Genomic DNA, 230686 nt, shown 5'->3' with positions numbered 1-230686 from the left:
ACTCGTGGTTGCCCGCGGCGCTCACATCGAGCCCGGCGGCGTTGAGCGCGTCGATGGTCGGCTCGTCGTTGTTGATGAACGACGTGAACGTCGATGCGCCGATCAGGTCACCGGCGGCGGCGAAGATCGTGTTCGGGTTCTCGTCGCGCACGTGCTGCACAGCACCGGCCAGGACCGCGGCACCAGCAGCAGCACCATCGGCTTCGATCCGACCGTGGAAGTCGTTGATCGTGGCGATGTCGATGCTCACCGGCGGGGCCGACGCCGAGACACCGACCAGGATCGGGTCGTGGTCGCTCGAGCGGTAGGGGGTACCGGTCTCGGCGGCGCCGAAGGCGTAGCCCCGGTCGCTCCACTCGGGCGAGTTGATGGCCCATACGGCCGCGTCGGTGATCGACGGCACCAGCGACGGCGAGGCGATCACGTGGTCGAGCGAGCCGAGCTCACCGTCGAACGTGTAGGTGTACTGACCGTCGGTACGGTCAGCGACGAGGCTGCTCCATCCCTCCGAAGCGAACACGTCGATCGGGTCTTCCTCGCTGTAGGCGTTGAAGTCACCGATCAGCAGGATGTCCTCGCTGCCCGCGTCATCGGCGAGCTGCTCGGTGAAGTCCAGCAGCGACTCGGCCTGCTCGACGCGCTCGGCGTTGAAACGCCCCTGTCCGTCGGCCGGCTCGGCACCGCTACCGCCCTTGGACTTGAAGTGGTTCGCGACCACCGTGACGGTGCGGCCGTCGATGTCGAACGCCTGCGCGATCGGCTCACGAGCGATGTCCCACACCGTCTCGTCGACGATCGAGGCGCTGTCGCCGATGGTCGAGACCGCATCCTTCTTGTAGATGATCGCGTTCGTGATGAAGTCGGTGATCGCGGCGTTGTCCAGCACCTCGGGCGTGGGCACGTAGTCCCAGACCTCACTGCCGGCGGCGGCGTTGAGCCCGTCGACGAGGTCGGCGAGCGCCGTGTCGACGGGGTCGCCGAACTTGACCGAGTTCTCGATCTCCATCAGCGCGACGATCTCCGCGTCCAGATCGTTGATCGCCGTGACGATCTTCGACTTCTGAATCGCGAACTGCGCCGCGTCGCCGGCGCCACGGGCATCCGCGTTCTCGGAGCGCAGCGTCGTGAAGTAGTTGTAGACGTTGAACGCCGCGACCTGCACGTCGCCACCGACGGTCGGAACCTCGGGGCGCGGGTTCTGCGTATCGAAGGTGACCTTCTGCGCCGCGGGCGACTCGCTGTTCAGCGGAGTCGTGGGCTGCAGACGCCAGTCGTTGAAGCCGTACTGCAGCACGAAGCCGATGTCTCCGAAGTCGACGACGTCGCCATTGCGCACGACGACGTCCTTCGTGAAGTAGGGCTGGTCGCCGGGGTGGCCACTGTTGCTGACCTGGATGCTGTAGCCGTCGTCGAGCAGGATGCGCTCAGCACGGTTGGCCGCCGCGACGGCGTCGGCGTCGGCACCGGGCCGGTGCATCTCTGTGCTCTTGACGTTCAGCTCGCCGGGGTTCAGCCACAGCGTTCCGTAGTTGTACAGCTGGTGGCTGGAGGCCACTGCGTAGTCGCCGGTCGGCGCGACGAGCATGCTCTCGTAGGCCTCGCGGTCGTCGCCGACGACCGTGGCGGGCAGCGGGGTGAGCGCGGGCAGGCCCGCCTCGGCGGTCACGACGGTGACATCGGATGCCGACGCCGGCGTGATCTGGGTCTGACCGAAGTACTCTCCGACCACTCCCGTCACCGAGACGAGATCGCCGATCTCACCGGGAACGCTCTTGCCGTTGAGGTAGACGAACACGCCGTCGGATGCTTCGCGCGCGGCGTCGCTGCCACCGGAACCGGCGGTCTGGATGACGATGCCGTTGTATCCTCCGGTGCGGTGGTCGGCGGTGATGACGCCCTCGACCTTGACGGTCTCGTCAACCAGCGGAGACGCGCCTGCGGTGCCCTGCACCTCAGCGATGGTCGCCTCGATCACGGCGCCACCGTCACCACCGTCGGTCTCGCCGCTGGTCTCGCCGGCGGCGTTGGTCGGAGTGATGTCGGCGGACAGCGAGAAGTCGGCGCTGTTGTCGTCGGTATCCACCGCGTCGGTGCGGTTCAGCGACTTGACGTCGGTGTTGCCCGACGGCGCGGTCGCCGCGGCGGTCTCGAACGTGTTGGAGGTGCCGTAGCCGAGCAGGTCGATGACGTTCTCAGCACCCACGGAGGAACCGGGCGTCAGCGTGATCGCCGTGGTGCCCTGCACCAGCGCGATGGTGCCGGCGGAACCGCTGAAGTTGAGATTGCCGCTGGTGGCATCCGGCGCCGGAAGCGCATCACCCTGCGCATTCGCGCCGCCGTTCTGGCCACCCTTCACCAGGAAGTAGCCACCGGCAGGAATCGTGCCGGTCAGCACACCGAGCCCGGTGAACTCCCCCGTGCCGCCCGAAGAGCGGTACTGCAGCGACATGCCGTCGAGGACGATGTCCTGGTCGGTCGGGTTGTACAGCTCGACGAACTTGTGCGTGAACGCAGCGCCGGCGCTTCCGCCGGACAGGTACGCCTCGTTGATGACCACGCCCGTGCCTGCCGGGTTGGCGAAGGCGGGGGTGGCGACGAGCGTTCCGAGGCTCATCGCGCATGCGGTCGTCAGTGCGAGTGCGCCCCAGCGCGCTCGCATCCGGTGTCGGGGTGCGGAAGCCGTGCGGCTCGCGTCCCGGAGATCGGGCATCATCGTTGCAGTCTCCTCCATCGGTGAACGGTCAGGAGGTGCTGTGAACCCCGCGACCGACGCGTGCCACGGGAACACGCGCATGAATGCGACCATAGGGGTCGGCGCCGACACCGGGCAAGCACCAAAGCGTCGCCGGGGTGAACGGCAGCGGAACAGCAGTCGCGCGCGTCAGCCTGCGGCGCGGCCTGGTGCGAAGAACCCGCTCAGGCTGCGCTACTCGTGGCGTCCTCGAACTCCTCGACCTCGCGCTCCCACGCATCGCGCGCAAGGCGATACCAGAGGTAGAACGCGAAGCCGGCGAAGACCGCCCATTCGATGGCGTAGAAGATGTTGAGCCAGTTGATCGGCGACTTCAGCTCGGGTGCCGGCGAGCTGATGTCGACCAGCCCCTGCGGAGCCTCGATCGAGGCCAGGTACGGCCGGTAGACATCGAGTTGCTCGGTGTCGTGCCAGCGGCTCAGCAGCGCTGCGGGAGACATCCGATCCAGCCGCATCGGCTCGGTACTCGGCGGCACCTGGACACCCTCGTCGTCGATGAGCCGCCCCTGCAGGTCAGCCGGTACGGCGCCCGCCTGTGTGAGGGACGCGACGGCGGCATCCGCCTGCTCGCGCGTCGGAGCCCACCCGAGCGCCACGGCGATCGACGTGCGCTCGGCGACCCGCAGCTGACCGCTAACCCAGTAGCCCTCGGCACCGTCGTTCACGCGCGAGGAGATGACGATGAAGTCCTCGGGTACCCATGTGCCGGTGGTGGTGACCTTCTGCCCGCCCAGTTCCTCAGCGAGGTATGTGCCCGGTTCGATGACCTCGGTCAGCGGGAGCACCTGCTCTGTCGCACCGGGCGGAGGCGGGTCGGTATCGATCGCACTGGCCAGCTGCCACTGTCCGAGCCAGGCGAACACGCCGGCGACGATCAGGCACAGCCCGAGCACGCCCATCCAGCGCGGACGCAGCATGACCTCGCGCAGCGTGGGGGCGAATCGCGGTGTCGCGTCGGGCTCCGTCGTGCTCATCCCGGCTCGTGTCGTCATCCCAGTTCGTACGGCGCCAGCACGACCTCGACCCGCTGGAACTCCTTCAGGTCGGAGTAGCCGGTGGTGGCCATCGACTTGCGCAGCGCGCCGATCAGGTTGGCGGTGCCGTCCGCGACCGGGGCCGGGCCGTACAGGATCTCTTCAAGGTTCGCGACGCGGTCGACCGCCACACGGCGTCCGCGCGGAAGCTGCGGGTGGTGTGCCTCAGCACCCCAGTGGAAGCCCTGACCGGGTGCATCCGTGGCACGCGAGAGCGCGACGCCCAGCATGACGGCATCCGCCCCCATCGCGAGAGCCTTGACCATGTCGCCGGAGGTGCCCACGCCGCCGTCGGCGATCACGTGCACGTAGCGTCCGCCCGACTCGTCGAGGTAGTCACGGCGCGCCGCGGCGACGTCCGAGACGGCCGTCGCCATGGGGGCGTGGATGCCGAGGGTCACGCGTGTGGTGGATGCCGCTCCCCCACCGAAACCGACGAGCACACCAGCCGCTCCGGTGCGCATCAGGTGCAGCGCCGCGGTGTAGGTCGACGCGCCGCCGACGATGACGGGCACATCGAGGTCGTAGATGAACTTCTTCAGGTTCAGCGGCTCGGTGACGCTGGAGACGTGCTCGGCCGACACGGTGGTGCCGCGGATCACGAACAGGTCGACACCGGCGGCCACGACGGTCTCGTACAGCTCCTGCGTGCGCTGCGGGGTCAGCGAGCCGGCCACGGTGACACCGGCCTCGCGGATCTCGGCGAGGCGCTGTTTGATGAGCTCGGGCTTGATCGGCTCGGAGTACAGCTGCTGCATGCGCACGGTCGCCTGCTCGGCCGGCAGAGCAGCGATCTCGTCGAGCATCGGCTGCGGGTTCTCGTACCGGGTCCACAGGCCCTCGAGGTCGAGCACACCGACGCCGCCGAGCTGGCCCAGCATGATCGCCGTCTGCGGGCTGATCACCGAGTCCATCGGCGCGCCGATCACCGGGATGTCGAACGAGAACGCGTCGATCGTCCAGGCCGTCGACACGTCTTCGGGGTTGCGGGTGCGTCGCGACGGCACGACCGCAATGTCGTCGAACGTGTAGGCGCGTCGCGCACGCTTGCCTCGGCCGATCTCGATGTCCATGCTCACCCCTCCACCCTACCCGTCGGGCCGACATGGCCCTTCCGTGCGGTCACCGCCCCGATCTCGCCGCGCATGCTCGCACTTGCCCGCACATGCCCACACGAGAACAGGCCCGTTGCTGAGAACAGGCTGATTCTGCAGCATCCGTCCTGTTCTCAGCATCCGTCCTGTTCTCGGTGACGCCGCCGCCCGGCGACGCGGCACCGCCACTCTCCCTCCACAAACGCGATTTCGCACGAGTTCTCCCCAGAAGGCGCGAAACCGACAGACGGCGATGCCCGCAACCGGCATCGTCGTGGCATGAGAACTCCCCTGGACACCTGGATGCGACAGCGGGGCGGCGTCGCACACAGTAGGGATCTGCGCGCCGCTGGCTACTCCGCGCACGAGATGCGGAGCGCAGTCGAGGCCGGTAGGGCCGAGCGGGTGCGACGTTCCTGGCTCGTCACCCCGCCGTGTTCTCGCGCGCATCGCGCGGCGGCCGAGGTGAGCGGTCGCGTGACGTGTGTGACGGCGGCGAAGCGGCTCGGGCTGTGGTCGAACGACGACCCCCGGGTGCATCTCGCGATCCCGTCGACGTCGTCTCGGTTCGGGGATCACGACCATGTGCTGCACTGGGCACCGGGCCCGGCACCTGTCGCGCGCTTCGCCGTGGAGGATCCGATACTGAACGTGCTCTACCACGTGGGTCGTTGCCAGGAACCCTCGGATGCGACCGCGATCTGGGAGTCGGCCCTGCGCATCGGTCTCGTGACGCTCCCCCAGCTGCGCCGCACGGAATGGCGCAGCACCGCGGTGCGGAACGTGCTCGACGTCGTCGGCACCCTTTCGGACTCTGGTGTCGAGACGCATTTCCTGGCGATCGCGCGCAGCTGCGGAGTCGAGGTGCAGCAGCAGGTGATCATCGACGGGCACCCTGTGGACGCACTGATCGGCGAACGGCTGGTGGTGCAGCTGGACGGGTTCACACATCACCGCAAGCCGAAGGACCGCCGCCGCGACCTGCGTCAGGACGCCCGGCTGGCCTTGCTCGGGTACACCGTGCTGCGCTTCGACTACCAACAGGTGATGTTCGACCCGACCTACGTGCAGCAGACGATCATCAACGCCGTCGCCCAGGGGCTGCACCGGGCGCGCAGGTGAGGGGTTGGGCCGCGCGTCGCGTCACCGAGAACAGAACAAATCCCGAGAACAGGACGGATGCCCGAAATCCCGCCTGTTCTCGGTAACGAGCCTGTTCTCGTGCACGGGCGCACGCCGGCCGCTCGCGGGAGACCCCCGCCTCGCGCATGTCACCGGGCGCGGACCACCCGTTTCTCGTCCCAGACCGGGGCATCCGACTCGTACACGTCACCGTCCTCGCCGAAGACCAGGAACCGGTCGAACGATCGCGCGAACCACCGGTCGTGGGTGACGGCCAGCACGGTACCCTCGAAGCGCGCGATGGCCTGTTCGAGCGCCTCGGCGGATTCCAGGTCGAGGTTGTCGGTGGGCTCATCGAGAAGCAGCATGGTGGCCCCGCTGAGCTCCAGCAACAGCACCTGGAAGCGTGCCTGCTGTCCTCCGGAAAGCTGCTCGAACGCCTGCTGCGCCTGCCGGACCAGACCGTAGCGGTCGAGGGCTGAGCTGGCCGCATCGCGAGGCATCCCCGCGCGTCGGTCATCGCCGCGGTGCAGGATGTCGAGCAGGGTGCGTCCGACGAACTCCGGGTGGGCGTGGGTCTGCGCGAACAAGCCGGGCACCACGCGTGCGCCGAGCACGGCCGCGCCGCCGTGCGGAACGGGAAGCAATGCCTCGGATGCTGTCGTGAGATGTCCCCGGGTGGGATCGGGGTCGCTGCCACCGCGGGCCAGCAGGCGCAGGAAGTGCGACTTGCCAGAGCCGTTCGAGCCGAGCACGGCCACCCGATCGCCGAACCAGATCTCGGCATCGAACGGCCGCATCAGGCCCGTGAGCTCGAGCCCGCTGCACACCAGCGCCCGTTTGCCGGTGCGCGCACCACGCAGACGCATGTCAAAGTCCTGTGCGGGTGGTCGCTCTTCGGGCGGACCCGCCTCTTCGAACCGGCGCAGTCGGGTCTGGGCCGCTTGGTAGCGCGACGCGAATCCGTCGTTGGCGGACGCCTTGACCTTGAGAGTGGCGACGAGTGCCTTGAGCTTGGCGTGCTGCTCGTCCCAGCGGCGCCGCAGCTCGTCGAGGCGGTCCATGCGATCGCTGCGCGCCTGATGGTACGTGGCGAACCCACCGCCGTGCACCCACGCCGTAGCGCCCGCTCCCCCGACCTCCAGGGTGATGATGCGATCGGCCGCTCTGGCCAGCAGCTCGCGATCGTGCGAGACCAGCAGCACGGTCTTCGCGCTGTCGCGCAGAGATTGCTCCAACCAGCGCTTTCCCGGTACATCGAGGTAGTTGTCGGGCTCGTCCAGAAGCAGCACGTCGTCGGGACCGCGCAACAGCGCCTCCAGGGCGAGCCGCTTCTGCTCGCCGCCCGAAAGGCTGTCGAGAGAGCGATACCGGGCACGGTCGTAGGGCACACCGAGCGCGGCCACCGTGCACTGGTCCCACACGGTCTCGTGCTCGTAGCCACCGGCATCCGCGTAGTCGGCGAGCGCGGTCGCGTACGCCATCTGCGTGCGCTCGTTCTCGGCGTCGATGAGCGCGTTCTCGGCGGCGTCGAGTGCTTCGGCGGCGGCCCGGATGCGCGTGGGCGCGACGCTCACCAGAAGATCTTGCACGGTCATCTCGCCGTCGCCGTGACCGACGAACTGATCCATCACCCCCAGGGAACCGTCGATGGTCACCGCACCGGCATCCACCGCGAGTTCGCCGCGGATGATGCGCAGCAGGGTCGACTTGCCGGCGCCGTTCGGCCCGATCAGCGCGCTGGTCACGCCGGAGCCGACGCGGAACGTCACGTCATCGAGCAGGGGGCGTCCGTCAGGGAGGGTCAGCGAAAGAGCACTGACATCGATGTGGGCCACGGTGGTTTCCTTCCGCCCACCGAGTGGCGAGCCTGCCAGGCTATCAGCCGCAGGCATCCGACCCCGTCGCGCTCACTCTCCCCGCGCACCGCGCGTGCCTCGCCGTTCGCTACTCGTCCCCACCGCGCACTTCCTCTCACCGAGAACAGGACGAATCCCGAGAACAGGATGGATGCTCGAAATCCAGCCTGTTCTCGGCAACGAGCCTGTTCTCGTGCGGGGCACGACGCACAGCGCACAGCGCACGCCACGCGGCGCCCGCCCCGATCAGCGCGGATCGGACAGCCGCGCCAGCAACTCTGACAGCAGCGCCTCGGCGACCGGCGCCGGGAGAAGCTCGACCAGCGCCATCAGCGCGGCCAGCGGCGCATCGGCCGATACCTTCGCGGCCCCGGCCAGGCGCAGCATCGTCCACGCGGCGCGCGGCCCCGGCACGCGACCGCCGTGACCGTACCCGAGCGCCGTCACGACCCGGGCGAGGGCCCGCGCGTCAGCGGGCGCCACGCCGCGCACCTCATCGGATGCCGCAGCCAGCGCCCCGGTGAACTCGTCGATGCCGTCGTCGAGCGCCGGTGTGAGCGTGAGGTGCGCGCTGTGCGGAATACGCACGCCGTCGGATTGCGTGAATCCTGGCTGGTGCTGGATCTTCCAGCCGTGCCGGGTGAGGGCATCCGCCAGGCGATGCGGGTCCACGCGGTGCGCGGACGGAACGGACTCATCGGCGACGACGGCGATCGCGGGTCCGACCGGATCGCCGAGCACCGCGAGCCCCGGGATCTCGTGCACCGCACGCCGCACGGCCATCGCGGCACGGCGGATCGCAGCGGTCAACTCGGCGTAGCCCTCGTCACCCAGATGCTGCGTGATCGCCCAGGCGGCGGCGAGCGGAGAGGCCGAGCGTGAACCCAGCAGCGTCGGATTGACGACCGGGTACCCCGCCCAGCGGGTGGTCGCGAAGAACTGGGCGCGGCGGCGCCGGCGCGCCTGGGGTCCGCCGTGCAGCAGCACCGAGACGCCCTTGGGTGCGTAGCCGAACTTGTGCAGATCGGCCGAGATGCTGGTGACCCCGCGCACTCGGAAGTCCCACGCCGGCAGCTTCGGCCACCACGGCAGGACGAAACCGCCGAAGCAGGCATCGACGTGACACGGGATGCCCCGGTCGGCGGCGGCGGGGGCGACGGCGCCGACCGGGTCGAGCAGGCCCGTCGGATAGCTCGGCGCAGAGACGACCACCAGCGCCACATCGTTGCCCATCCGCCCAATGATCTCGGCCGGATCAACCGACCCGTCCGGCGCGCACGGCACCGGATCGAAGTCGAGGTCGAACAGCGCCGCGGCTTTCTGGAATGCGGCGTGAGCAGTGGCCGGAGCCACCAGCCGCGGCCGCTTCCGTACGGCATCCGTCGGGTTCTCAGCACGCCAGAGGTCGCGGGCGGACTTGACCGCGAGCAGGCAGCTCTCGGTCCCGCCGCTGGTGACGGTGCCGACCGCAGAGCGCCGGCCGTGCAGCATCCGCCGCGCGAAACCGATCACGTCGCGCTCCATCGCGGCGATCGACGGGAACACCGTGGGGTCGAGGCCGTTCAGCGGCCGCGCCAGGCGCGCGGCGGCATCCGCCAACTCATCGAGCTCGGTCACGCCCGAGTCGTAGACGTACGAGAGCACGCGCCCACCGTGCGTCGGCGCGTCAGCGGCGCGCAACCGATGCAGCCGGTCGAGAACGTCGGCCGGTCGCGGCTCCACCGCGCTCATGCCGACGTCCCGATGATGTCGTGCTCGCGCAGACGATAACGGGCCAACGTCGCGAGGCTGACCAGCATCAGTGCGGCGGGCAGCAGGCTGAACGCGACGGCGATGCCGGTGACGGCGGCATCCGGCTGGACGACCTCGACGTTCGCGGTCGTCTCGATGTACCCGGTGGCCGCCAGCACGATCGACAGCACCGTCGCGCCGAGCGCCATGCCGGTGGTCTCACCCGCGGTCCACACCCCGCCGAAGATCCCGGAGCGGTTCGCGCCACCGGTCTCGCTGCGGTCGTGGGCGATCACATCCGGCAGCATCGCCATCGGCAACGTCTGCATGCCCGCGTAGGCCGCACCGGCGAGCGCGACCGGCAACAGGATCCACCACCCGGGCATCCACACCATCGCCGTGAGCACCAACGTGGCGACCAGGAAGATCATGCTGGCCAGGCGGAATCCCCGCTCCTTGCCGATCCGATCGGCGATCTTCTTCCAGACCGGGGCCATCAGCAGGGCGGGCGCGATCAATGACGCGAACAGCGGCGTGACGGCATCCTCATCGTTCAGCACCCACCGAGCGACGAACTGCGCGGCGGCCAGCATCAGGCCCGTGGCGAGACCCTGCAGCATGAACGTCGCCAGCAGCGCGCGGAACGGCTGGCTCTGCCGCAGCACCGCGATTCCGTCGCGGTAATGGGTGCCGATCGACGCCCCCGGGTGCACCGGAAGCAGCGGACGCTGCGGCGCAACCGTCGACGCGATGTAGAGTCCGATACCCAGCACCACAGCGGCGACCAGCGCCATCACCAGATACCCCAGCAACGGGTCGTCGGGGAACATGCCCCGGATCTCGGGGCCACCGGCGCCGAACAACAGGATCGCGACGGTGAGCATCACCACCCGCCAGGTCAGCAGCCGCGTGCGCTCACGGTAGCCGTCGGTGAGTTCGGCAGGCAGGGCGATGTAGGGCACCTGGAACAGGCTGAAGCAGGTCGCCGCGGCGATGAATGCGATCAGTACCCAGATCGCGGATGCCGCAGGGCCGATCCCCGCCGGCACCGCGAAGGTCAGCACGAAAGCGATCGGCAGACCGATCGCGCCGATCCGCATCAGCCCGCGTCTGCTTCCGGTGCGGGCGAGGCCATTGTCGCTGAGCCCGCCGATGACCGGGTCGATCAGCACGTCCCAGACCTTGGCCGCGGTCACGATCGCTCCCGCGGCAAGCGCCGTCACCCCCAACGAGTCGGTGAGGTAGTAGACGAGCACCAGACCGGGCAGGGTGGCGAACCCGCCGGTACCCAGTGACCCCATGGCGTATCTGGCCACCTGCCCGTGTGTCAGGTTCGACGCTGAATCCATGGGCCCACTCTAGCGACGGGCATCCGACGCTCTGGTCAGGGCGAGCCGGGTCCGACGCGCCCTGCGCTCGCCCGCAACAGACTCAGCTGAGACGACTCGAGACCGGGACGGTGTTGGCGAACAGATCGAGCACGGGGCAGCGCTCCTCGACGACCGTGCGCAGCTTCTCGTACTGCTCGGCGCTATCGGGTCCTGTGATGTCGACGCGCACGCGCACATCGTGGAAACCGGCACGGCCGGACTCGTCGATGCCGAACAGCTTGCGCACATCGAGGTCACCCTCGGCCTCGATCTCGATGTCGTCGATGGTCAGGCCGAGCGCCTCGGCGTACAGCCGGAAGACGACGATCTGACACGAGATCAGCGCACCGAGCGCATACTCGACCGGACTCGCGGCAGCGTCATCACCGGCGAGCGCGCCGGGCTCGTCGACGAGGAAGCGGTGCTCGCCGGCACGGATCTCGGTGCCGACCGACCCGACCCCGCGCCCCGTGACCTTGTAGGTCAGCTGCGCGTTGCCGGCGTCGCGCGCAATGCGTTCGTTCCAGGTGGTTCCTGCTTCGGCGAGGCGTTGCGAGCGCTCTTCCGCGGTGACGTCAGCGATGGCGGGAAGCTGGTCGTTGAGAAGGGTCATGCCGAGACGGTAATCGGATGCCCGACGCCGGCGCCACGGCATCCGTCATGCCCCGCAACACACCGTCACGGGATGCAACATACGGGCCCGCCTGTGGCATCCGCCCTTGCCTCCGGGGCGCACCCCGCTGCCTGCACCCCGCACCCGAGAACAGGACGGTTAACGAGAACAGGACGATTCCCGCGGAATCGTCCTGTTCTCAACAACGAGCCTGTTCTCATGCAGCGCGAGCCGGGTCAGCGGCCCACGCGCAGACTCACTTCTTGTAGTTCGGTGCCTCGACGACGATCTGCACGTCGTGCGGGTGCGACTCCTTGAGTCCGGCGGCGGTGATGCGCACGAACTTGCCGCGCTGCTTGAGCTCGTCGATGGTGCGAGCGCCAACGTAGAACATCGACTGACGCAGGCCACCGATCAGCTGGTACGCCACCGCCGACAGCGGGCCACGGTAGGGCACCTGGCCCTCGATGCCCTCGGGGATCAGCTTGTCGTCGCTGGGGACGTCAGCCTGGAAGTAGCGGTCCTTCGAGTACGAGGTCTGCTTGCCGCGGGTCTGCATCGCGCCCAGCGAGCCCATGCCGCGGTACTGCTTGAACTGCTTGCCCGCCTGGAAGACGATCTCGCCCGGCGACTCGTCGGTGCCCGCCAGCAGCGAGCCCAGCATGACAGCATCCGCACCCGCGACGAGCGCCTTGGCGATGTCGCCGGAGTACTGCAGACCACCGTCGGCGATCACCGGAACACCGGCGGGGCCGGCGGCGAGCGAGGCCTCGTAGACGGCGGTCACCTGCGGAACGCCGACACCGGCGACCACGCGGGTGGTGCAGATCGATCCGGGGCCCACGCCGACCTTGACCGCGTCGACACCGGCATCCACCAGCGCCTGCGCGCCCTCACGCGTCGCGACGTTACCGCCGATGACGTCGATGTGGTCGAACGAGGCGTCGGCCTTGAGACGCTGAACCAGGTCGATCACACCCTGCGACTGGCCATTGGCGGTATCGACGACGAGCACATCCACGCCGGCGTCACGCAGTGCCTCGGCGCGCTCCCACGCGTCGCCGAAGAAGCCGATCGCTGCGCCCACGCGCAGGCGCCCCTGGTCGTCCTTGGTCGCCAGCGGGTACTTCTCGCTCTTGTCGAAGTCCTTGATGGTGATCAGCCCGGCGAGCTTGCCGGCGTCGTCGATCAGCGGCAGCTTCTCGACGCGGTGCTTCGCGAACAGCGAGATGACCTCGCCCGCAGCGACGCCGACCTTGGCGGTGACCAGGTTCTCGCTGGTCATGACGTCCTTGACCTTGGTGGTCTGACGCTCACGACCGGTCACGAACCGCATATCGCGGTTGGTGACGATGCCCACCAGGCGGCCGTCGCCATCGACGACGGGCAGACCCGAGATGCGGTACTTGGCGCAGAGACCGTCAACCTCTTCGACGGTCGCCTCGGGGTCGGTCGTGATCGGGTCGGTGATCATGCCCGACTCGCTGCGCTTGACGCGGTCGACGTCGGCGGCCTGATCGGCGATCGACAGGTTGCGGTGCAGGATGCCGATGCCGCCGGCCCGTGCCATGGCGATGGCCATGCGCGCCTCGGTGACGGTGTCCATAGCGCTGGAGAGCAGGGGGGTGGCGACGGAGATGCGGCGGGTGATCCGCGACGAGGTGTCGGCGTCGCTGGGGATCACATCGGTATGACCCGGCAGCAGCAGCACATCATCGTAGGTGAGCCCGACGAAGCCGAAGGGGTCGTTCTGCTGCATGAGACTTGCTCCTCTGCGCCGTATCGGCGCCGTGTCGTGGCGGATGCGCTTCGGCGGAGCGGGGACGGCCCGACTCCGTCGTGTTATCGATTCTAAGCGCCAGACGCCTGCAGGTATTCCGAGAATGAACCCGCCCGGAATCTCGATACGGACACGGATGGTGCGGATTTCGTATCGGGCAGGTTACGCTCAGTGCGACGTCCGTCACCGAACAGCCACCCGGAGCTGTTCGGAGCACTCGATGTGGAGGATGCGTGGGACTCAGATCAACGGCGCTTCGGCGTCCCCGAAACGGGCTGATCGCGCTGTTGACAGCGCTACTGGCCGCCTTTCTCGTGCTCGCGATACCCGCGGGGTCTGCTTTCGCAGAGACGACCGATGACGGGCAGGAGGTGACGGACTTCTACTTCGCCGGCAACATAACCTTCGAAGGCCAGCCGATCGACGGCGTCGGCGTATCAGTCGAGGGCAACGGTTTCGAAGGCGAGACCACAACGGACGCCGAAGGCCGCTGGCGCCTCTATGTGCCCGAGAAGGAGAAGTACACGATCTCGATCGATGAAGACACGCTGCCCGACGGCGTGATCGTCGATCCGGCACTGCTGCCGGAAGGTGTGAGTGCCGTCGAGGGCACGAGCGGGTCGTTCGAGGCCGAGTTCGGCCTCACCGGCACGAAGATCGTGAACCTCTTCCTCGGTCAGGGCGAGCGGGTCACCGTGTCGTTCCTCGACCAGCTGATCTCGCGCACCGTCGGCGGCATCAACTTCGGTCTGCTGCTGGGTCTGGCGTCGATGGGCGCCGCGCTCATCTACGGCACCACGAGGTTGTCAAACTTCGCACACGGCGAGATGGTCACCTGGGGTGGCGTCGTCGTGGTGCTGGTCACCTCGTTCTGGCAGCTGCCGCTGTGGCTCGGCCTGATCGCAGCGGTGGTCGCGGGTGGAGCCCTGGGCTGGGCGATGGATGCCGGCCTCTGGCGCCCGTTGCGCCGGCGTGGCCTGGGCATCGTGCAGCTGATGATCGTCAGCATCGGCCTCTCGCTCGCGCTGCGCTACACGATGCAGTACATGATCGGTGGCGGCACGCACCAGGCGCCCGGCGCCAGCCCGACGCCCATGAAGCTGGGGCCGATCACCCTGTCGTACATCGACCTCATCGGCATGGCGATCAGCATCGTCGTGATCCTCGCCATGGCGTACTTCCTCACCCGCACCCGCATCGGTAAAGCGACCAGGGCGATCTCCGACAACCCGCAGCTGGCTGCGGCCTCGGGCATCGACGTCGACAAGGTCGTGCGGATCGTATGGATCATCGCCGGTTCGCTGGCGGCGCTCTCGGGCATCCTGTGGACCTACTTCCGCCCCGGTGTGAAGTGGGACATGGGTATGCAGATGCTGCTGCTGATCTTCTGCGCGATCACGCTCGGCGGCCTGGGTTCGGCGATCGGCGCTCTGATCGGGTCGCTCATCGTCGGCATCGCCGTCGAGGTCTCGACATTGCTGGGAGTGCCCTCGGATCTGAAGTACGCATCCGCTCTGGTGGCGCTGATCGTCATCCTGCTGGTCAGGCCGCAGGGTCTGCTCGGGCGCAAGGAAAGGCTGGGCTGACACATGGACTTCGGATCGATCTTCGGCAACACCGCCGCCTACCTGTTCAGCCCCGTCACCATCGCTTACGCGCTGGCGGCGACCGGCCTCGCCGTGCACTTCGGCTACGCCGGACTGCTCAACTTCGGTATGGCCGCCTTCATGGCCATCGGGGCGTACGGCTACGCCATCCCCGTCCTGATGCTCGGGGTTCCGTGGTGGGTGGGCATGCTCATCGGGCTGTTCGGCGGCGCCGTGTTCGCCCTGCTTCTGGGCATCCCGACTCTGCGTCTCCGAGCCGACTACCTCGCCATCGCGACGATCGCGACGGCAGAGGTGGTACGACTGCTGTTCCTCACCCAGCTGTTCGAGGATGTCACCGGCGCGGCCGGTGGCCGCTCCGGTTATCACGGCAGTTTCCGCGCGGCGAACCCCTTCCCCGAGGGCGTCTACGGCTTCGGCCCGTGGACGTACAGTGCCACCGAGCTGTGGGATCGCGTGTTCGGGCTGTTCCTGCTGGCCGTCGCCATCCTGCTGGTCTGGGCGCTGATGCGCAGCCCCTGGGGGCGCGTACTCAAGGGCATCCGCGAAGATGAGGACGCCGTGCGTTCGCTCGGCAAGAACGTCTTCTCGTACAAGATGCAGGCGCTCGTCATCGGCGGTGTCATGGGTGCCGCCGGCGGCATCGTGTTCGTGCTGCCCTCGGCGGTCGTGCCGGGCAGCTACTCGACGTCGCTGACGTTCTTCCTGTGGACCGTGCTGCTGCTCGGTGGTGCCGCGACCGTGTTCGGTCCGACGCTGGGTGCCGTGCTGTTCTGGGTGCTGTTCGCCTTCCTCGGCAACCTGCTGCCGCAGATGGCGTCGGCCGGATACCTGCCGATGTCGACCACACAGGCCGAGGTGGTGCGCTGGATCCTCGCCGGCGTGGCACTGATGCTCATCGTGATCTACCGCCCACAGGGCATCCTCGGAGACAAGAGGGAGATGACCTTTGTCAAGTGAGAAGCGTCAGAAGTCGACCGGCCTCGCGGCCGGACCGGCTAAGCCCGGTGTCGCAAAAGTCGACCCGATCCTCGTCGTCGACGGCGTCGAGCGGCACTTCGGCGGCCTGACCGCCGTCAACGTCGAGCACCTCGAGATCCCTCGCGGGGCGATCACCGCACTGATCGGCCCGAACGGTGCCGGCAAGACCACGCTGTTCAACCTGCTCTGCGGTTTCGACAAGCCCAATAGCGGCACCTGGCAGTACGACGGCAAGAATCTTGCCGGCGTCCCGTCGTTCAAGGTGGCGCGCATGGGCCAGGTGCGCACGTTCCAGCTGACCAAAGCCCTGTCGCTGCTGACCGTGCTCGAGAACATGAAGCTCGGGTCGCCCGAGCAGCCCGGCGAGCGGTTCTGGGTGAGCCTGTTTCCCGGACTGTGGCGCAAGAAGGAAGCCGAGATCGAGCAGAAGGCGCGCGAGCTGCTGACGCTGTTCAAGCTCGATGCGAAGGAGAAAGACTTCGCCGCCGCGCTCTCAGGCGGGCAACGCAAGCTGCTCGAGATGGCACGCGCGCTGATGAGTGATCCACAACTGGTGATGCTCGATGAGCCGATGGCCGGGGTCAACCCAGCCCTGACGCAGTCATTGCTCGATCACATCCTCGGTTTGAAGGATCGCGGCATGACGGTCTTGTTCGTCGAGCACGACATGCACATGGTGCGTCACATCGCCGACTGGGTGGTGGTGATGGCCGAGGGCCGTGTGGTCGCCGAGGGTCCGCCCGAGACGGTCATGGAGGATCCCGCGGTCGTCGACGCGTACCTGGGGGCCCATCAGGATGTCGACCTCGGCGAGGTGACCGGGCGCATCAGTGTCGTCTCGGGCGCCGACGCCGCGCGCGTGCGCAAGAAGATCGAGGCCGAGGTCGAAGCCGAGCTCGAAGAGGAGGAGGAGAAATGACGGATGCTGAAGCGGGCGCCGCACCTCAGGATGATCGTGACGTCATCGTCGAGTTGAAGGACGTGCACGCCGGGTACCTGCCGGGTGTGAACATTCTCAACGGCGCGAATCTCATCGCCCGCCAGGGTGAGCTGATCGGCATCATCGGCCCGAACGGTGCCGGCAAGTCGACCCTGCTGAAGGCGATCTTCGGGATGGTGCAGGTGCGCGAGGGCGAGATCACCGTCCGGGGTGAGAGCATCATCGGTTTGAAGGCCGACAAGCTGGTCACGAAGGGTGTGGCCTTCGTGCCGCAGACCAACAACGTCTTCCCGTCGTTGACGATCGCCGAGAACCTGCAGATGGGGTTGTACCAGAACCCCAAGATCTACAAGGAGCGGTTGGCGTTCGTCACCGACATCTTCGCCGAGCTGGGCGCGCGGTTGAATCAGCGCGCCGGTTCGCTGTCGGGTGGTGAGCGCCAGATGGTCGCGATGTCGCGCGCTCTGATGATGGATCCTTCGGTGCTGCTGCTCGACGAGCCCTCAGCCGGCCTCTCCCCCGTGCGACAGGATGACGCCTTCATCCGTGTCTCGGACATCAACAAGGCCGGCGTCACGACGATCATGGTCGAGCAGAATGCACGGCGTTGCCTGCAGATCTGCGACCGTGGCTACGTGCTCGATCAGGGCCGTGACGCCTATGAGGGCACCGGCCGCGAGCTGCTGGAGGATCCGAAGGTGATCGGCCTCTACCTCGGCACGCTGGGCCAAGACGCCGCATAGCCGCGCCTTGCGCTGAGAAACCACCTCCCGTGTGAGAAACCACGCGGGAGGTGGTGTTTCGTGCGGCACGTGGTTTCTCACCGAATGACAAGCGGATGCCGGCGGCCGGCCCCACGTCTCCTGCCGCAGCCTGCGCGCCGCCTGCGCGCCGCGCCGCCCCGCCTCGCCCGCATAGCTGACGCCCGCGCCGCGCCGCCCCGCCTCGCGCCCCGTCCACCCCGTTGAGAAACCACTTCCCGTGTGAGAAACCACGTGGGAGGTGGTGTTTCGTACGGGAAGTGGTTTCTCAGCGGAAGGCAAGGCGCGAAGCGCGGCGCGGCGCGCGGAGCGGCGCGAAGCGGCGCGCGGCGCGGCGCGCGAAAAGGCCCCGGATGCTGGCATCCGGGGCCTTCTCTACCGCGACCTACTTGATGCGGGTGTGGATGTTGCCCTCGCCGTACTCGTAGACGCCGATGGCTGCGCCCTTCGGGTCGTTGTTCTCATCGAACGTGATCGAGCCGGACAGGCCCTCGTAGTCGGCGACGCCGCCGTCGTTGATGATCGCGGCGCAGTCGGCGAACGTCGTGCACTGTTCGCCGTCGCCCTCGCCACCCGAGACCTCGCGCATCTTGCTGGCGATGTCGGCGCCCTCGACCGATTGTGCGGCCAGTGCCGACAGTGCGATCAGCATCGTGGCGTCGTACGCCTCGGCCGAGTAGGTCACGGCGTCGATCGGGTCGTTGCCCTGGCCGGTCCAGATCTCGTTGAGCTGGTCGATGAAGTCATCGGGCAGCACAGCACCGGCGCGGGTGCCCTTCGATCCGGTCAGGTCGACCGGCAGGTCGGGCCAGTCCTTCAGGTTGCCGTCGACCAGGTACAGGCTGCCGGTGTCGACGCCCGCGTTGCCGAGCAGCGGGGCGATCGTGGCGAACTGGTCGTACGAGACGATGGCGACCGCGTCGGGGTTGGCTGCGGCGACCGTCTCGACCTGGGCGTTGTACTGGCCGTCGCCCTGGTTGTACGACGCCTCGGCGACGACCTCGCCACCGGCGGCGGCGAAGGTGGCACCGATGGCCTCGGCCAGGCCCGTACCGTACGGGTCGTTCTGGTAGATGATGCCGAGGGTCGTGTGACCGTCCTCAGCGATCTGGTTGCCGAGCACCTCGCCCTGCAGGTTGTCGCTCGGAGCGGTGCGGAAGTACATCGGGCTGAGACCGGTGAAGTCCGCCGAGGTGTTCGACGGCGAGACGGTGACGATGCCGGCACCGACGTTGCCGTCGAGGATCAGCTTCGACACGCTCGACGACGCGGCGCCGACCATGGCAGTGATGCCCTCGCTCTGCAGACGCGACACCGAGGTCTCGTAGGCCTTGTTGTCGAGGTCGCCCTCATCGGCGGCGGACAGTTCGACGGTGATGCCGGCGTCGGCCTCGTTGATCTGCGCGATGGCCAGCTGAACACCGGCCTCCATAGGCGCGCCCAAGAACGCGAGCGTACCGGTGGCCGGCAGCAACGAACCCATGCTGAGCGTCAGGTCGACCGCTGCGGGCTGTTCGGCGGAATCATCCGGCTCTTCGGAGGGCGTGCTGCTGCAGCCCGAGATGACGAGTGCGGACGCGCTGACCATTGCCGCGGCCGCGAAGATCCGCGCGGTGCGCGAGCCCTTCATTGCGTTCATGTTGCTCCCTTGCGTAACTGAACGTGGTTTACCACTTGCGGGTGACTCTCACCTTAGGACGTTGACTGCCCGTCGCAACGGGTCTTCTGTCTCGGTCGCTTAACGATCTGAACCACTCTCACACCAGAGGCGCAGGCCGCTGACGTCGTCCCCGACGGCGCTGCAGCAGCAGATCCACCACGAACACGACGATGGCGATCCACACCAGCACGAACCCGGCCCAGCGCTCGAGCGGCATGGGCTCCCCCAGCACCGCCCAGCCGACGAGGAACTGCATCACCGGTGCGATGAACTGCAGCAGCCCGACCAGGCTCAAGTCGATGCGTCGCGTGCCGGCGGCGAACAGCAGCAACGGTACTGCGGTGGCGACACCGACGCAGGCGACCAGTAGCGTGTGCACCGGCGACACCGCTCCCAGCGTCAACCCTGCGGTCTGCCCGACGACGACCAGTGAGACGACGGCTACCGGAATCAGCCAGAACGACTCGAGCGTCAGGCCGCTGACGGCATCCACCGCCGAGCCGATCCGCTTCTTGACCAACCCGTACAGGCCGAACGTCAGGGTCAGCCCCACCGCGATCCAGGGGAAGTCGCCGTAGGCGACGACGATCACGACGACGGCGATCGCCGCGATGCCGATCGCGGCGGTCTGCAACCGGGTGATCCGCTCGCGCAGCACGAGCACCCCGAGAAGGACCGTGAAGATCGGGTTGATGAAATAGCCGAGGCTCGTCTCGATGACCCGATCACTGAGCGCTCCGATGAGGAACACCTGCCAGTTGACGTAAATCAGCAGCCCGGCCAGCACCGTCCATCCGAGAAGCTTCGGCCGCTGCAGAATGCCCCAGAGCGGCCGCCAGCCCCGCGTCACGGTCAGGAGCACCAGGCAGAAGGCGAACGACAGCAGCACACGCCAGGCAACCACCTCCCACGGCCCCATCGGTGCGAGCAGCACGAAGTACAGCGGCAGCACACCCCACATCACGTAGGCACCGATGGTGTAAGCGACACCACTGCGCGAGGTTCCGCGGGCCGCAGGGCCCGACACGGAGAGGTCGGATGTCACCCTTGCACCCTATTGCCTGGGCGCCACACCGGGGGCGCCTACGCGAGTAGATCACTCTTCCCAACGCCTGAGGAACGTCCTATAGTGGGCGCCAGATCCAATTTCTGGACGACTGGGGATTCGGCGGAAGTGATGGGCGAGTCGGAGTACGTACTCGCGCTCGACGTAGGCACGACCAGTGTGACGACGGTGTCGGCCAGCGCCGCTGCGCGTGGAGGGTTGCAGGTGGTGCCCCTCGCGGTGGGACGCGAGAGGGCCGATATCGCGGTGGCCGCGTATGTCACCGAAGAGGGTGACGTGCTCTTCGGCGCCGAGGCCGCCGAGCGCGGGCTCGATCACCCCGAGCGGCTGGTGCGCGAGTTCACGCGTTCGGTCGGCGATGCGGTACCGATCGTCGCGGGCGGCTACGCCGTGCACGCCGAGGAGCTGGTCGCGCGGATGGCGTTGTGGATCGTGTCGACGGTCGTCACCGAGCGCGGGTTGCGTCCCGGCGCCGTCGCGATCGCGCACCCCACGTCGTGGGCGGGGCACCGCATGGATGCCGTTCGCCGGCGACTGCGCGAGGCCGGCCTCGACGATGTGCTGCTGGTTCCGTCGGCGGTGGTGGCCGCCGAGCAGTTCGCCACGGGTGAGACGCGCGCCCATCGCGTCGGCGTTTACGACCTGGGCGGCAGCACGTTCGAGGCCAGCGCCCTGCGCGGGCTCGACCTGCTGAACGACCCGCAGCCGCTCCCGATCGGGGGCGCCGACATCGATGCGGCGCTGCTGCGGCATGTGCTGCCGTTGACGGGCGCTGACGGGGCGATCGCCGACAGCACGCGCGCCGAGTTGCGTGGTACGCACCGCGCGATCGTCACGGCGAAGGAGGCGTTGTCGTTCAGCACCGGTGCGTCGGTGGCGATCACGCTCGCGGGGACGACCCCGAGCGTGCGTGTGACGCGGTCCGAGTTGGATGCCATGGCGCGGCCCACGATCGATGCGACGATCGAGGCACTGGAGCAAGCCGTCGAGGCGGCCGGGCTCGATATGTCGGCGCTCGACGAGCTGATCCTGATCGGTGGTGCGGCGCGGATGCCGCTCATCGCCCAGCTGTTGTCGGAGCGGTTCGACCTGCCGCTGACGATGCCAGAGAACCCGCAGTACGCCGCCGCGACGGGCGCGGCGCACGCCGCGTGGACGCGTCTCGAACGGTCGGATGCTGTCGCCGGCCTGCCGGTGGGCCAGGCGCCGGCATCCGCTGCGGTGGGAATCGCGACGTCGGCGGTAGTGCCGGCGCCTGCCTCGGCGATGACCGCGGCGAGTGCGACGGGCGTGGTGCCGGCGGCGAGCGCAATGGAGCTCGTGCCGGCGACTGCCGCGGGCGCTGCGGTGGTGCGTCCATCGAGGTTCCGGATCTCGTACGGCGGTGCGGCGGCGCTGGCGGCCGGCGCGGTGGTCGTGGCGACGGGGATCGTGTTCGCGTCGACGACGCCGCTGGGCGGTGGTGGGGAGGCGGCCAAGGGCGCTTCGGTCGAGAGCGGAGAGGGGCCGGGGACGATGTCGTTGCTGCGTTCGGCGTCGGCGTACTCGGCATACGAGGCGACGACGATTGCTGACGCTGACGACGCGAGCAGTGCTGAGGCGCGCGCGGATGCTGCGGATGAGTCGTCGGCATCCGACTCTTCCCGCATTCCGAAGTCGGCACCCGGCGTGGGGGGTCCCACGGTGGAGGCGCCTGAGGAGCTCGGTTCGGATCCCGCTCCCCCGGCCCCGCAGCCCGCGTCGGCGGGCGGCCCGCAGGTCGCGAACCCCGACCCAACCCCCACACCGACGCCAACCCCCACACCCGCACCGGATCCCGCCCCCGATCCGACCTCGAATCCGGCATCCGACCCGACGCCCGATCCCGCACCCGACCCCGCACCCGATCCGACACCCGATCCCACTCCCGACCCGACCCCCGACCCCGCACCCGACCCGACCCCCGATCCGACACCCGATCCCGACCCTGCGCCGGCACCCGACCCGACGCCGGATCCCACCCCCGACCCCGCACCCGAGCCGACGTCCTCGGCTGCCCCGACTGATCCCGAGCCAATACCCTCAGACGCTCCCACCGTGAATCCGACACCCTGACCGGAAGTGCTGAGTCGCATGTCAACGCTCATCGTCGAGAGTCCGTCCACGGGCGGGCCGTTGACATGGGAGCGCCCGTTGCGCCCTGCACTCGACGCCGTCACTCACCGCATCCCCCGAGCCGCGCTGGTGGGCACCGCGGGATCCGGAAAGTCGACAGGGCTCCATCACCTTCATGATCTGCTCGTCGAGGACTCGCGAGAGGTCGTACTCGCCCACGATGCCGTCGACGCGCTCGACGACGTGCCCGCTGAGCACGTGCTGCTGGTCGACGACCTGCATCTGCTCTCCGAGACCGAGCTGACGCAGCTGGGCGCGCGCGCCGAGGATCCGTCAGCGGCGCTGATCATCGCCCGACGCCCCTGGCCGGCACGACCCGCGGTACGCGCCATCACCCGGCGCCTCGAGCAGCAGGTTCCTGCCATCGTGCTCGGCCACGTGTCGCGCTCGGACGTGCTCGACCATCTCGAAGTCCTCGATGTGACGATGAGCGACGAGTGCATCAGTCACGTGCTGCGCAGCACGTGCGGCATGTCGTGGTTGGTCGCCGCCGCCGTGCAACACCATGATCAGCGCGACTGCGCGTTCGATGGCTCTCATGTGGCGCTCGATCGTGCGCTGAGCGAGTTGGTGGCGCACCGCCTCGACAGCCTCGACGACGCACTGCGGCGCGCTGTCGAGACGGTGTGCGTGAGCGCGGCGGGTGAGGCGTATCCCGCATCCGACGCTGCCGACGGCGCGGACGACTGGGCGTTGCAGGGGTACGCGCAGGGGTTGCTGCTGCGCAGCGGCGACGCCGCGCCACTGGTGCGCACCGCCGTACGCGAGGCGATGCCGACGCGCCGTCTCATCGATCTGTACGCGCACCACCCCGACGCACTGACTCAGCGCGAGGATGAACGGGCGCTGCGCGATCCGCGGCTGGCTGAGGCGCTGATCGCGTCGGCCGACCGGATGCTGGCGGACCGCCCCGACCGCGCGGCCGAGCTCTATGACGCCGCCGCCGAGTACGGCGCCCCGCCCCGGCAACTGGCGGCCCGCCGCGCGCATACGGCCTGGGCGACTGGCGATCTCGAGGGGGCCACAGGCTTCGTCGATGAGGGGGTGCGCTCGGCATCGCCCGACGAGCTCTCGCCGATGGCGGACGTGTCCGCGGCGATGTGGTCGTCGCGCGGCATGATGGCGCAGGCGCACGAGGTGTATCAGCTCGTACGCCCGAGCACCGTCAGCGCCCTCATGAACGCCACGATCGCGGCCCTCGGCGTCGGCGAGCAACCGGCATCCGTCCCTCCTGACGACCCGGAGCTGCCGACCGCGGCCGGGGTCTCGATGCGATTGCTGCGCACGGGCCTGCTGAGCACCGTGTCGCCGGGCGCTCCCGAGGGCGCCTTGCCCGAGCTGGTGCGCGCCGCCGAGATGTACTCCAGTGCCCAGCGCACGGATGCCGTCGTCGAGCTTCCCGCGGTGATCACCACGATCGTCGCGCTCAATCTGGGCCGCCTCACGACCGCACAGAGCGTGCTCGAAGATGCCGTGGAGCGCGACCATGGCGGCCCGTGGGCGCGCACGCGACTACTGCTGTGGAGCGCGTGGGTCGCGGTGCAGCGCGCGCACCCGGTCGACGCCAAGGAGCTGCTCGAACGGGCGATGGCGACGGCCCCCGCGGCATTGAGCGCCCGCGACGCAGTCCTGTTGCACAGCGTCCGTGTCGCGATTGCACGCCGCTACGACGACGCAGCGGGGCTCGAAGCTGTCTGGCGTGAGGCGCGCGGCAGCCTGCTGCGAATCGATGTCGACCTGTATCTGTTGCATCCGCTGGCCGAGTTGATCAGCGCCGCGGCGCGCGTCGGCGACGCGACCCGGGTGGCACCTCTGCTCGACCGCGCACAGCGGATCGTCGCGGGTCTCGGCGATCCGTCGACCTGGTCGGCGCACCTCCACTGGGCCGGCATTCAGCAGGGCATTCTGCTGAGCCGACCCGATCTGCTCGCTCCGCATGCGAAGGCGCTGGTCGCCGCTGCCGGCCGTAGCCGTGTGGCGGCGAGCATGGCGCGCGCCGGCCGGGTGTGGACCGACGTGCTCGCTGGCTCGGTCGATGCGGATGCCGTCGTAAGCGCCGCCGAAGGTCTGGCCTCGGTGGGCCTGATGTGGGACGCGGCACGACTGGCCGGACATGGCGCGGCCAAGACCGACGACCGCAAGACGGCAACGCAGTTGCTCGCCTGTGCACGGGAGCTTCATCCCAACGACGGCACGCGTCGGCCTGCTCCGAACGCGGGCGATGATGCCGAGAGCGCAGCGCAGTCACCGCCGGAAGAGGTGCTCAGCGAACGCGAGATCGAGGTCGCCAGGTTGGTCGTGCAGGGCAAGACGTACGCCGAGATCGGCGAGTCGATCTTCATCTCGCCGCGCACAGCCGAACACCACATCGCGCACATCCGACGCCGGCTCGGTGCGACTTCCCGGTCCGAATTGCTGGCCCGGTTGCGTCAGCTGTTCGGTGACGGCGGGATCGGCGCGGGGTATTCGACCGAACCCCCGTGACCCCCCCTACGCGGTATCGGGTAATCCCCCGATGCCGTGCGAGGACGAGGGCGCATACGATCCAAACAGGATGTGGTTCCGGCCGCCGGAGGGGGTAGAGCCGGGATGCGAGAAATGATCACAGATGTTGAAGGGGGCTGCAGATGACTTCACCAGTTGAGACGATCGCGGACGCACTGTTCGCGTTCATCTTGAGTCTGCTCAGAGATCAGGAGGCCGCCGACGAGTTCGTCGCGCGGCCCACCGCTACGCTCGCCGACAATGGCCTGCAGGACGTCTGCATGGCCGATGTCGCGGCCGTGCGGCCGGTCATCGTCGATCATCCACGGGTGGTCCATCACGACACACCACCTCCGCCGCCGCCTCCCGGCCCTGACAACCACGAGACGGTGCGCGAGATCGTCCGCATGGTGCAGCAGTACACCACTGTGGATGCCCGCTCGACGATCGTTGACCAGTCGGTGAACCAGAACATCTGGACCGAGGGCGGCGACGTCACGCAGTTGTTCGATCAAGAGGCCGTTGTCGCTTCGGGCGACGATTCGATCGCCGCCGGCGACGATGTGTCGGTCGTCGACTCCGACGTCGACATGACGGTCGGCGACGTCTCGATCGGCAACGAGACCAACGACGGCAGCTTCAACCAGACCGGCACGGTGCCCGAAGAGGGTGCCGCCGGCGACGAGGGCGCCGACGCAACGGTTGCCGAAGAGGCGACTCCCGAGGACGTCGCCACGGCCACGGCGACGACGGCTGCTGCGGTGACCGAGGTCACCGAGGCCGCGGCCCCTGCCGCCGCTCCCCCGCCGCCACCGGCCGATGTACCGGAGCCCGCGGACGTACTGGAGAGCGACATGACCGCTGGCGAGGGCGACTCGTACGGTGCGGAGTCCTCCGCCCCCGTGGACGACGCACCGCTGGATGCACCGCTCGAGGATGACTGACGCATCCCGCAGGACCGACCCGCCGCCTCCTCCTTCTCGGGAGGGGGCCGGCGGGTCGGTCGCGCGGTATGGCGCGCGCGAGTTGCCGGCCCGGCCGACGCTGGCGAGCCCCAACCAGCCTCCGGTGGTGATCAAGGCGACTCCGCCGTTCTCGATCCGACTGAGTCAGTTCCTGTGGATCATCAGCTTCGCGGTCGGTGCCTTCACCATCGTCTACCTGTTCGTCATCCGAGAGGATCTGTTGCCCGAGATCGTCGAGGTCGCTCAAACGGTGACCGAGGATCGGGCCGAGGCCACCTATGAGAGCGCTGCCGACATCGTCTTCTGGGTCGTGTTCGGGCTGCTGGTGGCGGTGCTGTTCATCCAGCTGACACTGCTGGTGTCGTTCATGGGCCGACGCCCGCACATCCGCTGGTGGCAGTTGCTGACCTTCGGGTTGCTGGCGTTGCTGGTGCTGATGTCACCCGAGTGGATCGCGCTGGGCGCCAAAGGGGAACCACTTCAGCCGCTTCTTGCGGCGCAAGCCGCGCTTGTCGCTCTGGCTCTGCTGGCCAGCGTCATGCCCCGCGCCATCGCCTGGTCCGCTCGCCGATTCGATGTGCGCCGCGGGCCGGAGGGCCCGGGCCAACCCGAGCTCTGAGACGATACCTGCCAGGGTCCGAAGAACGGCTTCGTACACCGCTGCCGCGTTCCTTTCGACCAACGGTGACGCGGCGAGCGCGCGCCACCGGTCGATCTCGGCGAAGGCGCGTTCGCCGATGTCGGCAGGAGTGGCGTCGGCGGGCAGGGCGAGGCGAGCGGATGATGCCACGCCGGCCGCTCCGAGGATGCGGGCCGCGTCGGTAGCATCCGCTTCGTCGAGCGGAAGACCGTGCGCGCGTTCCTCGGCGAGTAGCGCGAGTTCGCGCAGGACGTGCGCCGACGCGGTGAAACGTTCAATCCCGGCACGGATGCGGTCGGTGCCGGGGCGCGGCGAGCGCTGCACGAGTGCTTGCAGTTGCAGCACGACGCCGCGGGCCTTGAGGGTGTCGGCGCGGGGTTGGAACTGGTTCAGCACGAACTGTTGCAGTTCGATCAGTCCGCTCTGCTGCACGAGGGCATCCGACAGCTCTGACGAGGTCGTGACACCGCCGCGGATGATCGCGGTCGCCAGGCGCACCCCGAAGATGCCGAAGCGGGCGAGCAGTTCTTCGCGCACGGTGACGCTGAGTCCGGTCGCGTCGGTGGGGCGGGTGAAGCGGTCGGCCGAGACGAGTAGTCGTTCGCGTTCGGCGCGTTCGAGTCCGGCGAGGGCGCGGAAGGCGATGAACTCGCTCTCACGCAACGTGCGGGCGCCTTCGGCCAGCAGGCCGGCGACGGGGACGACGCCGAGGGCGAGTGCCGACAGCGCGCCGTCGCGTTCGTAGCGCGCGGCGACGCGGCGTGCCGACAGCAGCGAGTCGATGCGGCCCGAGCCGATCTCGTCGGTGCGCGAGAGCACGGCCACGGCGCACACGCTCTGCGCGGCGCCGGCGGCGGTGTCGCGGAACGCCTCGAGGAACCGCACGTCCGAACCGTGCAGGTGGCGCATCAGGTAGACGACGGCGTCGGCCGACGAGGGGGCGTCCTCAGGGGTGAGGAACCGGGCTGTGCGTGCCGAGGTGTCGCCCGAGAGCGAGGCGATGCCGGGGGTGTCGATGAGGATCAGAGATTCGAGGCCGTCCAGCGGCCAGCCGACGTCGATCCATTCGATGTCCTCGGCGGTGCGGCCACCGAGGTCGAACACGAGCAGCCCCTGGTCGCGGCGGATGGGCATCCGTTCGGTGCGCGCGTCGCGCAGGTGCACGGTGATGCTGGGCGTCGCCGAGTGGCGGTACCAGGTGACGATCCGCGTGCACTCAGCGGTGTCGGTCGCGGCAATCCGCTCGCCCAGCAGGGCGTTCAGCAGCGTGGACTTTCCGGCCTTGACCATGCCGGCCAGCGCCAGCCGCAACGGTTCGTGCAGCCGCACCTCGAGCTGGTCGATCAACGCGGTCGCCTCGCGGTCGCCGTGGTAGACGATGCGGCTGGTGCGCAGCAGCTCTTCGGTGTCGGCGATCACGTCGTCCGTCACCGGCTCGGCGGCCGTTGCGATCATCGTGCCGCCTTCGCGCCGATCGCGCCGGCGGGTTGCGCACCGGCCCGCACGGCGGGTTCCGGTACGGGTGGCAGCGCCGGGATGGCCTTGCGCACGCTCTCGAGCTCCGCCAGGCGCGAGCGCAGTGCGACGACCCGTTGGTCACGGGTGGTGGTGAATCCGGATGCTGCCTGCTTGGCCCGTTGGAGCGCCTCGGCCAGCGAACTGTGCAGTTCCTCGGCGAGAGCGCCGAAGTGATCGCGTGTTCCCCGTTGCACCAGGCGCAACCGGTCCTTGAGCTGCTTGCCGACTTGGAACGTCACCTCGTCGATGTACTTGCGTACGATCACCTTCGCCTCCTGCTGGCGGCGACTGAGCCGATTGCTCATGTCCTCGCGGTAGGCACGGCGACCGACGAGCACACCGGCCAGCAGCGACAGCGGGTTGATCAGCGCCATACCGATCAGTCCGGTCGCCAGGCCCACCATCAGCACGCCGCCATACGACCCGCGCACGCCGATGTACATCTTCTCGGTGGCGCTGAGCTGTCCGGGGTCCAGACCGGCGATGTCATCGACCGGGTCCAGCACGCCCTGGATATCGGAGACATCGTGGATTGGGATCTCGGATTGGTCCTGGCTGAACAGGTCAGCGACCTCTTCGGCCAGCCATCGCGATCGCTCATCGGTCCAGACGAACGTCTCCGACACCGCCGCGGTCACCCGCTGATCCAACCACTCCCTGATCTGGTCCCAGACTGGCCCCGGATCGCCATCGTCGATCGCCTTCTCGGCCTCGCGCTGCACTTTGCGCAGCCGATCGCGCACGTCGTGTTCCATATCGGCGACGAGGTCGGCGATGCCGTCGGTGAGGGTGACCTGCCATCGGGCCGAGCGGCCGCGGAACTCGTCGGCCTTCGCCTTCGCGTTCTCGAGCTCGGCGATCATGCGCGGGGTGTCTTCGGGGTTCACCAGGGCGTTCAGTTCAGCCTTCAGCGACATCTCCAACTGGTCGACGACCGAAGCGAGTTCATGCACAGCGCTGCGCTCATGGATCACCTCAGCACGGCCCAGAACCTCTCGCCGCAGATGTGTGACGAGGGCGGGAAAGCCGGACTCCTCGTTGAGCGTGCGGTCCTGCAACTCGGCGGCCAGCAGGCGCAGGTCGCTGGAGACCGAGAAGATCGGCACGTCGTCGTGGCCGGTCAGGTGCTCGCGGTCTATTCGTTCGATGCGCCGCCACTCGGGGTACAGGTCGGTCTTGGCGAGCACGGCGGCCACGTTCGGCGAGATCCGCATGGCGTGTTGCAGGAACTGCACCTCGGGTTCGGTGTACTCCTGCGAGGCGTCCGAGACCAGCAATACGGCATGCGCGGACGAGAGCGCAGCGAGCGTGGCCAACGAGTTCGACGACTCCAGCCCGCCGACCCCCGGCGAGTCGACGAGCGTCAGTCCACCGCGCAGGATCTCGCGCGGCAGCAGTACCTCTGCCGCGAGCACTCCGCGTTCATTGTCGGGATTGCCGCGCTCCGAGACGTACTCGTCGAGCGATTCGAGCGATATCTGTCGCCGCTGCGGTTCATTCTGGTCGTCGCTGCGTTCGAGCACCCATGCCGAGGGCTGATCGGCGTACCCGACCGTGGTCGGCACGCTGGTCGCCACGTCGTCGTCAACGGGGCAGGCCGGGGCATTGACGAGTGCGTTGATGAGCTTGCTCTTGCCCTGTTTGAACTCACCCACGACGATCACGCGCACGGCTGGGTCTGCCAATCGTGCGCGTGTGTTCGCGAGCCGAGTGGCGAGGTCGTCGCGTCCCGCCGACGCGGCGAGATCGCCGACCTCATGGATGACGTCGACGATCTTGTTGTCTGTGAATGTGCGCTGCTCCGGCACGTGTCCCCCTCTTGCGCCCATCAGCCGAGCGGATCGGCGTCGGGTGCGTCACCGCCCGGGTCGACGATTCCTACGGCGTCGTCTTCCCAGAGCAGATCGGCATTTCCCCAGACGGATTCGTCGATGCCTGCCAGCTCCTGACTGAACGAGTCGGTGGAGAGCGGGTCGAACAGGGCGCCGTCTCCCCAGACGGGGCCCGGCAGGCCTTCTGCCCCTCGGTCGTCGTGTTCGTAAGACATCGCTCTCGCTCCGGATCGGGTGTTTCAGGAGTGTAGTGGTGTGCCCGGCCGTCCACCAGAGTGGACAGCCGGGCAGGTCGTGCGAGTTGCGCGGCTCAGAGGTCGATGTCGAGCTCGTTGGCGTCGCCGAACGGGCTGCCGATGTTCGAGTTCTCTACCTCTACGTCCAACTCGGCGTTCATCGAGTGATCGTTGAACGAGTCGTTCACCGACCAGTTGTCCGAGAAGTCGTCGTTGAACGAATCGGTGTTCCACGTGTTGCCCATCGAGATGTCGCCCATCGTGACGGTCGTGTCAATGTCGTTGATCTCGACATCGTCACCGGCCGCCACCGAGTTGTCGCCCGACGAGATGACGCTGCTCTGGCCGAAGTACTGTCCGACGTTGCCGCCGGTCGCGTCTCCGCCCATCGCTCCGGTGTGACCGGTCGTGGCGTCTCCGCCGCCACCGCCGAGGCCCAGCGATCCAGCGCCGCCGGCATCACCGGTCGCCCCGCCGTCGCCGCCCGAGCCACCGGTGCCGCTGCCGAGTCCGCCGATGCCGTCACCGCCGTCTCCGCCAGCACCGCCGTTGCCGGTGTCACCACCGGCCGCGCCCGAGAGCGCGGGTCCACCCCATCCGCCATCTGCGTCGCCACCGACGGCGATCGCGGCGCCACCGCTCCCCGACGAGGTCGAGATGTTCTGGTTGACCGACTGGTCGTTGACCGTGGAACGGGCGTCGATGTCGACATCGACGTCAGCACCGCCGCCGCCCATGAACTTCGACCATCCGCCGCCGTCACCACCCGAGAGGCCGATGTTCAGCTCATTGATGCCCGTGTCGTACTGGCGGATGCCGGCGTTGACCGAGTGGTCGTTGAGCGTCTGGTTGCCCGAGTCGTGCACGGAGTTGTCGTTGTAGGAGTCGTTGGTGGATTCGTCGTTGTTGAACGAGTCCCTGACATCGGTGTCATTGTGCGACATCCAGTCCGAGTTGTCGGAGTTGTCGGAGTTGTCGTTGAACGAGTCCCTGACGTCGGTGTCATTGTGCGACATCCAGTCCGAGTTGTCGGAGTTGTCCGAGTGGTCCGAGTTGTCGGTCATCGAGTTGTCGTTCCCCGAGTCGGACACGTCCAGGCCCAGATTCCACTGAGCTCCGAGGACGTTGATGTTGTCATCAGCAGCCATGATTGATTCCCCTTCATCGTGAGTGCCGGTTGGCGCTTGATAAGAGTGTGCGGCGTCTGCGTCGATGCGGCATCGGGGGCCATCCCGAGCATTGTCGGAACCGCCCGGGGGTTCGATGGGGGTGTCATGGGGGACGGTAGGGGAAACGCAGAAAGACCCGGATGCCGAAGCATCCGGGTCTTTCTGAGAGCGGGGTTCGTCAGCGGACGACGACCGCCAGCACGTCGCGGGCCGAGAGCACGAGGTACTCGTCAGCGCCGAACTTGACCTCGGTGCCGCCGTACTTGCTGTAGAGCACGCGGTCGCCGACGGCGACGTCCAGCGGAACGCGGTTGCCGTTGTCGTCGATGCGGCCGGGGCCCACTGCCACGACCTGGCCCTCCTGGGGCTTCTCCTTCGCGGTGTCGGGGATGACCAGACCGCTTGCGGTGGTCTGCTCTGCCTCGACCTGCTGGATGACGATGCGGTCCTCGAGCGGCTTGATGGAAACCGACACGGTGTACCTCTTCTTTCGTGACTGAGATCAGAAGACTGTTAGCACTCTCATACCGAGGGTGCTAACTCCAGTGTATGCCGATGGCTGGCACTCATGCAATGCGAGTGCCAACCAAATGACGGTGCGCAATAGGCTTGACCTGTGGAGATGTCTGAGCTGACCGCGTTGCTCACCCGCGAAGGGCTCGACCTGCTCGAGGCGGTCGGGCCGTTGGAGTCATCGGCAGAGGTGGCGAGCGCCGTCTCGCGGCTGCGCGCCGAGGGCCACTCCCCCGACCTGGTCTCGGCCGTGGTCGGGCAAGCACACCTGCGCGTGCGCGCGCGAGCGAAGTTCGGCGAGTTCGCCGGCCGGATGCTGTTCACCCGCGCCGGGCTCGAACAGGCCACCCGCCTGAACGTCGCAACGCTGCACGCCGTGCGCATGCGCCGGGCCGGCATCACGCGCGTGACCGATCTGGGCTGCGGCATCGGCGGTGACAGTCTGGCGTTCGCAGCGGCCGGACTCGACGTCACGGCCGTGGATGCCGACGAGGTCACCGCGGCGATCGCCTCGTACAATCTGGCCCCCTTCGGGGCGACGGTGCGGCAGGGGCTGGCCGAGGACGCCGTGCCCGACGACGGCGCCGTGTGGCTCGACCCCGCCCGCCGTACGGCCGGTCATGCCGAGACGCGGCGCACGGCAGCATCCGATTGGTCGCCGTCCTTGGCGTGGTGCCTCGAGGTCGCCCGCGCCCACCCGACCGGCATCAAGCTCGGGCCGGGACTGGATCGCGATCTCATCCCCGACGATGTCGAGGCGCAGTGGGTCAGCGCCGACGGCAGCGTCGTCGAGCTGGTGCTGTGGAGCGGCGCGCTGGCGCGCGAGGGCATCCGACGTTCCGCGCTCATCGTGCGCGACGGTGAGACGCACGAACTCACCGCCCCCGCGGATGCCGACGACGCACCCCTGCGCGAGCTGGGCGCGTTCGTGCACGAGCCCGACGGCGCGGTGATCCGCGCCCGCCTGATCGGCGAGGCCGGGCGGATGCTGCAGGCCGGCATGCTCGACGAGAAGATCGCGTACCTCACCGGCGATGCCGCGCTGACGAGCCCGTTCGTGCAGTCGTTCCGGGTGCGCGAGACGATGCCCGCCCACGTGAAGGCGATCAACGCGGTGCTGCGCGCGAACGACATCGGGCGTCTGGAGATCAAGAAGCGCGGCATGGACGTCGACCCGGCGGTCTTCCGCAAGAAGCTGTCTCTGAAGGGCTCTCAGGCGGCGACGCTGATCCTCACCCGCACGAGTGCGGGACGCGTGGCGATTCTCGCCGACCGGGTGTGAGCGGCTGATCAGTCGATGATGTCGCCGGTGGTGTCGTCGATCGTCGCCTCGGCTGCATCGCGGATGACCGTCAGCACGGGCCCGCGGGGGTCGGTCATCAGCACGCTGTAGGTCACATGGGGCATGACCAGGCCCAGTGGATCGGTCGCGGTCGGTTGCCCGCAGGCTTCGGCGATCAGCTCGTCCGCTGTCGCGACAAGAATGCAGGCGCGGTCGGACTGGTGCAGCCAGATGGGCGTGTCGCCGTCGTAGCCCATGACCTGGAGCACCTGACCGTCGTAGCCCGCCGCATCGAGGAACTCGGCGATCGGCAGCTCGGTCTCGGAGTACACCGAGCGCCAGTCCCACGTTGCACTCTGGTACTGCATGAGCACGGTCCGTTCACCGCGCACGTCGCGCCCCAGCGACGCCCACAGGTTGAGATGCTCGCCGTCCCTCTTGACCGTAGTCACGGCGTGCAGGCCCAGTCCCGTGTCGGAGCCCTCCGCGGTCACCGGCTCGCAGGTGGGAACCGTGCGCTCACCGACGGTGAGCACCAGGCATTCGAGCGTTTCCTCCTGGCGCGTGGCGTACCAGGCGTCGGCACCGAGCTCCGCGCCCAACAGCTGTATCGATCCATCGTCATAGTCGCCGCTGCCCCGTAGCTGCGCCCAGCTCTCGCGCTGAGCGTCGGTCATCGGCACGGAGTCGCCCCGCCCGAACACGAGCCAGCCTCCGCCGAACCCGAGCACCAGCGCGGCCAGGATCGCGAGGGGCGCAAGCCAGCGTCGGCGCGTTGCACCGGACGCCACGTCTTCGGACGCCGGGTCGTCGGACGCCACAGACTCGGATGCTGCAGACTCGCCGAAAAGAGTGTGCTGACCCTGTACAACGGGCTCCGGAGCCGTGTTCTCGGACGCCGGTGCTTGCTCAGCCACCGGTTCTTGCTGGGGCACGGGCTCTTGCTGGGGCACGGGCTCTTGCTCGGGCACGGGTTCCCGGCGGCTCAGCACCTGCAGTTCGTGAGCTTCAGCATCCGTCAATTCACCGCCGGGAGCGTAGGCCCGGCGTTCCAGCTCACGTCGTCGTGCGCTGTACGGCATTGCTCACCCCATCATCTCGAACTGCATCGTGGCCCAGATCAGCCACCCTGCGCTGAACAGCGTCGCGCAGCACCCCAGCACGAGCGCCCAGACCGCCACGCCACGGGTCTCGACCGGGCTGCGCAGCGACATGATCGACGCGATCACGGCAACGATCGCCACCGGAATCCCCCAGCCGACGAACATCGACGTCGCCAGCGCGACGATCGCGGCGAACAGCGCCCAGGGCGCCAACCGTCCGTCATCGGCGGGTTCCGGAGTCCATTCACGCGGCGTGAACTCGTCGGCCTCGGGCGCCGTGAATCGGGTCGCATCGGTGGGTACCGGCCCGGTCGGCAATTCCCCGTACCCCTTCGACGCACCGGGCAACGAGGCCGCTCCCTCGGGCCTGACGACCTCGGGTGTCGGCCCCTCGATGCGCGGCTCGGTCATGCCGGACTCACCTGAATCTCGGTCACCGGCAGAGTCGAGTCGGCGCCGAACGCCAGAGTCGACGGGCTGCGACCGCTGGAGATCAGCTCGGCTGCCAGCCCCGCGATCATGGCGCCGTTGTCGGTACACAGCGACAGCGGTGGGATGCGCACGGCCACGCCGGCCGCCGCCGCGCGCTCGAGTGCCACATCGCGCAGACGCCGGTTCGCGATCACGCCGCCGCCGAGCAGCAGCCGGGGCACCCCGCGGTCCTCGCACGCGGCGAGCGCCTTGGTGACGAGCACGTCGACGACCGCCTCGCGGAAGCTCGCGGCGACGTCGGCGAGCGGCACGTCGTCGCCGTTCGCCTCGGCTCGCTCCACCCAGCGTGCCACGGCGGTCTTCAGACCCGAGAACGAGAAGTCGTAACGGTGCTTCGCCATGTCGGATGCCTTCGACAGGCCGCGCGGAAAGCGGATCGCCTTGGGGTCGCCGTCGGCAGCGACCCGGTCGATGTGGGGTCCGCCCGGGTAGGGCAGTCCAAGCAGGCGGGCAACCTTGTCGAAGGCCTCGCCCGCGGCGTCATCGACGGTCTCGCCGAGCAGCTCGACGTCGGTGGTGAGGTCGCGCACGTGCAGCAGCGAGGTGTGCCCGCCCGAGACGAGCAGAGCGATCGTCGGATACTCCAGCGGCGCCGACTCGTCGGCGCCGTCGTGCAGGATGTCCGCCGCGATGTGCCCCACCAGGTGATTCACGGCGTACAGCGGCTTGTCGAGCGAGACGGCCAGTCCTTTCGCGGCGCCAACGCCGACCATGAGCGCACCGGCCAGTCCGGGCCCGCTGGTCACGGCCACGGCATCGAGGTCTTCCAGACGCACCTGGGCCTCGGCGAGCGCGCGGTCGATCGACGGTTGCAGTGCCTCCAGGTGGGCGCGCGCAGCGACCTCGGGCACCACCCCGCCATATCGGGCATGCTCGTCCATGCTCGACGCGATCGTGTTCGACAGCAGGCGGCGTCCGCGCACGATACCGATGCCGGTCTCATCACAGCTGGTCTCGATGCCCAGCACCAGGGGCTCAGTGGTCATGCGGTGGCCTCCTGCCCAGCATCCGATGTCTCCCACCGGCGCAGATCGAGCCGCATCACGACGGCGTCCACGTCGTCGGGCTGGTAGTAGCGCGGGCGGCGCCCCAGTTCAGCGAAGCCCTCCGACAGGTACAGGCCCATCGCGACCGGGTTATCGGCCCGCACCTCCAGGAACACCTCTTTCGCGCCGCGCTCGACGGCCTCGTCCAGCAGCGCGCGCAGCAGCATCCGCCCCCGGCCCTGCCCGCGCACCTCGGCATCGAGCGCGATGGTCTGGATGTCGGCATCCGTCCCGCCCGGCAGGGCGCGCAACCCGCCGTAGCCGACGATGCGGCCGCCCTGCTCGTCGACGAGGTAGTGGTTGTGAGCACTGGCGATCTCGGTGCCCATGGTCTGTTCGCTCCACGCGTCGGTGGGAAAGTTGCGGCGCTCCAGCGCCATGACGGCGTCGAGATCAGCGAGCGTGGCGAGGCGCAGAGTCATGTGCCCACCCGCTTCGGTGCGCCCGGCTGCACCACGTCGGGTGAGCGCAGGTAGAGCGGTTCGGCGTCGGCGAGCACGCGGCCCGCAGCGAGCGCGCGGGCGCCGACCGTGGCAAGAGCGGATGCCGACAGCACCTCGGTCACCGGTTCACCGTCGCGCTTTCGCAGATGGGTGGGTTCGACCAGGCGCGGGATGCCATCAGCGTCCACCCCGTCGAAAACGCTCACCGCGATCTCGCGTCGCCGCGCATCGGTGATCACGGTGATCGGACCGGTCGCCCCATCGTCAAGCGCGGCCTGTGCGATGGCGAAGTGGCTGGGCACGGGAATCACCTCGATACCGCGGCCGAGCGCGAAGGCGCGGGCCGCGGCGATGCCGATGCGCAACCCCGTGAAGGGCCCTGGGCCCATGCCGGCGACGACATGCGTGATGCCGGGGCGGGTGACCTCGGCCATCAGGTCGCCGATCACCTCGGCGTGCCCGAGCGGGTCGGTGGTGGCCGACGCGGCGAGCGTGCGCCCGTCAGCATCGATCACGGCGACGGCCGTGCCGAGAGAAGTATCGACGGCGAGGATCACTCCTCCAGATTAGTCGCCCCGCCTGGGGCGTCTCCGTAGAGAGTGCCGCTCAGTCGATCGGGTGGGTGATCGTCACGAAGCGGGGCGCGTCGGCGTCGAGGTCCTCGTCGGCGACGTCGGCCCCGCCGACGGGGCGTTCGATCTCGATGTCCCACCACGTGTCGGCGACGGCGGATGCCATCCCGCGCCCCCACTCGATGACGACGACCGAACGCGCGAAGTCGATGTCGAGGTCGTCGAGCTCGGCGGCGGATGCCAGCCGGTAGGCGTCGACGTGCACCAGCGGCGCGCCCTCGACGAGCGACGGGTGGGTGCGGGCGAGCACGAAAGTGGGGCTCTGCACGGGCCCGCGCACGCCGAGGCCGTCGGCCAGGCCGCGGGTGAAGGTGGTCTTGCCGGCGCCGAGCGGGCCGGTCAGCACGATCAGGTCACCGGCCTGCAGCTGCTCGCCGATGCGGAAACCGAGGTTCTCCATGGCATCCGATGTGGCGATCTCGTGTCGACCGAGAAAGGCGGGGTCGATGCTCATGACGCGCTCCGGCGGGGCACCCGCGCGCCGATGCGGGTGACGATCTCGTAGTTGATGGTGCCGGCGGCTTCGGCCCAGTCGGTGGCGCTCGGCTGCCCCAGGGTCGGGTCACCGAAGACGATCACCTCGTCGCCCACCGACACCGGCTGATCGCCGACATCGACGACGAACTGGTCCATCGCGATGCGGCCCGCAACGGTGTGCGGACGACCACCGATCAGCACGGGTCCGGCGCCCGAGGCTTGGCGCGGAATGCCGTCGGCGTAGCCGAGTGGCACAAGGGCGAGGGTGGTCTCGTTCTCGCAGCGGTAGGCGTAGTCGTACGAGACTCCGGCGCCGGCAGAGACGCGGCGCACCGCGGCGATCGATGCGCGCAGCGTCATGGCAGGACGTAGGCCCAGATCGGACGAGCTTCGGTCGGCGAACGGCGACAGCCCGTACAGACCGATGCCGATGCGCACAGCGTCCAGGCGCGCCTCGGGGATGTCGACGGCACCGGCCGTGGCAGCGAGGTGACGGAACTCGGGGTGGATGCCGACCGACTCGGCCTGCGCGATCACGTCCTGATAGCGGGCAAGCTGAGCGAGATCGTCGTCCCGGCTGGTGCCGGAGAGGTGGCTGAAGATGCCGACGATGCGGATGCGGCCGATCCGCTCCAGCCGCGCGGCTTCGGCGAGCACGCGTTCGAGGTCGTGCGCGGCAATGCCGTTGCGTGAGAGCCCGGTGTCGACCTTGAGGTGCACGGATGCCGGTGGCCGGCCGACCTCGGATGCCGCGACGAGCTGATCCATCGACGACACGCCGATCTCGATGCCGGCCTCGACGGCGTCGTCGAACCGGCGGCCGGGCTCATGCAGCCAGGCCATCAGCGGTGCCGTGATGCCGGCGCGGCGAAGCGTGAAGGACTCGTCGAGGGTGGCCGTGCCCAGGCGAGTGGCACCGCCCGCCAGTGCGGCCGTCGCAACCGCCGGCGCGCCATGACCATACGCATCGGCCTTGACGATGCCGAACACCTCGACACCCGTCAGCGCGCGCAGGTGTCGCACGTTGTCGGCGATGGCGTCGAGGCTGATCGTCGCTTCGCGGAAGGGGTTCATCGGGTTGCTCCCGTCATCGTGCGTGCGGTCAGGTCTTGGGCCTGGTGCTGCGTCTGGTGCCGGGTCTGGCGCCCGCCGGGTGCCGGGCCCCGTTGCCTTCGCCGAGACCCCCATTTGTCGCCCAGACCCCCACCTGCGGGCGCCCACACGTGGGGGTGTCGACGCGAAGTGGGGGTGTCGGCGAGAGGATGCCGGATCATCGGGCATCCGTCCGCTCGGCGATGACGTACGCGGCGGCGAGGCCCGCGTCGTGCGTCATGGTCAGGTGCAGGGCGGTGATGCCGCGTTCGGCGACGACGGCAGCCGTCGATCCGCTGAGCACGAAGTGCGGGCGCCCGGAAGGCTCGGAGGCGATCTCGATCTCGATCCAGTACACACCGTCGCTGCCGCCGAGAGCCTTGATCAGCGCTTCCTTCGCGGCATAGCGCGCAGCGAGCGAGCGCAGCTTGAGCTGCTGCTCGGCCGGAGTGAACAGGCGCTCCAGCAGGCGGGGCGTGCGAGTGACCGAACGCTCGAACCGCGCGATGTCCACGAGGTCGATGCCGGTGCCGATGATCACCCGATCAGCCTACTCGGGGTGCGGAGGCGGGTGAGAAGCGCGCGGATGCCCGGCGACGAACGCGGATGCCCGAGTGAAAAACCGAATGCCGGGCGCGGCCGCCACCCCTCGTAGCATCCGCACCCGGCATCCGGGATCTTGCGCCGGTCAGGCTCCGGCGAGTTCCTTGCGCACCTCGTCGCGCAGGCGTCCGAGGTTCTCGGGCTCGGGCGCCGCGTTCAGCAGGCGCTTGGTGTAGTCGTGCTGCGGGTTGAGGATGACCTCGTCGCTGGGCCCGCGCTCGACGACGTCACCGCGGTAGAGCACCATGATCTCGTCACTGAAGTGGCGGGCCGTGGCCAGATCATGGGTGATGTACAGCACTCCGAGGTCGTCTTCGCGTTGCAGATCGGCCAGCAGGTTCAGCACCCCGAGACGGATCGACACGTCGAGCATCGACACCGGCTCGTCGGCGACGATGAACCGGGCGCTGGGCGCGAGAGCGCGGGCGATGGCGACGCGCTGACGCTGGCCACCCGAGAGCTCGTGCGGACGCCGGTCGGCAAAGCTCTCGGCCGGACTCAGGCGCACGCGCTCGAGCAACTCCAGCACACGCGCGCGCACCTGGTCGCGGCTCAGCTCAGGGTGGTGGATGCGCAGCGGACGCGCGAGGTGATGCCCGATCGAGTGGTACGGGTTCAGCGACGCGAACGGGTCCTGGAAGACCATCTGCACGTCGGAGCGGTAGCGGGCGACATCGCGTCCGCCGGTTCCGGTCTCGCGGCCGTTCAGCAGGATCTTGCCCGATGTGGGCGTCTCGAGCTTCATCAGCATCCGCGCGATCGTGGACTTGCCCGACCCCGACTCGCCCACCAGCGCGATCGTCTTGCCCGCCTCGAGCGTGAACGACACGTCGTTGACGGCCTTCAGCTGACGGGTGCGCAGGCCCGAGCGCAAAGTGAAGACCTTGTTCAGGTCGCGGGCTTCGAGAGTGGCCGGAGTGCTCATCACACCTGCTCCTGACTGGGTCGGCTGCCATGGCGCACGAAGTCGCCGCGCTCGCCCCGCAGACTCGGGAAGCTGGAGAGCAGCTTCTTGGTGTACTCGTGCTGGGGGTTGCGGTAGATCTCCTCCGCGCTGCCCTGCTCGACGATCTGTCCCTGCAGCATCACCGCGATGCGGTCGCTGATCTCGATCAGCATCGGCAGGTCGTGGGTGATGAAGATCACCGCGAAGCCGAGCTTCTCGCGCAGGCGCATGATCTCGCGGATGATGTCACGCTGCACGACCACGTCGAGCGCAGTGGTCGGCTCGTCCATGATCATGACCTGCGGGTCGAGCGCGAGCGCCATCGCGATCATCATGCGCTGGCGCATGCCACCCGACAGCTCGTGCGGAAAGCTGGTGAGCCGGTCGGGATCGACGCCCACCAGGGTGAGCAGCTCTTCGGCGCGGCGCTTCTTCTCGGCGCGCGAAGTGCCGGGACGGTGCGTGTCGAAGATGTCGTAGATCTGGGCCTTGACGCTGATCACCGGGTTGAGCGAGTTCATCGCCCCTTGGAACACCATCGAGATCTTGTCCCAGCGGAACGCACGAAGCTGCTCGTTGCCGAGCGAGACCACGTCGATGTCCTCGCCGCTGCGGTCGTGGAAGACGATCTCGCCCGATTCCATCAGGGCCGGTGCCTTGAGCAGGCGGTTCAGTCCGTATGCGAGTGTCGTCTTGCCGCAGCCGGACTCGCCGGCGAGGCCCAGGATCTCGCCACGGTGCAGGGTGAGCGACACGTCGCGCACAGCCTTCACAGGTGGGTCGACCTCGTACTCGATCGAGACGTTGCGTGCGGTCAGCACGGGTTCGAGCGCTGTCGCGGTCATGCCGATGCCCCCTTCGTCTTGGCAGCCTTGCGAACGCTGCGGGCGGCCTGCGGCGCGTTGCGCAGCTTGGGGTTGATGACCTCGTCGATCGAGAAGTTGATCAGCGCGAGGCCGGCGCCGAGTCCGGCGATCATGACCCCCGGTGGGATGAACCACCACCAGGCGCCGCGGCTGAGTGCCTGACCGGACTGCGCGTCGTTGAGGATCGTGCCCCACGTGATAGACGAGTTGGGGCCGAGCCCGAGGTACGACAGCCCTGCCTCGTTGAGGATGGCGAAGATGATCGCGAACAGGAACTGCGCCGTCAGCAGCGGCAGGAGGTTGGGCATGAGCTCGACGAGGATCGTGCGCCACGACTTCTCACCGGCGACCTTCGCGGCGTAGACGTAGTCGCGCGAGCGCAGCGAGCGCGCCTGCAGGCGCAGCACGTAGGCGGCGCCGGCCCAGGAGGTGATGCCGAGGATGACGGCGACGAGCTGCCAGCTGCGGTTCGAGACGAACGAGGCGATGACCATCACCAGCGGCAGGCCGGGGATGACGATCATGACGTTGGTGATCAGGGCGAGGGCGTCTTCACGCCAGCCGGCGAGGTAACCGGCCAGCACACCGAAGATCAGTGACAACACGATGGCGATGCCACCGGCGAGAACACCGACCAGCAGCGAGCCGCGGGCGCCGGTGGCCAGCTGCGAGAACATGTCGTTGCCGAGCTTGGTGGTGCCCAGCCAGTGCTCCGCAGACGGCGGCTGCATGGACTCGTTGCCGGTGAAGGTCGGATCCTGAGCGAACATCGGCGCGATGACCGCGAACAGAGTGATGCCGAGCACGAGCGCGAGGCCCGTGACGAACTTGGCCGAGCGCAACGGGGATCCGCTGCGCACACGGCGGATGCGCGAGGTGGCGAGCGCGGTCGTGCTGGACGGGCCGGTGGTCGGCTCGTCGACGATGCTCTCCTGCGCTTGGGCGGGTGCGATCTTGGTTTCAGACATTCTGGCGAGCCCTCGGGTCGATGAACCCGTACACCAGGTCCATGAAGAAGTTGGCGCCGAGCACGGCGATCGTGATGACGAGGAACAGCCCCTGCATGAGGGCGTAGTCGTTCATGGTGACCGCCTGGAACATCAGCTTTCCCACACCGGGGTAGGTGAAGACCTGCTCCATGACGATGGAGCCGGCGACGACGAAGCCGAGCGTGATCGAGAAGCCCGAGATCGACGGGATGGCCGCGTTGCGCGCGGCGTAGGTGGTCATGACGCGACGCGGATGCAGTCCCTTGGCCTCAGCGGTGAGGACGTAGTCCTCGGCGAGGGTCGAAACCATCATGTTGCGCATGCCGAACAGCCAGCCGCCGACCGAGCTGATCACGATCGTCAGCGCCGGCAGGACGGCATGTCGAACGGCATCGACGAAGAACGCCCAACTCACCTCTGGTCCGAACGGGAACTCGAAGACGTCGTACCCGCCGAAGATGGGGAACCATCCCAGCGTCACGGCGAAGACGAACACCAGTACCAGTGCCATCCAGAAGTACGGAATGGACTGCAGCACAGTGGTGGCCGGGATGAGATGGTCTACCCAGGTGCCGCGCTTCCAGCCCGCGAACGCGCCGAGGCCGACGCCGAGCAGGAACGAGATGAACGTGGCGGTGCCGACGAGGATCAGCGTCCACGGCAGCGCCTCGGCGATGAGTTCGGCGACGGGCTTGGGGAAGTCCGTGACTGAGACGCCGAGATCGCCGCGGAACATCTGGCCCCAGTACTGGAAGTACTGCTGCCAGAGGGGGATGTCTTCGCTTCCGAGCAGCAGCTGGATGTTGCGGATGGTGGTCTCGGAGACCTCACCGCCGGCTCGCTGCATCTTGGCGATCATGATGTCTGCCGGGTTCCCCGGCATGAGCCGGGGAAGCAGGAAGTTGAGTGAGATCGCGGCCCACAGCGTGAACGCGTAGAACCCGATCCTTCGTGCATAGAACTTCATCTACCTGGACTTCCTACTTCCCCGACTGGACATCATCTGTTCCTTACCGGCCTCAGCCGACCGGCTCGAGCTGCTGCAGGATGTAACCGGTGGCGATCGCACCCCACGACGGCGGGAACGCGTACAGGTCGTCCTCGGTGGGCCAGCCGGTGAAGTCCTTCGAGTTGTAGAAGGTCTGCGTGGCGTTGATCACCAGCGGAATGTAGGGAACGTCGTTGACGATCTCTTCCTGGATGGTGCCGTACAGCTCTTGCTTGGTGGCTTCATCGTTGGTGCTGGTCGCCGCCAGGATGGCCTCGTCGACGATCGGGTTGCTGTAGCGGCTGAAGTTCCAACGCCCCGGGGGCACCTCTTCGCCGACCACCGAGGTGGACTCGACGAGCTCACCGCCGAACCAGTCACGGTAGATCTGGAACGGGTCGGCCACCGAGGTGCCGATGGAGCCACCGACGATCAGCTCGTACTGGCCGCTCTGACGGGCATCCGAGAACTCCTGCCACTGCACGGTCGAGACGTTGATCTTGATGCCGGCGGCCTTGGCCTGCTCACCGATCAGCTTGGCGGCGTCGTTGAAGTCGGTCCAGCCGTCGACCGAGGTCAGGCTGAGCTCGAGCGTCTTGCCGTCCTTGGCGTAGAAACCGTCCGAGCCCTTGGCGTAGCCGGCGGCCTCGAGGATCGCACCGGCCGCAGCAGCGTCGGCCGCTTGCGGGCTGAGCTCGTTGGCGGGGTCGGCAACCCACTTCTCGTCACGCGGGAGGAGAGCGTAGGTGGGCGAGATGTCGCCGGTCAGGCCGACGAACGCCTTCTCCTTGATGGTGCCGCGGTCGACGGCGACGTTCAGCGCCTGGCGGACGGCGACGTCGGTCTGCGCACCGGCGCAACCGAGGTCGGCGTTCGAGCAGGTGTAGAGCACCACCGGGTCTTGCGGGGTGTTCAGCCACTCGATCTTGCCGTTGCTGGTAACCGAGTCGGGGTTCGGGATGAACATGCCGGCCCAGTCGAGCTTGCCGGCGGCGAGCAGGTCCTGTGCGGTCTGGTTGTTGTCGACACCGACGTACTGCACGGTCTTGACGCCGAGCTCGTCCGCGTCGCGGAAGTTCTCGTTGGCGACCAGCATGTACGACTCGCTGTTAGTGGTCTTCACCACGTACGGGCCGGATCCGACGGGCTCTTCGTTGGCGAAGTTCGCGAAGTCGTCGACCTCGCTCCAGATGTGCTTGGGCAAGATGTAGGTCGAGCCAAGGCGCTGGAACTCGGTGGTGAACTGCGCGGCGGAGTAGGTCAGCACGACGGTGGTGTCGTCCGTGGCCTCGGCCGAGGTCAGTCCGTTGCCGGTGGGGTTGTTGGGCTCGTAGTTGAACGTGAACGCGACGTCTTCTGCCGTCAGCGGCTCACCGTCCGACCACTTCAGGCCGCTCTTGACCTTGATGGTGATCTGCGTGCCGTCTTCGTTGTACTCGTACGACTCGCCGATCATGCCCACGGGCTCGGTGTCGGCGGTCTTGTTGAAGAAGAACAGCGGTTCGTAGATCGGACCAAGAGCGCCGTGCAGGACGGTGGGCGCGAACGGGTTGTAGTTCGCGGTGATGGGCGTCTGACTACCTGCCCAGACGCGCAGCGGGCGCTCGTTCGCCTCTCCCGAGTCACCCGCGTCGGCGGGGGAACAGCCGGTGAGTGCCATGGCGAGGACGGATGCCCCCGCGGCGGTGGTCAACGCGATCTTGCGCGTCTTGGTGCGGATCATTTCAGATTCCTCTCGGTGCTGCATTGCAGGAGGGAGCCCTCCGGGCGGAGGCAAACCCGCGGAATGGGGTTTGTTAGGACAGCAACCTAACAAATAAAGACGAGTGGAGCCACCTGTCCCCCGATAACGATTGGGACTCGGCGACAAAACCCCCGATCGCGCGTCCGCAGGGCGCCCGGCCCGGTGCGTCGAACAGGTGCGTCGAACAGGTGCGAGGGCGCGCCGAAGCGGCGCCCTCCGCGTGGGGAGAACGCCGTGTCGGATGCCCGCTACCGGGCGATCATGAGATGCCGAGCTGCGCGGCGAGCACCATCACCGCTGCGCCGTGCAGCACGATGTCGGGCTGAACGGTGCGGTGGATCGTGATGTCGTCGAATACTCCGTCGAGGGTGCGCTCATGCAACGTCTCGAGCGCAGCGGCGATGAAGACGTCGTCGAGTAGCTCGGCCGGCCCCGACAGGATGATGTCCGACAGATCGAGCGCCGCCACAATGGGGGCGATTCCGATCGCCAGGCGCGCTCCGGCATCCCGCAGAACCTCCTCGCGCGAGGCGGGGTCTTCGGCGATCGCCGAGCGCAGGCGCACGACATTGACCCAGGCTTCCAGGCATCCGTCCCTGCCGCACACGCACCGCGGCCCCCCGTCGGTTCCGACGACGACGTGACCGATCTCGCCCGCCGCGAAGCGGCTGCCGGTCAGGGGTTGGCCGCCGGTGATCAGCCCGGCTCCGACGCCTCGTCCGACCTTGATGAGCATGAAGTCACTGCGGTCGCCGCCGAAGGTGTACTCGGCGAGCACGGCCGCATTTGCGTCGTTGCCGACGATGACGGGCAGATCGAGTTCGTCGCGGGTGCGGTCGCGCAGCGGCATCCCCTGCCACCCCAGGTTGGGGGAGCTGAGGACGACGCCGTCGGCGCTGACGACACCCTGGGCGCCGATGCCGACGCCCAGAATGGGGCGATCGGATGCTGCGATCATGCGCCTGGCAAGCTCGAGCATCCCGGCAAATCCGGCTTCGCCGTCATCTCCCGGCGGACGGTCGATCGTGTCTCGCGCGAGGACCTCGCCGTCGAGGTTCATGACCGCACCTTCGAACCGTGACGGACCGGAGAGGTCGATGCCGATGATCTGATGCCCGTCGCGGTCGATGTCGATCAGCGTCGCGGGTTTGCCAGGCCCAGACGACTCTCGGGTGCCCTTCTCTTTGACGATCTCGTCGGCGATGAGCTCAGAGACGAGGTCGGAGATCGTGACCCTGGTCAGCCCGGTCTCGCGGGCGAGGTCGGCGCGACTGAGCTCACCCGCGTGGTACAGCGTCTGCAACACGAGGGCGCGATTGTGCGCGCGAGCGTATTCGGGCAGCAGCTTCACCCGGGAGCGCAACTCACGCGAAGGCCCGAAGGCGCTGCCGAAGCGATCACCACGGGCGTCGTGGGGTCTGTTCATCTCACACCTTTGTTAGCAACCCTTACGAACAGAAAGCGTACAGCGCTTAGGGCGACACTACCGCGCGCCGCGCACGCCCTCTCCCCCACCTCGCCCTACGCACGTTTGCCGGGAGTGCGTCCGGATGCAGGGGAAAGCACCGGCGTGTCCCCCGGCAAACGTTCACCCTCCCGCCAAACGTACGGTGAACAGTCGTTGTCCCCAGCCACTAACGTCACCCGAGTTCTCCCCGGGCGCTGGGATCGGGTATCCGACGAGCCGCACGAACTCGCAGGCTGACCGCATGCCCGCTCCGACTGCCATCACCGCCCGTGAACTCGTCAATCGGCTCGGGGCGCTCGCGCGCGGGCGCCAGCTCACCGCGTTCGGATTCACTCGCCGCGATCTTGCCGATTCTGTCGCGCGTGGCGAGATATCCAGGATCCGCCGCGGTGTGTTCGCGACCGATGCTCTGCCGCCGCAGGTGCGCAGAGCCGCGAGCCACGGCGGCGCACTCACGTGCGCGGGCGCCTTGCGGCTCCACGGCATCTGGACACTCCGAGACGACGCCGTTGTGCACGTGTGGATGGGTGCGGCGGGCCGAGCGCACCACGTCGGATGCTCGTGCGTCGCCCACTTTCGTCCTGGCCGCATGGCGCTCGGCGTCGCCGACGTGGAGCACGCTCTGGTGCATGCATTCCACTACGTGCGGCACTCCCCCGCGCGGCGCACTGGCTCGTCGACTTCGCTCACGACGGCGCGCAAAGCGGGCTGGAGTCGCTGGTGCGCCTGCGGTTGCATCTGCTCGGCATCGCGGTGCAGACCCAGGTCGTCCTGTCGGGCGTCGGCAAGGTCGATATCGTCGTCGAAGGGCGGCTGATCATTGAACGGACGGCCGCGAGAATCACGAGGCCGAAGACAAGATGCACAAGGACCGAGTGCGGGATGCTGCAGCATCCGCTCTGGGGTACGAGACCCTGCGCTTCGACTACGACCAGATCATCAAGCGCTGGCCATCTGTGCTGTCTGCGACCCTCGCCGCGCTGCAGCGCAACCAGGACTGACTACCGTCCCGACATCCCCGTACGTTTGGCCCACGCCCCTCACTCGACGGTGACGGACTTCGCCAGGTTCCTCGGCTGGTCGACGTCGAGGCCCTTCGCGGTGGCGAGCGCCATGGCGAAGATCTGCAGCGGCACGACGGCCAGCAGCGGCTCGAGCAGCGGCGAGGCGAGCGGAATGCGGATGACCTCGTCGGCGTACGGCAGCACGGCGGCGTCGCCCTCTTCGGCGATGACGATCACGCGGGCACCGCGGGCGCGGATCTCCTGGATGTTCGAGACGACCTTCGAGTGGATCAGCGCCGAGTGGCGCGGCGACGGCACGAGCACGAACACGGGCTGGCCGGGCTCGATCAGGGCGATCGGGCCGTGCTTGAGCTCACCGGCCGCGAAGCCCTCGGCGTGGATGTACGAGATCTCCTTGAGCTTGAGCGCGCCTTCGAGGGCGATCGGGTAACCGACGTGTCGTCCGAGGAACAGCACCGAGCGGGTATCGGCCATCCAGCCCGCAAGCTGGGTGACGTGCTCGGTCTCTTCAGCGAGCACGTGCGCCACGTGTCCGGGCAGCTCCTGCAGTTCGGCGACGACATCCGAGGCAGAGGCGGGAAGAACCCCGCGCACGCGCCCCATGTGCAGGCCGAGCAGCAGCAGTGCGGTGATCTGCGCCGAGAATGCCTTGGTCGAGGCGACAGCGACCTCGGGTCCGGCGTGGGTGTAGACGACGGCATCCGATTCGCGCGGGATCGTCGCGCCCTGCGTGTTGCAGACCGACAGCGTGCGCGCCCCACGCTCACGCGCGTACTTCACGGCCATCAGGGTGTCCATGGTCTCGCCCGACTGGCTGATCGAGACGACGAGGGTGTCGTCGCCGATCACCGGGTCGCGGTAGCGGAACTCGTGGGCGAGCTCGACGTCGACGGGCACCCGCGCCCACTGCTCGACGGCGTACTTTCCGACGAGCGCAGCGTACGACGCGGTGCCGCAAGCGGTGATGATGATGCGGCGGATACCGGTGAACAGGGCGTCCAGTCCGTCGAGCTCGGGGATGACGACCTCGCCGTCGGCGATGCGTCCACGGATGGTGTTCGCGACGGCGTCGGGCTGCTCGGCCACTTCCTTGGCCATGAACGACGGCCAGCCGCCCTTCTCGGCGGCGGCGGCGTCCCACGAGACCTCGAACGGCTGCGCCTCGACCGGGTTGCCGTCGAAGTCGGTGACAATGACCTCGGACGGAGTGATCGCGACGATCTGGTCCTGCCCGATCGCGAGTGCGTTGCGGGTGTGCTCGACGAAGGCGGCGACGTCGGAGCCGAGGAAGTTCTCACCCTCTCCGAGGCCGATCACCAGCGGCGAGTTGCGACGCGCTCCGACGACGAGGCCGGGCTGGTCTTCGTGCATGGCGAGCAGCGTGAACGCGCCTTCGAGGCGGTTGACGACGTTGCGGAACGCGGATTCCAGGTCTTCGGATGCCCGGTACTCGCGCCCGAGCAGTGCGGCGGCGACCTCGGTATCGGTCTCGCTGCGGAAGGTGACGCCTTCGGCTTCGAGCTCGGCCCGCAGTGCGGCGAAGTTCTCGATGATGCCGTTGTGGATGACGGCGAGCTTGTCGTCGTCGGCGAGGTGGGGGTGGGCGTTGAGGTCGGTGGGTCCGCCGTGGGTTGCCCACCGGGTGTGCCCGATGCCTGTGGAGCCTTCGGGAAGGGCGCTATCAGCGAGCGAGTCGCGTAGCGCCGAGAGCTTGCCGGCCTTCTTGCGCATGCCGAGCTCGCCCCGCTCGTCGATCACGGCGATGCCGGCCGAGTCGTAGCCGCGGTACTCAAGGCGGGCCAGCCCCGCGAGAAGGATGTCCTGGCTGGGCCGCGGGCCCACGTATCCGACGATTCCACACATGGACTACAGCGTAAACGTGACTTTTTGCAAGGGATCCATACGTAATTGCTGGCGGACTGCGTAGACATCGCGGCCGCACCACACGCGACGGGGCGGCCGTCGCAAACGCGACGACCGCCCCGTGAAGGTCGCGTTCTCAGACGACGGCGGATGCCGGCAGCGGGCCACCTTCTTGCTCGCCGGGCTCAACGGCCGATCGGCGCGAGCGGAGGCTACCGTAGCCGCTCGCATCCCCCATAGTGCCGCCGCGGCGCTGGAACTTGTGCACCTCGGCGGGAAGTGGGCCGTTGCCATCCGGATCGATGGTGATCATGCGTTCGATCCAGTAGGTGACGTTGCACCGGTAGCCGCCGGCGCGGACGCCGTCGACGTGTGCCCGCACGTGGAAGTTGCGCAACTTGAGACGCTCGACGCCGTCCGGGTCAGTGATACCCCGGTCCGATGCCAGGATCGGCCCGGTGTACGTCCACTGGTACCCGGTGTAGGTCTGCCCGTCGTGCTTCACCTGCGTGCCGATCCGCGTCGGTCCCGACCACGAGGACGAGTGGCCCGACCTGGTGCTCCAATTGATCTCGCCCGCGCTCCGGTCACCGATCACCCAGATGATCATCTTTGCGTCCGAGAAGACGTTCGGGTCTTCGACGTCGTAGACGTAGAGCCCGAACGGAGCCCCATCGGGTGTACGCCCACCGTTGCGCGGCGCGGAGTTGAAGGTCAGCTCCGCACCGCAGCTCCAGAAGTCCGGGTCGGTGTTGACGAGCACCCATCCGTTGATCCCCGGGTCTTTGCGCAGCGAGGCCGCGGCGATCGGAACGGTGGCGGCGACGGCGATGGCCGGCACGCTCCAGGCGACGGCCTTGGCGACGGTTCGGCGACTGATCCCCGTTTCTTGGGCGCGCTCAACGTCATTGTTCATGTGTTTCCCCAGTCCGCGTGTGTGATGGCTCCCCACGAGCCGTTCGACACACACGCGATTCCGACCCTAGCGGGATCGACAGCCGGCGTTCAAGACCAACCCGCTCACACCTTGCGCAGTTGCACGCTCTCGACGGCGTGGTCGGCACCCTTGCGCAGCACGAGGGTGGCGCGGTGTTTGGTGGGCATGACGTTCTCAACGAGGTTGGGCATATTGATCTCGTTCCAGTACCCCAATGCCGTGGCGACGGCTTCGTCGTCGGTGAGGTGCGCGAACACGTTGAAGTACGACGAGGGGTTGCTGAAGGCACCCTTGCGCAGCGCGAGGAACCGGTCGATGTACCAGCGCTCGATGTGTTCGGTGTCGGCGTCGACGAAAATCGAGAAGTCGAACAGATCGCTGACGGCGGGGTCGTGCGGCGCGGGCGGCGGTTGCAGCACGTTGAGACCTTCGACGATGACGACGTCGGGGCGACGCAGCACGACGTGCGCGTCGGGCACGATGTCGTAGCGCATGTGCGAGTAGAAGGGTGCGCGCACCTCGGGTGCGCCGCTCTTGACTTCGGTCAGGAACTGCAGCAGCGCACGTCGGTCGTAGGCCTCGGGGAAGCCCTTGCGGTCCATGATCCCGCGGCGTTCGAGCTCCGCGTTCGGGTACAGGAATCCGTCGGTGGTGACGAGTTCGACGCGGGGGGTGCCGGGCCAGCGGCTCATCAGTTCACGCAGCAGGCGGGCGATGGTCGATTTGCCGACGGCGACCGATCCAGCGACGCCGACGACGAACGGCGTGGTGGTGTCCTCTTCTTGCAGGAAGGCGCTGGTTGCGGCGCCGAGTGCACGGGTCGAGCTGGCGTAGAGACTGAGCAGGCGACTGAGCGGCAGGTACACCTCGCGTACCTCGGTGAGGTCGAGGCGGTCACCGATGCCGCGCAGTTCGACGATCTCGGTCTCGCTGAGCGGCTGGGTGAGCCCTGCGGCCAGGCGCGCCCAGTCGGCTCTGTCTATCTCGCGGTACGGAGACAGGGGCAGGGTCGGGTCTGCGGCGGTCACGCGCTCCATCGTAACGGCGGACGCGCGAGCGCCCGGCGAGTAGTCTCTTTCCGTGCGTTTGGGAATTCTCGACATCGGTTCGAACACGGTGCACCTGCTGGCGGCGGATGCCCGTCCCGGGGGCCGTCCGCAGGCGACGACGAGCGATCGCAGCGTCGTGCGCCTGATGCGCTTTCTGACTCCCGATGGGTCGATCAGCGAAGAAGGTGTTCACGCCCTGGTCTCGGCGGTACGTCGCGCCCGGCAGGTCGCTGAGCAGGAGCGCGTCGAGACGCTGCTGGCGACGGCGACGAGCGCGGTACGTGAGGCGCGCAACGGCGAGGACGTGATCGCACGCATCGAGGATGCCCTCGGCCAACCGCTGCAGGTGCTCACCGGCGTCGAAGAGGCCGAGCTGACGTTCTTGGCTGTGCGGCGCTGGTTCGGCTGGGATGCCGGGCGCATCCTGCTGCTCGACATCGGCGGTGGGTCGTTCGAGTTCGCCGCCGGCGGCGACGAGGTGCCTGAGGTGGCCGAGTCGGTTGCGTTGGGTGCGGGGCGTATGACGGTCGAGTTCATGCCGCAGGATCCTCCGGGTGAGGATGCTGTCGAGCAGCTGCGTGCGCATGCGCGCACCGTGTTGGCTCCGGTGGTGGCGAAGTTGAGAACGTTGGATGCCCCGGATCACCTGGTCGGTTCGTCCAAGGCGATCCGGTCATTGGCGAACCTCGCGGGGCGCGAGGTGTCGGGTTTGGGGTTCGATCGCACGGTGATGTCGCGCTCGGCGCTGAAGTCGTGGATTCCGCGGTTGGCCCGGCTTCCGGCATCCGCTCGTCAGGAGCTTCCGGGTATCACGCCCGACCGCACTTTTCAGATCGTCGCGGCCGCGGTGTGTCTGCACACCGCTATGAAGATGCTGAGCATCGACAAGCTGGAGGTGTCTCCGTGGGCGCTGCGCGAGGGTGTGCTATTGCGTTACACAGAATCAATGCACCTCGACCGTCCATACTGAAAGCATGACTTCGACTGATTCCGATTTCGCCCTCGACGCGACGCCGCGTCGCCGGCGTCGTTGGCCGTGGGTGATCGTGTTCGTGCTGGTCGGCGCACTACTGGCCGCCGCCGCGACCGCGGGCGTCTATCTCTGGAATCTGAACACGTCGTTCGAGAAGGCCGAGAAGCTGCCGGCGGCGGAAGTCTTCCCGACGGTGCGGCCGACGGCGTCCAATCCCGAAGCGGTGAACATCCTGATGCTCGGGTCGGACTCGCGCAGTGGCCTGGAGGGCGATCTGGAGGGCATCCGCGGTCAACGCGCAGACTCGATCCTGCTCGTGCACATCCCCGCCGACAGGTCAGGGGCGCAGGTGATCTCGTTCATGCGCGACAACTGGGTCGAGATCCCCGGGCACGGCGAGCGCAAGCTCAATGCCGCACTGTCGCTGGGTGGCGTGCCCCTGTTGGTCGAAACGCTCGAGAGCATCATCGATGTACCGATCGATCATGTGGCGATCACGGACTTCGAAGGGTTCAAGGGACTGACCGAGGCGCTCGACGGGGTGTCCGTGAACAACTCGATCCCGTTCACGTCCGAAGGCTTCACCTACGAGCAGGGCGTGGTCGACGTGCGCGGCGACAAGGCCCTGGCGTTCGTGCGCGCCCGGTACCCGTTCACAGACGGCGACTACCAGCGCGTGCGCAACCAGCAGTCGTTCATCAAGGGTGTGCTCGACAAGATGCTCAGTCGCGAGACGTTGACCGATCCGGGTCGTATCGCCGCGTCGGTAGATGCGATGTCGCCGTACCTGACGGTCGATTCCGGACTCGACGTGGCCACGATCGGCTCACTCGGTTTCAGCCTGCGCGGTATCGATCAGGGCGACATCATGTTCATGACGTCGCCGACGCTGGGCACCGGCATGGTTGGCGATCAGTCGATCGTGCGACCGGACTGGGAGGGCCTGGCGGCGCTGTCGGAGGCGTTGAAGAACGACACCGTTCCCGAGTTCGCGGCGGCGGGCTGACGCGGCGGCTGCGCGCCGCTGAGATGTCGGATGCTGACGCGCGCCTGCATGTAGGAGCGGGCGTGCCGGTGATCGGCCCGGAAAAGGTGATCGCGGGCGCTGAAAGACCTAAAACCTGAGGTGTGCGCCCGCGATCACGGCGCTGGGGACGCCGATACTGGGGAGACTCCAGAATATTGGCGCCCTCCTCGCGGGCGATACGTCCGAACGGCGAGACCGCATTGGACTTTCGTCCACATCACCCGCAGGTGGCTCGTGGGTTCAGGTGACGGGCAGGCGGGCAGCGACGCGCCACTGGTCGTCTTCGGGCCCGGTGGTGAATTCACCGCTGGCACCGATCACGCGCTCTGCCATCCGGTTGAGCCCGGTTCCGCTCGAAGGCACATCTTTGCGAGGAGTCTCGGCGAGCGGGCTCAGCATGGTGAGCGCGACGGTGTCGTCGTCCGTCTCGACACGGATGACCACATCGCCGTGGCCTGCGTACTTGAGGATGTTCGTGGTCGACTCGCGGACGATACGAGCCAGCACGATCTCGGCCATGCGCGGGATGCGCTCGTCGTTGGGGTTTCCCTCGGTGATCACCCGGTGGCCGGCAGCTTCGATCTCGGTCGCGGCCTCTGCGATGGCGGTGGCGAGGTCTCCGGTGTGGGTGACGGTCGACCGGGGCCCGTCGTCGGCGAGGTCGATGACGAAGCGCAGGTCTGCCATCGCCTTACGGGTGGCGATGCGGATCGCGTCCTGTGACCCCTTGAGTGTGTTCGGGTCGTCGAGTAGCTGCACGTGCAGCGAGACGATGGTGAGGTGGTGGGCGATGCTGTCGTGCAGTTCGCCGGCGATCCACCGGCGTTCGGCGAGCACCGCCTGGCGTTCCTGTTCGGCGCGTGCCGCGAGTTGCTGCTCCAGACGCTCGCCGCGGGCAGAGGCGAGACGTAGTGCGAAGCCGATCGCGCCAGCAACGGCAGCGATGACGAGGTAGATGCCGACGTTCACCGACTCGCCACGGTCGACAAGTGCGACAACGGCGGTAGCCACGAGAAACCCGCCCGCATATGACAGCACGAGTGCCGTGGCACCGAGCCGCAGCACCATTCCCGCCGCGATTGCGGCGGCGAAGAGAACAGCGGCCTCCTTGCCGACGCCGACCGAGATGGCGAAGACAACCCCAAGCGCCGCTGTGGCTGTAGTTGGCCACCAGAGATAGAGGATGAACACCGCCGTAGCGGTGATGCTGAGCAGTGAGCCCGCGAGATCCAAGTCAGACGAGAGGAAGGCGTTGAGCACGTCGAGAGCCATCAGCACCACCAGGAAGGTGAGCATGACGATTCGCTCAACGGTGGTCAGGCGTTCACCGCGGTTCAACCGCAGGCGACCTTGATCGTCGCGCGACGGCAGGCGAAGGGGCATCGCCCCAGTATCGCCGAAGGCTTTGCAGCCTTGGCGGATAGACTCAGCGGATAGCGCCAAAGATGCGTGCGAGCTGTTCCCAGATGGACATTGAATTCACCTCCACAAGTGAACATTTGGCTAGGTACGTATTGATCCTCTCGGTTGGGCCGAGAGAGCACATCTGCCTCGTGGCCATACTTGGTTGCCCAAACGTCTACATCTCTTCGAACCTTCTGGCGAGCCCATTAGGCTCGAGCCATGCCCGAGATCAGAGTCCTCATCGTCGACGACGACCCGCTGGTGCGCTCCGCGCTGTCGCACTTCGTGTCACGCGATCCCGAGGTCGAGGTCGTGGGCCAAGCCGAGAACGGGCGCGAGGCGATCGCCTTCCTCGAACGCGATCTGCCCGACGTGGTGATGATGGACGTGCAGATGCCCGAGATGAACGGCATCGAGGCGACGACGGTGATCGCCACGCGCTGGCCCGACGTGCGCATCCTCGCGGTGACCACGCTGGACGGCAGCGAGACGGTGCTTCCGATGCTGAGCGCAGGGGCATCCGGATACATGCTCAAGGACTCCAGCGCCGAGAGCATCCTCGCTGGAGTGCGCGAGGTGCACAGCGGTGCGAGCTCGCTGTCGCCGCGGATCGCCTCACTGCTGGTGCGTCATGTGCGCAGCACGGCACCCTCGAGCGAAGCGGGCGCGCTGGAGAAGTTGACCGAGCGCGAGACCGAGGTGCTGCAACGGCTGTCGCAGGGCATGTCGAACGCCGAGATGGCGCACTCGCTGATCGTGTCTGAGGGGACGGTCAAGGCACACCTGGGGCGCATTATGGCGAAGTGGCATGTGCGCGACCGCGTGCAGATACTGGTCGTGGCAGCACGTGCGGGACTCATCGACTTTCGGTGAAGTACCGTCGGCGAACCGAAGCGCCCCAGATCAACGACTGCTGGTGGCGCTACGCCTGGTGCGTCCTCGCACGGCGGTCACGAGCATGAATGCCAGCATGGCGACGCCGCTCGAGCCGGAGACGATCAAGGGCGTCAGGTCGCTGAATCCCGCGGCCAGGCTGAGAATTGTGCCGGCAAGCCAGGCGGCGATCGGAATTCCGAGCTCGTGGCTGCGCACGGCGAGCATGACGCAAACGATGAGCGCGCTCACCGTGGCCAGTACCGCGCCGGCTGTGCCGAGCGGAACGAGTGCTTCAGAGAGCTGGCGGTGGAGCATCAGACTGTTCATGGGTTCTCCGTGGTGCGGGCAAGTGCGCGGTCGGCGGCTGCTGACACAATCCACCAGGCGCGATGAAGCGGGATGCCACTGATGGCGACATCCCGCTTCTCGGGTTGAGTGCCCGCCGCATGAGGACGGGACGCATGGGAGAGGCCTGCTAGGGATTGGGGCCTCCGCGTCCCGCCGCAACTGCACGACAGGCACCTCTATAGAAGACGCACCACACAGCGGATCATTACGCGGCTTCCGAAGAGGTTTGCTGAAGCAGTAGAGCTGCAGAGCTCCGTCGTCAGGCATTCACCCCGTGTTTGTGGTCGCGTGTCGAACGCGCGGTAGCTTCTCGGCATGCAGACGAGAATGTCCCCTCCGCACGAGGCTCAGAGACCGTTTCCGACCGATGCAGTCGGCGTGCACCGGCGCACGATCGTGAAGGGAACCGCCTGGTCGGTGCCAGCGTTGGCCGCCGCGGTGGCGGTGCCGCAGTCTGCTGCTTCGGCGGTCGCGACGGGTTGCATCGACATGACGAACGCAACGTTCGAGTACGCGACGTCTCCGGTCACGACACCATATGCGACGACCACTCATCCGAGTGGTCGGCCGCTCTATGAGTTCCTCGATGGGCAGACATACGAGATCACGAGCTCGATCACCATCACCTACACGGGCGATCTGCCCGCGTTGGTGGACGACCTTTCCTTCGACGTCGGCGGTACGAACTGGTTCATCTGGCACCTCGCCGGCTCGCCCACCGTGACGTCGTCGCGGGGCAACATCACGCTGGAGTCGTTCACGGAGTACTCGGTGGCAGACCCCTCCCTGCGTCGTGGGCAGACGCTGATCGACCCCACCTTCACGGGGGGCGACCCCTATGTGCAGCCGGGCGATGTGATCACGGTCACCTGGAATATGACTGCACAAGGCGCCACCGGCTCATTCGGGTCAGCAGGCTCTGGCTACGCATACCCCTATGGTGCGCTGTTGAGTTGCAACCGCTGGACCCCCAATGGCCCCGACGCCAGCGGCACACCGGCCTTCTACCAGTACGTCATTTCCTGACGTATCACAACGGGCTTCAGCGTCCGCTTCATAGACTGCCCTGGCGGCAGGGCAGGATGGGAGCATGACCGACGCTGAACGCTCCTCCCCCGCCCGGTGGCGACGCATCACCGGCAGTGCCTGGTTCCACCTCGCGCTGGCGTTCGTGGTGGTGGGCGCGTTGCTGTCGTTCGTTGCAAAACCGTACTGGGTGCCGTCGGGGTCGATGGAGCAGACCCTGCTCGTCGGCGACCGCGTGCTCGTCAATCGACTCGCGTACGTCGGCAACGCACACCCGAGCACCGGCGAGATCATCGTCTTCGACGCCGACGAGAGCTGGGGTGCCGAGGCCCACCTCGACGAGGGTCCCGTCAAGAGCGCGCTGCGCTGGCTGGGCGAGGTGAGCGGATTCGGCCCGTCGGGTCCGCACACCCTCGTCAAGCGCGTGGTCGCCGGTCCGGGTCAGACCGTCGCATGCTGCACCGCAGAGGGCGCAGTGATCGTCGACGGCGAGCCGCTGGACGAACCGTACGTGTTCGACGATCTCGCCTTCGAACCCGGCGTGCTCGACTGCACGACCACACCGGCGTCCCCCCGTTGCCTGCCCGAGGTCACCGTTCCCGAGGGACGCTACCTCGTGCTCGGCGACCACCGCTCGCTGTCTGCCGACAGCGCCCAGCACTGTCGCAGAGACGCGGACAACGACAGCGGATGCTGGCTGTGGGCCCGCGACGAAGACATCGTCGGCCGAGCGAGCGCTATTCTGTGGCCGGCGTCGCGGTGGGGTGGCCTGTAAGAGTCAGCGATCGGATGCCCGCGACCGGCGCCGGCATCTCCAACGGCGCCGCACCCGGTGTGATCGTGCCGAGGATGCGCGGCTGCGGCGCCCCGGTTCCGCCCGGTACGACCGCGGCGACGCCGTTCATCGTGCACCAGCCGATCACGGCGAACAGAATCGCCTCTTTGGCATCCGCCGGCAGACCCAGAGCGTCCGACAGCACGACCTCGGTCTCGGGCAGCGCTGCGCGCAATCCGTCCATGATCAGCGGGTTGTGGCATCCGCCGCCCGACACCGCGAGGTAGTCGATCCCCACGGCACGCACGTCCTGAGCCACCGTGCGCACCGTGAGCTCAGTGAGCGTACGCACCACGTCTGCCACCGGGATGGGGCGCTGCTGCGCAGCCAGATGCTGCCGCACATAGTCGAGATGGAAGTGCTCCTTACCCGTGCTCTTCGGCGGTGTCAGTGCGTAGTACGGGTCGTCGAGCATCGCGGCGAGCAGCGACTCATCGATGCGGCCGGAGCGGGCGATGCGCGCGTCATCGTCGTAGCCGAGATCGTTGAGCTCTTCGGCGACGATCATCGCATCGATCAGGGCATTGGCGGGGCCGATGTCGTAGGCGCTCAGAGCGGTCGGGCCCACCACGGTCATGTTCGCGATGCCGCCAAGGTTGAGAGCTGCAGACGTGCCCGCGCGCGAGCGCAGCAGCAGATCATCGAGGAACGAGACCAGCGGCGCGCCGTGACCTCCGGCGGTGATGTCGCGCACGCGCACATCCGAGACGACGGGGGCACCGACCCGCTCGGCGATCCAGGCGGGCTGCCCGATCTGCAGCGTGCCGAGCGCGTGCGCGCCCTGCACCCAGTGGTAGACGGTCTGCCCGTGCGAGCACACGGCATCCACCCCACCCGCACTGTCGGCCACCTGAGCGGCGACCTCGGCGAATGCCTGCCCGATGAGCGTGTCGAGCTCGCACACCTCGGCCAAGGTCGTCGATGCGGGGGGCAGCGCGTCGATCAAGCGTGCACGCAACGGCGCGTCGTACGGCACACTCGCAGACGCGATGACCGTGCCGCGCAGATCGACCCTGCCCGTGGCATCCGCACCACTCACCACGAGATCGACGACAGCCGCGTCGATGCCATCGTGTGAGGTGCCCGAGAGCAGTCCCAGAACGCGCATGTCTCTTCTTCCCGTCCGTTCATCCTCTTGGAGGCGCCCGAAGCACCGCGGACGCGAGCGCCCCGCTCACGCAAACAGGATGTGGCAATGCTCCTAACAAACGGTATCAGCGGAGTCGTCAGGCATCCCAACTCCGCGCGGCCGCGTAATGAAGACGTGCCTGTGGCGTCTCTGATTACATGCGCATCTCTGACGAACACGTTGTGCTTGACGCCGTGACGTCGCTGGGCGGATCGGTGCGGCGCCGCGCGCTTGACGCCGCCATCGCTAGCGAGTTGCAGCGTGGCCAACGACTCGGCTCACATCTTCGACGCCACCAGTGGGATCTGTTGAACACACTGGTTGAACGCGAACTGCAGCAGCCCGAGCCAACCACCACGGAGTCGCTGTTGATCGCCGCTGCGCTCTCGGGTCCGCTGCGCGGCGTCCGCTTCGCTCGCAGGCTCGATTGGCTGGAGGGCGCAGGCCTAGCGCGCCGAGAGCGCGGCCGCGTGTACCCTACCGTCGCGGGTGTCGCCGCCGTGCGACCGTTCGCCGCGATGTCGGGGCCGCATCAGCCGGCACTCGCCGTACTGCGTCGGCTGTGCCGCGCCGAACTCGCCGTTTCTCTTGCCGAGGGTGCGGACGCAGAAGCTCAGTCTGCTGCGTAGCCGCCCGGGTTCTGCGACTGCCAGGTCCACGAGTCGCGGCAGGCGTCGGCGAACGAGCGCTTCGCCTTCCACTTCAGGTCACGATTGGCCTTGGACGGATCGGCGACCGCGCGGGCGACGTCGCCCGGCCGCGGGGCGACGACCTGGTACGGGATGTCGCGGCCACTGGCATCAGAGAAGGCACGCACTACGTCGAACACGCTCTGTCCGATACCTGTGCCGAGGTTGTAGGTCTCGACGCCGGGACGCAGGTGGTCGAGGGCGGCGAGGTGCCCATCGGCCAGGTCCATGACGTGAATGTAGTCGCGCACGCCGGTGCCGTCGTGCGTCGGATACTGGTCACCGAAGACGGCGAGGTGCTCGCGTCGCCCGATCGCGACCTGTGCGACGAAGGGCATCAGGTTGTTCGGGATGCCCGCGGGGTCTTCGCCGATGCGTCCCGACGGATGTGCGCCGACCGGGTTGAAGTAGCGCAGCAGCACGGCCTGCAGCTCGGGACGACCGACCTGGATGTCGCGGATGATCTGCTCGTTCATCGCCTTGGTCCACCCGTACGGGTTGGTGATGCCGTGGCCGGCCGGCTGCCCCTCATCGAGGTTCTCGACGCCCTCGGCGGCGGGGGCGTACACGGTGGCCGACGAGCTGAAGACGAGCTTGTTCGCCCCGTGCTCGGCCATGATGTCGAGCAGGTTCAGCGTGGCGGTGAGGTTGGTGCGGTAGTAGCGTGCCGGCTCGGCGACCGACTCGCCGACGGCCTTCAGCCCGGCGAGGTGGATGACGGCGTCGAACGACTGCCCGCGCAGTGCCGCACGCGACGCGGAAAGATCAGCGAGGTCGCACTCGATGAGATCGATCGCACGGTCGGTGAGGTTCTCCACCCGGTCGATCGCGGCACGAGAGCTGTTCGAGTAGTCGTCGACGACGAGCACGTCGTGACCAGCCTCAAGTAGCACAAGAGCGACGTGGGATCCGATGTAGCCGGCGCCACCGGCGAGAAGAATACGCACGGGACGAGCCTACCCACCGGCATGTCGACTCGCTCTGCACAGTGCTCCACCTGGGCCGAGTCGTCCACAGTCATCGAGATTCGCGCGTTGTGCGGCCGACGCTCTCACTAGCCTTGGGTTCGCCTTCGGATCGGGTGAATCCTCAGGCACAATGGAGGTATGTACATGTCCGCCGAAACGATCACGATCCTCATTGGAATCGTATCTCTGTTGCTTGCCCTTGCCGGCGGCTTCGGCTGGATGATTCACTGCATTGACCGCATGGGCACCGAACTCAACGGGCGCATGGACCGCACGGGCGCAGAACTCAACGGGCGCATGGACCGCATGGGTGCCGAACTCAACGGGCGCATGGACCGCATGGGTGCCGAACTCAGCGGACGCATGGACCGCATGAGTGATGAGCTCGTCGAGGTGAAGATCGCGATCGCCCGCGTCGAAGGACCACAGCGACACCTGCTGACCGGCCGCTGAGCGTCAGCGCAGAAACTCGGCGAGTCGGCTCGCGCTGTCTGTGGGCACGAAGCCGGTCGCCTCGATCTTGCGGAGGTCGAGCACGCTGTTGCGCGGTCGGGGCGAGATCGGACCGGTGGCGTCGGCGTAGTACTCGTCGGTGCTGACCGGGCTCACGCGCGCCGGGTCAGCACCGACGAGGTGGTAGACGTCGCGGGCGACGTCGGCCCAGGTCTGTGGTTCGCCGCTGCTCGTGAGGTTGTACGTGCCGTGCGGCGCCGCCGTGCCGAGCAGGTGGCGGATGCCGCGGGCGATGTCGTCGGCGAAGGTGAGTCGCCCGGTCTGGTCGTTCACAACCTTGGGGTCGATGCCGCGTTCGGCCAGTGACGCCATGGTGCGCACGAAGTTGCCGCCATCGCCGATGACCCACGAGGTGCGCACGATGTAGTGCCGGGGTGCGGTGGCTGCCGCGAGGTCGCCGGCAGCCTTGCTCTGTCCGTAGACGCCGAGCGGCGCGAACGCCGCGTCTTCGTCGTACGCGCCTGCGGCGCTGCCGTCGAAGACGTAGTCGCTAGAGATGTGCACGAGGGTGAGCGCGAACTCGGTCGCGATCGCGGCGAGGCGAGCGGATGCTGCCGCATTGATCTGCCAGGCCGCTACGCGCCCCTCAGTTGTCTCGGCGTGGTCGACGGCGGTATAGGCGGCCGCGTTGATGATGGCCCCGTAGTCGCGCCACCGGCGTGCCGTACCGAGCTCGGGTTCGGTGAGGTCCAGCTGCTCACGACCGGCGTACTCGATGTGCGCGGCGTCACCGAACTCTGCACGCAGTGCCCGACCGACCTGGCCGTCGGCGCCGGTGATCAAGATCTTGCGCGGGGTGATCGGGGTGACATCCTGCAGACGCGGGTGGTTCTTGTCTTTGGGAGAGATCTCGACCTGGTCGAGCGGGATCGGCCAGTCGATCGCGGCGGTCTCATCGGCGAGGTTCAGAAAGGCGTAGTCGGTGTTCTCGGCCGACCAGTGATCGTTGACCAGGTACGTGTACGCGGTACCTGGTTCAAGGGTCTGGTAGGCGTTGCCGACTCCACGGGGAACGAAGATCGCCCGTGACGGGTCGAGCTCGGCGGTGAACACGGCACCGAAGGTGGGGCCGTCGCGCAGATCAACCCAGGCGCCGAAGATGCGACCGGTGGCGAGCGAGACGAATTTGTCCCACGGCTCGGCATGGACCCCTCGGGTGGTGCCGACCGCATCGTTGAAAGAGATGTTGTTCTGCACCGGTCCGAAATCAGGCAGCCCCGCCGCGATCATCTTCTCGCGCTGCCAGTTCTCCTTGAACCATCCGCGGGTATCGCCGTGCAGTGGCAGGTCAACCAGCACCAACCCCGGAATCGTCGTCTCAGTGATCACCATCAGCGGCCTACCCCCATCCGGTCGTTGCGCGAGCGCAGCGAGACGAAACGCATCGGCATCACTGACCCCGCTCCGCATAGAACGCCTCGGTCGCGTCTTTCGCCGGCGCCCACCACGCCTCGTTGCTGCGGTACCAGTCGATGGTCGCGGCCAATCCTGCCTCGAAGTCGCCATACTGCGGGGTCCAGCCGAGTTCGTCACGTAGCTTCGAGGCATCGATCGCGTAGCGCAGGTCGTGCCCGGCTCGGTCGGTGACGTGGTCGTACGCGTCGGGACTCTGCCCCATCTGCGTGAGGATCAGCTCGATCACCGACTTGTTGTCTTTCTCACCGTCGGCACCGATCAGGTACGTCTCGCCGATGCGCCCCCGATCAAGCACCGCCAGCACTGCCGAGGAGTGGTCGTCGGCGTGGATCCAGTCGCGTACGTTGTGTCCCGCTCCGTAGAGCTTGGGGCGGATGCCACGGATCACGTTCGTGATCTGGCGGGGGATGAACTTCTCGACGTGCTGATAGGGCCCGTAATTGTTCGAGCAGTTGCTGATCGTCGCACGCACCCCGAACGAACGCACCCACGCCCGCACCAACAAATCCGATGCCGCCTTCGTCGACGAGTACGGCGACGAAGGGTTGTACGGGGTCGTATCGGTGAACCGCTCGGGGTCATCGAGTTCGAGATCGCCATACACTTCATCGGTCGAGATGTGATGGAACCGCACGTCGTGCCGGCGCACCGCTTCGAGCAGCGTGTACGTGCCAACGACATTGGTGTCGAGGAACGGCCGAGGATTGGCCAGCGAGTTGTCGTTGTGCGACTCGGCGGCGTAATGCACGGCAGCATCCGCCCCTGCGACCAACCCGTCCACCAACGCGGCGTCCGCGATGTCGCCGTGTACGAACGCCACACGGTCGTCGGGCAGCCCCGCCAGCGACGCACGGTTTCCCGCATACGTCAGCTTGTCGAGCACCGTGACGTGGTGGTCGGTGTGCGCCACAACGTGGTGCACAAAGTTCGATCCGATGAACCCGGCACCGCCGGTCACGAGCAGTCTCAACGCTCGCCCCTTTCCAACAGCTCCAGCAGATACGTGCCGTACCCCGACTTGACCAGCTTCTCGGCGCGCTCGCGCAACTGGTCATTCGAGAGGAACCCCTGCCGCCACGCAATCTCTTCAGGCGCACCGATCTTCATGCCCGTGCGTCGCTCGATCGTGCGCACATACTCGGCAGCGTCAGTCATCTGATCGAACGTACCGGTATCAAGCCAGGCCGTTCCCCGGGGCAGCACATCGACGTTGAGCTTGCCGCGCCGCAGGTACTCGCGGTTCACGTCCGTGATCTCGTACTCGCCGCGCGCGCTGGGCTTCAGCGACCGGGCGATCTCGACCACATCGTTGTCGTAGAAGTACAGCCCTGGCACGGCGTAGTTGCTCTTGGGCGCGGCCGGCTTCTCTTCCAGCGACACTGCCCGCCCGTGCCGGTCGAATTCGACCACGCCGTACGCCTGCGGTTCGGCGACCCAGTAGGCGAACACGGCGCCGCCGTCGACGTCACGGAACCGACCCAGCTGGGCGCCCAGTCCGGGTCCGTAGAGCAGGTTGTCGCCGAGAACGAGGGCGACCGAATCATCACCGATGAAGTCAGCGCCGATCGTGAAGGCTTGTGCCAGTCCGTCGGGTGAAGGCTGCTGTGCGAACGACAGGCGGATGCCGAACTGCGAGCCGTCGCCGAGCAAGCGTTCGAAGTGCGCGGCGTCATGCGGTGTCGTGATCACCAGGATGTCGTCGATGCCGGCCAGCATCAGCGTCGACAGCGGATAGTAAACCATCGGCTTGTCGTAGACCGGTACCAGCTGTTTCGAGACCCCGAGCGTGACCGGATGCAGGCGGGTCCCAGAGCCGCCGGCGAGAATGATCCCCTTCATGCGTCCATCGTCCCATGGTCGGAGCACCGGCTTGGGCCACGCGCTTCCGGGTGCGCCGCACGTGCCCGGCTTATGCTGAGAGGATGTCTGACGAACCCGCGCCCTCGGCCGCACGCGCGATGACCCGTCGCGAGCGCAAGCGGATGCTCGAGGGCGCGGTGCCCCGCATCCTCACGGTGTGCACGGGCAACATCTGTCGGTCGGCGATCGCAGAGGTCGTGCTGCGTACGAGTCTGCGCGACCTGCCTGTTGCCATCGGGAGCGCCGGCACCGGCGCCCTGGTCGGTCACGGCATGACCCCGCAGGCGATCGATGTGGCGGTGCGCGCCGGCGCCGCGCAGAAAGACGCGCACGACCATCGGGCTCGCTATCTTGTCGAGCCGATGCTGGTGCAGGCCGATCTCGTGCTCGCCATGACCCGCGAGCACCGCGATGTGGCTCTCCAGATGACTCCGGGAAAGCGCCGTCAGGTGTTGCCTGTCCGCGAGCTTGCACGGCTCGCACTCGCTGTCGATGATGAGCGCATCCGAGCCACCGCGGCGCGCGCGGGCAGCGTACCCGCCGATCGCGTAACGGCGGTGGTGTCGATGCTCGCCGACAGCCATCTCATCTCTCCCTCCGAGGCCGACGACGTGATCGACCCGTACCGGCGCTCGGATGCGGTGTACCAGCAGTCGGCAGATGAGCTCTTGCCCGCGCTCGCTCAGGTCGAGCGCGTGATGCGTCTCGCGCTCGCCTGACGCCGCCCGGCTCAATCTGTAGGGCCGCTGTCCGGCGATGACTGATCGTCTCCTGCGCGCTCACAGGGATGGGTATACTCCGTGGTGTAGGCGCCGCCCGTCACCCGGCGGTGGGCGCCGGGGGAGCATGGCTGCTGGGGAGTTTCGCCATGCTGCTCGTCATGCATCAGGATGGGGGCTGTTTGATGTGCATGCGTGCTTCAGGTTGTTCTGCGAGTGAACCATGGTGACTCTTATGTCGTTGATTCGCGCACCGAAGGCCGAGACCTGGCTGCGGGCATACGCTCGACGGCTCACGGCTACCGACACGGTCATCGTGATCGTCGCGGTCTTCTCGGCGCAGTTGCTTCGGTTCGGGCTCGGCAGCAGCGACCTGCTTCTGGCAGACAGTTCTGTCGCAGCGAACGACGTCACCTACACCGTCGTCTCGGTGCTGGTCGTCATCGGCTGGCTGATCGCTCTGACCGTGCATTCCAGCAGGGATCACACCATCATCGGCAATGGCACGTCAGAGTACATCCGCGTCGCCGATGCGAGCCTGCGGTACTTCGGCGTCGTCGCGATCATCGCGTTCCTCTTCAAGATTCAGCTCGCCCGCGGGTACCTGCTTCTGGCGCTGCCGATCGGTGTCGCGCTGTTGCTGCTCAGCCGATGGATGTGGCGCAACTGGCTCGCTGCGCGCCGCACCGAGGGCGGTTTCGTGCGCCGCGCCGTGGTCATCGGAGCGCATGACGCCGCCGAGCATGTGGCAGAGCAGATCGTGCGCGAGACGGGTTCGGGCATCATGCTCATCGGAGCGGTGACCGATGGGGTCGGCGACGAGGAGCTCGTGCCGGGCGTCTCCCGTATCGGCGGGTTCGACGACATCACCGCACAGCTCGACGCTGTGGGGGCAGACACGGTCGTGTACGCCGGTAGCGATGCGATCTCGCCGGCACAGCTGCGCGAGCTGGGTTGGGATCTGGATGCTCGTCGAGTTGACCTGATCGTCGCTCCGAAGCTGACCGACATCGCGGGGCCGCGCATCCACGCACGCCCGGTGGCTGGCCTTCCGCTGATTCACGTCGAGTATCCGTCGTTCACGGGAATGCGGTACGCGACCAAGCGTGCCTTCGACATCCTCGGCAGCGCCGCACTGCTGACACTACTCAGCCCGATTCTTCTGCTGATCGCCGTTCTGGTGCGTAGGGACGGTCACCCGGCGCTCTTCATGCAACGGCGGGTGGGCCTTGACGGCAAAGAGTTCGCGATGATCAAGTTCCGCAGCATGACCGCTGACGCCGAGGATCGGCTGGCCAGCTTGCTGGATCAGAACGAGGGCAACGACGTGCTGTTCAAGATGAAGGACGACCCTCGCATCACCCGCATCGGCAAGACCCTGCGCCGGTACAGCCTCGACGAGCTGCCGCAGCTGTGGAATGTACTGCGTGGCGATATGTCGCTGGTCGGTCCGCGCCCGCCGCTGGCCAAAGAGGTCTCGCGCTACGGTGAATGGATGCAGCGGCGTTTTCTGGTCAAGCCCGGAATCACAGGCCTGTGGCAGGTCAGCGGTCGGAGCGACCTGTCGTGGGAAGAGAGCGTGCGCCTCGACCTCTACTACGTGGAGAACTGGTCGCTGACCACAGACTTCCTGCTGTTGTGGCGCACCGCGCGAGCGGTCGCGAAGGCCGATGGCGCGTACTGAAATGGGGTGCACCGGATGACCGGGGCAATCGTCCACGAGTGGCTCGAACGATTCGGCGGTGCTGAGAACGTCGTCGAGCGGCTGACGGGGCTGTACCCGGATGCCCGAGTGCATGCACTCTGGAATGATGCCCCCGATCGCTTTCCGGCGTCGGGCGTCTCGGAGACGTGGCTGGCGCGCACGCCGTTGCGTCGTCGCAAGGCCCTTGCGCTGCCGCTCGAGCCCGCCACTTGGCGCTTCCTGGGACAGAGCGACGCCGACTGGATCCTCTGCAGCTCGCACTTGTTCGCCCATCACGCCCGGTTCTCGGGGCCGGCGCGACATGCGCCGAAGTTCGTGTATGCGCACACGCCGGCGCGCTACATCTGGAGTCCTGAGCTGGATGCTCGCGGCCGATCGTTGCCGGTGCGGATCGCCGCGCCACCGTTGCGGTCTGTCGATCGTCGTCGAGCAGCCGAATCACACGCGATCGCAGCGAACAGTGCCGCGGTGCGGGATCGTATTCGGCAGCACTGGAGGGTGGATGCCGAGGTGATCCATCCACCCGTCGATGTCGACGCGTTCACGGGTGAGCATGCACTGGACGAACCGGACGCGGCGGTGTTGGCAGCACTGCCTTCGGAGTACCTGTTGGGGGCATCCCGTTTCGTGTCGTACAAGCGGCTCGATCTGGTGATCCGCGCCGGACGGGCAGCGGGCCTACCCGTGGTTCTTGCCGGGGATGGGCCGGAACATGACAACCTCGTTCAGCTTGCGCGTGAGCTCGGTGTCGAGATGCATCTGGTGTCGCGACCGTCGCATGCGCTGCTGGTGGCGTTGTTCCGCCGTAGTGTTGCCTTCGTGTTCCCGGCCATCGAGGACTTCGGCATCATGCCGGTCGAGGCGATGGCCACCGGAACACCGGTGATCGCGCGCGACGTGGGCGGTACGGCCGAGACGGTTCTCGATGGTGTCTCGGGCGCGCTGGTCGGTGACTTTGACGATGCGACCGTGCGTGAAGCAGTCAACCGCGTTCGTGAGCTTGATCCGGCGGCGATTGTCACGCGTGCACGCGAGTTCGACGCCGCGGTCTTCGACCGGCGGATGCGAGAGTGGCTGCCCTCGAGCTGAACGACAAGTCTTCAGCGTGCGGGGCGCTCCCCGTGCAGGCTCTCATAGATGTCGTCGACGAACTCCTGGATCGTCGCGCCGCCTCTGACTGGCCCGCCGGCGAGCATGCCGTCCACGCCGAACAGCACGGCCGACGGCGTCGACGCGTATCCCAGCGATACACCGACGAGTTGCTGGGTGTCGTGCACCGACATCATCGGCCCTGTCTCGGTGATGGGTGTGTCTTCGGGCGCAACCGTGACGATCAGTCGGATGTCCACCTCGGGCAGCAGCTCGCGCCACGCGTGTCGGCTCTCGATGGTGCTGGTGCATGCGCCGCACGTCGCGCTGACGGCCAGCATCAGTAGCGGACGTTGCTGTGAGAGCTCTCGTAGTGTCTGCGTCGATCCGTCGGCAAGGGTGACGGGTATCGCGGGGGTGATCGAGCGCACGTAGTCGAGTTCGTCGTCGGATGCCGGCTGCACGGCCCCTGCGGGAACGCCATCCTTTTTCGTGTCGGGCCACATCACAAGTGCGACGGTAAGAGCAGCCGCGACACCGAGCAGCACCGCCGCCCAGGTGTCAGCCTGCATCGCTGCCAACGGTCCGCCGATGAGGGGAAGGTGCCACGAAGTACCGACGGCGGCCGCGCCGAGCAGTGTCAGCCAGACATTGCGCGCGATGGTGACCGCGGTGATGCGCTTGGTGCTCCCGAAGCACGCGCACGATGCATCGGCTGTTGAGGCCCGCGCACGAATGACCAACACGAGGTACGTGCCCATAAGCGCGGCACCGATGGTCGCCGCGAGCAGTCCGACCCATCCCCCGGTTGTCATCAGGATGAGGCCGAGCGCGAGTTCACCCCACGGATGCAGGCGCACGATCCACTGCCGATGAAACATCTTCGGAACGCCGAGATGCTCGAACTCTTCCAGGCTCGCGGGTGCGCGCCACTTGAGAGCGCCCGAGGCGATCAGAACGGCACCCAGCAGCAACGCAGGTGCCACGAGCATCACGGTGGTCACTTGCCCATGCTAGTCGTCGGCGCCGATGATGACGCCACGCCGCACAAGGTCGTCAAGGAAGGATGTGACGTGCCCGGCGATGTCGTCCGGCCGTTGTCCCGTGGCCGCTGCGACATGAGCGGCGACCTCGGTGTCGGTGGCTCCGACCGGGTCGGTGATCGTCTGCCAGATCAACGCTGAGACCCCGTCGAGCACCATGATCGGCCCGTCGGGCAACGGAGCGATGTAGACGACGTCGTCGGCGTCGATCACGGCACATCTGTCGGCCGGACGCAACCGCCTCATCGTTTGCTCCGCACTCGGCGAACGACCATGCTTGCGGTCTCGGTGACTCCCCGCACGGCTCGCCGGAAGAACTCCGCGATCACCTGGCGCCGGGTCGGCGCATGACCGAGCCGCCGGCTGAGACGGTCGATGTTCACCACCGGCGCCTGCACGGCAACGCGGAGGCGCCCGCGGAGGGTCGATTGCGCGCGGATGCGCGCCCACCACTCGACGACGCGTGGCCCGCCCTGTGAGGTCACCTTCCAGAGCAGATACTCGCGACGATCGCTGTAGAGGTCGAGTTCGCCGGTCGCCACGGCGAAGGCGACGTCGGCGCGCATCACCTCGACGAGACCGATGACCCGCTCGTGCTGCTCGTCATCGAGCTCGTGCCAGAACGGCGGCATTCCCCCGGCGCCGCGCACAGCGTTGAGCACGAGGATCATCGCCTGCGCGTCGATGCTCGGCGCCCAGTACGTTCTGCCCGCGGATGCCTGCGGGCTGCGCTGCGCCCACAGCTGTTCGAACGCCTGCTGATCAGCGAGACCTATGCCGGGAAACCGGCGGTGCATGTCGAAGTAGCCCCAGGTGTCGTGCAGGTAGGTCTGCGCGTGCTCGAACGATGAGCCGAACCGGAACGTACTGTAGACCCGCCATCCGTGAGCGAGCAGCGTCTCATGCATCGCGCGGATCCGGCGCGGGTCAACCAGTGCATCGACGTCGGTACCGTATCGCGGCACCGCGCGCAGGGACGGATCGATCGCGTCGCCCTTGATATGTAGCATCCGGGCTCCCGCTTCCTCAGCCAGCGTCTGCACCGCGGCGCGGGCCAGACGCAGTCGGATGCTGGCGGGCACCGCACCTGTGCGGCTCTCGGCAGCCACCTCCGGCGCGGGTTCGATCACGCCGTCAGCCTAGACGATCACGAGGCACGAGCCGCCACGGACGGAGCATCGGTCGTCTGAAGCGTGGCCAGCGACGCCCCAACCGTGCGCATGCTCGGCGCCGTACTGCGCGCGCCCCGCCCAGTCGCTGCGCGACGGTCTGCGGATGCAAGCGTGATCACGTCGCGGTAGACGCCGGCGTGGATCGCAGCGATCTCGGCATCACCGAGCAGCCCCGGGGTCAGCACCGCGGCGGCGCTCAGTCGCTGTCGCAGCGCGAGGTCGTCGGCGAGACGGCGCAGCGCCTCGGACAGCGCGTCGATGTCGCGCGGCGCGACCCGCAAGCCGTTGCGCTCGTGGCGCACCCATTCGGTCGGCCCACCCTCGTCGGCGACGACGACCGCGGTGCCGGCAGCCAAGCACTGCAACACGTTCTGCCCCATCGGTTCGGCGCGCAACGAGTACTGCACGGCGACGTCCCACGTCGCCAGCAACGGGGCGATGTCGTGCACGTGCCCCAGCAGATTGACCCGATCGGCGATGCCCAACTCCTCGGCGCGCACGCGAAGGTCGTCGGCGAACTCGGCGTGTTCGAATAGTGCGGCACCGGCCAGGTCGAGCTGCGCGTCACCGTCGGGAAACGCCTGCGCGAACGCGTCGAGCAGCGCGACCTGCCCCTTCCACGGGTCGAGGCGCGCGAGCATCCCGATACGCAGCGGTCCTTCGTCGTGAGAGTGGCGGCGCAACCGCCCAAGACCGGACGGACTCGGGATGACCGCGACGACGGCGTCGTCGCGGAGGAACTCGCGCGCCGTCTCGAGGGTGCCGCGCGAGTTCGCGATCACACCGTTGGCGCGCGGAAGCACCAGACGGGTCATGATGCGGTAGCCGACCGAGCCCAGCGCCTCGGGCGCGATGTGATCACGCAGGTGCACGACGAACGGGCGCCGCGTGCCCAGCACCGCGAGCACGCCGTAGGCGGCCGAGCGGGTGGAGTTGGCGACGACGAGGTCGCTGTGCCGAACGGCCGGGTGCCAGCGCGTGATGCCGGCCTGGATCAGCAGTCGCGTGCCGAGTCCGAGTGCGCGCAGCGCGCCGCTACGGCTGGCGCCGGAGAGCTGGCGCACGCCACCGGTCGAGGTGCTGACCCCGACGAAGACGTTCTCTTCTTCTTCGGCCGGGATCAGAAGACTCGACTCCCAGTCGGGCTTCACGTCGAGAAGACGCTTGAGTGCGAGCTCGGCTCCGCCGGCCGCCGTCGTATGCGCGAGGTGCACGATGTGCGGGCTCGCTGAACGCGAACGATACATCCCCAGTTTCCCCAGCAATCCCCAGATCACGGCTCCCACAGCCGTGCTTCCTGTCCCCAAAGCAGTAGTCATCCCCCGACGACTACTGCCGAATGTCTGCGCCCACAGGAAGAAGAGGCGCAGTCTATTGTGGTGCTTAGCCTACAGGGGAGATGGGTTGCGCGTACTGAGAATTTCTCACAGCGCCACGGTGGGGCCGTGGCGCACGCGGGAGCGGGTACTGCTCCGTCGCGGCGAGACCGTGCGCCTGGTCACGGCGCACCGCTGGCATGCCGGTGGGGTGCCGGTGTCGCTCGACGCCGATACCGAGCCGTGGGTGCTGCCGGCGAGCACGTTCGGACGACATCCCGCGCTGTTCCTGTACTCCCCGCTCCCACTATGGCGGGCGCTGGGTGCCGACTGGGATGTGATCGACATCCACGAAGAGCCGTTCGCGCTGGCCACGGCCGAGATCCTGCTGCTGCGATGGCTGCGCCGTCAGCGCGCGCCCTACGTGCTCTACTCGGCGCAGAACATCGCCAAGCGCTACCCGGTGCCGTTCCGGTGGTTCGAGCGGGCCGCGCTGCGCGGCGCGGCGGGACTATCGGTGTGCAACAGCGCGGCCGGTGAGATCTGCGTCGCGAAGGGGTTTCCCGGGGCGCCGACGCTGATCTCACTCGGGGTGGAGGCCTCGACGGATGCTGAGGCGGGCGCTCCTGCGGATGCCGGCGTGGACGCCGATCGCGGGCATCCGCGTGTCGGCGGCCCGGTTGTGGTCGGATTCGTCGGGCGTCTCGTCGAGGAGAAGGGCGTACAGGTGCTGCTCGAGGCGGTGTCCGCGCAGCCGCGGCTGCGGGCGCGTCTGGCCGGTAGCGGGCCGCTGGCCGCCGAGATCACGTCGCGGGCTGAGGCATTGGGCATCACCGACCGCGTCGAGCTCGTCGGCGCCGTCGCCCCCGAGCGGATGGGTGAGTTCTACACGTCGATCGACGTGCTCGCCGTCCCGTCGGTGCCGACCGCGCGCTGGACAGAGCAGTTCGGCCGCGTGGCCGTCGAGGCGATGGCGGCCGGTGTGCCGGTGGTTTCCAGCGACGCGGGTGCCCTGCCCGACGTGGTCGGTGGCGCGGGCCTCGTCGTGCCGCACGGTGACCCGACCGCACTCGCCGGCGCTCTGCTGCGGGCGGCCGGTTCCGAGCGCGACGCATTGCGCGCGGCGGGCTTCGCTCGCGCCGCTGAGTGTTCGTGGGATGCCGTCACCGACCAGTACCAGCGGCTGTACCGCGCGGCGGCCAGAGCGTCGACGGATGCCGGCCACCGCGAACTGCGGATCGTCGTGGTCGCCTACGGCGGGCCCGAGATGCTGCGGCGCGCGCTCGAACCGGTCACCGCACTTCCGGTGACGGTCATCGACAATTCGTCGATGCCCGAGATCCGCGAGCTGTGCGCTGACCTCGGCGTGAGCTACATCGATCCTGGCGCGAACCTCGGCTTCGGTGCGGCCGTGAACCTCGCACTGCGCGAACCGGGCCACGCGGATGCCGACGTGCTGCTGCTGAACCCCGACGCGGTCATCGGCGCCGACGACGTGCGGCTCCTGCACCAGCGGCTGCGCGCGGATCCGACGCTCGCGAGCGTCGGACCGGCGCAGGTCGACGAGAGCGGCAAGTCCGCGCGGGTGCGGTGGCCGTTCCCGTCGCCGTTCGGGTCGTGGGTGGATGCCCTCGGACTCGGGCGGATGCGCTCGGACCGCCACGGATTCGTCATCGGTTCGGTGCTGCTGCTGCGCGCCGAGGCGCTGGCGCAGGTCGGCGGGTTCGACGAACGGTTCTTCCTGTACGCCGAGGAGACCGATTGGGCGTACCGGGCACACCTGCTCGGTTGGCGACACGGTGTCGTCGAGGAGGTGCAGGCGATGCACGTAGGAGCGGGCACGAGCTCGGATCCGCGCCGCCGGGATGCGATGTTCTTCGCCTCGCAGGAGCGTTATCTGCGCAAGCACTTCGGCGCCGGAGGGTGGGCATCCGCTCGCCTGGCCGCGTGGTGGGGGGCATCCGTTCGTGCGCTCGTGTTGCGCGGCGAGCGCGGTGCCGCCGCGCGACGTCGCGCCGCGCTGTACCGCCTCGGCCCGGTGCGCGTCGAGGCGCGCTTCCGAAAGGAGGTGTGATGCACATCGTGCAGATCATCCCCGTGATCGGATCGGGGTCCGGCGTCGCCGGCAGCGCGAATCAACTGGGCGCGCACCTGCGCGAACTCGGGCACACGGTCGAATCGTTCACCGCCGACGACGCGCGCGGGCATGCGCGCAAACGGTTCCGTTCATTGTTCCTGCACCGCCTCTCACGCGTCTGGTACGCCGTCGACTTCTCGATCGCCGGCACGCGCAAGGCCAAGCGATTCCTCGCCGAGCGGCCCGGCGCGGTCTCGATCTGCCACAACGCGGTGATGACCGGCGATCTCTACGTCAACCACGGGGTGGTGATGGCGGCGATGCGCGCCCGCGGCGACACCGTGTGGCGGATGCTGCGCAATCCCCTGCATACCTTCACGTTCGTGCGTGATCGCCTGCGCTACCGAGGGCACGCGCACCGTGGCATCGTCGCGCTGACCGACCGCGAGGTCGACGTGCTGCGCGACGTGTACGGCCGGGTCACGCCCCCGGTGACCGTGATTCCCCATGGCGTCGATCTCGACCGTTTCGCTCCCCCGACGTTCGAGCAGCGGGCGCAGGCGCGCGCCGCGTTGAACCTCGACGACGAGCACCGCGTGGCGCTGTTCATCGGGCACGAGCTCGACCGCAAGGGTGTGCCCATCGCGATCGACGCGCTCGTGCACGCGCCCACCGTGCTGCTGCTGATCGTCGGCGGGTATGCATCGGCCATCGAGCGGATGCGCAAGCGCGCCGAGGCAGCCGGCGTCGCCGATCGAGTGCTGTTCGTAGGGCCGCGATCCGACCTGCCGGCCTACTTCGCGGCATCCGACATGTTCGTCTTCCCGAGCGTCTACGAGTCGTACGGTTTGGTGATCACCGAGGCACTCGCCAGCGGTGTGCCGGTGATCTCGGCGCCGGTGGGATGCGCGCCCGATGTGATCGCGGACGGCGAGAACGGCTACCTGGTCGAGCGCTCGGCAGCGGCCTTCGCCGACGCCATGGAGCGCCTCGCCGCGACGGACGTCGCGGACTGGCACGAGGCCTGCCGGGCGAGCGTCGAGCACCTGTCGTGGCGGGCCACGGCCGAGCAGTACGTCACGCTACTCGAACGTGTGGCGCCCGAGCGTGCCGGGCGGGCGGCCTCATGACGCCTCTGCGGATTCTGCACGTGATCGTCTCGGACCGGTTCGCAGGGGTCGAGCAGTTCGTACGTCGCCTGGCGATCGTGCAGGCCGCCGACGGGCACGAGGTGTTCGTCGCCGGTGGTGCGCCCGATGCGCTGGCCGGCCCCCTGCGCGTCGCGGGCGTACGGTTCGTGCCGGTGACGAGCATCCGCGCGGCGGTGAAAGCGATCCGCTCGATCGATGTCGACGTCGTCAACTCGCATATGACCGCCGCCGACATCGCCGCGGCGACAAGTCGCCTCTGTGGTCCGCGACAGGCTGCGTTGGTGTCGACGCGGCACTTTGCACTGCGTCGCGGAACCCGCGGACCGGGGCTGCCGTATCGCGTGGTGGAGCGGATGCTGGATGCCGAGATCGCGATCAGCCGCGCCGTCGCCGACTCGATCCACGTGCCGTCGACAGTCGTGCACTCCGGGGTGGATCCGGTAGAGCTCTCCGGCCTCGAACGCACACGGACGGTGCTGATGGCGCAGCGACTGCAGCCCGAGAAGCAGACCGCGCTGGGCATCCGAGCGTTCGCGGCGTCGGGGATTGCCGCCGATGGGTGGACGTTGCAGATCGCGGGTATCGGGGCGCAGGAGGCCGAGTTGCGCGCGCTCGTCGCCGAGCTGGACCTTGCGGATGCCGTCGAGTTTCTCGGCTTTCGAGACGATCTGCCGCACCTGATGCAGACGTCGGGAATGCTCGTGGCGACGACGCCGAACGAGGGACTCGGGCTGACCGTCATCGAGGCGATGGCGTCGGGACTACCGGTTGTCGCGAGCGCGGCGGGAGGGCACCTCGACACGATCGGAGGCGTCGACGGTGGCGCGCTGTTCGCTGCCGCAGACGTCGACTCTGCGGCGACGCGGTTGCGGGAACTGGCATCAGACGCGCAGCGGCGCGAGGCACTGGGCGCCACACAACGGGACGTGCAACGCAGCAGATTCACGCTGCGTGCGCAAGCCGATCAGACCGAGGCGGTCTACCGCGCCGCGATCGCGGGAGAACGTCGATGACCGATCTTGTCGTGGTGTCGCTCGAAGCGTGGGACGACGTCTGGCGGCGCAACCAGTACCTGGTGTCGGGGCTGCTCGCGCGTGACCCCGAGCTGCGCGTGCTGTTCGTCGAGCCACCGGATGACCCGCTGCACGCCCTGCGCGGCGGGTCACGCCCCTCGTTCGGGCACGCACCGCGTGAGGTGGCGGATCGGCTGTGGACGTTCCGACCGGTCAAGCCCCTGCCCCGACGGGTGGATCGTGGGGCGGATGCCCGGATCGCTCGGGCCGTGATGCGTTCGGCGCAGCGACTCGGTATGAGTCAGCCGCTGCTGTGGATCAACGATCCGGGTGCTGCCGCCGTCGCGCAGCTGACCGGCTGGCCGACGCTGTACGACATGACTGACGACTGGGTGGTCGCCGATCGTCCGGAAGCCGAGCGCGCGCGGTTGGTCGGTGGCGAGGAGTGGTTGTTGCAGCACTCGGCGAGCGTGGTTGCCTGCTCGCCGGAGTTGGTGCGCCGTAAGAGCGGCCAGCGTGATGACATCGTGCTGGTGCGCAACGCGGTCGATGTGGCGCGCTACCGGGTACCGATGGAGCGACCGGCTGATCTGCCTGCAGGACGCACCGCGGTATACGTCGGGACTCTGCACCGCGACCGGCTGGATGTGGAGCTGTGCGTCGAGACCGCCCGGGCGCTGAGCGCGGAGGGCACGTTGGTGCTCGTCGGGCCGAACGCCCTGGGCGTCGAAGACACCGCAGCGATGCAGAGGAACGGCGTCGTGGTGCTCGGGGCCAAGCCTCGTGATGCGGTGCCGGCGTATCTGCAGCACGCCGACGTGCTCGTCGTTCCGCACGTGGTGACCGACTTCACCGAGAGCCTCGACCCGATCAAGCTCTACGAGTATCAGGCCGTCGGCAAGCCGGTCGTGTCGACACCGGTCGCGGGATTCCGCGACGAACCGGGCGTGGTCGTGGGAGCGGAGGCGGAGTTCGTCGACGCGGTGAGTCGCGCTCTCCGTGCCCCCCACGCATCCTCCCGGCGTGAGGAAGTGGCTCCGCCCGACTGGCAGGATCGCGCATCACAGATGCGGGCCGCGCTCTTGGGTCAGCGCTGAAAGCACGAGAAGGCGCCGTCGCTCCTAGAGCGATGACGCCTTCTCGGCATGACTTCGTCGTCGTGTGCCTGTTAGAGCGGCACATCCACCTGGTACGGGAAGACCTGCAGCAGGCATCCTGCGCCGTGGCCGGTGGTCGGCGGGAGATCGTTGAATGCTGTGGAGGTGCTGTCAGACATGCCGTTCAACGTGTAGAAGAGCGTCGCCGTACCGTTCGCGCTGTCGGCGAACGTTCCCGCACGCACTGTGATCGTCCGCTGAGTGAACGGCGGCACCGTGGTGCTGGTCGGGTCGACCGGAGTCTTGTTCACGCCGTTGACGGTGAATGAGTCGAAGTAGACCGTCACCGAGCTGTTGTTGTCGTTCGTGATGACCACTTGGAAGCGGTAGAACTTCGGGTTGCCCGGCTCTTTGCACCCGACACCGGTCAGCGTCACCGGCACTTCGGATGCTGCCGCGACTGGCACGGTCGACGCAACGGCAACTGCCGGAACGGCCCAGGCCATCGCCTTGGTGACGGTGCGGCGGCTGACGCCGCCCTGTTCGGTTTCAGACATGTGATGCCCCCAGTGTCATGCATCCCGCTCTTTGCCCCAGTGCGTGATGCAGAATCCCATGACGCGTCCGCGCCAACGCGACAATGCTAGCGTATGGCAAGGCTCGCGGAAACCCCGTGATGCCGCGAAATGTAGGGGTTCCGGGATGGCTGACACTGAGAAGAGCCCGGGCGTGGTTCCGCAAATGCTGTCGTTGCTCAGAGTCACCGGCGCCAAGCCATCGCGGTGGATCGTCACCACGGTGATCGCCTCGGTCATTCTGGCGGGCCTTGATCTTGTCGGCGTCGCGGCCATGATCCCGCTCATGCAGCTCGTCACCTCGTCGGGTCCGCTGGAGGGCGTGAATCGGGTCATCGCCGATCTGCTCGGCACAACCGACCTGCAGGTCCTCATTCCCGTCGTCGCGGGTGGTGTCGCCTCGGCTTTCGTCGTCAAGAGCGCAGGTTCATTGCTCTTCCGCTGGTGGCTGCTGGGGCGCACGACGCGCCTGTCGGCACTCGCTTCGGTCGAACTGATGCGCCGGTACGTGCTCGCCCCCTACGGCCAGCATCGCCAGCGCAGCCTGAGCACGGTGTACCGCAACATCAACGACGCGACCAACCAGTCGGCCAGTGTGCTGCTGGCCGGGCTGACGCTGTTCACAGACACGCTGGTGCTCGCCGCGATCGTCGCGGTGCTCCTGGTCACCTCACCCGGTGTCACCGTGTTCGCGGTCGCGCTCTTCGGTCTCTTGGTGTTCGGCGTGCAACACGTGCTGCGCCGACGCCAGCTGCGTATTGGCGAGAACCTGGCCGAGGCGGGCCTGCGTGCCTGGCAGTCTCTGATGCCCGGCCTCGACGGCTTCCGCGAGACGCGCCTGACGGGTAGCGCCGATCGGTTCATCGACGGCTACCGCCGCGCCAAGCTCGATGGCGCGCATCAATCGAGACTCATGGCCGTGCTCGCAGATATTCCCCGCTATCTGCTCGAGGTCAGCTTCATCGTTGCCATCGTCGGTATCGCTGCCCTGTTGTATGCCACTGGGCAGGCCGACCAGGTGCTGCCGATTCTCGGTCTCTTCGCCGCGGCATCCATGCGTGCGCTGCCGACGCTGAACCGCATCACCGCGAACGTCGGCACCATGCGCGCCGGCCGCGCCGGGCTCCGTATCTTCACCGAGGCTCTTGACGAGCTCGAGACCGATGGCATCCACGACGCGCGCGCAACGGCCGGCGAACCCTACCACGGCGACATCGAGCTCGACCAGGTGACGTTCCAGTACGCCGATGCGGATCGCCCGGTGCTCGAGGGGCTGTCGCTGTGCATCCCGGCGAACGAGACGACGGCATTCGTAGGTTCGAGCGGCGCCGGCAAGAGCACCCTGCTCGACCTCGTCCTCGGGCTGCTCTCCCCCACCTCGGGAACCATCTCGTGCGGCGGGCGCCCGATCGACGAAGACCTCGCCACCTGGTACTCAGGACTCGGTGTCGTGCCGCAAGAGGTGTTCCTCGCGAATGACACGGTGGCGGCCAACATCGCCTTCGGCGTCGCACCGAAGGACCTCGACCTGGATCGGATGCGAGAGGTGGCGTCGGTCGCGCAGCTCGATGCGCTCATCGCCGATCTGCCACAGGGCTTCGACACGATGGTCGGTGATCGCGGAGTGCGTCTGTCGGGCGGGCAGCGTCAGCGCATCGGTCTGGCACGGGCACTGTACCGCCGCCCTCGGGTGCTGGTGCTCGATGAGGCGACGAGCGCACTCGACAACGCGACCGAGCACGAGATCGCGGCGACCCTCGACCGCCTGCGTGGAAGCATGACGGTACTGATCGTTGCGCACCGTCTCTCGACGGTCCGCGACGCCGACACCCTCATCTTCTTGGAGTCGGGTCGCATCGCTACGCGCGGAACGTTCGACGAGGTGCGCCAGGCGAACGAGGAGTTCGCACGGCTCGTGGAGCTGGGAAAGCTCGAGTAACCGAGCGATGGCTCAGTGGAAGCCTTCGAGAGCCGTCCAGTTCGGGTCGAGCTGATGGGCGTCGGTACCGTGTGACATTCGCGCGTGAAAGCGCGGCATCACGATCTGTACGTCAGAGTGCAGCGCATCCGCGATGTACGCTCCCCAGTACGAGAAGGTCGAGTTGGCGCCGATGAGCCGCCGCGCGCTGGCGAGTGCGAGCAGGTTCTGCAGTGGGTCGGGGACGGCGTACTCGACGTCGCCGAAGCGTGAGCGTAGCTTGTCGCCCAGGTGACTCCGACACCATTCCGCGTCATCAGAGACGACAAAGACACCAGTGTCATCGGAGAAGTGCGCGAGCGCAGCGGATGTGTACGCCACAACGTCGAAACCGTGCTTCGCCTCGAACTCAGTCGCGTAGAAATCACCTCGTCGGATGTTGACCACCAGGCGCTCGTCGACGGCGCCAGCTGCGCGCTCCGCGAAGACATCCTGAATGAACGCGCCCAACTCCAGGCGATCGAAGTCCACACCAAAGCGCTGGTAGAGCCAGGCCGGGTCCCATTCACGTCGGTCCGAGAAGCGGACGTCCACCGGAGCGACGGTGAGCTCGCGCAGCGTGGGAAACTCCTCTAGCCACGGCGCCATCGCGCGCGACTCGACCGCGCTGACGTGTTCGCCCTGTGTGGTTCTGCGATGAGCCTGGAGCCACACATACAACAGGTTCCCCAACCGGAGCCCGGCCGATGGGGTGCGCAAGACGACACGGTCGCCCCAGCGCAGCGTGTCCAGGGCTGCCGCCGCTCGACTGTGGGCCTCGTCGACGGTACGGCGCGCGACTCGCTTGGCACCCCGAATCACTCTGCCCATCGCTACGACTGCTCTTCCGTCGCATCGGGGAACGCGATGACAATGGGCGCGCCGCCGGGCGGTTCGGGAACGCGTGAAAGCCGATAGCGACCGTCGTCCCTGCGCCGTAAGGGAGTCGTCAGCGCGGTGATCATCGGATGCCTGGTGCGCCACACCCACCGGCGGTAGACCTTTGGCGGACGCATGACGCGAGTGTGCCCGGACCAGGCGAACTTGCGGCGGATCGCTTCGGGGTCGCGAACCCACGAGAAGTGCAGCACTGCACTGGCCCGCGGAACGACAGCATGCACGACTGCGTCACTCGACCGCCACGGATCGGTGTTCCTCTCGGCGAAGTCGACGCGGAACAACCGCACGTTCGCTTGGCGGGCATGATTCAACACAGTTCCCGCGCGCACGGCGAGCGGCCCTGGGAACGACGCTGCGACCTGCCAGTATCGTCGGGTCACCTCCAGGTAGCGCCCGGGACCAGTGCGCGTGTAGAGCCAGCGTGCGGGGTAATCCAAGCCGGCCGCGCCCGCTTGCTCTGCCCGCGCGAGCATGTCGAAGAACGTGCGTGGGTCGAGCATCACCTCGTCGGTGTCGAGCTGCAGCACCCAGTCGGCTCCTTCTGAGGCAATATCGAGCGCGGCTTGGCGTTGGAACGTGTCGTTGTCCAGCGGGTGGTGCTCCAGCCGCGCAAAGTCGCCGGGGGCGCGCACGCACTTTGCGTCAACGTCGAGTTCCTCGATGATGCGTAGGCACTGATCGATGGGTAGCGGGGTCCCCGTCCACGACGTTGCGTTGCGATCGTACGAGAGAACGATCCGATCGACGTACGGGTAGTAAGCCGAGATGCTCTCGCGAAGATAGCTCGGGTCAGCCAACAGAACGTAGGCGTTGATCCGACGAGCCCGGGCGGTCACGCGCGCCACTCCGCCGAGTACGCCGCGGCACGGTCCCGTGGCCTGATGGCAGCGGCAAGGCCGACGATCATTCCTGCCAGATCGACGATTCCCCGAACGATCCCCCCGGCGAGCGCGCGCACCCGGGGGCGTCCATCACGTCCGCACAGCGCGACCGTCGCACCTTCGGCAACCTGGGCGCCAGCCTGCCGAACGGTACGGGCGAGGGAGCGCGCCAGATGGGGGTCGGTCCATCCGAGCGTCGTGGCGATCAAGACGACCTGGTTTCGCGAACCGTAGAACCGGTAGCGCATGTCGAAGCGACGCCCCTTCGCGTACTCGCCCGCCACGTGCAGAACCACCGCTCGCGGGGCGAACAACAGTCGAAAACCTGCCTTCTTGATACGCAACGCCACGTCTGTCTCCTCTCGAAGACACGTACCCGGGTAGTAGTCGCGGATGCCACCCACCGCACGCAACGCGTCGGCGCGCACCGCCATGCTCGCCCCGAGCATGTGGTCGATCGGCGCGACGTGCCCCGGGTCTGCAGCGAAGTTGCCCGTGAGCTGCCCGTCGCGCAGTAGCCGCCCGATGCGGTCACGACCTTGATCCTCTTCGCCAGCCTGGCCATTGCGCGCCCGGCCTCCGACGCCGCCTACGAGTGGGTTCTCGAAGGGGATGAGCATCTGCCCGAGCCACTCCGCTTCGGCATACGCATCATCGTCGATGAAGACGATGACGTCTTCACTCGCCCCCTGCACTCCAATCGCACGCGAAGTCGCCGTCGTCCCGACCCCCAGGTCATTGCGTCGATACTCCACGTCGCGAAAACTCTCGACGACCTTCCGGGTGAGCTCGTCCGGCGACGCATCGACCACGACCACTCGCCGAGGCCTCACTGTCTGCTCCCGGAGATGCTCCAGGCACTTTCGCACGTGATCGGGGCGACGGTACGTCGCCACCACAACGACTGCGCTGCGTTCGTTCACCAGATCCCCATCTTCGCTCGCGTGTGCGGGCTCCCCTCGACCACGATAGGCGAATGGACGCGGTACATGCGTGCGGTTCGGAGGCATACTTGGGCCATGAGTGAGCGCCAGCCTCAGATCACGATCGGCATGCCAACGATCGTCACGCTCGGCGACCGCACACGATGGTCGGTGCCGGTCTCCGGCGAGGGGCTCCCAGAAGTCCTCTGGTACTCCATACCCACCAGGTACGCGGACATGCTCTGCGATCGAGCCGACGCAGCCGTGATCGCGCTCATGATCCCGTCGATGCATTTGCGCGCGCCGATCACCGTCGAGGGAGTCGTCACCGACGAGTTGGTCGCCGCATTCAGCGAGATCCAGGCGCTGTACGCCGAGAACGGTCGAGGAGCGCCGCAACCCCTCACCACGTCGCGAACGTCTCCGGCACGCCCACGCGCCGAAGGCGTCGCCACCGGCTACTCCGGCGGCGTCGATTCGTTTGCGGTCCTGGCGACTCATCACTACGCCGAGCGCGTGCCCGAGACCCAACGCGTAACCCACTTGTTGTTCAACAACGTCGGGTCACACGGTTGGGGCCCTGAAGCCGATGCGCTCGCCAGGGAGCGTCTGGCCAGGCTCTCGCCTTCCGTCCACCGCATCGGGTTACCGCTGATCGACATCGACTCGAACCTCGATGCGTTCTACGCGCCCCCGCTGTGGTTCTTCCTGACTCACACTCCACGCAACGTTTCCGTCGCGTATCTGCTCAGCCGTGGCATCGGTACGTGGTTGTACGCCTCAGCGTTTGATTACCGAGCCATCGCGGTCCAGCCTGGTGCGGCAGCCCTCGTGGATCCCATCGCGCTGGGCTTGTTCAGCACGACGATGTTGACGACGCGTGATTCCGGTGGCGCGCTGCGTCGCGTGGACAAGACCGCGATGGTCGCAGACATTCCCCTGTCGTGGGAGTATCTCGACGTTTGCAGCAACATCGAGACGGCCAGCGCGCAACAGTGTTCGGACTGCAAGAAGTGCAGGCGAACGCTCCTGGCTCTCGAAGTCCTCGGTGTGTCCGACCGGTACCGCAGCATCTTCGACCTCAACCATTGGGCGACGATCCGTGAGGCCTACCTGTGGGAGGTCTTGACAGACCGCGACGACCTACTCATGGCTGAGTTGCGCGAACTCATCACGCAACGTGGCTATCGCGTGCCGCGTCGCGTGATCATCCATGCTGTGCCCGCCGGTTGGCGCCGTATCCACGCCTTCTCCGGCAGGGTACAGCGGGCCGTTGTGCGCCGCTACCGACGCGTGATTCGACGATAGGCACGACCACCGCGACGCTTAACGCGCAGAACTTGCCGTTCGAGTGCCTCAGCGGCGATCTCTCGCGCGGCATATCTTCTCGCCGATGGCGAGACTTCGTAGCCGACCTCGTCCATCAGCTCCTGCAGTTCACGGACGAGAGCCGGCCCTTTGACGAGGCTCGCGCGCGCCAAGTAGCGCTCTCGGTCCGCACGCCAGCGGTTGAGGTCGAACTGCGACTCGAACCTGTCCACGGCCCCGTGCAGATCAAGCGCGGCGAGTGTCAGCCGGCACTTCCAGCACTGGGCGCAGTTGGTCTTTGCGCCGGGTTCGACCTCGATGCACACATCAAGCGAGGTCCATGCATCAGGCAGGTCCGCGACAACGCGAGCCTTGTCGATGCGTCGCATGCGTGACGAGGCAACGCGCAATGAGAGTGACGTGGTCGACATCAGCGGGAAGGCAATCGGATCGACGAATGCCGAGTTGTACGCGTTGGGGGTTACGCCCACTCGGCGGTACTCGACGCTCGACGCGAAGTACCATGACCGCAGCCCCGCGCTGAGCACGTGCGCCACAGAGGCATTCGCCGGTGAGCTGAGCGGCTCGTACGACACCCCGGGCGCAGGGATCTCGTCAAGATTGGAGTTGACGGGGATCATCGGGAGCCCCAGCGCGTCGGCGACCGGGACCACCCTGCGCAGACGCGTGCGCCACAGCTGTTCTCGCCCGTGCACGTGAGAGCCGACGTTGTTGAACAAGAGATGGGTCAGCCGGAGCTGCGGAGGGATATCTGACGCATAGTGGTGTTCTGCCATCAGCGCGTACGAGTCAATTCCCGCAGAGAATCCGGCCGCCACGCTTGTCCCGGACGCGTCAGCAGGCGCGGTGTCGTGGAAGTCGACCGACACCGGCGCTCGGCCACCGCTCGCTGAGTAGAGAGCGCGCAAGTCACTGTGCGCGAAAGCCAACTCATCAGTTACTGTGCCTTCGAAGGTGAGCGGTGCACGAAGCCGCATCGAGGGAATGGTGAGCGCGATCAAGGCAGGGTCAACGCGTTCGGTGAGCATGTCGGCGTACGCAGCCGGCACCTCGTACCAGATCTCTTCTGGCATCCCCTTCGGTCCCACGACGGGCACTGACCATCGCGCGGTGCCGTCGCTGGTCGTGACCTTTGGTCTCCCAACAGCGATTGTGTGTTCCCCAGACCCCATGTCGTCAGTCTAGGAGTCGCGTCGTTCGTCCATGATGGAACGGGGCGAGAACACTCGGGGGTCAATATGTCACAGCCACGGCTCAGCATCGCGCGCATCGCGACAGACACACCGATGGGTGCGCAAGCCTACGAGGCGCAGGTGATCGCGCGCGCGGCGGATGCGATGGGACCGGCGTGGTCGATGCGTGAGCTGGTGTTCCGGTCGATGCGCTCTCCCTTACCCGGGAATCGGCGTCTGCCCATGGGACGGGTGGCGAAGGCACCGGCATCCGTCCGCCGTGAACTGGGCCGCACGTTGTTCCGCGGCGACGCGGTGTCGCACCGCACCTCGCTCGAGCTGCCGCCGTCACCGCACGCCGACGTGATCACGCTGCACGATGTGGTCGCGTGGCGCTTCGCCGACGAGTCAGCGCCCGTACCCGCCGCGGCAGAAGAGGCGCGGCGGGCGGCCGCAGTCATCTGCGTATCGGAGTTCACGGCCACCGAAGCCGTCGAGTTCTTGGGCGTGCGAGACCCGCATGTCGTTCCGAATGGTGTCGATCCGCGCTATTTCACCGCGACACCACTCGATGCCGCGGATCGCGCACGGCTCGGCCTCGAAGGACCCTACGTGTTGCACGCTGGAGGGGCCGCTACCCGCAAGAATCTCGCGGCACTCGCCGAGGCCTGGCCACGGGTGCACCGGGAACGCCCCGGGTGGACGCTCGCCCTCGCCGGCCCGGCCCACCCCCGCCGTACGCAGCTGTTCGACGGCATGCCGGGCACCACCCTGCTGGGGCGGCTCCCCGATGAGCTGATGCCGGGCGTCGTGGCGTCAGCGGCGGCGGTCGTCGTCCCGTCGCTCTACGAAGGATTCGGGTTGCCGGCGCTCGAGGCCATGGCCGCGGGCGTGCCGGTGGTCGCAGCGGACACCAGCAGCCTTCCCGAAGTCGTCGGCAAGGCGGGCCTTCTCGTAGCCCCGACCGCTGAGGGTCTGGCCGACGGCCTGCTGCAGGTGACGTCGGCGGATGCCGCAGTCTCTGCACTCATCGACGCGGGGCGCTCTCGCGCCGCCGAGTTCACTTGGGAGCGCTCAGCCGCGGGCCACGCCGAGGTCTGGCGTTCGCTCGCTTGACGCCTATACGCCGAGCACTCCGAGCGGAAAGCGGCGGCCGGCGTGTGTCAGGCCGTCGAGCGACGCCTCCAGTCCCCGCGACAACTCGGCCACCCGTGACGCATCGGCCGCCCATGCAAACCGCTGCACGTCGTCCAGCGTGCGAAGGTCGTCGAAGTCGACGTAGCGGGTGCGTCCGGGAGTGACGGCTGCCTCGTAGTCGTGGAACTTGAAGGTGCCGCCGGTGAGCGCCGGTTCGAGAGCGGTCCACACCGCGGGGATGCCGTACGCGTCGGCGGTGATCAGCCCGTGCAACGACGTGGTGAGCACGGTCTCGCACATGGCGATCTCGCGCACAGTCGGCGCCGCCTCGCGGTGCACGTTCACATCGCGCACGCGCCCCGGTTCGCTCTTCAACAACGCGGCCAGACCGGCGTGAGAGCGGTGATGTCCGTGCGGCACCGCTGCGATGGCGGCGCGGCGCGCGGGTCGGGCGACGTGACGGGAGACCAGTAGACCCGGGTCACCGTATGCCACCCCCGACACATCGATACGTTCCGCGGTCAGGGGGCCGCGCAAGGCAAGCGCCTGCACGTGGGGCATCCGCCGTTCGACGTCGGTCATCAGGCCCGTGCCCCAGACGGCGCCGTCGTAGTCTTCCGCACAGAACTCCAGCAAGCTGCCGACGCCGATCAAGCGCGCATGGCGCGGCTCACGGTACAGCGGCACGATCCCGTACTTCGGCAGCAGCCACGGCGTGAGGGCGTCTCCGAAGTTCGGGTGGCCATCCCACCAGTACGCCGGCACGACCGGCGCACCCCAGGCGCGGGGTTGCAGCGCCGCTGTCCCCAGCCGACGCACCTGGCGTATGCGTCGTCGCACTGCACCTTCGTATCTCATCGAGAGGGCTCCGTTGGCAGTTGGTCGTACAACCGCAGGTACTGCGCAACGACAGCCGGCCAGGTGAAGTCGCGCACCCGCGCCGGCCCGTTCGCCCGCAGTCGGTCGGCGAGCTTCGGATCGTTCCCCACCTGTGCGAGCGCTTCGCTCAACGCGTCGACGTCGGTCGGGTCGACGAGAACGCCGTCCTCACCGTCAGTCACGAACTCGGCAGCGCCGCCCCGACTGGTCATCACCAGCGGAGCCCCCGCACGCCAGGCCTCTAGTGCAACGATGCCGAAGGCTTCGGAACGCGAAGGAACGACCACAGCGCGAGCGCCACGCATGTAGCCATCGACCTGATCGGCTGAGAGCCGACCTGTGAACGACACCCGCTCGGCGACTCCCGCCGCCTCGGCCTGCCGCTGCAGCGCGCCGCGTTCAGGGCCGTCACCACCGATGATGAGCCGAGCGGCCTCATCACCCAGCCGCGCGAACGCGTCGATGAGTAGATCGAAGCCCTTGGGGTGTCCCAGGCGTCCAACCGCGAAGAAGTAGTCACCCGTCTTCGGCACTTGCGCCGATTGGACGTCGAGATCCACTCCGTTCGGCACGACGATGCCGGTATGCAAGCCGTACTCGGATCGCAGGTCGTTGAGCACGTAGCGGCTCGGTGCTGTAACCGCGCATGCCGAGGTGATGGCACGGCGCAGCCGCGCACGCAATAGCGCCGACCGCGCGTACACGCCGTTGTCGTCCCCCATCGTCTCGCCATGCGAGGTGACGATCAGCGGGGTGCGGTGCTGACGGTGAAGCGCCTCTGCATAGATGCCATTCGGGCCGAAGCAGTGCACGTGGAGTACGTCCGGACGCAGGCGCCGGTGCGCGCGTCGCCAGGCGCGCCAGGCGGATGGCCAACGCCACGCGAAACCAACCATCGCAGAGAGTGAACGTGCCGGCAACGGTGTGGGCAGGTAGCGAACTGCGATCTCGGCACCGTCTGCGGCGAGGAACGGATGCTCGGGAACTACGCCGCGGTCGACGGTCCAGACCTCGACCACGTGGCCGCTCGCCGTCAGCTCACGGGCGACCTGAGCCACGTGCTCTTCCACACCCCCGATGTGCGGTGCGAACGACGATGTGATCAGCGCAACGCGATACGCGGCTATGTCAGCCATTCTTCGAGCTGCGCTGCTTGCGGCGCGCAGGTGTCTCGACCGTGGCGCCCTTGAGCAGCTCGTCGAACCCCTCGTCCGTCGCATCGTTGTCATCGGTGATCGTGGCTAGCGGATTGTCTGCGGTGGCATCAGCCCGCCGAGGGCCTTCCTGTGCCTGTTCCGTGTCGTCCGCCTTCGTGGAGCGCAACCGGCTCTTCTTCTTCTCATGAGCAGGTGCGTACTCGTACGTGTAGACCGACGATTCCGCCCCGGTCAACGGCGCACGGTTCAAGACCAAGCCAAGAAGTCGACCGTGCACCTTTGTCAGGGCATCCTGCGCCTTCTCAACCAAGTCGTACGTCGTCTTTCCGACCGAGACCACGAGCAGCACGCCGTCCGCCTGGTGCGCGAGCACAGCGCCGTCCGTGACGGCAAGCAATGGCGGCGCATCGACAATGACCGTCGCATGCTCAGCAAGCTCATCAAGCGTCGCCTTCATCTTCGCTGAACCGAGCACCTCGCTCGGGTTCGGTGGGATAGTTCCGGCGACCAAGACAGTCAGGTTCGGCATCTGCGGCGAGCTCTGCAGCACATCGACGAGGTTCGCCCGTCCTGCGAGAACATCCGTAAGCCCAGACGTCGCCGAGACGCCGGTCGTCTTGGCGACCGTCGGTCGTCGCAAGTCACCATCGACGAGCACCACCGGCACGCCGTTGGCGGCAAGTGTGGCTGCGAGGTTCGCCGACACGGTCGACTTGCCCTCGCCGGGCAGCGCGCTGCTCACCACGATGATGCGCGGCGGGTTGTCAACGTTCATGAACTGCAGGTTTGTGCGCAGTACCCGCAGCGCCTCGCGCATCGCGTAGCTCGACTTCGTGCCCGACTGGTCTCCCGCCAGCAGACGCTGGCCGTCCTGCACTTCACCGGCGGCGGGCAAGGTTCCGACGACAGCGAGCCCCAGCCGCGCTTCAACGTCATCGCGGGCACGCACGCGGCGATCCGACACCGCACGCACGAGAGCGAACGCAATCCCCATGCCGAGACCGAGGACGCCGCCGACGATCAGAGCCATGCGCTCATCCGGAAACGATGGCGCCGATGGCAGCGCCGCCGACTCCGCCAGCTCGACCGTGATCAGCGCTGAGCCCAGCTCTTCGACGCCCTCACGCTCATCAATCGTCGCTGCGAGCCCGATGACCCAGGCCTCAGCAAGGTCGCGCGCGCCCTCTGCAGTCGGGCCTTCGGCGGTGATCTTGATGATTGGCGTTCCGTCAGGGTTGTCGACGGTGATGCGGCGCACGAGTTGCTCGGGCGCCACGTCGAGACCCAGCGCGTCAGCGGCCTTCTCTGCGACATTGCGCCAGGTCGCCATCTCGACGAACGTCGGCACGCGCGACTTCGCGATCGAGTCGTTCGCCCCCGGGATGAGTTGCATCTCGGGATCAGGCTCGGTGGCGACCGTCACCACACCGCTCGCATCTGCCTGATAGACCGGTGTCTGCAGCACTGCCCAGCCGTACCCTGCCGCCAGTCCGAGTACCGTCATCAGCACGATGCCGAACCAGTGTCGCTTCAGCGCGTTCGCATAGTCGCGGAGTTCCATGCCACCCCCATCTTCCCCTGGTTGTCGATCATAGAAGACTGCGTACGACTGGCGCCGAGCGGTTGCTCTTGACCGTCCGGATGCTGTTCGCGCCACCACACCTGGGCGCCCAGGCAGATACCGGCGATCAGGAACGGGATCGACACCTGCGCGGCAACCCAGAACAGGTCGAACTGAGCGGTCACCAGACGTGAGATCACGGCGGCGAAGGCGAGGGCTCCAAAGGCGGGATGCTTGGTCCAGAACTTCCACAGCACAATCAGGAACCCGAGCCACATCACACCGAAACCTGCCAGGCCGACGAGCCCTGCCGAGGCGACGACTTCGAGTTCCGCCTGCGGCGGCTGGAAGTTCGCCGTTGGATGCACGTACCAATACCGCAGTCCATGGCCGAAGATCGGCTCGTGCTTCCAGAGCGCGTACACCTCGCGCATCCATTCCAAGCGCTGGTATGTCGAGTTGAACCGGTTCTGCGACTCGATCTGCCCGATCACGCTGTCGGTGATCAGCACGGCGCCGGGCACAGCGAGAAGTACGACCAGTACCTTGTGTCGCCCTGCTCCTGATCGCAAGACGTAGATCAGCATGCCGACGACGAGTCCGATCACCGCCTGTCTGGACTGCGTCAGTGCCAGCGCTGCCAGCATGACCCACAGCGACGGCACCGTCAGCTTTCGCGGCAGGCGCGCATGTGGCGGTTTGATGAACACGACGAGGATCGCGAAGGCCAGGGCCGCACCAGCGAAGTTCTTGTGCATCGGCCACGGCCAGCGGGGATAGATCGGGCGGAACCCCTCAGTAACGAACACGACGGCGGCGGTCGCGATCGTTCCGAGAGCGACGACGAGGCCAGTGACGACGATCAAGATGAGTCCGGTACGCATGAGTCCTGCGCGGCCGATCCCCCAGCCGAGCAGCAACGCCCCGCTGATCAGCAACCAGGCGTGGAACCACTCGACGGTGTTCTGCGGATACGGGTTGACGATGACGGTGAACAGCGTGGCGAACTGGTAGATCGCGTTCAGCCACAGCATGGCACGCATGGTCGGGCTGAAGTCACGCCGCGACAGCAACACAACGATGACGAAGCCGAGGGTGATCGCGAGGTCAGACACGGTGAGATCCCCGACGCCGATGCTCACCCGCGCTGTCACAAACGCACCGGGGATGGCCAACAGAGGGAGGATCATCGGATGCCGGGGTGTGAGCACCACGCCGATGACGATCATCGCGAGCGCAATCGCTGTCGTAGCGCCGTCGGCGAGTCCCCTGTCGAGCAAGAAGTACACAGCCAGCAACGTGCCGATGGCGAACAGCGTCCACCGCCAGAGGTTCGCCCAGGCGCGGCCGAGGGCATCGACGACAGCAGTACGACGAAGCGCCATTGCGTTCCCCTTCCCCGCGGAGCCCCTCAACGCCTCAGTATCCCACCGGATACGCACGCTTCGCCGAACGCGGCGTGCGCTTCGACCAGGCGATGCAGGGCTTCTCAATCAGCACGAAGAAGATCTGCCCCACCCCTACCGTGATGGCCAAACCTACGGTCCACAGAAGTACAAGCTTCAACGCGCCGTCGTCGATGCCGAGCATCTTCGTGAGGAACTCCGAGAAAAACCACATCAGCGGTTGATGGATCAAGAAGAAACTGTACGCGCGGTAGCCGACCCAACTGACGGGTCTACTCCCGAAGCCACGTTCACCGAGGCGGGTCGAGAGCACGAGGACGATCAACGAGGAGAACGCCACGGCCAGGCCGATCTCGCGAACCGACAAGTAGGTCAACGCCGACAGCGGCGAGTTGGCCAGAAGATACCCGCCGACGACACCGATGGCCAACATCCACCACTCCACGCGGCGCTTCACCCCGCGGCGAAAGAGGAACGCAGCGCAGAGCATGCCCGCGAGGAACTCTTGCAGGCGTCCCAGCCCGTTCGCTCCGACGAGGAACTCCATGGGGAATCCCTGCCCCTCGACAGCAAGTCCCGCGATCAGGCGGTAGGCCAACGAAACGCCGAGTACTGCGATGATCCCGCCGATGCCCCACCTGCTGATGATGACGAGCACCAGCGGAAACAAGACGTACAGTTGCATCTCGAGCGACATCGTCCACAAGCTGCCGTTGATCCCCGCCCAGTACTCCGGCGAGAAGATGTGCAGGAACGACAGATGCCACGCCCAGTTCTGCCACGTTGGCCAGGGCTGCCAGCTGGCTTGCCCGCCCAGCATGCGCACGATCAAGACCAGCAACTGCGGCAGCAAGACAGCGAACGCGAGTGCAGCGTAGTAGGGAAGTACGATGCGCCTGACACGTCGGCGCAAGTAGGTCGCCGTGTGAATCTGCCGGTCGGGATTGCGGGCGAACGGTAGCGCGAGCACGAACCCCGTAAGCACGACGAAGAAGTCGGGGCGCGTGTTCTGGCTCACGACTGACGACAGCACAGGAATGTCAGGTGAACCGGCGAACTCCCACGTGTGGAATGCGAACACCAGTGCGAACGCGAGCGCCCGCAGGCCATCGATCGACGCGATCCGGTCCCGCGACAGCGCCTTCGTTACAGCACCACGCGCAGTTTGCGACCTGTGCATGCGATCATCCCCTTCGCCGCAGCCGCCCAGACGCTCAGGGCCGACCCATGCCGTAGTAGTGGAAGCCGGCGGCGCGCCAGACAGCGGGATCAAGACAGTTCCGCCCGTCGACGACGATGCGACCGGGCGTCAGAGTCGCCAGGTGCTCAGGGCTCAATTGACGGCGGTACTCGTCCCATTCGGTGACCAGCACGACAGCATCCGCATCGCGCAGCGCTTCGTCGCGGCCAGCGACGTACGTCAGCTGCGGGCTGACGCGCCGGGCGTTGTCGATCGCGGCGGGGTCAGTGACGACGACGGTTGCGCCCAGCCCGTGCAGCCGGGCGGCGACGTCAAGTGCGGGCGAGTCGCGCACGTCATCGCTGTGGGGTTTGAACGCCGCGCCGAGCACCGTGATCCGCTTGCCGAACACCGACCCTCCGAGCGCCTCTTCGACGAGGTAGACGGCGCGGTCGCGACGACGCAGGTTGATCTCGTCAACGGCACGAAGAAAGCTGACGGATTCTCCGCGGCCGAGTTCTTCGGCGCGGGCGACGAAGGCGCGGATGTCTTTCGGTAGACATCCGCCCCCGAATCCCACCCCTGCGCCGAGAAACCGTCGGCCGATGCGTTCATCGTGCCCGAGGGCGTCGGCGAGGGTCATGACATCGGCACCGGTCACCTCGGCGATCTCTGCCATGGCATTGATGAACGAGATCTTGGTTGCGAGAAACGCGTTCGCCGCGACCTTGACGAGTTCTGATGTCGCGTAGTCGGTGACGAGAAACGGAACGCCGTTGTCGACGGCGTCGGTGTACACGCCGCGCAGGGTGTCGGCCGCGACCTGCGCACGGTCCGTCGGTGTGCCGGTTTCGTCTGTGGCGACGCCGACGACGATTCGGTCGGGGCTGATGGTGTCTTTGACCGCCCACCCTTCGCGCAGGAACTCGGGGTTCCACAGCAGCGCCGCGCCTGCGCCATCCACGGTGGTCGCTAGGCGTTGCGCGGTGCCCACCGGAACCGTCGACTTTCCAACGACGACGTCTCCCGCTTGCAGCACGTCCGCCAGTTCGGCGACCGCGGTCTCGACCTCGCGCAGATCGGCGGCGGAACCATCACGTCGTTGAGGCGTGCCCACTGCGAGAAAGTGCACGTCTGCGCCGCGGGCCTCGTCAATGTGCGTGCTGAACGAGAGTCTGCCGGCTACGATCCCCGCGCGCAGCAGTTCGTTCAGCTGCGGTTCGAAGAACGGTGCTTCGCCTGCGGACAGCATGGCCACGCGACGGGCGTCGATGTCGATACCGATGACCTGATGCCCCAGCGATGCCATGGCCGCGGCGTGTACGGCCCCCAGATAGCCGCACCCGATGACGGATAGCTTCATGAGGTCGATCGTAGCTGCGCGGCCCGACAGTCGGGTCCGCGGCAGAATGGTCAGATGTCACGCAGCAACGCCGATAGACCGCCGCGCCGCGGCCGTGGGCCGTTGCTCGTCGCGCTTACCGTCTGTGTCGCGGGCGCGGCAGCCCTCGTGCTGTTGCCGATCGGCTGGCCGCTCAACCGCTTCGTCGTGTGGCTCTTCTACGCGGGCCGTGACGCTGGAGCGCCCGATTGGGTCGCGCTGGAGCATTACGAGATCGCCCTGAATGTGTTGCTCTTCGCGGTCCCCGTCGCCTTGGCTGCTGCGCTGTGGCCACGGGTGAAGTGGTGGCAGTGGATCACGGCCGTCGCGGTGGTCTCGGCGACGATCGAGGTCGTCCAGTTGCTGGCACTGCCGCGCGTCGCGTCGGTCGGCGATGTGCTGGCAAACACGGCCGGCGCGGCGGTCGGCGTGGGCGTCGTCATCGCCGCTCGGCGCCTGTGCGTCGCGGCGGCGCGCAGCGCGTCGGCACGCGCAGACAGCCCAGACTGACGCGACTGCACAGGGCGCTCCCGGGCACCCTCCCCTACGCTCATGCTCATGCCTGCACCACGCTTGTCGTTCTTCACGATCGCAGCGCGACTGATGATCGTTCCGTACGCGATCGCGTTGATGCTGATCGTCTGGTTGCCGGCGACGGCGGCATCGAAGGTGACAGGGATCGTCTACCGGCTGGCACAGTTCGTCAGCGCCCGCGCTGATGTCTCAATGGCGACGACGTACACGCTGTTCGAGTTCGTGGCGAACATCGCCCTGTTCGTACCGCTCGGGTTGTTGCTGGTGGCCGCGTGGCCCCGCAACAACGCTTGGGTCGTGTTGCTCGTGGGGTACGCCGCGAGTGCGACGATCGAACTCGTGCAGACAGTGCTGCCCAGCCGCTATCCAACGCTCTCAGACCTTGTCGCGAACACGTTGGGCACGGCGATCGGATGCCTGATCGCACGCCTCTTCGTCAGACGGTGGCCACGCACGCGAGAGACAGCGCCTGGGGCGCAGGAGTTCGTGAACCGCTAAGAGAGCCGGCAGGGGAACGCAGAAGGCGGCCACCAACGGTGACCGCCTTCTTCAACGCGTGATCTCAGAGCGTCAGGTGCTTGCGCACGACATCGGCAAGTGATGCGGCGTGGGCGTTCGCGGTTTCAGCATCCGCCGCCTCCACCATCACACGCACGAGCGGCTCGGTGCCCGACTTACGCAGCAGCACGCGGCCCGACTCGCCGAGGCTGGCCTCGACCGACTTGACCGCCTCTTGCACGCCGAGGTGATCCGACACGGCGTCCTTGTCGACATCCTTGACGTTGATCATCACCTGCGGGTACACCGTCATGATCGATGCCAACTCGGCCAGTGTCTTCTTCTGACGCGCCATCTCGGCGACCAGGTGCAGGCCCGTGAGCAGTCCGTCACCGGTTGTGGCGAAGTCGCTCATGATGACGTGACCCGACTGCTCGCCGCCGAGCGAGTAGCCGCCGGCGTTCATGTCTTCGAGCACGTACCGGTCACCGACAGCGGTCTTGCGCACCGTGATGCCGTTCTCGCGCATGGCGATGTGCAGCCCGAGGTTGCTCATCACCGTCGCCACCAGCGTGTCTTCGACGAGCTTGCCGCGGCTCTTCATCGCGACCGCCAGGATCGCCATGATCTGATCGCCGTCGACGATGTTCCCCTCTGCGTCGACAGCGAGGCACCGGTCGGCGTCGCCATCGTGGGCGATGCCCACATCGGCGCCGACGCGCACGACCTCGGCGGCCAGTTTGTCGAGGTGGGTCGATCCGACACCGTCGTTGATGTTGAGACCATCGGGGTCGGCACCGATCACGGTGACCTTCGCTCCGGCGTTGCTGAACACCTCGGGGGATGCCCCGGATGCCGCTCCGTTGGCGCAGTCGAGCACGACGTGCAGGCCGTCGAGACGATGCGGCAGCGACGCCAGCAGGTGCATCACGTAGCGGTCTTCGGCGTCGGAGAAGCGGCTGACGCGGCCGACGTTGGCACCGGTGGGCTGCAGCTTCGGGCCGCTCATGGCGGCTTCGATGCGCTGTTCGACCTCGTCGGGCAGCTTCACTCCGCCGCGGGCGAAGATCTTGATGCCGTTATCCGGCGCCGGGTTGTGCGAGGCCGAGATCATCACACCGAAGTCGGCGTCGATGTCAGAGATCAGAAAGGCCGCTGCCGGGGTCGGCAGGGTGCCAGCATCCAGCACATCCACGCCCGACGAGGCGAGCCCCGCCTCGACGGCGGCGCTGAGGAAGTGACCGGAGATCCGCGGGTCGCGAGCGACCACAGCGGTGAGCCGCTTGCCGGCGGCGCGACGCGCCTCGGCGATACGGCCCTGGCCCAGGACGACAGCAGTCGCCTGGGCCAGGGTGAGCGCGAGTTCGGCGGTGAGGGGGCCGTTGGCCAGCCCCCGCACGCCATCTGTACCGAACAGTGCCATGGAAGGAACTGAGCGGATCAGCGCTTCGAGTACTGAGGAGCCTTGCGGGCCTTCTTGAGGCCGGCCTTCTTGCGCTCGATGACGCGAGCGTCGCGCGAGAGGAAGCCGGCCTTCTTAAGGGTCGGGCGGTTGTTCTCGGCGTCGATGTTGTTCAGCGCGCGAGCGATGCCGAGACGCAGAGCGCCGGCCTGGCCCGAGTCGCCGCCACCCGAGATGCGTGCGATGACGTCGTACGCACCCGTGAGGTTCAGCACCGTGAACGGGTCGTTGATCAGCTGCTGGTGCAGCTTGTTCGGGAAGTAGTCCTCGAGCGTACGGCCGTTGACCGTGATGGTGCCCGAGCCGGGAACCAGGCGCACGCGGGCGATGGCCTGCTTGCGACGGCCCACGGCAGCGCCGGGAACCGAGAGAACGGGGCGAGGAGCCGACTCCACCGTCTCGGCCTCAGGGGTCGAGGTGGAGAAGTTCTGCGGGAAGTCAGTGGTTTCCTGGATGTCAGCCACGAGTATGTCCTTAGTCTTTACGGCGCTTACTGGGCGACCTGGTCGAGAGTGTACGGCGTGGGCTGCTGAGCGGCGTGCGGGTGCTCGGCACCGGCGTACACCTTCAGCTTCGACAGCTGCTCACGGCCCAGGGTGTTCTTCGGGAGCATGCCGCGGACGGCCTTCTCCACGGCACGAACCGGGTTCTTCTCGAGCAGCTCGGCGTACGAGACAGACTTCAGGCCGCCCGGGTAACCCGAGTGACGGTAAGCCATCTTCTTCTGGAGCTTCTGACCCGTGAGGGCGACCTTGTCGGCGTTGACGATGACGACGAAGTCGCCGGTGTCAACGTGGGGAGCGAAGGTCGGCTTGTGCTTGCCACGCAGGATTGCTGCTGCGTGCGAAGCCAGGCGGCCGAGAACGACGTCGGTGGCGTCGATGACGATCCAGTCACGCTGGACCTGCCCGGCCTTCGGGGTGTAAGTGCGCGTCACGATAGTGCTGCTTTCATAGATTCGAACGGAGAGGTTCGTGAATCCCACTCCGGGGTGGGTTTCGCCTCAGCGAAACACGCGCCAGTGGAGGGCTCACGTTCGTCGTACCCGCCACCCGAGCGAGTCGGATGCCAGGCACCAAAGGGTTAGCGTACGCCACCGGAGTGGCGGTTGCAAAGCGGGAGTGCTATGCAACCGCCACTCTGCGATTACCGGCCGATGTGCGGGCCGACGCTGCCTCGGGCCAGGTACAGGTCGAGTACGTCGAGCAGTCCGACCGCGCTCACTCCGAGCGCGGCCACGTCGTACCGGCCGACCTGCAGTGCCTGCGGGCCGGTCGTCCAGCGCGACGGCCAGGGCGTGCGGTGGTTGGCGATGGCGGGGGCGTTGTTGTGCTCAGGTTTGTTCTGCACGTTCAGCGTGAGGTTGAGCACGTTCTTGAGCGCATCGAACAGTGCCGCGAGCAGATCGTTGACGGCGGTGAGCGCCAGCGCCACCACTCCCCCAGCGGCGAAGATGGTGCCCCTGACGAGATCACCGAGGCTGGCGAGCAGCGGGCCGAGTGCCGCGCCAAGGTTGAGCGGGATGCCGAGCAGTTTGATCATCGCCGTGGCTGTTCCGTCGAGGAACTGTCGCAGGGTTCCCTCGATGAGGATGCCCGTTGCCAGCAGCCCGTCGGTGTTGCCGACGCTGATCTTGATGCTGACGTGATCTTCGATGCGGTCGATGATCGTCTGCTGCAGGTCGGCGATGAATGTCGCCAGCGCATCGGTGGGCAGGGGGTAGTCGACGAACAGGATCGAGTTGGCCGGAAGCGAGTTGGCCATCGCCGACCACCCACCGGGGAAGGCACCACCCAGCAGCTTGTACAGGTCGATGATGGCGGTGCCATCGCCGAGCGCGAGGCTGATCGGCTGGTCAGCTCCGTCGGGCACGGGGGCTGCGGTGAGCGCGGTGACGAGATCGCCGGCGTCGGCCGTGACCTGCACGGTGAGCACTTCGCCAGCCAGCGCAGCAAGTACGTCGCCGAGCAGTGGCACCGCACGCAGGATGTCCCACACGGCGTCGGTGTCGACCACAAGGTTGGGCACCAGGTCTGCGACAGCGGTAACGACGTTGCCGATGAGCGGTGAGGTCAGCGCCACCCGCAGGTAGGCGACCAGGTATTCGCGGGTGAGCGCGTACCCGTCGGGGGTGACGGCAGTGTTGCACATCTGCTCGAAGATGCTGCGCCCGACGATCGCCCCGACGTCGAGGTTCAGGTTGGCGACGTTCGCCAGAAACCCTGTGGTGGCAGAGCCCAGCAGCGGGGTGAGGAGTTGCTTGAGGTCGAGGCTGGCCACCTGCGGGTATCCACCGGCGGGCGCGATGCGCACAGTGCCGTTGTCTGCGACGTAGCCCGAGGCGCCCTTCGACAGCCCGTTGCCCTGCGCATACCCAAACTGGTTGAGCAGCCCGGTGCCGTCAGGCGCGCTCGCGATGAGTCCGAGCAGTTGCGACACGGTGGTCGTCAGACCGGTCGCGTTGACGGTGATCGCTCCCAGCGCGGTGATGCTGAGCGGGTTGGCGTACGTGTCGGGGTCTCCCCCCGCGCCGGGGCCGTGCACGAACCCGGTTTCGGTCACCGCTGCGGGCGCCGAGGCGATCGTGCCGTTAACCGACGCCAGGGTGTCGAGGTTCACGTTGAACAGCCCACCACTGAGCAGCTTGCCGCGCCCGACGGCGTTCCATTGCCCTTCGACGCAGCTCAGTGCGTAGGCGGGCGATGCTGTCGCGACCATCAGCGCGGGCACCGTCCAGGCAGCCCCCTTCATGACGCTGCGGCGAGAGAGTCCTGTGCGCGCTTCGGTGTGATCACCAGACTTGTCAACCATATGTCTTGCCTTTCGTGTCGACGCCGCAAAGCGGCGCCTCGATGGCACGGCAGGCCGGACCGGCCGCCGTGTGCTGACAGGCTCGGCGCCCGTCAGCGATCACAGTAGCGACCACGCATAGACAATGCACTGGTTATTAATAGACAGTGAATAGAAAACGTACTTTTGACTTTGCTTGTGACACCGACATCCGGCGGGTTCGCCTTCTCATGCGTTCACGTGCCCCCACGCACAACCGCATGCGCGGCGCCTCTCGTTTCGCGTGGAACGAGACGGTCCTCAGCTGCAGGCCATCTGACCGGAGCGCACCCCTCGGGCCTCTGCTGGAACCTCGAGCGGCAGCGTCGACAGTGCGCGATAGGATGCCCATGGGCGAAGACATGCAAGGTCTTTGCATGGGGATGGACTACAGCCGCAAGCGCTGGGGGAAATGGGCTGCAATGAACTCGCGCTATGCCGCGCCTTTACGCCAGGGCGACCGCACAAGTCCTCGCGTGGTCTGCATCTCGTTGCATCTTCCGGATCCCGAGCCCGACAACGCAGGCGTCAAGTATTTGAACCAACTCGCAAAAGAGCTCGGCGATGACGTCTTCGTGGTCGCCCCCGATGCGCCGATGAACCGCCGCGCCTCGACGACGCCTGGGGTTGGTCGACACCGGCTGATCCCTGTTGCCAGCGACCACCCCACTAGAATCCGCGCCAGGCTCGGCGCGTTCGTCCACAGAACGCTCCCGACCACGCCCCCCGCAGGGTTCCTCAAAGCGGCTCTTCGGGATCCCGACATTGTTTCCATGCTTGCGCAGGCGGAGATCGTGGATCTTCAGTGGCCAGGGATGACCTCGCTCGCGCGGAGAATCAGGCGCAGCGCACCTAATGCTCACGTGGTTGCGACCCCCCACGATGTCCCCAGCCAAGCACTCGGCCGTCGACTCCGAGCAACACGGTCGCTCCGTGGACGGGTTCGCCTGCTCTGTGGCGTATCCCACGCTCGCGCCATCGAGCGGTTCTCTCTCCCGAAGGCCGACACCGTCGTGGTCTTCAGCGAGAAGGACCGTCGCCTGTTACCCAACCGCGCTCGCGTCACAGTCATCGATCCGCCGATCTCGGCGCCTGCGGAGCGCCGACAACCTGAAGGCCTCCCGGCCGTTACCGTCGTCGGGCCACTCTCAAGACCTGAGAACTGGGATGGTGTGCGCTGGCTTGTCTCCCAGGTGTGGCCTGCAGTTCGAGCAGCAGTTCCGCATGCTCGGCTCGTCGTGGCCGGGAAAGTGAGCGAATCCCAACGCAAGCTGCTCTCGACATTTCAGGGAGTCGATGTACGGGGCTTCGTCGCTGATATCGATGGCTTGTACGACCAGACCACGGTTGTGGCGGCCCCGCTTCGGCTTGGAGCAGGCATCAAATTCAAGGTTCTAGACGCACTGGTTAGAGGGATACCACTGGTGACGACTTCCGTTGGCGCCGAAGGCATCGGCGACGCGGACTTCACCCCGTCCTCGACCGACGACCCCGCGGAGTTCTCAGCGCGTCTCGTTCAAGCACTACAGAAATCAGAACCCTCGGTACGCACTGCCGAAGCCGGTCGCCGTTGGGCTCAGGAGAAATACAGCTTGCGTTCATTCAAGCGCAGTGTCGCTCGTGTCTATGGCCCCAACTCCTCACCATCTTCCGATGTTCCAGATATTGACCTTGTTGCCTCAGTCGTGATTCCGGTGCGAAACGGTGAAGCCACCTTGGGACGAGCACTAGAGGCACTCGCACGCCAATCAGAGGCCGCACACCTCGAGGTGATCGTCTCGGACAATGGTTCTGTCGATCAGACTCGTAGAGTCGCCCGATTGCACCGCGAGGCGTTCGCTTCATTGCGTGTCGTTGATTCGGGAGATCGCGCCGGCGTTAGTCATGCACGCAACGTAGGAATCCTCCATGCGAGATGCGACAAGATTCTGATCTGCGATGCGGATGATGAAGTCCGAGGCGACTGGGCGCAGCACCTCATCGCTGCACTGGACAGCGCAGATGTGGTCGGCGGCCGCGCCATCTCCAGCGTGGTTAGTGGACACAGCGCGCTCGAACGTGAGCAAGATCACGCACCAGCCGCGCGAACTGTGCTGGGCTACCTGCCGTATGTGCTCGGCGGATGCATGGGCGTCCGGCGAGCAGCAGCCATCTCGGTGGGCGGGTTCGACGAGACCTTCATGCGCGGGCACGAGGAGGTTGATTTCTGCTGGCGTCTGCAGCAAGCGGGATACACGCTTCACGGGGTCCAGGAAGCGATGCTTGACTACCATCAACGCGACCGCGCTCGAGATGCGGCAAGACAGCGCTTTCATTCAAACCGGACTCGGATACTACTCTGGGTTCGTCACAGCGCCCACGGTGAGCTCGCTCCGATCAGTCTTAAAGGGTCGTTGAGGGATCTCGCTCGCTCGCTCAGCAGCGGATGGCGTTTGATCAAACCGTCGACGCGCTTCTCTGCAGCCAGGGATATCGGGTGGGCATTTGGCGCCGTCGACGGTCACCTGCGCTATCGTTTCCTGAGCGCTCCGGCTCCGGCCGAACTCCCTCTGAAAGACCAGCCGTGAGCCTTGCTGCAACCGGGAAAATACCCTTCCCCTCCAGTTCGTGGCGCTTGCGGATCAGATGACCCTTTGCGTTGGCAGCAGTCAGCAAGGTCAGTTCCTCAAGATCCCAGATCCAACATTGATGAGCTTCCGACGGTCAGGAACCGCTTCGCTCTGGCGCACCCGCGGTCGCTGCCCCTGCGTATCGGAGGATGCCGGATATCCGAAGTGTTAGATTGACTGCTAAGCGATGTCCTAGTCATTGGCGCGAGAGCAACTCTCGATGGTGCCGAAGGTACCCGACACTGGCCAGACCCCCACAAGAGCGCGGAGCGCTACACACGAGCTACCGAGCGAGCGCTGACCAGGCACGACCGCGCGTGCACGGGTGTGGGCAGCACTTCCGGGCGCCTGATCTAAAGCGCGCTCGTGCCCATGCCGTCATCACATTCGACATCAGCGGGAGCAGATCAAGGTGAGCAAAACATCTCTACGACTCGAGACGCGAATCGGTATTGTCATACCCACGTACAATGTGGGGCGATTCGTTGTCGACGCCGCGCACAGCGCACGGACGGCTCTGGGCGGATGCGATAACGTCTGTGTGGTCGATGATGGTTCAACAGGTCGCGAGACGCTTGGCGCCTTGCGCGAACTCAAGCGCGACGGTTTTCAGGTGTTGCGCCAGTCAAATCAGGGTGTGAGCGCAGCCCGAAACTCAGGAATCGCGCTGTTGGCAACCCCGTATGCCATCGCACTCGACGCGGATGATTTGATTGAACCGGCCGCTCCGCGGCTCATCGCAGACGCGTTCGACAGGGACCCCGCCTCTGTTATCGTGACGGGCGCGGGGATTAACTTCAGCGATGGACACCAGAGTGATCCCGTGAGCCCTGGCAACCAAGACCGGCGCTCCATGTGGAGTAGCTCAATGATCGCGACCGCTTCTGGCTTCCGAGTCGCGGACTGGAAGCGCGTCGGAGGATTCCCGCAAGGCGTCGCCATCGGCGAAGACTGGGTGTTCTGGCTCCGCCTGCTACGCGACGGTGGTAGGGTCACGACTCTTGATGAGGTTGTTGTCCGACACAGGTTCCACTCTGGACAAGTAACCCACCGGGTCCGCGACCCGCGCTTGCTCACTAAAGCAAGGGCACTAGTACTCAGAGAGAACCCGGACCTCGTAGCAGCAAACATGGATCAGCTTGTTGATGAACTGATCAGCACACGTGAGGTTCTCGCTGCCTATCGCTACGCGTACCGGCACATCGATACGGTGAAGTCCAGGCTCCGCGGCTGGCTCCGGCGATGATACAGCCTTTCGAGCGCATGATCAGCGCCCCCGCCATCGCACCAGCCGCAACGGGCTAATCCGGTCGGGCAGGTGCTCACGAAGCCTCGCGATTGAGGCTTCCAAACCTACAACTGCGTCTCTGACGCGGGCGAGGTCAGCCGGCTCGGCCAGCTGTATCAGCTCGTCGTAGCTCTCGTCGCCAGAAATCACGACCCGCCGGTGCCGGCTCCCCCCGAGCACTACGGACTCATGATCCAGGAACTTGAAATCACCACCGTAGAGGGTGGGAGGTAGCATCGACCAAGCTGCTGGCACCCCGTAGCTATCCGCGACGATTAGACCATGCAGCGAGGTAGAAATGATCGCCGAGCAACCGGAGATCTGTCTGCACACTTTTCTTGGCTTGTCTCGCACATCAATGGCCACACCGCGCGCACCGAGCCGCGTGAGAATCGACTTGAGCACGGGATGCTCAATATGGGAGTAGTGAGCTACAACTCCAATTCTGTTGTGCGTGCGTCCGGCTCGTAGAACCCTCGACACAAGCAGGCCAGGGTCCCCCAGAGGCACGTCCTCCGAGAACTCGAAGAGCGCTCTCGTGTTCGCGCCCCGAACCGCAAGGACCTTGGCAGCGCTCAGGTCGTTCTGTTCCCACCCAAAGCTTCCGGATCCCCAGATCAGACCACCGTATCCGTCTGGAAGCCCGTCAGTGATGGAACCGATCGCTACCATTTGCGCCCGGCGGTATGACGATCGTAGGGGTGCCACACCGTAGGCAGGAAGCACAAGTGGGGTAAGCAGATCCCCGAAGTTCGGTTCGCCATCGAACCAGAACGTTCGGACGGGTGCACAAGTGGGCCATAGGCCGGGCGTCACTGCATAGCGCGCAAGCAGTCGCGCTTTACTGACGCGCGCTTGGAGTGCACCCGGCACGGTAACAGTCTTCGTCATGAGAGCTCCCCCAGCCTGACGAGCTCTTCGAACTCCGGCACATGCCTTCGAACTTCCTCGAACGTTCCTTCGCCCATTGCTTCGCCACGACTCAGAAAGACCAAGTTGTCGGCGTCGCGCACGGTCGATAGGCGATGCGCCACGATGACAATCGTCATGCGGCCGCTGAGGTGCCTGAGGGTCTCGCCGATCTCGCTCTCAGTGCGGTTGTCTAGAGCCGAAGTGGCTTCGTCAAGCACAAGCAGGCTCGGACGACGGTACAGCGCACGCGCCAGCCCAATGCGCTGCCGTTCGCCACCTGACATCCGCGCTCCTCGCTCACCCACAACGGTATCGATTCCCTCTGCAAGACGTCGCACTACATCGGAGAGCTCCGCGAGCCCCAGAACTTCACGCACTCGTTCGATATCGATCTCTTCAGCTCGTACGCCGAACGCAATGTTCTCAGCAAGGGTCGCGTTCAGCAGGAAGACGTCCTGTGGTACAACGCCGACAGTGGCATGCCAGGCCGCAAGGTCGTCGCTGATCGGCCGGCCACCACACGTGATACTCCCTTCCGAAGGAGGCAGCAGGCCAAGCAATAGATCAAGAATGGTGCTCTTGCCAGCGCCGCTCGTCCCCACGAGGGCCGTGGTCTCATTCTCTCGGATTCTGACGCTGAGGCTACGAACGACCAGCGCGGGGGCGTCCGGATAGCGGTACGAGATACCGTCCAGAATGATATCCCCCCCGAACACCACATCACCACGCGGCTGTTCCTCATGATCGGCCCCAGCATCGAGTTCCTGTACCGTCTCCGAGACGATTCGGAGGCCCGCCTGCCCCCCACGGATTGCACCAAACGTTGCCGTAACGCGATTCATTGTAGGAAGCGCACGCAGCGACGCCGCAGCAAAGACCGCGAGTACAGAAAGTGCGTGGTCCTTACTGCCCGTGCTGAAAAGAATGGCGGCGACTGCGACGATGGCGAGAACGAAGCCGATCTCGAGCAGATACTTTGGTAGCTCTGATAGCACCGAGAGAGATCGTCTCACGAGCGCGCCTCTGCGCCGCGCATCCCGGTATCCGTCCACAAAGGAGCTGCCACTCGAAGTCAGTCTGGCCTCACGGAAACCGTCAAATGCGGGCATGAGGTATTGCCACCCCTGCAAACTGATCTCGGCGAGATCCTCTCCGAGGCGAACCTGATGGCTGCGCAGGAGACGCTGTATTCCCGCCACGAGAACGACGAAAAAGGCAATCACAATGAGTGTCTCTACTGGCGACATCCAGAGCAAGATCAAGGCCAGCGCCGCCAAGACAAGCAAATCCGAGAAGAGCCCAACAAGTCCAAGGAGCACGGTCGACGCCTGTCCCGTCGCGTCGCCAATATTGCGATACACCTCCGAGAGTCGGCGACTCCGATGGGCCTCATATGGCGACAAGACGTACCTACGCATCAGCTCAGCGGCCGCGTCAGCCGCGATACGCGCTGTCCGCCCGACGAGCCACCAACGAAAGGGGACAGTGCACACGCTCTTGAGAATGAAAACGAACGCGACCAACCCTGCAAACGCGATGGTGAGGTGCGCCTCGTCTTGCGTTCCGAGGATTCTCGCCATCGCTCCGACCGGCCCAGACGTTACATCGCCGCTCGTGAACAGTGCCATCAGCGGTACCATTGCCGCCACACCCAACGTGTCAAGCCCTGCGAGTCCCACTGAGCCCACGACGGCTCCTGGTAACCAGCGTGCTGTGCGCCCACCAGCCAGCCGCGTGAAGGTGCGTAGCTGTTGACCTAGCGCCGCCGAAGAAGACCTACGCATTTCCCGCTCCCGCTCCATAACTCCGCGCTATCGCAGCGCACATCTGATTCGTCGTCGGGTGCCCCGATGGCTCTACCTTCTTCGCGTATCTGATCGCCTTCGCTACAGAGCGCACTGTGATATCTCGGACTAGCTCGGTGGGGTCGAGAATCTCAGCGTTCCCTCCAACATGCGACGCGACCACCCGCAAAGCTCGCGCCTTGGCGTCCAGAAGGGTGTAGGAACAGTTCTCCCAGATCGAGAGCTGTACAAGGACGTCTGCGGCCTGCATCGCATCCTCGGGGTCTACGAAACCTGGGAAGTGAACACGGTCCCCCACACCGAGCTGTGAGGCTAGATGCTCGAGGTCTGCTCTTAAGGGCCCCTCACCAGCAACAACCAACGTGGCGTCGGGCTGGTCATCCAGCACCAATGCGAACGCCTCGATCAGCTTGTCAATGCGCTTCTCTGAGGCGAGCCGCGACAGCGACAGCACCCTCGTTCCCGTGCGTGACGTTGGTCTCCGCAGCTGTGCTCCATGCACTGGATCAACGCCGTTCAGAATCACGAAGATCGGCCGACGCACACGCCACTTCAACAACATCGTGTCGCGGGTCGCGCGCGACACGGCGATTACACCATCGAATCGCGGAAACCGCGCTCGATGGATTAGCGCCATCGCGCGTGCATGCATCCCAGAGGCGTGGTAGACGCCATCGTCGCCTGCGATGCCATGCTCGGTGGTGTACCGCCGGGTTCCTCTCGGCAGCCGCGTCCAGGCGTTCACAATGTCTGCATAGGCGAGATGCGAGTGCACGATATCGGGCTGCAGATCGCGCGCTACCGAAGCAAGCGTGCGCCGCGATGCCCAAGCCCCCGCCTGCGGCCCGAAGTCGCCCACAACAACGTCGCTACCCTGCGCGCGCAGTCGCTCTGCAAGAGCGCCTTCTGGACACAGCACCGTCAGGCGCCAGCCAGGAACTCCCACACGGGTCGCATCGAGCACATGCCGCGCGACGCCCCCGATCTCCCCAACGGGAACAACCCACAGGGCGTGGCCAAGTCGGTCAATCTCAGACATCGTTGCTCACCTGCTCCGGGTGCAGTTCGCCCGCGAGCGCCGCGGATTCGACCAGCATCGCCACGCGCTTCTCGGCGAACCACCGCGGCATCCGATCGAGCGCCGCATCGAGCCGGCGCGCCCGCTGAAGCAACCCACTGAGTGTGCTGCGCTGTGCCGTGCGCTGAACCAATCTGTCCCAGACTCCGGCTGCGGGTTTCCGCGCACCGAACATCGCATCGCCGTGTTTCGAAACGAATGTGCGCCGGGCCGCGCCCGAGTGGAAAGCACGCCCCACGCGTATCTCAGTGGTGACCGCCGCGATATGGTGCGGGGTCTCCAACTCAGGGGCAAACACGACCTCTGCCCCGGTGCAGCTCAGACGGTACCCCCAATCGACGTCTTCCCACCCGTACGCGCGATAGTCGGTGTCGTAGCCCCCCACGAGCTCGTAGGTCTCGCGTGTCACCGAGACGTTGCCGCACCACTGACGCCAACGCCGATCCGCAGGTAGGCCGTAGGCCTCGACGCGAAAACGCTCGTCGCGCACCTGCCCATAAGCTCGCGCATAGGGCGTCTGCGGAAACACATTCTGCACCAGCCCCACCACCCCGCAACGCGAAGCGGCATGCCGCGCGACGTGACCGGCTACGTAGTCGGGTCGCGGTCGTAGATCATCATCGCAACGAATCAGCACATCGCCATTGGCTGCGGCGAAGCCGGCGTTCAACGCTGCCGACCGACCACGGTTCTGCTCGAAAACGACGGCACGCACCGGCAACTCGTTGCTCACCGCAGCCACGACCTTTGCAGACCCGTCGGTATCGCCGTCGATGACGACGATCGCCTCCCAGTCGTGCATGGTCTGTACGCGCAACGCGTCGAACAGGTGCGGCAGTCGCTCGGCGCCTCCACGAGAGGGGATCACCAGGCTGGCTACCGGTGTCGTCACAGCCAGTTCTCCAGGCGGTCGAGGGCTGTCCAGAAGCCCTCACCGTGGTTGATGTGCCCCTGCCAGATCTCGGGGATAAACGGCACTCCGGGCGACAGCTCATCGAGCTGCGCCGCGTAGGCGGGCCAGTCAATGTCGCCCTCGCCCACCTGCACGCCCTCGCCGTCGACGCCGGTCGCGTCGACCAGGTGCAGGTGGATCGTGTGCGGTGCGAGCAACGAGACGGCTTCTGAGAAGGCCATCCCCAACCAGTTGGTCGCCAGCTTCGTGTGTGAAGCATCGAAGCACAGCGCCGTACCTGTCTCCGCAGCAAATGCGGCGGTGTCGCGGGGGTCGACGAACAGGTTGTGGAACTGCTGCCCACCCATCAGCCACGGGTACGGCGGAAGCGTCTGCGCCGCGATCCGAACGCCGTCGGCATCCAGGCGCGTGAGCGCATCGGCAATCCGCGCGTACTTCGCCCCGCGCTCAGCCGGGGCGATGTGCTTGTCCTTCGTGAAACCGCCCATCGTCACAACCATGATCGGGTCGTCGTCCACGGTGAACCAGCGCCGCAAGTCACGGGTGATGTCGATCGTGCGCTGCACCTCGCGAATCGACCGTTCCCAAACCTCGGGATCGTCCGAGGCAAGGTCAACAAGAAAGTCTCCCGCGAACAGGTCGGGCAGGTGCGTCGTGAACCCGATCGGCAGCTTCTCAGTGAAGAACGCGTCCATATCGACGTCGAGGTCTTTGTACGAGAAGTGGAACTCGAGAAAGTCGGGGTTGGACTGCTGCATGAGATCTGCCTGGTCGTGGTATCGCACGGGCAGGCCCCACGGCCGGCGGAACGCGAATGGTCGTCCCGTCGGCGCGGCGTCACGCAGGTCGCCGTCGAAGAAGAAGTCGCCCGAGACCATGTCGCGCGACAGGGTGCGGCCGAGCAACTCGGGAAGCGCGTTGGGCTGTAGGCCGCGGCCGGGGCTCTTGACAACGACATCTGCTGCCTCAAGCACCGTTCCGGTCGGTAGCGCGCGTGCGGCAACCAGAGACTTGGCGAGAGTCACGCGGTTCATCTGCTCGCCGGTCGAGACCGTGCGTGCTGCCCCCGTACCCATCGACAGCTCGATGTCGCGGATCTGCTCGACCATGATTCCGAACTCATCGGGCAGCAACGACACGGTGTGGTCGTTGCCTTCCATACCGCGGTCAACGGTGAAGTGCTTCTCGATGATGTGGGCCCCTCGCGCCACCGCAGCGACCGGAACGTGCCAGCCGCGCTCGTGACCCGAGTACCCGACCACACACTGGCCGATCTCGGCGAGACGGTCGAGGTAGGCCAGGTTGAGGTCCTTGTACGGCGCGGGGTAGGTCGACTGGCAGTGCAGCAACGAGAACGGGGCACCCTGCCCACGCAGCAATGCGACGGTCTCGAGAATCTCGGTCTCGCGCGACATGCCGGTGCTCAGCACGAGCGGCAGTCCCCGGCCCGCCGCGTCGAGGATCAGCTCGTGATTGGTCAGGTCTGCAGAGGCGATCTTCAGCGCGGGCACGCCGTAGTCGGCGAGGGCCTGAACGCTCGGGCCATCCCACGGGGTGCACATGACGTCAATGCCCACATCGCGGGCGTGGTCGAACACCTCGAACAGCGACTCGGCCGGCAGGGAGAAGCGCTTGAGCAGGTCGAGTGTGTACTGCACACCGAGGTCTTCTCCCCCGGTCTCGGCACCGCTTTGGCGATACAACGCGTCCATGTCGCGCAGCTGGAACTTCACCGCGTCGGCGTTCGCCTCGACGGCCAGATCGACCAGCCGCTTGGCGAGGTCGACAGATCCGTTGTGGTTGTTACCGACCTCGGCGATGACGAACGCAGGGTGGCCTGCGCCGATCTCGCGGTCGCCGATGCGCAGCGTGTCGGTCTCGTCGATGGCGATGGCGCGCAGATGGCCGCGGTCATCGACCATCGGCACGTGGTGCACGCCCTCGCGACCCAGCAACGGCGCGATCTCGGCGACCGTCGCGGTGTGCGACACCGTGTGCACGTCGCGGTTGGCGACGGTGGCACATGAGACGTCGAGCGACGCCGTCGGATTGGCGATCAACCAGCGACGAAAGTCGCCGTCAGACAGCGAACCCTGCAGAATGCCATGCGCATCGACGCAGAACACGATCCGCTGTTTGTTCGCGTTGATCTTGCCGAGGCCCACCAGCACAGGGTCTTCACCGAAGACGATGTACGGTGCGAGCGCACGCTCAATGATCATTGTTCTCCCCCAAGAGTTTCACTTGCCCCAGAGCCTCGCCGGTGCAGGTCTCGCAAGAGCTGCTCGGCGATACTCAGATCTACCAGGGTATCGATGTCGACACCCTCTTCTTCAGCCATCACGAACAGCCCGACGCGCCCGCCGATGCGGTTGCTGTGCTGTTCGTACACCGCGGTGCGGGTCAAGTACAGCGACCCCGTCTCGCGGTAGAAGTAGTCGTTCGGCCCAAGATCCTGCCGCCGCGGTCGCGCCGCGGGCACGTACTCGGGCCGCGCACCCTCAGAGCCCACCGGCATGTGCCAGAGAAACGGTGTCTGCTGCACAACGCCCACCAGGCTGTCGACACCGGTCTGCTCGAACTCGCGCACCGCACGGTCAAGCGTTCCGTCGAGCCTGATCGGCGATGTCGCCTGCAGAAGCATCACTGCGTCGGGTCGGCGCCCCGCGGCGACCCGTTGCGCGATGGCGTGCAGCACCACTGGCTCGGTCGCCGTCGTGTCTTGAGCCAGCTCGGCGGGACGCAGAAACGGCACATCGGCTCCGGCTGACCTGGCGATATCGGCCAGCTGCTCGTCGTCGGTCGACACCACCACATCAAGCCCGGCCTTGGCCGCAAGTGCTTGCTCGATCGTCCACGCCACCAAGGGCTTACCCGCCACCGAGCGCGCGTTCTTGCCCGGGATGCCCTTCGAGCCACCGCGCACCGGAATCACACACAGAATGCTCATCAACGCCCTCCCACGATCTCGCTCAGTGTGTCGGCTATCGCCGCGGCCGGTTCGCGCGCCGGTTGCCGCGGCCGCGCGGTGGGGCGTCCGCCCCACTCGGCGAGTTCGTACCGCTGCCAGAACTCGCGCACCCACGCGGGCGGCCGCACACACGTCACCCATGCGTCGCGGCCCGCGGCTGCAGCTTCGAGCACACCGGTGGAGAAGATCGACACGACGGGGCCGTCCGACGACGACAGCGATCCTGGGGCGGCGAAGCGGATGCCCCGGCGCTGCCACCGGGCGTGCTGCCAGCGGGAGAGCCGGTCGGTTTCTGCGGGGTGCGGACGGTAGATGGCTCCCTGCTCCCGGCAGAACGACGTCGCGGTCGCCGCGCTGATGCGCCGGGCCAGTTCGGCACCGTGCAGCTGCCCCAGGAAGGTCGGTGCCGCAGCCACGTCACCGTGCGGATGCGGGTTCTGGGCGGCCTGCCACAGAAGCTGGCTACCGATGCGCTCTGACGTGACGTCCGAACGGCCCGCGCGCCAGAACTCAGCATCCGCGGCAGAGAACGCGAGCAGATGCGCATTCGGAGCGAGGGGCGGCGCGAACGGAGTGAGCAGGCCGTGCTGCACGACCACGTAACGTGCGCCGAGGGCGCGTGCCCAGTGGTGCGTCGCCTGCCCGACGGGCAGAAAGTGCCCGGCTGAGACCACGGCGGCCACCCCGCGCAGTGCCGGCGGCACCTCGGTCGCGGGGATGCGCTCTGTCGTCCAGCCGCCGGGCAGTCGGGCCGACAGGTCGCCGGGCGCGACGATCGCGACGGGAAGGTCGCCGAGGTGCGCCAGCGGTTCCAGCACCGAAGCGAGCGCGGTCGGCGTGGTCGCATCGAGAGCGAACAGCGCCCGCGGTTCGTCGCCGCGCTGGTGCAGCACCATGGTGAGCGGCTCAGCCGGGCGGGCCAGGCTGCGCAGGCGACGCAGCGCGTGCCGGCCCCGTTGCCACCGCCGCCATGCCTCGAGGTCTTCGGCAAAGATCACTCCCACGACGCCATCACCTCACCCATCCGGTGAACCAGGGTGTGCTCGGCGAGTGTACGCCGCCGGCCAGCCTCGCGAACCTGCCGGGCCCACTGCGGCTCGCGCCGCGCGCGCTGCACGTGCTCGTGCAGTTCATCGTCGGTGCTGAACACCAGCGTCTCGGTTCCGACCTCGTAGTGCTGCGCAACATCGGCACGGTCGATCAGCTGCAGAGCACCGACGCCGGGCGCCTCGAACGTGCGCATCGAGAAGCCGTCGTGCCCGTCGCCGTGAATGTTCAGTGTGGCCACGCTACCGGCCATGGTGCCGAAGTACGTCGCGCGGTCGATGTCGCGATGGGTGCGGATGCCCGCGCTGCGCCACCGCCGGGTGCGCAGTACGTCCCACGGATGACGCGACCACTCCCGCCCGTACGCCACCACACGTTCGCCACCTGCCGCCAGCGCGCGCAGCAACCGCTCACGCTCGGGGTAACGAGCTCCAACGAAGCTCACGGCGTCGTCGGGACGCACAGAGAACGCCGTCAGCGAGTCGAAACCGTCGGGTAGCACGGCCGCGCGGATGCCCCGCGTGCGCAGAGCGGCAACGTCGGCAGGGCTGTAACTGAAGACACGCTCGACGTGACCGAGGGTCGCGTCGTCGTAGTCCATGCGTTCCAACTCGTCATAGAGCCAGAGGGCCGTGCGCACGCGCGTGCTGCCGAGGGCATCCCACCACTCGTCGCCGAGCGCGTCGCCCTTGACCACGATGACGGCGTCGGGGCGTGCGGCGCCGAGCGCGGCGATCGCGCGACGTGTGGCCTGGGTGCGCACACGGCGGTCGAGCGACGACCCCGGAAGTCGATGAGCCATCGCGTTGGCGATACCACCCGCGTCGTAGCAGTGCGTGGTGACCTCATGCCCCTTCGCGGCCAATGCCGCATCAAACGCACTCCAGTACCCGTGAAAGACCGGGCTGACCAGCAGCACTCTCATGACGCCGGCTCCGTCGGCCGGATCGCGCTCAGCTCGCGGTGCCAGATGGCGAGGGGCTGAACATCGCGACCGCGCAGACGGCGTGCACTGTTGAACACCAGGTTCACCGCACTCGCGGTGCGCAGCCCCAACCGCAGCGCACGAGGGTTCTCGTTCCACTTGCGTGCATAGCGCAACCTGGCCTGTACCACCCAGCGCACGCGACGAGCCGAATCTGAAGATCCCCCGCCCTCATGACGCACCTGCACGTCACCGAGAAACACCGATGGGATCCCCCGCGCGCGCAGCTGTCGCTGCAGGTCGACCTCTTCGACATTCATGAAGTAGGCCTCATCGAATCCGCCCACCGATCGGAACGCGTCGGTGGGAATCAGCAGGGCCGCACCGACCAGCCAATCCACCGGCAGCGTGACCCCCTCGACGCAACGGGTGTCGTGACCGACGGCCTCATGCAACCGCGGGCGGAACCGCGCCAGGGGCGTGAGCCATTCGATGATGTGGTGCCTGTTGCGGGGAAAGCGGCGCCCACCCCACTGCGTCTCGCCGTCGAGGCCGACGAGCATCGGAGCGCAGACAGCGGGTTGCCAGGGCTGAGCGGCCGTGCAGAGCCGCGACACGAAGTCGGTATCGAGCTGAAGGTCGCTGTTGAGAATCAGCAGATGTGAATGTTCGGCAGCCTCGACGCCCGAGTTGACCGCGGCGCCAAAGCCGCCGTTGTTCTCGCGCCGCACCACGGTGACCCCGCGCATCGGCGGAAACGGCACCGGCGAGAGGTCATCGCTGACGATGATCTGCAACGGAACCCCGATATCGACCTGGGCGTGCAGCTGGCGCACGAGTTCTTGTGTCTGCGCGGGTTCACCGTAGTGCGGAACCACGACGGATATCCCCGTGATCGCGCCAGCCTCATGCCCAGTGGAGTGTTCGGTGATCATGCCCGCGTGGTTCTGCGCAGAGCGGGCGCCGCATCAGAGGCTGCGGGCTTGGCCGCTGCCTCACCTCGCTTGGCACGTCGAGCGGCCTTCGCCTTGCTCTCGACATCTTGCGCAGCCAGGTAGTAGCTGCGGTTCTGACGGTACTGGCCGTACCCGTAGCCGTAGCCCTCTTCTTTCAGAGAGACAAAGTTCAGCACCACGCCGAGCAGTCGCGCACCGACCTGTTCGAGCTGCTGCCGCGCCGCCGCCGCCGCCGCCTTGCGCGTACTGCCGGTGTGCACGACGAATACGACCCCGTCGGCCATGGTGCTCACCACCGAGGCATCGGTGACCGGCAGTACCGGCGGAGCGTCGATGATTACGAAGAACTCGCGCCGCAGCTCGGCGAGCAGGGTGCGCAGCGCCGCTGACCCCAGCATCTCAGAGGGGTTCGGCGGGATGGCGCCGGCAGGAAGCACAAAGAGGTTCGGCTCTTTCATCGCGCGGATCGCGGCGGCGGCGTCGACCTGTCCGCTCAGCACTCCGCTGAGGCCCACCGACCCGTCGATGCCGAAGTTGCGGGCCACCTTGGGCCGCCGCAGGTCGGCGTCGATGATGATCGTGCGCTGCCCCGACTCGGCAGTCACCTTGGCGAGCGATGCCGCAGTCGATGACTTGCCCTCGCCCTGGTTCGCGCTGGTCACGACGACCACACGCACCTCGGTGTCCACGCTCGAGAAACGCAGCCCGGTACGGATTTGACGGTATGCCTCTTGTGCAATCGTCGATGCCTGGGCTCCGTTCTTCGAGCGCCCCTTCGCGCTGAACTTGGGCACACGCCCCAGCACGCCCGTGCCCATCAAATCGGTCATGTCGGTGTGTACGCGCACACGCACGTCGAGCACGCGGCGCACCAGCAGCACCACTACGCCACCGACCAGACCGGCGAGCGCCCCCACGAGCAACGCCGGGCGCAACTGCGGCGTTGAGGGAGTCGACGGCTGCACCGCGTCATCGAGCGGCACGACAGTGATCCGTGCCGTTTGACCGCCCTGCGACTCGATCTCGTCGATCACGGCGACAAGACCGTCGAGCGCGCCGCTGGCGAGCTTGACCGCTTGCTCGGGCGACTGCGACTGCGCGGTGACCTCGATAAGCGTGCTGCCGGGAACCACACGAGCGCTCAGGTTTCCCTGCAGCGATCCCGGTTCTTCGCCGAGTTCGCTCGCGATGGCGTCGCGCACCGTGCCGCTGCTGATCAGCGACACGTACGACGCCGCGCGCGCGCTCGCTTCATCCGCGCCGCTGACGAGAGCGTCACCAGACGAGGCGATGAACCCGGTCGCGCTGGCGGTGTAGACCTTGGGAGTCAGCATGAAGTAGGCGACACCGCCCAGCACACCGACAAGCACGCCAGCCACGAGCATCAGCCATCCCCGGCGCATCAGCGTGGCGAAATCCAGCACCGTCACGTTTCTGTCCTCACGTCAGGAGGGCGTGCTACACGGCGCTCACCCCAGTTGCAAGCGCGCCATCCCCTCGACGGCAAGCCTAGCGGCTTTCGCGTGCCGCCCCGTCTGCGATGATGGTCGTCATGACTGGGGTGGGAATGCGCGTGCACCGCGAGGCACTTTCTCGTCCTGCAGCACTTCCGCTGGTGCCCGCCGGGCATTCCGCCCGCATCATCGATGCCGTGCTTGTGGGGCTCATCGTCGTTCGCACGGCTTTGCCCGGCGTCCCACTACCCGTGGCGCAGATGAGCATCATCCTGCTGCTGGGCTTCTGTGTGTTCAGGCGCCCCACCCGTTCATTCGCGGGCCTCTGGTGGGTTCCGGCAGCGCTAATCGGTCTCTTGTGCTTTCTGACGCTTGAGACATGGCTCAACGACATCGATCCGACCCGCCGTGCACTCAACCTACTCGTTCTCTTCACGTTCGCGATGTTCGTCGCGACCGGCCGGATCGACATCGGTTCCGCGATTAAGGGGCTTGGCGCGGCACTCGTGATCAACGCTGTGTTGTTCTATATGGGCGTAGCTCCTGATGACTACTCCGGGGTGCTCACGGGCTACTTGCAGGACAAGAACGCTGCGAGTCTGGTCATCGCCGTGGCCATGTTCCTGCTGCTTCTGGTCGCGCACCGACGCGCTGCGCAGATCGCCGTCGTGGCGTTGGGCATCGCCGGCGTCGTCGCAACCGATTCACGAACGACGATGGCGGCGATAGCCGTGTCTCTCGCTTGGCTCGTGGTCAGCCGCTTCCTGGGACGCTCGTTGCAGATGGTCGCACTGGCGGCAGCTTTCCTTGCTTTCGTGTGGGCAGACAACAACCTGACCACGATCGGCGACTACAGCAGCACCCGTGAGGGCTCCGACGCTTTCCGTAGCCGTATCGATGCCGCTTCTGGGCTAAAGGCGGCCTCAGCACCGTGGTATGGGCTGGGTCTTGGCGAGGCTACTGTCTCTCTCGACAGCGGTACGTGGTTCTTTCACAACGCCTTCGAAGGGCTGATTGTGGAAGGCGGAGTCGTCATGGCTGTCACCGTGATCGCCCTCTTCGCGCTGTCGGGGCTGGCGGTAGCGGCTCAGCGGACCATCAATTTTCAGAGCACCGAGGCACGCGCCATCACGGCGGCGACGCTCACGCTCTTCTGCTGCGCGTTCCGACTGGGCGAGGTGTTCCTCTCCCCGATCGGGCTGCTCACACTCGGCATCGCCGTCGCGCGCCTTCTGCCGAGCGTCCAAGGCGCTAGCAACTCTCCGATGAGCCGCATCAATCGCGGCTAGCCAGCGGTACAGTCTCTCCGCCTGAGCGGCGGTCTCGCGCACGGACAAGCGCCGTACGAATGCCACGACTCAGTTTTCTCTCTGCTGTCTTGTACATGATCCACGCCACGAGCAGCGCCACTCCCGTCGCAACGAGCACAGCGGCAGGGCGACCGATGAACGGCCAGAGCTGGTGAATCACCACGTAGCCGACAATGGAGTGCACGAGGTACAGGGAGTAGCTGATCTTCCCCGTCCACTGCAGCGGAGCAATCAGCAGTAGGCGCGTCTGCTTGCGCATCGACACGATGATGAAGAGAACACAGATGATTGCGACAATGACCGCATTTCGCCAGTGCTCCACCAGCCCCGAGACAGCGACCGCCACGATGGCCGAGGGAATGAGCAGCAAGTGCATTCTTCCCGCACGGCGGGAGATGAACGCGAGCATCCCCGTGCAGAACAGTGGCCCGTACGCCGCGAGGGTGATGTTGAGCACGACCTTCACGGGCGTCGGGACTAACTGCGGATCAAGACCATAGGAAGCGGGGAACGCCCAAATCGCCACGAGCAGACATACGACGAGCCATGCCAGAGACACTCGTACCATCAGCTTCTCTGACAGTCTGCAGCGCGTCAGCACCAGTAGCAGCAGGATCAGCACGTAGAACTGCATCTCTACCGCGAGCGTCCAGAACACATCCAGGACGTTGGGCACCAAGAACCAGCGCTGCACCATGGTGAGGTTCATAGCAACCACATCGGGGGCCAGCGGAACGTTGGGTACCGCGAACGCGGCGCCAATGATCACACCGATCGCGAGCGCAATCCAGTAGGTGGGGTAGAGCCGTGAGAACCGCGATATGACGAAGTCTGAGGGACGCTGGGCAGCTTCGGCCGACATCAGAATGACGAAACCACTGACGAGAAAGAACAGCTGAACGCCGAAGGCACCCCACCATACGTCAATCATCGGCTGAGGATCATTCGGGAAGTACGAGTTGTGTGCCCCTGTGTAGTGCGACAACAGCACAAGAAGCGCCGCGATCCCCCTCAGACCATCGAGTTCACGAAACCGCATTCTCTTTGCTCCCCTTTTTCTGACTAGCTCGCTCGGCCGCCGCAAGGTTCGTGAGAACCTCGCGCACGCGCCCCGTCCCGGCGGCCGGGGAGTAATGCTCCGTCCAGCGCGCATGCTGCGCCTCGACGTTCGTGTCTTCCTCTCCCGAGGAGATGCGGGCGATCAGCGCAGCCAGCGCTTGCGCGTCCCCGCGCGGCGTGACGAGGCCCGCATCGGCCCCGACGACCTCGGGCAGCGCACCGGCGTCGCTGACAACCACCGGCACATGCGCAGACATCGCCTCCGCTGCAACAAGGCCGAACGATTCAGGGATCAACGACGGAACCACCAACAGATCGATTGTGTCGAAGAAGTCCGCCGGCGCTACCCATCCCACACGGTCGGTCAGCGTCTCTACCTCGGCGAGCGCCGACTCGACCTGCGCAGACTTCGGCTTCGCAACGAACACCGGCTCGCCGGCTAGCACCAGACGAAAGCTCCCCGGCTGCTCACGCTCGAGCAACGCCATCGCCTCAGCAAGCACGTGCACGCCCTTGTCGGGCCCGAGGCGCCCCAGAAAGCCGACCGAGAAACGGGCATCGGCAGCAGCCACACGCTGACGTCGTCGCATACGTTGCGTCCAGTTGGGCATCACCCGCGCACCCGGCACCGACGTGAGCATGTGCGCCGACGGCACCAGAGTCTCTCGCGCACCGATGCGAGAGAGCGCGCTGAGCACCCGGTGCAGTCCGTCAGGATGCTGGTGCAGGTGCACGATGCGATCGCTATGCCCCCACGTCGCCGTCGCCGGCACCAGACCGTTGCACCACAGCACCCCCTTGCGGTGGCGAGCATCCCACCGCCGCAGCTGCCACATCCACGACCAGCGACTCTTGACGTGCAGGCGCACGGTGTCGAACCCCGCGTCGTGCGACGCATCTGCCAGCGCACTCGGATGTGCCGGCGCCACCACCGTCACACCGATCGACAGCTCGCGCAGGGCCTCGGCGATGTGTAGCAACATCACTTCTCCGCCGCCGATCGCCCCGTTGTTCGTCGCGATCGTGATGTGATCGATGGCGTGCGAAGGCAACTTCTACTCCTTGGGACGAAGGGAATCGTCCGCAAGAGAGGTGCGGACACACTGGCGATCTCACCCTAGTGGATCGGCCGGCGACGTCACGCGCACAAGACGCCGCTCAGACAGCGCCTCAAGCGCCGAACGCACAAGCTGAGCGGCATCCGGATGCGGTCCATGCTCGTCGATGAGCGCCGCCGTCAACTCCGCCACCGTGCGCGGCTGCGCGCACCACAACCACATCGTCGCGGCAATACCGGCGATACGCGAGAACTCCGGGCCGTTCAGCACCGAGACCTCGCCGTCGCACTCGATGGCGTCCGTCCACGGCATGCGGGTCACGACAGCATCCGCCGCCCCCGTCGGGGGCACTCCCTCAGCCGCGGCGACGTCGCCGGTCCAGCGCTCAGAATCGGCGGGCGGATGCCCGATCCACCGCGCCTCGGCACGCGAATCGCCCCGCGATGCCAGCAGATCGTCGACGACCCGCTCGGCCTCGGCGATCTCGGCATAGCGCAGTCGAAACGGGCCGCCACCCTCAGTAGCCGCCCCGACCAGATGATGCAACGGGCGAAGCCCCCGCCAAATCGACGACGACTGGGGCAGCACCTCAGCGATCAGCTCATGCACGCCGATCGGCTGCAGCTCGACCGCGTCGGCACCAGGATCGCGCTGCAGGCAGACGATCGCAGCCAAGACAGGCGGAGAAAGCGGCGTGGGTGCAAGCCCCTCGTCATCGGGCGAGCACTCATCTTTACCGCCCGGAAAACCCGGCACGATGATCGAGAGCGGCTTCGTCAACCCTTCGACTCGATACGAGGCATCAACCCGCACCAACTCATCGCTCAGATACCCGAACCGCGTTCCCAACGTTCGAGCAGCAGTACTCTTGCCCGTGCCCGACGAAGCGACCATCACCACGGCACGGCTACCGTCACCCGACGCCAACGCGGCCGCATGCAGCAGCAGCCCCGATCCGGCCAGATGCTCAATAGCCGCCTGCGTCAGTGCTCTCGAGAATGCATACGGAAAGGCTCCGTCGGTGCGTTCGGTCACATACGCCGTGCGTACGTGGGGGTCTCGGGGGCCGGTCAGCGCGTCGGCAGAGGGTCGGAAGACGACCACTGCGGCGCCACTCGCATCGTGCCCGTTCACCCGTACCCGAGCCCACAGATGCCCGAGCCGCGAGACCAACGGACGGGGGTCGGCGTATGCCGAGAGATCGACCCGCCAGCACTCACCGAACAACCGCAGCAGCAGCCCATCCGACATGCTCGCGCGCACCCCGCACCCCCCTCGTCGTGTCCCCAACACCCTCTAGAGTAGGGGTATGTCAGCGTCTGAGATCCCCATCTGGGCGCTGACCCATCTGACACATGCTGCGCTTCAGCGCACCGCCGATCGCGTCGGCGCAGATCTGCTGCATGTGAAGGGGCCGGCGACCTCGCAGACACTGCGGCCCGCACCGCACGACTCGTCCGACGCCGACGTGCTCGTGCGCCCCGCGCACCTCGAACGGTTCACCGACGCCATGCTCGCCGACGGCTGGGAACTGTTCACCGACTTCGCCGACGGCTCTCCCTTCGCTCACGCCGCCAACTTCGTCCACCCGTCGTGGACCTACGCAGACATTCACCGCCTCATTCCCGGCCCACTCGCCACTCCGGAGGCCGTCTTCGAACGGCTCTGGCGCGACCACACGGTCGCAGAGATCGCCCACCAGCCGGTGACGGTACTGTCGCTGCCCGCACAGGTGCTGATGCAGACACTGCACGCAGCCCGTTCACACGGCGCCGAGCAGCCGTCCGCCTGGCGTCTGTGCCCCGACGAGTTGCGCACCGAAGTGCGTGCGCTCTCCGTCGAGTTGCAGACCGAGACGGCTTTCGCCGCGGGCATCGGCGAACTCGACGCCCATCGCAACGCCGTCGATCACGCACTGTGGTGGTATTGGTCGATGCCAGAGACTGACCGGCTCGACGAGTGGACCGCACGGTTGCGCAGCGCGCCGGGCATAGCCGAGAAGTGGCACGTCGTGCGCCAGGCCATGCGGGTGAACCGCACCCACTTGCGTCTGCGTCTGGGCCACGAACCCAGCCGCAGCGAGATCGCGCGCGAACAGCTGTCACGTCTCGCCCAAGCCGCGCGCTCCGTAACGCGCCAACTGACGCGCACCGGCGAGAAGTCCGCATGACCCCGGCCTACGTTATTGCGACCGATGTGGCATGGGTCGACTCCGTCGACGGCGGGCGCAACGACCCCATCGTTTGGATCGCCCGCCTGAGCGACAGCTCATTGTTCGCTCTCGAACGCACCGCCTGGCTGGTGTGGAGCCTACTCGCCGAGGGCTACAGCACTGCAGATGCGATCCGCGCCGAGATCACCACCCTGCAGGTGACCACCGAATTCGGCGCAGACGGGCTCGACGGCTTCCTCACACAGCTGGCCGACCAACGGCTGGTCGTCGCCGAGAGCCCGCCTACGCCGTCTCAGCCGTGACCAGGATCGGCCGGTGGTCGCTGGTGCCCTGCGGCAGCGTCGTGATCTTCGAGATGTCGAAGCCCACCGAGGTCGCGAAGTCGTAGTGCCCGCGGAACACCCGGTACCGCGTGTACGTGTGGTCGTCGCTGAGAGTGAGCATGTATCCGTGTTCGCGCACGGTCTGCCCGAGGTTCTCTTTGAACACCGGGTAGTTGTAATCCCCCACCATCAGCACCGGCAGGTCGGGGCCGAGCGCCTGCAGTTCGCCGAGCGCCGCACGGATCTGATTGCGCCGCAGCGAGTTCAGCGCGGTCAGCGGCGCGGCATGGAAGGACGCCACGATCACGCCGCGGCCGGTGTCGATGTCGAGCAGCCGCGCTCCCAGCACCCGCTCGTGCGCGGGTTTGAGCACCATGTCGTGCAGCGACTTCTTCAGCCCGATCGTGCGCACCGACTCGACGCGGAACGTGTTGCGGCGCAGGTACATCGCGAGCCCCAGCCGGTTGCCGCTGGTCGCCTCGACCAGAGAGAGCCCGCCGATGCTCTCGGGAAGATCCTGCGTGTCGCACTCCTGCAGGCACAGGATGTCGGGGTCGTGCGCGCTAACCAGATCGGCGAGCTCACGCGCCGCGCGGTGCTTGCGCAGGTTGTACGAGATGACCCTCATGCGTCAAACGTACCGCCGTCGCGTGGTGCGTTGTCGTCATGCTCGCGGTCACGCCGCGCACGAGTCTGCTCGGCCCGAGATGCCAGCAGTTCGTCGGCCGGATACCCGACCTCTGTCAGCGTCAGCCCGCGTGCCGGCAGCACCTTGAACGCGCTCGTACGGGTGAGCTCGTCGCGCAGGCGGGCGACGTCGGCGACCTCGAGCCGCCCCGCTCCCACGGCGGCGCAGGCACCCACCAGCGCGCGCACCATGCTGTGACAGAACGCGTCGGCCTTCACCTCGGCGACCAGCACGCCCTCCGCGTCGCGGTGCCAGCGGTAGTCCAGCAGTGTGCGGATCGTCGTGGCCTCCTCGCGCGGTTTGCAGTACGCCGCGAAGTCGTGGAGTCCGATGAGGGTCTGAGCGGCAGCATCCATCCGCTTCTCGTCGAGATCGGCACGCAGCGTCGTCGTGTCGTTGCGCCGCATCGGGTCGTATCCGACCCGATTGTCGGCGAGGCGGTAGCGGTAGCGCCGCCAGACCGCCGAGAAGCGCGCGTCGAACCCTTCGGGCGCGAGGCTCGTGCGCGTCACCGTGACGTCGGGATAGTTGCCGAGAACACCGCGGATGCGACGTGCCAGCGACCCGGCAGGATCGGATGCCGCCTGCCCGTGCCGCGTGCGCACGCGCGCCCACTGCGTCTCATCGAGGTCCACGTGTGCCACTTGGTCAGAGGCGTGCACTCCGGCATCCGTCCGCCCGGCGACCACGAGCCGCGCCTCGGAACCGACGATGCGCGCCAGGGCCGCCTCCAGCGTGCCCTGCACCGTGCGCATGCCGGGCTGGGTCGCCCAGCCGCGGAAGTGGGTGCCGTCATAGGCGATGTCGAGGCGGATGCGCACCGAACCAGCCTAATGGGGGCGCATCTAGACCGCGGGCTCCCGCGCACGCACGAGATCCCCGACGCGGATTCTGCCCGCGGGCGGGAAATCACAGACCAACCACCTGCCGTCCGGCGTGTCGGTGTGGGACACGCCGTGCACAGGGCGAATGGTCTGGGATTTCCCACACGGGTTGAGGCCCGCACATGCCGAGCCTCGATCAGGCCACGGCCACCTTGGGCTTGGCCCACGAACGCCCCCGGGTGTCTTTGAGGATCGTGTACTCGGCATCGACGTGCGGCTCGATCGCGCTGTACTTGTCGTTCGGCGCGCCGATCACCAGCTGGAAGCCGAGTCCCCGCCAGGCGCCGATCGCCCGTCGCGTGAAGTGGGCGTCGGCCTTGATCAGCGCCTCGTCCATGAACACCGGCGCATAGCGCGGACGCTCGGCCCCAGCATCCCCGAGCTGATAGCGCAACGCGGCCCCGACGATGAACGCCACCAGCTCCTGCGACTCACCACCCGACTTCTCACCGATATGGTCGTACAGCGCGACGTGCTCGCGGGTGTCGGCCCGGACCCGCTCGGCGCTGACCCGCACGTGATTGCGCACGTCGATCAGCTCGGCGAAGTCGGGCGCCGAGCGCCGCATCTTGGCGATCAGACGACTCATCCGCCGGTAGGCGTTCTCACGTTCCTCATCGGTCGATGCCGCCTCGATCAGTCCGCGCACCTCGCGCAGGTCACGACGGAAGCGCTTGCGCGCCTCGGACTGGTTCTCACGCGGTGTGATCTGCAGTCGGTGGTCGTCGTCGTAGAACGGCAGTTCTTGCATGATGCGGTTGATCGGCTCGATGCGGTCCCTGATCTCGCGCACCGACCGGCTCAGCGTCGAATCCAGGCTGGTCAGGTCATTGCCCGACAGGCGCAGCAGGCTGTCACGCCATTCGCTCTCGAGCTCATGCAGGCCGCTGGTGCGCAGCGCCTCAAGAATCCGCACGAATTCGTCCACCGATTCGTCGGGGTCAGGAAGCAGATTCAGGTTCGGCCAGCGTTCCAGGAACGACACCATCAGCTGACGCATCCGCTCACGCTGCTCGTCATGCCCGTCGAGTGCCGCACGGCGATCCGCCGTCAGCCGCGCCGCAGCGGTCTTCAGCGCCAGATCCAGCCGTGCCAGCCGGTCCGAAGCGCTGCCGGCGTCGGCGTCTCCCCCGAGCAGGAACCGCTCATCGAGGAACGCCGCCTGTGCCGCATCCAACACCAGTTCGGCGGATTCTGCGGCATCCACGATGCGCTGACAATCGTCGACATCGTCGGTCACCTCGCCCCACTGCGCCTCGACGCGGTCGCGCTCGGCGACGAGAGCGCCGATCTGAGAACGCAGCTCGGATGCCGTCACGCGCAGCGCCTCGGCACGTTCCTTCAATTGCCCGACCTCGGGGCTCGCATCGGTCACCTCGGCCTCGACGGATGCCCAGCGCTCGCGCTCGGCCTCCAACGACGCCACATCGATCTGCTTCCAGGTGACGTCCTCGATCAACGCGAACGCCTTCAACCGGTTCTCGATGGCATCCAGCGCCGCCTCGGCGGCCTCGGCCGTCTCGGCGGCCGCCGCGAGCCGCGCGTCGGTACCGGCAGCGAGCTCGTCAAGATCGCGCAGACGGCGCTCGTTCGAGAAACCCAGCACGTTCTCACGGCCGTGACCGCCGTGCGCACCCCGGCTGCCCTGCGACATCTGCCCCGTGATCGTCAGCGCCATCCGGTGCTCGCCCAGCTGCGCCGACGAGTCAACGCACACGAAGTCGAACCGCTCCTCAAGCCGCTGCTGCAGCCACCCCGTGAAGGGCGTCGCCCGGTGCTCGAGCCGCCCCGGAAGCGTGCGATCGGATGCCGGCTTCGACTCTGCGATACCCGCCGGAACCCCCTCATAGCGCAGCCGCACCGGGCTGCGCAGCTCGTCAATCGCCGCGCGGAACGCCGGCAGGTTCTCACTGTCGATCAGCAGCGTGGTCGCGAAACCACCGAGGGCGAGGTTGAACGCCTCGCGCCACGGCTCGAACTCGGTGCGCACCTCGACGAGCTCGCCGACGAACGGCAGCTCATCGGCATCGAGCCCGGCAGCCTCGGCCAGCAGCATCCGCGCCTCATGCAGAGCCGACGGGATGCTACCGCGCAGCTGCCCGGCGCCCGCGCGCTCGACATCCATCTGCTCGCGTTCGCGCACGAGCGCGCGCCGCGCCGTCTCGGCATCGGCGAACGCCGCCCGCGCCGCCCGGCGCCCACCGTCGGCCTGCGCGGCGCGTGCCTGCGCGGCCACCTCGGCGAACTGCTCTGATGTCTCGGCCTGCACGCCGAGTGCGCGCAGCGCCGCGTCGACGCGATCGCGCTCGCGCCGCACATCGGTCAAGCGACGCTCGACCCCGCGCAACTCGCGCTGGGCGGTCTCCAGACGGTCACCGCCCGACTGACGAAGCAGGTCGAGCAGGCCATCGCGCTCCGCCTCGGCACCGTCGACAAGCGCGTGCTTCTCTCGGATGCTGAGATCGAGCGCCCGCTTGCGCTCCCCCAGCTCGGACTCGACCTCACGCAGCAGATCCAGACGCCGCTGCGCCCGCCACAGCGCCGCGCGCGACGACGGCTCATCAAGGTCGCCGACCTCGTCGATCAGACGCACCCGCTCGGCCGCGCCCGTGATGCGTTCACGGATGCCCGCGATCGGCTCCAGCGCGCTCACCTGCTGCCGCGCCGTGATCATGCTCGTGCGCGTGCCCTCGAGCTCATCGAAGTGGGCCACGACAGCATCCGCCGTCGCCATTGTCTCGGGCTCTTCGAGCACGAGACGCTTGTACAGGTCATCGACCGTGGTGATCTGCTGACCGGCCTGGATGCGCGCCAGCAGGCTCATCGCCTTGCCACCCGACCCCGCGGCGCCGATGCCGAGCACCGTGTGCAGGCGCGCCGTGAACTCCCGGTCGGTTCCGACCGGTTCGAGGCCGCGCTCACGCAACGACGCGTCGGTCAACCGCTGTGCGGCGGCGGATTCGAGTTCGGCGAGATCAAAGCGCCCCTCGCACGTCGCGCGCACCCGCACGGTGTCTTCGAGAATGCGTGCGCCGGCGGGGATGTACCAGGCCCGCACGGCGGTGAACCGCGACCCGTCGTGGTCGGCCCAGGTCATGGCAATGGCGGTCCAGGTGTCTTCACCGTCGCCGCGCAGCACCCGCAGCTTCGTGCCCTCATCGGTGCGGGACTCGTCGATTTTGCCGCGTCCGTACGACAGGATGTTGCGCTGCTCCTCACCGCGAGGACGCCCGGTGATGCCACCATTGGACGCACCGTTGAACGGCGTGGTGTGCGGCATCATCAGGGCGATGTAGGCGTCCATCAACGTGGACTTGCCCGAGCCGGAACCACCGCACAGCATCGTCGCGTTCGGCGAGAAACGCACCCGATGCGGGCCGCCATCGTAACCGCCCCAGTTCACCAACTGCAGGTCCTCGGCGACCCACTGCTGGCCGCGCGACTGCGCGGGGATGAGACCGAAGAGAGTGTCGAGCATCGTCACAGGGCGGCCTCCGGCTGCACGTTCTGGGGCTGGGGGGCCTGCTGGGGCTGGGCCTGCTGGGGCTGGGTCTGCTGGGCGCGCAGCCAGGCGCGCAACTCGGCGAGCTTCTCGGCGCTGAGCACGACCTCGACGAGCGAGCTGATCCGGTAGCGTCCGGTGGTCTCCTCGTCGACGACGCCCTCGCGGTCGAGCCGGTCAAGCGCCGCGCGGATCGCCCGCTGCTGCCGCGCCGTGCTGCCGTCGGCGTCGGTGAGATAGCTCAGCACGGTCTGCTCGACGTCTTCGATGTCGATACGCGGTGCGGACTCCCCCGCAGCCGTCTCACGCTGGAAGACCGTGCGCAGGTGCACCAGCACCAGTGTCTCGGTGCGGTTGTACGGCAGGTCCTTCAGCAGAATCGGCACCTCGAACTCGTCGGAGCGCACCTGCTGCTTGTAGGCCAATCCGCGACCAGGATCAACCACGAGACGCAGGTAGACGTCGTGCAGGCGCGACTCGATGATCTGCTGGTGCTCGAGCAGCAGCGCCCACTCGGCACGGTTGCCCTCAGCACTCAGAAACCGCTTCTGCAGCACCTGCGCCAACACCCGGCGCACCTCGGGATCGAGCGTGCCGCGATCCCCCGGGAAGTGCTCGACGAGGTCATCCTCCATCGCGACGGGGGTGACGAACGGATCGCGTACGTCAGCATCCGATACGGCGTGCATGTCAGCATCCGACGTCGTCTGCGCGGGCGCGTCGACGCGCCCGTCGGTGTCGGAAACGGTCGTCGTGTCAGTCATCGTCGTCCTCCTTCAGTGCGTGGGCCGTGACCGACGCGAATGCGAACCGCCTCGTCGTGCCGTCGGGACGCAGAGTCTCGACGGTCGACACCTGGTCGCCCTCGGTCATGCCGTTACGGTGCGCGATCTCCAGCAAGCCGACGAGGTCGACCGGCCGGCGGGTGTCCTCCGGAGCGCCGACGAAGGCCTCACCCAGATCGAACACGTCGCCGAGCCCGGCGACATACGCCTCCAGCTCGTCGTAGCGCGGCCCGCCCCACGAACGCGAGTCACCCTCGACGTACTCGACGTCGTCAGCATCCGCCAGCGGAGCCGGAGCACCCGGCGGACGCACATCTCCCACGCTCTGCCGCAGCCGACCGAGGTCGATCAGCGGCAGGCTGCGCACCGGATCGACCGGCGCCGTGGCCGGAGCCGTCCTGGCCCAGTCGTGCAGCCCAGAGATGACGTCGCGCAGCAGATCGTCGATCTGGCGGTCACGCAGCGGGTCGTGCGTCTTCACCTGGCCCGTGATGACGTGGGATGCCCGTCGCTGCGCCGCCAGCACCTCTTCGACACCCAGCTCGACACGGCGGCCGATGGCGTCGAACTCGATGCGCTGTGCGGAATCCATGTGGCGGGCGAACGGCTGCGCGAGCAGCGTGTGCAGCTGCTCGTTGAGCGCGTCAATGCGCTCGGGGTCGCCGATCAGGCGCAGGGCCCCCGCGAAGGCCCGCCCTTCGGGCGTCGACTGCATCACGTCGCGGGCGCGCTGCAGGTATTCGCGCAGCACCTCCCCCGTGGGACGCTCGTCGCGTCGCAGGTGCGCAACGACATCACGCTGCATCTGCTTCAGCGACTCCGCGACGCGGGTGAAATCGGCGGGCAGCTCACGCGCCAGGTGCAGCACGTTCTCGGCCTGCTCGTGCAGTTCCTCGTCGTCGACGTCCACCGTGCCCTCGGCCTGCACGCGCAGGATCTCGGCGTCGATGGCGTCACGCTCGGCCGTCAGCCGCACGATGCGCTTGATCGGGTCGGCCTCGGCGCTGTCCGACAGTCGCTCGACCGTCTCAAGCAGCGTGCGCACCCGCGAGTTCGACACGCGCGTGCGCCCAGCGCCGGTGCGCCCGGTGATCTCGAGCGCCTCGACCGCGTGCGCCGAGAGTCGGTACACCTCGACGTCGTCATCGATCTGCTGCACCAGCCAGCCCTGTTTGGCCCATGTGCGGCACACTTCACGCCCCGTGCCCGCCGGAATGCGCCTGTCATCGTCGTCGTAGCCCGCCGCGCGCAGGTCGTCGAGCGCCGCAGCGACCTCGGCGTGCGCGTCGGCGATCGGCACCGCGGGGCGATCCGCTGAGAACAGCGTCGTCAACGCTGAGACGACGAACGGCGCGTGGCGACCGTGCAGCAACCCCAGGGTCGGGGTTCTGAACGCTGCAAGAGAGCGGATGTATGCCGCCTCGGCACGCGTACCTGTCACCTGAGAAGCCTACCCGGGGTCCCTGTGCACCCTCCAACGAAGGTGCAGGCTCCGCCCGCCTCGCACCCGCCTCTCACCTGCTTCCGTCCCGCCTCCGTCCATATGTCACAAACTCGGGCTATCTGGGGCCGATAGCGCGGGTTTGTGACATATAGACGGAAGGTGTGCGGGCTATAGGCCGGGGGCCGGGTACGAGAAAACCCCCGGCGGGTTGCCGAGGGTTTTGTTTCTGTAGCGGAGGCGGGACTCGAACCCGCGACCTCACGATTATGAGTCGTGCGCTCTCACCATCTGAGCTACTCCGCCGCAATCGCCCGAACCAAAGTGCAGACGGTACGAGCCCCGAGTCAGGATTGAACTGACGACCCCTTCCTTACCATGGAAGTGCTCTGCCACTGAGCTATCGGGGCGCGCTGCCCCTCGCGGGGCAACCAGATGAGATTATCACCTCTCGGTGCATCTCGCGAAATCGAGCGAATCAGTACTCGTATCGACCCGCATTTTCGCGCATCCACGGCAGCGGATCGATCTGCGAACCGTTGATGATGATCTCGAAATGCAGGTGCGCACCGTACGACCGACCGGTGTTGCCGACCTTGCCGATGATGTCGCCGACCTTGACCTTCTGGCCGGACTGAACCTGCAGCGACCCGTACTGCATGTGCGCGTAGTGGCTCGTGACGACCTGACCATCGATGACGTGATCGATGTAGACGTTCACACCGTACGCACCACCCGCCTCAGACGCCGTACGCACGACACCATCGGCGATCGCCTGGATCGGAGCACCGTTACCGGGCACGAGGTCGATACCCGCGTGCAGACGACCCCAGCGCGGCCCGTACGGCGAGCTCATCGCTACACCGACGATGAACGGCCACTGGATCGCCGCATCGGGATCGTTCGTGTAAAGGCTCTCGGAGAACTTGATGCCCTCTTCTGCGGCGACCTGACTGAGCGACACGCTGGAGAAGTCATCCGACCGCGCGAGAGCGTCGCCCTCGACGTCCGACGAGGCGACGAACGCCTGGATCTCACCGTCCGCGACCTGCTGACTCGCCTGATCACCGGCTGTGGCCAGCGAGGTCGATGTACGAGCATCCGCTCCCTGCGACGCAGCCACGGCACTGACGGGAAGCGTCATCGAGACGGCGATCAATCCAGCAACGCCCATCACACCGAAGCTGGCTCCCGCTGCGACGACGCGTCGAAGCATCCGCCGTGGGCGTGGCTTCACCATGTGCAGTGGCGCTGCGCCCTCGACAACCGGCTCGTCCGCGACGGGAACGGTCGGCTCAGACGGCGCCTCGACCTCAGCCCCTGAGACGGCCTCGGCGTCGTCCTCGATAGCCACAAAGCCGAACATCTCGGATGCCGCCGCGAACGCGTCGACATCCGAGGCAACATCGTCGGACGCGACGACGGGCGCCGCAACGACTGGGGTGGCGCTCTGAGGAGCGGAGTCAACCGCGACGGGGGCCGTTCCGGCGGGAACCGCCTCTTCGAAGATCGGATGCGCTAGAGAAACCGATTCGGGAACAACGGTGACCGACTCGACCGGAGTGGACTGCGTGGCGCTGGCGACGACCTCAGCGGGGGCGGTCATCGGCTGCGCGGTCGGCGTACCGGAGGCCGCCAGACGTCGTGCGCGACGACTGGTCGCGGCCGTCGACACGGCAGTCGCGACTTTCTCGGCCGCAGCGGCTGCGTCTGTCGCGATCTGTGCGGCGTCCGGAGTTGCCGAGTCCGCTGAACCCGCCTGCGGGGCGGTGCGAAGTCGATTGGCGCGACGCGTGGGCACAGCGCCGTCCTCGGAGCGTTCAGGGTGCAAATCAGATCTCTCGGGTCGGGTAGTCAAGCCGGTACTTGATCACTTCGCCTCGGGCCGGCGAAAGTAACGATCGGATAAACCGTACATGTTCCATGCTGGGAAAGCCATGAACCAAACAAATTCAATCACATGAGATTGCCGATGCCGCTGACCGCACGCTGCAATGCGGCATGAACTGCCGGGCCACCCGCGATCACCATCGGACGGGGCGCATCCAGCTCCAGCCTGCTGACGAGACCGCCCGCCTCATGCACCAGGATCGCACCAGCCGCGAAGTCCCACGGGTTCAGACCGCGCTCGAAGTAACCATCCAGGCGTCCGGCTGCGACGTAGGCCAGATCGATCGCGGCCGACCCCATCCGGCGCAGGTCGCGCGCGATCGGCATCACCTGCCGCACCATCGCCAGGTCACCGTCGTGCGTGGCCGGGTCGTACCCGAAACCGGTCGCCAGCAGGGCTCCGGCGGGCGTCTCGGTCGTGACGGAAAGTCGGATGCCGTCGAGCCAGGCCCCCTCGCCGCGCGCCGCTGTGAACAGCTCGCCGAGGCCGGGGGCGCACACGGCGGCCGCCACACCCTGCCAGCTCTCGGGGTTCGGTTCGCCCTCAACGACGGCGATGCTGACCGAGTACGTGGGAATGCCGTAGGCGTAGTTCACGGTGCCGTCGATGGGATCGACGACCCAGGTCAGCCCGCTGGCTCCGCGCTCAGCGCCGGTCTCCTCCCCCAGAAAGCCATCATCCGGACGCTCACTGCGGATCCGGTCGCGGATGAGCTGCTCGACCTCGCGGTCGGCCTCGGTCACGATATCGGCCAGCGTCGACTTCGTCGCGGCCAGCGAGACGCCCTCGGTGCGCCGGCGCTTGGCAAGGTCGCCGGCTTCGCGGGCGATGTCGGCGACGAGCTCGCCGACATGCGTCGCGGTCACTGACCTGCTCCCGGAGCCGGTGGGACGGGAGGCGCGGGCGGCACAGGTGGTGCCGCAACCGCGTCGGGCGCCTGTGACGCGGGCACCGCGCCCTCCGAGTACACGGGGTACACCGGCGCATCGCTCGCCCGCGGGGCGTAGTACGCCACCTGGGCGGACGGCGGCACAGGCGTCGGGTATCCCGTGTAGTACGCGCCCCAGTCGGGCGACCCGTCGGGCATCACGGGCAGCGGGGTGCGTCCGTCCGAGTACGTCGGCCACGCGCTCAACGGTTCCGTGGGCACCGGCGGCGTCGCCGGGTGGTGCGCTACGGGAGTGCGCGCGATCGCGGGCTCGAACGACGTCGGCATCGGGCCCGAGGGCATCGGACGCGGACGCCGGCGCGGCGCGAACAACGCGTTCAGCAGCGGGATCAGCGTCGTGCCCACAGCCGCCAGGATCGCCAGGGCGATCACGATGCGCCAGTAGATGTCGCGATAGTCGAACACCTCGGGGAAGGTCAGGTAGAACACCAGCATTGCCACGAGCGCACCGAGCATCACGAACGTGACGATCACGATCACCCGGGTGAATGTGGTGACGTACCGCTGCGACGCCTTCAGGAACAGACGCACGTGCACCAACGCGAGCTGCATGATGCCGATCACCAGCACGAACTGGAACAGCCGCTCACTCATCCAGCCGAACATCGGCGACGGCTCGGGCATCCAGATCTTCACCGATCCGACCAGCAACGCGACGATCCACGTCACCATGCTCGCCAACGCCAACCACTCCGGCCGTCGCTCCGCCAGGTGCGACTCCGCGATCGCGACGCCCGCGAACAGCGCCAGCAACAGGATCGTCAGGAACGCACGCGCGATGATGCCGTCCTGATCACCGATCAGCACCCACACGACGCACACCAGCGCTGATGCGATCAGCGCTCCGATCGCGATCCAGATGGCGCCGCGCAACAGCTTCGAGTTCATCGGCTGCTGTTCGTCGGCACGGGGCGTGACGTCTGTCATGAGAACCTCCCGGCGGTGTCGGGTCTCATCCTCCCACGTGCGCCCACGTCCCGCGGGGGCCTGTGGACAACGTCTCAGCGACCGCCCGCGCGCGACGCAGCGAACCCGGCGACGCGAGCCTTGGCATCCGCCGTCTCGAACGCCGCACCGATCGAACGCGCCTCCTCGGCGAGCTGCTCTGCGAACGAGCGCGACGGCTGCGAGCGGACCAGACGCTTCGCCTGTCCGTACGCGCCGGCAGCTCCGGCCAGCCAGAATCGGGCGATCTGCTCGGCACGCGCGCGAACGGCATCCGCCTCGGCGTCAGCATCCGCCCCTGCCACGGCCTCGGCGACCAGGCCCCACTCCACGGCCTCCTCGGCGCTCAGCAGGCGATCTTGCAGCACCAGCTGCAGCGCGCGGCGCTCGCCGACGGCGCGCGCGAGCTGCGCCGAGACCGACAGGTCGGGTGTAAGACCGATGTTCGCGTACAGGCTGCCGATCTTCGAACTCGCGCCGACGACGGCGTAGTCACTGCACATCAGGATGCCCAGACCACCGCCCGCCGTGGTGCCGTGCGCGGCGGCGACCACCGGGATCGCCGACTGCGTCAACGAGAGGATGCCCTCATTGATCACATGTGCGAGCGAGGTGATGTCAGCTCCGCTGCCCATGGTCGTGGCCATCGCGACCACGTCTCCCCCGGCGCAGAACGCGCGGCCGGCGGCATCGAGCAGGATCGCCCGCACGTCGTCGCGGCCGACCGCCTCGGCGGTGACATCGCGCCACGCCATGGCCAGATCGGCGTCGAACGCGTTCAGGCTGGCGGGACGGTTCAGCGTGAGACGGGCAAGGCCATCGTCGACGGTGAACAGGATCGGGTCGCTCATGGATCTCCTTCGATACGCAGGACGGAGTCTCAGCCTACCCGGGACTCAAGTTCATTCATCGGCGAGGACCCGGGCGACGAAGTCCTCCATGCGATGCCGGGTTCCGTCGAGCCGCCGATCGGCCTGGCCCGAAGCCCGCACCTCATTCGGAGCCAGCGGATGCGCCAGGCGCACGTTCTCGTGGCACGACAGGTCTGCGCAGATGTAGGTACCCGCGCTATCGCCACGGCGCCCCTTCGCGCCGGCACGGCGCGCAGTGAGCAGCGCCACCTGATTGCCCGGCTGCAACGAGCGGCAGATGTTGCACATACCTGAACGCACCCGCGCCGGGTCGGTGGCACGCAGCACGATCCCCTGCGCGACACCATCGCGCTCGACGATCACGATGCCGCGCCGGCTGGACTCGGGGTCCCGCCAGGCGAGGAAATCCAGGTAGTCCCAATCGGTGAGGAGGAAGTCATGGGGCATCCCGATTTCAGCGATCTCGTCGGCATCCGCGTTGCGGATCGCCGCACGCACCTGTTCTTCGGTCAGCGGTCGCATCGAACCAGTCTATGAAGCCGCCTCCGGCACCGGCTCCGCTACGGGCCGCTTCTCACGGATCAGAAAACCGAACCCGAACGCCACGAAGAACATCAGCACGCCGTAGACCGCTGCCGGCAGACTGAGTTCCATCGAGCCGAGCACCGACTGCGCGATCACGATCGCGAGTGTGGCGTTGTGGATGCCGATCTCGAACGACGACGCGATCGCCTGGCGTGTGCCGATCTTCAGCATCCGCGGCACCCAGTACCCGACCGCGAGACTGATGAGGCAGAACAGCACCGTGATCAGCGCGAGACGGGCGAAGTTGTCGACCAGCAGCTGCCAGTTCGACGCGACGGCGCCGGCGATGACAACGACCAGGATGATCACGCTCGCGATGCGCACCGGCTTGTCCATGCCCTGCGCGAAGCGCGGCCAGAACCGGCGGATCAACATTCCCGCCGCCACGGGCAGCAGCACGATCGCAAAGACCTCCAGCGCCTTCGACCACTGCAGCCCCAGCTGGTCGTCGAACGGCTCGAAGTACCAGATCGCGAAGTTGGTGATCACCGGGAGTGTGATCACCGCGATCACCGAGTTGACCGCGGTCAACGAGATGTTCAGCGCGACATCACCCCGGAACAGGTGGCTGTACAGATTCGCGGTAGTGCCGCCCGGGCTCGCCGCGAGCATCATCATGCCCACCGCCAGCACGGGCGGCAGCTGAAACGCCAGCACCAGTCCGAAGCAGATCACCGGCAACAGCAGCAGCTGGCACGCCAGCGCGACGACCACCGCTTTCGGCTGTTTGAGAACGCGCGCGAAGTCGGCGGGCGTGAGGCTCAGCCCGAGGCCGAGCATGATGATCCCGAGGGCGACGGGTAATCCGATGGTGGTCAACGCTGATCCCATGGCACTCAGTGTGGCCGACAACGCACCCCAGTACCAGCCCTACCCTCCGCCCCCGCGCGCCCGCCTCTCGCGACTCTCGCGCTTCTCACGCTTCTCGCGCTTCTCACGCTTCTCACGACGGCGAGAAACCACTTCCCGTTCGAAACATCACCTGACACGTGGTTTCTCACACGGGACGTGGTTTCTCAGCGACGCGGACACCTGGACGCCGGGATGCCGGTGCCTAAGATCGTGGAAGCACCCCTCGCCGACAGAGACGGAGAACCCATGGGCAGCATCGAGATCCATCGCTCGCGCTCGGAGGCGCACAACCAGACGGTCGGAAACGGCGGATGCGCGTGCAGCGCACCCACTGAGCCGAGCGCCGACCACGACTCGCGAGCTGCAGCAGCACGACCGCAGGCCAGCCGGACGGACAGCGAGAGCTGAACATCCGCGAATGGCTGAGGCTGTGAACGACTGAGGGCCTCCGCGATGCGGAGGCCCTCAGTCAGGTGTGTGGCGAGTGAGGGATTCGAACCCCCGAATGCAATGCAGGCTGATTTACAGTCAGCTCCCTTTGGCCGCTTGGGTAACTCGCCAGTGCACACCCGTCCGGCTTTTCCAGCCAACCGGGGGCGCGAGTATCAAGCATACCGGTCGGCGGCGGTCTCAAGAAATCGAGCCGTCAGCTACCGAATACGCCGCGCTCGGGGTGGCCCAGAGCATCGGGCGTGCGCAGCAGTCCCCCCTCGGCACGCACCGTCGCCGCCGCGATCTGCATGGCCCAGTCCAGTAGCCCCTGCCACCCGGCATCCGACATCGGCGCACCGTCAGCGAGCCCCGCAGCGACGGCCGCGAGCGTGGCATCACCCGCGCCCACCGTGTCGACAATCGCACCGGGCAGGCTCGCCACCGGCGCCGTGAAGACACCGGCATCCGACTCCAGCACCGCCCCGGCCGCTCCCGCCGTCGCCAGCACCGCCCCCGCCCCCATCGTACGCAAGCGAGCGCGCAGAGCGTCAAGATCACCGTCGTAGAGCAACTCGACGTCGTCGCCGCCCACCTTGACCAGGTCAGCCGTCGCCGCAAGGCGCTCGAAGCCGCGCACGAACTCCGCGCGGTCGCTGAGCATGCCCGCACGCGGATTCGGATCAACAGTGACACGAGAATCGCCGAGCGCGTCGACGAGCGCGTCGACCTCAGACGGCACGTCGAAGGGGAAGCAACTGATCGCCACGACGTCGGCCGCGGACAACGCCGCGCGCGCGTCGACACCGTATCGGATGCTACGCCGCTGCGCGGCCTCGTTGAACGCGTACTGGGGTTCGCCGCTCGGCGACCACGTGACCACAGCGCGGGATGACCCCCGCGGCGCCGGGCTGGTGATGAGTTCCACACCGTGATCACGCAGGTACTCACGGATGTGTGCGCCCGGTTCGTCATCGCCGACCATCGCGATCAGCGTCGTCGGGACGCCCAGCCGCCGCAGCCCCACGGCCACATTCAGCGCAGCACCGCCGACCAGTTCGCGCACACCACCGGCATCCCGGATCTCGTCGATCAGGGCGTCACCGATCACGACCGCCCGTCGCTGTGTCTCGCTCATTCCGTGAGACTATCGCGAGCCGGCGACATGCAGCATCGGGCCCGGAAGCGCCGCCCCGGGGCCGAAACCGTCACCCAGAACAGGCTCGTTCACGAGAACAGGCTCAATTCCGCAGAATCAGCCTGTTCTCGGCATCCGTCCTGTTCTCGATGACGACAGTGCCCACGCGCGACGCGGCACACCCTGAAAACGAGGTGAGGCCCCGGGTTCCGAAGAACCCGGGGCCTCACCGACACTCACTGACTCAGTTGTACGAGCCGGGCGTGATGTCGTCCGTCGAGAACGCGTCGAAGTCGACGTAACCGAAGTCACCGTCGGCGTACGCACCGTCGGATGCGAAGATCCGGTTCGGGTAGCGCTCGCTCTTGGCCTCTTCCGTTGCCTCGACCGTGATGTCGCGGTAGCGACGCAGACCGGTTCCGGCGGGGATGAGCTTACCGATGATGACGTTCTCCTTGAGACCGATCAGCGGGTCGCTCTTGCCCTCCATGGCGGCCTGCGTGAGCACGCGGGTCGTCTCCTGGAACGATGCGGCCGACAGCCACGACTCGGTCGCGAGCGACGCCTTCGTGATACCCATCAGCTCGGGACGACCCGATGCGGGGCGCTGACCACCGGTCACGGCCTCGCGGTTGATCGTCTGGTAGCGCTTCAGGTCGACCATCTCACCCGGCAGCAGCGTGGTGTCGCCGTGGTCGACCACGGTGACCTTACGCAGCATCTGGCGCACGATGACCTCGATGTGCTTGTCGTGGATCGGCACACCCTGCGAGCGGTACACACCCTGGACGCCGTTGACGAGGTAACGCTGCACCTCGCGGGCACCCATGACGCGCATGACCTCCTTGGGGTCGAGCGTTCCGACCTGCAGGGGCTGACCGACCTCGACGTGCTGGCCGTCCTCGACGAGAAGCGTCGCACGCTTCAGCACCGGGTAGACCACTTCCTCGTCACCGTTGTCGGGCGTGAGGATGACCTTCTTGCCCTTGTCGTTCTCTTCGATCGTGATGCGGCCGTCGGCCTCAGCGATCGGAGAGGCACCCTTGGGCGTACGAGCCTCGAAGAGCTCCTGCACACGGGGCAGACCCTGGGTGATGTCATCAGCCGATGCCGAACCACCGGTGTGGAACGTACGCATCGTCAGCTGGGTACCGGGCTCACCGATCGACTGCGCCGCGATGATGCCGACCGCCTCACCGATGTCGACCGTCTTACCGGTCGCGAGCGAACGGCCGTAGCACTGCGCGCAGACACCGACGGCCGAGTCGCAGGTCAGCACCGAGCGCACCTTGATGGTCTCGATACCGGCCTCGACCAGCTTGTCGATGAGCACGTCGCCCACGTCGTCACCGGCTTCGGCGACGACCTCGCCTGCCTCGTTGACCACAGCGGATGCCAGCGTGCGAGCGAACACCGAGTTTTCGACGTTCGGGTCGCGGACCAGCACACCCTGCGAGTTCGGTGCGGCGATCGGCAGGGCGAGGCCCTTCGACGTGCCACAGTCCTGCTCGCGGATGATGACGTCCTGCGACACGTCCACCAGACGACGGGTCAGGTAACCCGAGTCGGCGGTACGCAGAGCGGTGTCGGCCAGACCCTTACGGGTACCGTGCGTCGCGATGAAGTACTCCGCCACCGACAGACCCTCGCGGTACGAGGAGATGATCGGACGCGGGATGATCTCACCCTTGGGGTTGTTCACCAGACCACGCATACCCGCGATGTTGCGGATCTGCAGCCAGTTACCACGGGCGCCCGAGGTCACCATGCGGTTGATGGTGTTGTCGTCCGGGAAGTGCGCGCGCATCGCGGCCTGCACCTCGTCGGTCGCCTCGGTCCAGATCTTGATGAGCTCCTGACGGCGCTCAGCATCGGTGGTCAGACCCTTGTCGTACTGCGACTGGACCTTCGCGGCCTGCTTCTCGTAGGTCGCAACGATCTCAGCCTTGTTCGGCGGGGTGAGGATGTCGCTCAGCGCGACCGTGACGCCCGAGCGGGTCGCCCAGTGGAAACCGGCATCCTTGATGCGGTCCAGCGTGGCGGCCGTCTCGACCTTCGGGTACTCCTCGGCCAGCTTGTTCACGATCTGCGACAGCTTGCCCTTGTCGGCGACGCCGCGCACGAAGGGGTAACCCTTCGGAAGCGCGCCGTTGAAGATCGCCTGACCGAGCGAGGCGTCGACGAGGCCGTGACGCTCGTAGCCCTCGGGAGCCTCACCCTCGAGGAAGGTGAGACCGGGGATGCGGATGCGCGCCTTGGCCTGCAGGTCGAGCGTGCCCTCGTCGCGGGCCAGGATCGCCTCGGAGACCGAGCCGAACGCACGACCCTCACCGGCTGCGCCCTCCTTGACCGTGGTCAGGTGGTGCAGACCGATGATCATGTCCTGCGAAGGCAGGGTCACCGGACGGCCGTCCGACGGCTTGAGGATGTTGTTCGAGGCGAGCATCAGCACGCGGGCCTCGGCCTGCGCCTCGACCGACAGCGGCAGGTGCACAGCCATCTGGTCACCGTCGAAGTCGGCGTTGAAGGCCGCGCAGACGAGCGGGTGCAGCTGGATGGCCTTACCCTCGACCAGCTGCGGCTCGAACGCCTGGATGCCGAGACGGTGCAGCGTAGGTGCACGGTTCAGCAGCACGGGGCGCTCGCGGATGATCTCTTCGAGAACGTCCCAGACCTCGCCGCGGGTGCGCTCGACGGCACGCTTGGCCGCCTTGATGTTCTGCGAGTGACCCAGGTCGATCAGACGCTTGATCACGAACGGCTTGAACAGCTCCAGGGCCATCTGCTTGGGCAGACCACACTGGTGCAGCTTCAGCTGCGGACCGACGACGATGACCGAACGGCCCGAGTAGTCGACACGCTTACCGAGCAGGTTCTGACGGAAACGACCCTGCTTACCCTTCAGCATGTCGCTGAGGGACTTCAGGGCGCGGTTGCCGGTACCGGTGACGGGGCGACCACGGCGGCCGTTGTCGAACAGCGCGTCGACGGCCTCCTGCAGCATCCGCTTCTCGTTGTTGACGATGATCTCGGGAGCACCGAGGTCGATCAGACGACGCAGACGGTTGTTGCGGTTGATCACGCGACGGTACAGGTCGTTCAGGTCGCTGGTCGCGAAGCGGCCACCGTCCAGCTGCACCATCGGGCGCAGCTCCGGCGGGATCACCGGAACGACGTCGAGCACCATCGCGGCCGGGCTCATGCCGGTCTCGAGGAACGAGTTGACGACCTTCAGGCGCTTGATCGCACGGATCTTGCGCTGGCCCTTGCCCTCAGAGATCTGCAGGTGCAGGCTGTCTGCCTCGGCCTTTAGGTCGAAGCTCTGCAGGCGGCGCTGGATCGCCTCGGCGCCCATGTGGGCCTCGAAGTACTGACCGAAGCGGTCCTGCAGCTCGTGGAAGACGTCGTCCTCGGGGCGCAGCGCGCCGACCTCGAGCGTGCGGAAGTCCTCCCACACGCGCTCGAGCTTGGCGATGGCCTCGTCGGCACCCTTGCGGGTGAGAGTCATCTCCTTCTCGGCGGCGTCCTTGACCTTCTTCTTCGCGTCGGCCTTGGCGCCCTCGGCCTCAAGGGCCGCGAGCTCCTCTTCCAGCTTGGCCATGCGCTCGGAGATCTTCGCGTCGCGGCGGTCGCCGAGCGTCTTCAGCTCGAGCCGGATGTTGTTCTCCTGCGTGGCCAGGTCGCGGTGACGTGCGTCCTCGTCGACCGAGATGACCATGTACGCGGCGAAGTAGATGACCTTCTCAAGGTCCTTCGGCGCCATGTCGAGCAGGTAGCCCAGTCGCGACGGCACACCCTTGAAGTACCAGATGTGCGTCACGGGGGCGGCCAGCTCGATGTGACCCATGCGCTCACGACGGACGGAGCTCTTGGTGACCTCCACGCCGCAGCGCTCGCAGACGATGCCCTTGAAGCGGACACGCTTGTACTTGCCACAGCCGCACTCCCAGTCGCGGGAGGGGCCGAAGATCTGCTCGCCGAAGAGACCGTCCTTCTCGGGCTTCAGCGTGCGGTAGTTGATCGTCTCGGGCTTCTTGACCTCACCGTAGGACCAGCCGCGAATGTCTTCAGCGGTGGCCAGGCCGATTCGAAGCTCATCGAATGTAGTTGCGTCGAGCACTAGTTCTCCTAGTTAGAAAAATCTATGTATTTAGGGACGCGGTCCCTGAGCTGTGCCTGCGATCAGATCTCGTCGATCGATGCGGCTTCGAACCGGCTGGAGATGTTGATGCCGAGCTCTTCCGCTGCACGGAAGGCCTCGTCGTCGGTGTCCCGCAGGTTGACGGCGGTGCCATCGGCCGAGAGCACCTCGACGTTCAGGCAGAGCGACTGCATCTCCTTCATGAGCACCTTGAAGGACTCGGGGATGCCGGGCTCCTGGATGTTCTCGCCCTTGACGATGGCCTCGTACACCTTGACGCGGCCAAGGATGTCGTCGGACTTGATCGTCAGCAGCTCCTGCAGTGCGTACGCGGCGCCGTAGGCCTCGAGGGCCCACACCTCCATCTCACCGAAGCGCTGTCCACCGAACTGCGCCTTACCACCGAGCGGCTGCTGGGTGATCATCGAGTACGGACCCGTCGAACGCGCGTGGATCTTGTCGTCGACGAGGTGGTGCAGCTTCAGGATGTACATGTAGCCGACCGAGATGGGGTCCGGGAACGGCTCGCCGGAGCGGCCGTCGAACAGACGCGTCTTGCCCGAGCGGTCGATCAGACGCTCTCCGTCGCGCGTCTCGCGCGTCGAGTCGAGCAGACCCGAGATCTCGTACTCGGTGGCGCCGTCGAACACCGGCGTGGCCACCTTGGTGTTCGGGGCGACGTCGTAGGCCTCCTCGGGCAGCGCCGCTGCCCACTCCGGGTTGCCCTCGATCTTCCAGCCCTGCTTGGCGATCCACCCGAGGTGGGTCTCCAGCACCTGACCGAAGTTCATTCGACCCGGGATACCCAGCGGGTTCAGCACGACGTCGACCGACGTGCCGTCCGCGAGGAACGGCATGTCCTCGACGGGCAGGATCTTGGCGATGACACCCTTGTTGCCGTGGCGGCCGGCGAGCTTGTCACCCTCGGTGATCTTGCGCTTCTGGGCGATGTAGACCACGACGCGGCGGTTGACGCCCGAGCCCAGCTCGTCGTCGCCCTCTTCGGCGTTGAACTCCTTGACGGCGATGATCGTGCCCTGCTCACCGTGCGGGACCTTCAGCGAGGTGTCGCGAACCTCACGGCTCTTCTCGTTGAAGATGGCGCGCAGCAGGCGCTCCTCGGCCGAGAGCTCGGTCTCGCCCTTCGGCGTGACCTTTCCGACCAGGATGTCGCCGGGGCGCACCTCGGCACCGATGCGGATGATGCCGCGCTCGTCGAGGTCCTTCAGCAGCTCGGGGCTGACGTTGGGGAGGTCACGGGTGATCTCCTCCTTACCCAGCTTGGTGTCGCGGGCGTCGACCTCGTACTCCTCGATGTGGATCGACGAGAGGGTGTCGTCCTTCACCAGCTCCTGGCTGAGGATGATGGCGTCCTCGAAGTTGTGGCCTTCCCACGGCATGAACGCCACGAGCAGGTTCTTTCCGAGCGCCAGCTCGCCGTTCTCGGTGGCGGGACCGTCGGCGATGACCTCGCCGGCCTCGACGCGCTCACCGGCGTTGACGATCACGCGCTGGTTGTACGACGTGCCCTGGTTCGAGCGTGCGAACTTGCGCAGGTAGTACTCCTGCGTGCCGCCCTCGTCGAGCATGACCACGACCTTATCGGCCGAGACCTCGCTGACGACACCGGCCTTGGCGGCGGTGACCACGTCACCGGCGTCGATGGCCGTGTAGCCCTCCATACCGGTACCGACCAGCGGCGAGTCCGAGCGCAGCAGCGGCACGGCCTGGCGCTGCATGTTGGCACCCATGAGTGCGCGCTGCGCGTCGTCGTGCTCAAGGAAGGGAACGAGCGAGGTCGCCACCGACACCATCTGGCGCGGCGAGACGTCCATGTAGCCGATCTCCTCGGGCAAGAACAGGTCGACCTCACCGCTACCGCCGCGGGGGCGGGCCAGCACGTGGCTCTCGCGGAAGCGACGCTCCGCGTCCAGCGGCGCGTTGGCCTGTGCGATGTTGAAGTCGACCTCTTCGGCTGCCGTCAGGTAGTCGATCTGGTCGGTGACGACACCGTTCTCGACCTTGCGGTACGGGGTCTCGATGAAGCCGAACGAGTTGATGCGCGCGAACGTCGCGAGCGCACCGATCAGACCGATGTTCGGGCCTTCCGGCGTCTCGATCGGGCACATGCGGCCGTAGTGCGACGGGTGGACGTCACGGACCTCGACACCGGCGCGATCACGCGAGAGACCACCGGGGCCGAGCGCCGACAGACGGCGCTTGTTGGTGAGACCGGCCAGCGGGTTGTTCTGGTCCATGAACTGCGACAGCTGCGATGTTCCGAAGAACTCCTTGATCGCTGCCACGACGGGACGCACGTTGATCAGGGTCTGCGGCGTGATCGCTTCGATGTCCTGCGTGGTCATACGCTCGCGGACGACGCGCTCCATGCGCGACAGACCGGTGCGGACCTGGTTCTGGATCAGCTCACCGACGGCGCGGATGCGACGGTTGCCGAAGTTGTCGATGTCATCGGTGGCGATGCGGATCTCGGTCTTCTTGCCGCCGCGGATGCCCTCGAAGGTCTCGTCGCCGCTGTGCACGCGCACCAGGTACTTGATCGTCGCGACGATGTCGTCGCGCGTGAGCACCGAGTCGGTGAGCGGGTTGGCGAGGCCCAGCTTGTGGTTGATCTTGTAGCGACCCACCTTGGCCAGGTCGTAGCGCTTCGGGTTGAAGTAGAAGTTGTCCAGCAGCGAACGCGCGGCCTCGGCGGCGACCTGCTCGCCCGGACGCAGCTTGCGGTAGATGTCGCGCAGCGCATCTTCCTGCGTGAGGATGGTGTCCTTCGCCAGGGTCTCTTCGATCGAGGTGTAGCCGGCGAACTCGGCGAGGATCTCTTCGCTGGTCAGGCCAAGCGCCTTCAGGAAGACGGTGACGGACTGCTTGCGCTTGCGGTCGATGCGCACGCCGACCTGGTCGCGCTTGTCGATCTCGAACTCGAGCCAGGCACCACGGCTGGGGATGACGCGAGCGGTGACGATGTCCTTGTCACTGGTCTTGTCGGGAGTCTTGTCGAAGTAGACACCGGGCGAACGCACCAGCTGCGAGACGACGACGCGCTCGGAGCCGTTGATGATGAACGTTCCCTTGTCGGTCTGCAGCGGGAAGTCACCCATGAAGACCGTCTGAGTCTTGATCTCACCGGTCTGGTGGTTCATGAACTCGGCCTCGACGTACAGCGGCGCGGCGTAGGTCTTGCCGCGCTCCTTGCACTCGTCGATCGAGTACTTCTCGGGCTCGAGGTACGGGTTCGTGAACGACAGCTGCATCGTCTCGCCGAGGTCCTCGATCGGCGAGATCTCTTCGAAGATCTCACCCAGACCCGAGATCTCGGCGACGTCGGTGCGGCCGGCCTTCTTGGCCTCGGCCACGCGGGCCTTCCAGTCGTCGTTGCCGACGAGCCAGCCGAACGATTCGGTCTGCAGCGCCAGCAGGTCGGGGACCGTCAGCGTGTCGGAGATCTTGGCGAACGAGAGGCGGGAGACTCCGCGGCCGTTCTTGTTGGTGGTGGATGTGGATGCGTTGGGAGCAGCAGCCAAGGGAGTAACCTCCGTCAGCCCGGGCAAGGGGCTGGTCGATTCCTGGACGTCGGTGAGTGCGCTCGAAAACTCAACGGGATGCCGACCACCATATGAGGGCACGGAGAAGCGAGCGCAACTCTTTACTATAAGCCCGATTGTGCGACATGGCAAGCGTGATCCTTGACCAATTCCGCAACCTGCGGTATTGGCACGGGGCGGGCGCATCGCGCCCGCCCCGTGGTCACGACGCGATGCCCAGCTCGTTGCCGGGGATGGATGCCAACAGCGTGCGCGTATAGGGGTCACGCGGGTTGGTGAAGATCTCTTCGCTGGTGGCCGCCTCGACCAGTGCGCCGTCCTTCATGACGCACACGTAGTCGCTGATCAGACGCACGACGGCCAGGTCGTGCGAGATGAACAGGTAGCTCAGGCCGTACTCCTTCTGCAGGTCGCCCAGCAGCGTGAGGATCTGGTCCTGCACCAGCACGTCCAGCGCCGAGACGGGCTCGTCGCACACGATCAGGTCGGGCGCGAGCGCCAGCGCCCTGGCGATCGCGACGCGCTGGCGCTGTCCTCCGGAGAGCTCGGACGGGTAGCGCTGCATCATGGATGCCGGCAGCGCGACGTCGTCGAGCAGCTTGAGCACCCTGGCGCGGCGCTCGGCACGATTGCCGCGCTTGTAGAACTCCAACGGCTCACCGATCAGCCGCCCGATCGTGAACATCGGATTCAGACTCGAATACGGGTCCTGGAAGATCGGCTGCACACGCTGTCGGAACTCGCGATCCTGCGCCTTATCGAAGCTCTGAATGTCGCGCCCCTCGAAACGGATCGTGCCCGCCGTCGGCTCGATCAGCTTCAGCAGCATCCGCGCCGTCGTGGTCTTGCCCGAGCCGGACTCCCCCACGATCGCCACGGTCTTTCCGCGCGGGATCGCGAGCGAGACATCGTCGACCGCGATGAAGTCGTCGGAACGGCCGCGCACCGGGTACACCTTGCGCAGCCCCTCGATCTCGACGATGTTCGCGGCCTTGCTCCCCTCGGGCGCCGCCGCACCGGCATCCGCTTCTGCGCTCTCGGAGACCTGCGCGCCTTCGAAGACCTCTGGTTGCAGACGCGCCGCCGCGATAGACGGCGCCGCACTGACAAGGCTCTGCGTGTACGCGTGTTGCGGGTTCTCGAGGATCTGGCGGGCGTTGCCCTGCTCGACCACACGTCCGCGGTGCATCACCACGACGCGCTGCGCCCGCTCGGCGGCCAACCCCAGGTCGTGCGTGATCAGCAGCACCGCGGTGCCCAGCTCGCGCGTCATCTCGCCGAGCTGATCGAGGATCGTCTGCTGCACCGTGACGTCGAGCGCGCTGGTCGGCTCATCGGCGATGAGCAACCGCGGCCGGCACGCGAGTCCGATCGCGATCAGCGCGCGCTGGCGCAGACCGCCCGACAGCTCGTGCGGGTACTGCTTGGCCCGCCGCTCGGGGTCGGGCAGGCCCGCCGCCGACAGCGCCTCGACGACCTTCTGCTTGACGTCTGAGCGCGTGGCGAGGCCGTGCGCGAGCAACGTCTCGGCGACCTGTGTGCCGATCTTCGCGACGGGGTTCAGATTCGACATCGGGTCCTGCGGAACCATGCCGATGTCACGCCCGCGGATCTTCTGCATCTCGGATTCGGATGCCCCGACCAGTTCGCGTCCGTCGAGACGGATGCTGCCATCGGCCACCCGCCCACCCGACGCGAGCAGACCGATCACGGCCATCGCTGTGGTCGACTTGCCCGAGCCCGACTCGCCGACGATCGCAACCGTCTCACCGGGCGCGATCTCCAAGTCGACGCCCTCGACGGCGTGCACGACGCCGTCCATGGTCGTGAAGTCCACGGCCAGGCCCGACACCTGCAGCAGCGGCTGCGCGCTCATCTGCTTCTCCTTCTCGGTCATCGCGCTCTCGTCCTCGGGTCCATCGCCTCGCGCAGCGCCTCACCGAACAGGGTGAAGCCCAGCGCGGTCACGGCGATGCAGATACCGGGCAGGAACGCCAGCCACGGCGCGATCGCCAACTCACTCTGCGCGTAGGTCAGCATCCGCCCCCACTCCGCCGTGTCGGGACCGCCGCCGCCGAGCCCCAGGAACGACAGCGCGGCGGCGTCGATCACCGCCGTCGCCAGCGTCAGGGTCGCCTGCACGATGACCGGACCGATCGCGTTGGGAAGCACGTGCGACATCGTGATGCGGCCACGTCCGAGGCCGAGGGTCTGCGCCGACAACACGTACTCGCTGGTGCGCTGCTGCAGCATGGAGGCCCGCAGCAGGCGCGCGAAGATGGGCACCTGCGACGCTCCGATGGCGATCATCACCGCCTGGGGCGTCTGCCCCAGGATCGCGGCGATCGACACGGCCAGCAGCAGGTTGGGCACCGACAGGATGATGTCGACGATGCGCATGATGACGGTGTCGACCCAGCCGCCGAAGGTGCCGGCGATGAGTCCCAGCAGCATGCCGCCGAGAAGACCCAGCGCGGTCGAGACCACACCGACCATCAACGACGCCTGTGCACCCCAGATGAGTTTCGACAGCACGTCGCCGCCGAAACGGTCGAGGCCGAGCGGGAACTGCGGCAGCTCACCGGGCCCGGGGATGTGCGTCGGGGTGATGTACTCGGCACCGGGCAGCGCCGTCTCGGGGTACGGCGCGAGCAGCGGAGCCAGCACCGCAACCGCGATGAACAGCACCACGATCGCCCCGCCGATCCACGCCGTGACATTGTGTCGCAGCCGACGCAGCACGTCGCTCCAGAAACTGCCGCTCTTGTGCAGCTCGGCCTGGGCGACGGTCACCGTCTCGGGCGATCCGCCGCTCTGCGGGCCCGCGCCCGGGCCCTGTGCGGGTGGGAGCACTGCGCTCATCACTGAACCCTCACTCTCGGATCGATCAGGCTGTACGACACGTCAACGGCGAGGTTGATCAGCGCGTACGCGATGGCGATGAAGATGATGAACCCCTGCAGCACCGGGAAGTCTCGCGCGAAGATCGATCGCGCCAGGAACGAGCCGATGCCGGGGAAGGCGAACACCGTCTCGGTGAGCACCGCCCCCGAGATCAGCAGCCCGGTCTGCAGGCCGATCGTGGTGATCACCGGCAGCATCGCGTTGCGCAGGATGAAGCGGTTGCGCAGCGTGGGCGTCGAGACGCCCTTGGCCTTGCCGGTGCGCACGTAGTCGGCGTTCTGCACTTCGAGCACGCTGGCCCTCGTGATGCGCACGATGATCGCCAGCGGGATCGTGCCGAGCGCCAGCGCCGGCAGGATCAGATGCTGGATGGCATCCCATGACGCGTCGAACTCGCCGGTGATGATGCCGTCCCAGACGTAGAAGCCGGTGACGTGTGTGGCATCTATTCGCGCGCTCTGGCGGCCGTCCGAGGGAAGCCATCCCAGCTGCACCGCGAAGATGTACTTCAGGATGAAGGCCAGGAAGAACACCGGGATCGTGATGCCGATCAGGCTGAACACGACCGCGGTGTGATCCGTCCATTTGCCGTGGCGGCGCGCCGCCCAGTAGCCCAGCGGAACACCGATGCCGATCGCGAAGATCAGCGCGAGCACACTGAGCTCGATGGTCGCCGGGAACCGGCGGAAGAACTCCTCGGTCACGGGGCGCCCCGTGACGATGGATGAGCCGAAGTCGCCCTGCAGCAGGCGACTGACCCAGATGAAGTACTGCTCGTACAGCGGACGATTGAAGCCGTAGAGCTCGTTGACCTGCTCGATCGCCTCGGGTGTCGCCTTCTCACCGAGAAGGGCGACGGCCGGCCCTCCGGGAAGAGCGCGGACCCAGGCGAACAGCAGAATGCTGAGGCCGAAAAGGGTGGGGATGAGCAGCAGAAGCCGCTTGCCGATGGTTCGCAGCAAGGTGGTCTCCGGGTATGGCGGGATCACGCGTCCTGGCGCCCTCGTGGGGCGTCAGGACGCGTGATCGCCGCGTGGACGGCTTACTTGGTGAGCACGATGTCGGTGAAGACCTCGTCGTTCACCGGGCTCGCCGGGTAGCTCTCCACCCGCTCGTCGAATGCCAGGGTCGGCGCCGGGTGCGCGATCGGCACACCGGGGATGAACTGCGCGACCTGCTCGTTGATCGCCTCGTACAGCGGCGTCTGCTCGTCGATGCTCGACACGCCGCGGGCCTCGGACAGGGCCGTGAACAGCTCGGGGTTGTCGAAGCCCCACTCGGAGCTCTGCTGGCCGAAGAAGACGCCGACGAAGTTGTCGGTGTCGTTGTAGTCACCGGTCCAGCCGAGCAGGTGGATGCCGTGGTCGGGCGTCGCGGTGATCTTCTCGAGGTAGTCCGGGTTCCATGCGTCGGTCTCGGGCGTGATCTGCACGCCGACCTCTTCGAGCTGGCGGGCCAGCACGGTGAAGATCTGCTCGGGGTCCGGCATGTAGGGGCGCGAGACATTGACCGGGTAGTTGAAGGTCAGCGACAGCGGGTTGTCGGCCGTGTAGCCGGCATCCTCGAGCAACGACTTGGCCATGTCGGGGTCGTAGTCGTACGTGGTGACGCCCTCGTTGTAGCCGTTGACGACCGGCGGCACGAACTGCGTCGCCTTCTCGGTGCCCTCGGGCAGCACCTGCTTGATCAGCGCGTCCTTGTCGATGGCGTACGACAGCGCCTGACGCACCTCGAGGTCCTGCAGCTCGGGAACGGCCTGGTTGAAGGCAAGGTAGAGCACCGTGAACGGCGGGCGCGACACCATGGTGAAGCCCTTGTCTTCGAGCGCTTGCGTGTCGGCCGGGCCGACCAGGTCGTAGCCGTCGATATCGCCGGCCTCGAGCGCCTGGCGGCGCGCCGTCGGGTCGCCGATCACGCGGAAGATGACCTCTTCGATCTGGCCCTGCTCGCCCCAGTAGTCGTCGTAGGCGGTCAGGGTGACGTTCTCACCCGGGGCCCACGAGTCGAACTGGAAGGGACCGGTACCGACCGGGTGGCCCTGCGCGTACTCCGAGAGCACGGGCGCCTCGGCGGTGCCGCCGACCTCGTCGGCCGAGAACTCCTCGAGCGCCGAGGGACTCTGCATGGCGAAGGCGGGGAGCGAGAGGGATGCTACGAAGCCGGCGAACGGCTTGTTCAGCTCGATCGTGACCTTGTCGTCGCCCTCCGTCGTGCACGACTTGTACACGGCATCGTCGGGGTTGGACGCGTAGCCCTTGAAGAGCTTGTTGTAGTAGTAGCCCACAGCCTCGGAGGCCAGCACGCCGGTCCAGTTGTACCAGCGGTCGAAGTTGAAGCACACGGCCTCGGCGTTGAACGGCGTGCCGTCGTGGAAGGTCACGTCCTGCTTCAGCGTGAAGGTGTGCGACATGCCGTCCTCGGACGACTCCCATTCCTCGGCGAGCAGCGGAGCCGGGTCAGCGGTGCCCGGCTCGGTGCCCACCAGACCCTCGAAGATCTGACGCGAGACGCGGAAGGTCTCACCGTCCTGGGCGAGGGAGGGGTCAAGGCTGGCCGGGTCGGACGACGCCGCAAAGACGAACGTCGTGTCAACGTCGGATCCGCCACCGTCATCGGCGCTGTCGTCGCGCTCGCTGGCGACGCATCCGGTCAGCAGCAGGGCCGCGACACCGGCTCCGGCTGCGAGGGCGAGCCCTCGTCGGCGCAGGGGGCTGTGGGTCATGATGAACCTCTCTTGTGAACGCTTCATTGCGCGGTCCGGGTGCAGCATCGCACCCTCACACGTGATGCTCCGAAGGTACCCAGCCGACGCGGGTATTCCAAACCTCCGAAGGTTGCGATCCGGTATCGGCTTGAGCCGGACCCCGTCGCAGCCTTCGCCCTCCCGGTCGCGACGACTATCCGCGGCGCTGCGCGACGCGGACGAACAGCACATCGACGAGTGCGAGCAACGCGATCCGACTCGACATCGCCGCGCCACGGAACGACGAGTCGCGTGCGTGCGTGATCAGCACGACGTCGGCGACCGTCGCGACCGGAGCACCGGCGGCGCTCGTGATCGCCACCGTCAGTGCGCCTGCCGCGCGCGCAGCCTCGAGCACGCGAATGGTCTCGATCGTCTCGCCCGTGTGCGAGACGCCGATCGCGACGTCTCGCGGGCCGCGCAGAGCCGCCATCGTCAGCGCCATGTGCGGATCTGCCGAGTGCGACGCCACGCACCCGATCCGCGCGAGCTTGAACTGCAGGTCCTGAGCCACCAGAGACGATCCACCCTGGCCGAAGACGTCGACGCACCTGGCATCCGCGACCGCCTCGGCGACCCGATCGAGCGCCGCGACGTCGAGCGTCCGCGCGGCCGTCTCGATCGCGTCGATCTCACGCGCAGCCAGCTTCGCGGCGACCTGTGCGGTGCTGTCATCGCACGAGATCGCGGTGGTCTCCAGACCGAATCGCACCTGCTGCGCCTGCTGCAGCGTGAGTGAGCGCGCCACCGCGACTCGCAGCTCGCGGTACCCGCTGAAGCCGAGTGACTGCGCGAAGCGTGCGACTGTCGAGATCGAGGTCGAGCACAGCTTCGCCAGGTCGTTGATCGCCAGGTCGATCACAACCGTCGGGTCGACGAGCAACCGCTCGGCAACCTTCCTCTCAGCTGCGCTCAGTCCGGGTATCGAGCGCCGAACCTGCTCAAGAACGTCATCGTCCACGGAGGTTCACGGCTTCAGCCCGTGCGCCCGAGCAGCATCTCCCGTGTGAGGCGCGCGCTGATCCGGCTGGCTGCTCCGACCTCGACCGTCGGCAACGGCAGCGGCTCCCGCGCTGCCAGGCCCACGTTGACGACGACGGCACCCGGCGCACGTACGGCGGCTCGCTCGACCAGCGCGCGCTGCGCAGCGCTGGTGTCGGGCGAGTCCACCAGGATGACCGGCAGGGCGGATGCCGCATGTGCAGCATCCACAGCGGCGTCCTGCTCGTCCGTCGACGCGGTCGTGACATCCAGGCGCACGCACGCGCCGTCGCCGGCCAACGTCTGCGAGACGTACGATGCGGCGCTGTCGACCGCGAGGGTCGAGCGTCGACGTGCGTCGAGCACGTGCAAGTCGGATGCTGCCGGCAGGGCGCCCGTGACCGAGATCGCACGACGCACGATCGGGTCGAGGTCGAGTGGCTCGGCGCCTTCGTTCGGGGACTCGCCACGGAGCTTGGTCGCCAGCGCAGCCACACGGGCTGCCGCCTGTTCGACCCGCTCCCGGGAGAGCGAACCGTCGCGCAGCGCGGCGATGATGCCGTTGCGGGCGGCGTGGAAGTCGCGCTCGTCCTGATCGGGGAACGCGGCGTCGCCGGGGTTGGTCGGGTTGCCGATGCACAGCAGGTCGGCACCGGCGGCGAGGGCGCGGGCTGCTCCCCCACCAAGGCCGACCGTCTCGCGAATGGCGGCCATGTCGAGGGCATCCGTGATGATGACGCCTTCGAAACCGGCCTCGCGCAGCATGCCCAGCACGTGCGCGTTCAGCGTCGCGGGCTGCTCGCCCCACGCCGGAACGACGATGTGAGCGGTCATGACGGCATCCACTCCGGCCGCGACGGCGGCGCGGAACGGCTCGACATGCACCCGGTCGAACTCGTCGACGTCCAGAGTGATCACCGGCAGGTCGTGGTGCGAGTCGAGGTGAGTGTCGCCGTGCCCAGGGAAGTGCTTGACGCACGCGGCGACGCCCGTGCCCTGGATGCCCTCCAGCGCGGCCACGGTGTGACGCGCGACGACGGCCTCATCCGGGCCGAAAGAGCGCGCCCCGATCACGGGGTTGCGGGGGTCGGTGTTGACATCGGCGACCGGTGCCAGCGCGACGTTGCCGCCCACGGCCTGCACGCGGCGCGCGATCTCAGCGCCGTTCGCCTTCGTGGCGGCGACGTCATCCAGACGGCCCAGCTGGTAGGCGCTGGGCAGGGTCGATCCGTCGACCGCTTCGAGGCGGGTGACGCTGCCGCCCTCCTCATCGATGCCGATCAGGGCGTCCGGGTTGGCGGTGAGGATCTCGGTGCTGAGGTCCGACAGGCCCGGGCCGAGGTTCTGACCGAAGTACACCGCACCGGCGAGGCCGCGGCCCAGCTCGTGCTGCAGCCACTCCGGCGCGGTCGTGCCGAGGAAGCCCGGCCACAGCACGCCGTTTGCGAGGCGCTCGAGTTCGTCGATGTTCATCCCTTGACCGCCCCTGCAACCATGCCGGCCGAGAGCCGGCGCTGAACGATGATGAAGAAGATCATGACCGGGATGGTGATGATCGTCGAGGCAGCCATGATGTAGCCCCACTCGTTGGCGTGCAGCCCGAAGAATGACTTCAGACCGATCGAGACGGTGTACTGGTCGCTCGCCCCGCCGAGGATCGTCATCGCGAAGATGAACTCGTTCCAGGCGGTGATGAAGCTGAAGATGCTCGTGGCGACCAGACCCGGCATGACGAGCGGCAGCAGCACCGAGCGGAACATGCGCCACCAGCTGGCGCCGTCGATGTAGGCGGCTTCTTCGAGCTCGACCGGAACGGCTGCGACGAAGCCGCGCAGCATCCAGATGCCGAACGCGAGCGAGAGTGCGACGTAGACGACCATCAGGCCGAGGATGCTGTTGAGCAGGCCCAGGCTCTTGACCTGCAGGAACAGCGGGATCACGAGCGCTTCGAGCGGCACCATCTGCACGATGAGGATCATCATCAGGATCATGGTGCGGAACTTGAATCGGAAGCGGGCGACCGCGACGGCCGCGAGCAGGCACACCAGCGCGCTGACCAGCACCGTGACCAGCGCCACGATCGCCGAGTTGCGCAGGTAGGTGCCGAAACCGCCGTCGGTGAGCACGTAGGCGAAGTTGTCGAACGTGAACTCCTGCGGCACGAGCGACTGGCCACCGCTGGAGGCCTTGGCGTCGAGCGCACTGGAGACCATCCAGTACACCGGGAAGAGCGTGAAGACGAGGACGGCGACGACCGCGACTCCGACGCCGATGCGCGAGCTGAGACGAGGGCGGGGGTTCACAGCTCGTCCTCCTTCATGAGGAAGCGGATGTAGACGATCGTGATGCCGATCAGCACCAGGGTGAGCAGCACGGCCAGTGCGGCTCCGAAGCCGTACCGGTTCTGCCCGAACGACTCGACGTACGACCAGACACCGAGGTTGAGCACGGCGCGGTTGCCGCCGCTACCACCCGGCATCAGGTACACCTGCGCGAAGACCTTGAAGTCCCAGATCGTCGACAGGATGATGACCACGGCGAACACGGGGCGCAGGGTCGGGAAGGTGATGCGCCAGAAGCGCGTCCAGGCGTTGGCACCATCGATCGCGGCTGCCTCGAGCATCTCTTTCGAGACGCCCAGCAGACCGGCGAGCACCGTGATGGCCACGAACGGGAAGCCGTGGTGCACGACGTTGAGCAGGACGATCGCGTAGAACGACCACTGGTTGGTGAACCAGTTCACCGACTGGTCGATCAGGCCGAGGTCCTTGAGGACCGCGTTGAAGATGCCGCGGTCGGCATCGAAGATGAACGTCCAGACGTACGTGCCGGTGACGGCCGGCATCGCCCAGGCGATCATGATGCAGCTGGACACGATGGTCCGCCACAGCGTGCTCAGGCGCGCAAGAAGCAGCGCGACGAGCGTGCCGACCGCGACCGTGACGAACACCGCCACGGCCGCGAAGCCGACCGTGTTGGGCAGCACCACAGTCCACAGCGTCGGATCGCTGAGTGCCTCGACGTAGTTGCCGAGTCCGATCCAGTTGTTCTCGCCGGTGTTGATCTGGCGCAGGCCGTAGTCCTGCAGCGAGTAGATGAACACCTGGACGAGCGGCCAGAGCATGAGCACCGCGAGGATGATCAGCCCGGGGGCCAGCAGAAGCCAGGGACGTGCCGCGACCAGGGACAGGCCCCTGCGGTTGCGGCCGCCGGCCACGGGAGCGGGAGAGTTCTCCGCTTCCGTGGCCAGCGGTGGTGCTTGCACCATTGACATGGAGGTGTCGTGCCTTACTTGTTGAGCAGGTCGGTCATCTCAACGGCGGCTTCCTTGGTCGCCGTCTCGACGTCCTTCTGGCCGCTGAGGATGGACTGCAGCATTGCGTTGGTGGTCTTCTTGGCCTGGACGGCACCGAAGTTCGGGGTCACCGGCACGGATGCGCCACCCTCGACCATCTGCTGTGCGAACGGGGCGATCAGCGGGTCGGTCGAGGCGAGTGCCTCTTCCATCGCCGAGGCGACGCCGGGGAAGTAGCCGGTCTCGGCAGCCCACTGCTCGGCGAACTCGCCCGTGGTCATCAGCTTGACGAACTCCCAAGCCAGGTCGGCGTTCTTGGTGGTGTTGAACACCGAGAGGTGCGAGCCACCCAGAACCGACGGGGCGACGCCGCCGTCCTGCGCGGGGATGGTCGCCGCGCCGATCTTGCCCTCGAGCTCGGGGTTGGCCTCGACGAGTGCGTTCGGGGTCCACGAGCCGTTCAGCATCATCGCGACGTTGCCCTGCGAGAAGGCGTCGCTGAGGTCGGTCTCGCGCCACGTGGTGGCACCGGCCGACGAGAAGCCGTGCTTGGTGGCCAGGTCGGTGTAGAACTGCAGGCCGGCACGCGACTCGGCGCTGTCGAGCTCGCTGGTCCAGGTGTCGCCCTCGAGCGTGGCGATCTCGCCGCCCGCGCCCCAGACCCAGGGGTAGACCTGGAACTCGGCGTCACCGGGAACCGGGAAGGCCATCATCTCGGGCTTGGCGGCCTTGATGGCCTCACCCGCGGTGACGATCTCGTCCCACGTGGTGGGGACCTCGAGGCCCAGCTCTTCGAACACGTCGGTGCGGTACATGAGTGCGCGCACACCGGCGTACCAGGGCATGCCATAGAGCTCTTCGCCGTAGGTGCCGGCCACGGCCAGGCCCTCGACCAGGTCGTCACGCAGACCCGACTCGGCGTCGACGTACTCGTCGATCGGCAGCAGCGCGCCGGCGTCGGCGAACTCGGCGGTCCAGGTGGTGCCGGTCTCGGCGATGTCGGGGGTGGTGCCACCGGCGATCGAGGTCACGAAGCGGTCGTGAGCGTCTGCCCACTGCACCTCTTCGATGGTGACCGTGGCGCCGGTCTTCTCTTCGAAGGCGTCCGAGACGGCGTCGTAGAATGCGGATGCGTCGGGGTTGGTGCCCTTCATGATCCAGACGGTGAGCTCCTGGCCCTCGCCGTCGGTGGCGCCGTCGGCGGAACCGCTGCCGCCGGTGCATGCCGCGAGGCCGAGGGTGGCCACTGCTCCGAGAGCAATGACCGGAAGAATGCGCTTGTGCATCGGGTGATCTCCTCTTTGAAACGTCCTATGGCGCCCAGCGCCTCCGTATTAGAAAGTATCCATTACTAATTAATTCACTGCAAGTTGTTCCCAGCGGCGTGGCCGAGTCGTGATAATTCCTTCCGAACACGTTGGGCAGCACCCCACCCGCGCAGGGAAACGAGCGCAGCGGGCTGGCTAGGCTTCTGGCATGGGCAGATCACGCGGGAGCGAGCACGAGAACCCGCGGGCGCGGCTGGACCACGGCGGATCGGCCGAGATCGCAGCATCCGAGTTCACGAGCGGGTTCGAGCTGATCGTCGACGGCACACCGCAGTCGCACGTCGACCTCGACGATCCCACGCACCTGCACTTCGAGTACATCGTGCGGATGGGCGCCGTCATCGACCAGCTCGGCGCGACAGCATCCGCCCCACTCAGCGCGGTGCACCTCGGCGCCGGCGCAATGACCCTCCCCCGGTACATCGCCACCACCCGCCCGGGCTCGCGCCAGCAGGTCATCGAGTGGGAGGCCCCGCTCGTCGCGCTCGTACGCGAGCACCTGCCGCTACCGCGAGGTGCGGCGATCCGCGTGCGCATCGGCGACGCCCGGGAGGGGCTGAACCGGATGCCACCCGCGCTGACCGGCCACTGCGACCTCGTCGTCTCGGACGTCTTCTCGGGGGCGCAGACCCCGGCACACCTGACGAGCATCGAGTTCTACCGCGAGATCGCCGGCCTGCTCTCGCCCACCGGCGTGCTGCTGGTCAACGTCGCCGACGGCCCCGGGCTCGCGTTCGCCCGGCGCCAGGTCGCGACCGTCTCGAACGTGTTCCGCGAGGTCGCCCTGCTCGCCGACGCCCAGGTGCTGAAGGGACGCCGCTTCGGCAATCTCGTCCTGGTCGCTTCGACGAGCGAGCTGCCCACCGAGTGGTTGCCGCGGCTGCTTGCGGCCGGCCCTCACCCCGCGAAGATCGCCCAGGGCGACGAGGTCGCGGCCTTCGCCCGCGGAGCCGCGATCGTGACGGATGCCGATGCTGTGGCATCCCCCCGACCCGATTCCGGACTGTTCCTGAAGTGAGGCGCCTCACACGCGCCGGATGGTTGGCGCGCGTCGGGCGTGGCTCCCCCGGTTCCGTGTCCGGCGGGGCAGACTGGACAGCGGTCACGGAGAGGAGCCGACGTCGTGAATTTGATCCAGGGATACGACCCCGACACGCTTCGTGAACTGGTGGATGCGCGCGAGTGCATGGCGCGCCTGGCCGAGATCGAGAACCAGCGCAGCCTGCCGGTACTGCTGGAACGCGTGTGGTTGCTGAAGGTGCTCGACCGCCTTGATGAGGCGCTCGCGCTGGCCGAAGAGACCGTGCGTCAGGCTCGGATGGCCGGCACCCGCAAGGACCTGCTGCGGGCGCGCGTGTTGCATGCCACCGTGCTGCAGAACCGCGGATCCCACGCCGCAGCCGCGCAGGAGCTCGCGACTTGCGCGCATGAGGCCGAGGGGCAGGGCTGGGCCGGAATCGCCGCCTTCGCCTACCAGCACCACGGCAAGAACGCCTACGAGGCCGGCGACTTCGACGAGGCGCGCGACAGCTTCAAGCAGTCGCTGTTTCTGCGTCGCTCGGCCGGTGCTGACGACAGCGAACTCGAGAAGGCCCTGCGCGCGATCGAGGCAGCCGAGCGCCGCAGCGCGGTCGAGCCCAGCGTCTTCGCCTGAGTCGACGCCGCCGACCTGGTCGGCAGCCCGCCGAGGATTGGGGCTGCCCGATGTCGGTCGCCCGCCCTACTCTGATCACATGGCCGATCTGAATCGCGTGCGTGTGTGGGGTGAAGCGCTGATCCGCATGCATCTCGACGATTCGTGGACCTTCGACTTCGACCATGCCAAGCGCCGCGCAGGCCTCTGCGACTACCAGCGCAAGCGCATCACCGTGTCGCGCTATCTGGCCGCCCGCTTCGATGACGACGAGATCCATCAGACCCTGCTGCACGAGGTGGCCCACGCGCTGGCCGGGCACGGCGCAGGGCACGGCGCGGAGTGGAAGCGCGTAGCGCGCCGCCTGGGCTACGTCGGCGGCACGACGCATCACGGCGAGACGGCCACCGAACTGGCGCCCTGGGTCGGCCAGTGTCCCTCGGGCCATGTCGCCTACCGCCATCGGCGGCCGGCGCGCGAGACATCGTGCGCCAAGTGCTCGCGGCGATTCGACCGCCGATACCTGTTCGAATGGCGTCGGCGCGAGATCACCGCTGCCGATCGCCTCGCGGCACAGATGCCGCGCTGACGCCGACCTACGACTCGGTCGTCGGTGCCTCGGCGGGTGCCCGGAACCTGCGCACCAGCATCGTGATCAGCCGCCAGCCCAGCAAGAACGCACCCAGCACCAGCGTCGCGACGATGATGAACGGCGTCTCGGCGGTGTCACCCGTGGCGATGCGCAGCAGCATCCCTCCGGCGACAGTGACCACCCACACGATCACTCCCCAGCCCAGTGACCACGGACGCCGCGGACGCGCCGGAACCAGTGCGGCAATCGCATGACCCAGCACGAGTGCGATCAGGAATGGCCAGGCGGTGAGCACGAATCCCAGGGGGTCCTCATTGTGCGAGGCCCGTCCGATAGCGGCGAAAACGAGCACCAGAACGGCGTCGACGATGAGCGCGGGCAGGTACCTCATGTCATCAGACCCTACGCGCCTGCGGCGCCCCGGCGCGGCGGCGCGCGGGCGCTGGCCTGTCGGGCTCAAGCGAACGGGACGAAGACACCGCCCTGCAGAGCGGGCACCGTTTCGGTGGTATCCGCAGCGGCGCATTCCTCGATGGTCGCGGGGCGGATGCCATCGGCCAGCATTCGCTCGGTCGACGCAACACCGTCGGCCAGTTCCCGCCCGGAGGCGCTTCCGATCAGCAGATGACGCACCCCGCGCCGAAGCGCACGGAACGATTCCGCCGACACAGCGGCCTCGGGAGCGGAATGATCGATGCCCAGATCAGACAGCGCGGCGATCACCGCTCCGGCCCCGAGCTGATCCTCGACGGCGAAGCGCAGCCGCCCGTCCGCATCGCGCTCCCCCGCCGCGACGACGCTGACCGAGGTACGGTCACCGCGCCGCTCCTGCAGGGTCATCACCGCGCGTGCGGTCGCCGAGGCGTTGCGGATGCCACCGAGCAGCACCACGGGGGCCACCCGCGCCGCGGCGCCCGCGACCTGGGCGCCGTTGGCCGACCAGGCCAGTGCACGCTCCAATGCGATGGGAGCCTGCGCGACAGCATCCGCCATCGTCGATGAGAACCGCAGCACATCGACGACGATGACCACGTCGGCGGGCGCGAGCCGCGCGAGCCCGTCCGCACCCCACTCGAAACGCACCTGGTACGACGACTGGGTCAACGGTGTCTGCGACGTCGGCTGTGGCATCCGATCAGCCTAATCGGGGCGCTCGGGGCGCCGTGGCCTACTCGGCGGCGAGCGCCTCGACCGGTGCGACGCGCGTCGCCAAGCGCGTCGGGGCGACAGCGGCGACGAGGGCGAGCACGGCTGTGGCGGCCACGATGATCGCCACGGGCATCCACGGCACGGCCGGCGACACGAGCCCTGCGGGCTCGAAGTCGGGCAGTACCGGAACGGAGCCCAGCAGCGACTGCGCCGCCACCCAACCGTAGACAATGCCGAGCACGAGGCCGCTGATCGTCGCAGCGACGGTGACGTGCACGGCTTCCAGCAGCACCATGCGCCGCACCTGGCCGCCGGTCAGACCGATCGCCCGCAGCAGCCCCAGCTCGCGGGTGCGCTGCACCACACCGATCGTCAGCAGGTTCACCAACCCGACCGCGGCGATCACCCCCGACACCGCGACGAGCACCATCATCACCGCGGCGAACCCGTCGAGCACCGCGAAGGTCGTCTGCAGCGTCTGCTCATCGGCCTGGCGTCCCAGCAGCATCTTCGTCGATTCCAGCGCGACGGCGAACATCGTCACCAGCGTCACCCCCATCACCACGCCGATCGCCATCCGGCTCGAGCGCTCGGGGTAGCGCAGGGCGTTCTCTGCCGCGAGACGAGCCGTGGCCGAACGGCCGAACGCGCGCCCCACCAGTCGCAGGATCGGCGGCATCACCATCACCGATCCGAGCGCGAGCCCGGTGAACGACAGCAGTCCGCCGAAGAACGCCACCACCACACCCAGCGGTGTGACGAGGCCGAGCATCACACCGAATGCGAGCAGCGCCGCACCCAGGATCAGCAGGATCAGCGCCCCGACATGACGCCCGGTGCGCGATGAGACCTCAGCGTGAGCGCGCTCGACCGATCCACCCAATGCCTGCAACGGTGTCACCGTCAGCACCCGCCGCGAGCCGACCCAGGCCGCCAACCAGGTCGTGAGGGCCACACCGATGAACGGCAGCAGCACCGCGGGCTGCATCGGGCTGACACCTTCGGGCGCCCCGGCGAGCAGCTGATCGGCAAGCAGCATCCCGGTGGCCGACGCGCCAACCCCGATCACGAGGCCGATGGTCGCCCCCAGCAGGCCGACCACGAATCCCTGCGACGACACCTCGGAGCGTTGCGACCGCGCCGAGGCACCGATCAGCCTCACCAGCGCGATGCGTCGGGTGCGCCCGGCGATGATCGTCGAGAAGGTGTTGGCGGTGACGATCGCGGCGACGTACATCGCCACTCCGGTCAGCAGCACCGACAGGATCGCAACCACGATGGCCAGAGTCTCGCTGTCGCCGATGTACGGGTCGGCCTGCAGGAAGGCCCCGATGTAGACGGTCGTCTCGACGAGGATCACCCCGAACGAAGCCGAGAGCGCGGCAACGAGGATGCTGGCACCCATGCCGCGTTCACGGAGCCAGGCCAGACGCGACGCACGTGGCCTCGACAGGTCGGCCCCCGCCGTGACGCTGGCGCCGGCAGCCCCCGCAGCGACGGCGGTCATGCCGCCACCTCTGCGGCGAGCATGTACGACGAGATCTGTTCGGCGCTCTGCCGCGGGTGGTCGGCGACGATGCGCCCATCGCCCAGGAACAGCACCCGGTCGGCGTGGCTGGCCGCCACCGCGTCGTGTGTCACCATGGCGATCGACTGCCCGTGCTCGCGGCTGGCCATCGCGAGCAGCTGCAGCACCTCGCGTCCCGTCGCCGAGTCGAGGTTTCCGGTGGGCTCATCGGCGAAGACGAGGTCGGGCGCGGTGGCGAGCGCACGGACGATGGCGACGCGCTGCTGCTGCCCGCCCGAGAGCTCGTGCGGACGGTGCGTCAGACGAGCACCAAGCCCCAGCGTCTCGATCAGTCCGTCGATGCGGGCGCGCTCGATCGCAGACGGCCTACGGCCGTCGAGTTCGAACGGCAGCAGGATGTTGCCGAGGGCGTCGAGGGTCGGCACCAGGTTGAACGACTGGAAGATGAACCCCACACGACGGCGCCGCAGAATGGTCATCTCCAGGTCTCCGAGGCCGGTGATCTCGGTGTCACCGATCCACGCCCGCCCCTCGGTGGGCGAATCGAGCCCCGCCATGATGTGCATCAGGGTCGACTTGCCCGAACCGGACGGTCCCATGATCGCGGTGAACTGGCCGCGGCGGATGCCGACGCTGACGCCGTCGAGGGCGCGCACGGCGGCATCCCCGGTTCCGTAGGACTTGGTGAGGTGCTGAACGCGCGCGGCGAGGCCGAGTTCGGAAGTCGTGATCTGCATGTCTTCGACGCTATGAGCGCCGGTACCGGGGCCGCATCGCCCCGGCGGATCATCCGGCATACATCGGCAGAATGATCTCGGATGCCCGTCGTCGGCCGTGCGGATGCCCGCCGCGGGCGAATCAGACCAGACCGTGCTCGAATGCGAAGACGACCAGCTGCACCCGATCGCGCAGCAGGAGCTTGCCGAGGATGCGACTGACGTGCGTCTTCACCGTCGCCTCGCTGAGAAACTCGCGCGCCGCGATCTCGGCGTTCGACAGGCCGCGCGCGGCGAGCGCGAAGATCTCACGCTCGCGCTCGGTGAGCTCGGCGTACTGCGCAGGCACGGGTTTGGTCTCGCTGGTGAAGTGGGCGAACAGGTCGCGAGTGGCCGCGGCGGCGATCACGCTCGACCCGGCGTCGACCGTGCGGATCGCCGCCAGCAGGAACTCCGGGTCGGCGTCCTTGAGCAGGAAACCACTGGCCCCCTGCTGGATCGCCCTGGCTGCGGCCTCGTCGAGGTCGAAGGTCGTGAGCATCACCACGCGGGGCGGGTTCGGCTGCGTCAGCAGTTCGGCCGTGGCCGTCAGGCCGTCCATCACCGGCATCCGAATGTCCATCAGCACCACGTCGGGTCGGGTGCGTGCGATGACGTCGAGTGCCTCGCGTCCGTCGCCGGCTTCGCCGACGACGTCCATATCGGGCTGCGATGCGACGAGCATGCGGATGCCCGCGCGGAACAGCGCCTGGTCATCGACGAGCACGACCGAGATCATGGAACCTCCAGCAGATCAGCGGGCGCTGTCGGCAGCGGAGCGCTGCGGCCCGATCGGAAGCGTGGCGCTGACGGTGAAAACACCGGCATCCGCCCCGGCCACGAGCGTACCGCCCACCAACTGCGCGCGTTCGCGCATGCCGACCAGGCCATGCCCGGCGTGACCCGCCCCGACCGCCTGCGGGATCGCTCCGGTGCGGGCCACCGCCACCGCGCGTGGCGGCAGTGGCGTGCGGATGCTGTTGCGCACCCTGATCTCGACCCGCTCGGCCAGCCACGCCAGATGCACATCGACATCACCTGTGCCATGTCGCAGCGCGTTGGTGAGTGCCTCCTGCAAGATGCGGTACACGGCAAGCTGGATCGCTCCGGGCGGCTCCCCCGGCGGCATCGGATCGACGGTCACACGGGGCTCGACGCCCGCGTGACGTACCTGTGCGAACAGGGTCTCCAAGTCGGCGAGGGTCGGTTGCGGACCGTCGCCCTGGCGGTGCCGGAGCTGTGTGAGCAGCATCCGCACATCCGACAGCGCAGACCGCGCCGTCGTCGCGATCGTGCCCAACGCCTCCTGCGCGAGTTCGGGCGCCGCCGCGGCGGCATAGCGCGCCCCGTCCGCCTGGGCGATGACCACCGCCAGCGAATGCGCGACGACGTCGTGCATGTCACGCGCGATGCTGACGCGCTCCTGCTCTTCGGCCGCGAGCGTCTCGGCACGCAGCTGCGCCTCACGCGTCTGCTGCCCGTGCCGCACCAGCCGCCACAGCAGCCCCGCTCCCCACGAGATCACCAGCGCGAACCCGATCGTGATCCCCAAGAGCAGCGCCAGCAGCACGACGCGCAGCTCAGGTGGCGCCGGGGCGACCACCGACGATGCATCGAACTGGACGACCGCGATGTAGAAGCCGGCGAGGATGCCCCCCAGCAGCGTCGAGGCGCCGCCCATCCACAGCAGCCGTCGGGACCCCCACGCGGCAGTGCCGAACAGCACGCCGAAGATGGCGATGTTGTACGCCGCCGGCGGCAGCCCCGCCGCCATCTGCACGATCGCCGCACCCCAGGCGATGATCAGCGCCAATGCGGGCGAGAGCCGGCTGATCGCCGCGGCACCCCACATCACGATGGCGATGAGGATGTGCAGCAGGACCGACAGCCATTCCGGCTGCAGCCACATGCTCAGCCAGTCGGCGGCGAAGGCGAGCGACATCGGCAGGGTCAGCAGCACACCGAAGACGGCGCCGACGATGTCGAGCACGAGCCAGGTGCGGGGAACGGGGCGGAACACCCTCTCACGCTACGGGAGCGGAAGCCCCCGACGCGTCCATCTGCGGATGTATCCGCGTGCACCGTGCCAGCCCCGTACGCAACTCCGGAGAAACAGGCTCCCCAGGCTCCCACAGCCCCGAATTCGCCCCGGAACCCCACGTTCTTCCGGAGTTGCGAACGGCGCCCGGGGTCAGCCCGGTGTCAGGCGCGGCAGAGGGTCAGGCACGGCAGAGGATCTCGCCGTGCGGCACCAGGTACCAGCCGTCGCCGTCGGATGCCCACGCGCGCCAGGCAGCGCTGATCCGGCGCAGGTCGGCATCCGTCGCCATGCCGGCCGCCGTGAGCTGCTCGGCGAGCGCGGAGTGCAGAATGCGGTCGGCCCACATGCCGCCCCACCACTCGCGCTCGGCCTCGGTCGCGTAGCACCAGGTGGATGCCGTCGCCTCGATCTCGGTGAAACCAGCCGCGCGCGCCCAGGCGAACAGTCGCCGACCGGCATCCGGCTCCCCGCCGTTCGCCCGCGCCGCCGCCCGGTAGAGCTGCAACCACTCGTCGAGTTCGGGCAGCAGCGGGAACCAGATGAACCCCGCGTAGTCGGCATCCCGCGCCGCGACGATGCCACCGGGCTTCGTGACACGGCGCATCTCGCGCAGCGCCTGCACGGGGTCCGCGACGTGCTGCAGCACTTGGTGGGCGTGCACGACGTCGAAGGCACCGTCGGAGAAGCTCAGCGTGTGGACGTCCTCGATCGAGAAGTCGATGTTCGTCACGCCGCGTTCCGCGGCGAGCGCCCGTGACAGACCGAGCGCGTCGGCGTTGATCTCGGTCGCGGTGACATGGGCCGCCCGGTTCGCGAAGTCGATGGTGATCGTGCCGGGGCCTGCTCCGATGTCGAGCAGCCGCGTCGTGGCGGTGAGGTGCGGCGCAAGATAGGCGGCCGAGTTCGAGACGTTGCGGGTGTTGTGCGAGCGCAGTACCGAATCGTGATGCCCGTGCGTATAGGTCGCCATGCGCCCAGTCTGCCGGGTCGGCGGCCGCGTCACCCTCGCGCGAGCCGGCGAAGCGCTTCGCGGTCGGGCTTCCCGGATGCCAGCAGCGGCAGCTCCGGCATGATCTGGATACGAACGGGTCGCGCGTGCCTGCCGATCTCGTCGGCGACGCGTTCGCGCACGTCGTCGAGACGGTTCGCCGCGTCGGCGCCGGTGGCGAAGACGACGGATGCCTCGCCCCAGCGCTCGTCCGGAACGCCGACGACGACGGCCTGCTCGAAACCGCGGATGCTGCGCACGACCCGTTCCACGCGATCGAGCGACACGTTGATACCACCCGAGACGATCACGTTGTCGATGCGCCCGGTGATGTGGAGCCGCCCGTCGGCGACGATTCCGGCGTCACCCGTGCGGTACCAGCGGATGCCGTCGTTGTCACTGACGAACGTCGCCGCGGTGAGCGCGGCGTCGCCCAGATACCCGGTCGCCAGGTGCGGACCGGCGATGCGGACCTCACCATCGACCTCCGCGAGTCGCACGCCCTCCAGCGGAACGCCGTCGTAGACGCAGCCCCCCGCCGTCTCGCTCGATCCGTAGGTGCGCACGATACGCGCTCCCGTGTCGACGGCCCGCTCGCGTACCGAGTCGGGGAGCGCCTGCCCGCCGATGAGAATGGCACGGTACGAGCGCAGTGCGTCGAGCACCCGTTCGTCATCATCGGCGGCGTCGAGCAGCATCTGCAGCTGCGCCGGCACGAACGACGTGAACCGGTCGACGTCGGTGCGCAGTCCCTCCGTGGCGCGGACGAAGGCGTCGGGCGCGAAGCGCTCCCCCAGCAGTACCGGCTCGTACCCCGCGAGCTGCGAGCGGCCGATCACCTGCACCCCGGCGATGTATGCGGCCGGGAGTGCCAGCATCCACTGCCCCGTGCCGATGCGCGCGGCCGTCGCCTCGGCGCTCGCACGCAGTGCGGCGGCGCTGAGCACGACCCGCTTCGGGATGCCCGATGACCCAGACGTGGCGATCACGACCGCGGTGCCGTCCGGCACCACCTCGTCGGGTGCGGGCCTGAACCCCAGCGCGATCGGCGCCGACCCTGCGAGCGCACCCGGCAGGGCGTCGCACACCGCCGCCGCACGCCCCCCGTCAACGCCCCCGAGTGTCAGCATCCGCTCCCCCTCCCCACTGCGTCCCCCGCCGCGTCCCCCGCCGCGTCGCACCCCGCTGAGAAACCACTTCCCGTCTGAGAAACCATGTCGCACGTGGTTTCTCGAACGGCAGATGGTTTCTCACGGGACGGGGACAGGGGCGTGGAGCGCGGCAGGGGCACGGGCATCAGTAGTGGTAGGGGTACGGGGACCAGTCGGGGTCGCGCTTCTCGAGGAACGCATCACGGCCCTCGACAGCCTCATCGGTGCCGTACGCCAGACGCGTCGCCTCGCCGGCGAACACCTGCTGACCCACCAGACCGTCGTCAACCGCGTTGAAGGCGAACTTCAGCATCCGGATCGCCGTCGGCGACTTCGTCAGAATCGTGCGTGCCATCGAAACGGCCTCGCGCTCAAGCTCGGAATGCGGCACCACGCGGTTGACCGCCCCGGTCTCATAAGCGCGCTGAGCCGAGTACTCCTCGGCGAGGAAGAACACCTCGCGCGCGAACTTCTGCCCCGTCTGACGGGCCATGTACGCCGACCCGTAGCCGGCGTCGAAGCTGCCCACATCGGCATCGGTCTGCTTGAAACGGCCGTGCTCTGCACTGGCGATCGTCAGGTCACACACCACGTGCAGCGAATGCCCACCACCGGCGGCCCAGCCGGGCACGACAGCGATGACAACCTTGGGCATGAAGCGAATCAGTCGCTGCACCTCAAGGATGTGCAGGCGCCCGGCGCGCGCGGGGTCGTGCACCTCGGTGGTCGACTCGCTGTACTTGTAGCCGTCGCGCCCGCGGATGCGCTGGTCGCCACCCGAGCAGAACGCCCACCCGCCGTCCTTCGGACTCGGCCCGTTGCCGGTCAGCAGCACGACTCCAACTCGCGGATCCTGCCGCGCGATATCGAGCGCCCGGTACAGTTCGTCGACCGAGTGCGGGCGGAATGCGTTGCGCACCTCGGGTCGGTCGAACGCGATGCGGGCGATGCGCCCATCGTTCGAGACGTGTGCGGTGATGTCGGTGTACGCCTCGGCGCCCGGCGCGAGCGTCCACTCGGTCGGGTCGAAGAGGTCAGAGACGAATGCGGAGCTCACAGCATCCACTGTATTCCCGCTTGCACCCGCGCACGCAGGGAGCCGCTGGAGTGGTCGCGTACGATCGTGCCGTGCTGACTTCTCGCGTTCGTCGTTCTCTGCTCGCCCTCGCCGCCGCCGGCGCCCTCGCGCTCACCGGGTGCGCGTCAACATCGGATGCCCCGCAGCAGTCCTCATCGGCGGAAGCACCGCTGGCATCCGGCGAGTGCAGCTACCCCGCCGACGGACGCACACCGGCCAAGACGGTCACCGCGCCTCCCGCCGACCCGAGCGCGTCGGGTGAGGTGACCGCCTTGATGACGACAAGCGCCGGCGCCCTCAACGTCACGCTCGATGCCGAGGCGACGCCATGCACCACCAACAACTTCCTGTCGCTGGCCGAACAGGGCTATTTCGACGGCACGAGCTGCCACCGCCTCACCACGCAGGGCATCTTCGTGCTGCAGTGCGGCGACCCGACCGGCACCGGAACGGGCGGCCCCGGCTACTCGTTCGCCGACGAGCTCTCCGGCACCGAGACATACCCCGCCGGCACCCTGGCGATGGCGAACGCCGGCCCCGATACCAACGGTTCCCAGTTCTTCATCGTCTACGCCGACACTCAGCTGCCGCCCTCGTATACCGTGTTCGGCAGCCTCGACGCCGACAGCGTCGCCGCCGTATCTGACGCCGCCAAGCAGGGCACCGAGTCCGGCGGCCCTGACGGCACACCGAAGCAGCCCGTGACCATCGAGTCGGTCGCCGTCGGCTGAGGTCCGGCGGGCGTGCTCGGCGCTGCGGGGCCCGGCTACATCTCTACAGCGCCCAGCGGCGACGCCCCCGCGTTCGCAACTCCGGAAAAACTGCCGATTCTGCCGCCCGGCGGCCGGTTTCCCGTCTGACCCGCAGGTTTCTCCGGAGTTGCGTGCAGCAGCGGTGCACGGAGTTCGGAGCACGCCAACGGCAGAAGCAACTGCCCTGAGCGCACTGTTAAGCCCGGCACCGCTCGTCTGCTGTTCATAACTCCGGAAGAAACACCCGATTCAGCCGCCCCACAGCCGGTTTCCCCGCCGATCGGCAGGTTTCTCCGGAGTTGCGTGCAGCAGACGGGCATGATGGACGCATGACGCCTGCGCTGGATGACCTGCTCGCCACGGCCCGGGTGGTCGCGCTGCCGATGAACACCCGTTTTCGCGGCGTCGACACGCGCGAAGCGCTGCTGCTGGAAGGCCCACAGGGCTGGGCCGAGTTCTCGCCGTTCGTCGAGTACGACGACGCCGAAGCCGCCACCTGGCTGGCCGCCGCGATCGACTTCGCCTGGAACGAGCAGCCCGCGCCGTTGCGCGAGCGCATCCCCGTGAACGCCACCGTGCCCGCCGTCGAGGCGGCCCGCGTCGCCGAGGTGCTGGCGCGGTTCGACGGATGCCGCACCGCCAAGGTCAAGGTCGCCGAACGCGGCCAGCAACTGGCCGACGACATCGCCCGCGTGCGCGCCGTGCGCGAGAACATGGGTCCGGAGGGCCGCATCCGCATCGATGCCAACGGCGGCTGGAACCTCGACGAGGCCGAGCACGCCATTCACGCCCTCGCCGAGTACGACCTCGAGTACGCCGAGCAGCCCTGCGCGACGGTGCCCGAGCTGGCCGAACTGCGCTATCGCGTTAAGCACAAGGGCATCCCGATCGCCGCGGACGAGAGCATCCGCAAGGCCGCAGACCCGCTGGCCGTGGCTCAGGCGAGGGCCGCGGACCTCATCGTCATCAAGGCGCAGCCGCTCGGTGGCGTCCGCCGCGCCCTCGGGATCGTCGCCGAGACGGGCCTGCCCGCGGTGGTCTCCAGTGCCCTCGACACGGCCGTCGGGCTCGCACAGGGCGCCGCGCTGGCGGCTTCCCTGCCCGAGCTGGAGTACGACTGCGGCCTCGGTACGGCGGCGCTGTTCGCCGACGACGTCGCCGACGCGCGTCCGGTGCGCGGGTCGGTATCCGCCGCGCGAGTGATTCCGGATGCTGCTGCGCTGACCCGCCTGGCGGCATCGCCCGAACGTCGGGACTGGTGGCTCGAGCGCCTCACCCGCTGCCACGCACTGCTCGCGGCGGACTGACAGACACTCTCCAGCGCTGACCGGCTCAGGCCAGCAGCGCCTCGACGAGGCGACCAAGCCCCTCACTACTGGCGTCGTGCATCTGTTTCTCGTCGTGGCCTGCCATGGCGCTGCGCACGGCCATGCCCTCCCAGACGATCATCAGCACACGTGCCGCGAGCAATGGGTCCAGGCGCAGCGCGATGGTTCCCGCGTCGACGATCTCGCGGATGATCTCGGCGATGCTCGTCTCAACCTCATGCTCCTGCGCAAGGTATGCGGCGCCGAATGTGGGGTCGCGCAGCGCCCGGATACGGATCTCGCTCATGAGCATGATGCTGAGCCGGTCGTCGGCCCCGGCATCGACGACGCGTTGCACGAGCCCAGCCGCGGTGCAGTCCTTGAGGGCGCCGTCGGCGGCCATCGCCGTCACCTGCTCGCGCACCGCGGTCAGGCGTCCGGCGGCGACGGTGCCCGCCAGCATGAGGAACAGCTCGTCCTTGGATTCGAAGTTCGAGTAGAAGGCGCCGCGGGTGAATCCGGCGCGCTCGCAGACGGCCTCGACGGTCGCCCCCTCCAAGCCGACCTCGGCGAAGACCTGCCCGGCGGCCTCGAACAGGCGTGCTCGGGTGTTCTCACGACTGCGGGTCGGTGTCGTCATCGGGGCCTCCTGCTACTCACTCTCGCATCTTCACATCCGGCGCACAGCCTGTGGTCACGCGATTCCCATAGGATACATCTACGTATTGAATACACCTGTGTATCGAACTCTCTGCCCGGAGGAAGCGTGTCCACTCTGCTCTCATCCCTGGGACGCTGGTCGTTCCGGCATCCCTGGCGCGTCCTGGTCAGCTGGCTGATCGTTCTCGGCATCGCCGGCGGCGGCGCGATCGTGCTCGGCGCGGGAACCGACAACACCTTCTCGATCCCCGGCACCGAGTCACAGGCGGGCCTCGAGCAGCTCGAGCGCACCTTCCCCCAGGTGAGCGGCACGAACGCGCAGTTCATCGTCGTCGCCGCGGACGGCGATGACGTGACCGACGACGCCTACCGCGACGGGATCGAGGATGCCGTCGACGAGCTCGCCCGGCTCGACGGCGTGCTGGCAGCGACCTCCCCCTACGACGAGATGGTCGAGGGCATGGTCAACGACGAGCACACGGCCGCAATCGTGCGGCTGCAGTTCGACGGGCAGGCCACCGATGTCAGCGACGAGGTGACCGATGAGTTGCAGAGCATCGTCGACGAGCTCGCCGCGGCACTTCCCGAGGGCTCGCAGACCGCCCTGGGCGGCGACCTGTTCGCCATGGCGATCCCAGCCGTGACCATCACCGAGGCGGTCGGTCTGGTGATCGCCCTGCTGGTGCTGATCGTGACGTTCCGCTCGTTCGTCGTGGCGGGGCTTCCGCTACTGACCGCGGTGCTGGGCGTCGGCATCTCGATGGCGGGCATCTTCGCCGCGACCGCCTTCGCGACGGTCTCGTCGACCACGCCGCTGCTCGCGCTCATGCTGGGGCTCGCGGTGGGTATCGACTACGCGCTGTTCATCATCGCCCGCCACCAGGACCAGGTGCGCGACGGCATCGATCCTGAGGAATCGGCATCCCGCGCCGTCGGCACGGCTGGATCGGCGGTCGTGTTCGCCGGCATCACCGTGTTGATCGCCCTGATCGGACTCGGCTTCGCGGGCATCCCGTTCCTGACGACGATGGGTATCGCCGCGGCCGTCGCCGTCGCGATCGCCGTCGCCATCTCGGTGACGCTGACCCCGGCGCTGCTCGGCTTCGTGAAGGGTCGCGTCGCCGGGCGCGCGAAGAAGGCCCCGAAGAAGAAGAAGAAGTCGGATGCCCGTGACGCGGCGCCCCGTGCGGGCTTCGCCGCCCGCTGGGTCGGCGGCGTCACCAAGCGCCCGATCCTGGTGAGCATCGCCGTCGTACTCGGTCTGGGCATCGTGGCCGTACCGGCACTGAGCCTGAACCTGGCACTGCCGAACGCCGGTGTGCTGCCGGAGGATTCCGAGGCGCGCATCAGCTACGACCTGACCGCCGAGGAGTTCGGCCCGGGGTTCAACGGTCCGCTGATCCTCACCGGAACGATCGTGACCTCGACCGATCCGCTCACGCTCATGCAGGACCTCGGCGATGAGGTCGCGCAACTGCCCGGCGTGCGCGAGGTGGCGCTGGCCACCCCGAACGAGACGGCCGATACCGGCATCGTGCAGATCATTCCCGAGACCGCCCCCGATGACCCGGCCACCAGCGACCTCGTGCGCGAGCTGCGCTCACACCACGACGAGTGGCTGGACGAGCACGGCATCGACCTGAAGGTCACCGGTTTCACCGCGGTCGCCATCGACATCTCCGATCAGCTGGGTGCGGCGCTGCTGCCCTTCGGCGTGTTCGTGATCGGCCTGTCGCTGATTCTGCTGGCGATGGTGTTCCGCTCGATCTGGGTGCCGATCACCGCTGCCGCCGGATATCTGCTCTCGATCGTGGCGTCGTTCGGTGTCGTCGCGGCCGTGTTCGAGTGGGGCTGGTTCGCCGACCTGCTGCATGTGGCGCGCACCGGACCGATCATCTCGTTCATGCCGATCGTACTGATGGGCGTGCTGTTCGGTCTGGCCATGGACTACCAGGTGTTCCTCGTCTCGCGCATGCGCGAGGACTACGTGCACGACCCCGACCGCACGGTCGCCGAGAATCGCCGCGCCGCCGCCGTGCGCGCCATCCGCTCGGGCTTCACGTCGTCGGCCCGCGTGGTGACCGCAGCGGCGCTGATCATGTTCGCGGTGTTCGTCGCGTTCGTGCCCGAGGGCGACTCGTCGATCAAACCGATCGCGTTGGGCCTGGCCGCCGGTATCGCGATCGACGCGTTCCTCGTGCGCATGACGCTGATCCCCGCGGTGATGGCTATCCTCGGCGACCGCGCCTGGCGCATCCCGGCCTGGATGGAGAAGTTCCTGCCGCACGTCGACATCGAGGGCGAGGCCGTCGAGCGCGAGCGCGCTCTGGCCGAATGGCCGGGCGACGACAGCGTCCTCGCCGCCGACGGACTCAGCCTCGCCGACGGCGGCGTGCACGCTGCGCACCTGCGGCTGGAACCGTCCGGCTCGCTGGTCATCACGGGTGCCCGCCCGCAGACGCTGCGCGCGCTGGCGCTGACGCTCGCCGGCCGGATGAAGCCCGAGGCTGGTCGCCTGCGCGTGGCTGGCCACCTGCTACCCGGTCGTGCCGCGTGGGTGCGATCGCACGTCGGCATCGTCCTGCTGGGCGATGCGGATGCGGCATCCGACGCGTCCGAGGCACTGCGTGGCCGCACCCGTCTGGTGATCCTCGACGGGGTCGAGCGCCTCACCCCGGCCGAGTGCGACCAGCTCGCCGCGCGCCTGCGCGACGCCGCCCCGGGTACGGCCGTCGTGCTCACGACCGTCGACCCGGATGCCGCTCAGCGCCTGCTCGATGCGGCCGGCCGATCCGCAGCATCCGTCACCGATCTTTCCTCCCCCGCCCACACCCCCACCTCTCGCCCACACCCCCACTCGCGGTCGTCCGCAGCACGGGGTGTCGACGAGAGCACGGGGTCTCGGCGACAGGCAACCGACTCCGAGGTGGACGCATGACCCTCCCCATCGAACGCGCACGTTCGCGGCGCCCGATCACCTGGCTGACCATCATCGGTGTGCTGCTGCTGCCGGCCATCATCGGTGGCATCCTCGTCGCCGCGCTGCAGAACCCCACCGGCCGGCTCGACGCGATGACGGCCGCCGTGGTCAACCTCGACGAACCCGTCACGATCGACGGCCAGTACACGCCGCTCGGACGCCAGCTGGCCGCGGGTCTCGTCGAGGGGTCCGACGAGATGGACTCCAACCTCACCTGGGTGATCTCGAACGAAGACGACGCAGCCGAAGGCCTCGCCGACGGCGAGTACCAGGCGATCGTCACGATCCCGAAGTCGTTCTCGGCGGATGCCACATCCGCCGGCACCGCGCTGCAGAGCGGGGATGCCGATGCGCAGCAGGCCGAGATCACCGTCACCACCGCACCCGACGGCCGGGTCGCCGACGGGCTCATCACCCAGCAGATCGCCTCGGTCGCCGCGTCGACCATGGGCACGATGCTGAGCGAGGCGACCGTGGGCAACGTGCTGGTCGGTTTCAAGACCATCGGCGACCAGATCGGGGATGCCGCCGACGGAGCGGCCCAGCTCGCCGACGGCGCTCACGATGCCGCCGACGGTGCTGCGGAGATCCCCGATGGGGCCGCGCAGCTCGCCGACGGCGCCGGCGGAATCGCCAGTGGCGCGGGTGAGCTGGCCAGCGGTGCGTCTCAACTCGCCGGTGGACTCGGCACCATCTCGACCAAGACGCGGGAGGCCGGAGCGGGGGCCAACCAACTGGGCCAAGGGCTGATCGGCGGAGCCGACGCGCTCGAGCAGAACGGCCTCGTTCCCGCCGAGCTCTTCACCGCCGCCGACGCGGCCGTGACTGCGAGCGACGGCGCCGCCCAGGCAGCCGCCGGCGCGAACCAGGCGAGCGCGGGCGTGGCGACCGGTATCTCCGCACTTGCCCCGGGGCTTCGTAGCCTCGCCGATAGCTGCGACACCGCGGCGAACCCGCAGTTCTGCGCCGAACTCGCCGCGATGGCCGGGCTCGCCGAATCGCTTCAGCAGCCCGCGGCGACGGCTGAGCAGCTGTCAGCGACCGCGGCCGACGCGGCGCGCGGCGCGAACCAGGCCTCGGCCGGCACCGCACAGGGGCTGCGTGCCCTCGACGCCGAAGCACCAAAGGCGATCGCCGACCAGATGCGCACGGCCGGTGCGGCCGCCACGCAGCTGGGCGGCGGCCTCGGTCAGCTCGCTGACGGCGTGACGCAGTCGGCGGAAGGAGCCACCGGCATCGCCGACGGCGCATCGCAGCTCGGCACCGGAGCCAGCCAGCTCGGCGACGGTGTGACCGCGCTCGGTGAGGGCGCCGGCGAGCTGGCCAAGGGTCTTGACTCGCTGGCCTCGGGCACCGATGACCTCGCCGATGGCCTGACGACCGCGAGCACCTCGCTGCCCTCATTCAGTGACGAGGAGTCGACCGCGCTGTCGTCGGTGATCGCCGACCCCGTCGCGTCGTCATCCGACTCCGACGCCATGTTCGGTCCCACGACCATCCCGCTGCTGGCATCCGTCGTGCTGTGGTTCGGGGCGCTCGCCTCGTTCATCGCCCTGCGCGCAGTTCCCGGCAACGCGCTGACCTCGCGGCGCTCGTCGCTCGACCTGGTACTGCGCGGGTTCTGGCCCGCCGCCGCGATCGGCGCCGCTCAGGGTGTGCTCGTCGCCCTCGTCGTGCAGATCGTCGCCGAGTACGACGCCGCCACCTGGTGGGGCTTCGCCGGGTTCGCTGTGCTGACCGGTATCGCGTTCGCCGCCGTCAACCAGGCCCTGGTCGCCGTGTTCGGCGGCATCGGCCGCTGGGTCAGCGCACTGGTCGGCGTGCTCGCCCTGGCCACCGGGGTGATCTCGACGGTGCCCGGCTGGCTCGCGGGACTCGGCGCGGCGATGCCCACCGCGCCCGCGCTGACCGGACTGATCTCACCGACCGGGGCCGCCACCGCGGGGCTCATCGTCTGGGCGGTGCTGTCGCTCGGCGCGGCGATCCTCGCCGTCAGCACCCGGCGCACCACCAGTGCCAAGCGGGTTCTCGCGACCGCATGATCCGACGTCACCGGGCGGCGCCTGCCGCACCGCCCGGTGACGCGGATGGGTGACGCCGACCAGCGCCGCGGATCGGTAGCGCGGTCCCACCGGACTGCTCAGAGCAGTTGCTCGATGCGGTACGGCACCATCTCGCGCATCACCAGTCCGGTCGTCGTGCGCTTGACGCCGTCGACATCGAGGATGCGCCCGGCGACGCGATAGAGATCGTCGGCGTCGCGGGCGACCACACGGATCATCAGATCGGTGATGCCCGACAGCCCCAGCACCTCGACGACCTCGGGGATCGCCGCGAGTGATTCGCCGACGCGATCGAGCTTGCGCTGAGTGACGCTGGTGACGATGTAAGCGCTCAGCGGGTAGCCGAGTACGCCGGGATCGATGCGTCGCTGGAACGACCGCACGGTGCCGTCCTGGTCGTAGCGCGCCAGCCGGGCGCGGACGGTGTTGCGCGCCAGTCCGGTCGCCTCTGCCAGGGCGACGATGGTCGCCGCGGGGGTGCGGATGAGCTCTCGAAGCAGACGTCGGTCGGTGCGGTCGGCGAGGCCGGTGCGTGCCATCGTGATCACGCCTTTCACTCTCGACGGGCAAGAATTGCCCGTTCTGATCAACTGCGATCGTCTCTATTGTGCACGTCGTTCACACCTGATCCAATGACAGCACCATCTGCATACTCCCCGCCTGCCCCGCAGCCACCCGCACGACCGGGCAGGACGACCTCACCAGGGTCTCAGCGCGACTCGGCACCGCAATGACGTGGTGCCGCCCACCAGAGGAACCGCCCCATGACTCCTTCGCTTACCACCCTCGCCGCGGGCATCAACGCCCCGTCCATGGCCATCGCCGGTGACGACCTGACCACCCTCGCCGCGATCGAGCAGCGCGTGCTGTGGCTGGCGACGTCGATGATCCACCACGCCAATCGCGTGCGCCCGAACCCGTCGGGTCTCAAAGTCGGCGGACATCAGGCCTCCAGCGCCTCGATCGCGACCATCATGACGGCCCTCTGGTTCGACCAGTTGCGCGCCGAGGACCGCGTGTCGGTCAAGCCGCACGCCTCACCCGTGCTGCACGCGATCAACTACCTGCTGGGCGAGCTCGACGAGACGCAGATGACGACGCTGCGGCAGTTCGGCGGCATCCAGAGTTACCCGAGCCGCTCGAAGGATCCCGACACCGTCGACTACTCGACCGGATCGGTCGGCGTCGGGGCGACCGCGCCGATCTGGGGTGCGATCTCGCGGCGCTACGCCGCGACGCTCTCGGGCAGCGGCCACGCCGGACGGCAGTACTCGCTGGTAGGCGATGCCGAACTCGACGAGGGCGCCGTATGGGAGGCGCTGCTCGATCCGCACGTGCCCGATCTCGGCGAGCTGGTGTGGATCGTCGACCTCAACCGACAGTCGCTCGACAGGGTGGTGCCGAACATCGCCGCGGGCAAGCTCGAGCGCATGTTCGGCGCGGCCGGCTGGCAGGTGCTCACGGTGCCGTTCGGCGCCCGTCTGGAGGCCGTCTTCGCACGCCCCGGTGGCGAGGCTCTGCGGGCGCGGATCCTCGATATGCCCAACGCCGAGTACCAGCGTCTGCTGCGCTGCGACGCCGGTGAGCTGCGGCACCGCCTGCCCGGGGCGGATGCCACAGCATCCGCCATCCGCGCCCTGCTCGACACGCTCGATGACGATGAACTGCTGCGGACGATCCGCAACCTCGGTGGGCACGACCTGGCGGCGCTGCGCGCGGCGTTCGCGCAGATCGACGACACTCGTCCGACCGTGATCATCGCCTACACGATCAAGGGCAACGGGCTGCCCACGGCCGGGCATCCGCAGAACCACTCCTCGCTGCTGACCGTCGAGCAGTACGCGCAGCTCGCCGCCGAGATCGGCATGGATCCGGGCGCGCCGTGGCAACGGTTCGGTGAGACCACCGCCGAGGGCGCGCTGTGCGCGCAGACCGCTGCGCGCCTGCGGCGCGAGCCGGTGGCGGATGCTGCTCCGCCGGCCGTTCCCGCCGACTTCGGCCGTACTCCGTCGGGCTCGGGCACGACGCAGGCCGCCCTCGGTCGCGTGCTGCTCGATCTCACCCGCTCGGCCCCCGAGGTGGCGCGCCGCGTCGTCACCGCGAGCCCGGATGTGTCCAGCAGCACCAATCTCGCAGGCTGGCTGAACAAGGCCGGCGTGTGGTCACCCGACGACCGGCAGAACTGGTTCGCCGACGACCCCGAGACGATCATGCACTGGCGCGAGAGGCCCAGCGGGCAGCACATCGAGCTGGGCATCGCCGAGGTCAACCTCGTCGGTCTGATCAGCGAGTTGGGCGCCACCTGGAGCCGCTGGGGGCAGCCGCTCTTCCCGATCGGTGTGCTGTACGACCCCTTCGTCGAACGGGCGCTGGAGCCTTGGTCGTACGGCATGTACGCCGGTGGCCAGTCCATTCTGATCGGCACCCCGTCGGGCGTCTCACTCGCCGCCGAGGGCGGTGCGCACCAGTCGATCAAGACGCCCTCGATCGGCATCGAGCAGCCCGAACTGCTGAGCTACGAGCCCGCGTTCATGCTGGAGGTGGAGTGGATGCTGCTGGCCGCCATGTCGCAGATGGCCCGGCCCGCAGGCAAGTCGGCCTATCTGCGCCTGTCGACCAAGCCCGTCGACCAGTCACTCGCGGCCGTTCCCACCGATCCGGCCGCGCGTGAGCGTCGTCGGCGCCAGGTGCTCGCGGGCGGCTATCGCCTGCGCAGCGCCGCCGATCCGGCCGTGACGATCGTCGCCATGGGAGCCATGTTGCCCGACGCGATCGAAGCCGCAGACCGCCTGTCTGCTCTGGGCGTGACGAGTGACATCGTGTGCGTCACCAGCCCGGGCCTGTTGTTCGACGCCGTGCAGGCACGCGGCGGTCATCACGAGGGCTCCGACTGGATCCTCGACCAGGCCCTTCCGCGGGAGCGGGCCCGGCCGATGGTGACCGTGCTCGACGGGCATCCGCACGCCCTGGCGTTCCTCGCCGGCATCCACGGTGTGCCGGCTCGCCACCTCGGTGTCAGCCGGTTCGGACAGGCCGGTGACCTCGCCGATGTCTACCGCTACCACGGCATCGACGCCGACAGCATCGTGCGCGCTGCGCTCGATCTGACCGCCTGAACCCCGCTCGCCGAGCCGACGGGCCGGGCGCGCTGGCTGTCTGCGCGCACGAGAACAGGACACATCCTGAGAACAGGATGAATCCGCGGAAATCATCCTGTTCTGGGGAACGAGCCTGTTCTCGTGCGGCGCGGCTGGCGGCGCGGCGCTGCGCTGCGCTGCTGCGCGCGACCCGCCCAGGCGCCTCAGCTCAGGCCGGAGTACGCGTGCAGGCCCTTGAAGAAGACGTTCACGATGGTGAAGTTGAAGATCACGGCGGCGAAGCCGGTGATCGACAGCCATGCCGATGGGGTGCCGCGCCACCCGCGCGTCGCGCGCGCGTGGATGTAGCCGGCGTAGAGCACCCAGATGATGAAGGTCCAGGTCTCCTTCACGTCGAAGCCCCAGTAGCGACCCCACGCGTCCTGTGCCCAGATCGCGCCGGCGATGAGCGTGAAGGTCCAGAAGATGAACCCGACCACCGTGAAGTGGTACGCCATGTTCTCGAGGCGCGAGGCCTCGGGCAGTGTGCGCAAGAAGCCGGGGCCGGTCTTCTGGGCGGCTTCGGCGACCTTGCGCTCACGACGCGCCTGCATCAGCTGCAGCACTGAGAGAGCGAAGGCGAGGGCGAACAGCGCCGTCGACAGCGAAGCGACGAACACGTGGATGACCAGCCAGATCGACTTCAGCGGATCGACCAGCGGCGTGACCTCGGTGTAGAAGTTCGCCGCGGCAGCGCCCAACAGCACGAGCACGAGCCCCGAGATGAAGCTGCCCAGGAAGCTCAGGTCGATACGCAGCAGCATCAGCAGGTAGACCGCCATGATCAGCAGCGTGCCGACCATCGCGAACTCGTAGAGGTTCGCCCACGGCACGCGTCCGGCCGCGAAACCGCGCGTGAGCGTCGCCGTCAGGTGGAACAACCAGCCGAGCACCGCGAGCGAGGTGCCGATCCGGCCGAAGACGTAGCGCTTGCGGGCGGGCGAAGCGTCGGCGGCGCCGCCGGAGGTCGAGGCGACGGCATCCGGCTCTCCCCCACCGGCGCCGACGAGCGCCTTCGTCTTCGCCTGGTCGCTCGCCGACGACCGCTTCGCGAGGTCGAAGGCGTAGGCGACGAACGACGCCGCGTAGATCGCGATCGCCGTCCACAGCGTCAGGATCGAGAGGGAATCGAGATCGGGCATGTCATGCTCCCTTCACGGAGGTCCCGCGCTGCGGCGCGGTCCCGTCGAGCAGCCGCTCGTGACCGCGGACGAGGTCGTCCACGGCAGCGGCCAAGGTGGGGTCTTCGCCGCGCGCGAGCCCGGCGTACTCGAGGTGGATGCTGTCGCTGTCGGATGCTGTCGCCTTGACCCACATGCGGCGGCGGGGCACGAACAGGGCGAGACCCAGTCCGCCCAGAGCGAGCATCGAGAAGACCAGCACCCACACGGCCGAGGCGTCGTGGTGGATCTGCAGCGACACGTAGCGCTTGACCGACTCCAGCGATCCGTTCGCGTCGGCGGGCGAGGCGTCTTCGAAGGTGACGGTGCCGAGACCGTTCGGCAGATCGGCGGTCTCGCCCGGCTGCAGTTCGATCGAGGCGACGTCGGTGCCGCGTCCGTTGAGCTTGTCGAGGCCGTCGGTGTCGAGTTCGAACACCGAGACGGGCCGGCCGCCGTCGATGCCGAGGTCGCCCTGGTACACGTCGAGCGTGAGCAGCGGCAGGTTCAGCGCACCGTGGGCTGACGCGTACGCACCCGAGTCGAGCTCGACCACGGTCGGGTACAGGAATCCGATCATGCCGAGCTGTTCGGGCATGCCGTCGGTGATCTTCACGACGCCGAGTGAGGTCATCGCGCTGTCCTGCGGCAGGAACTCGACCGGCTGGCTGAGTACCGCCACGCCCTCGGCGTTGCGCACCGTGATCGTCGGGGCGTACCCGTTGCCCAGCAGGTACACGCTGTCGCCCTCGACGTGCAGCGGGTGGTTGACCTGGATCTTGCCGTCGCTGGTCGAGCCGTCGGTGTGCTGCACCGAAACGTTGGCGGCGAAGTTGCCGGCCTGGCCGGCGCCGGGCTGGCCGAAGTCCTCGTACGTGACGTCGAAGCTGTCAAGGGTGATCGCGTACGGGTTGAAGGCGTCGTCTGCGACCAGGCGACCCCGGTCGATCGAGTTGTAGTCGATCAGCGTGTTGACGTAACTCGACCCCTCGATGACGACCTTCTGGCCGGTGTAGGCGTAGCCGCTGCCGATGCCGACGGTGATCAGCACGCCCACCAGCGCGATGTGGAAGATCAGGTTGCCGGTCTCGCGCCAGTAGCCGCGCTCGGCCGACACCGACCAGGTGTTGCCCCGGTCGTAACGGGCGACGCGGTAGCCGAGGGACTTCAGCTGCTTCTCGGCGACGTCGATGGCCGCCGGAGCCTCGGTCTCGGGGTCGGTCGTCTCGCGCTGCACCGAGCGGTGGTCATCGAGCCGCGACAGTCGGGCAGGGGTGCGCGGCGGCTGCGTGCGCAGCGCCTTGGCGTGATGCTTGATGCGCGGCAGCACGCATCCGATCAGCGAGATGAACAGCAGCAGGTAGATCGCCGAGAACCAGGGCGACGAGTAGACATCGAACAGGCTGAGCCCGTCGAGGATCGGGAACAGTTCGGGGTTGTTCTGCCGGTACTGCACCACACCGTTCGGGTCGGCACCGCGCTGCGGGAAGATCGAGCCCGGAATCGCCGCGATCGCCAGCGCCAGCAGCAGGATCAGCGCGACGCGCATCGACGTCAGCTGCCGCCATCCCCAGCGCAGCCATCCCATCGGCCCGAGCTTCGGCTGGGCGATGTCACTGTCGGGCTGTTCCGCGCCGATGTGGTCGGACGGGCGCCGTGGGTCGGTGGCGGCAGACGTGCCGGTGCGGTCCACGCGGGGTCCCTTCTTCTCGGGCGGGGTCGGGTCAGATGGGGAGGATGACACTGGCCATCACCGCCGTCAGTCTCGACATGATCTCGGTCCAGATGCCGGTCGCCATGAGCACGCCGAGCACGATCAGCAGCACGCCGCCGATGATGTTGACGGTGCGGATGTGGCGGCGCACGAAGCCGACCGCGCGGGTCGCCCAGCCGAAGCCGAGCGCAAGCAGCAGGAACGGGATACCCAGCCCGAGCGAATAGGCGACGCCGAGCAGGGATGCCCGCCACGGCGTGCCCATGTTGAACGACAGTGCCACGATCGCCGTCAGGGTCGGCCCCATGCAGGGCGCCCAGCTGAGGCCCAGAGCGACACCCAGCAGCGGTGCGCCGATGAGTCCGGTGCTGGACTTCACCTGCATCCGCATCTCACGCTGGGCGAAGCCGAAGAAGCCGAGAAAGACCAGCCCCATGATGATGATCAACACGCCGAGGATCTGCGTGATCAGTCCCGACCACTGCAACACGAACGCCCCGAACGTGCCGCTCAGCGCGGTGATGGCGACGAACACGACCGTGAAGCCGGCGATGAACAGCAGCACACCCAGCAGCATCCGCCGACGCGTCGTGGTCTGGGTCTGCGTGCCCTCTGCGGAGGTCGTGGCGGCGCCTGCGGCGCCACCGATGAACCCGAGGTAGCCGGGCACGAGGGGCAGCACGCAGGGTGAGACGAAGGAGACGAGCCCGGCAAGCATCGCCAGCGGGATCGCGAGCCAGAGAGCGCCGGCGCCGATGACGGCTTCGGGGCTCACGCCTCCTCCTTCAGCACGTCCTTGATCATCGTTGACAGGATCGAGGTTCCGTCGATCGGTCCGATGATGCGTGCTGCGACGCGTCCTTGCTTGTCGAGCACGAGGGTGGTCGGAGGCGCCTGGATGGGCGTCACCTGAGCGAAGGCCAGTTTGGCCTCGCCGGTGGTCGCATCGATCAGGCTGGGGTAGGTGATGCCGTAGGTCTCGGCGAACGCGAGTGCCGTGGCGGGCTGGTCGTAGATGTTGACGCCGACGAAGGCGACGTCGTCTTTCTGGTGCATCTGCCAGACGGCTTCCAGATCGGGAGCCTCGAGGCGGCACGGGCCGCACCCGGCGTACCAGAAGTTGACCACGGCGACCTGGCCGCTGATGTCGGCGCTCGAGAACTCCTCACCGTTCTCGGTCACGCCACCGAACTCGACCGGCTCGCCACGGTCGGCGGGTGGGATCTCCTGCGTGCGGAAGTCGGCCGAGGTGTAGGCCTTCTCGTCGCCGTTGCGGAACGCCTCGGCGGCGGGGTCATCGGTCGAGCACGCGCTGAGGCCGACGGCCAGTGCTGCGGCGATCGCCGCGGCCGCGACCTTCACAGAACGTCGGCTGCGGGCACCACGAGAAGAAGGAACACGAGATGACACGCTGGGAATCGTACGCACGTTTCCTATGCGCGCTCTGACATGCGCGGCCCCGTGCGAGCGGTCAGCGGGGCAGGTCTCCGATGATGTCCGAGACCTCGGCGCGGAAGCGCGGACAGGCTGCGATGTCGTGCGCGGTGCAGCGCAGGGCGTGCTCGGTCATCGCCTTCGAGTGCCGCATCTCGGCCATGCGCCGATCGAGATCGTCCAGGTGGGCGTGCAGCACCTCGTGGCGACCGGTCATGTCGCGCTCGAGCAGGTGGACGATCTGATCGAGGCTCATGCCCGCGGCCTTGCTGCGCAGGATCACCGCGACGCGCACGATGTCGTCCTCGCCGTAGCGCCGCCGCCCGCCGCTGTCGCGGGGCGGCGTCAGCAACCCCATGGATTCCCAGTGCCGCAGCACGTGGGTGGGCAGCTCGAACCGCTCGGCGACGTCGCCGATCGACCACGGATGCCGGTCGCTTGACTTCATGTCAACATGAAGTCACACACTCGTGAGGAACGCAAGGACCGCACCCTCAGGAGGAAGAAGAATGCACGACGTCATCATCATCGGAGCCGGCCCCGCCGGTCTGCAGGCGGCTCTCACGCTCGGGCGCATGCGCCGCACCACCGCTCTCATCGACTCGGGCCGGTACCGCAACGAGCACGTGCGCCACATGCACAACGTGCTCGCGGCCGACGGCACCCCGCCCACGGAGTTCCGCGCGACCGCGCGTCGCCAACTGGTCGCCTACCCGACCGTGACGGTGCACGACGACACCGTCGAGACGGTGCGAGCGGCGGATGCGGGATACGAGGCCGTCTTCGCCGACGGCAGCACCCTGCGCGCCCGCATCGTGCTGCTGGCGACCGGCATGCTCGACGAGCTGCCGCCGGTCCCCGGGCTCGATGGCCTGTGGGGGCGCCGCGCGTTCAACTGCCCGTTCTGTGATGGGCACGAGTTCACCGACCGTCGCGTCGGCCTGCTCGGCGCGGATGCCCGCATCGAGCACCTGGCGCAGCTGCTGGGCCCGATCGCCGCCGAGCTGGTCGTGTTCGACGATGGCGGCCTGGATACCGGCATCCGCTCCCGTCTACTCGACGCGAACGTCACCGTGCATTCCGCGCCCGTCGCCGCCGTGTCCGAGACCGACGACGGCGTGCGCGTCGACGCGGGCACCGCCGTCGACGTCGCCGCGCTCTTCCTGACACCCCGCGACACACGGCAGCGCGCACCGTTCGCCGCGCAGCTCGGACTGCGGATGCTGCCGAACGGGGCGATCGAGATCGACGACGTGGGCCGCACCTCGCACGCCGGCGTCTTCGCCGCCGGTGACATCGCCCAGTCCGCCACCGCAGGCGGCATGCCGTCGGTGATCTCGGCGGCCGCATCGGGGCAGCGAGCCGCGTCGTTCATCACCATGCAGCTGGCCGCGGGCGACGGGCAGTGACCGCCCCGCCCACGGGCACTCAGACAGCGCCGAGATCGATGCCCTTCGGCGCCGGCTCGGCATAGTCGACCTCACGCCACACATCGCCCACACGCTCGAAGCTCGTGACGCTCGACAGCGCGCAGCGCCTCGTTCGAGGGTCGTGGCGCAGCGGCAACCCCGCGACCGAGAGGTGGGTGATCCAGATCGGCGCCTGGTGCGAGACGAAGACGATGTCGCCGCCCTCGGTCGCGGACTCCACGGTGCCGTGCCAGGCCTCGTTCATCGCCTCCTGCATCCGCTGGGCGATCGAACTGTACGCCTCACCCCAGCTGGGCAGCGACGGACGACGCAGGTGCCACCAGTTGCGCGGATCGCGCAGCGCCCGCGACATGCGCCGCCCCTCGAACACGTTCGTCGGCTCGATGATGCGCTCATCGAGCGTGGGCGCCAGCCCGAACAGCTCGGTGAACGGCTCGGCCGACTCCTGCGTGCGCTCCAGCGGAGAGCACCGCAACGATCGCACGGGGCGATCGAGCGAGGCGATGTGCTCGGCGGCGGCGCGCGCCATCCGCCGCCCCGACTCGCTCAGGTGGTAATCGGGAAGACGGCCGTAGAGCACGCGCGCGGGATTGTGCACCTCGCCGTGCCGGACCAGGTGCAGTCGGGATGCCGTCATGCTCAGGCCTTGCGGTACTTCGCCTCACCGAAACCGAGGATGAAGTAGCCGATGAACGGCAGCATCCACAGCAGGAAGAACGAGAAGACACCACCCTTGCCGAAGGCGTCACCGACCTTCACGCAGACGATGATGTGGAAGATGAAGCCCACGATCGGGATCAGGTACAGCAGTGCGAGCCAGCCCGACATGCCGGCGATCTTGACCAGGAAGATCACGTTCACGATCGGAATCAGCGCGAGGATGCCCGGGTATCCGGCCTTGGTGAACACCTTCCACAGCGCGACGGCCACGAGCACGTAGAACGCCAGGGCGATCAGACCGGTCGTGCCCGAGAAGATGCCTTCGTAGATGCCGTCGACCGCGTCGGTCACCGAGCCCACCTTGTTCATTGGGGTGCCTTCCATGCGTATGGGACTGCTGGCGGGCGACCTGCCCGTGCTCGCGAGTCTACTGAAGGCATCCGCGCCCGCCACGGTGCGCACGCCGTCCACGTAAACTGGGCAGGCATCTCGTTCCCTATCAGGAGGAAATCTCCGTGCTTCGCACCCACACGGCAGGCTCGCTGCGAGCCGAGCACATCGGTCAGACCGTCACCCTCTCGGGTTGGGTCGATCGTCGCCGCGATCACGGAGGCGTCGCGTTCATCGACCTTCGAGACGTCTCGGGCATCGCCCAGGTCGTCATCCGCGATGAAGAGGTCGCCCACCCGCTGCGCAGCGAGTTCGTGCTGCAGGTAACCGGCGAGGTCTCGCGCCGCCCGGCCGGCAACGAGAACCCCAACCTGCCCACCGGTGACGTCGAGCTGATCGCATCCGACGTCGTCGTGCTCAATGAGTCCGCCCCGCTGCCGTTCCCGGTCTCCAGCGGACTGGCCGAGTCCGACCCGGTCGGCGAAGAGGCACGCCTCAAGCACCGCTACCTCGACCTGCGACGCCCGGCACCGGCATCCGCCATGCGCCTGCGTTCCGACGTGTACAAGGCCATCCGCGACGAACTGCACACCCGCGAGTTCGTCGAGGTCGAGACGCCCACGCTGACCCGTTCGACACCCGAGGGCGCCCGCGACTTCCTAGTGCCGGCACGCCTGCACCCGGGTAGCTGGTACGCCCTGCCGCAGTCGCCGCAGCTGTTCAAGCAGCTGCTGATGGTGGGCGGTGTCGAGAAGTACTTCCAGATCGCGCGCTGCTACCGCGACGAGGACTTCCGCGCCGACCGTCAGCCTGAGTTCACGCAGCTCGACATCGAGATGGCCTTCGTCGACCAGGAGGACGTCATCGAGATGATGGAGTCGCTCGTCGTCGCGATGTGGAAGACCATCGACGTCGACGTGCCGACGCCGCTGCCCCGCATGACCTACGCCGACGCGATGGCCAAGTACGGCTCCGACAAGCCCGACCTGCGCTTCGGCCTCGAGCTCGTCGAGGCGACCGAGTACTTCAAGGACACCCCGTTCCGGGTCTTCCAGTCGGAGTACGTCGGCGCCGTGCTGATGCCCGGCGGCGCCTCGCAGCCGCGCAAGGTGCTCGACGCCTGGCAGGACTGGGCCAAGCAGCGCGGAGCACGCGGCCTCGCGTACGTGCTGTTCAACGAGGACGGCACGCTCGGCGGTCCCGTCGCGAAGAACCTGTCGGATGCTGAGAAGGCCGGCCTTGCCGAGCTCGTCGGCGCGAAGGCCGGCGACTGCGCGTTCTTCGCCGCCGGTTCCACCAAGGAGAGCCGTGCCCTGCTGGGCGCCGCACGCGTCGAGATCGGCCGCCGCCTCGAGCTGCTCGACCCGGACGTGTTCGCGTTCACCTGGGTCGTCGACGCACCGATGTTCGAGCCCGCTTCGGATGCCGTCGCCTCGGGTGACGTCGCCGTCGGCGCTGGCGCCTGGACCGCCGTGCACCACGCCTTCACCGGCCCGAAGCCCGAGTTCGCCGACACGTTCGACACCGACCCCGGTGCGGCGCTCGCCTATGCGTACGACCTGGTCTGCAACGGCTCGGAGCTCGGCGGCGGATCGATCCGCATCCACCGTGAAGACGTGCAGAAGCGCGTGTTCAAGGTCATGGGCATCAGCGAAGAGGAGGCCGACGAGAAGTTCGGCTTCCTGCTCGAGGCGTTCAAGTTCGGCGCTCCCCCGCACGGCGGCATCGCCCTGGGCATGGACCGCGTCATGCAGCACCTGACCAAGACCGACTCGATCCGCGAGGTGATCGCCTTCCCGAAGTCGGGTGGTGGATTCGACCCGCTGACCGAGGCGCCCGCGCCGATCACGGCCGAGCAGCGCGCCGAGGCCGGCGTCGACACCGAGCCCGAGGAGGAGGCTGCGGAGTAGCATCCGCCCGCCTCGCGGTCGTCGCTCGCCGACACCCCCACCTGCCGCCGAGACCCCTACGTATGGACGTCCATACGTAGGGGTCTCGGCGCGTTCTGGGGGTGTCGGCGAAAGTGGGTCGAGTGCCCGCCGCGCTACTTCATCGCGCCGGCGACCATGCCCGTGATGAAGCTGCGCTGCAGAAAGAGGTACGCCAGCAGCACGGGCACCACCGAGAGCAGCGATGCCGCCGCCGCGGCACCCGGATTGCTGCCCTGCGCGGCGAAGAAGCTCGCCACAGCGGGGGCGATCGTGCGCACGTCGGGGTCTCGCAAGAAGTACGAGCTCAACGCGTATTCGTTCCAGATGGCGACACCGGCAAGGATCGCGACCGTCGCCGTGACCGGCTTGAGCATCGGGAACACGACGCGAAACAGCACCTGCAGCGCATTCGCTCCGTCGACGACCGCGGCCTCTTCGATCGACACCGGCAGGCTGCGCATGAACGCGGTGTACAGGAACACCGCCAGGGGCAGATTGCCCGTGACCATCACCAGGATGATGCCCCAGTGGGTGTTCAGCGCACCGATGTCTTTCATGAGCGTGTACAGCGGCACGAGCACCGACAGCGGCGGGATCATGATCAGCGCGAGGATGCCGGCATAGACCAGCTGGTTGCCGCGCGTGATCCGCCGCGCCAGCGGGTAGGCGGTCAGCGCACCGAGCACGCAGACCAGCACCGTCGAGACGACGGTGACGATCGCGCTGTTGCCGATCGCGGTGAGGATGCCGCCCTGCTGAACCGCGGTGGTGAAGTTCTGCCAGTAGATGTCGCTCGGCAGCGCCCACGCCGACGACAGGTCACTCTTGGGCTTGGCCGCTGTGGTGATGCCGAAGTAGAACGGCAGCAGTTGCAGCAGCGCGACGAACCCGAGCGCGACGTAGATGAGCACCCGGGACGGCGCCGATGCCTCTTTCACCGCAGATGCCTCTCTCATAGCTGCACCCGCCTTCGGTTCAGCGCGCTGTTCAGCACGAACGTCGCCGCCGCGATGAGCACGAACAGCACCACCCCCATGGATGCCGCATATCCGGCCGCCTGATTGCCGAAGTAGGTCTGCCCGATCAGGGTCGACACGGAATGCGTCGACGTGCCGGGGCCGCCGCCGGTGAGCACCTGGATCACGTCGAACAGCTTGAGCCCGCCGATGAGGTTGAGCACGATGCTCGTCGCGAACGCCGGCTGCAGCAACGGCACGGTGATGTTCCGGAACCGCTGCCACCACCCGGCGCCGTCGAGTTCGGCTGCCTCGTAGTACTCGTTCGGCACCGCCTGCAGCCCTGCGAGGTAGATGACCATCGAGATGCCGACGAACTGCAGCGAGTTCACGATCACGATGATCGTCACGCCTGCCGAGGCGTCCGCGAGCCAGGCGACCTGGTCGGCGCCCCACAGCGCCCGCAGGTCGTTCAGCGCGCCATTGTTGTACCGGAAGATCAGGTAGTACATCGTGCCCAGCACGACGGGTGAGACCATCACCGGCAGGTAGATGATCGCGCGCAGCAGCGACGCGCCCCGCACGACCCGGTCGAGCACCACAGCCAGGCCCAGCCCGAGGATCTGCTGGATGATCGTGCTGCCCACGCCGTAGATGAACGTGTTGATCAGCGCGGTGCGGAAGACGTCGTCGCTGAACAGGCGTGCGTAGTTGTCGAACCCGACGAACGCCCGGCCGGGGCTATAGCCGTTCCAGTTGGTCAGTGACAACCCCATCCCGCTGATGAGCGGGTAGATCGAGAAGACCGCGAACAGCAGCACGGCCGGCACGTAGAGCCAGTTCAACCGCCGAGGGTAGAGGCTGTACGGTCGCCCGCGCCGCGGCACGGTTACTGCTGCCCGAACAGGGTGCCGAAGTCGGCCTCGACCTGTGCGACGGCATCGTCGACGCTCGCCTGCCCGGTCACCACGCCGCTGGTCGTGGTGATCAGCGTGTTCCACATGCCGTTGGGCAGATACGCGCGGTCGAAGTACGGCACCATGCGCACGTCTCCGGGCGCGAAGAACTGCTCGTAGCTGTCAGAGAGTTCCCCCAGGTCGACGTCGACCCCGGTGAGTCCTGCCGGGTTGCCGTCTTCGCCGGCGAAGGCGCCGATGTTCTCGGTCTCGGCGAGGAAGTCGAGAAAGTCGAGCGCCTGCTGCTTGTTCTCACCGTCACGCCAGGCGCCGAGTGCGACGCCCTCGCCGCCGATGAGGTACTCGGGGTCTCCGTTGATCGCCGGAACCGGCAGGAATCCCAGCTCGGCTTCGGGGACGAACTGCCGGGCGCTGAGCGCGAGGCTGTTCTGGATCATCACGAACGCCGTGGTGCCCTGCCCGAGCGCCGTGGCGATGTCGTCACTGGTCGCGGCCGAGAAGTCGGGGTTGAAGTAGCCCTCGTCGGCCCAGTCGGCGAGCGTGGAGTACATGGCCTCGAAACCGCTGTCGACGAACTCGCCGCCCGCGAGCCGATCGGACTCACTCTCGTCGAAGGAACCGGATGCCAGCCAGTCGGCCACGTTGCCGGCGAACCAGCTGTCCTTGCCCGAGGCGGAGATGGGTACGACCCCAGCCTCGGCGAGCTTTTCGAGGGCGTCGTCGAACGCGTCGATCGTGCCCAGCGACGCCGGGTCGATCCCGTGGTCGTCGAGGACAGTCTGGTTGTAGACGATGCCCGCGACGTCGGTCGTCAACGGCAGTGCGAAGAACTCGCCGGCGTCGTTGCGCATGGTCGCGTCGAGTACGGGGTTGAGGTTCTCTGCCCAGGCACGCTCCTGCAGCGGCTCAAGGAACTCGCTGTAGCGCAGCAGCGACCAGCCGTGCGTCGCCCAGATGTCGGGCAGGTCACCCGACGCCATGCGCACCTTCATGTCGCCCTCGTAGTCCTGCGCCAGGGGAACCACATCGATCGTGACCCCGGGGTTCTCGTCCTCATACGCTGCGGCGAGCGCGGACAGCGACTGGAAGCGCGGGCTGTCCTCGGCCATCGCCGACTGCAGTTCGAGGGTCACCTCGCCGTTGTCGCTCGGTCCCGAGCACCCGGTGAGCGCGAGCGCGGCGATGATGAGTACCGCGGGCCCCGCCAGCGCCTTCTTGCTGACCTCCGACATCTTCGTCCTTCCTCCGGTCGACACATGCTAGCGGTCCCCAGCCGCACTGGGAGTCTACGCGGGAGGATGCGCGCCGGGATAGTCCCCGAGACCGCCTCAGCGTGCGGCGAGCCAGGGCAGCACGTTCTCGTGCCAGACGTCGATGCCGAGTCGTACGATCAGCGCGATGACGACGATCAGGAACACCACCCGGATGAACCGCGTGCCGCGTGCGATCGCAATGCGCGAGCCCAGGTAGCTGCCGGCGACGTTGGCGACGGCGAGAATGCCGCCCAGCACCCACAGCACGGCGCCGTGCGGGATGAACAACAGCAACGCCCCGATGTTGGTGGCGAGGTTGACGATCTTGGCCTTCGCGCTGGCCTGCAAGAAGTCGTAGCCAAGCAACGTCACCAGGGTGATCACGAGAAACGTGCCGGTGCCGGGGCCGATCAGTCCGTCGTAGAAGCCGATGGCCAGGCCCGCCGCGCCCGCCGCGATGTGGTGGCGGTGCCCGTGGAAGCGCAGCAGCGTGCGCTGACCGAGCTGCGGGCGGAAGGCGGTGAACAGTGCGACGGCGAGCAGCGCGATCACGATGATCGGTTTGAATGCGGCCGGCGGGAGGATCGTCGCCACCGCCGCACCGCCGAACGACCCGACCAGCGCGATCGCGGCCATCGGCAGCGCCGTGCGGATGTCGGGCTTCGCCCGCCGGTAGTACGTGACGCTGCTGGTCGCGGTGCCGAAGACCGAGGCGAGCTTGTTGGTCGCGAGAGCCTGCACCGGAGTGATGCCGGGCACCAGCAGTAGCGCCGGCAGCTGCAGCAGACCCCCACCACCGACGACCGCGTCGATCCACCCGGCGGCGAAGGCCGCGACGACGATGAAGATGAGCACGCCCCACGTGAGCTGCTCGAGACCGAGGAACGCGCCGATGTCCATCCCCAACAGGATGCCAGAGCCACGGGCATCCACCGACGCGCCCTTCACGCGACGCATCCGAACCGCTAGCTTGTGTCTCGGGAGCGCCCCGCTCCGTACCCCGTAGAAAGCAGGTGCGCGATGGCAGGCAAGTTTGAGTTGTATCAGGACAAGGGCGGCGATTGGCGGTTCCGCCTCAAGGCCGGCAACGGCGAGGTCATCGCGACTGGCCAGGGCTACGCCTCGAAGTCGGGCGCGCTGAACGGGATCGACTCGGTTCGCCGCAACGCCGCCGACGCCGACGTCGTCGAGACAGAGGGCTGACCCGACGCGGACTCTCTGAGGTGAACGCCGGGGCTCCCGGTCACCGGATGACGGTGACCGGGAGCCCCGGCGTTCGTCAGCGCACTGTTCTTCAGCGCACCGCGCGTCGTCTGCGCAGGATGAGGCCGACGCCTGCCGCGAGGGTCAGGAGGCCACCGAGGGTCCAGGCGATCACCGCGCCGGTGTCGGCCCCCGTCGTGGCCAGGGCGCCGTCGTCGGTCTCGCCACCGGCGACGCTGCCGCCGACATCCGAACCGTCGGTGTCGCCGCCATCAGAGCCGCCCTCGTCGGTGTCGCCACCGTCGGAGCCGCCACCATCCGTACCGCCGTCGCCGCCATCCGTGCCGCCGTCGCCACCATCCGTACCGCCGTCGCCGCCGTCGCCACCATCCGTGCCGCCGTCGCCACCGTCACCGCCGTCGCCACCATCGGATGCCGGGATCACCGTGAACAGCTGGACGGGCGAGTAGTCCACCGCGCCGTGCGGGTCGCTGGTGCGCACGTACCATCCGCGCTCCCCGACCTCGGTCAGCGGCCAGGCCGCCGACAGGATGGATCCGGATGCGACGTCATCGAATGCGGCGACCTCGGTGCTGGTGAGGATCTCTGCCGAGAAGGCGTCGGTCTGCAGCATCCGCTCGACCGTGGTGATCCCCAACTGCTCGAAGGTCAGTTCGAACTGCTGCGGGGCATCGGCCAGGCTCGGGTGGTCCGAGTCGTGCTTGCCGAGCGCGCCGCCGCGGTCGGGGTCCTCCAGCGACGGCGAGTAGGTGCGCACGATCATGCGCTCGCCCTGCGTGTCGAAGTGCAGCAGGCGCAAGAAGCCCTGTCCGCCCTCGGGAAGGCCCTGGTAGTCGAAGAGCATCGAGTACACCGTGCGCTCGGCGACGCCGTCACCGTCGTCGTCGAACTCATCCGTGCGCGTGAACGCGTCGTGGTAGTGGCCCGAGAACACCATCTTGACGTTCGGGTTGACCGCGACGACCTCGTCGAGCACGCGCTGCGGCGTCGCACCGAGTCCGCCCGTGGTCAGGATGAACTCGTGCTGCGCGAGCACCGCCACCCGATCGGGGTACTGCGCCAACACCTCGTTCATCCAGGCGATCTCGGCGTCGGCGGGGCCCCACCCCATGTAGACCATGATGAAGTCGATGCCGCCGGCCGAGAGCAGGTCGTAGTGGCCGCGATTGTTCTCGTAGCTGCCGCCGTACCAGGGGTTGCCCGCGTACCGCTCCTCACCGAAGTAGGTGCCGTAGTTGTCGTAGTCGAGCAAGTGGTTTCCGACGTCGTGGTTGCCCGCGAGTACCCCGTACGGCAGGCCGATCTCGTCGAGCCTGGCGTACTCGGGGTCGGCGTTGCGCCACTGGTACATCTGGTCGTAGTCGTCGACGATGTCGCCGGTGTGGAACAGGTACTGGATGTTCTTCGCTTCGCGCTGCTCAACCAGGTACGTGTGGATCGCCTGCTGGTGGCGGTAGCGATCCTCGCCCTCGACGGCATCCTCGTTGTAGTACTGCGTGTCCGACTCCCACGCGAAGGTGAAGTCGTACTCCGAGCGCGGAGTGTCGAGCGGATGCGGCAGCGCGACATCCGACTCGCGCGTGGTGTGATCAGCGCCGGCGAAGCCCTCGGAGTGCTGCACGAGCACGCGCACGATACCGTCGCGGGCATGCGCGGTGACGTCGATGGCCGCGTCGAGGGTGAACTCCCCCGCCTCGGCCACGACGTGCCGGGTCTGCTCGGCCCAGGTCGCACCGTCCGCGGTGAGCGCGTACATGACCACGGTGGCGTCGGCGTTCGCCGTGCCCGTCCACGTGGCGCGCACCAGCGAGCCGTCCGCGGCGTCACCGACGGCGACATCGAACAGCTGGTATGGGAACGCGGTGGTCGATGTGGTGGCGTCGCCGGCCAGACCGTCGGCGACCGCCAGCATCCGCACCTGTTCCGAGGTGAGCTCCTGCGGCCGCTCGCGGTCCAGTGAGAGTGCGTCGGAGACGACGCCGGACTGCAACTCGATGTCGCCATCCGAGAGGTCGACCCGGCGCCCCTCCAGGAAGGCGACGTCGAGCACATCGCCGGTGGGGTCTTCGACCTTGGCCTGCAGCGTGATCTCGCCCGCTTCGACCTCGGCCCCCTCGACGGGCGCGATCGCGCCGGCGCTGGGCTGCTCGTCGAAGGTGATGAAGGTCGACACGTAGTCCGAGCTGTTGCCCAAGGCGTCCGTCGCCGTGATCTGCACCCGGTGCTCGCCGGCTTCCAGGTCGACCGACGAGGTCGTGTGCGGCAGTGTGATCTCGGCACCGTCGAGCGTCGCGGTCGTCGTGACGCCGCCGACACCGGCATCCGAGATCTCGGCGTCGATCGTGATCTCGCCCTGGTAGGCGGTTCCGTCGACGATCTCGGTCGTCACCTCGGGACCGGTGTTGTCGACCGTCACCGTGCGGGCGACGGTGTGCTCGCCGGCGGTCGCCGTGACCGTCGCCGCGCCGTCCTCGCGCGGCGTGGTGTCCCACTGTGCGCTCACGGCGCTGAACGCGTCGGCGGGCAGCGTGAAGCGGGCGTCGAAGAAGTCGAGCTTGCCGACGCTGTCGCCCATCTTCAGCACGTGGTTGGGGTCGTCGTAGCCCTGCGGCGTGAGGGTGCGCCCGTCGGGCAGGATCATGCGCAGACCGCGGATGCTGAAATCGTCGTTGTTCTCGAACTCGTCGATCTCGGGCGCGGCCTTCGTACCGGCCCACACGCTGACGACCAGCTCGTCGCCCTCGCGGATGTACGACAGCGGCACCGGAGTGGCGATGGTCTCCCAGCCGTTGTAGATGCCGGTGTCGAAGATGCGCAGCACCTCGTCGCCGACCAGCACGCCGTTCTTGAAGTAGTAGTCGACATCGGCGGCCTCGAACACGAACACCGGTTCGTCTTCGAGCCCTGCCTCGGTGGCGAGCGGTTCGCCGTCGACGGCGATGCCGTCGGGCGACTGCTCGCCGGCGGCCACGACCGTGGTCGTGCCCGACACGAAGGCGTCATCGTCGAGGTTCAGCCGCAGCGGCTCGATTTTCGCGCCGGCCACGGGCACGCGCACCGTCTCGATGGTGGTGACGTTGGTGCCGTCACTCGCCGAAAGGGCGTACTCGACCCACGACTTGCCGATCAGGTCGACGGGGTCGATCACGTGCCGGTATACGCCCGAACCGGTGTCGGAGAGGTTGATCGGCGCCTGTGCACCGTCGACGTCGTTGCTGAGCATCAGCGTCACCGTGCGGGGAAGCACGTCGTCGGTGATCGTGAAGTCGAGGGTGAACCCGGCGTTCGGGTCGATCTCGTTCTTGGTCCAGTCCTGGATCGTCGGTGCCGAGCCGTCGGCGGCGAGGATCATCAGTCCGGCGGGCACCTGGTCTGACTGCACCGCGCCGGGGGTCGCCGCGGCGATGCCGAGCATGCGCTGCAGGGTCTGGTCGTCCTCGCGCGTGGCATAGCGGATGCCCTGGTCGGCGATCGTGTCGTCGGAGGCGCCGAGCTGGTAGTGCGCTCGGTTCAGCGAGTGCCCGGTGTTGGTGATGATCTCGATGCCGCGCGGCGACGAGTTGGCCATGCCGCCCGCCGAGATCTCGACCAGGTCGACGCCCATCGTCAGCGCCGTGCCGAAGTGGGCGTTGAACGCGGCGGCGTCGAGGTCGTCGTTGGCGCCGTTCTTGATCCAGAACACCAGCGTCTCGCCGGCCGGGATCACCACATCGCCGGGCGTCGCCGGCCAGCGGCTGGTCTGCGTGTTGACGTACTCGTCGGTCGCGTAGAGGTAGTTGACGGTGTAATCGCCGAAGTCGAGCGGTTCGCTGGTGGCGTTGTAGACCTCGATGAACTCGAACCCGTCGGCGCCGCCGACGTTCGTCGAGTCGGGCAGCAGCTCGGTGACCTGCAGCGCCGAGGTCACGAGAGACGGGTCGGGTTGCGGATCGAAGTCCGGCTCCGGCTCGGGCTCGGGTGCCGTCAGCGCGTCGGCGGCAATGCTGCCGGGGGTCGCGGTACCGGTCTGCTCCAGCACCGGCAGGCTGAGGGTGTCGAGGTCGGCGGGGATGCGGAAGTGCGCCGTGCGGTCCACGGCGGTCGACCCGGTCGGGTAGTACGACCAGCTGATGGCCCGGTCGCCCTGCAGCACCCGGATACCGCGGCCGCCGCCGTTGGCCATGCCGGGTTGCCCCTCTGCCCGGATCACGCGGGTGTCGTCGGCGGCTCCCCAGTGCGCGCGGAACTCGTCGACTGTGCGCGCGAACGAGTCCACTGTCGTCGTGGTGTAGCTCAGCCAGAACACAACGGTCTCACCAGCGGCGATCGACGTTCCCGGCTCGACGGTGAGCGCAGCGTCGCGGGTGCGGTCATCGGAGTCGGCGAAGATGTACGCGAACGAGAACCCGTCGCCGTCGAGGTCGATGGTGCGATCCGTGGTGTTGTGCACCTCGAAGTACTCGAAATCGTCGACACCGGCGTTGTCGGGAGCGATCTCGGTGACCATCAGCGGCCAGTTCGCCGCCGTTCCGGGCTGGGGCTGTTCGGGGTCGACCGGTGGCGCCGGGCGCTGGAGGGCCTGTGGCAGCACGGCTCCCGGCGAGCGCTCGGCCTGCAGCCCGAAGACGCTCATGCTCTCGGGTGCGCCCGCGGCCGCGGGGGCCGCAGGCAGGCGGAAGTGCACGGCGAGGTCGTTGCCCATCGAACCCGTCGGGTAGTGCGACCAGGTGAGTAGCTCGTCATCCTTGAGCACGCGGATGCCCCGGTCGCCGCCGTTGGCCATGCCCGACTGACCGGTCAGGCGCACCACCTGGGTGGCCGCGTCGACCGCGTGATACGCACGGAAGTCGTCGATGCTTCGGGCGAAGGAATCCACCGTGCCTGCGGTGTAGCTGAGCCACAGCACCGCGGTCTCACCGGCCGCAAGCACGAGCGGCTCGTCGACGGTCAGCGGAACGTCGCTGCTGCGGTCGGTCGAGTCGCTGTACGAATAGGCGAAGGCGTACCCGCCGGCGGCGAGGTCGATGGCATCCGCGGTGGTGTTGTGGATCTCGACGTACTCGAAGTGGTCGGCGCCGGCGGTGTTCGCGAGGATCTCTGTGACGATCAGCGGCGGCGGCGCGATGTCAGCGGTCGGGGTCGACGCGTGGACGATGCCGCCGAATGCGTCACCTCCGGCCGCTGCCGCGGCGGTGGGCGTCAGGACGGCGGCGGCCAGCACCGTAGCTCCGAGGAATGCGGGTAGAGACAGGGGATGACGACACGAGGGCACGCTGATACACCGGGATCTTCTAAGCGGGTAGGACGCTCAGAAGTTATCCGGGCACCGGCAACCGCCGGTATCCGTTCGGGCTCACCCCGGTAGACGACAGATGCCCGGCCGGTGAACACGGCCGGGCATCTGATCGTCAGAGCACGCGCGAGAGGAAGTCCTGCGTGCGCGGATGCTGCGGATCGGCCAGCACCTTGCGCGGGTCACCCTGTTCGAGCACGTGTCCGCCGTCCATGAAGATCAGGCGCGAACCGACCTCGCGGGCGAAGCCCATCTCGTGGGTGACCACAAGCATCGTCATCCCCTCATCGGCGAGCTGGCGCATGACCTGCAGCACTTCACCGACCAGCTCGGGGTCGAGTGCCGACGTCGGCTCGTCGAAGAGCATCATGTCGGGGTTCATGCACAGCGCCCGAGCGATCGCCACGCGCTGCTGCTGCCCGCCCGAGAGGTGCCCGGGGTAGGCATCGGCCTTCTCGGCGAGTCCCACGCGGTCGAGCATCTCGCGCGCGAGCTTCTCGGCCTCTTCCTTCGTCCGCTTCTTCACACGGCGCTGCGCCAGCGTGAGGTTGCCGAGCACTGTCATGTGCGGAAAGAGGTTGAAGCTCTGGAAGACCATACCGATGCGCCGACGCACACGGTCGATGTCGGTCTCTTCATCGGTGATGTCGATGCCCTCGATGAGGATCTTGCCCGCCGTCGGCTCTTCGAGCAGGTTCACCGAACGCAGCAGCGTCGACTTGCCCGACCCGGAGGGGCCGATGATGCACACGACTTCGCCGCCGGTCACCGTGAGGTCGATGCCCTTGAGCACCTCGTTCTCGCCGTACGACTTGTGAAGCCCGCGGATCTCGATCGCGGGGGCGTGGATGTCGATCAGGTCGGTACTCATCGTTCTCTCGCCATCCGTCGCTCCAGCCACGCGGTGAAGCGCGTGAGCGGAATCGTCACCATCAGGTACAGGATCGCCGCCATGATCAGCGGGGTCGCGTTCGCGTACGTCGTGTTCGCATCCCGGGCGAAGGTGGTGAGTTCCTTCGACCACAGGAAGGTGCCGGCGATGAAGAGCAGCGAGGTGTCCTTCAGCAGCAGCACGAACTCGTTCGTCAGCGGCGGGATGATGATGCGGAAGCCCTGCGGCAGCACCACCCAGAACATCGTCTTCATCGGCGACATGCCCAGCGAGCGCGACGCCTCGGTCTGCCCCTTCGGCACGGCCTGGATGCCCGAGCGGATCACCTCGGCCATGTAGGCCGAGGCGACCAGGATCAGACCGATCAGACCGGCGCCGACCGGGCCTCCGGGCGGCTTGATGCCGAACGCGATCGGCAGGATGAACGCCATCGCGAAGATCGTCAGCAGCGCCGGCAATCCACGGAAGAGCTCGATCCAGCCGGTGGCGAACCACCGGAACGGCGCGATCACCGACAGCTTCATCAACGCGAACAGGATGCCCAGAAGCAACCCGCCCGTGAACGCGATCAACGTGAACAGGATCGTGTTGCGCAGTGCGACGATGATGATGTCGGGGAACAGCTTCGCCGCGACCTCAAGATTGAAGAACTGCTTTCCGATCGTCTGCCAGTCGGTCATCGCGATGATCAGCACGACCACCGTGATGAAGAGGGCGTACATCGTGCCCCGGTAGATCAGACCCCGGGTACGTCTGCGCAGTGCCACTGCTCGTCCTCGACTCTACGGCTCACTCGGCCGAGAAGTACTTGTCGTAGATCGTGTCGTACTCGCCCGAGTCGCGCAGCTCCTGCAGCGCGCCGTTGACGGCCTCGCGCAGGTTGGTGCGCTCACCCTTCGCGAAGGCGAACCCGTACTGCTCGTCGGTGTTGTACTCCTCGACGACCTCGTAATCGGAGTCGGCCTTGACGTGCTCGATGTTGACCGGCAGGTCCTGCAGGATCGCCTCGACCTGACCGGCCTGCAGAGCGGGCCACATCTCGGCGTCACCGGGGTACTGCACGAGGACGGCGCCGGTGGCGTTCTCTTCGGCGTAGTTCTCACCGGTGGTGCCCTGCTGCACGGCGACGTTGCGACCTTCGAGGTCGTCGATGCCGGTGATGCCCGAGTCGGTCTTGACCAGCAGCGACTGCAGCGAGTCGTAGTACGGGTCGGCGAAGTCGAGGTTCGTCTTGCGTTCCTCGGTGATGGTCATCGCCGATGCGCCGAAGTCGCATGTGCCGGCGATCAACGTGGTGCCCGACTGCAGGCCGTCGAATCCGACGTCCTGGATGCTGACCTCGAGGTCGAGCTTCTCGGCGATGGCAGCGACCAGGTCGAGATCGAAGCCGGTGTAGCCGCCGTTGCCGTCCTCCATCTCGAAGGGCGGGTAGGGCACCTCGGAGCACACGGTCAGCGTGCCCGGCGTGACCAGCTCGAGCGCGCCCTCCTCGACGGGGGCATCATCGCCGCCCGCACAGCCGGTGAGTGCGAGGGTGGCGGCCGCGAGAACGGCAGCGCTGAAAAGAACGGGACGGTGGTTCATGGCCACTCCTTCGTGACGGGGTACAGACTTCACGCCGGGGTTCGGCATGCGGACCCTCGGTCGGGTACGGATCATCATAGGCATGCCAAGCGCCCCATGACCCCTGCGGAATCCGCTCTCCGGGTCACGGTTGCGTTGCGACCTCTGCTCAAATCTCGAAGTCCACCGCGACGCGGGATGCCACGACGGATCGGATGTACACACCGACCTCCTGGTGGGCGGGGTGCACCTGGTAGGCCTCGAGATCGTCGAGCGTGTCGACGTCGGCGACCAGGGTGACGTCCCAGTTGACGTCCGGGTAGGCGACATTGGCGCCGGCCGAGACCATGCGCAGTTGCGGAATCACACCCATCAGTGCGTTCAGTCGGCGGGCCACCTCGGTCGCCTGTTCGGCCCGCACGGTGGCGTCCGGGTCGGCGAGCTTCCAGCTCACGACGTGACGAATGGTCATTGTGCTCCTGCCTTCTTCTGCAGCGCCTCGCGCAGGCGCTCCGCCGACACCCGCCAGTGCGCGTGCAGTTCACCGTCGATCAGCACCACCGGGATCTTCTCCCACCACTTCTCGAACAGTGCGGGGTCGTCGCCTATCGACTGCTCGACGATCTCGATGCGCTCGGCGACAGCATCCGGCATCTCGGCGACGACGGCGTCGACGATCTCGTGCGCGACGTCGCAGAGGTGACAGTCGGGCTTGCCGATCAGCGTGAGGGTGGTAGACGGCATGGGTTTCTCCTGCGGGCAGTACACGAAGCGCCCCCGTCGACGGGCTCGATGCCCGATCGGGAGGCGCTTGGTGTCGTGCCGCTTACTTCTTGTTGCGGCGCTGGTGGCGAGTCTTACGAAGCAGCTTGCGGTGCTTCTTCTTCGCCATGCGCTTGCGGCGCTTCTTGATGACTGAACCCACGGAAACCTCACTAAGTCAGGGGTTGGGTGCCATGAAGTCGGCACCCGGGTACGGGCACGGAAAAATGCCTCGGATGATTCTAGCAAACGGTCGGACCTGCCGGAAAACCCGACTCAACCGGCGTCAGAGACGGGCTTGTTCATCATCTCGACGACGGCGGACTCTGGCACGCGATAGCTGCGGCCGAAGCGGATCGCAGGCAGCTCCCCAGCATGCACGAGCCGGTACACGGTCATCTTGGACACGCGCATGAGTTCGGCGACCTCGGCCACCGTCAGGAATCGAACGTCTTGAACGTCGGGCATCCCCAATACCCCTTTCTATTGATGCACAGCATAGGGCGTGGGCGGGACGCGTGTAAACCGGTGTTGCTGATGTGAAAGCGGCGCCACTCAGCGGCGCTTGAACGCACTCGTCACGGCGTGCTTCGCCGACGCCGCGGCGCGACCGACTGCCTCGGCCGCCTGCACGGTCGCCGGCGGCAGCGGTGCAACCGGCATCTCGACATCGGGTGCCTGGTCGCCATAGGCATCGACCAAGAACGGGACCAGCCAGTCGTCGACCGTCTCGAGTGGTGCGACCGAGATGCTGTAGAAGCGGCGCTGGCCGTCCTCTCGCACAGTGACCAGCTGCGCCTCACGCAGCACCTTGAGGTGCTTGGAGACCGTCGGCTGGCTGATACCGAGCTCACTGACGATCCCGGTCACACTGGTCCCGTCGTCACCCGTGGCCGACGCGTCCAGCAGAAGCCGCAGGATGTCGCGTCGCGTACCGTCTGCGATCACGTCGAAGATGTCGGTCATCCCCTCAGGGTAGTCGGCGTGGGCACCGAGTACCACGCGAGCACGGAGTACCATGACCAGGGCCCGGCGAAGCGCGCCGAGCGCACACAGCAGAAGGGGGCTCGATGTCGGGCATCCTGTCGGCATCCACCCCGCGGCGGGGCCTGCACGGCGCCGCCAGATGGATCAAGCACGTCATCACCTCATCACCGTCGCGCTTCGCGATCGTCGTGTTCGCCGCACTGATCCTGCTGTTCACGGGCTTGCTGTCCCTGCCGATCTCGTCGGCGTCGGGAACGATCACCCCGCTGAGCGATGCACTGTTCACCGCCATGTCGACCATCTGTGTCACGGGCCTGACGACGGTCGATATGGCCACGCACTGGTCACCGTTCGGCAACGTCGTCATCTTCGTCGGCGTGAACATCGGCGGAATGGGCGCCCTCACCCTCGCCTCATTGCTCGGCCTGGTCATCTCGAAGCGGCTCGGGTTGCGGGCCAAGCTGATCGCCGCCGGCGACACCAACCCGATGCGCGCCCACGGCGGACCTGTCAATGAGAGCCAGACCGTGCGCCTGGGTGAAGTCGGCCAGCTGCTGACCACCGTCGCCCTGTCGACGCTGGTGATCGAGGGCACCGTGGCCGTGCTGCTGTACCCGGCGCTGATCTGGGCCGGCATCGACCCGATCGCCGCGCTGTGGGAGGCCCCTTACTACGCGGCCATGTCGTTCACGAACACCGGCTTCACGCCCAACGCCGGCGGCGTCTCGGTCTTCGCCGACGACTACCTGGTGCTCATCCTGCTGATGACCAGCGTGTTCCTCGGCAGCATCGGGTTCCCGGTGATCTACACCCTCGCCAAGCACGTCTGGCACGTCAAGCGCTGGTCGCTGCACTCCAAGCTGACCCTCATCACGACGATCCTGCTGTTCTTTCTCGGCGCTGCGGTCTTCCTGGTGCTGGAGTACAACAACCCGCGCACCTTCGGCTCGATGGATGCCACCGAGACGACGATGAACGCGCTGTTCCTGTCGGCGATGACGCGCTCGGGCGGCTTCAGCGTGATCGACATCGCCGACCTGAACGGATCGTCGATGCTCGCGGCCACCATGCTGATGTTCGTCGGCGGCGGTTCAGCATCCACCGCCGGCGGAATCAAGGTGACCACGCTGGCCGTGCTCGCCATCGCCGTGTGGTCCGAGGCCCGGGGACGCCAGTCGGTCGAAGCCTTCGGCCGCCGCATCCCCAGCGACGTGCAGCGCGTCGCCCTCAGCGTCGTCGCCTGGGGCGCCACGATCGTCGCGCTGTCGACGATCGTGATCGCGCAGATCACGAAAGCCCCGATCGTCGATGTGCTCTTCGACGTCATCTCGGCGTTCGGCACGGTCGGGCTCTCGTCCGGCCTCACCGAGACGCTGCCCGACAGTGCCAAGTACGTGATGGCGGCCACCATCTTCATGGGGCGCGTTGGTACAGTGACTCTCGCCGCGGCGATCGCCGCGACTTCCCGCTCGCAGCTGTACTCGCTGCCCGTCGAAAGGCCGATCGTTGGTTGAGATGGTTCGGGGCGACGCCCCGGTACTCGTGATCGGACTGGGCCGCTTCGGCGCGGCGTGCGCAGGCGAACTCGATCGCCTCGACCGCGAGGTTCTCGCGATCGACGACAACCTCGAGCTGGTGCAGAAGTGGTCTGATCGCGTCACGCACACCGTGCAGGCGGATGCCCGCAACCTCGACGCGCTGCGTCAGATCGGCGCGCAGGACTTCCAGGTGGCCGTCGTCGCCGTCGGCTCGCTCATCGAAGCCTCCGTGCTGATCACCGCGAACCTCGTCGACCTGAAGGTGCCGCAGATCTGGGCGAAGGCCGTTTCGCAGTCGCACGGCAAGATTCTCGCGCGCGTGGGCGCGAACCACGTCATCTACCCCGAGCGCGAGGCCGGTGAGCGCGTGGCTCACCTCGTCAGCGGGCGGATGCTCGACTTCATCCGCTTCGACGATGACTTCGTTCTGGCCAAGATGTACCCGCCGAAGTTCATCCGCGGCGTCGGTCTGAACGAGTCGGGTGTACGCACCAAGTACAACGTCACCGTCGTCGGCGTGAAGAGTCCCGGCAAGCCGTTCCGCTACGCCGAGGCGAACACGGTCGTCACCAACCACGACCTGATCATCGTGTCGGGGACGAACAGCGACATCGAGCGCTTCGCGGGCCTCGACCGCTGAGAGCGGTGGGACTGCCAGAAGACATGAAAGTCAGTTCACATTGAGTGCTCCGTCCCGTTAGGATCGGTCGGGAAGCGCGGCGACGCTGCCGCACCGCACCCGAGGAGCACACCGTGACAGCATCCGACAGCATCCTTCTCGACGGCATCGCCACCCGATCCGTCACCACCCCGCGACTGCGTGCGAACATCCTGGAACGCACGGGCGACGACCCCGCGACTCCCGCCGACCGCACCATCGTCTTCGTCCACGGCAACGTCTCATCGGCGCTGTTTTGGCAGGAGACCATGCAGGGCATGCCCGCCGATGTGCGCCCGATCGCCGTCGACCTGCGCGGCTTCGGCGACAGCGAGGCGCTGCCCATCGATGCGACCCGCGGCGTGCGTGATTTCAGCGACGACCTCGCCTCGGTGCTCACCGCGCTCGATCTTCCCGCCGTCCACCTGGTCGGCTGGTCGATGGGCGGTGGCGTGATCATGCAGTACGCCCTCGACCACCCGGTGCTGAGCCTCACCCTGCAGGCGCCCGTCTCGCCGTACGGCTTCGGCGGCACCCGACGCGACGGCAGCCGGCTCACCGCTGACGACGCCGGATGTGGTGGCGGCGGAGCGAACCCCGATTTCGTGCAGCGCCTGCGCGACGGCGACACCAGCGCCGACGCGCAGACCTCTCCGCGCAGCGTGTTCCGCAGCGGCTACGTCTCGGCCGACTACACCTCACCCCACGAAGACATTTGGGTCGCGTCGATGCTCACCACCTCGACCGCCGAGGGCAACTACCCGGGCGACGGCACCGCCAGCGACAACTGGCCCGGCTTCGCCGCCGGCGACCACGGCGTGCTGAACACGATGACACCGAAGCACTTCGATGTCTCGGGCATCATCGACCTCGACACCAAGCCGCCGGTGCTCTGGGTGCACGGCAGCGCCGACGCGATCGTGTCGGACGCATCGTTCTTCGACCTCAACCACCTCGGCGCCCTCGGTGTCATCCCGGGCTGGCCCGGCGAGGAGGCCGCACCCGCCCAGCAGATGGTGTCGCAGACTCGCGATGTGCTCGACGCCTACGCCGCGGCCGGCGGTGACGTCATCGAGGAGTCTTGGGAGGGCGTCGGCCACGCACCGCACCTGGAGCGCCCCGAGGAGTTCCGTGCGGCGCTGTTGCGGCGCATCGGCTACGGCGCCTGACCGGCTTCGCGACGCAGAAGAGCCCGGGGCGGTGAGATCACCGCCCCGGGCTCTGTGTCTGTCTCGCGGGATCAGGCTCCGGCGGCGAGTTCGCGGGCACGGGCAAGAGCGGCATCCGTCGCCCGGGCGAACACGCCCTCGAGTTCTGCCTCCTGCAGCACGGACACCGCGCGCTCGGTCGTGCCCTTGGGGCTGGTCACGCGACGACGCAGCTCAGACGGCTCCTCGCCCGAAGCCTCCAACAGCGCGGTGGCGCCGATGAACGTCTGCTCGGCCATCAGCCGGGCATCCGCCTCGGAGAACCCCTTGCCGATCGCCGCCTGCGTGAACGCCTCGATCAACATGAACACGTACGCCGGCCCCGATCCCGAGATGGTCGAGAGCGCATCAATCTGCGCTTCATCGACCTCGATCACCGCACCGACGGTCTCGAACAGCGCACGCACGAGCGCCATGTCGTCGGCCGTGGCCGCCGCACCTGCGGCGAGCCCCGTCACTCCGCGGCGCACCGTGGAGGGCGTGTTCGGCATCGAACGGATCACGTGTGCCTGCTGGCCGAGGCCCTCGGCGAACGTGTGAAGGGTGACGCCCGCGGCGAGGCTCACGACGATGGCATCCGGGCGCAGCGACGGCGCGATCTCGCGCAACAGATCGGGAACCATCGCCGGCTTCACACCGACGAGGACGATACGGGCGGATGCCACGGCCTCGGCGTTCCCGTCGGGACGCTCCTCGAGGGCGATGCTCGTCACCCCGGGCAGGGCCGCGAGGGCATCTGCCTTCAGCCGGGAACGGTTCGTCGCGACGATGCCGTCGACCGGCACGCCGGAGGCGACCACCCCCTGCAGGATCGCACCTCCCATCGAACCGGCGCCGAGAAATGCGAGCGAAGGCAGCGAATCAACCATGCCGCCATCCTACGGAAGGCCTTCCAAGGAAGCCCGTCGTAGACTCAGAGCATGAGCGCATCCGGCGGCAGCAAGGCGATCATCGCGGCATTCCTGGCGAACCTCGGCATCGCCCTGGCGAAGTTCGTCGCCTGGGCGCTTTCGGGGTCCGCATCGATGCTCGCCGAGGCCATCCACTCGGTCGCCGACTCGGGCAATCAGCTGCTGCTGATGCGCGGCGGACGCCGGGCTCGCCGCGAGGCCGATCAGGAGCATCCGTTCGGCTACGGACGTGAGCGGTACGTCTCGGCGTTCGTCGTATCGATCATCCTGTTCTCGCTCGGTGGCCTGTTCGCCGTCTACGAGGGCGTGCAGAAGCTCATCGATCCGCACGAGATCGATTCGACCTGGTGGTGGCTGCCCCTCGCCGTACTCGTCATCGCCATCGGACTGGAGTCGTTCTCGCTGCGCACCGCCGTGCGCGAGAGCAACCGCGTGCGTGAGAAGGACCAGTCGTGGTTCTCGTTCGTGCGGCGTTCCAAGGCCCCCGAACTGCCCGTCGTCCTGCTCGAAGACGTCGGCGCGCTGATCGGTCTGACGTTCGCGCTGTTCGGCGTCGGGCTGACACTGATCACCGGCAACACCATGTTCGATGCGCTGGGCACCCTGATGATCGGTCTGCTGCTGATCCTGATCGCGATCGTGCTCGGCCTTGAGACCAAGAGCCTGCTGATCGGCGAAGGCGCGACGCCCACCGACCACGATCTCATCGTCGAGGCGATCACCGGCGGCCGCGAAGTACAGAAGCTCATCCACATCAAGACCCTGTACCTCGGCCCCGACGAGCTGATGGTCGCCGCCAAGATCGCCCTGACCGCCGACAAGACGGTTCGCGAAGCGGCCGCCGACATCGACGAGATCGAGAGCCGCATCCGCGAGGCCGTTCCCGCAGCCCGCGTGGTCTACCTGGAGCCCGACGTGTACCGTCCGTCGCTCGATCCGGAACCGCCGACGGATGCCTTCGTGCTGAGGTCATCGGACTGACGGCCCGCTCGGCATGACCGAGGAGTTCCGCGCCGCCCTGGCGAACGCCGACCTGCCGGAAACGACGCTGGCGCGACTGCGCCGCGTGCAGGACGTGCTCGCTGCGGATCCCCAAGCCCGACTGGAGTCGTTCTGGATGAGCGACGGCGAACCGTATGCCGTCGTGTCGTTCGGCGACATCGACCAGGCCGACCTCGTCGTCTATCTGCTGCACGGCACCGAGACCACGCTCGATGTGTTCGAGGATTGGGCGAACGCCGCGCAGCGCACCTGTATGGACGTCATCCGCTCGTGCGTGAGTCGCGGCGAACCCCGACGGGTCGCCACCGTCGTCTGGTTCGGGTGGGACTCGGGCACGCACGTGACGACACTCGCCACGAAACACGCCACGATCGGCGCGGCCCGGCTGGCCGTCGACCTCGACCGACTCAAGACACGCACCCCGCGCGCACACATCGCACTGGTCACCTACTCATACTCATCGACGCTGCTCGGCGAGCTGTTCGCCATGAACATCGCCGGTGCCGTGAGCACGGCCTTCTCGATCGCATCCGCCGGGGTCACGCAGGCTGCGAGCATCGCCATCGGCGACGCCATCACACGCGGCGACGTCGTCGTGTACGCCACCGAGGGCGCGGATGACAGCATCGCCCCGTTGGGCCGTCTCGGACAGCACCCGGTCGATCCGCGCGACATCCCCGGAGTAATCGGCTACGACTGCGACGGCGGCGAGGCACCCGGTATCGAGGGCGGCGTGGTCGTCGGAGTCGCCGTGCAGGGACACGCGTCGCAGAGCTCGATCGACGAGCACGGCGTACGCCGTGCCGGGTACTTCGATGAGCACGCTCAGGGATACCTGACGATGGTCGACTACCTGGCCGACGCCGCAACCGACGGACGCTGAGGTCGCGTACCGATCGGATGCCGGAAGCTCCCGCCTGCCGGGGCGGGCGGGCTGCGGGCTGCGGGTGTCGCGTCAGCGGCGGGCGTCAGGGGCGTCAGCGGGCGTCAGCGGCGGGCGTCGAAGAACTGCTGTAGCAGGGCGATGGCAGCATCCGACTGCACGCCGCCGACGACCTCGGCACGATACGGCAGGCGGCGATCGCGCAGCAGGTCGTACATCGACCCGGCCGCGCCGGCCTTCTCATCCCACGCGCCGAAGACCACCCGCGCGACGCGCGACTGCAGAATCGCGCCCGCGCACATCACGCAGGGTTCGAGGGTGACGACGAGTGTGTGCTGCTCGAGGTTCCACGACCCGAGGTGCTCGGCGGCGGCGCGCAGCGCGACGACCTCGGCGTGCGCCGTCGGGTCATGAGTCTGCTCACGCAGGTTGCGGCCTTCCGCGACGATCGCGCCGGTGGCGTCGAGCACGACGGCGCCGACAGGCACATCGCCGTCGTTTCCGGCATCCGCGGCGAGCGCGAGAGCGCGCCGCATCGGCTCGTCGAAGGCGCGGTTCATGCCGTCGAGCCTACTGCGCGGGCAGTTCGGCACGATTCGACACACACGCAGGGGCTTCGGGCAAGTAGCCTGTAATCATGCGCGTTCATGTGGCCGATCACCCGCTCATCACTCACAAGCTCACGGTGCTGCGGGATGAGAACACCTCCTCGCCCGTCTTCCGCCAGTTGACGGAGGAGCTCGTGACCCTGCTGGCTTACGAGGCCACGCGCACCGTGAAGGTCACACCGGTCGAGGTGAAGACCCCGGTGACGACCACCATGGGTGTGAAGATCGCCGAGCCGCGCCCGATCGTCGTACCGATCCTGCGCGCGGGCCTCGGCATGCTCGAAGGGCTCGTGAAGCTGCTGCCCACCGCCGAGGTCGGATTCCTGGGCATGGTGCGCGATGACGAGACGTTCGAGCCGACCACCTACGCCGAGCGTCTGCCCGATGACCTGAGCGACCGCCAGTGCTTCGCGATCGACCCGATGCTCGCGACCGGTGGCTCGCTGGCGGCGGCGATCCAGTTCCTGTTCGACCGCGGAGCGAAGGACGTCACCGCGATCTGCCTGCTCGGCACCCCCGAGGGCCTCGAGGCGATCGAAAAGATCGTCGGCGATCAGGATGTCACCCTCGTACTGGGTGCCGTCGATGAGCGCCTGAACGAGAAGGGGTACATCGTGCCCGGACTCGGCGACGCCGGCGACCGTCTGTACGGCACCGTCTAACACCCGGGGTTGCCGGCGCGCCGGCATCCCGCCTTCTCGGCGCCCCGGGCTCGCCTTCGCCGGCGCCCGCCTCTGGCAGCCCGGTATTCCGGCTTCCCGTTACCGAGAACAGGACAAACGCCGAGAACAGGACGATTCCCACAGATCCAGCCTGTTCTCGGCAACGAGCCTGTTCTCAGTGACGCGCGCCTGGGTAGCGCCCCGAAGTAGCGCCGACCCGCTCAAACCGGAAGGTCAGACGTTCAGGGTGTAGCCGCGCTCGTCGCCGTAGTGCACGAACCCGGCGCGCGTCAGGATGGGTGCCGACGTCGAGACCCGCCCCTTCACCAGTGCCGTCGTCGCCCCGAGCGCGCTCGCACGCCGCAGGCGCTCAGCGAGCACGGCCAGGTAGGCGCCGCGACCGCGCGCCTCGGGCACCGTCCCACCGCCCCACAGTCGAGCGAATTGCCCGACAATCGTGCAGCCGCCCGTGCTGACCGCGACTCCGTCGATGCGAGCCAGCACGCGGATGCCCTCGCCTGACGCGTTCGCGGACTCGATCTCGGCCAGCTCCTGTGTGAGTTGCTCGGGTGACAATGCCTGCTGCTCTTGCCACACCGCGACGTCGACCGCATCCATCTCACGCACGTGGTCGAGCGTGCGGATGACCTCGGCGGTGACACCCTCGGGCACCTCGATCGAGATGCCGTCGACTGGTCGCGCGAGCACCGCCACCGTATCGACGTGCTCCGCACCGCGGGCGACGAGCTCCGCCTCAAGATCGGGTGAGTCCGCGGCGTTCGTCCAGAATGTCAGCCGTGTCTCGCCCCACTCACGGGTGCGCTCGATCGCATGATCGAGCACGGCGGGCGCTTCGAGATCGGACGCGACCCGCGAGGCCCTGACACCGCCGCCGAACCGTGCCGGGTACCGCACGAGTTGCAGTTCCCTCACCTCGCGCTCGCTCCCGCGCGGGAACCATGCCCATTCCGCGGCCGCCCGCAGGATGCCCTCAGCCGTGGGCGCTGTCGCCCCCGGGCTCATGCCCGCGGCCCATCAGCGACGCGGTCGGCGCCGACCAGGTGCGCGAACGCGCTGAGCCGGGCCACACCCTCGGGCGTCCACGGCAGGTCATCGAGCAGCGCGGCAGAATGCACCAGGTACGCCGCGCTCTTGGCGCGCGAGATCGCCACATTCAGGCGGTTCTGCAGCAGCAGGAACTCCGGCCCGCGGGGCGCATCCCGCCCGCTCGAAGCGGCCAGCGAGGTGATCGAGACGACGGACTCTTTGCCCTGGAAGTTGTCAACGGTGCCGACGGCGATCTCGCCGAAGCCCGCCGCAACAAGCTCTTCGTGGATGAGCTGCTTCTGCGCGTTGTACGGTGCCACGACGATGATGTCGTCCTGCACGAGGGGGCGTGCGGGCTCGTCGATCATGCCGTCCGTGTACTCGCGTCCGATCAGGTCGCGCACGATCCGGACGACCTCGGCTGCCTCTTCGGGCGACTGGGTCGCATTGCCGCGATGGCGCACCGGCAGTACGTGCAGGCCCGGCTCGACGCCGGAGATCACCCGTGTCTCGGCACCGGGCGCCGACGCGAGCTTGCCGGCGTACGACAGGCGGGAGACGGGAGACGCGACCTGCGGATGCATGCGCCATGACTGCGCGAGGAAGTACCCGTGCGCGGGGTCGATCACCGATTCGCCGTCCATCACCCAGCCGAGCGCCGACGTGTCCACCGGCTCAGGATGGGTGCCCTGGCTCACCTGCGGCAACTGCTGCGGATCACCCAGCAACAGCAGGCGCTTCGCCCCCGCGGCGACGGCGATCGTCGACGCGAGCGAGAACTGCCCGGCCTCATCGATCACGAGCAGGTCGAGACCGCCCCGGTCGACGCGCCGGGTGTTGCTGAAGTCCCAGGCCGTGCCACCGACGACCGCTCCCCCACGAGCGTGCTCGGCGAGGAAGCCTGCCATGCCGTCCTTGCGGATCACCGTGTAGCCGGGCTCGGGAGCAGAGGAGTCCTTGGGAGCCTTCGCCACCCGCTCAGCGGGAACACCATCGGCGATGACCCGCTCGAGCAGGTTCTCGACGATCGCGTGCGACTGGGCGACCACCCCGACGCGATAGCCGTGCTCACGCACCAGGCGTGCGATCACCCGCGACCCGGTGTAGGTCTTGCCGGTTCCCGGGGGGCCCTGCACTGCCAGATAGCTGTCATCGAGATCGAGGATGCCGCGCACGATCGCATCGACGGTGTCGTCACCGGCCTGCGGCAGAGAAGCACCCGAGACCGTGCGTGGGGCGATGCGGCGCAGGATGTCGGTCGCCGCGTCGCGGGGGAAGTCGGGGGCCGCGCGATGCACGCGCGCCGCCCACTGCTCAATTGCGCTCTGCTGCGAGGCGACATGCGGCGGAGCCGCCGGGGCGAGGGCGAGTGGCAGTTCGTCCCAGAGCTGCCCGTCAATCCCGCGCTCGCGCACGACGTAACCGTCATCGAGCACGGCGATCACCTCGACGGCATGCGGCACATGGATCACTCGAGAGGGGGCGTTCGCCCCGAATGGCGTCGGCACGGCGTACAGCGCGAACGGACTGCTGCCCTCGCGCAGAGTACTGCCGGGTGCCACCTCACCGCGCAGGCGCAGCACGCGCGACTGCGAGCGCTGCCGTTCGCCGAGCGCCCAGTTCTCGTCGACGCTGCTGCGTGTCGCGTCGACGCGCAGCACGTCGCGCGTGCTCTCCCATACCGATAGCGGCTCGCGCAATCTCTGGAAGTGCCCTTGCCAGAAGCTCTTCGCCTCGCGCGGGTAGTAGTCGATCGCGGCCGCGGCGACGCGGAACTCGCTGCCGCTGCGGCCGGCGTGCTCGGCCTCGAGCGCCTCGGCCTGCAGGGCGAGCGAGAGCGGCGACGGTTCGTAGGCCGCGGTCTCGGGGTCGTCCGGCGGCGCGGGCAGCACGCCCTCTTGCTTGGCCAGTTCGATGAGCCAGTTGCGCAGCCGTCGCGTCGAGACGCAGTCGTACCGGTTGTAGTCGGCCAGGTCGGCGAGAATCTGCTCACCCTCATCCGCACGCCCCGCGGCGATCAGCCCCCGCGCCTGCACGTACTGGACGATCGAGTCATCGCCCTTCTGCACATCGCTGGTGCGCACTTCTTCGCCCATGTAGAGCGGTTCGAGCTTCTTGATCGAGTACGACCGCGATCCCACGCGCACCGAGCGCAGCACGATCGGGTAGAGGTCGACGAACACCCCTTCGCGCAGCAGACGGTCGACGTCGGCCTCGCCGACCCCGTGCCGTGCGGCCATCGCCGCCAGGTGCGAGGTCTCGTACGGCGCGTAGTGGTAGATGTGCATGTCGGGGTGGGTCTGCCGACGCAGCTTCACGAACTCGAGGAAGTCGAGCAGCGCGCGCTTCTCCTCGGCGAAGCTGTGCGCCCAGAGCGCCGAGTACTGGTCGGCATTGTCGACCCAGCCGAACAGGTAGTCGATGCCCCACTGCGCGCCCTGTTCGGCGCCGGTCGCCTCGGTGTACAGCGGGTCGCCTTCGAAGTCGAAGAAGATGTCGCCGCGGCTCGGCCGTGGCATGAGCCCGATGGCATTGGCCGAGACCAGTTCGAACGGCGGCGTGTCCGTCCCCTCGACGGGTACCCCCAGCTGCAGGCGCGCCTGAGCCCGCAACGCGGCGAACGTCTCGGGATTCATGCCCTGCGGGGCATCGGATGCCATCGCCAAGTCGTCGATCGTGAGAATGCCGGCCGTCCGCAGGCGCTGCCGCTGCACCGGACGCATACGTGCCACCATCAGCAGGTCGCGGTGACCGATCACCTGTTCATCGCACGTCGCGCAGCGCCCGCATGCGGTGATCTGCAGGTCTCCGCGATCATCTCCCCACGCCAGCGGCTCACCCGCGGCACCCGCCGTGACGTCGCGGTCGGCGATCAGGGCCCGCAGTCGCGCCCGCCGTACATGGAACAGCGGCAGCAGGTCATCGACCCGGTGTGTGCTGACGCTGCCATCGCCGAGGATGAGGTCGACCTCGTCGCTGCGTTCGATGCCCAGCAGGTCGAGCTGATCGACATATGCGGCGAGCTGCATGAGCGCTGTCGCACGGGCGGCGCGCGCCAACTTGGAATCCTGCACCCGCCAGCGCCCGTCGTCATCGCGCCGCAAGAAGTCGGCGAAGCCGACGAACTCGGACGTTGAGAACACGGCTTGGAAGACGACGGTCGCCTCCGACCTCAGCGCGCGCTGCGTCTCGTCGACAGCGGATGCCATCGCCGTAGCATCCGTCGATTTCACCTTCGGCAGGCACACGACGCCCGGTCCGCCCTCGACGGCCTCGCCGCGCTCGGCGATGTAGTCGGCCAGCACCGCACGCTCGTGGACGTCGCCGAGTTCTGCGGCACGCGCGAGCGTGGCATCCTCAGGTTCGACCACCGCCGGAACGCGCCCGAGCTTGGCGTCGAGCGCACGCATCCAGGCGAACTCGCATTCCGCCGCGACCTTCAGGTCGCTGGCGCTCCACACCACACGATTCTCTGCTGCGATGACCCGCACCGTGCCGCCTCTCCGTTGCCTGTCATCGACACTATCCCCGGGCGCCGACACTCACCGCGACGGACCCCTTACCCCAGGGGCATCAGTGTGCGGGCTCAGCGCCACCAGGTGTCGCGCGGCGCCACGGGAAGGTGGCGCTTGTGCCGCGACCCGAGGTACTTCGCCTCGATGCGCGCCGCGACGTCTGCCGGCACCTCTCCCCCCTCGAGGTAGGTGTCGATCTGCTCGTAGGTGATGCCGAGTTCGTGCTCGTCGGCCCGGCCGGGCTGACCATCGAGCAGATCTGCCGTCGGCACCTTCAGATACAGGCGCTCCGGCGATCCGAGATGCTGTAGCAGTGCACGGCCCTGCCGCTTGGTGAGTCCCGACAGCGGCAGCACGTCGGCTGCTCCGTCACCGAACTTGGTGAAGAAACCGGTCACAGCCTCCGCGGCATGGTCGGTGCCGATCACGAGCATGCCGTCGTGCCCGGCGAGCGCGTACTGCGCGACCATGCGGATGCGAGCCTTGATGTTGCCGCGGTTGAAGTCGGTGATGCTCGAGTCGAAGGCGTGCTCGATATCGGCTTCGACGGCGTCCACACCGCGGTGGATGTTGACCTCGATCGAGCGATCCGCGGCGATGAAGTCGAGGGCCGCCTCGGCATCCGCTGCATCGTGCTGCTCGCGGTAGGGCAGGCGCACGGCGAGGAACGACGCCGCGCCGCCGTCGGCACGCACGCGCTCGACGGCCAATTGCGCCAGGCGCCCGGCCAGGGTGGAGTCCTGTCCGCCCGAGATGCCGAGCACGAAGCCCTTCGCTCCGGACGCGCGCAGGTAGTCGACGAGGAAGCCGATTCTGGCATCGGCTTCCGTCGCCGGGTCGATTTCGGGCCGTACGCCGAGGTCTGCGGCGATCTGCTGCTGCATGCTCACGGCCCCATCCTCTCACCGCGTGCCGCCCGGATGTCCACGGAGCCGGCACCGGATGTCAGGATGGATACGTGAAACTCCTCGTCGCCGCCCTCGCCTCTGAACTGCAGGCCTTCCCCGCTGAGATCGACGGCTTCGATCGCCTCGTGACCGGCCCCGGCAAGCTCATGGCCACGTACGGGCTGACCCGCGCGCTGGATGCGGCGGCATACGACGAGATCATCGTGGTCGGCACCGCAGGTGCCGTGTCGGATGCCATCGCGACAGGCATCCACGATGTGAGCTCCGCCATCCAGCACGATGTTCAGGATCTCGACGGCACGGTCGGCCAGCACGTGTCACTGCCGGCCCGCTTGGAGACCGGACGCGCCGGCGTGACGATCGCGACCGGCGACATCTTCGTCGACGACGTCGATGCGGTCGCGCGGATCACGTCGCTCGGCGGGGTGCTCGTCGACATGGAGACCTACGCGTTCGTGTGGGTGGCCCAGAAGTTCGGTGTTCCGATCCGTGTGGTTCGCGTGGTCTCGGATCGCGCGCAGGACGGCGCGACGCAGGTCTGGGACGAGGTCGTGGCCGCGTGCAGTGCCCAGCTGTGGGACTTCATGCAGCGCGAGTACTCGCTCTGACCCGTCGCGCACGGCTCTGACCCGACGCGCTCGCTTCACCGCCCGCGACGGCCTTCGATCACACTCGGCCCGTCGGGCGTGGTTCGCACCGTGAGCTGGGCGGGGATCTGCTCCTGCATCGCCTCGACGTGACTGATCACGCCCACGGTGCGCCCACCTTGCCGTAGCGCGTCGAGGGTGCGCATCGCCGTCTCGAGGGTGTCGGCATCCAGCGAGCCGAATCCCTCGTCGATGAACAGCGTGTCGAGTCGGATGCCACCGGCTCGCGCCGTGACGACCTCGGCCAGCCCCAGAGCCAGAGCGAGCGATGACAGGAAGGTCTCGCCGCCCGACAGCGACTTGGCCGGCCGGTTGTGGCCCGTGAACGCGTCGAAGACGACAATGCCGAGACCCGATGCGGCCCCTCGTGCCGCGAGCGCGTCGGAATGACGCAGCTGATAGCGGCCGTCCGACATGTCGTGCAGACGCAGGTTCGCCGCCGCCACGATCTCTTCGAGTTCGGCGGCGAGGACGAACGTCTCGAGGTTCATCTTGAGCGTATTCCCGGACCGTCCGGCGAGGGCGTCGGCGAGCCCCCGCAGGACCTCGAACTGCTCTGCATCGGCCGCTGAGGCGGCGTGCTCGGATGCTGCCGATTCGACGCTCGCTGTGAGGCCGCGCTGCACTCCGCGGGCCTGGCTGTCAGCATCCACGGCGCTCTGCCATTGCTCCCGCGCGGCGTGCGCCGCGGCCTCTGTCGGGGCGAGATCGATCGGTTCCTCAGGCAAGGCGCGCATCTCGAGGTCGAGCAGCAGCGCCTTCTCTTTCTTCACCTCGACGGCATGCGCGGTGACCCGCGCGTCGAGGGTGGCGATGTCGGCGGCGGCCAGGAGCGCCTGCTCTGCCTGAGTCACGTCGTTGAACACCGAAGCGGTGATGGCCGCATCGAGCTCGCCGCGAGCGATTGCCGATGCGGATGCTCTTTCGATGCGCACCTCGATCGCGTCGGCGGCGCGAGTCGCGAGCGCGATATGGTGCTGCGCCTGCGCGATGCGTGCGGCCACGCTGTCGTAGTCGCCGCGTGCCTCGGCGATCATCGTGTCGGCATCGGCGATGCGCTGATCGATGAGCGAGAGCGCCGTGCGCGCGGCGCCGAGTCGCTCAGCCGCCGCCGTGCGGCGCTCGTCGACCTCGGCGGCGTTCCGAGTGAGAATCTGCAGTTGCGCGCTCAGCTCGTCGGCGCGTTCGGCCGCGCGGGCGGCGGCATCGCGTTCGGCGACCATCTGCGTGATCTCATGCTCGGCCTGCTCGAGACTGCGCCCGGCGGCGCGCTCCGCCGCGGCAGCCAGCTCGGCGCGATACCCGGCGAGCACGCGCGAAGCGGTCCGCTCGGCTTCGGCGGCCGTGTCACGCGCAGCTTCGGCAGCGGCGATGTCGTCCGGCGAGACGGGGTCGGCATGCTCGGCCGGAGCCGGGTGCGTGGTGGCGCCGCACACCGCGCACGGCTCACCATTGACGAGGTCTGCCGCCAGCTCACCGGCGTAGCCGTCGAGGCGCCTGCGCCGCAGCTGTCCGAGCTCGTGCTGAGCACGGGCGTGCGCCTCGGTCGCCTCGGTCTCGGTGCGCTCCGCTTCGGTGATCGCCCCGGTGAGTCGTGCAGCCTGTGCGGCTCCGTCGCGTCGCCGTTCGGCGGCAGCGACCGCCTGCACGGCGGTCTCTGCGCGGGCGCCCTCCCGACGGGCGTCATCGCGTTGTGTCTCGAGCGCGCTGATCTGCGCGGGAAGAGCGTCGCGTTCGGCGTCGATCGTCTCAAGCACCGCGGATGCTGCCGCAACGGCCTCCTCGGCGGTCGCGCGCTCTGACCGACGGCGCGCGGCGTTCGCCTCGTGCTCGGCCGCGTTCTGCCATGCGCCGCTCTCGCGGGTGCACTCCGAGGCGAAGTCGCGCAGCGCGACGGCGGAAGCGTCGCTTCCCTGCGTGGCGCCCGCGCTGCCCTGAGCGCTCGCTTCCCGGGGTTCGCCCTCGCCGTCATCGCTCGATGATGGTGCGTAATCCAGCACCACGCGGATCGCATCCGTCGCGCGTGCAGAGGCGATCGCTTCAGCCTCATCGCGCGCGGCCTGTTCGAGCGCGGCAGCGCCGCGCTCGTCGGCCGTGATCAGTGCCCGTAGGCTTTCGGCCGCGCGAGCGCGGTCGCGGCGGGTCGCGGCTTCCGCGATCTCGGCGTTCTGCGCTTCCAACGCGTCGAGCGCTGCGCGCGCACGGTCGCGGTCGCTCTGCGCCCGACGCTGCTCGGTGAGCGCGGTCACGACGGCCGCGGCGTCTGCATGGGCCTTCTCGGCGGCGGCCTTCTCGGCGGTGGCGCGTTCGACCCGATAATCGGCACGGGTGATGGCCCGGCGCAGCCGTTCGATGCGCTGATCAGTGGAGTCGGCGATGTTATCGGCGTCATCGCCCCACAGGTCAGCATCTCCGACAATGCGCTCCGCCTCGTCGAGGCGGGCATCAACGGTGGCGCGGCGTCCGCTGAGCGCTTGCTCTGCCACGCGCCGTCGCTCATCGAACCGCGACTGATAATCCGAGAACCGACCGGTGTCGAACAGGCGACGCAGCAGTGCCTGACGCTCGTTGCTACCGGCGAGCAGGAAGTCCGCGAAGCGGTTCTGCGCGAGCAGGATCACCTGCAGGAACTGCTCCTGACTCAACTGCAGGATCTCGTTCAGCTCATTGCCCGCGTCGACCGCACGAGCCGCGCGCCCGACCCACTCATCGCCCACCAACTGCTCCAGCAGCACCGATGCCTGCTGCGTCGTCATCCCGCCGCCGCGCTTGGCCGGTCGTTCATAGGCCGGTGATCGGGTCACCCGGTAGCGGCCGGCGGTCGTGCTGAACTCGACGACGACCTCGGTGACATCATCGGGTGCGCAATGGTCGCTGCGCATGCGCTTGTCACCACTGTCATACCGCGGTACGCCGCCGTAGAGACCGAAGCAGACGGCGTCGAGGATGCTGGATTTGCCGGCTCCGGTTCGACCGGCGATCAGGAATATGCCGTCGTCCGCATACTCATCGAAACCGACGACCTGGCGCGCACGGAACGGGCCGAACCCGGCGACCTCGAGGCGATGCAGCCGCATCAGACGAGCGCCTCGGCGCGCACGCGGTCATCGAGCACATCGCGGATCAACTCGGCCTCGTGCGGCGTCGCCCCCTGACCGGCGCGCACGTGCATCAAGAAGGCCTCGATCCGCTCGACGTCCGTGACTGCTGACCGCAACCGCTCGGAATACGAGCGCTCGTCACGGGCATCCGCACCTTCGGGCTGGTGCTGCACCAGCGCGCAGAACGGGAAGCGCTCGCGCAATCGGCGCATCGGCTCGTGCTGCGGTACGGCATCGGTGTACACGGCGCAGACCCACTGCTCGGCGTGCCGGGCGGCGTTCGCCTCGGAGAGGATCTCGTCGAGCGTTCCGGTCAACGTCACCAGCGCGCGCGGAACCGGCAGCGCCAGCCATTCGACAGCGGCCAGACCGTCCGCGTCGAGGTCGACGAGCCACGAGCCGCGCTCTTTGTGCTGCTCGCCGAAGCTGTAGTGCAGCGGCGCCCCCGAGTAGCGCACCCGATCGCTGAGCTGCTGGCGGCCGTGGATGTGCCCCAGTGCGACGTAGTCGGGCCCGTCGAACGAGCTCAGCGGCACCATGTCCAAGCCGCCCTGGCGCACCTCACGCTCGAGCCCGTCGGTGACCTCGACACCGGCGGCGAAGCAGTGCGCGATCGCCACCGAACGCCCCTCGTGCGCGGTCATTCCGTCTCGCACCAGGCTCATGGCGTGATGCATCACCTGCGCCTGCGTGCGCAGCACAGGCGGCTGGTCACCGGCATCCGCACCATCACTCCAGTGCTGACGGACGATCGCGGGCTCCAGGTACGGGATGCCGAAGAAGTGCACCGGACCGTGCGCATCGCGCACGGTGACCGGCATCGCGATCCCCGCCGGATCGGTGAGCACGTGGATGCCCTCGCGCAGCAACCGGGAATGGAAACCCAGTCGCGCGATCGAGTCGTGATTGCCGCTGGTCATGATGACCGTCGCACCGGTCTCGTGCAGCGCGAGGAGCGCCTCGTCGAGCAGCGTGTACGCCGCGGCGGCCGGTGTCGCCGAGTCGAACACGTCGCCGGCGACGATCACCACGTCGACGTCGTGCGAGCGCACCTGCACCACCAGCGCGTCGAGCACCTCGGCCAGCGCCGCGAGCGTCGAGTGCCCGTGGAAGGTGCGACCGATGTGCCAGTCGGAGGTGTGCAGAATGCGCATGTTCACACCGTACGGACGACCACCGACATCGCGATCGAGGCGTGCCGTCAGCGTGCGCGAAGCAGGTGCTGCTTGTCGGGATGCCCCTGGAACCACTCGGCGACGTACCAGCACACCGGATCGATCCGCCGGTCACCCTCGGCCTCGACATCGGCGACCGCCCCGGCGACGACCATGGCCGCGTATCCGTGGCCGCGGTGCGTCGGGATCGTGTAGGCACGCGTCATGGCGACGGTGCGACCGTCGTCGCGGTAGTCGAGGACACTCACCAGTTCACCCCCACGTGTGAGCGTGTATCGGGAGGCGTCCTTCTCGTCGGATAGCACGAAATCGGTAGCAGGAAGCGGAGATGTCACCCACCCCACGTTACGTCCTGTTTCAGACACCGGATTGTCACGTTTTGACACGGCGCGTCATCATGAGACATAATCGCCCCCATGACCACCAACGCATGCCCTGTATCCGCCCAGGAGGCGAACGGGACTGCCGGGATGATGATGCCCGGCCGCGTTGGCATGTGTTGCCGAATGTGTTGCTAAGGCGCAACCACCCAGCCTGACCCGCTGTCGCTCCTCGATCTGAGGGGCGGGTCTCGGAGCGCCCACCCTACGCGCTCATTCCACCGGCTCCGCCCGGTCTTTCGTGCAACGCAAACAGAGCCACCGGCTCTCGCATCCGTGAAGGTTTCATCATCATGTCGACCACTGCTCTCCTCGATCGCCCCGTCACCGCTCCCGTCCGCGTCATCTCCCCCGCCGACGCCGCAGCTGACCTCCCCTCCGTACGCTCGCCGCGAGGCTTCGCGCTCTATGTCGGTATCGACGAGATCAAGGCCGCCTCGGCCGGTGTGAGCCTGCCCGTGCTCGTTGACGCGCTGCGTCGCACCCTCGCCGAGCTCGCTCCCGGTGCCGAGACTCACGCCACCGTGGCGCTCGCTCCGCAGGCATCCGGTGGCCGCGACCTCGACGTCGTGCGCCTCGCACTGCACGAGCCGGGCGCGATCGCCCGCGCCAAGGCCGCCGTCGAGGAGGAGAAGGACCAGGAGGCCGGCGTCGTCGTCGACATCTCGCGCAAGCGGGTGCTGCTGGACGGTGAGTCTGCGGCCTTCACCTACAAGGAGTTCGAGCTGCTGCAGTACCTGGTGCTGCGCGAGGGACGCACGATCGAGCGCACCGAGCTGGTCTCGGCGCTGTGGCAGGCGTCGTCCGATGAAGAGGCCCCGGGCGAGCGCACCATCGACGTGCACGTGCGGCGCCTGCGCGCCAAGCTCGGCCGTCACGAGGACATCGTGCGCACCGTGCGCGGCGTCGGATACCGCTTCGACCGCCACGCCGACGTCTCCATCCGGTACGGCCACGGCACCCCGTCGCCCGACCGTTTCTGATCCGCCTCGCGCCTCGTCATTGCCGCTTCGCGTCTCTTCGTTGCCGCCTCGCGTGGCGCGCCGCTGCTTCGTCACGCGACCTCTCTGCGCCGAGACCCCCAGTTCCCGCCGAGACCCCCAGGTGTGGGCGTCCGTAGCTAGGGGTGTCGACGGCAGGTAGGGGTGTCGGCGAAAGGTGCTGCAACGACGAAGCCCCGCGACGTAGAACCCCGGAGACGAGAGCGTCGGCGCCGGCGCGTAGGGTTGCCGACATGACGACGGATGCTGCACCGCACCAACCGGTGGCGCAGACCGTCTACCGTCCGGCCCATCCGGTCGACCTCATGCGAACGGTCGGGATGCTGGTGCGCGGGCCGAACGATCCGACGATGCTCATCGACGGCGGACGGCTGTGGCTGGCGTTCCGCACCGGGAGCGGCATCGCCTCACTGTGCCTGCGGCAGGACTCCCAGGGCATTCACGCGGCCGCGTGGGGCCCGGGCGCCGACGAGGCGATCGATCGGATGCCACAGGTGTGCGGCGCCGAAGACGACCCGACCGGCTTCGACGTCTCGGCGCACGCGGGCCTCGCCGGCATCGCGCGGCGTTTCCCGGGCATCCGACTCCCCCGTACCGATCTCGTCTTCGAGGCCCTCGCCTGCGCGATCCTCGAACAGAAGGTGACGGGCCTGCAGGCCTTCGGGGCCTGGCGGTACCTGACCACGAACTTCGGCGAACGTACCCCGGGGCCGACGCCCCGCCCGATGTTCGCCGCACCCGCGGCGGAGAGCTGGCGCAGCATCCCGTCCTGGCACTGGCACCGCGCCGGCGTGGAGCCCCCGCAATCCCGCACGATCGTGCGGGCCGCATCGCGTGCCCCGAGTATCGTGCGGGCGCTGCACGCGGCATCCGACGGCGACGACCGCGACCGGGTGCTGACGAGCCAACCGGGGATCGGGCAGTGGACCTCGGCCGAGACACGGTTGCGCTCGCTCGGCGACCCCGACGCCGTCGCTCTCGGCGACGCCCACCTGCCGCACGAGATCGGGTTCGCCCTCGCCGGCTCGCGCACCGACGATGCGGGCATGCTCGAGCTGCTCTCGCCCTGGGCCGGTCACCGGCAGCGAGTCATCCGGTTGGTCTATGCCGCCGGCATCCGAGAGCCGCGCCGTGGACCGCGGCTGGCCCCCGAAGACCACCGGCGCCGTTGACGCGGCCTCGCCGCGCCGCAACGGGGTCAGCGGTGATAGGCGGCGAAACGACCGTTCGGGCCGTCGATTACGGTGACGGGCGTGCGGAACACCCGGCTGAGGACCTCGTCGCGGATGATCTCGTCGGGGGTGCCGTGCACGGCGATGCGCCCCTCTTCCATGGCGACGATGTAGTCGCTGTAGGCCGCGGCGAAGTTGATGTCGTGCAGCACGATCACGATCGTGCGGCCCAGCTCATCGGCCGCCCGTCGCAATTGCTGCATCATCTGCACCGAATGCTGGGCGTCGAGGTTGTTCAGCGGTTCGTCGAGCAGCAGATAATCGGTGTCCTGCGCCAGCACCATCGCCACATACGCACGCTGCCGCTGACCGCCCGAGAGCTGGTCGAGGAAGCGCTGCTCGAGGTCGGTGAGCCCCAAGAAGTCGATGGCCTCAGAGATCTTGTCCTCGTCGGCCTGGGTGAGGCGCCCGCCGCTGTACGGGTAGCGGCCGAAACCGACCAACTGCCGTACCGTGAGCCGCGTGACGAAGTGGTTCTCCTGACGCAGGATCGAGACAGTTTTGGCGACCTTCTTCGACGGCGTGCGGTGCACATCGATGCCGCCGATCTCGACCGAACCGCCGTCGGGGGCGAGCAGGCGCCCCATCATCGTGAGCACGGTCGACTTGCCGGCGCCGTTCGGCCCCACCAGGGCGATGATGCCCCCGGCGGGCAGGTCGAGCGAGATCGGTCCGATCTCGACATCGGCGCTGTAGCGCTTGGTGACGTTGGACAGCCGGATCACAGGCGCCCCCTTCTGAGAACGACGATGAGGAACGTGATGCCGCCGATGAGCTCGACGATGATCGTGACGGTGTCGACCATGGGCAGCACGTGCCGCAGCAAGAAGTACGCGCCTCCGAGCACCACGAAGCCCAGTAGCCAGGCGACCGGCAGGATGCGCCGGTGGTCGTGGGTGTCGGTGATCGAGTAGGCGAGGGTGGCGACCAGGAAGCCGAGGAACGTCATCGGCCCCACCAGCGCGGTGCTCATCGCCATCAGCACCGTCACCAGGGTGAGAGTGAGCATCACCTGCCGCCGGTGGTTCATGCCGAGGTTCGTGCTGATCTCGCTGCCCAGAGCGACGACGTTCAGGCGGCGCGCCATCAGCCAGATCGAGGCGCCCGTCACCAGGCACACCGGGATCACGAACCACAGGTAGTCGGTGTTGGCGTTGCCGACGTTGCCGAACATCCGGGCGCGCAGCACATCGAACTCGTTGGGATCGAGCATCCGCTGCAGGAACGTCGAGAGTGTTCCGAGTCCGGTGCCGATGATGATGCCGACGAGCAGCATCACATGCAGGTTGCCGAGCCTGCCCGAGAACAGCCACGAGTAGAGCAGCACAGCGAAGGCGATCATCATCGCGGTCTGCAGCAGGAACTGCACGAATCCGTCGATCTGATCCAGACCGCTCATTCCGAAGAAGAACACCGCGGCGGTCTGGATGAGGATGTACAGCGACTCGAACCCCATGATCGACGGGGTGATCAGGCGGTTGTTGGTGGCGGTCTGGAATGCCACGGTCGCGAACGAGTGGCACAGCGTTACGAGGGCGATCACGATGAGCGATTCGGAGCGCATGTTCGAGATGCGCCACCACTTCTCGCTGAAGAGCGGATGCTGGTTGTCCCACGTCAGCATGAGCACGGCGATCGCGACGGCGAGGACGATGAGACCGCCGAGTGTCAGACGGTAGCGCCGGCGGTGACGATCGTCGGCGTACGCGCTGCCGCGTCGGTTTCCCGACGCGGCAGCGAGACGAGCGGATGCCGGTGACTCAGCGGAGGCGGTGTCAGCGGAGGCGGTGTCAGCGGGTACCGTGTCAGCGGACAAGGGTCCTCCTCGTACGCAGCAGCAGGAAGATGAAGACGACGGAGCCGACGGCGCCGAGCACCAGTGACACGGGCACCTCGAACGGCATGATGATCACACGGCCGATGATGTCGCAGACGGTCACGACCCAGATGCCCGCCAGGAACACCCAGAAGATGTTGCTGCGCAGGTTGTCGCCGCGGATCATCGAGACGAGGTTCGGCACGATCAGGCCGAGGAACGGCAGTGCGCCGATCACGACGGTGACGACGCCCGTGACGACGGCGACGAGTCCGGTGCCCAGCAGCACGACGCGTTCGTAGTTCAGTCCGGCGTTCGTGGCGACTTCTTTGCCGAGCCCTGCGACGGTGAACCGGTCGGCGACGAAGACGACGATGATGGCGACGATCGCGACGATCCAGAGGGGTTCGTAGCGCCCGACCTCGATTCCGGTGAAGCGGCCCGCGAACCACGTGCCGAGCGTCTGCAGCAGGTCGTACTCCAGCGCGATGAACGTCGAGATCGCGCTGATCACGGCGCCGAACATGATGCCGATGATCGGCACGATCAGCGATGACTTGAGCGTGACGCGGCGCAGGAACAGGAAGAAGATCAGGGTGCCGATGAAGGCGAACACGATGGCGACTGTCATGCGCATCATGAGCGAGGGCATCGGAATGATGATGTAGGTCAGCAACAGGCCGAGACCCGCCCACTCGGTGGTGCCGACCGTGGTCGGTTCGACGAAGCGGTTCTGGGTCATCAACTGCATGATCAGCCCGGCCATTGCCATGCTGGCGCCGGCGAGCACCAGGGCGATGGTGCGCGGAATGCGGGTGATCCAGGTGAATTCGTGACCGCGGCCCTCGGTGTCGGTGATGTCGGCGACGCCGGTGAAGACCGACAGTGTGAGCAGACCGGCAGTGAGGATGAGGGCGATGATGACCGGCAGGCTGCGCCGCAGGCGCGACGCCGGTGGGGACACCGCGGCGCGGCGGGCCAGCGCGTCGACGTGCGTGACGCGCTGACCCGCCGGCAGCGGTGTGGTGCCCGTGCTCACAGAGCCGCGAACTCCTTCGCGAGGTCGTTGAGAACGGTGGTGTAGGTGACGATGTCTTCGGTGAGGTAGAAGTCGGCGGGCATGACGTAGATGGCCTCGTTCTCGATGGCGGGCACGGGTGCCAGCGCGGTCGACGAGGTGATCAGTTCGAGCGCCGGGGTGGACTCGCTGTCGGAGAACGCCGCCTCACGGTCGAGCACGAGCAGGAAGTCGGGGTTCGACTCGGCGATCGCCTCGATCGAGATGTCATCACCCTTGTCGTTGCTCGAGCCCTCGGATTCGAGCGCGGGGGTCAGACCGACGAGGCTGAAGAAGATGCTCGAACCGCGGCCGTCGAGCGGGTTGGAGTAGCGGATCTCGTTGGCGCTGGTGACCAGGCCCATCACGGTGACCTCGGGGTCGTAGGCCTGCTGTGCCTCGTCGACCGCCGCGTGGAAGTCGTCGATCAGGTCCTTGGCCTCGTCCTGCTTGCCGAAGATCTCGCCGAGCAGGGTGACGCTCTCGACGAGGTACTCGTCGACGCTCAGCTCTTCGTTGGTCATGTCGACGAAGGCGGCGTCGGGCGCGGCCTTCTGCATGTCTTCGGCGTGGCCGCTGTAGCGGTAGCCGTTGACGATCAGGTCGGGGTCGACCTCGACGACCTTCTCGAAGTCGGGCTCGGCGTGCGTACCGAGGTCGACGATGCCCTCGTCGGTGGCGAGCGGGTTCTCGCTGCTCATCAGGGCGCGCGGGGCTGCGGAGAGCTCAATGCCCCAGTCGGCGACGAGGCGGAACAGGCGGTTGTCGGTGACGATGACGCTGTCGGCGCTCTCGATCGTGACCTCGTTGCCGGCCATGTCGGTGACGGTCACCGGGAACTGCTGCCCCTCGGCGGCTGCCGGTGCTTTCGCGTCGCCTTCCTCGGCTGCGCCGACGGTGCTGCAGCCGGTCAGTGCGAGAAGGGCGACGGCGCCGAGCGCGGCGGTCGTGGTGATTCTGGACACGGACATGGAGGGACTCCTGTTCTGCGGGGGCGATGCGGCGGTGCTCTGCAGGGATACTGCGAACCTGCGCTGCGAAGTGAGGTTAGGACAACCTTGCCTGACGTGATTAGGTTAGCCTTACTTTATGACCGATGTGAAATCCGCGTTCTCGATCGAACGCCAGGGACTCGACCTGCGCTTCCGCTCTGTGACCCTCGAGAGCCGGGAATGGCTGGCGCCGAACTATGTGCGAGTACGGCTGACCGGTCAGGATCTGGCGGGCTTCGACTCACCCGGCGCCGACGATCACATGCGCCTGTTCTTCGCCTCCGCCCCGACCGCCTCGGTCGAGGAGATGCGTGCGGCACCCAGCCGCGAGTACACGCCGCTCGCGTGGGGCGACGGCTGGCTGGACGTCGAGTTCGCGATCCATGGCGATGCGGGCGTCGCGGCTCCCTGGGCCGCCTCGGCACCGCTGGGATCGTTCGTCGGTGTCGGCGGTCCGCGCGGTTCGGCGGTCATCACCGGCACGCCGGGGTCGTGGCTGCTGGTAGGTGACGAGACCGCGATCCCTGCGGTCCGCCGTTTCGCCGCGATGATCCCCGCAGACACCCCCGCGCGCATCGTCATCGAGGTCGTCTCGGCCGCCGACGAAGTCGAGATCGACGCACCCGCGACGGTCGAGTGGCTGCACCGCGGCGAGGCACCGGCGGGTTCGGCGCTGATCGCCTTCCTCGACGGTCTGGGACCGGCGGATGCTGTCGGCGATGACCCGTTCTGCTTCATCGCTGCAGAGCAGTCCATCGTCAAGCCCGGCCGTGCGCTGCTCGAACGCTGGGGCGTCGACACATCCAAGGCCGTCGTGAAGGGCTACTGGAAGCGCGGCGAGGACGAGTACCACGCGCCGCACTGATCCGGGCATACGCCGGCCCGAGGTGCGCACCGCCGTTCACCTCGGGCTGGTATTGCTGCTGGCATGACGTCTCTGCGCATCCTGCATCTCACCGACACTCATCTCTTCGGCGATGACAGCCGCCACTACGACCGTGTCGACACGCGCGAGCATCTGACGCGTGCGCTCGAGCATGTCGACCACCTGCGCTTCGACCTGGTGGTCTGCTCGGGGGATGTCAGCGAAGACGGCACCGCCGAGTCGTACCGGTGGCTGCGCGAGACGCTGGGCACCTGGGCCCGTGAGCGCGGTGCACGCGTCGTCTACGCGATGGGCAACCACGACCGCCGCGAGACGTTCCGCGAGGTACTCGGTGGGGGCCAGCCGGATGCCCGCGAACAGGTGATGGCGGGTACCGACGAGGCCCGCCCCGTGGCATCCGCCGCCACCGTCGACGGCTGGCGCACGATCGTTCTCGACAGCTCGATCCCCCAGCGGGGATACGGATCGATCGAACCCGAGCAGCTCGGGTTCCTGCGCTCACAGCTGGCTACCCCCGCACCAAACGGCACGGTGCTCGTGATCCACCACCCGCCGATCGACGCGCAGACCGAGCTGCTGCAGGCGCTCGCGCTCGATGCGGACGACACCCACGCGCTGCTCGACGTACTGCGCGGCTCGGACGTGCGCGTGGTGCTCAGTGGGCACTACCACCTGCCGCTGGTCGAGACCGTTGCCGGGGTTCCGGTCGTCGTCGCTCCGGGGGTCGCCAACATCGCGCGTTCCTTCGACGACCCGCGCGAGGAGTCCGCGATCGACGGCTTCGGCGGCGCGGTCGTCGACATCCGCGGCGAGCGTGTGCGGGTGGCGCCGTTCGTCGAGCGGATGTCGGATGACACCGAGGTGTTCCGCTTCCCCGCCGACATCGTGGCGCGGATCATCGATGCCGCGGGTCAGCCGTCGACGCGCGCCGATTCGGTGTCGTAACGCAGTACGAACTTCGCGTCATCGCCCCGAAGGCGGCGACGGACGTAGAACACGGGGTGTCCGCTCTCATCGGCGGATACCCCGTCGCGCACGAGCAGCGCGGTGCCCGTGGGCACACCGAGGGTCTCGGCGTCGTCGAAGTCGGCCCCGACCGCGCTGAACGCCCGCCACAGGTAGCCGAGCTGCAGGCCGAACCCATCGGCGAAGGCCCGCACGACGAGCGCATGGGCGTCGACCAGCTCGTCGACACCGGCCCATCGCTCATCGAACCAGTAGCTGTTGGCGATCCAATGCCGCCCGTCGCGCACCATCACGGTGTCCAGACGGTGCAGGCGCTCAACAGGCAGGTCGAGATGCGCGGCGGCTTCATCGGCGAACGGGCCGGTAGCCGCCCCGGCCTGCAGAATGCGCTCGTCGACCATCCGCACCGGGCGGGCTGATCGGCGCAGCGCGTGCTCGTCGAGCGCGTCAGCGGTGGCATCCGATTCCTGGCGCAGTGACGGAACGCTCGCGACGATCTCGACCAGGTCGGGCGGTGACATCACGAACGTGCCCACGCCCCGTCGGATCTCGACGGCACCCAGTCGCTGCAGTTCGATCACGGCCTGGCGAAGCGTCAGTCGGGTCACACCGAAGCGCGCCGCGAGGTCGGCTTCGTTCGGCAGCCGCTCGCCCGGGGCGAGCTCGCCCGACTGGATCTGCTCCCACAACGCAGTGGCGATGCGCCGGTACGCGGGCGTGCCCGTGCTCGGTCGGACACGCTCACTTCGCCGATCGTTCACCTGGCACTCCTCTTCTCGACACCGTCGATCCGTAGACATATAGACGTCTCGATCACAGCCGCGGGGAAACCCCGCAACAGAAAGGTAAGCCATGCGCAGAACGTTTGCGTCCACAGCACTCATCCTCGGCGGCGTGTTGCTCGCCGGTTGCGCCTCCTCGCCCGCCACGGGCACGGACGCCCCCGAATCCTCCGAATCCGCGATCATCGACATCCGCGTCGGACTCGAGCCGACCAGCCTCGATGTGACCACCACCTCGGGCGCCGGCCTCGTGCAGGTCATGCGCGGCAACGTCTACGAGGGCCTGGTCGGCCTGAGCGAGGACCTCGAGATCCTCCCGGCGTTGGCCTCCGACTGGGAGATCTCCGACGACGGACTGACCTACACCTTCACGGTCCGCGAGGGCGTGACCTTCCACGATGGCACCCCGATGACCGTCGCCGATGTCGTCGCCTCGCTGCAGGCGTCCAGCGCCGAGGGATCGACGAACCCCGATGCGAAGCGCATGGGCTCGGTCGCCTCGGTCGAGGCCACCGACGACACCACGGTCGTGGTCACCCTGTCAGAGCGCGACATCAACTTTCTCGAGTCGCTGACCACCTCGGCGGGCTATGTCGTCCCGGTCGAGTCGTCGGTCGACCTGGCCTCGGCCACCAACGGCACCGGCCCCTACACGCTCGGCCAGTGGAACCGCGGCGCGACCCTGTCGTTGGAGCCGTTCGCCGACTACTGGGGCGAAGCGCCGCTCAACGGCGGCGTCGTGTACCACTACATCGCCGACGAGACCACGGCGGCGAGCGCCCTGCGCAGCGGCGAGGTCGACATCCTCGCCGGCGTCAGCGCCGAAACGGCCGAGCTGCTCGGCGGAGACGCTGAGTTCCAGGTGGTCGAGGGTGACTCGACCAGCTGGATGACGCTGGGCTTCAACAACGCCGTCGCGCCGTTCGACGACCAGCGCGTGCGTCAGGCCCTGCGCCAGGCGATCGACAAGCAGGAGCTCATCGAGGTCATCGGCGGGCAGGCCCTCGAGGTCGGTACGATCACGGTGCCCACCGACGCCTGGCATGTCGACGCCACCGGCTCGGCACCGTACGACCAGGCCGCCGCGAAGGAACTGCTCGCCGAAGCGGGCCAGGAGGACCTGAGCCTGACCCTCACCGTCGCGAACACCTACGACACGATCATCACCGAGTTCATCGCGGCCGAACTGGCCGAGGTGGGCGTCGACGTCACGATCGACACGGTCGAGTTCGCCACCTGGCTCGAGGACGTCTACACGAACAAGGACTACGAGCTCACCATGGTGCTGCACGTGGACCCCGCCACGATCACGTACTACGGCAACCCCGCCTACTACTGGAACTACGACAATGCCGAGGCGCAGACGCTCGTGACCGAGGCTCGGCAGTCGGCTACGCCCGAGGAGCGTGACGAGAAGCTGCGTGCGGTCGCCGAGCTGGTCGCGGCCGATTCGGCGAGCGACTGGCTGTACTCGCCGCAGACCGTCATCGTCGCGGGTGAGGACGTGGCGGGCTTCCCCGTCGACCGCATCTCGAACAACTTCCGGGTGAGCGGCATCACCGCCGCCGAGTGACATGAGCACGACTGCACCTGCGCAGGTGCGGATGCCCGCCGGACACGGTTCACACCGTGTCCGGCGGGTCGCCGCAGAACTGCTCAACGAGGCCGCCGTGCTGGTGGTGTCGCTGATCGCCGCGAGCATGGTGATCTTCGGCCTGCTGGCGGTGCTGCCCGGCGACCCCGCGGCGGTCATCGGAGGAATGGATGCCACCCCCGAGCAGCTCGAGGCGCTGCGCGCGCAGATGGGTCTGGATCGTCCCCTGTGGGCGCGCTATCTCGACTGGATGGGCGGCGTGCTGACGGGTGACCTGGGCACCTCGGCACTGGACTCGCGTCCGGTGGCGGCCGAGCTCGGTGAGAAGCTGCAGGTGACGGTTCCGCTCGGTCTGCTCGCGCTGCTGCTGAGCGTGCTCATCGCCGTGCCGGTCGGTGTCGTCGCGGCCGTGTACCGCGAGTCGGCCTTCGGCCGTGCGATCGCGGCCCTGAGTCAGCTCGCCGCCGCCGTGCCGACCTTCGTGCTCGGCCTCGCCCTCATGGTGTTCGTCGCTCTTCCCACCCGCCTCTTCCCGGTGCAGGGGTTCCCGGCCGACCGGTGGGCGGAACCCGGCGAGGCGCTTCGCGCGCTCATCCTTCCGGCCACCGCCATCGCGATCGGCCAGGCGGCCGTGCTCGTGCGTTTCGTGCGCAGCGCCACGATCGATGTGCTGATGAAGGAGTGGGTGCGCACGGGGCTCGCGCAGGGATGGCCGCTGCGTGCGGTGCTGGTGCGTCAGGGCATGCGCAACGCGGCCCTTCCGCTGCTGGGGGTGCTCGGCCTGGAGATCGCCGGAGTCCTGATGGGGTCGGTGATCGTCGAGCAGCTGTTCGCGCTTCCCGGCGTCGGCGGCATGCTGCTGGCCGATGTGGGCAACCGCGACATCGTGTCGATCCAGAGCACCCTGTTCGTGCTCACCGCTCTGGTGATGATCTCGACGGTCACGCTCACCGCGCTCTCACGCGTTCTCGATCCGCGCATCCGGAGGACCTCATGATCGCTCGCTTCCTGCGCCATCCGCTCGGAATCACCGGGCTCGTGCTCGTCGGCATCCCGACGTGCGCCGCCCTGATCTCGCTGCTGTGGGTTCCGTACGACCCGACGGTCTTCTCGCCCGCCGACCGCTGGCTGCCGCCGTCGTCCACCCATCTGCTCGGCACGGACAACGGTGGCCGCGACCTGTTCAGCATCCTGCTCGTCGGCGCCCAGTCGACGATGCTCGCCACCGTGCTCGCGACGCTGATCGCCGTCGCCGTCGGGCTCCCCCTCGCACTGGGAGCCGCACTCGCCTCACGCCGACTCGGTCTTCTGCTCGAACGCGGCATCGACATCGCGATCGCCTTCCCCACGCTCGTGCTGGCGATCATCCTGGTCACCTCGTACGGCGCCAGCATCTGGGTCTCGTCGCTCGCGATCGGGCTCGGCGGCGCGGTCGTCGTGGCCCGCACCATGGTTCCCGAACTGCGCGGCACCCTCGCGAGCCCCTACGTCACGCTGGCAACGGCCGGCGGGGTGAGCATTGGCGGCATCGTCTGGCGTCATGTGCTGCCCAACACGGCGCCGACGCTGCTGATCCGCGCCACCCAGCTGCTCTCGGTCGCGGCACTGGCCGAAGCCGGCCTGTCGTACCTCGGCTTCGGCACGCCACCCCCGACCCCGTCGTGGGGACGCACTCTCGCCGATCTGCAATCGCAGGTGCTCGTGCGCCCCGAAGTGCTGATCGCCCCGAGCCTGGCCATCACGACGCTGGTGATCGGCTTCGCCCTGCTGGGCGATGCGCTGCGCGACGCACTCGAACCCGACCAGGTGCGCGCAGCATCCGCCCGCCCCTCCCCCAAAACCGCCCGCCGTTCCACAAAGAAGGTGCCCGCATGACGCTCCTCGACATCCGCAACCTCACGATCCGCATCGACGGACGCACCGTCGTCGACGACGTCTCACTGCATGTCGATGCCGGCGAGCGCGTGGGACTCATCGGCGAGTCGGGTTCCGGCAAGTCGCTCACCAGCATGGCCGTGCTCGGGCTGCGCCCGCCGCGCGGAGAGCTGTCGGGCAGCGTTCGCGTCGAGGGTGTCGAGACGATCGACGCGGATGCCGCGACGCTGCGCGCCCTGCGCGGCAAGACCGTCGGCTGCGTCTTTCAGGAACCGCAGAGCGCGCTGGATCCGCTGCTCCCGATCCACCGGCACCTGGTGGCGCCCCTGCGCGCCCACGGGATGCTGCCCCGTGGCGCCGCACGTGAGACGGCAATCCGCCTGGCCGAGAGCGTGGGCCTGCCCGATGCCGCCCAACTGGTGCGGCGCTATCCGCATGAGCTCTCGGGCGGACAGCGCCAGCGGGTGATGATCGCGATGGCGATGTCGACGTCGCCGCGGCTGCTGCTCGCCGATGAACCGACCACCGCCCTGGACGTGACCGTCCAGGCACGCGTGCTGCGCCTGATGTCAGACCTGGTCAACCGCAGCGGCGCGGGCAGTCTGCTCGTCACCCACGACATGGCGGTCGCCGCCTCGCAGTGCGACCGCATCATCGTGATGCAGTCGGGGCGGATCGTCGAAGAGGGCCGTCCGGCCGACCTGATCCACCAACCGCGCACCGCCTACACGGCCGAGCTGATCGATGCCGCGTACGCCACCGGCTGGCAGCCACGCCGTGTGCGGGAGGCTGTGCCCGCATGAGCACCGAGCTGTTCCATGCCGACGGCATCGGCGTCACCTACCCGGGAATGGACCGCGCGACGCTGCGAGACATCGATCTGCGCATCGACGCCGGCCGTCACCTCGGGATCATCGGCGAGTCGGGCTCGGGAAAATCGACGCTGACCCGCGTCCTGCTCGGGTTGCAGCTCCCCACGACGGGCACCGTCACCTACCGCGGTGAACGGGTTCCCGCCGGCCGCGGGCGTGCCGCCCGCGACTTCCGCCGTCGCGTGCAGGTGGTGCTGCAGGATCCGTTCGCGTCGCTGAGCCCGCGGATGCCGGTGGGGCGCATCATCGCCGAACCGGTGCGCGCCCTCCGCCCGGAATGGGAGGCGGATGCCCGCGCGGCCGAGATGCTCGCCGCCGTCGAGCTGCCCGCCGACGCTGCGCAGCGACTGCCCCGCGAACTGTCCGGCGGGCAGCGACAGCGCGTCGCGATCGCCCGCGCCCTCGCCGTGCGCCCCGAGGTCGTGATCGCCGACGAACCGGTCAGCGCGCTCGACGTATCGGTGCGCGCGCAGGTTCTGCGTCTGCTGCGCCGTCTGGCAGCGCACGAGGAGCTGACGATCGTGGCCGTCTCGCACGACCTGGGCATCATCGACGGACTCTGCACCGATGCGCTGGTGATGACCGAAGGACGCATCGTCGAACGCGGTCCGGTCATCGACGTACTGGAGAACCCCACCCATCCCTACACCCGGGAGCTGATCGAGAGCGTGCCTCTGCTTCCGCCCCGCCCCGCCGACGCCCCCAGGAGCACCCCATGATGAGTGGTCAGCTGATCACCCCGACCCCGCTGCACAACCTCCGCCCGGTCGGCGGACTCCCGACCACGGACGGTGGTGTCGTTCGGGCGGATCTCGTCTGGCGCTCGGCCGCACCGTTGTCGCAGCGGCAGCCGGCAAGCGAAGCCGTCGTCGGTCTCGGCGTCGCAACGATCCTCGACCTGCGCGACGCGCGTGAGCGCGCCTCGACGCCCGGCGCCTGGCAGCATCCGTCACTCAGCCCACGCGCGATGCCGGTGTTCGAGGACCGGCTGCACGAGATCCGCTTCGCCGACCTCGCCGAGCTCTACGCTGTGATGATCGATGGCAGTGGCGCCGCACTCGCCCGCGCATTCAGCGCCGTC

General features: G+C 67.6%; 201 protein-coding genes and 3 tRNA genes (2 of these 204 cut by a window edge). 62 read left to right on the top strand and 142 right to left on the bottom strand.

Annotation, left to right across the window (positions count from 1 at the left end):
- From PTQ19_RS03610 to PTQ19_RS03600, 3 genes are all read right to left on the bottom strand, one after another.
- Positions 1-2713, bottom strand: the 5' portion of a protein-coding gene (locus PTQ19_RS03610) for an ExeM/NucH family extracellular endonuclease (RefSeq protein ID WP_274368496.1). The gene continues 1988 nt to the left of window position 1, outside the view; only the first 2713 of its 4701 coding nucleotides appear in the window; its start codon is at positions 2711-2713; its stop codon lies beyond the left edge, outside the window.
- 203 nt (positions 2714-2916) lie between these two features.
- On the bottom strand, positions 2917-3726 hold the full coding sequence (locus tag PTQ19_RS03605) for an SURF1 family protein (protein WP_274368495.1): 810 nt from the start codon (positions 3724-3726) through the stop codon (positions 2917-2919).
- 14 nt (positions 3727-3740) lie between these two features.
- Complete coding sequence (locus PTQ19_RS03600; protein WP_206551259.1) at positions 3741-4859, bottom strand: GuaB3 family IMP dehydrogenase-related protein; 1119 nt, start codon at positions 4857-4859, stop codon at positions 3741-3743.
- 300 nt (positions 4860-5159) lie between these two features.
- Here PTQ19_RS03600 and PTQ19_RS03595 point away from each other — a divergent pair, with 300 nt between their 5' ends.
- Entirely contained in the window at positions 5160-6002 is an 843-nt protein-coding gene (locus tag PTQ19_RS03595) for a type IV toxin-antitoxin system AbiEi family antitoxin domain-containing protein (RefSeq protein WP_274368494.1), read from the top strand.
- Positions 6003-6151: 149 nt separating this feature from the next.
- On the opposite strand, the gene PTQ19_RS03590 is transcribed toward PTQ19_RS03595, so the two are convergent.
- The 5 genes from PTQ19_RS03590 to guaB form a co-directional block, all read right to left on the bottom strand.
- Entirely contained in the window at positions 6152-7840 is a 1689-nt protein-coding gene (locus tag PTQ19_RS03590; RefSeq protein ID WP_274368493.1) for an ABC-F family ATP-binding cassette domain-containing protein, read from the bottom strand.
- Between the two features lie 267 nt (positions 7841-8107).
- Entirely contained in the window at positions 8108-9592 is a 1485-nt protein-coding gene (locus PTQ19_RS03585; protein WP_274368492.1) for a pyridoxal phosphate-dependent decarboxylase family protein, read from the bottom strand.
- A complete protein-coding gene (locus PTQ19_RS03580) occupies positions 9589-10941 on the bottom strand; it encodes an MFS transporter (protein WP_274368491.1) in 1353 nt (450 codons plus the stop codon). The genes PTQ19_RS03585 and PTQ19_RS03580 overlap by 4 nt, the downstream gene beginning before the upstream one ends.
- A gap of 82 nt (positions 10942-11023) precedes the next feature.
- Positions 11024-11575 (bottom strand): OsmC family protein, encoded by a 552-nt coding sequence (locus PTQ19_RS03575; RefSeq protein WP_274368490.1) that lies wholly within the window; start codon positions 11573-11575, stop codon positions 11024-11026.
- Positions 11576-11831: 256 nt separating this feature from the next.
- A complete protein-coding gene (guaB, locus tag PTQ19_RS03570; RefSeq protein ID WP_179411573.1) occupies positions 11832-13334 on the bottom strand; it encodes an IMP dehydrogenase in 1503 nt (500 codons plus the stop codon).
- A gap of 254 nt (positions 13335-13588) precedes the next feature.
- Between guaB and PTQ19_RS03565 the strand changes: the two genes are divergently transcribed.
- The 4 genes from PTQ19_RS03565 to PTQ19_RS03550 are packed head-to-tail and all read left to right on the top strand — an operon-like array spanning position 13589 to position 17626.
- Positions 13589-14941: a branched-chain amino acid ABC transporter permease gene (locus tag PTQ19_RS03565; protein ID WP_274368489.1), complete on the top strand. Its 1353-nt coding sequence runs from the start codon at positions 13589-13591 to the stop codon at positions 14939-14941.
- 3 nt (positions 14942-14944) lie between these two features.
- Positions 14945-15922: a branched-chain amino acid ABC transporter permease gene (locus PTQ19_RS03560; RefSeq protein WP_206550368.1), complete on the top strand. Its 978-nt coding sequence runs from the start codon at positions 14945-14947 to the stop codon at positions 15920-15922.
- Positions 15912-16862 carry an ABC transporter ATP-binding protein gene (locus PTQ19_RS03555; protein ID WP_274368488.1) on the top strand — a complete coding sequence of 317 codons (951 nt, stop codon included), beginning with the start codon at positions 15912-15914 and terminating at the stop codon, positions 16860-16862. The genes PTQ19_RS03560 and PTQ19_RS03555 overlap by 11 nt, the downstream gene beginning before the upstream one ends.
- Entirely contained in the window at positions 16859-17626 is a 768-nt protein-coding gene (locus PTQ19_RS03550) for an ABC transporter ATP-binding protein (RefSeq protein WP_274368487.1), read from the top strand. Before PTQ19_RS03555 ends, PTQ19_RS03550 begins: the two co-directional genes overlap by 4 nt.
- A gap of 403 nt (positions 17627-18029) precedes the next feature.
- On the opposite strand, the gene PTQ19_RS03545 is transcribed toward PTQ19_RS03550, so the two are convergent.
- A complete protein-coding gene (locus PTQ19_RS03545) occupies positions 18030-19283 on the bottom strand; it encodes an ABC transporter substrate-binding protein (protein ID WP_179411577.1) in 1254 nt (417 codons plus the stop codon).
- Between the two features lie 118 nt (positions 19284-19401).
- On the bottom strand, positions 19402-20349 hold the full coding sequence (gene rarD, locus PTQ19_RS03540; protein ID WP_425313181.1) for an EamA family transporter RarD: 948 nt from the start codon (positions 20347-20349) through the stop codon (positions 19402-19404).
- A gap of 132 nt (positions 20350-20481) precedes the next feature.
- Between rarD and PTQ19_RS03535 the strand changes: the two genes are divergently transcribed.
- The 3 genes from PTQ19_RS03535 to PTQ19_RS03525 all read left to right on the top strand — a co-directional run bounded on the left by PTQ19_RS03535 (position 20482) and on the right by PTQ19_RS03525 (position 25952).
- On the top strand, positions 20482-22464 hold the full coding sequence (locus PTQ19_RS03535; protein ID WP_274368486.1) for an Hsp70 family protein: 1983 nt from the start codon (positions 20482-20484) through the stop codon (positions 22462-22464).
- 18 nt (positions 22465-22482) lie between these two features.
- Complete coding sequence (locus PTQ19_RS03530; protein WP_274368485.1) at positions 22483-25008, top strand: LuxR C-terminal-related transcriptional regulator; 2526 nt, start codon at positions 22483-22485, stop codon at positions 25006-25008.
- Positions 25009-25151: 143 nt separating this feature from the next.
- Positions 25152-25952 carry an IniB N-terminal domain-containing protein gene (locus PTQ19_RS03525; RefSeq protein ID WP_274368484.1) on the top strand — a complete coding sequence of 267 codons (801 nt, stop codon included), beginning with the start codon at positions 25152-25154 and terminating at the stop codon, positions 25950-25952.
- 460 nt (positions 25953-26412) lie between these two features.
- Here the strand turns inward: PTQ19_RS03525 and PTQ19_RS03520 are convergent, their stop codons facing one another.
- From PTQ19_RS03520 to groES, 5 genes are all read right to left on the bottom strand, one after another.
- Entirely contained in the window at positions 26413-28068 is a 1656-nt protein-coding gene (locus tag PTQ19_RS03520) for a dynamin family protein (protein ID WP_274368483.1), read from the bottom strand.
- The gene (locus tag PTQ19_RS03515; protein WP_274368482.1) at positions 28065-29939 is read right to left on the bottom strand and encodes a dynamin family protein; all 1875 of its coding nucleotides are present in this window, start codon (positions 29937-29939) and stop codon (positions 28065-28067) included. Before PTQ19_RS03515 ends, PTQ19_RS03520 begins: the two co-directional genes overlap by 4 nt.
- A gap of 20 nt (positions 29940-29959) precedes the next feature.
- On the bottom strand, positions 29960-30178 hold the full coding sequence (locus tag PTQ19_RS03510; RefSeq protein WP_206550375.1) for a hypothetical protein: 219 nt from the start codon (positions 30176-30178) through the stop codon (positions 29960-29962).
- Between the two features lie 95 nt (positions 30179-30273).
- Positions 30274-31347, bottom strand: coding sequence for a hypothetical protein (locus PTQ19_RS03505; RefSeq protein WP_274368481.1), 1074 nt, complete (start codon positions 31345-31347; stop codon positions 30274-30276).
- Positions 31348-31546: 199 nt separating this feature from the next.
- Positions 31547-31843 carry a co-chaperone GroES gene (gene groES, locus PTQ19_RS03500; RefSeq protein WP_099196502.1) on the bottom strand — a complete coding sequence of 99 codons (297 nt, stop codon included), beginning with the start codon at positions 31841-31843 and terminating at the stop codon, positions 31547-31549.
- A gap of 141 nt (positions 31844-31984) precedes the next feature.
- Here groES and PTQ19_RS03495 point away from each other — a divergent pair, with 141 nt between their 5' ends.
- Positions 31985-33163 (top strand): class I SAM-dependent methyltransferase, encoded by a 1179-nt coding sequence (locus tag PTQ19_RS03495; RefSeq protein WP_274368480.1) that lies wholly within the window; start codon positions 31985-31987, stop codon positions 33161-33163.
- Between the two features lie 8 nt (positions 33164-33171).
- Here PTQ19_RS03495 and PTQ19_RS03490 read toward each other — a convergent pair whose 3' ends face one another.
- From PTQ19_RS03490 to PTQ19_RS03420, 15 genes are all read right to left on the bottom strand, one after another.
- Positions 33172-34245 (bottom strand): hypothetical protein, encoded by a 1074-nt coding sequence (locus PTQ19_RS03490; protein WP_274368479.1) that lies wholly within the window; start codon positions 34243-34245, stop codon positions 33172-33174.
- A 3-nt stretch (positions 34246-34248) separates the two neighbouring features.
- A complete protein-coding gene (locus tag PTQ19_RS03485; RefSeq protein WP_179411587.1) occupies positions 34249-34677 on the bottom strand; it encodes a DUF4190 domain-containing protein in 429 nt (142 codons plus the stop codon).
- A complete protein-coding gene (gene tsaD, locus PTQ19_RS03480; protein ID WP_274368478.1) occupies positions 34674-35744 on the bottom strand; it encodes a tRNA (adenosine(37)-N6)-threonylcarbamoyltransferase complex transferase subunit TsaD in 1071 nt (356 codons plus the stop codon). Before tsaD ends, PTQ19_RS03485 begins: the two co-directional genes overlap by 4 nt.
- Positions 35741-36226 (bottom strand): ribosomal protein S18-alanine N-acetyltransferase, encoded by a 486-nt coding sequence (rimI, locus tag PTQ19_RS03475; protein WP_274368477.1) that lies wholly within the window; start codon positions 36224-36226, stop codon positions 35741-35743. The genes tsaD and rimI overlap by 4 nt, the downstream gene beginning before the upstream one ends.
- Positions 36223-36804: a tRNA (adenosine(37)-N6)-threonylcarbamoyltransferase complex dimerization subunit type 1 TsaB gene (tsaB, locus tag PTQ19_RS03470; RefSeq protein ID WP_206820917.1), complete on the bottom strand. Its 582-nt coding sequence runs from the start codon at positions 36802-36804 to the stop codon at positions 36223-36225. Before tsaB ends, rimI begins: the two co-directional genes overlap by 4 nt.
- Positions 36805-36853: 49 nt before the next feature.
- The gene (gene tsaE, locus PTQ19_RS03465) at positions 36854-37333 is read right to left on the bottom strand and encodes a tRNA (adenosine(37)-N6)-threonylcarbamoyltransferase complex ATPase subunit type 1 TsaE (RefSeq protein ID WP_206550381.1); all 480 of its coding nucleotides are present in this window, start codon (positions 37331-37333) and stop codon (positions 36854-36856) included.
- Positions 37330-38430 (bottom strand): alanine racemase, encoded by a 1101-nt coding sequence (gene alr / locus PTQ19_RS03460; protein ID WP_274368476.1) that lies wholly within the window; start codon positions 38428-38430, stop codon positions 37330-37332. The genes tsaE and alr overlap by 4 nt, the downstream gene beginning before the upstream one ends.
- 196 nt (positions 38431-38626) lie before the next feature.
- On the bottom strand, positions 38627-38989 hold the full coding sequence (locus tag PTQ19_RS03455; protein WP_274368475.1) for a holo-ACP synthase: 363 nt from the start codon (positions 38987-38989) through the stop codon (positions 38627-38629).
- A gap of 147 nt (positions 38990-39136) precedes the next feature.
- A complete protein-coding gene (locus PTQ19_RS03450) occupies positions 39137-39976 on the bottom strand; it encodes an ABC transporter ATP-binding protein (protein ID WP_206550384.1) in 840 nt (279 codons plus the stop codon).
- Positions 39976-40842, bottom strand: coding sequence for an ABC transporter ATP-binding protein (locus tag PTQ19_RS03445; RefSeq protein ID WP_274368474.1), 867 nt, complete (start codon positions 40840-40842; stop codon positions 39976-39978). The genes PTQ19_RS03450 and PTQ19_RS03445 overlap by 1 nt, the downstream gene beginning before the upstream one ends.
- The gene (locus PTQ19_RS03440) at positions 40839-41831 is read right to left on the bottom strand and encodes an ABC transporter permease (protein ID WP_274368473.1); all 993 of its coding nucleotides are present in this window, start codon (positions 41829-41831) and stop codon (positions 40839-40841) included. Before PTQ19_RS03440 ends, PTQ19_RS03445 begins: the two co-directional genes overlap by 4 nt.
- Entirely contained in the window at positions 41824-42819 is a 996-nt protein-coding gene (locus PTQ19_RS03435) for an ABC transporter permease (RefSeq protein ID WP_274368472.1), read from the bottom strand. The genes PTQ19_RS03440 and PTQ19_RS03435 overlap by 8 nt, the downstream gene beginning before the upstream one ends.
- Before the next feature lie 52 nt (positions 42820-42871).
- Complete coding sequence (locus tag PTQ19_RS03430) at positions 42872-44563, bottom strand: ABC transporter substrate-binding protein (RefSeq protein ID WP_274368471.1); 1692 nt, start codon at positions 44561-44563, stop codon at positions 42872-42874.
- A gap of 280 nt (positions 44564-44843) precedes the next feature.
- Positions 44844-46010, bottom strand: a complete 1167-nt coding sequence (locus PTQ19_RS03425; RefSeq protein WP_274368470.1) for an ROK family transcriptional regulator — start codon at positions 46008-46010, stop codon at positions 44844-44846.
- A gap of 214 nt (positions 46011-46224) precedes the next feature.
- Positions 46225-46683 (bottom strand): hypothetical protein, encoded by a 459-nt coding sequence (locus PTQ19_RS03420; RefSeq protein WP_274368469.1) that lies wholly within the window; start codon positions 46681-46683, stop codon positions 46225-46227.
- Positions 46684-46912: 229 nt separating this feature from the next.
- Between PTQ19_RS03420 and PTQ19_RS03415 the strand changes: the two genes are divergently transcribed.
- Entirely contained in the window at positions 46913-47053 is a 141-nt protein-coding gene (locus PTQ19_RS03415; protein ID WP_274368468.1) for a hypothetical protein, read from the top strand.
- A 39-nt stretch (positions 47054-47092) separates the two neighbouring features.
- Here the strand turns inward: PTQ19_RS03415 and glmS are convergent, their stop codons facing one another.
- From glmS to coaA, 3 genes are all read right to left on the bottom strand, one after another.
- Positions 47093-48940: a glutamine--fructose-6-phosphate transaminase (isomerizing) gene (gene glmS / locus PTQ19_RS03410; protein ID WP_274368467.1), complete on the bottom strand. Its 1848-nt coding sequence runs from the start codon at positions 48938-48940 to the stop codon at positions 47093-47095.
- Positions 48941-49076: 136 nt separating this feature from the next.
- Complete coding sequence (locus tag PTQ19_RS03405; protein WP_274368466.1) at positions 49077-49856, bottom strand: hypothetical protein; 780 nt, start codon at positions 49854-49856, stop codon at positions 49077-49079.
- A 104-nt stretch (positions 49857-49960) separates the two neighbouring features.
- Positions 49961-50914, bottom strand: coding sequence for a type I pantothenate kinase (gene coaA, locus PTQ19_RS03400; RefSeq protein ID WP_179411610.1), 954 nt, complete (start codon positions 50912-50914; stop codon positions 49961-49963).
- A gap of 43 nt (positions 50915-50957) precedes the next feature.
- On the opposite strand from coaA, the gene PTQ19_RS03395 reads away from it, so the two are divergent.
- Both PTQ19_RS03395 and PTQ19_RS03390 read left to right on the top strand, forming a co-directional pair.
- Positions 50958-51896, top strand: coding sequence for a Ppx/GppA phosphatase family protein (locus PTQ19_RS03395; protein ID WP_274368465.1), 939 nt, complete (start codon positions 50958-50960; stop codon positions 51894-51896).
- A 4-nt stretch (positions 51897-51900) separates the two neighbouring features.
- Complete coding sequence (locus PTQ19_RS03390; RefSeq protein ID WP_274368464.1) at positions 51901-52905, top strand: LCP family protein; 1005 nt, start codon at positions 51901-51903, stop codon at positions 52903-52905.
- A 261-nt stretch (positions 52906-53166) separates the two neighbouring features.
- On the opposite strand, the gene PTQ19_RS03385 is transcribed toward PTQ19_RS03390, so the two are convergent.
- Positions 53167-54309, bottom strand: a complete 1143-nt coding sequence (locus tag PTQ19_RS03385; RefSeq protein ID WP_274368463.1) for a sensor histidine kinase — start codon at positions 54307-54309, stop codon at positions 53167-53169.
- A 240-nt stretch (positions 54310-54549) separates the two neighbouring features.
- Between PTQ19_RS03385 and PTQ19_RS03380 the strand changes: the two genes are divergently transcribed.
- Positions 54550-55203 (top strand): response regulator, encoded by a 654-nt coding sequence (locus PTQ19_RS03380; RefSeq protein ID WP_274368462.1) that lies wholly within the window; start codon positions 54550-54552, stop codon positions 55201-55203.
- Positions 55204-55233: 30 nt separating this feature from the next.
- Here the strand turns inward: PTQ19_RS03380 and PTQ19_RS03375 are convergent, their stop codons facing one another.
- Positions 55234-55533: a hypothetical protein gene (locus PTQ19_RS03375; RefSeq protein WP_274368461.1), complete on the bottom strand. Its 300-nt coding sequence runs from the start codon at positions 55531-55533 to the stop codon at positions 55234-55236.
- Positions 55534-55980: 447 nt separating this feature from the next.
- Between PTQ19_RS03375 and PTQ19_RS03370 the strand changes: the two genes are divergently transcribed.
- Together PTQ19_RS03370 and lepB are read left to right on the top strand one after the other, a co-directional pair.
- Positions 55981-56580, top strand: coding sequence for a hypothetical protein (locus PTQ19_RS03370; protein ID WP_274368460.1), 600 nt, complete (start codon positions 55981-55983; stop codon positions 56578-56580).
- A gap of 64 nt (positions 56581-56644) precedes the next feature.
- Positions 56645-57355: a signal peptidase I gene (lepB, locus tag PTQ19_RS03365; RefSeq protein ID WP_274368459.1), complete on the top strand. Its 711-nt coding sequence runs from the start codon at positions 56645-56647 to the stop codon at positions 57353-57355.
- Here the strand turns inward: lepB and PTQ19_RS03360 are convergent.
- A complete protein-coding gene (locus tag PTQ19_RS03360; RefSeq protein ID WP_274368458.1) occupies positions 57318-58523 on the bottom strand; it encodes an anhydro-N-acetylmuramic acid kinase in 1206 nt (401 codons plus the stop codon). The genes lepB and PTQ19_RS03360 overlap by 38 nt on opposite strands.
- A gap of 179 nt (positions 58524-58702) precedes the next feature.
- Between PTQ19_RS03360 and PTQ19_RS03355 the strand changes: the two genes are divergently transcribed.
- Positions 58703-59173: a hypothetical protein gene (locus PTQ19_RS03355; RefSeq protein WP_274368457.1), complete on the top strand. Its 471-nt coding sequence runs from the start codon at positions 58703-58705 to the stop codon at positions 59171-59173.
- Here PTQ19_RS03355 and galE read toward each other — a convergent pair.
- Positions 59158-60180: a UDP-glucose 4-epimerase GalE gene (galE, locus tag PTQ19_RS03350; protein WP_274368456.1), complete on the bottom strand. Its 1023-nt coding sequence runs from the start codon at positions 60178-60180 to the stop codon at positions 59158-59160. The two genes, PTQ19_RS03355 and galE, sit on opposite strands and share 16 nt — an antisense overlap.
- A 159-nt stretch (positions 60181-60339) precedes the next feature.
- On the opposite strand from galE, the gene PTQ19_RS03345 reads away from it, so the two are divergent.
- Positions 60340-60654 carry a response regulator gene (locus tag PTQ19_RS03345; protein ID WP_274368455.1) on the top strand — a complete coding sequence of 105 codons (315 nt, stop codon included), beginning with the start codon at positions 60340-60342 and terminating at the stop codon, positions 60652-60654.
- Positions 60655-60657: 3 nt separating this feature from the next.
- Here the strand turns inward: PTQ19_RS03345 and PTQ19_RS03340 are convergent, their stop codons facing one another.
- Genes PTQ19_RS03340 through rfbA form a run of 3 tightly spaced genes read right to left on the bottom strand, consistent with a single transcriptional unit; the run spans position 60658 to position 63969 of the window.
- The gene (locus tag PTQ19_RS03340) at positions 60658-62046 is read right to left on the bottom strand and encodes a bifunctional dTDP-4-dehydrorhamnose 3,5-epimerase family protein/NAD(P)-dependent oxidoreductase (protein ID WP_274368454.1); all 1389 of its coding nucleotides are present in this window, start codon (positions 62044-62046) and stop codon (positions 60658-60660) included.
- A 58-nt stretch (positions 62047-62104) separates the two neighbouring features.
- Positions 62105-63100 (bottom strand): dTDP-glucose 4,6-dehydratase, encoded by a 996-nt coding sequence (gene rfbB / locus PTQ19_RS03335; protein ID WP_274368453.1) that lies wholly within the window; start codon positions 63098-63100, stop codon positions 62105-62107.
- Positions 63097-63969, bottom strand: coding sequence for a glucose-1-phosphate thymidylyltransferase RfbA (gene rfbA / locus PTQ19_RS03330; protein ID WP_274368452.1), 873 nt, complete (start codon positions 63967-63969; stop codon positions 63097-63099). The genes rfbB and rfbA overlap by 4 nt, the downstream gene beginning before the upstream one ends.
- Positions 63970-64052: 83 nt before the next feature.
- Between rfbA and PTQ19_RS03325 the strand changes: the two genes are divergently transcribed.
- The 3 genes from PTQ19_RS03325 (at position 64053) to PTQ19_RS03315 (ending at position 67503) form a co-directional block, all read left to right on the top strand.
- Complete coding sequence (locus PTQ19_RS03325; RefSeq protein ID WP_274368451.1) at positions 64053-64709, top strand: low molecular weight phosphatase family protein; 657 nt, start codon at positions 64053-64055, stop codon at positions 64707-64709.
- A gap of 223 nt (positions 64710-64932) precedes the next feature.
- Positions 64933-66393 (top strand): sugar transferase, encoded by a 1461-nt coding sequence (locus tag PTQ19_RS03320; protein WP_274368450.1) that lies wholly within the window; start codon positions 64933-64935, stop codon positions 66391-66393.
- A 15-nt stretch (positions 66394-66408) separates the two neighbouring features.
- Positions 66409-67503, top strand: coding sequence for a glycosyltransferase (locus PTQ19_RS03315; RefSeq protein ID WP_274368449.1), 1095 nt, complete (start codon positions 66409-66411; stop codon positions 67501-67503).
- An 11-nt stretch (positions 67504-67514) separates the two neighbouring features.
- Here PTQ19_RS03315 and PTQ19_RS03310 read toward each other — a convergent pair whose 3' ends face one another.
- From PTQ19_RS03310 to PTQ19_RS03295, 4 genes are read right to left on the bottom strand one after another with little or no spacing between them, the layout of a single operon-like run.
- Positions 67515-68507, bottom strand: coding sequence for a MauE/DoxX family redox-associated membrane protein (locus PTQ19_RS03310; protein ID WP_274368448.1), 993 nt, complete (start codon positions 68505-68507; stop codon positions 67515-67517).
- Between the two features lie 9 nt (positions 68508-68516).
- A complete protein-coding gene (locus PTQ19_RS03305; RefSeq protein ID WP_274368447.1) occupies positions 68517-68759 on the bottom strand; it encodes a PqqD family protein in 243 nt (80 codons plus the stop codon).
- 29 nt (positions 68760-68788) lie between these two features.
- Positions 68789-69676, bottom strand: a complete 888-nt coding sequence (locus PTQ19_RS03300) for a 2-nitropropane dioxygenase (protein WP_274368446.1) — start codon at positions 69674-69676, stop codon at positions 68789-68791.
- A gap of 17 nt (positions 69677-69693) precedes the next feature.
- Complete coding sequence (locus PTQ19_RS03295) at positions 69694-70965, bottom strand: glycosyltransferase family 4 protein (RefSeq protein WP_274368445.1); 1272 nt, start codon at positions 70963-70965, stop codon at positions 69694-69696.
- 190 nt (positions 70966-71155) lie between these two features.
- Here PTQ19_RS03295 and PTQ19_RS03290 point away from each other — a divergent pair, with 190 nt between their 5' ends.
- The 4 genes from PTQ19_RS03290 to PTQ19_RS03275 are packed head-to-tail and all read left to right on the top strand — an operon-like array spanning position 71156 to position 76372.
- A complete protein-coding gene (locus PTQ19_RS03290; protein ID WP_274368444.1) occupies positions 71156-73108 on the top strand; it encodes a glycosyltransferase in 1953 nt (650 codons plus the stop codon).
- The gene (locus PTQ19_RS03285; protein ID WP_274368443.1) at positions 73108-74241 is read left to right on the top strand and encodes a glycosyltransferase family 4 protein; all 1134 of its coding nucleotides are present in this window, start codon (positions 73108-73110) and stop codon (positions 74239-74241) included. The genes PTQ19_RS03290 and PTQ19_RS03285 overlap by 1 nt, the downstream gene beginning before the upstream one ends.
- Positions 74238-75275, top strand: a complete 1038-nt coding sequence (locus tag PTQ19_RS03280) for a glycosyltransferase family 4 protein (RefSeq protein ID WP_274368442.1) — start codon at positions 74238-74240, stop codon at positions 75273-75275. Before PTQ19_RS03285 ends, PTQ19_RS03280 begins: the two co-directional genes overlap by 4 nt.
- Positions 75272-76372: a glycosyltransferase gene (locus PTQ19_RS03275; protein WP_274368441.1), complete on the top strand. Its 1101-nt coding sequence runs from the start codon at positions 75272-75274 to the stop codon at positions 76370-76372. Before PTQ19_RS03280 ends, PTQ19_RS03275 begins: the two co-directional genes overlap by 4 nt.
- Before the next feature lie 71 nt (positions 76373-76443).
- Here the strand turns inward: PTQ19_RS03275 and PTQ19_RS03270 are convergent, their stop codons facing one another.
- A complete protein-coding gene (locus PTQ19_RS03270; RefSeq protein ID WP_274368440.1) occupies positions 76444-76929 on the bottom strand; it encodes a hypothetical protein in 486 nt (161 codons plus the stop codon).
- A gap of 145 nt (positions 76930-77074) precedes the next feature.
- Here PTQ19_RS03270 and PTQ19_RS03265 point away from each other — a divergent pair, with 145 nt between their 5' ends.
- Positions 77075-78886 carry an ABC transporter ATP-binding protein gene (locus PTQ19_RS03265; protein ID WP_274368439.1) on the top strand — a complete coding sequence of 604 codons (1812 nt, stop codon included), beginning with the start codon at positions 77075-77077 and terminating at the stop codon, positions 78884-78886.
- Positions 78887-78898: 12 nt separating this feature from the next.
- Here the strand turns inward: PTQ19_RS03265 and PTQ19_RS03260 are convergent, their stop codons facing one another.
- From PTQ19_RS03260 to PTQ19_RS03250, 3 genes are all read right to left on the bottom strand, one after another.
- Entirely contained in the window at positions 78899-79513 is a 615-nt protein-coding gene (locus tag PTQ19_RS03260; protein WP_274368438.1) for an alpha-1,2-fucosyltransferase, read from the bottom strand.
- A gap of 224 nt (positions 79514-79737) precedes the next feature.
- Positions 79738-80640 carry a hypothetical protein gene (locus PTQ19_RS03255; RefSeq protein ID WP_274368437.1) on the bottom strand — a complete coding sequence of 301 codons (903 nt, stop codon included), beginning with the start codon at positions 80638-80640 and terminating at the stop codon, positions 79738-79740.
- Positions 80637-81695: a glycosyltransferase family 2 protein gene (locus PTQ19_RS03250; protein WP_274368436.1), complete on the bottom strand. Its 1059-nt coding sequence runs from the start codon at positions 81693-81695 to the stop codon at positions 80637-80639. Before PTQ19_RS03250 ends, PTQ19_RS03255 begins: the two co-directional genes overlap by 4 nt.
- 9 nt (positions 81696-81704) lie before the next feature.
- Here PTQ19_RS03250 and PTQ19_RS03245 point away from each other — a divergent pair, with 9 nt between their 5' ends.
- Positions 81705-82916, top strand: a complete 1212-nt coding sequence (locus PTQ19_RS03245) for a hypothetical protein (RefSeq protein WP_274368435.1) — start codon at positions 81705-81707, stop codon at positions 82914-82916.
- Here the strand turns inward: PTQ19_RS03245 and PTQ19_RS03240 are convergent.
- A complete protein-coding gene (locus tag PTQ19_RS03240; protein WP_274368434.1) occupies positions 82892-84010 on the bottom strand; it encodes a hypothetical protein in 1119 nt (372 codons plus the stop codon). The genes PTQ19_RS03245 and PTQ19_RS03240 overlap by 25 nt on opposite strands.
- A gap of 165 nt (positions 84011-84175) precedes the next feature.
- Between PTQ19_RS03240 and PTQ19_RS03235 the strand changes: the two genes are divergently transcribed.
- On the top strand, positions 84176-85225 hold the full coding sequence (locus tag PTQ19_RS03235) for a glycosyltransferase family 4 protein (protein WP_274368433.1): 1050 nt from the start codon (positions 84176-84178) through the stop codon (positions 85223-85225).
- Between the two features lie 3 nt (positions 85226-85228).
- Here the strand turns inward: PTQ19_RS03235 and PTQ19_RS03230 are convergent, their stop codons facing one another.
- The 6 genes from PTQ19_RS03230 to PTQ19_RS03205 are packed head-to-tail and all read right to left on the bottom strand — an operon-like array spanning position 85229 to position 92792.
- Positions 85229-86086, bottom strand: a complete 858-nt coding sequence (locus PTQ19_RS03230) for a polysaccharide pyruvyl transferase family protein (RefSeq protein ID WP_274368432.1) — start codon at positions 86084-86086, stop codon at positions 85229-85231.
- A 14-nt stretch (positions 86087-86100) separates the two neighbouring features.
- Positions 86101-87261, bottom strand: a complete 1161-nt coding sequence (locus PTQ19_RS03225; RefSeq protein ID WP_274368431.1) for a glycosyltransferase family 4 protein — start codon at positions 87259-87261, stop codon at positions 86101-86103.
- Positions 87254-88843, bottom strand: coding sequence for a polysaccharide biosynthesis tyrosine autokinase (locus PTQ19_RS03220; RefSeq protein ID WP_274368430.1), 1590 nt, complete (start codon positions 88841-88843; stop codon positions 87254-87256). The genes PTQ19_RS03225 and PTQ19_RS03220 overlap by 8 nt, the downstream gene beginning before the upstream one ends.
- Positions 88813-90228, bottom strand: a complete 1416-nt coding sequence (locus PTQ19_RS03215) for an O-antigen ligase family protein (protein ID WP_274368429.1) — start codon at positions 90226-90228, stop codon at positions 88813-88815. Before PTQ19_RS03215 ends, PTQ19_RS03220 begins: the two co-directional genes overlap by 31 nt.
- Before the next feature lie 34 nt (positions 90229-90262).
- A complete protein-coding gene (locus tag PTQ19_RS03210) occupies positions 90263-91522 on the bottom strand; it encodes an acyltransferase family protein (protein ID WP_274368428.1) in 1260 nt (419 codons plus the stop codon).
- Positions 91464-92792 (bottom strand): UDP-glucose dehydrogenase family protein, encoded by a 1329-nt coding sequence (locus PTQ19_RS03205; protein WP_274368427.1) that lies wholly within the window; start codon positions 92790-92792, stop codon positions 91464-91466. Before PTQ19_RS03205 ends, PTQ19_RS03210 begins: the two co-directional genes overlap by 59 nt.
- 54 nt (positions 92793-92846) lie before the next feature.
- On the opposite strand from PTQ19_RS03205, the gene PTQ19_RS03200 reads away from it, so the two are divergent.
- Positions 92847-93320, top strand: coding sequence for a VanZ family protein (locus PTQ19_RS03200; protein ID WP_274368426.1), 474 nt, complete (start codon positions 92847-92849; stop codon positions 93318-93320).
- 48 nt (positions 93321-93368) lie between these two features.
- On the top strand, positions 93369-93842 hold the full coding sequence (locus tag PTQ19_RS03195) for a VanZ family protein (protein WP_274368425.1): 474 nt from the start codon (positions 93369-93371) through the stop codon (positions 93840-93842).
- Between the two features lie 64 nt (positions 93843-93906).
- On the opposite strand, the gene glmM is transcribed toward PTQ19_RS03195, so the two are convergent.
- The 4 genes from glmM to PTQ19_RS03175 form a co-directional block, all read right to left on the bottom strand.
- Positions 93907-95265 carry a phosphoglucosamine mutase gene (gene glmM / locus PTQ19_RS03190; protein ID WP_274368424.1) on the bottom strand — a complete coding sequence of 453 codons (1359 nt, stop codon included), beginning with the start codon at positions 95263-95265 and terminating at the stop codon, positions 93907-93909.
- Positions 95266-95282: 17 nt separating this feature from the next.
- Positions 95283-95768, bottom strand: coding sequence for a 30S ribosomal protein S9 (gene rpsI, locus PTQ19_RS03185; protein WP_179409015.1), 486 nt, complete (start codon positions 95766-95768; stop codon positions 95283-95285).
- A 26-nt stretch (positions 95769-95794) separates the two neighbouring features.
- On the bottom strand, positions 95795-96241 hold the full coding sequence (gene rplM / locus PTQ19_RS03180) for a 50S ribosomal protein L13 (protein WP_179409016.1): 447 nt from the start codon (positions 96239-96241) through the stop codon (positions 95795-95797).
- Positions 96242-96450: 209 nt separating this feature from the next.
- Complete coding sequence (locus tag PTQ19_RS03175) at positions 96451-98115, bottom strand: choice-of-anchor G family protein (protein ID WP_274368423.1); 1665 nt, start codon at positions 98113-98115, stop codon at positions 96451-96453.
- Between the two features lie 368 nt (positions 98116-98483).
- Between PTQ19_RS03175 and PTQ19_RS03170 the strand changes: the two genes are divergently transcribed.
- A complete protein-coding gene (locus PTQ19_RS03170; RefSeq protein ID WP_274368422.1) occupies positions 98484-100700 on the top strand; it encodes a glycosyltransferase in 2217 nt (738 codons plus the stop codon).
- A gap of 454 nt (positions 100701-101154) precedes the next feature.
- Positions 101155-101988 (top strand): glycosyltransferase family 2 protein, encoded by an 834-nt coding sequence (locus PTQ19_RS03165; protein WP_274368421.1) that lies wholly within the window; start codon positions 101155-101157, stop codon positions 101986-101988.
- 21 nt (positions 101989-102009) lie between these two features.
- On the opposite strand, the gene PTQ19_RS03160 is transcribed toward PTQ19_RS03165, so the two are convergent.
- From PTQ19_RS03160 to PTQ19_RS03115, 10 genes are all read right to left on the bottom strand, one after another.
- Positions 102010-102435, bottom strand: coding sequence for a polysaccharide pyruvyl transferase family protein (locus PTQ19_RS03160; protein WP_274368420.1), 426 nt, complete (start codon positions 102433-102435; stop codon positions 102010-102012).
- A 482-nt stretch (positions 102436-102917) separates the two neighbouring features.
- Positions 102918-104570, bottom strand: a complete 1653-nt coding sequence (locus PTQ19_RS03155) for an ABC transporter ATP-binding protein (RefSeq protein WP_274368419.1) — start codon at positions 104568-104570, stop codon at positions 102918-102920.
- 148 nt (positions 104571-104718) lie between these two features.
- Entirely contained in the window at positions 104719-105786 is a 1068-nt protein-coding gene (locus PTQ19_RS03150) for a glycosyltransferase family 4 protein (RefSeq protein ID WP_274368418.1), read from the bottom strand.
- Positions 105779-106717, bottom strand: a complete 939-nt coding sequence (locus PTQ19_RS03145; RefSeq protein ID WP_274368417.1) for a glycosyltransferase family 2 protein — start codon at positions 106715-106717, stop codon at positions 105779-105781. Before PTQ19_RS03145 ends, PTQ19_RS03150 begins: the two co-directional genes overlap by 8 nt.
- Complete coding sequence (locus PTQ19_RS03140; RefSeq protein WP_274368416.1) at positions 106714-108960, bottom strand: N-acetylneuraminate synthase family protein; 2247 nt, start codon at positions 108958-108960, stop codon at positions 106714-106716. Before PTQ19_RS03140 ends, PTQ19_RS03145 begins: the two co-directional genes overlap by 4 nt.
- A complete protein-coding gene (locus tag PTQ19_RS03135) occupies positions 108957-109688 on the bottom strand; it encodes a cytidylyltransferase domain-containing protein (protein ID WP_274368415.1) in 732 nt (243 codons plus the stop codon). The genes PTQ19_RS03140 and PTQ19_RS03135 overlap by 4 nt, the downstream gene beginning before the upstream one ends.
- On the bottom strand, positions 109688-110713 hold the full coding sequence (locus PTQ19_RS03130) for a hypothetical protein (protein WP_274368414.1): 1026 nt from the start codon (positions 110711-110713) through the stop codon (positions 109688-109690). Before PTQ19_RS03130 ends, PTQ19_RS03135 begins: the two co-directional genes overlap by 1 nt.
- Positions 110704-111681 (bottom strand): CgeB family protein, encoded by a 978-nt coding sequence (locus PTQ19_RS03125; RefSeq protein ID WP_274368413.1) that lies wholly within the window; start codon positions 111679-111681, stop codon positions 110704-110706. The genes PTQ19_RS03130 and PTQ19_RS03125 overlap by 10 nt, the downstream gene beginning before the upstream one ends.
- Positions 111678-112616: a glycosyltransferase family 2 protein gene (locus tag PTQ19_RS03120; protein ID WP_274368412.1), complete on the bottom strand. Its 939-nt coding sequence runs from the start codon at positions 112614-112616 to the stop codon at positions 111678-111680. The genes PTQ19_RS03125 and PTQ19_RS03120 overlap by 4 nt, the downstream gene beginning before the upstream one ends.
- Positions 112613-114067: a polysaccharide biosynthesis tyrosine autokinase gene (locus PTQ19_RS03115; RefSeq protein ID WP_274368411.1), complete on the bottom strand. Its 1455-nt coding sequence runs from the start codon at positions 114065-114067 to the stop codon at positions 112613-112615. The genes PTQ19_RS03120 and PTQ19_RS03115 overlap by 4 nt, the downstream gene beginning before the upstream one ends.
- A gap of 137 nt (positions 114068-114204) precedes the next feature.
- On the opposite strand from PTQ19_RS03115, the gene PTQ19_RS03110 reads away from it, so the two are divergent.
- On the top strand, positions 114205-115380 hold the full coding sequence (locus PTQ19_RS03110) for a hypothetical protein (RefSeq protein ID WP_274368410.1): 1176 nt from the start codon (positions 114205-114207) through the stop codon (positions 115378-115380).
- Here PTQ19_RS03110 and PTQ19_RS03105 read toward each other — a convergent pair.
- Genes PTQ19_RS03105 through PTQ19_RS03095 form a run of 3 tightly spaced genes read right to left on the bottom strand, consistent with a single transcriptional unit; the run spans position 115367 to position 118781 of the window.
- Entirely contained in the window at positions 115367-116440 is a 1074-nt protein-coding gene (locus PTQ19_RS03105) for an acyltransferase family protein (RefSeq protein ID WP_274368409.1), read from the bottom strand. The genes PTQ19_RS03110 and PTQ19_RS03105 overlap by 14 nt on opposite strands.
- Complete coding sequence (locus PTQ19_RS03100) at positions 116427-117512, bottom strand: glycosyltransferase family 4 protein (protein ID WP_274368408.1); 1086 nt, start codon at positions 117510-117512, stop codon at positions 116427-116429. Before PTQ19_RS03100 ends, PTQ19_RS03105 begins: the two co-directional genes overlap by 14 nt.
- 60 nt (positions 117513-117572) lie before the next feature.
- Entirely contained in the window at positions 117573-118781 is a 1209-nt protein-coding gene (locus tag PTQ19_RS03095; RefSeq protein WP_274368407.1) for a hypothetical protein, read from the bottom strand.
- A gap of 46 nt (positions 118782-118827) precedes the next feature.
- On the opposite strand from PTQ19_RS03095, the gene PTQ19_RS03090 reads away from it, so the two are divergent.
- On the top strand, positions 118828-119688 hold the full coding sequence (locus tag PTQ19_RS03090) for a nucleotidyltransferase family protein (protein WP_274368406.1): 861 nt from the start codon (positions 118828-118830) through the stop codon (positions 119686-119688).
- The gene (locus PTQ19_RS03085) at positions 119685-119993 is read left to right on the top strand and encodes a hypothetical protein (RefSeq protein WP_274368405.1); all 309 of its coding nucleotides are present in this window, start codon (positions 119685-119687) and stop codon (positions 119991-119993) included. The genes PTQ19_RS03090 and PTQ19_RS03085 overlap by 4 nt, the downstream gene beginning before the upstream one ends.
- On the opposite strand, the gene PTQ19_RS03080 is transcribed toward PTQ19_RS03085, so the two are convergent.
- From PTQ19_RS03080 to PTQ19_RS02955, 26 genes are all read right to left on the bottom strand, one after another.
- Positions 119974-120642 carry an endonuclease/exonuclease/phosphatase family protein gene (locus PTQ19_RS03080; protein WP_206550444.1) on the bottom strand — a complete coding sequence of 223 codons (669 nt, stop codon included), beginning with the start codon at positions 120640-120642 and terminating at the stop codon, positions 119974-119976. The genes PTQ19_RS03085 and PTQ19_RS03080 overlap by 20 nt on opposite strands.
- Positions 120639-121523, bottom strand: coding sequence for a tRNA pseudouridine(38-40) synthase TruA (truA, locus tag PTQ19_RS03075; RefSeq protein WP_274368404.1), 885 nt, complete (start codon positions 121521-121523; stop codon positions 120639-120641). Before truA ends, PTQ19_RS03080 begins: the two co-directional genes overlap by 4 nt.
- A gap of 199 nt (positions 121524-121722) precedes the next feature.
- Positions 121723-125070 (bottom strand): ATP-binding protein, encoded by a 3348-nt coding sequence (locus tag PTQ19_RS03070; RefSeq protein WP_274368403.1) that lies wholly within the window; start codon positions 125068-125070, stop codon positions 121723-121725.
- On the bottom strand, positions 125067-125852 hold the full coding sequence (locus tag PTQ19_RS03065; RefSeq protein WP_338000581.1) for a DUF4194 domain-containing protein: 786 nt from the start codon (positions 125850-125852) through the stop codon (positions 125067-125069). The genes PTQ19_RS03070 and PTQ19_RS03065 overlap by 4 nt, the downstream gene beginning before the upstream one ends.
- Positions 125845-127314, bottom strand: coding sequence for a DUF3375 domain-containing protein (locus tag PTQ19_RS03060; RefSeq protein WP_274368402.1), 1470 nt, complete (start codon positions 127312-127314; stop codon positions 125845-125847). Before PTQ19_RS03060 ends, PTQ19_RS03065 begins: the two co-directional genes overlap by 8 nt.
- Before the next feature lie 232 nt (positions 127315-127546).
- A tRNA-Met gene (locus PTQ19_RS03055) sits at positions 127547-127620 on the bottom strand.
- Positions 127621-127652: 32 nt separating this feature from the next.
- Positions 127653-127724: transfer RNA gene (locus PTQ19_RS03050), tRNA-Thr, on the bottom strand.
- 68 nt (positions 127725-127792) lie between these two features.
- The gene (locus PTQ19_RS03045) at positions 127793-129115 is read right to left on the bottom strand and encodes a M23 family metallopeptidase (RefSeq protein WP_274368401.1); all 1323 of its coding nucleotides are present in this window, start codon (positions 129113-129115) and stop codon (positions 127793-127795) included.
- A gap of 155 nt (positions 129116-129270) precedes the next feature.
- The gene (locus PTQ19_RS03040; protein WP_274368400.1) at positions 129271-130071 is read right to left on the bottom strand and encodes an inositol monophosphatase family protein; all 801 of its coding nucleotides are present in this window, start codon (positions 130069-130071) and stop codon (positions 129271-129273) included.
- Positions 130068-131081, bottom strand: coding sequence for a hypothetical protein (locus PTQ19_RS03035; protein WP_274368399.1), 1014 nt, complete (start codon positions 131079-131081; stop codon positions 130068-130070). Before PTQ19_RS03035 ends, PTQ19_RS03040 begins: the two co-directional genes overlap by 4 nt.
- A gap of 74 nt (positions 131082-131155) precedes the next feature.
- Positions 131156-131950 carry an enoyl-CoA hydratase/isomerase family protein gene (locus PTQ19_RS03030; RefSeq protein WP_274368398.1) on the bottom strand — a complete coding sequence of 265 codons (795 nt, stop codon included), beginning with the start codon at positions 131948-131950 and terminating at the stop codon, positions 131156-131158.
- Positions 131951-132001: 51 nt separating this feature from the next.
- On the bottom strand, positions 132002-132493 hold the full coding sequence (locus PTQ19_RS03025) for an FBP domain-containing protein (protein WP_274368397.1): 492 nt from the start codon (positions 132491-132493) through the stop codon (positions 132002-132004).
- 9 nt (positions 132494-132502) lie between these two features.
- On the bottom strand, positions 132503-133387 hold the full coding sequence (locus tag PTQ19_RS03020) for a bile acid:sodium symporter family protein (protein WP_274368396.1): 885 nt from the start codon (positions 133385-133387) through the stop codon (positions 132503-132505).
- Between the two features lie 499 nt (positions 133388-133886).
- Positions 133887-133968 (bottom strand) — tRNA-Tyr (locus tag PTQ19_RS03015).
- Between the two features lie 86 nt (positions 133969-134054).
- Positions 134055-134975 (bottom strand): carbohydrate kinase family protein, encoded by a 921-nt coding sequence (locus PTQ19_RS03010; RefSeq protein ID WP_274368395.1) that lies wholly within the window; start codon positions 134973-134975, stop codon positions 134055-134057.
- 244 nt (positions 134976-135219) lie between these two features.
- The gene (rpoC, locus tag PTQ19_RS03005) at positions 135220-139095 is read right to left on the bottom strand and encodes a DNA-directed RNA polymerase subunit beta' (protein ID WP_274368394.1); all 3876 of its coding nucleotides are present in this window, start codon (positions 139093-139095) and stop codon (positions 135220-135222) included.
- A gap of 62 nt (positions 139096-139157) precedes the next feature.
- Positions 139158-142658 (bottom strand): DNA-directed RNA polymerase subunit beta, encoded by a 3501-nt coding sequence (locus tag PTQ19_RS03000; RefSeq protein ID WP_274368393.1) that lies wholly within the window; start codon positions 142656-142658, stop codon positions 139158-139160.
- Between the two features lie 223 nt (positions 142659-142881).
- Positions 142882-144576: an ABC transporter ATP-binding protein gene (locus PTQ19_RS02995; protein ID WP_274368392.1), complete on the bottom strand. Its 1695-nt coding sequence runs from the start codon at positions 144574-144576 to the stop codon at positions 142882-142884.
- Positions 144573-145541 carry an ABC transporter permease gene (locus PTQ19_RS02990; protein ID WP_222445276.1) on the bottom strand — a complete coding sequence of 323 codons (969 nt, stop codon included), beginning with the start codon at positions 145539-145541 and terminating at the stop codon, positions 144573-144575. The genes PTQ19_RS02995 and PTQ19_RS02990 overlap by 4 nt, the downstream gene beginning before the upstream one ends.
- Complete coding sequence (locus tag PTQ19_RS02985; RefSeq protein ID WP_274368391.1) at positions 145541-146545, bottom strand: ABC transporter permease; 1005 nt, start codon at positions 146543-146545, stop codon at positions 145541-145543. The genes PTQ19_RS02990 and PTQ19_RS02985 overlap by 1 nt, the downstream gene beginning before the upstream one ends.
- An 80-nt stretch (positions 146546-146625) precedes the next feature.
- Positions 146626-148305 carry an ABC transporter substrate-binding protein gene (locus tag PTQ19_RS02980; protein ID WP_274368390.1) on the bottom strand — a complete coding sequence of 560 codons (1680 nt, stop codon included), beginning with the start codon at positions 148303-148305 and terminating at the stop codon, positions 146626-146628.
- Positions 148306-148480: 175 nt separating this feature from the next.
- Entirely contained in the window at positions 148481-149287 is an 807-nt protein-coding gene (locus PTQ19_RS02975; protein ID WP_274368389.1) for a MurR/RpiR family transcriptional regulator, read from the bottom strand.
- A gap of 14 nt (positions 149288-149301) precedes the next feature.
- Positions 149302-150780, bottom strand: a complete 1479-nt coding sequence (locus PTQ19_RS02970; RefSeq protein ID WP_274368388.1) for a glycoside hydrolase family 3 N-terminal domain-containing protein — start codon at positions 150778-150780, stop codon at positions 149302-149304.
- A complete protein-coding gene (locus PTQ19_RS02965) occupies positions 150777-151610 on the bottom strand; it encodes a carbohydrate ABC transporter permease (protein ID WP_274368387.1) in 834 nt (277 codons plus the stop codon). The genes PTQ19_RS02970 and PTQ19_RS02965 overlap by 4 nt, the downstream gene beginning before the upstream one ends.
- Positions 151607-152581 carry a carbohydrate ABC transporter permease gene (locus PTQ19_RS02960; RefSeq protein WP_274368386.1) on the bottom strand — a complete coding sequence of 325 codons (975 nt, stop codon included), beginning with the start codon at positions 152579-152581 and terminating at the stop codon, positions 151607-151609. The genes PTQ19_RS02965 and PTQ19_RS02960 overlap by 4 nt, the downstream gene beginning before the upstream one ends.
- Before the next feature lie 14 nt (positions 152582-152595).
- Positions 152596-153888 (bottom strand): sugar ABC transporter substrate-binding protein, encoded by a 1293-nt coding sequence (locus tag PTQ19_RS02955; RefSeq protein WP_274368385.1) that lies wholly within the window; start codon positions 153886-153888, stop codon positions 152596-152598.
- 190 nt (positions 153889-154078) lie between these two features.
- On the opposite strand from PTQ19_RS02955, the gene PTQ19_RS02950 reads away from it, so the two are divergent.
- From PTQ19_RS02950 to PTQ19_RS02940, 3 genes are all read left to right on the top strand, one after another.
- Positions 154079-154948: a spermidine synthase gene (locus PTQ19_RS02950; RefSeq protein WP_274368384.1), complete on the top strand. Its 870-nt coding sequence runs from the start codon at positions 154079-154081 to the stop codon at positions 154946-154948.
- Between the two features lie 105 nt (positions 154949-155053).
- Complete coding sequence (locus tag PTQ19_RS02945; RefSeq protein WP_179409040.1) at positions 155054-155584, top strand: hypothetical protein; 531 nt, start codon at positions 155054-155056, stop codon at positions 155582-155584.
- Positions 155585-155663: 79 nt separating this feature from the next.
- Positions 155664-156152 (top strand): SprT-like domain-containing protein, encoded by a 489-nt coding sequence (locus tag PTQ19_RS02940; protein ID WP_179409041.1) that lies wholly within the window; start codon positions 155664-155666, stop codon positions 156150-156152.
- 7 nt (positions 156153-156159) lie between these two features.
- Here the strand turns inward: PTQ19_RS02940 and PTQ19_RS02935 are convergent, their stop codons facing one another.
- The 9 genes from PTQ19_RS02935 to PTQ19_RS02895 form a co-directional block, all read right to left on the bottom strand.
- Positions 156160-156546, bottom strand: a complete 387-nt coding sequence (locus PTQ19_RS02935) for a DUF3054 domain-containing protein (RefSeq protein WP_179409042.1) — start codon at positions 156544-156546, stop codon at positions 156160-156162.
- A gap of 65 nt (positions 156547-156611) precedes the next feature.
- Positions 156612-157286, bottom strand: a complete 675-nt coding sequence (locus PTQ19_RS02930) for a 2-phosphosulfolactate phosphatase (RefSeq protein WP_274368383.1) — start codon at positions 157284-157286, stop codon at positions 156612-156614.
- Positions 157287-157323: 37 nt separating this feature from the next.
- Positions 157324-158811, bottom strand: a complete 1488-nt coding sequence (locus tag PTQ19_RS02925; protein ID WP_425313176.1) for an FtsX-like permease family protein — start codon at positions 158809-158811, stop codon at positions 157324-157326.
- Complete coding sequence (locus tag PTQ19_RS02920; RefSeq protein ID WP_179409044.1) at positions 158808-159569, bottom strand: ABC transporter ATP-binding protein; 762 nt, start codon at positions 159567-159569, stop codon at positions 158808-158810. Before PTQ19_RS02920 ends, PTQ19_RS02925 begins: the two co-directional genes overlap by 4 nt.
- Positions 159570-159690: 121 nt before the next feature.
- Positions 159691-160326, bottom strand: coding sequence for a response regulator (locus tag PTQ19_RS02915; RefSeq protein WP_179409045.1), 636 nt, complete (start codon positions 160324-160326; stop codon positions 159691-159693).
- A 15-nt stretch (positions 160327-160341) separates the two neighbouring features.
- Positions 160342-161607, bottom strand: coding sequence for a sensor histidine kinase (locus PTQ19_RS02910; RefSeq protein WP_274368382.1), 1266 nt, complete (start codon positions 161605-161607; stop codon positions 160342-160344).
- A 199-nt stretch (positions 161608-161806) separates the two neighbouring features.
- Positions 161807-162598, bottom strand: coding sequence for a class I SAM-dependent methyltransferase (locus PTQ19_RS02905; protein ID WP_179409046.1), 792 nt, complete (start codon positions 162596-162598; stop codon positions 161807-161809).
- A gap of 29 nt (positions 162599-162627) precedes the next feature.
- Positions 162628-163746 carry an AMP-binding protein gene (locus tag PTQ19_RS02900; protein ID WP_274368381.1) on the bottom strand — a complete coding sequence of 373 codons (1119 nt, stop codon included), beginning with the start codon at positions 163744-163746 and terminating at the stop codon, positions 162628-162630.
- Between the two features lie 166 nt (positions 163747-163912).
- On the bottom strand, positions 163913-164824 hold the full coding sequence (locus PTQ19_RS02895; RefSeq protein ID WP_274368380.1) for a 1,4-dihydroxy-2-naphthoyl-CoA synthase: 912 nt from the start codon (positions 164822-164824) through the stop codon (positions 163913-163915).
- A gap of 71 nt (positions 164825-164895) precedes the next feature.
- Here PTQ19_RS02895 and PTQ19_RS02890 point away from each other — a divergent pair, with 71 nt between their 5' ends.
- Entirely contained in the window at positions 164896-165576 is a 681-nt protein-coding gene (locus tag PTQ19_RS02890) for a peptidylprolyl isomerase (protein ID WP_274368379.1), read from the top strand.
- A 350-nt stretch (positions 165577-165926) separates the two neighbouring features.
- A complete protein-coding gene (locus PTQ19_RS02885) occupies positions 165927-166904 on the top strand; it encodes an o-succinylbenzoate synthase (RefSeq protein ID WP_274368378.1) in 978 nt (325 codons plus the stop codon).
- Between the two features lie 25 nt (positions 166905-166929).
- Here the strand turns inward: PTQ19_RS02885 and PTQ19_RS02880 are convergent, their stop codons facing one another.
- Positions 166930-167544: a TetR/AcrR family transcriptional regulator gene (locus PTQ19_RS02880; protein WP_274368377.1), complete on the bottom strand. Its 615-nt coding sequence runs from the start codon at positions 167542-167544 to the stop codon at positions 166930-166932.
- Positions 167545-167670: 126 nt separating this feature from the next.
- Between PTQ19_RS02880 and PTQ19_RS02875 the strand changes: the two genes are divergently transcribed.
- On the top strand, positions 167671-170502 hold the full coding sequence (locus PTQ19_RS02875; protein ID WP_274368376.1) for an MMPL family transporter: 2832 nt from the start codon (positions 167671-167673) through the stop codon (positions 170500-170502).
- On the top strand, positions 170499-172586 hold the full coding sequence (locus tag PTQ19_RS02870; RefSeq protein ID WP_274368375.1) for a YhgE/Pip domain-containing protein: 2088 nt from the start codon (positions 170499-170501) through the stop codon (positions 172584-172586). Before PTQ19_RS02875 ends, PTQ19_RS02870 begins: the two co-directional genes overlap by 4 nt.
- A gap of 98 nt (positions 172587-172684) precedes the next feature.
- Here PTQ19_RS02870 and PTQ19_RS02865 read toward each other — a convergent pair whose 3' ends face one another.
- The gene (locus PTQ19_RS02865; protein ID WP_179409056.1) at positions 172685-173146 is read right to left on the bottom strand and encodes an Lrp/AsnC family transcriptional regulator; all 462 of its coding nucleotides are present in this window, start codon (positions 173144-173146) and stop codon (positions 172685-172687) included.
- Between the two features lie 225 nt (positions 173147-173371).
- Here PTQ19_RS02865 and PTQ19_RS02860 point away from each other — a divergent pair, with 225 nt between their 5' ends.
- Positions 173372-175723 carry a transketolase-like TK C-terminal-containing protein gene (locus PTQ19_RS02860; protein WP_425313175.1) on the top strand — a complete coding sequence of 784 codons (2352 nt, stop codon included), beginning with the start codon at positions 173372-173374 and terminating at the stop codon, positions 175721-175723.
- Positions 175724-175908: 185 nt separating this feature from the next.
- Here the strand turns inward: PTQ19_RS02860 and ccsB are convergent, their stop codons facing one another.
- The 5 genes from ccsB to PTQ19_RS02835 form a co-directional block, all read right to left on the bottom strand.
- Entirely contained in the window at positions 175909-176886 is a 978-nt protein-coding gene (gene ccsB, locus PTQ19_RS02855) for a c-type cytochrome biogenesis protein CcsB (RefSeq protein ID WP_179409058.1), read from the bottom strand.
- A 1-nt stretch (position 176887) separates the two neighbouring features.
- On the bottom strand, positions 176888-178597 hold the full coding sequence (gene resB / locus PTQ19_RS02850) for a cytochrome c biogenesis protein ResB (RefSeq protein WP_274368374.1): 1710 nt from the start codon (positions 178595-178597) through the stop codon (positions 176888-176890).
- 31 nt (positions 178598-178628) lie between these two features.
- Positions 178629-179393 (bottom strand): cytochrome c biogenesis CcdA family protein, encoded by a 765-nt coding sequence (locus tag PTQ19_RS02845; protein WP_274368373.1) that lies wholly within the window; start codon positions 179391-179393, stop codon positions 178629-178631.
- Positions 179390-180028 carry a TlpA family protein disulfide reductase gene (locus tag PTQ19_RS02840; RefSeq protein ID WP_425313174.1) on the bottom strand — a complete coding sequence of 213 codons (639 nt, stop codon included), beginning with the start codon at positions 180026-180028 and terminating at the stop codon, positions 179390-179392. Before PTQ19_RS02840 ends, PTQ19_RS02845 begins: the two co-directional genes overlap by 4 nt.
- Positions 180029-180089: 61 nt before the next feature.
- On the bottom strand, positions 180090-180500 hold the full coding sequence (locus PTQ19_RS02835; protein ID WP_274368372.1) for a MerR family transcriptional regulator: 411 nt from the start codon (positions 180498-180500) through the stop codon (positions 180090-180092).
- A 61-nt stretch (positions 180501-180561) separates the two neighbouring features.
- Between PTQ19_RS02835 and PTQ19_RS02830 the strand changes: the two genes are divergently transcribed.
- Positions 180562-181461, top strand: a complete 900-nt coding sequence (locus tag PTQ19_RS02830) for an NAD(P)/FAD-dependent oxidoreductase (protein ID WP_274368371.1) — start codon at positions 180562-180564, stop codon at positions 181459-181461.
- A gap of 19 nt (positions 181462-181480) precedes the next feature.
- On the opposite strand, the gene PTQ19_RS02825 is transcribed toward PTQ19_RS02830, so the two are convergent.
- On the bottom strand, positions 181481-182119 hold the full coding sequence (locus tag PTQ19_RS02825) for a histidine phosphatase family protein (protein WP_179409063.1): 639 nt from the start codon (positions 182117-182119) through the stop codon (positions 181481-181483).
- A gap of 2 nt (positions 182120-182121) precedes the next feature.
- A complete protein-coding gene (locus tag PTQ19_RS02820) occupies positions 182122-182511 on the bottom strand; it encodes a DUF5684 domain-containing protein (protein WP_179409064.1) in 390 nt (129 codons plus the stop codon).
- A 146-nt stretch (positions 182512-182657) separates the two neighbouring features.
- Between PTQ19_RS02820 and aspS the strand changes: the two genes are divergently transcribed.
- Positions 182658-184442, top strand: coding sequence for an aspartate--tRNA ligase (gene aspS / locus PTQ19_RS02815; RefSeq protein ID WP_222445250.1), 1785 nt, complete (start codon positions 182658-182660; stop codon positions 184440-184442).
- Positions 184443-184576: 134 nt separating this feature from the next.
- On the opposite strand, the gene PTQ19_RS02810 is transcribed toward aspS, so the two are convergent.
- The 4 genes from PTQ19_RS02810 to PTQ19_RS02795 all read right to left on the bottom strand — a co-directional run bounded on the left by PTQ19_RS02810 (position 184577) and on the right by PTQ19_RS02795 (position 188489).
- The gene (locus tag PTQ19_RS02810) at positions 184577-185419 is read right to left on the bottom strand and encodes a carbohydrate ABC transporter permease (protein WP_274368370.1); all 843 of its coding nucleotides are present in this window, start codon (positions 185417-185419) and stop codon (positions 184577-184579) included.
- Positions 185416-186264: a carbohydrate ABC transporter permease gene (locus tag PTQ19_RS02805; RefSeq protein WP_274368369.1), complete on the bottom strand. Its 849-nt coding sequence runs from the start codon at positions 186262-186264 to the stop codon at positions 185416-185418. The genes PTQ19_RS02810 and PTQ19_RS02805 overlap by 4 nt, the downstream gene beginning before the upstream one ends.
- Positions 186265-186308: 44 nt before the next feature.
- A complete protein-coding gene (locus PTQ19_RS02800; protein ID WP_274368368.1) occupies positions 186309-187568 on the bottom strand; it encodes an ABC transporter substrate-binding protein in 1260 nt (419 codons plus the stop codon).
- Positions 187569-187664: 96 nt separating this feature from the next.
- On the bottom strand, positions 187665-188489 hold the full coding sequence (locus tag PTQ19_RS02795; protein ID WP_274369018.1) for a sulfite exporter TauE/SafE family protein: 825 nt from the start codon (positions 188487-188489) through the stop codon (positions 187665-187667).
- 120 nt (positions 188490-188609) lie between these two features.
- Between PTQ19_RS02795 and PTQ19_RS02790 the strand changes: the two genes are divergently transcribed.
- On the top strand, positions 188610-188792 hold the full coding sequence (locus tag PTQ19_RS02790; protein WP_179409068.1) for a YegP family protein: 183 nt from the start codon (positions 188610-188612) through the stop codon (positions 188790-188792).
- 91 nt (positions 188793-188883) lie between these two features.
- Here the strand turns inward: PTQ19_RS02790 and PTQ19_RS02785 are convergent, their stop codons facing one another.
- The 9 genes from PTQ19_RS02785 to PTQ19_RS02745 form a co-directional block, all read right to left on the bottom strand.
- Positions 188884-194013, bottom strand: a complete 5130-nt coding sequence (locus PTQ19_RS02785) for a metallophosphoesterase (RefSeq protein ID WP_274368367.1) — start codon at positions 194011-194013, stop codon at positions 188884-188886.
- A gap of 187 nt (positions 194014-194200) precedes the next feature.
- The gene (locus PTQ19_RS02780; protein WP_274368366.1) at positions 194201-194956 is read right to left on the bottom strand and encodes an amino acid ABC transporter ATP-binding protein; all 756 of its coding nucleotides are present in this window, start codon (positions 194954-194956) and stop codon (positions 194201-194203) included.
- Positions 194953-195744: an amino acid ABC transporter permease gene (locus PTQ19_RS02775; protein ID WP_274368365.1), complete on the bottom strand. Its 792-nt coding sequence runs from the start codon at positions 195742-195744 to the stop codon at positions 194953-194955. The genes PTQ19_RS02780 and PTQ19_RS02775 overlap by 4 nt, the downstream gene beginning before the upstream one ends.
- Before the next feature lie 22 nt (positions 195745-195766).
- Positions 195767-196561 (bottom strand): basic amino acid ABC transporter substrate-binding protein, encoded by a 795-nt coding sequence (locus PTQ19_RS02770; protein WP_206550482.1) that lies wholly within the window; start codon positions 196559-196561, stop codon positions 195767-195769.
- Positions 196562-196709: 148 nt separating this feature from the next.
- Positions 196710-197012 carry a Dabb family protein gene (locus tag PTQ19_RS02765; protein ID WP_179409072.1) on the bottom strand — a complete coding sequence of 101 codons (303 nt, stop codon included), beginning with the start codon at positions 197010-197012 and terminating at the stop codon, positions 196710-196712.
- A complete protein-coding gene (locus tag PTQ19_RS02760; RefSeq protein ID WP_179409073.1) occupies positions 197009-197284 on the bottom strand; it encodes a glutaredoxin family protein in 276 nt (91 codons plus the stop codon). The genes PTQ19_RS02765 and PTQ19_RS02760 overlap by 4 nt, the downstream gene beginning before the upstream one ends.
- An 82-nt stretch (positions 197285-197366) precedes the next feature.
- Positions 197367-197465: a 30S ribosomal protein bS22 gene (locus PTQ19_RS02755; RefSeq protein ID WP_003792170.1), complete on the bottom strand. Its 99-nt coding sequence runs from the start codon at positions 197463-197465 to the stop codon at positions 197367-197369.
- Positions 197466-197578: 113 nt separating this feature from the next.
- The gene (locus PTQ19_RS02750) at positions 197579-197770 is read right to left on the bottom strand and encodes a helix-turn-helix domain-containing protein (RefSeq protein WP_274368364.1); all 192 of its coding nucleotides are present in this window, start codon (positions 197768-197770) and stop codon (positions 197579-197581) included.
- A gap of 87 nt (positions 197771-197857) precedes the next feature.
- Positions 197858-198268, bottom strand: coding sequence for an ArsR/SmtB family transcription factor (locus PTQ19_RS02745; protein ID WP_274368363.1), 411 nt, complete (start codon positions 198266-198268; stop codon positions 197858-197860).
- A 104-nt stretch (positions 198269-198372) separates the two neighbouring features.
- Here PTQ19_RS02745 and PTQ19_RS02740 point away from each other — a divergent pair, with 104 nt between their 5' ends.
- The 3 genes from PTQ19_RS02740 to PTQ19_RS02730 all read left to right on the top strand — a co-directional run bounded on the left by PTQ19_RS02740 (position 198373) and on the right by PTQ19_RS02730 (position 201654).
- Entirely contained in the window at positions 198373-199803 is a 1431-nt protein-coding gene (locus tag PTQ19_RS02740) for a TrkH family potassium uptake protein (protein WP_274368362.1), read from the top strand.
- Position 199804: 1 nt separating this feature from the next.
- Positions 199805-200467 carry a potassium channel family protein gene (locus PTQ19_RS02735; RefSeq protein WP_374222195.1) on the top strand — a complete coding sequence of 221 codons (663 nt, stop codon included), beginning with the start codon at positions 199805-199807 and terminating at the stop codon, positions 200465-200467.
- Positions 200468-200580: 113 nt separating this feature from the next.
- Positions 200581-201654, top strand: coding sequence for an alpha/beta hydrolase (locus PTQ19_RS02730; protein WP_274368361.1), 1074 nt, complete (start codon positions 200581-200583; stop codon positions 201652-201654).
- Positions 201655-201725: 71 nt separating this feature from the next.
- On the opposite strand, the gene proC is transcribed toward PTQ19_RS02730, so the two are convergent.
- On the bottom strand, positions 201726-202562 hold the full coding sequence (proC, locus tag PTQ19_RS02725) for a pyrroline-5-carboxylate reductase (protein WP_274368360.1): 837 nt from the start codon (positions 202560-202562) through the stop codon (positions 201726-201728).
- 51 nt (positions 202563-202613) lie between these two features.
- On the opposite strand from proC, the gene PTQ19_RS02720 reads away from it, so the two are divergent.
- Both PTQ19_RS02720 and PTQ19_RS02715 read left to right on the top strand, forming a co-directional pair.
- The gene (locus PTQ19_RS02720) at positions 202614-203585 is read left to right on the top strand and encodes a cation diffusion facilitator family transporter (RefSeq protein WP_179409080.1); all 972 of its coding nucleotides are present in this window, start codon (positions 202614-202616) and stop codon (positions 203583-203585) included.
- Between the two features lie 13 nt (positions 203586-203598).
- Entirely contained in the window at positions 203599-204489 is an 891-nt protein-coding gene (locus tag PTQ19_RS02715) for an alpha/beta hydrolase (protein ID WP_274368359.1), read from the top strand.
- A 104-nt stretch (positions 204490-204593) separates the two neighbouring features.
- On the opposite strand, the gene tadA is transcribed toward PTQ19_RS02715, so the two are convergent.
- The gene (gene tadA, locus PTQ19_RS02710; RefSeq protein ID WP_423494682.1) at positions 204594-205049 is read right to left on the bottom strand and encodes a tRNA adenosine(34) deaminase TadA; all 456 of its coding nucleotides are present in this window, start codon (positions 205047-205049) and stop codon (positions 204594-204596) included.
- Positions 205050-205126: 77 nt separating this feature from the next.
- Here tadA and upp point away from each other — a divergent pair, with 77 nt between their 5' ends.
- A complete protein-coding gene (gene upp, locus PTQ19_RS02705) occupies positions 205127-205759 on the top strand; it encodes a uracil phosphoribosyltransferase (RefSeq protein WP_179409082.1) in 633 nt (210 codons plus the stop codon).
- A gap of 234 nt (positions 205760-205993) precedes the next feature.
- On the opposite strand, the gene PTQ19_RS02700 is transcribed toward upp, so the two are convergent.
- The 3 genes from PTQ19_RS02700 to nadE form a co-directional block, all read right to left on the bottom strand.
- Positions 205994-206782 carry a hypothetical protein gene (locus PTQ19_RS02700; RefSeq protein ID WP_274368358.1) on the bottom strand — a complete coding sequence of 263 codons (789 nt, stop codon included), beginning with the start codon at positions 206780-206782 and terminating at the stop codon, positions 205994-205996.
- Complete coding sequence (locus PTQ19_RS02695; RefSeq protein WP_274368357.1) at positions 206779-210297, bottom strand: TM0106 family RecB-like putative nuclease; 3519 nt, start codon at positions 210295-210297, stop codon at positions 206779-206781. Before PTQ19_RS02695 ends, PTQ19_RS02700 begins: the two co-directional genes overlap by 4 nt.
- Positions 210298-210392: 95 nt before the next feature.
- Complete coding sequence (gene nadE / locus PTQ19_RS02690) at positions 210393-211205, bottom strand: ammonia-dependent NAD(+) synthetase (protein WP_274369017.1); 813 nt, start codon at positions 211203-211205, stop codon at positions 210393-210395.
- A 74-nt stretch (positions 211206-211279) separates the two neighbouring features.
- Between nadE and PTQ19_RS02685 the strand changes: the two genes are divergently transcribed.
- Entirely contained in the window at positions 211280-211837 is a 558-nt protein-coding gene (locus tag PTQ19_RS02685) for a nucleoside phosphorylase (RefSeq protein WP_274368356.1), read from the top strand.
- A 35-nt stretch (positions 211838-211872) separates the two neighbouring features.
- Here PTQ19_RS02685 and PTQ19_RS02680 read toward each other — a convergent pair whose 3' ends face one another.
- From PTQ19_RS02680 to PTQ19_RS02670, 3 genes are read right to left on the bottom strand one after another with little or no spacing between them, the layout of a single operon-like run.
- A complete protein-coding gene (locus PTQ19_RS02680) occupies positions 211873-214953 on the bottom strand; it encodes an AAA family ATPase (RefSeq protein WP_274368355.1) in 3081 nt (1026 codons plus the stop codon).
- Positions 214953-216131 (bottom strand): exonuclease SbcCD subunit D, encoded by a 1179-nt coding sequence (locus PTQ19_RS02675; protein ID WP_274368354.1) that lies wholly within the window; start codon positions 216129-216131, stop codon positions 214953-214955. Before PTQ19_RS02675 ends, PTQ19_RS02680 begins: the two co-directional genes overlap by 1 nt.
- Before the next feature lie 47 nt (positions 216132-216178).
- A complete protein-coding gene (locus PTQ19_RS02670) occupies positions 216179-216487 on the bottom strand; it encodes a GNAT family N-acetyltransferase (protein ID WP_206821005.1) in 309 nt (102 codons plus the stop codon).
- Positions 216488-216825: 338 nt separating this feature from the next.
- Between PTQ19_RS02670 and PTQ19_RS02665 the strand changes: the two genes are divergently transcribed.
- The gene (locus PTQ19_RS02665; RefSeq protein ID WP_179409089.1) at positions 216826-217515 is read left to right on the top strand and encodes a winged helix-turn-helix domain-containing protein; all 690 of its coding nucleotides are present in this window, start codon (positions 216826-216828) and stop codon (positions 217513-217515) included.
- Between the two features lie 251 nt (positions 217516-217766).
- Positions 217767-218705 (top strand): DNA-3-methyladenine glycosylase family protein, encoded by a 939-nt coding sequence (locus tag PTQ19_RS02660; RefSeq protein ID WP_274368353.1) that lies wholly within the window; start codon positions 217767-217769, stop codon positions 218703-218705.
- Between the two features lie 26 nt (positions 218706-218731).
- Here PTQ19_RS02660 and PTQ19_RS02655 read toward each other — a convergent pair whose 3' ends face one another.
- The 4 genes from PTQ19_RS02655 to PTQ19_RS02640 are packed head-to-tail and all read right to left on the bottom strand — an operon-like array spanning position 218732 to position 222609.
- Complete coding sequence (locus tag PTQ19_RS02655; RefSeq protein ID WP_274368352.1) at positions 218732-219490, bottom strand: ABC transporter ATP-binding protein; 759 nt, start codon at positions 219488-219490, stop codon at positions 218732-218734.
- A complete protein-coding gene (locus tag PTQ19_RS02650) occupies positions 219487-220581 on the bottom strand; it encodes an iron chelate uptake ABC transporter family permease subunit (protein ID WP_274368351.1) in 1095 nt (364 codons plus the stop codon). Before PTQ19_RS02650 ends, PTQ19_RS02655 begins: the two co-directional genes overlap by 4 nt.
- Positions 220571-221620, bottom strand: coding sequence for an ABC transporter permease (locus PTQ19_RS02645; RefSeq protein WP_410339602.1), 1050 nt, complete (start codon positions 221618-221620; stop codon positions 220571-220573). Before PTQ19_RS02645 ends, PTQ19_RS02650 begins: the two co-directional genes overlap by 11 nt.
- The gene (locus PTQ19_RS02640; protein ID WP_206550496.1) at positions 221617-222609 is read right to left on the bottom strand and encodes an ABC transporter substrate-binding protein; all 993 of its coding nucleotides are present in this window, start codon (positions 222607-222609) and stop codon (positions 221617-221619) included. Before PTQ19_RS02640 ends, PTQ19_RS02645 begins: the two co-directional genes overlap by 4 nt.
- A gap of 118 nt (positions 222610-222727) precedes the next feature.
- Here PTQ19_RS02640 and PTQ19_RS02635 point away from each other — a divergent pair, with 118 nt between their 5' ends.
- Together PTQ19_RS02635 and PTQ19_RS02630 are read left to right on the top strand one after the other, a co-directional pair.
- Positions 222728-223495, top strand: a complete 768-nt coding sequence (locus PTQ19_RS02635) for a siderophore-interacting protein (protein WP_274368350.1) — start codon at positions 222728-222730, stop codon at positions 223493-223495.
- A 63-nt stretch (positions 223496-223558) separates the two neighbouring features.
- On the top strand, positions 223559-224461 hold the full coding sequence (locus tag PTQ19_RS02630; protein WP_274368349.1) for a metallophosphoesterase family protein: 903 nt from the start codon (positions 223559-223561) through the stop codon (positions 224459-224461).
- Here the strand turns inward: PTQ19_RS02630 and PTQ19_RS02625 are convergent.
- The gene (locus PTQ19_RS02625) at positions 224428-225243 is read right to left on the bottom strand and encodes a GntR family transcriptional regulator (protein WP_179409098.1); all 816 of its coding nucleotides are present in this window, start codon (positions 225241-225243) and stop codon (positions 224428-224430) included. The genes PTQ19_RS02630 and PTQ19_RS02625 overlap by 34 nt on opposite strands.
- Positions 225244-225334: 91 nt before the next feature.
- Between PTQ19_RS02625 and PTQ19_RS02620 the strand changes: the two genes are divergently transcribed.
- The 6 genes in view from PTQ19_RS02620 to PTQ19_RS02595 are tightly spaced (at most 1 nt apart) and all read left to right on the top strand, a layout consistent with a single transcriptional unit that may run on beyond the window.
- Positions 225335-226837, top strand: coding sequence for an ABC transporter substrate-binding protein (locus PTQ19_RS02620; protein ID WP_206550501.1), 1503 nt, complete (start codon positions 225335-225337; stop codon positions 226835-226837).
- A 1-nt stretch (position 226838) separates the two neighbouring features.
- Complete coding sequence (locus PTQ19_RS02615) at positions 226839-227855, top strand: ABC transporter permease (RefSeq protein ID WP_274368348.1); 1017 nt, start codon at positions 226839-226841, stop codon at positions 227853-227855.
- Positions 227852-228733, top strand: a complete 882-nt coding sequence (locus PTQ19_RS02610) for an ABC transporter permease (protein WP_274368347.1) — start codon at positions 227852-227854, stop codon at positions 228731-228733. Before PTQ19_RS02615 ends, PTQ19_RS02610 begins: the two co-directional genes overlap by 4 nt.
- Entirely contained in the window at positions 228730-229536 is an 807-nt protein-coding gene (locus tag PTQ19_RS02605; protein WP_274368346.1) for an ABC transporter ATP-binding protein, read from the top strand. Before PTQ19_RS02610 ends, PTQ19_RS02605 begins: the two co-directional genes overlap by 4 nt.
- Positions 229533-230324, top strand: coding sequence for an ABC transporter ATP-binding protein (locus PTQ19_RS02600; protein WP_274368345.1), 792 nt, complete (start codon positions 229533-229535; stop codon positions 230322-230324). Before PTQ19_RS02605 ends, PTQ19_RS02600 begins: the two co-directional genes overlap by 4 nt.
- Positions 230321-230686, top strand: the beginning of a protein-coding gene (locus tag PTQ19_RS02595; protein ID WP_274368344.1) for a tyrosine-protein phosphatase. 369 nt of this gene lie beyond the right edge of the window; the window shows 366 of its 735 coding nt (coding positions 1-366); the start codon lies at positions 230321-230323; its stop codon lies off the right edge, out of view. Before PTQ19_RS02600 ends, PTQ19_RS02595 begins: the two co-directional genes overlap by 4 nt.

Origin of the sequence: Microbacterium esteraromaticum (assembly GCF_028747645.1) — a bacterium.
GTDB lineage: Bacteria > Actinomycetota > Actinomycetes > Actinomycetales > Microbacteriaceae > Microbacterium > Microbacterium esteraromaticum_C.
Note: the sequence above shows the minus strand (reverse complement) of the source record. Positions and strands in the feature narration are given on the sequence as shown.

What these genes read in the sequence shown, in the direction of transcription:
- PTQ19_RS03605 (WP_274368495.1), bottom strand. Translation starts at nt 3,726, where the DNA reads ATGAGCACGACGGAGCCCGACGCGACACCGCGATTCGCCCCCACGCTG.
- PTQ19_RS03600 (WP_206551259.1), bottom strand. Translation starts at nt 4,859, where the DNA reads ATGGACATCGAGATCGGCCGAGGCAAGCGTGCGCGACGCGCCTACACG.
- PTQ19_RS03595 (WP_274368494.1), top strand. Translation starts at nt 5,160, where the DNA reads ATGAGAACTCCCCTGGACACCTGGATGCGACAGCGGGGCGGCGTCGCA.
- PTQ19_RS03585 (WP_274368492.1), bottom strand. Translation starts at nt 9,592, where the DNA reads ATGAGCGCGGTGGAGCCGCGACCGGCCGACGTTCTCGACCGGCTGCAT.
- PTQ19_RS03580 (WP_274368491.1), bottom strand. Translation starts at nt 10,941, where the DNA reads ATGGATTCAGCGTCGAACCTGACACACGGGCAGGTGGCCAGATACGCC.
- PTQ19_RS03575 (WP_274368490.1), bottom strand. Translation starts at nt 11,575, where the DNA reads ATGACCCTTCTCAACGACCAGCTTCCCGCCATCGCTGACGTCACCGCG.
- guaB (WP_179411573.1), bottom strand. Translation starts at nt 13,334, where the DNA reads ATGCAGCAGAACGACCCCTTCGGCTTCGTCGGGCTCACCTACGATGAT.
- PTQ19_RS03560 (WP_206550368.1), top strand. Translation starts at nt 14,945, where the DNA reads ATGGACTTCGGATCGATCTTCGGCAACACCGCCGCCTACCTGTTCAGC.
- PTQ19_RS03550 (WP_274368487.1), top strand. Translation starts at nt 16,859, where the DNA reads ATGACGGATGCTGAAGCGGGCGCCGCACCTCAGGATGATCGTGACGTC.
- PTQ19_RS03545 (WP_179411577.1), bottom strand. Translation starts at nt 19,283, where the DNA reads ATGAACGCAATGAAGGGCTCGCGCACCGCGCGGATCTTCGCGGCCGCG.
- PTQ19_RS03535 (WP_274368486.1), top strand. Translation starts at nt 20,482, where the DNA reads ATGGGCGAGTCGGAGTACGTACTCGCGCTCGACGTAGGCACGACCAGT.
- PTQ19_RS03530 (WP_274368485.1), top strand. Translation starts at nt 22,483, where the DNA reads ATGTCAACGCTCATCGTCGAGAGTCCGTCCACGGGCGGGCCGTTGACA.
- PTQ19_RS03525 (WP_274368484.1), top strand. Translation starts at nt 25,152, where the DNA reads ATGACTTCACCAGTTGAGACGATCGCGGACGCACTGTTCGCGTTCATC.
- PTQ19_RS03520 (WP_274368483.1), bottom strand. Translation starts at nt 28,068, where the DNA reads ATGATCGCAACGGCCGCCGAGCCGGTGACGGACGACGTGATCGCCGAC.
- PTQ19_RS03510 (WP_206550375.1), bottom strand. Translation starts at nt 30,178, where the DNA reads ATGTCTTACGAACACGACGACCGAGGGGCAGAAGGCCTGCCGGGCCCC.
- PTQ19_RS03505 (WP_274368481.1), bottom strand. Translation starts at nt 31,347, where the DNA reads ATGGCTGCTGATGACAACATCAACGTCCTCGGAGCTCAGTGGAATCTG.
- PTQ19_RS03490 (WP_274368479.1), bottom strand. Translation starts at nt 34,245, where the DNA reads ATGCCGTACAGCGCACGACGACGTGAGCTGGAACGCCGGGCCTACGCT.
- PTQ19_RS03485 (WP_179411587.1), bottom strand. Translation starts at nt 34,677, where the DNA reads ATGACCGAGCCGCGCATCGAGGGGCCGACACCCGAGGTCGTCAGGCCC.
- tsaD (WP_274368478.1), bottom strand. Translation starts at nt 35,744, where the DNA reads ATGACCACTGAGCCCCTGGTGCTGGGCATCGAGACCAGCTGTGATGAG.
- rimI (WP_274368477.1), bottom strand. Translation starts at nt 36,226, where the DNA reads ATGACTCTGCGCCTCGCCACGCTCGCTGATCTCGACGCCGTCATGGCG.
- tsaE (WP_206550381.1), bottom strand. Translation starts at nt 37,333, where the DNA reads ATGAGCATCGACCCCGCCTTTCTCGGTCGACACGAGATCGCCACATCG.
- alr (WP_274368476.1), bottom strand. Translation starts at nt 38,430, where the DNA reads ATGAACCCCTTCCGCGAAGCGACGATCAGCCTCGACGCCATCGCCGAC.
- PTQ19_RS03450 (WP_206550384.1), bottom strand. Translation starts at nt 39,976, where the DNA reads ATGAGCACTCCGGCCACTCTCGAAGCCCGCGACCTGAACAAGGTCTTC.
- PTQ19_RS03445 (WP_274368474.1), bottom strand. Translation starts at nt 40,842, where the DNA reads ATGACCGCGACAGCGCTCGAACCCGTGCTGACCGCACGCAACGTCTCG.
- PTQ19_RS03440 (WP_274368473.1), bottom strand. Translation starts at nt 41,831, where the DNA reads ATGTCTGAAACCAAGATCGCACCCGCCCAAGCGCAGGAGAGCATCGTC.
- PTQ19_RS03435 (WP_274368472.1), bottom strand. Translation starts at nt 42,819, where the DNA reads ATGAAGTTCTATGCACGAAGGATCGGGTTCTACGCGTTCACGCTGTGG.
- PTQ19_RS03430 (WP_274368471.1), bottom strand. Translation starts at nt 44,563, where the DNA reads ATGATCCGCACCAAGACGCGCAAGATCGCGTTGACCACCGCCGCGGGG.
- PTQ19_RS03425 (WP_274368470.1), bottom strand. Translation starts at nt 46,010, where the DNA reads ATGAACAGACCCCACGACGCCCGTGGTGATCGCTTCGGCAGCGCCTTC.
- PTQ19_RS03420 (WP_274368469.1), bottom strand. Translation starts at nt 46,683, where the DNA reads ATGCACCAGAGCGTGCTCCACGTCGGCGACGCCGAGCGCCATGCGGCC.
- PTQ19_RS03415 (WP_274368468.1), top strand. Translation starts at nt 46,913, where the DNA reads ATGCACAAGGACCGAGTGCGGGATGCTGCAGCATCCGCTCTGGGGTAC.
- glmS (WP_274368467.1), bottom strand. Translation starts at nt 48,940, where the DNA reads ATGTGTGGAATCGTCGGATACGTGGGCCCGCGGCCCAGCCAGGACATC.
- PTQ19_RS03405 (WP_274368466.1), bottom strand. Translation starts at nt 49,856, where the DNA reads ATGAACAATGACGTTGAGCGCGCCCAAGAAACGGGGATCAGTCGCCGA.
- coaA (WP_179411610.1), bottom strand. Translation starts at nt 50,914, where the DNA reads ATGGAGCGCGTGACCGCCGCAGACCCGACCCTGCCCCTGTCTCCGTAC.
- PTQ19_RS03390 (WP_274368464.1), top strand. Translation starts at nt 51,901, where the DNA reads ATGACTTCGACTGATTCCGATTTCGCCCTCGACGCGACGCCGCGTCGC.
- PTQ19_RS03385 (WP_274368463.1), bottom strand. Translation starts at nt 54,309, where the DNA reads ATGCCCCTTCGCCTGCCGTCGCGCGACGATCAAGGTCGCCTGCGGTTG.
- PTQ19_RS03380 (WP_274368462.1), top strand. Translation starts at nt 54,550, where the DNA reads ATGCCCGAGATCAGAGTCCTCATCGTCGACGACGACCCGCTGGTGCGC.
- PTQ19_RS03375 (WP_274368461.1), bottom strand. Translation starts at nt 55,533, where the DNA reads ATGAACAGTCTGATGCTCCACCGCCAGCTCTCTGAAGCACTCGTTCCG.
- lepB (WP_274368459.1), top strand. Translation starts at nt 56,645, where the DNA reads ATGACCGACGCTGAACGCTCCTCCCCCGCCCGGTGGCGACGCATCACC.
- PTQ19_RS03360 (WP_274368458.1), bottom strand. Translation starts at nt 58,523, where the DNA reads ATGCGCGTTCTGGGACTGCTCTCGGGCACCTCACACGATGGCATCGAC.
- PTQ19_RS03355 (WP_274368457.1), top strand. Translation starts at nt 58,703, where the DNA reads ATGCGCATCTCTGACGAACACGTTGTGCTTGACGCCGTGACGTCGCTG.
- PTQ19_RS03345 (WP_274368455.1), top strand. Translation starts at nt 60,340, where the DNA reads ATGTACATGTCCGCCGAAACGATCACGATCCTCATTGGAATCGTATCT.
- PTQ19_RS03340 (WP_274368454.1), bottom strand. Translation starts at nt 62,046, where the DNA reads ATGGTGATCACTGAGACGACGATTCCGGGGTTGGTGCTGGTTGACCTG.
- rfbA (WP_274368452.1), bottom strand. Translation starts at nt 63,969, where the DNA reads ATGAAGGGGATCATTCTCGCCGGCGGCTCTGGGACCCGCCTGCATCCG.
- PTQ19_RS03325 (WP_274368451.1), top strand. Translation starts at nt 64,053, where the DNA reads ATGTCTGACGAACCCGCGCCCTCGGCCGCACGCGCGATGACCCGTCGC.
- PTQ19_RS03320 (WP_274368450.1), top strand. Translation starts at nt 64,933, where the DNA reads ATGGTGACTCTTATGTCGTTGATTCGCGCACCGAAGGCCGAGACCTGG.
- PTQ19_RS03315 (WP_274368449.1), top strand. Translation starts at nt 66,409, where the DNA reads ATGACCGGGGCAATCGTCCACGAGTGGCTCGAACGATTCGGCGGTGCT.
- PTQ19_RS03295 (WP_274368445.1), bottom strand. Translation starts at nt 70,965, where the DNA reads ATGTATCGTTCGCGTTCAGCGAGCCCGCACATCGTGCACCTCGCGCAT.
- PTQ19_RS03285 (WP_274368443.1), top strand. Translation starts at nt 73,108, where the DNA reads ATGCACATCGTGCAGATCATCCCCGTGATCGGATCGGGGTCCGGCGTC.
- PTQ19_RS03280 (WP_274368442.1), top strand. Translation starts at nt 74,238, where the DNA reads ATGACGCCTCTGCGGATTCTGCACGTGATCGTCTCGGACCGGTTCGCA.
- PTQ19_RS03275 (WP_274368441.1), top strand. Translation starts at nt 75,272, where the DNA reads ATGACCGATCTTGTCGTGGTGTCGCTCGAAGCGTGGGACGACGTCTGG.
- PTQ19_RS03270 (WP_274368440.1), bottom strand. Translation starts at nt 76,929, where the DNA reads ATGTCTGAAACCGAACAGGGCGGCGTCAGCCGCCGCACCGTCACCAAG.
- PTQ19_RS03265 (WP_274368439.1), top strand. Translation starts at nt 77,075, where the DNA reads ATGGCTGACACTGAGAAGAGCCCGGGCGTGGTTCCGCAAATGCTGTCG.
- PTQ19_RS03260 (WP_274368438.1), bottom strand. Translation starts at nt 79,513, where the DNA reads ATGGCGCCGTGGCTAGAGGAGTTTCCCACGCTGCGCGAGCTCACCGTC.
- PTQ19_RS03250 (WP_274368436.1), bottom strand. Translation starts at nt 81,695, where the DNA reads ATGCCTCCGAACCGCACGCATGTACCGCGTCCATTCGCCTATCGTGGT.
- PTQ19_RS03245 (WP_274368435.1), top strand. Translation starts at nt 81,705, where the DNA reads ATGAGTGAGCGCCAGCCTCAGATCACGATCGGCATGCCAACGATCGTC.
- PTQ19_RS03240 (WP_274368434.1), bottom strand. Translation starts at nt 84,010, where the DNA reads ATGCCAGAAGAGATCTGGTACGAGGTGCCGGCTGCGTACGCCGACATG.
- PTQ19_RS03235 (WP_274368433.1), top strand. Translation starts at nt 84,176, where the DNA reads ATGTCACAGCCACGGCTCAGCATCGCGCGCATCGCGACAGACACACCG.
- PTQ19_RS03225 (WP_274368431.1), bottom strand. Translation starts at nt 87,261, where the DNA reads ATGGCTGACATAGCCGCGTATCGCGTTGCGCTGATCACATCGTCGTTC.
- PTQ19_RS03220 (WP_274368430.1), bottom strand. Translation starts at nt 88,843, where the DNA reads ATGGAACTCCGCGACTATGCGAACGCGCTGAAGCGACACTGGTTCGGC.
- PTQ19_RS03215 (WP_274368429.1), bottom strand. Translation starts at nt 90,228, where the DNA reads ATGGCGCTTCGTCGTACTGCTGTCGTCGATGCCCTCGGCCGCGCCTGG.
- PTQ19_RS03205 (WP_274368427.1), bottom strand. Translation starts at nt 92,792, where the DNA reads ATGAAGCTATCCGTCATCGGGTGCGGCTATCTGGGGGCCGTACACGCC.
- PTQ19_RS03200 (WP_274368426.1), top strand. Translation starts at nt 92,847, where the DNA reads ATGTCACGCAGCAACGCCGATAGACCGCCGCGCCGCGGCCGTGGGCCG.
- PTQ19_RS03195 (WP_274368425.1), top strand. Translation starts at nt 93,369, where the DNA reads ATGCCTGCACCACGCTTGTCGTTCTTCACGATCGCAGCGCGACTGATG.
- glmM (WP_274368424.1), bottom strand. Translation starts at nt 95,265, where the DNA reads ATGGCACTGTTCGGTACAGATGGCGTGCGGGGGCTGGCCAACGGCCCC.
- PTQ19_RS03175 (WP_274368423.1), bottom strand. Translation starts at nt 98,115, where the DNA reads ATGGTTGACAAGTCTGGTGATCACACCGAAGCGCGCACAGGACTCTCT.
- PTQ19_RS03170 (WP_274368422.1), top strand. Translation starts at nt 98,484, where the DNA reads ATGGGCGAAGACATGCAAGGTCTTTGCATGGGGATGGACTACAGCCGC.
- PTQ19_RS03155 (WP_274368419.1), bottom strand. Translation starts at nt 104,570, where the DNA reads ATGGCACTGTTCACGAGCGGCGATGTAACGTCTGGGCCGGTCGGAGCG.
- PTQ19_RS03150 (WP_274368418.1), bottom strand. Translation starts at nt 105,786, where the DNA reads ATGTCTGAGATTGACCGACTTGGCCACGCCCTGTGGGTTGTTCCCGTT.
- PTQ19_RS03140 (WP_274368416.1), bottom strand. Translation starts at nt 108,960, where the DNA reads ATGATCATTGAGCGTGCGCTCGCACCGTACATCGTCTTCGGTGAAGAC.
- PTQ19_RS03135 (WP_274368415.1), bottom strand. Translation starts at nt 109,688, where the DNA reads ATGAGCATTCTGTGTGTGATTCCGGTGCGCGGTGGCTCGAAGGGCATC.
- PTQ19_RS03125 (WP_274368413.1), bottom strand. Translation starts at nt 111,681, where the DNA reads ATGAGAGTGCTGCTGGTCAGCCCGGTCTTTCACGGGTACTGGAGTGCG.
- PTQ19_RS03120 (WP_274368412.1), bottom strand. Translation starts at nt 112,616, where the DNA reads ATGATCACCGAACACTCCACTGGGCATGAGGCTGGCGCGATCACGGGG.
- PTQ19_RS03110 (WP_274368410.1), top strand. Translation starts at nt 114,205, where the DNA reads ATGCGCGTGCACCGCGAGGCACTTTCTCGTCCTGCAGCACTTCCGCTG.
- PTQ19_RS03105 (WP_274368409.1), bottom strand. Translation starts at nt 116,440, where the DNA reads ATGCGGTTTCGTGAACTCGATGGTCTGAGGGGGATCGCGGCGCTTCTT.
- PTQ19_RS03090 (WP_274368406.1), top strand. Translation starts at nt 118,828, where the DNA reads ATGTCAGCGTCTGAGATCCCCATCTGGGCGCTGACCCATCTGACACAT.
- PTQ19_RS03085 (WP_274368405.1), top strand. Translation starts at nt 119,685, where the DNA reads ATGACCCCGGCCTACGTTATTGCGACCGATGTGGCATGGGTCGACTCC.
- PTQ19_RS03080 (WP_206550444.1), bottom strand. Translation starts at nt 120,642, where the DNA reads ATGAGGGTCATCTCGTACAACCTGCGCAAGCACCGCGCGGCGCGTGAG.
- PTQ19_RS03065 (WP_338000581.1), bottom strand. Translation starts at nt 125,852, where the DNA reads ATGACTGACACGACGACCGTTTCCGACACCGACGGGCGCGTCGACGCG.
- PTQ19_RS03035 (WP_274368399.1), bottom strand. Translation starts at nt 131,081, where the DNA reads ATGACAGACGTCACGCCCCGTGCCGACGAACAGCAGCCGATGAACTCG.
- PTQ19_RS03030 (WP_274368398.1), bottom strand. Translation starts at nt 131,950, where the DNA reads ATGAGCGACCCGATCCTGTTCACCGTCGACGATGGCCTTGCCCGTCTC.
- PTQ19_RS03025 (WP_274368397.1), bottom strand. Translation starts at nt 132,493, where the DNA reads ATGCGACCGCTGACCGAAGAACAGGTGCGTGCGGCGATCCGCAACGCG.
- PTQ19_RS03020 (WP_274368396.1), bottom strand. Translation starts at nt 133,387, where the DNA reads ATGGGATCAGCGTTGACCACCATCGGATTACCCGTCGCCCTCGGGATC.
- PTQ19_RS03010 (WP_274368395.1), bottom strand. Translation starts at nt 134,975, where the DNA reads ATGAGCGAGACACAGCGACGGGCGGTCGTGATCGGTGACGCCCTGATC.
- PTQ19_RS02995 (WP_274368392.1), bottom strand. Translation starts at nt 144,576, where the DNA reads ATGACCGAGAAGGAGAAGCAGATGAGCGCGCAGCCGCTGCTGCAGGTG.
- PTQ19_RS02990 (WP_222445276.1), bottom strand. Translation starts at nt 145,541, where the DNA reads ATGAGCGCAGTGCTCCCACCCGCACAGGGCCCGGGCGCGGGCCCGCAG.
- PTQ19_RS02980 (WP_274368390.1), bottom strand. Translation starts at nt 148,305, where the DNA reads ATGACCCACAGCCCCCTGCGCCGACGAGGGCTCGCCCTCGCAGCCGGA.
- PTQ19_RS02970 (WP_274368388.1), bottom strand. Translation starts at nt 150,780, where the DNA reads ATGAACATCGACGAACTCGAGCGCCTCGCAAACGGCGTGCTGTGGCCG.
- PTQ19_RS02960 (WP_274368386.1), bottom strand. Translation starts at nt 152,581, where the DNA reads ATGTCAATGGTGCAAGCACCACCGCTGGCCACGGAAGCGGAGAACTCT.
- PTQ19_RS02955 (WP_274368385.1), bottom strand. Translation starts at nt 153,888, where the DNA reads ATGCACAAGCGCATTCTTCCGGTCATTGCTCTCGGAGCAGTGGCCACC.
- PTQ19_RS02950 (WP_274368384.1), top strand. Translation starts at nt 154,079, where the DNA reads ATGGGCAGATCACGCGGGAGCGAGCACGAGAACCCGCGGGCGCGGCTG.
- PTQ19_RS02940 (WP_179409041.1), top strand. Translation starts at nt 155,664, where the DNA reads ATGGCCGATCTGAATCGCGTGCGTGTGTGGGGTGAAGCGCTGATCCGC.
- PTQ19_RS02935 (WP_179409042.1), bottom strand. Translation starts at nt 156,546, where the DNA reads ATGAGGTACCTGCCCGCGCTCATCGTCGACGCCGTTCTGGTGCTCGTT.
- PTQ19_RS02930 (WP_274368383.1), bottom strand. Translation starts at nt 157,286, where the DNA reads ATGCCACAGCCGACGTCGCAGACACCGTTGACCCAGTCGTCGTACCAG.
- PTQ19_RS02925 (WP_425313176.1), bottom strand. Translation starts at nt 158,811, where the DNA reads ATGACCGCCGTCGCTGCGGGGGCTGCCGGCGCCAGCGTCACGGCGGGG.
- PTQ19_RS02920 (WP_179409044.1), bottom strand. Translation starts at nt 159,569, where the DNA reads ATGCAGATCACGACTTCCGAACTCGGCCTCGCCGCGCGCGTTCAGCAC.
- PTQ19_RS02915 (WP_179409045.1), bottom strand. Translation starts at nt 160,326, where the DNA reads ATGATCTCGGTCGTGCTCGTCGATGACCAGGCGCTGTTCCGCGCGGGC.
- PTQ19_RS02905 (WP_179409046.1), bottom strand. Translation starts at nt 162,598, where the DNA reads ATGGCGACCTATACGCACGGGCATCACGATTCGGTACTGCGCTCGCAC.
- PTQ19_RS02900 (WP_274368381.1), bottom strand. Translation starts at nt 163,746, where the DNA reads ATGCTGACACTCGGGGGCGTTGACGGGGGGCGTGCGGCGGCGGTGTGC.
- PTQ19_RS02885 (WP_274368378.1), top strand. Translation starts at nt 165,927, where the DNA reads ATGACGCCTGCGCTGGATGACCTGCTCGCCACGGCCCGGGTGGTCGCG.
- PTQ19_RS02880 (WP_274368377.1), bottom strand. Translation starts at nt 167,544, where the DNA reads ATGACGACACCGACCCGCAGTCGTGAGAACACCCGAGCACGCCTGTTC.
- PTQ19_RS02870 (WP_274368375.1), top strand. Translation starts at nt 170,499, where the DNA reads ATGACCCTCCCCATCGAACGCGCACGTTCGCGGCGCCCGATCACCTGG.
- PTQ19_RS02865 (WP_179409056.1), bottom strand. Translation starts at nt 173,146, where the DNA reads ATGGCACGCACCGGCCTCGCCGACCGCACCGACCGACGTCTGCTTCGA.
- PTQ19_RS02860 (WP_425313175.1), top strand. Translation starts at nt 173,372, where the DNA reads ATGACTCCTTCGCTTACCACCCTCGCCGCGGGCATCAACGCCCCGTCC.
- ccsB (WP_179409058.1), bottom strand. Translation starts at nt 176,886, where the DNA reads ATGCCCGATCTCGATTCCCTCTCGATCCTGACGCTGTGGACGGCGATC.
- PTQ19_RS02835 (WP_274368372.1), bottom strand. Translation starts at nt 180,500, where the DNA reads ATGAAGTCAAGCGACCGGCATCCGTGGTCGATCGGCGACGTCGCCGAG.
- PTQ19_RS02830 (WP_274368371.1), top strand. Translation starts at nt 180,562, where the DNA reads ATGCACGACGTCATCATCATCGGAGCCGGCCCCGCCGGTCTGCAGGCG.
- PTQ19_RS02825 (WP_179409063.1), bottom strand. Translation starts at nt 182,119, where the DNA reads ATGACGGCATCCCGACTGCACCTGGTCCGGCACGGCGAGGTGCACAAT.
- PTQ19_RS02820 (WP_179409064.1), bottom strand. Translation starts at nt 182,511, where the DNA reads ATGAACAAGGTGGGCTCGGTGACCGACGCGGTCGACGGCATCTACGAA.
- PTQ19_RS02810 (WP_274368370.1), bottom strand. Translation starts at nt 185,419, where the DNA reads ATGAGAGAGGCATCTGCGGTGAAAGAGGCATCGGCGCCGTCCCGGGTG.
- PTQ19_RS02800 (WP_274368368.1), bottom strand. Translation starts at nt 187,568, where the DNA reads ATGTCGGAGGTCAGCAAGAAGGCGCTGGCGGGGCCCGCGGTACTCATC.
- PTQ19_RS02795 (WP_274369018.1), bottom strand. Translation starts at nt 188,489, where the DNA reads ATGGACATCGGCGCGTTCCTCGGTCTCGAGCAGCTCACGTGGGGCGTG.
- PTQ19_RS02790 (WP_179409068.1), top strand. Translation starts at nt 188,610, where the DNA reads ATGGCAGGCAAGTTTGAGTTGTATCAGGACAAGGGCGGCGATTGGCGG.
- PTQ19_RS02780 (WP_274368366.1), bottom strand. Translation starts at nt 194,956, where the DNA reads ATGAGTACCGACCTGATCGACATCCACGCCCCCGCGATCGAGATCCGC.
- PTQ19_RS02770 (WP_206550482.1), bottom strand. Translation starts at nt 196,561, where the DNA reads ATGAACCACCGTCCCGTTCTTTTCAGCGCTGCCGTTCTCGCGGCCGCC.
- PTQ19_RS02765 (WP_179409072.1), bottom strand. Translation starts at nt 197,012, where the DNA reads ATGACCATTCGTCACGTCGTGAGCTGGAAGCTCGCCGACCCGGACGCC.
- PTQ19_RS02760 (WP_179409073.1), bottom strand. Translation starts at nt 197,284, where the DNA reads ATGCCGTCTACCACCCTCACGCTGATCGGCAAGCCCGACTGTCACCTC.
- PTQ19_RS02750 (WP_274368364.1), bottom strand. Translation starts at nt 197,770, where the DNA reads ATGCCCGACGTTCAAGACGTTCGATTCCTGACGGTGGCCGAGGTCGCC.
- PTQ19_RS02745 (WP_274368363.1), bottom strand. Translation starts at nt 198,268, where the DNA reads ATGACCGACATCTTCGACGTGATCGCAGACGGTACGCGACGCGACATC.
- PTQ19_RS02740 (WP_274368362.1), top strand. Translation starts at nt 198,373, where the DNA reads ATGTCGGGCATCCTGTCGGCATCCACCCCGCGGCGGGGCCTGCACGGC.
- PTQ19_RS02735 (WP_374222195.1), top strand. Translation starts at nt 199,805, where the DNA reads ATGGTTCGGGGCGACGCCCCGGTACTCGTGATCGGACTGGGCCGCTTC.
- proC (WP_274368360.1), bottom strand. Translation starts at nt 202,562, where the DNA reads ATGGTTGATTCGCTGCCTTCGCTCGCATTTCTCGGCGCCGGTTCGATG.
- PTQ19_RS02720 (WP_179409080.1), top strand. Translation starts at nt 202,614, where the DNA reads ATGAGCGCATCCGGCGGCAGCAAGGCGATCATCGCGGCATTCCTGGCG.
- PTQ19_RS02715 (WP_274368359.1), top strand. Translation starts at nt 203,599, where the DNA reads ATGACCGAGGAGTTCCGCGCCGCCCTGGCGAACGCCGACCTGCCGGAA.
- tadA (WP_423494682.1), bottom strand. Translation starts at nt 205,049, where the DNA reads ATGAACCGCGCCTTCGACGAGCCGATGCGGCGCGCTCTCGCGCTCGCC.
- upp (WP_179409082.1), top strand. Translation starts at nt 205,127, where the DNA reads ATGCGCGTTCATGTGGCCGATCACCCGCTCATCACTCACAAGCTCACG.
- PTQ19_RS02700 (WP_274368358.1), bottom strand. Translation starts at nt 206,782, where the DNA reads ATGAGCCCGGGGGCGACAGCGCCCACGGCTGAGGGCATCCTGCGGGCG.
- nadE (WP_274369017.1), bottom strand. Translation starts at nt 211,205, where the DNA reads ATGCAGCAGCAGATCGCCGCAGACCTCGGCGTACGGCCCGAAATCGAC.
- PTQ19_RS02680 (WP_274368355.1), bottom strand. Translation starts at nt 214,953, where the DNA reads ATGCGGCTGCATCGCCTCGAGGTCGCCGGGTTCGGCCCGTTCCGTGCG.
- PTQ19_RS02675 (WP_274368354.1), bottom strand. Translation starts at nt 216,131, where the DNA reads ATGCGCATTCTGCACACCTCCGACTGGCACATCGGTCGCACCTTCCAC.
- PTQ19_RS02665 (WP_179409089.1), top strand. Translation starts at nt 216,826, where the DNA reads ATGTCGACCACTGCTCTCCTCGATCGCCCCGTCACCGCTCCCGTCCGC.
- PTQ19_RS02660 (WP_274368353.1), top strand. Translation starts at nt 217,767, where the DNA reads ATGACGACGGATGCTGCACCGCACCAACCGGTGGCGCAGACCGTCTAC.
- PTQ19_RS02640 (WP_206550496.1), bottom strand. Translation starts at nt 222,609, where the DNA reads ATGTCCGTGTCCAGAATCACCACGACCGCCGCGCTCGGCGCCGTCGCC.
- PTQ19_RS02635 (WP_274368350.1), top strand. Translation starts at nt 222,728, where the DNA reads ATGACCGATGTGAAATCCGCGTTCTCGATCGAACGCCAGGGACTCGAC.
- PTQ19_RS02630 (WP_274368349.1), top strand. Translation starts at nt 223,559, where the DNA reads ATGACGTCTCTGCGCATCCTGCATCTCACCGACACTCATCTCTTCGGC.
- PTQ19_RS02620 (WP_206550501.1), top strand. Translation starts at nt 225,335, where the DNA reads ATGCGCAGAACGTTTGCGTCCACAGCACTCATCCTCGGCGGCGTGTTG.
- PTQ19_RS02615 (WP_274368348.1), top strand. Translation starts at nt 226,839, where the DNA reads ATGAGCACGACTGCACCTGCGCAGGTGCGGATGCCCGCCGGACACGGT.
- PTQ19_RS02610 (WP_274368347.1), top strand. Translation starts at nt 227,852, where the DNA reads ATGATCGCTCGCTTCCTGCGCCATCCGCTCGGAATCACCGGGCTCGTG.
- PTQ19_RS02605 (WP_274368346.1), top strand. Translation starts at nt 228,730, where the DNA reads ATGACGCTCCTCGACATCCGCAACCTCACGATCCGCATCGACGGACGC.
- PTQ19_RS02600 (WP_274368345.1), top strand. Translation starts at nt 229,533, where the DNA reads ATGAGCACCGAGCTGTTCCATGCCGACGGCATCGGCGTCACCTACCCG.